The sequence below is a fragment of the Mesorhizobium sp. WSM4306 genome (assembly GCF_007003975.1).
In the GTDB taxonomy this organism is placed as follows: domain Bacteria; phylum Pseudomonadota; class Alphaproteobacteria; order Rhizobiales; family Rhizobiaceae; genus Mesorhizobium.
The window spans coordinates 108,977-333,897 of sequence record NZ_VFTC01000002.1; the positions used below are offsets into that span (position 1 = coordinate 108,977).

The following is a 224,921-nucleotide window of genomic DNA, read 5'->3' on the forward strand; positions in this document are numbered from 1 at the left end:
ATTTCTTCGACAAGGCGATTGAAGGCTTTGTCATGTTCGCGCTGAATCAGGGCGAGGTCTGCACCTGCCCGAGCCGCGCGCTCATCCATGAATCGATCTACGATGCGTTCATGGAACGCGCCCTCAAGCGCGTCGAGGCGATCGTGCAGGGCGACCCGCTCGATCCCGCGACGATGATTGGCGCGCAGGCTTCGTCCGAGCAGTTGGAAAAGATCCTGTCCTACATCGACATCGGCCGCCAGGAAGGCGCGGAGGTGCTGGCAGGCGGCGCGCGCAATCTCCTGCCCGGCGACCTGGCGGGCGGCTACTACGTGCAGCCCACAGTGTTCAAGGGCCACAACAAGATGCGCATCTTCCAGGAGGAGATTTTCGGACCGGTTGTCTCTGTCACGACCTTCAAGGACGACGAAGAGGCACTGTCGATCGCCAACGACACGCTCTATGGTCTCGGCGCCGGCATCTGGACGCGCGACGGCAACCGGGCCTACCGCTTCGGCCGGGCGATCCAGGCGGGCCGCGTCTGGACCAATTGCTACCACGCCTATCCGGCGCACGCAGCGTTCGGTGGCTACAAGCAGTCCGGCATCGGCCGCGAGACGCACAAGATGATGCTCGACCACTACCAGCAGACCAAGAACATGCTGGTCAGCTACAGCCCGAAGAAGCTCGGCTTCTTCTGATAGGAAGAGAGGGCGCGACTTGCCGCGCCCTCTCGCCATACAGCGGGAGAGCGCCAGACTTCTGCTGTTTGTTTCAGCGCAACGAGCATCCCGGAAAGAAGTCGCAAGATGTCCGCATCCAAACGCGGACGGACGTCATGAAACGCAAATTCGGTGACGATGCGACGATGGACGAAATCATGCGGAAGGCGCCGGCGGCGATCCGCATCGTGCTGCGGCACGGCATGCTTTGCGTCGGTTGCCCCATCGCCTCGTTTCACACCATTGCCGATGCCGCGCGCGAGCACGACCTGAATGAAGAAAAACTGCGTTGCGATCTGCTCGCGGCGATGGATGCCGGCGATCCGGACTAGCCCTTTTCCACGCGGCCTTCCGCGACCAGAAGGAGCCGGTGCGGTTCGACCACCGTCACCTTCTGACGCCCGCTTTTGACTAGGCCCTGGTCTTCCCAGGCCGAGAGCAGCCGGCTCACCGTATGCAGCGTCGTTCCGGTCATCTCGGCTATGTCCTGGCGCGAGATCGGGAAGTCGATCAATATCCCCTCCTCGGTCTTCCTGCCTGACTGCTTGACCAGCTTGAGCAACGCATGCGCGACGCGCTGTTCCACCTGTTCGGTGGACATCTCGATGACGCGCGTGTGTGCGTCCTGCAGTCTGGCCCCCACGCTCTTGTAAGTGTTAGCCGTGAAACTGGGAAAGTTGGCCGCAAATGTCGGCCAGAGCTGGCTTGGCCAGGCCAGAACCACGCAGTCGGCGGCGGCGATAGCATTTGCCGGGTAGGTTGTGCGGCCCAGCGCGTGGGCGATGCCCAGCAATTCGCCCGGACTTATGTAGCGGACAGTCACGTCCTGACCATCCGGCGTCGATTTCACCACACGCACATGTCCGTCGAGCAGCAGGAAAAAGGAATGGGCATCCTGCTCCTGCTCAAAGACTGGCTGATCCTTAGCTATCCTCATGGACCTCGCCTGCCCGACTATGCGGTCGAGATCCGCGGCGGCCATGCCCTCGAAAACAGACAGCCCGGCAATCAGCGAACGATCAAGGCTACCCAAACCGCATTACTCCCGAAATTGACCACCGCATGCGCCGGCATCCATCCGGCGAACTGTGTCATGCGCGAGCAGCCGCCGACAAGTGGCGTATGCCACAGCCACCGCTTCTCCATTCTCGATCTTCTTTGCGCTGAGGCAAAGTCTGTTCCCTGGGTCCGGCTAGAAGGGTCCGATGGGCAGCCGCACCAAGACTCACTGTGGCTACCCGCAACTTCTATGAGGTACCTTCATGGCAATCCCGCGTACGCGGCCGAGCTCATGGCCGGCAGTTCTTTCCTACGGTTTCCGGCCCTTCTTCCTGCTTGGCTCCCTCTATGCCGCTGCAGCCGTCCTGATCTGGTTGCCTCTGCTTTACGGTAAGCTTGAAACCCTCAGTGCTTTCTCGCCCGTGGACTGGCATGTCCACGAGATGCTGTTTGGTTATCTGGCGGCAATTGTGACGGGCTTCCTGCTCACGGCGATCCCGAACTGGACTGGACGTCTTCCGGTGCAAGGCCTTCCCCTGCTTGCGCTCGCATTGCTCTGGGTCGCGGGACGGCTTGTCGTTTTCTTTTCGGCGGAGACAGGTTGGCTGCTCAGCGCGGTGATCGACTGCGCCTTTCTTCTTGCGGTTGTCGTCACTGCCGCAATGGAAATCATTGCGGGTCGAAACTGGCGGAACCTGAAAGTGCTGCTGCCCGTAACAGTGCTCCTGGGATCCAACGTGATGTTTCATGCCGAAGCTCACTACCTCGGGCTGTCCGACGTAAGCCGCCGGCTCGGCCTCGGGGCGACAGTCGTGCTCATCATGATCATTGGCGGGCGTATCGTTCCAAGTTTCACCCGCAACTGGCTGGTGCGCGAGAGACCAGGCCGTCTGCCGGCCTCATTTGGAAGATTCGACACTGGAACAATCGCACTATCAGCGATCGGATTGCTATGCTGGGTCTTCTTTCCCGATCGCGCTGGCGCGGGCCCTTTACTGATGGCCGCAGCGGTCTTCAATACCATTCGACTTGCGCGTTGGGCCGGAGACCGGACCTTTTCAGATCCGTTGGTGCTGATCCTGCACGTCGCATATGCCTTCATTCCGATCGGCCTTCTACTTGCGGGCCTTGCCGTATTCCTTCCCGAGAAGGTTCCTCCGATCGCCGCGATTCATGCCTTCGGTGTTGGAGCATTGGCCTCCATGACGCTGGCCGTCATGGCGCGCGCCACGCTGGGCCATACCGGCCGCGAACTGCGGGCCAGTATCGGCACATCGTTGGTCTTCGTTACAATCGTGTTTGCGGCCATTTTGCGCATCGCCGCCTCCTTCGCACCGGCAATGCCGACCCTTCTCCACATGTCCGCGGCGCTCTGGGTTGCGGCCTTTATCGGCTATCTCAGCCTTTTCGGCGGAATGCTGATGAGACCGCGCTTGCAGGCGCGGCGAGCCAAGCGACCAGCTTCTTGACGAACGGCGCACGGCAATTGCCCGGTCGGCCTCCTTCTTCACTGCTAGATTTCACCGGCCAGTTTGCGCCAGCGCAAATCGCCAGATCCTCCGATGACGTAGAAAGGGCGCGACGGTTGATGCCGTGATGAACACAAGAAAGGACTTCCCATGAAACTGCCCCTGATTGCTGCGGCTGTCGCCTTGCTCGCTATCGCCGGCTCGGCCAACGCCGAAGAACACGTGGTGCAAATGCTGAACAAGGGCGAGAAGGGCGCGATGGTCTTCCAGCCCGCTTTCACCCGTGCGGTTCCGGGAGACACCATCAAATTCGTCCCGACCGACAAGTCGCACAATGCTGAAACGATCAAAGGGATGCTGCCGGACGGCGCTGAAGCTTTCAAGGGAAAGCCCAGCGAGGAAGTGACCGTGACCGTGACCCAGGAAGGCGTCTATGGCGTGAAATGCGCGCCGCACTACGGAATGGGGATGGTGGCACTCATCGTCGTCGGCAAGCCCGTCAACCTGGAAGCGGCCGAAGCCGTCAAGCAGGTTGGCAAGGCCAAGACCGTGTTCGCCGAACTGTTCAGCGAAGTGACCAAGGCAGCCTCCAACTGATTGCCTAGTTCCTAGAGATACCCTCCGGTTCTCGATCGCCGGAGGGGCGGCCAGACGGACCAGGGGAGAGGTCCAGTCTGGCCGATTTTCGTTGGCGAACACTTTCGCCGCGGACTCCGCGAACCTTCTTCCGCATCCAACAATGAAATCAGGTTTGCGCTAGCGCAAAGACGTTCCCGGCGAGAGGCCTATCGTTAGCCCATCAATTGGCTCAGGCATAGGAGATGGAAATGCTTACCAGACGTGAAGCCCTGTTGGGTTCTGTACTTACCGCCGCTGCTGTTGCAACGATTACCGCCATGCCTGCTGCGGCAAGCGCAAAAGAGGTTGCCGGACTGCCGCGTGAGAAGGTCACGCTGGTCGCGCCACCATTCGTCCATGCTCACGATCAGGTCGCCAAGGGCGGTCCAAAGGTCGTCGAATTCACCATGACGATCGAGGAGAAGCCGATGGTCATCGATGCCGACGGCACGCAGCTCAATGCGATGACCTACAACGGCTCGATTCCAGGCCCTCTGATGGTCGTGCACCAAGACGACTATATCGAGCTCACCCTGATCAATCCCGAGACCAACACGCTTGCCCACAACATCGATTTCCATGCCGCCACCGGCGCGCTCGGCGGCGGCGGGCTGACGCTCATCAATCCTGGCGAGCAGGTCACGTTGCGCTTCAAAGCCACGCGCACGGGGACGTTCGTCTACCACTGCGCACCCGGCGGCGCGATGATCCCGTGGCACGTCGTGTCGGGGATGAGCGGAGCGGTGATGGTGCTGCCGCGCGAAGGCCTCAAGGACGACAAGGGCAAACCCGTTCGCTATGACCACATCTACTACATTGGCGAGAACGACTTCTACATCCCTCGCGACGAGCAGGGGAACTTCAAGAAGTACGAATCGCCCGGCGACAATTACGACGATACGGTCAAGGTCATGCGCGGGCTGATCCCGACGCATGTCGTGTTCAATGGCAAAGCCGGTTCGCTGACCGGCGACAATGCCATGAAGGCCAAGGTCGGCGAGACCGTTCTGATCGTCCACTCGCAGGCCAACCGGGACACGCGTCCGCATTTGATTGGCGGTCATGGCGATTTTGTCTGGGAACAAGGCAAGTTCGCCAACCCTCCGGCCAAGGACCTGGAAACCTGGTTCATCCGTGGCGGATCGGCGGGTGCCGCGCTCTACACCTTCCTGCAGCCGGGCATCTACGCCTATGTGAACCACAATCTGATCGAGGCCGTCGAACTCGGCGCGACTGCGCACTTCACGGTCGACGGAAAGTGGGACGACGATCTGATGATGCAGCTCGAAGCGCCCAAGGCAATTGCCTCGTAGTCAGGAGATCCGATCCTCAGTGCAACCCAGCGGCGGGAGCCAAAGGGTTGCGCTCGTGGCCGGACTTGGTGCCATGTCTTTCGATCCTGTCTTCACCTTCGGAACGATTGCAGCTGCCGCAATGATCGGCGTGGGCATAACCCATGCGCTCGACAGGAATTCCTTGGAGATTCCCCAACGGGTAGCCGTGGGCCAACTGGTGATGCTCAGGCCCGGCTCGTTTGATCACCCACAGCCCGGAGAATTCCTCAAGGAAAGCCGTCCCGTCGCGGCACCCATCGTCCAGGAAACCATCGATGCGCAACTGGAAATCATGAAATTCCAGGTAAGCGTGTCGGACTATGGACGTTGCGTGGCGGACGGCGTCTGCAAGCTCGCCGACGCGCGCAGCAAGATCGGCAACGTGCCGGTCACCGGCGTGAGCCACATCGATGCCGAAGCCTACGCGACCTGGCTTTCAGCCAGCACAGGCGAGGCATGGCGCTTGCCGACCGACGTGGAGTGGGCTTATGCCGCCGGCGAACGGTTCCGGGCTGACATAGACGGCGGCGAAAGCGACGCCAACAATCCGGCGCGCCGGTGGCTGGCACAGTACCGCACCGAGGCCGCGCTTGCACGCAAACCTGATCCCCAGCCAAGAGCTCAAGGCGCTTTCGGCACCAATTCAAAGGGTCTGGCGGACATTGCCGGGAATGTCTGGGAATGGACCTCGACATGTTATTCCCACGTCACAATAGGCAGCGATGGAAAGCGCGCGGCAAGTTCGATCGACAACTGTGGCGTGCACGCTGTGGAGGGATTCCACCGCACTTATATGTCAAACTTCATTCGGGACGGTAAGAGCGGCGGCTGCGCCGTCGGAACGCCGCCCGACAATCTGGGCTTTCGGCTTGTTCGCGACCGACCCGGTCTAGTGCAGGCCGCCCTTCGGCGCCTGGGCCTATCGTGACAAGCAACACAAATGAAAGTGCATGATGACTGTGAAATCGGTTTTGGTCGACAGGGCGCGCGCCGTCGCGGAACAACCGCTGGACCGCGCCGGCGTTGATCGGACGTCCATAGGAAAACTGGTCCGCGAGTTCTATGCCAAGGTGAGGAACGACGAGCGGCTCGGGCCGATTTTCGTGCGCGAGATCACCGGCGATTGGGAGCCACACCTGGAGAAAATGACGGATTTCTGGTGCTCCGTCATCCTAAAGACCGGCGACTACCACGGCCGCCCGGTGCCGGCGCATCTCAAACTCAAGCATGTCACTGAGGCCGATTTCGAGATCTGGCAGACCCTTTTCAGCCAGACGGCGGCCGAACTCTTCGCGCCGGAAACGGCGGCGGTGTTTGTCGATCGCGCCGAACGGATCGCGACCAGCCTGAAGCTGGCGATGTTTTTTCGCCTCGCGCCTGCTGCAGCAGGCAGAGGCCAATAGGTGGCTTCGGCGAAAGGCGACCGGTTGCTTCGAGGCTCGAAATGCCGGCGCCAGCTTTGATTTTACGCAAGGAAAGCGCCCCTCGAGGTTTCTAGTTTCATCGCATGGCTCTCAACCTAGTCGTCGGCACAGTCGTCATAAGCCTGACTGTCCTCATTCACACTTTTGGCCTCATCGCAGTCACCCATGCGATGAAACATCTGGCGGCGCGCTTTCGCATGCGCGGGCGACGAAGCCGGGTGGTGGCAATGATCAGCGTCGTGATGGGCCTTTTTGCCGTCATGACAGCGGAGGTGTGGTTGTGGGCCGGCGTCTATCTTCGGCTCGGCGTGTTGCCGGACTTCGAGACCGCGCTGTATTTTTCCACCATCACCTTTTCAACGGTCGGTTATGGCGACGTGGTTCCCGCCCATGACTGGCGCGTCCTGGCGGCGCTCGAGGGCGTGAACGGGTTTCTACTGATCGGCTGGTCGACCGCCTACTTGATCGCTGCGGGAACGCGCGTCGGTCCATTCAGGGTTGGCGAACACTTTTGATCGGCTGCGCGGAGCCGTTGGTCAAACCGCAACCGAATGCCTGCTGGTTCCATTGCCGAGATACCTGTCGAATTTTGCCGCCACCGTCCTGACAAGCGCGCGGCTGTCCTCCGGCACGACGAAATTTTCGCCATCGAGCTTGAGAAGCAGGCCGCCGCTGCTAATGGCAAGGCGGCTTGCCGTAGCCAGGAGTTTCTGCCCGACCTCGCCGAAGCGCTCGACAAGCTCGACCGCCGAAAAAGCAAACTGGCACATCAGGCGCTCGATGATCCAGCCCCTGGCCAGATCGTTGACGCTGAGCTCGATGCCACGTGCCGTCGCCAACTGTCCCGAATCTACAATTTTCTCGTACTCGCCGGTCGCAACGGTGTTCTGGGCGTAGCCTTGTCGGAACCGGCTGATCGAGGAGGGACCAAGACCAATGAGCGTTTCGCACTGGTCCTCGGTATAGCCCTGGAAATTGCGGCGGATCTTGCCGGCGCGAGCCGAGATCGCGAGCGTATCGCCCGGTTTGGCAAAATGATCGAGCCCTAGGGCCTCGTATCCGGCGTCCACGATCAGCCGCGCGGCGAGTTGCGATTGCGCCAGGCGCGCCGAGGTATCGGGCAGCCAGGTTTCATCGATCATCGTCTGGTGCTTCTTGAACCATGGCACATGCGCGTAGCCGAACAGGGCCAGCCTGTCGGACGACAGCGTCAGCGCCTGGGCGACGGTCGCCGCAACACTCTCGCAGGTCTGATGCGGCAGCCCATAGAGCAGGTCCAGATTGACAGACGTAACTCCCCGCGCTCGGACCGCATCGACGATGCTTTTGGTGAGAGCAAAACTCTGTTCGCGATTGATCGCCTTCTGCACTTTGGGATCGAAGTCCTGTACGCCGAGGCTCGCTCTCGTCATGCCGATCGCTGCGAAGGCATCCAGCCGCCCCTCGTCCATGTCGTTTGGGTCGATCTCGACGCTGATATCTGCATCATCGAGAAAGTCGAACCGATCCCGCAGCGCTCTTCCGAGCACCAGAATGTCGTCGGGCCTTAGCATCGTCGGGGAGCCGCCCCCGAAATGGACGGCGCGAACTTTGCCCCTGTCGGTCACAAGACCGCTGACAGTTTCGATTTCCCTGTGCAGCGAACCCAAAAAAGTGGCCACGGGCGCATAGTGGCGTGTCTGCTTGGTATGGCAGGCGCAGAACCAGCACAACCTGTCGCAATAGGGGATATGCAGATACAGCGAAATCTCGTCATCGCCTTCGAGCGCGTCCATCCATCCGCGAACTGTCACGGCATCGACGCCGACATGGAAGTGAGGGGCGGTTGGGTAGCTGGTGTATCGAGGAACGGTTTCGCTCGCCGCACTGACCAGATTTCCACGCATGTTCTTGACCGTGGTGATTTGCATGGACGCCAATCTAGGAACGCAGCGGCGCCGAAACCTTGATTTCCGTCAAGTCTGCTGACCACTAGGGACAAACTGACGCAACAATTTGCAAGCCGGTGATGATATCGTGTCGCAGAGTTGATCTGGGTAAGCCATGACCGTCAGACAGGACATTCACAGCGCTGGCATTCCCGCGCTGTGCCAATCTTGTGAAGCGCGGCACCGCGGGGTATGCGGCGCGCTGGATGCCGATCAGTTGGTCGATCTGGCCAAAACCTCTTCACGGCGTTCAATCCCGTCGGGCGCTGAACTGGTTGGCGACGCCGAGGTGGTGGATAGCTATTCGAACGTGCTTTCCGGCGTCGTGAAGCTGACCAAGAGCCTTTCGGACGGGCGCCAGCAGATCGTCGGCCTTCAATTCGCTCCCGATTTTCTCGGAAGACCATTCAAAGTCGAAAGCGCAATCAATGCCGAAGCGGCCACGGAAGTATCGCTGTGCTCGTTTCCAAGGACAATCATCGAGCGGATGATGAAGGAATCGCCTGCGCTGGAGCATCGCCTGCTCAAACAGACCTTGACCGAACTCGACGAGGCGCGTGACTGGATGGTGACGTTGGGCCGAAAGACCGCGTCCGAGAAAGTGGCAAGCTTCCTGCTAATGATTGCCAGGAACATCGACCCGACGGTCGACCCGGCGGCCAGGTCAGCGACTTTCGATCTTCCGCTGACACGCGCCGATATCGCCGATTTCCTTGGTCTGACGATCGAGACGGTGAGCCGCCAATTGACCAGGCTGCGAACCGACCGAGTGATCCGGATCGATAACAACAGGCATGTGACGGTCGACAGCCTCAGTCGACTGGAGCAGCGTTCCGGCGCCTAGACCCAGCAGCCGGGCCCGGTGCGCGTCTAGCCGGAATCTGGGACCCCGATCCTCGGCAACACATGCTCACGCTCAAAGGCGATATGCCGGCGCAGGCTTTCGAAGAAGCCGCGCAGCATGAAGCCGATAGCCTCGGCGTTTTCAACTCTCTCGCCGTGGCCGATCCGCAGCAGAATTTCAGTCCCCTCGCCGGCAAAACACTCGTCTTCGACGTGCTCCGCACGCAATCGCCGCGTTGAGGCAAGATTGGCATCGCCGCCGGTGGAGGCAGCCTCGTAGGCGGGAAAGATCATCGTCTCTTCGTATCGGTGAATATCCCGCAACAGCGGAACGATCGCGTTTGCCACAGTCAAGCATGCCAGGCAATCGACCCTGGGCAAGGTGTCTGCGATCCTTTCCAAGGCATCGCAGAGCCGCAGCTTTTCCAGATGCGCGCGCTTCATCACCGCCACTGGGACCGGCTCCCTGCCATATCGAGCTGCCATTGTCGAACTTTCGCGGCTTGTTGCGAACGGCGACGATCCCAGCTCATGCTCCGGTTTAATGACCGCCTCCTTGATCGACGCTGCCCATTTCGAAAGCTGCTGACTTTGACATGGATCAAGGCGGCCCCTGAACACTTGCTGGATTGGTGTCCGGGCGGATTGACGTCTGCGCATCCGAGGTCGGGGACATGTCATGAAATTCGGCACAACAATCTTCGCTCTGGCTCTTTTTGCGTTTGCGGCTCTGGTGGCTGCTGGCTTCGGCGTGGACGAACCGTTCCGGCAGCACATGTGGGTGCTGTTTCTTGTGCTGCTGGGCTTTGTCGCCATCCTCCTGCGCAACACCAATTTCCAAGTAGCGCCGCCGATCGACCCATCGGCCTACATGGATGGCCCAATCCGCTACGGCGCCATCGCCACCTTGTTCTGGGGTGTCGTTGGCATGCTGGTCGGCGTGGTCATCGCACTGCAGCTCGCCTACCCCGATCTCAACATCCAGCCCTGGTTCAATTTCGGCCGCTTGCGGCCGCTGCACACATCAGGCGTTGTCTTTGCTTTCGGCGGCAACGCGCTGCTGTGCACGTCCTTGTATGTCGTGCAGCGCACCTGCCGCGCGCGGTTGTTCGGCGGCGATCTCGCGTGGTTCGTGTTCTGGGGTTACCAGCTCTTCATCGTCATGGCCGCGACGGGCTATTTGCTCGGCATCACCGAAAGCCGCGAATACGCCGAACCCGAATGGTATGTGGATATCTGGCTGACCATTGTCTGGGTCGCCTATCTCATCCTGTTCCTCGGCACGATCCTCAAGCGCAAGGAACCGCATATCTACGTCGCCAACTGGTTCTACCTGTCCTTCATCGTCACCATCGCGATGCTGCACGTGGTCAACAACCTGTCCATGCCGGCCTCGTTCCTGGGTTCGAAGAGTTATTCGGCCTTTTCTGGCGTTCAGGACGCCCTGACTCAGTGGTGGTACGGCCACAATGCCGTCGGCTTCTTCCTCACCGCCGGCTTCCTCGGCATGATGTACTATTTCGTGCCCAAGCAGGCGAACCGGCCAGTCTACTCCTACCGGCTGTCGATCATCCACTTCTGGGCGATCATCTTCCTCTACATCTGGGCCGGGCCGCATCATCTGCACTACACCGCCCTGCCCGACTGGGCGCAGACGCTCGGCATGGTGTTCTCGATCATGCTCTGGATGCCGTCCTGGGGCGGCATGATCAACGGGCTGATGACGCTCTCCGGGGCGTGGGACAAGATCCGCACCGACCCGATCATCCGCATGATGGTCATGGCCATAGCCTTCTACGGCATGTCGACCTTCGAGGGTCCGATGATGTCGATCAAGGCGGTCAACTCGCTTTCGCACTACACGGACTGGACCATCGGCCATGTCCACTCCGGCGCCCTTGGCTGGGTCGGCATGATCTCGTTCGGGGCGATCTACTACATGGTGCCAAAGCTTTGGAACCGCGAACGGCTCTATTCGCTGCGCCTCGTCACCTGGCACTTCTGGCTCGCGACGCTCGGCATCGTCGTCTACGCCGCGGTCATGTGGGTTTCCGGCGTCATGCAGGGCTTGATGTGGCGCGAATATGACGAGCAGGGTTTCCTGGTCTACTCCTTCGCCGAAACCGTCGCCGCCATGCATCCATACTATGTGATGCGCGCGGCGGGCGGCGCCCTGTATCTCTCCGGCGCACTGCTCATGGCCTGGAACATCACCATGACCATCCTCGGCTATCAGCGCGAGGAGCAACCGTTGCCGGGTTCCGAGCCCGCCCTCCAGCCTGCCGAATAAGGAGCCAGATCATGGGCTTGATGGATAAACACGCGATCATCGAGAAGAACGCCACGCTGCTTCTCGTCGGATCCCTGCTGGTGGTCACCGTCGGCGGCATCGTCGAGATCGCGCCGCTCTTCTATCTCGACAACACGATCGAGAAGGTCGAAGGCATGCGGCCGTATTCGCCGCTCGAGCTCGAGGGGCGCAACATCTATGTCCGCGAGGGCTGTTATCTCTGCCATAGCCAGATGATCAGACCGTTCCGTGACGAGGTCGAGCGCTACGGCCATTACAGCCTGGCCGCCGAGTCGATGTACGATCACCCGTTCCAGTGGGGCTCCAAACGCACCGGCCCCGACCTCGCCCGGGTCGGTGACCGTTACTCGAACGATTGGCACGTCCAGCATCTCACCGACCCGCGTTCGGTGGTGCCGGAATCGATCATGCCGAAATATGCCTTCCTGAAAGACACGCAGATCAAGGTGAAGGACTTCTCGACGCATCTGGTCGCGAACGCGCGCGTCGGTGTTCCCTACTCCGATGACATGATCGCCAACGCCAACGCGGATCTGATGGCACAGGCCGATCCCAGCGCCGACACGTCCAGCCTGGAAAAACGCTATCCAAAGGCGAAGGTCGGTGACTTCGACGGCAATCCACAACAGGTCACCGAGATGGACGCCCTCGTGGCCTATCTTCAGATGCTCGGCACGCTGGTGGATTTCAAGAACTACGACGAAGCCGCCGGCTACCGCTGAGGAGAACCGCCGATGGACTACAATCTGATGCGGGAGTTCGCCGACAGTTGGGGCCTGCTCACCATGGCGCTCTTTTTTGTTGGATGCATTGGCTTCGCGCTTCGACCTAGCGGCCGCAGCCAGGCCGAGGAAGCCGCCCGCATCCCCCTCAAGGACGACTGATTATGAGCTCAGAACATATCGACGACGTGTCGGGTGTCCCGACCACCGGCCATGAGTGGGACGGCATCAAGGAACTCAACAACCCCCTTCCCCGCTGGTGGGTGATAACCTTCTACATCACCATCGTATGGGCCATCGGCTATACCATCGCCTATCCGGCGTGGCCGATGTTGTCTTCCGCGACGAAGGGCGTGCTAGGCTATTCCAGCCGCAACGATGTCAAGAACGAGTTGGCGGCCGCCGAAGTCGCCAAAGGCCAATATATCGCCGCCATCCAGGCGAAGACCGTCTCCGAAATTGCCGCTGATGACGCGCTGCGGGAATTCGCGGTCGCGGCCGGTGGTGCCACGTTCAAGGTCAATTGCGTGCAATGCCACGGCTCGGGCGCCCAAGGCTCCGCCGGCTTTCCCAACCTCAATGACGACGACTGGTTGTGGGGCGGCAAGACTGAACAGCTCGAGCAGACGATCACGCACGGCATCCGCTTCGCCTCGGATCCCGAGACGCGCCAGTCCGAGATGCCTGCTTTTGGCGACATCATCACGGCCGACCAGATCAACCAGGTCAGCGCCTATGTCGCCAGCCTTTCCGGCCCGGTTCAGGACAAAAGCCTGATTGAGCCCGGCGCCAAGGTCTTCGCCGAGAACTGCGTTGCCTGTCATGGCGACAAGGCCAAGGGCAACAGGGAGTTCGGCGCGCCCGACCTGACCGATGCGATCTGGCTCTACGGAGCTGGTGAGGCAGCGATCGCCGCGCAGGTCCGCGCGCCGAAACACGGCGTAATGCCAGCCTGGATTGGTCGTCTCGGCGAAACCAAGGTCAAGGAGCTGGCTGTCTACGTGCATTCGCTTGGCGGCGGAGAATAGGGGCGAGGGCCTGTTCTCATCCCTCAACCGCCCAAGCGACGAGGCCCGGCCTGTGCCGGGCCTCGATCTCTTTCGATATCTGAAGATTGACCTGCATCAACGCAGTTGGGTCCGGCAGGCGGCAAAGTCGTTCTACGCAGGCAGGATCATCGCTTGCACGTGATTGGAGATGACCGTGCTGGATCAGACTCAGGTTGAACGGCTGGAGGCCGAGGCGGTCAATTCCGCCAAGAGCCGTCAACCGCTCTATGCTGCGCGAAAGAAGATTTTCCCGAAACGGGCCTCGGGTAGCTTTCGCCGCTTCAAATGGCTGGTGATGGCGATCACGCTCGGCATCTACTACCTGATGCCGTGGCTGCGGTGGGATCGCGGCGCGTTCGCGCCCGACCAGGCAGTGCTGCTCGATCTCGCCAACCGTCGCTTCTATTTCTTTTTCATCGAAATCTGGCCACAGGAATTCTACTACGTCGCCGGTCTTCTGATGATGGCCGGCATCGGCCTGTTCCTGATCACGTCCACGGTTGGCCGTGCCTGGTGCGGCTACACCTGCCCCCAGACCGTCTGGGTCGACTTGTTCCTGGTGGTGGAGCGCGCGGTCGAAGGCGACCGCAACGCCCGCATCAAGCTCGACGCCGGTCCATGGACGGCACGCAAGCTGGTGCTGCGTGTATCCAAACATGCCATCTGGCTGGTCATAGCGGCAGCCACCGGCGGCGCCTGGATCTTCTATTTCGCCGATGCGCCGACACTGATCGGCAATGTCTTCAATGGCACCGCCGCGACGGTCGCTTATGCGACTATCGCCGTGCTGACGGCGACCACCTACACATTCGGCGGACTGATGCGCGAGCAGGTCTGCACCTACATGTGCCCTTGGCCGCGTATTCAGGCGGCCATGCTGGACGAGAATTCGCTCACCGTTACCTACAATGACTGGCGCGGCGAGCCTCGCTCGCGCCACACCAAGAAGGCGCTTGCCGTCGGACAACCGGTTGGCGATTGCGTGGACTGCAATGCCTGCGTCGCCGTCTGCCCGATGGGCATCGACATTCGCGACGGCCAGCAGCTCGAATGCATCACCTGCGCGCTCTGCATCGACGCCTGCGACGGCGTCATGGACAAGCTTGGCAGGGAGCGCGGACTGATCTCCTATGCGACGTTGTCGGACTACAACGCCAACATAGCTGTTGCCACCGCGGACGGTTCACGCGCGGTGGACCCCACGCTGGTGCGGAACGCTGATGGCGGCTTCTCCGACAGGCTGGCACACTTCCATCTTCGCAAAATCTTCCGGCTGCGAACCTTCATCTACCTTGGTGCATGGTCGGCGGTCGGGCTTGCCCTGCTCGTTTCGCTGCTCACGCGCGAGCGGCTCGAGCTGAACGTCCTGCATGACCGCAATCCGCAATTCGTCACGCTCTCCGACGGCTCTATCCGTAATGGCTATACCGTCAAGCTGCTCAACATGATCCCCGAGCCGAGGGCGATCGTCGTCACCTTGCAAGGTTTGCCAGGCGCCGAGATGACCGCGGTCGGCATCGAGCTTCCTCCCGCACGCTCGTTCGACACGCTGGCCGAGCCCGATCGGTTGAAGGTGCTCAAGGTCTTCGTGCGCCAGCCGGCGGACCAGATCGAGGCAATCGCGCAGAGTTTCAAGTTCCGCATCGAAGACAAGGCTGGCCTCGAATCCGCCGAATACACCGCCACGTTCAATGCACCGGAGACCGCCAGATGAGTGCCCGTTCGCAGAAATCCCGCGAGTTCACCGGCAGGCACATGCTGCTCACGATCCTCGGCTTCTTCGGCGTGGTGATCGGCGTCAACGTCACCATGGCAACACTTGCCAGCACCAGTTGGACCGGTCTCGTCGTCGAAAACACCTATGTGGCCAGCCAGCAATTCAACGAGAAAGCCAAGGAAGGACGGGCGCAAGCAGCACTTGGCTGGACCGGCAAGCTGACGATCGCCTCGGGCACTGTGCGCTACGCCTTGAGCGACGCCGCTGGCAAGTCTGTCCCGCTGCATGGCGTCAAGGTGCTGTTTCGTCATCCTGCCTATGAGACCGAGGACAAGGCCATCACCCTGGCGTCAGGCCCGGAGCAGGCGTTCAGCGCGCGACACACGCCGAGGGACGGTGTCTGGATCGTCGAGATCGATGCCGATGCCGGCCTCGCCGAACCCTATCGCGACGTTCGCCGCATCATGATTTCCAAAGGGGCGATCCAATGAGTTGCTGTGCACCAGGCGCCGAAATGGCTTTGGACCTGGACAACGTGACATCCGTCCTGCCCTCAAGCCAGGAAATCAAATTGGCGAGCCGCTCGCTCGGCGGAGGGCTTCGCCAGACCGATCTGTCGGTGCCGATGGTCCATTGCGGCGCCTGCATACAGTCGATCGAGACGGCGATCGGCAAGCTCGATCATGTCGATGCCGCCCGCGTCAACCTGTCGACGAAACGGGTTTCGATCCGTTGGCGTGGAGAGGAGGTCCCGCCATTCGTGGCCACGCTTGGCCGGCTGGGCTATCAGGCGCATTTGTTCGATCCCGAAGTCGAAGAGAAGGACAAGACGCTCTCCGAACTGATCCGCGCCGTCGCGGTCGCCGGTTTTGCCGCGGGCAACATCATGCTGCTTTCCGTATCGGTCTGGTCCGGCGCCGAAGGTGCCACGCGCGACCTGTTCCATTGGGTTTCGGCGCTGATTGCCATCCCTGCCCTGGCCTTCGCCGGCGGCATCTACTTCCGCTCGGCCTGGAACGCGCTTCGCCACGGCCGCATGAACATGGACGTGCCGATCGCCGTCGGTGTCTCGCTCGCCTATGCCATGAGCCTCTACGAGACGATCAACCATGGCGACCACGCCTATTTCGACGCTTCTGTCTCGCTGTTGTTCTTCCTGCTGATCGGCCGCACGCTGGACCACGTCATGCGCGAGCGGGCGCGGACCGCGGTGAACGGCCTGTCGCGGCTGGCCGCGCGCGGGGCCATGATGCTGCGCGGCGACGGCGCGTGCGACTACCTGCCCGTCGGCGAGATTGAACCGGGAATGCACATGCTGATCGCGGCCGGAGAAAGGATACCCGTCGACGGCACCATCATTCACGGAACGTCGGATCTCGACTGTTCGCTGGTTTCCGGCGAGAGCACGCCGAAAAACGTGGCGCCGGGCGAAGCCGTGCAAGCGGGCGTGCTCAACCTTACCGGTCCGCTGACAATCGAGGCGACCGCTGCAGCCAAGGATTCCTTCCTGGCGGAGATGGTTCGGCTGATGGAAGCCGCCGAGGGTGGCCGCGCGCGCTACCGCCGTATCGCAGATCGTGTCTCCGCGCTGTACGCCCCGGTGGTCCATCTGACGGCGCTTGTGACCTTCATCGGCTGGATCCTGGCCTCCGGCGACTGGCACCGGGCGATCACGATTGCCATCGCGGTCCTCATCATCACTTGCCCATGCGCCCTCGGCCTCGCCGTGCCGATCGTGCAGGTTGTGGCGGCGCGGCGTCTGTTCGAGAATGGCGTGATGGTGAAGGACGGATCGGCGATGGAGCGCCTGGCGACAATCGACACGGCGGTGTTCGACAAGACCGGCACGCTCACGCTCGGCCAGCCGCGGCTGGTCAACGCCTCGTCGATCAACCCGACCATGCTGGCGATGGCCGCGGAGATGGCGGCGCACTCCCGTCACCCGTTCTCGAAGGCAATCGCCGGTTTCGCGGGGTATGCCGGTCAGCCTATCCTGGACGCGGTGAGCGAGCACCCCGGCTTCGGGATCGAAGCCACGGCCGAGGGCGACACGTGGCGCCTCGGCCGGCGCGGCTGGGCGGGGTGGAAGGCAAGGACAGGTGGCGAAGGCAAATTTGGAGGGGTTGGCGGGACCGTCCTTTCGAAGAACGGAACCATCGTCGCGACCTTTGCTTTCGAGGACGCGCTGCGCGCCGATGCGCGCACCGCGATCGCGCAGCTAAGAGACGCAAAGGTCAGGGTGGAGATGCTGTCGGGTGACACCGCCATTGCCTGCGGTAAAGTCGCAGCAACGCTTGATGTCGACCGCTTCGTTCCATGCCTCCTGCCTTCCGGCAAGGTCGAAGAGATCGAAGCGCTGGCCAGGGCGGGCCACAAGGTCCTGATGGTCGGCGATGGCCTCAACGATACGCCGGCGCTCGGCGCAGCCCATGTCTCGTTTGCCCCGGCGACCGCCGCCGACATCGGCCGAAACGCCGCCGATTTCGTCTTCCTGCGCGAGAGCCTTTCAGCGGTGCCTCTCGCCCTTGATGTCTCGCGGCAGGCCGGGCGGCTGATCCGGCAAAACATCGCCATCGCGGTCGTCTACAACACCATTGCGGTGCCAATCGCCATTCTGGGGCACGTCACGCCGTTGATCGCCGCGATCGCCATGTCGGCGTCATCGCTGCTTGTCATCGGAAATGCGCTGCGCCTGCAAGGGTCCATGCCAAGTGTTCCAGCCAGACCTGTCCCCGGCGACAGACGCTCTGCGGGCATCAAGAAATTGGCGCACACATCGTGACGACGCTCGTCTATCTCATACCGGTGGCCCTGTTTCTCGGTGCGCTCGGCCTGTTCGGCTTCCTGTGGGCGTTGAGAAGCGGCCAGTACGAGGATCTCGATGGCGCGGCGGAGCGCATTCTCATCGACCGCGACGACGGCGCACAGAATGTCCCTCGTTCGAAGTGACTCAGATCAAAGCTCCGCGGGTCGCGATGTCCCATCATCGTCTCACAAAATCAGGAGGGTGAGGATGCAAGCCGAAGCCATAATGACCAAGCCAGTCATCACGACGAATGCGGACGCGACGATCGCCGAGGCGGTCGAGCTCATGCTTTCAAACAAAGTCAGCTGCCTCCCGGTAACGGACAGCGACGGAGCCCTGGTTGGCATTGTAAGCAAAAGCGACTTCTTGCGCCGAGAGGAACTTGGGACTCAGCGGGTGCGTCCTCGCTGGCTGGAGTTTGATCTTGGTCCGGGCACAACCGCCCATGACTATGTGCGGTCGAACGGACGGATCATCCATGAGGTGATGACCACAGCCGTCATTTCGGCGCCTCCAGGCGCCTCGATTCCAGATATTGCAAACTTGATGATGCAACACCGCATCAACAATGTGCCGATTATCGATCGGGAAAGGATCGTCGGCATCATCACGCGAACTGATTTGCTGCTTGTCCTGATCCGCGCCATGCCGAAACAGGGCGCCACGCCACCCGATGACGACCTGATCCGCAAGGCTATACTTGCCGAACTGCAACCACAAACTTGGAGCGTTGGTGACTTGATTGATGTGAGGGTCAGCAACGGCGTTGTCGAACTGAGGGGGGCGATTGTCGACGAGCGTCAACGGAAGGCAGCGATCGTTGCGGCGGAGAAAGTCGCCGGCGTCGGGCAGGTCAAGGACGGCCTCTTCCTCCGTACAGATCCTTTCTCGGTGATGATGGTTTCGTAGCTGCGAAAATGCGGGGACGCAAAGCAGAGTCCTATCGGGTTCTGCTCCCCTCCCACATCCCTTGGACACGAGGCCGTCGGCGCCTTCCTTCCCTATTGCGCTCGTCATGCTTGGCAAGCGCGCTATCGGCAACCAAGACGCCGTCCTGACGGAAATGCGATGGCAGCCCCTTCCCGGCATGGCGGTGCCTTGGAGCCAATCGGCCAAGGATGTTTCGCCGCCACGGTGCCCGCCTTATCGGCCGGACGACAGCATCCGCCTGAGCGTCCCATCACGAAGCCAGTATTGATGAAACAGCGCCGCCGAGGCATGGGTGGAAATGAGGATGATAAACACGGGCTTGTTGAGCGAATGTATGTCGCCCCATGGGTCGCCAGCGTAGAAGGCAAGAAGCCCAACAAACGGCGTCGCAAGCAAGAGTAGATAGAAGAGCCCGTGCGAGACCCGTGCGGCGACCTGCATCCAGCCAGGGCCGCGGTCCGCGGGCTTGGGGGCACCCGATACCAGGCGCATTATCAGCCGCGCGACCACGAGGACCAAGATCGAAATCCCGACCCAGTAGTGGGCAGAGCCTAACGTCTGATCGGCGGGCGAAACTGCGGCTCTATCTTCAGCCGCATCAACCACTGTCGTCATGCTCTCGCCAAAGAACAGTTGAAAAAGCACCAGCGCCGCTATGATCCAATGAAGCGCGATTTGATAAGATGAATAGCCGAGTTTTGTTTCTGACATTTTGTTTCCCTGACGATTAAAACAGTCTCGCGGTCGCGATACTGAATAACAAGGAAACCTTGGCTCAATTGGGCTCGAATCTTCCCGCAATTGTGGCCGAAATCTTACAGATATGTAAGGTGCCATTTCCGCCCTTGTTGAGCATTTGCACCACGTTGGAAAATTTCATCGACTTGTCCTTTGTTTCGAGGTCGCGGCGTTCGCCGTTTGACGCCACATAGTCCAATATGCGTTGGGAGAATTTGCGCTGGTGCATACGCGGGACAAGAAAGGACTTACCGCACGAGTGAAGGCGAACAATTGCTCGTGGGAAGCCGCTTCGGCTGCTGGACCGATTGCTGATATTGCGACTGCCGTTCTTCGGGGTTCTGCCCGACGAGCAAAGCGAGATCCTGCAAGCCGTTTTGCATTGCCAGGCCTGAAAATGATTCAGATCAACGCGCTTCGTGCATCTGACTTCTAAGAAGTCGGAGAATTGGAAACTGCGGAGAGCGACATGCAAGCCGAAGCCATTATGAGCAAGCCGGTCATCGCAATAGATCCGTCAGCATCGATCGCAGAGGCGGCCGGATTGATGCTCACCAACAAGATCAGCGGCCTTCCCGTCATTCGCAGCGACGGTGCCCTTGTGGGTATCGTCAGCGAAGGCGATTTCCTTCGCCGTCGGGAACTGGGCACGCAGCGCAAGCGCCCACGTTGGCTGGAATTTCTGGTCAGTTCGGGGAAGGCGGCCGAAGAATATGTCCAGGCCAACGCACGTCGTATCGACGAGGTGATGAGCGACAGCGTCGTCACCGTATCGCCCACAACGTCACTTGCGGCAGTCGTCAATCTGATGACCCGTCACAATTTCAAGCGCATTCCGGTCGTCGCCGAGGGAAAGGTGGTCGGCATCGTCACCCGCTCTGATCTCGTTCGCGCGTTGGTGGGCGTCTTGTCAAATACGTCGTCTACCCCGGCCAGCGACGACGAGATCCGAGACAAGATTGTAGCGGAACTCTCGGCAAAGAAATGGGCTCGAGCCGACATGGTCGGCGTCGCCGTGGAAAATGGTGCGGTGGAATTGAGCGGCGTCATATTCGACGAACGCGAGCGCCAGGCGGCGATCGTGGCCGCGGAAAACGTCCCGGGCGTCAGATCGGTGAAGGACAATCTTTTCTGCACCGGACCGTTGTCCGCCATCCTCGTTTCCTAGGCCCCTGGCTGCGGAAAAAATTGCGTCATCGGCTGAGGTCCTTGACCGCCGGCATTGATCGCTCGCGTGTCGCTTAGTAAAAAGAGGCGACATTGAAGGTTACACGACCTTAACGCGGTCCTACGTCGCACTGGGGAAGGTTGATCAGGCACGCGCAAATTTGACAAAGCGCGGGCCATTGTGGCGGCGCAGAAAATCGCAGGCGTAAAGGGCTATTGAGCATAGCCTGTCCATTGCCGGACCATTCTCCGTATTGCTCGTTTTCTAATCAGAGTAGGCTGGCGAGGCCGTTGCCGCTTTCGCCATTCCTGCTGGGTCGCGCTGAACTGCATCAAGGTCGTACCAGCAGAAGCGCGAACGCAACAAGCGCCGCGCCCAGCCACCCTGTCAGCCAAGCTTCCGTCATCGCTAAGCCTCTTGCCAAGCAGAACCCACACCGATCCGGTAGCAAGCGTGATCAGAAGCAGCACAACCCAGTAGACCCCCAGTGCACGTGACCCGCTGTCCACTGGCACGATCGCCAGGCAGTAGATAAACGCCTTTGGATTGATGGTACTGGTTGTCAGCACGGAAATGCCTCCACCTGCCCTGGGCATACTGATCCTGGCGCGAATGAAGAGGCGCAGCCCGAGGACTGCAAGCCATAGAGCTGCGATCAACTTGAGGGTTTCGATGGCCCCGGGCAGCATCCAAGGACGCAGCGAAAACCAGCAGGCGGCAGCAATCCCATAACCGCATCCCTGCGCAGTCAAAAGCGTCAACGTCCGATGCCCCTTGACGCTACCGGCCAGCAAAAGGGCGTTGGTGGGCCCAGGTGCGACAAAGAGTAGAAAGGCTTCGAAAAGAACGACGGATTCCAAACTTCGTATCCTGTGGGAAGAGCCATGCTGTTATCGGTCATAGCCGCATCCTGACGGCAGGCGCCTGGGTTCCGGCGCTGGAATCGCTAGCGCGCGCCAGAAATGTGTTGCAGTCGCGCAATAAGGTCACGGTTGCGGCAGTAGTCCGGCGGATCATCGGCCTGCTCGTGTCCATCGAGCCAGATCGAGCATTCATCCTGATGCCCGCATGAGCGGCAGCGGTCGACTGCCCGACTGGTGACGGCCGCATGGTCGGCTACGACTTTCAAGGGCCTGTCGACGCCGAGTGTTTTCATCATGCGGCCCATCAACGCCGTTCTGGCGTCGACTGACATCAGATAGTCGAGGAAGGTCATGTCGGTCACTCCTGTCTGCCGGCCATGATTGCCGAAGTGACGGGGCGATAGGTTGATCTCGATCAACAGGCCTGCTGGAATTGCGCTTATTGAAATGGACCTTTGTTCCTGCAAGGTCTTCCACAACGCATTAGGAGACGAAGCAATGCTAGCAGGGAAGGCGCGTCTGCGCCTCCATGCTGGCCCCATCCTTTCCTTTTTGGCCGCGGGGGCCGCAGGCGTGATCATGTACGTGCTGATGGGCGCGTATCTGCTGTTCTGTTGCGCGGCCGTGCTGTCGGCCATCTCGCTTTCCGAGGGCTGGCGCGCCGCCAGGATCACATAGACGGCGACATCCCCTGGCTTGAGCCGCGGGTCGACGGATGCCCCATGTCAGGCCGTCAGTTGGAGAAGAACCGGTTGATGCTGCAGTCAGCGATCAGCGTGCGCGTCACGCCGCCGAAGGCCCACTCCCGCAGCCGGCTGTGGCCATAGGCGCCAGACACGATCACATCTGCATGGATCGAGCGTGCGAATGTCAGCAGAAGGTCGCCGTCAGCCTCGCCGGTGATCAGTTCGGTTCGCGCTCTGATGCCATGGTGCTCAAGAAACACGGCGACATCGTCGAGGCTGTCACGAGTATTTTCATCGCGGTTGGTGTCTATCGTGGCGACGACAACTTCGTTGGCCTTGGCCAAAAATGGCAGCGCATCGGCCACCGCCCGTCTCGCCTCCCTGGTGTCCTTCCAGGCAACCAGTACGGTTTTCGCAAGGATGTGTTCGACATTGCCTCCGGTAACCAGGACTGGCCGCCCCACACCGAGCGCGAGGCTGCCGATATCCACGGCGCGAAAGACGTTGTCTCCATCCACGCCGCCGGTGACAATGAGGTCGGCCCCTCTGGCCGAAGCGCTGAGGAAGCGGGTCGGACTGCAGACTGCTTGCCCCCATTCGCTGGTAATTGAAGCTGGCACCAGTCTCTCGAACTCGGCACGCAATTCCGCAAGCCGCCTTTCGATTTCCGTTCGTTGGGTCTGCATGACCTTACCTTCGTATACCATGCCTTCGTCCGTCGCGACGAGAGGTGGGACATCCGCTGCCGCCAAGCCGATAAGATGTGCTCCAAATCGTTCGGCAAGTTCGATCCCGACCCGCACAATGGGCGCGGGAGTCGCATCGATGGCGAGGTTCACGATAATGGACTTGTAGGACATTGCGGTGCCTTTCGCTGAAACGGTGCAGAGTGTGGATCGCATGCGCCAGCGCCCGATGCCTTGACGCGCGTCAAAGGCCCACCAATTGCGTTCCACAATTGAATCTCTTGCGAAACGTCTTCTCGATCTGTTTTGCCTGCGCGGCGAGAAGTGATAGTTAGCCTCGATAGCACCGTCTCGAACCCAGGAATTTGAGGTGATCATAGACGAAGCGCTCAGTTTGTCGCCCAGCGGGACGACCCTGAAATCACTGTTGTCGCGTATGTTCGATCAAGCTCCGGGCTTCATAGCGCTCTTGCGCGAGCCAGGGCACGTTTTCGAATTGACCAATGCCGCTTACCAGGAATTGATCGGCAACAGGCAAGTGATTGGAAAGTCAGTCGAAGACGCCTTTCCCGAACTCCAAGGACATGAGTTTCTCGCACATCTGGACAATGTCTATGCGACCGGCGAGCCCTATAGGGGCGACGGGTTGAAAGTCGGCCTTCGCAACCAAGTCGACGGGCCGGTCGAAGAACGCATCCTGGATTTCGTCTATCAGCCGATCAAAGCCGACGATGGCCGCATCACCGCGATCTTCATTGAAGGCACGGATGTCAGCGAACTCTCCTTTGCAAACGCGGCACTTCGGCTGCGTGAGGACCATTTGCGATCGATCCTGGCAACAGTGCCGGACGCGATGGTCGTCATCGACGAACAGGGGCGGATTCAGTCGTTTAGTACCGCCGCCGAGACGCTGTTCGGCTATCAGGCAGGCGAGGTCATTGGTAAGAACGTCAATATGCTGATGCCTTTGCCCTACCGCGATGAGCATGATGCCTATCTGCTACGCTATCTGACGACCGGAGAGCGCCGAATCATCGGGCTCGGCCGTACCGTCACCGGCGCGCGCAAGGATGGGACGACTTTCCCCATGGAGCTTTCCGTCGGCGAGATGCACCCGGGAACCGGACGTTTCTTTACCGGCTTCTGCCGCGACCTGACCGAACGTCACCGGGCAGAAGCAAGAATCCAGGAGCAGCAGCAGGAGTTGCTGCACATGGCGCGGTTTACGGCGCTGGGCGAAATGGCTTCGACGCTCGCTCATGAGATCAACCAGCCTCTGACCGCCATCACGAACTACCTCAAAGGCAGTCGTAGGCTGCTCGAGAAGAGCCAAGAAGAGAACGCACCTATGCTGCGGGAAGCGGTGGAAAAGGCGGCTGAGCAGGCCTTGAGAGCTGGCGACGTCATTCGTCACCTTCGGGACTTTGTCGCACGAGGCGAGAGCGAGCGTCAGGTTGAACGCCTGCCGGCATTGATCGAGGAGGCGTCTTCCTTGGCTCTTGTCGGCGCGAGGGAAGCCGATGTGCGGGTCAGCTATCATCTTGACCTGGCGGCCGAACTCGTCCTGACTGACCGCATCCAGATCCAGCAAGTGCTGTTGAACCTGATGCGAAACGCGGTGGAAGCCATGCAGGGCGCACCACGCCGCGAGTTGCGCGTGGCAACCACCGCACGTGATGACGGCATGGCCGAAGTGAGCGTGATCGACACCGGCCCCGGCCTGGCGCCGGAGGTTTCGGCTCAGCTTTTCCAGCCTTTCGTCACCACAAAGAAACAGGGCATGGGTGTCGGCCTGTCCATTTGCCGCACTATCGTCGAATCGCATGGCGGCCATATCTGGGCCGAGGCAATGCCCGGTGGAGGAACCGCTTTCCGGTTCACCTTGCGCATCGTGGAAAGGGAAGAGGTCGCTGATGGCCGGCAATGATGTCGTGCATGTGGTCGACGATGACGTCGACGTCCGCAAGTCGCTCGGCTTCCTCCTTGCGACAGCCGATTTTGCAGTACGGCTGCATGAGTCCGCATCGGCCTTCCTGGCAACGGCGCCGAAGACTATCGACGGCTGTATCGTAACCGACGTGCGCATGCCCGGAATCGACGGCATCGAGTTCCTGCGACAGCTCAGGTCCCGGGACCATGCGATCCCGGTCATTGTCATGACCGGCCACGCCGATGTCGCGCTGGCCGTCCAGGCGATGAAGGAAGGGGCGGCCGATTTCATCGAAAAGCCGTTTGACGATCAAATCCTGATCGATGCGATCCGCTCGGCCCTCGACAACCGCGATCATGCGGTCGCGACGCACCCACAGGCCGCGGATATCCGGCGTAGCCTATCCACGCTTTCGGAGCGCGAGCGCCAAGTCCTCGACGGGCTTGTCTCCGGCCTGCCGAACAAAACGATTGCCTATGATCTCGGGATCAGCCCGCGCACGGTCGAGATCCATCGCGCAAATGTTATGAGCAAGATGGGTGCGGCCAGCCTGTCGCATCTCGTGCGTATGGCCTTGATCGCTGACTCCAAGCATTAGGGCGAGTCTTGAAGTGAGCTGACCTGCGCGGTTCCTGGTTTCCAGTCGCGCCAGTGCGTTGGACGTATATCCACGCGCACGCCGGTAATGGCGTCCCTCCAGCCTTCGCGTCCTTTTTCGCACGGGAATATGAGCGCGTGCAGGCCTTCTTCGTCAATGACGGCCAGTTCCAGACTGCGACCAAACGGAGCGCTTGCGATCAGATTCCACATCCTCCCACGATCGACGAAATGATCGTTCCGCGCTTTGATTTGAATCATTTTTGAGATCCATTGGTCGGCGCTTTTGCACCGATGTGTGCGGCCGTCCAGACCCGAGAACCGGTCCTGTTGCGGTCTCGCCTGAATCTCCGGCTGCCCGCAAAATTTGACGTGGCTCAATGCGGGCTGTTTCCCCTGTCATAGAAGATGTGGAGGGCTTCGATTTGATGCCCGTTCCGACCAATTCTTGGCCAGAGGAATGCTTGACATGAACTATCAGCGGTTCTTCGAGGAAGCGATCGACCAGCTCCATGCCGAGCGACGCTACCGCGTCTTCGCCGATCTCGAGCGCATTGTCGGCAAGTTTCCGCGCGCCATCTGGCGTTCCAACGGCCGCGCCGAGGAAATCACCGTCTGGTGCTCCAACGACTATCTCGGCATGGGCCAGAACCCCGATGTCATCGCCGCGTTGCAGAACGCGGCCGGCAAGATGGGATCGGGCGCCGGCGGCACCCGCAACATTTCCGGCACCAGCAACCCGCTGGTCGAGCTCGAAGTGGAACTGGCCGACCTGCACGACAAGGAAGCGGCCCTGGTCTTCACCTCCGGCTTCGTCTCCAACGAGGCCTCGATCTCGACCATTGCGCGGCTGTTGCCCAACTGCCTGATCATCTCGGACGAGTTGAACCACGCTTCGATGATCGAGGGCGTGCGGCGCTCGGGCGCCGAAAAGAAGATTTTTCGCCACAATGACGTTGCGCATCTCGAAAGCCTGCTGCAGGCGGCGGGTCGCGAACGCGCCAAGCTGATCGTCTTCGAGAGCGTCTATTCGATGGATGGCGACATTGCGCCGATCAAGCAGATCGTCGAGCTGGCCGAGCGCTACAACGCCATGACCTATGTCGACGAGGTCCACGCTGTCGGCATGTATGGACCGCGCGGCGGCGGCATCACCGAGCGCGAGGGCCTGGCCGACCGCATCGACATCATCGAGGGAACGCTCGCCAAGGCGTTCGGCACGCTCGGCGGCTATATCGCCGGCAACAGCGCCATCATCGACGCGGTGCGCTCCTATGCGCCGGGCTTCATCTTCACCACGGCGCTGCCGCCGGCGATCGCCGCCGCCGCCACCACCTCCATCCGCCACCTGAAGCGCTCACAGGCCGAACGCGATGCGCAGCAGCGCCAGGCGTCGCGGACCAAGGAGGTGCTTGCCGCCGCCGGCCTCCCGGTGCTGGAGTCGCCCACCCATATCGTGCCGGTGCTGGTCGGTGACCCCGAACTCTGCAAGATGGCCAGCGACCGCCTGCTCGGCGTGCATGGCATCTATATCCAGCCGATCAACTACCCGACCGTGCCGCGCGGCACCGAGCGGCTGCGCATCACCCCGACGCCGTTCCACACCGATGCGCTGATTGCGGGACTGCAAGACGCGCTGGTCGAGACCTGGGATGCACTAGGCATTCCCTACGGTTCGGCAGGCCGGCCTGCTGTCGCCAAAAGCGACCGGATTGTTCCCCTGCTGGTGCCGAAGTCGGGCGGCTGAAGCCGCCGCCTGCTCAAACGGTCTTCAGCCCCTTTTGGCTATGAGCAATTTGATCCGGCTCAATGCTCGAAGCTTTTCGCCGCCTTAGGAATGGAACTCAAATCTTCGAAGAGCATCGCCATGGGTCATAGTTCACACACGTCCTCTGCTGACTTTACGCACGCTGCTCAACAGGCGCAGCAATGGGTCAGGGAACTCGCCGCAGACCTCTGTTGGAGCGAACCGAGCGCGTGCCGACTTCTGAGGTGCGTTTTGCACACGATCCGAGACTGGCTGCCGGAATCGGAAATGGCCGATCTTTCAGCGCAATTGCCTGTTCTGGTTCGCGGCATGTACTTCGAAGGCTGGAACCCGTCGGGGCCTAGTAGCGACCGCAAGAAACGCGATTTCGTTCTCAGTGTCAGAAGCTGCTTCGGCTATGATGACGACGTCGATTTCGATGTCGCGATCAACGCCGTGTTCAAGCTTCTCGACCGTCACATTTCGCATGGCGAGGTCGCACAGGTCAGAAACTCGATGAAGAAGTCGCTGCGAAAACTGTGGCCGGTGGATTGACCGATGTTCCGCGACCGGAAAGACGCTGGCGTGAAGCTTGGCCTTGAACTAGGCAGACTTCAACTGGATCAGCCTGTCGTGCTGGCGTTGCCGCGTGGCGGCGTGCCCGTCGCAGTGGAGGTGGCCAGAGCTCTCAATGCTCCTCTTGACCTGCTTATCGTCCGCAAGGTCGGCGCTCCGGGCAATCCCGAGTTGGCTGTTGCCGCGATCGTCGATGGCGACCCTGGCGAGGTCGTCTTGAACCGTGAGATTGTCGAGACCTACGCGCTCGACGAAGGCCAGCTACGTGTGCTGATTGCAAATGAGCGACCAGAACTCGAACGCCAGCGCGCCGCCTATCGCGCGAAGACCAAACCGATCTCGATTGCGGGAAAAACGGCGATCATCGTCGATGACGGGGCCGCAACCGGTACGACCATGAAAATCGCGATCCGCGCCCTAAAACGCCGGTCACCGAGGGAAATCGTCGTGGCAATTCCCGTTTCACCGCAAGAGACGGTCGTTGAACTGGCACGGGAAGCGGATCGCGTGGTTTGCCTTAGTCAGCCAGGACATTTCCGTGCCCTGAGCTACCACTATCTGTGGTTTCCTCAGCTTACGGACGGCGAGGTCGTCGCTGCGGTGGGCGAGGCCGTCCTGTCGCGATTGGGCCGACAGGTCCGAGATGCGCAACACGCAGCCGGCGCGGGCCTGAATGCCGCCACGAAATCAAGGCCATGGACCAACCGAGGGAAATAGGAGATCGAGTCATGCTGGTCCGCACGCTTTCAGCATTAGAATGCACGAAAATCCTCACAGCCAATCGCATCGGTCGCCTGGCATGCGCAAAGGACGGGCAACCCTACGTCGTGCCATTCTACTACGCCCATTCGGATGCTCATCTTTATGCGTTCTCAATGCCGGGAAAGAAGATCGAGTGGATGCGGGCCAATCCGCTGGTGTCCGTCCAGGTTGACGAACATGGCCAGGGCCGAGGATGGAGAAGCGTCGTTGTCGACGGGCGATATGAAGAGCTGCCTGATCGGGTCGGCCACAAGCTTCAGCGGGATCATGCCTGGTCGGTGCTGAGCAAGCACCCCGACTGGTGGGAGCCTGGTGCACTCAAGCCCGTCGTCGCTCCCACAGCCGACACTGAACCGCACATTTTCTTCCGGATCCTGATCGAGCAGGTGTCCGGACGGGAAGCGAGCGAGTAGTCGTCCCATCGGATCTCGCGAAAAATGGAAAAGGCCGGCGCAATCTGCACCGGCCCTTTTCTCCACCCGTTGAATTATTATCGCGCCATCAAGACCGGCAGCGATTGCCCCTCAAGAATCGACTTGGTCACGCCACCGAAAATCCGCTCGCGCAGCCGGGAATGACCATAGGCGCCCATGACCAAAAGTTCGGCCGCAACGTCGCCGGCATGCTGACGGAGCACGTCCGCGACCGAATGGTTCGAACTCGGCAGCCGCTCGACTGTAACCTTCACGCCCTGCCGGGCGAGATTACGCATGGTCATGCTCACGGGCGACGACAGAGTGGCAGCCAAGCGCATCTCCACCTTGCTCGACCTCGACGCGATCGTCGCCGATGCGGCCCCTGCTGAAAAAGTCGCGACGGTCGAAGCCGAGAAAGCCCTGGCGCCGACGATGATGATCGGCGACGGCATCAACGATGCCCCTGCCCTGGCGGCGGCAACGGTCGGTGTCGCCATGGGCGCACGTGGTGCGACCGCCTCCTCCGAGGCGGCGGACGTCATCGTGCTGACCGACAGGCTGCAGCCCGTCGCCGATGCAGTCCGGATTGCACGGCGAACGCGATCGATCGCCTTGCAAAGCATCATTGCCGGGCTGGCGCTGTCGGGACTGGCAATGATCGCAGCGGCCATGGGGCAGATCACCCCGGTTGCCGGAGCGCTGCTTCAGGAAGGGATTGACGTGGCGGTTATCCTGAACGCTTTGCGGACCCTTGGCGATGGTCATCTGTGGCGCCCATAGTGGTCGAGCGCAAAATCGGTGAATGGCCATGGCACAGCAGAATTTGGTGGTTTGCAGCAAATGCGGTGGCGTCAACCGCCTGCCGCCGGGTCGCAATGCCACGGAGGCGAAATGTGGAAAGTGCGGGAACAGGCTGTTTTCCGGGCATCCCGAAGATGTCGATGCCGCGATCTTCGATAATCAGATCGCGCGCAGCGGCCTTCCAGTTGTCGTCGACGTCTGGGCACCCTGGTGCGGCCCCTGCACGATGATGGCACCGGCCTATGAAGCGGCAGCAATTGAACTGGAGCCACATGTTCGCCTGATCAAACTCAATTCCGACAATGAGCAGGCTGTCGCAACCAGGCTCGGCATTCGCAGCATCCCGACCATGATCCTCTTTCATGGCGGACGCGAGATTGCGCGCATATCCGGCGCAATGACGGCAGGCCAGATCGTCAGGTGGGTTCGCGACCGCCTGCCGACGGTCGCCGCCTGAAAGTTGCCGGCAATGGATCCGCTCATCGCCCGGCTCGGACTTGCGCTTGCGATAGGTCTCCTTGTCGGCTTGGAACGTGGCTGGCAGGAGCGGGATGCGCTCGATCGCAGTCGCACAGCCGGCATCCGGACATTCGGCTGCTCGCGATCTCCGCCGGTCCGGTCAAGTTTTGATTGCCACTAGCAGCCGCAACCCTGATCGCAGCGACCTTGGGCGCCTGCGCAATGCTGTTGCCTATCCCTCGATCGAAGCGCAGTTCTTTCTTTGATGCGGATCAAGGGAAAGCGGCCGCGACTGTTCTATGGATCTCCCCGAAAGGACGTCGCCATGACCGGTCTGAAGGACCTAACCCCGAAATTCCGCCACGTGCGGCTGTTGCTCGCGCGCGAAAAGGGCCATCCGGAAGGCGACCGCGAAGAAGGCTATGACGTGCTGGCTCCATTGACCGGCGAAGGCCAGATCGATGCGGAAGAGTGGAAATCGCACAGGGCCTCTTGCCGTGTTCGCCGCTTCCGCACCGGCGAGGAAGACCTGATCGGCCGGCTGAGGCGCAAGCCTGGCGGACAGTGGTATTTCGACTACGCCGAAGGCGACCGCGACGACGAAATCGGCTTTCATCTCGGCGACGAACGATTCGTGACCGGTGAATATGTGTCGATCGAGCGCAACGGCGCCATGCACACCTACCAGGTGGCAAGGGTCGAGCGGCCCTGATGCGGCAGCGCCACGCACGCCCGGGGTAGACCATGTCACGACGCATCCTGATTGTGGTTGGCCATCCCGACCCATCCCCGGACCGGCTCTGCCGCGGCCTTGCCAAGGCCTATGGCGAGGGCGCGGAAAGGGCGGGGCACGCCGTCCGCCGGGTCGATCTGGCAGCGCTTGAATTTCCGATGCTGCGGACGATGCAGGAGTTCGAACATGGCGCGCTGCCCGTCGAACTGAAGGACGCCGCCGAAGCGATCGTCTGGGCGGAGCACATCGTCTTTGTCTTCCCGCTGTGGCTCGGAACCATGCCGGCTCTGCTCAAGGCATTTCTGGAACAGGTGATGCGGCCAGGGACGGCCTTCGCCTACCCCGACAAGGGCGGCGGCTTCACCAAGACGCTGCTTCGCGGCCGCTCTGCGCGCGTCGTGGTGACGATGGGCATGCCTTCCGTAGTCTACCGGCTATGGTTCCTCGGACACGGCATCGCCGGCATGAAGCGAAGCATTCTGCATTTTGTCGGCATCACTCCGGCGCGCGAGACCTTGCTCGGCATGGTCGCTGGCGCCAGCGATGCGACCCGCGCGAAGTGGATTAGCCAGATGCGCAATCTCGGCGAGCGAGCGCTTTAGCGCAGCGATTTTGATACCGTCCTGATCGAAGCGCATCAAAGCGGCCGCCGCCCTTGTTCCTCGACTGCCTTCAAACGGACCACAGAAACCGAGCAAAGGGCCTGTGCCACGACCTTGGTCGAGACGCTGCCGAGGTGACGGCGGATTGCCGAGGACGCCCGCGCTCCAACCACGATATGCCCGACGTCATTGTGCTCGGCGTAGGTGAGGATCGCATCGGCGGGGCTGACAGCTTCAAGCACATGATAGCTGATGCGATCCTCCGGCATATGCAGTGGATAGGCCCAATCCTTGAGAGCTACGAGCCGCTTCAAATAGACCGAGCGCCCTGTTTCGTCGGTCGCCGGGGTCTCGCCGATGATTTCGGTCTTCAGGACCGTCACGCAGGCCAGCCACGAATCCTCTCGCGAGGCCAGCACGCGGGCGGTTTCGTTGAGAACCTCGCCCGCCAGCGCATCGCCGCCATTGGCCAGGTCGACTGCGGCAAGAACAATCGACGGTCCGGCCTGTGTCCTTGTCGAACTCGGCCTGCTAACGAGCGACCTGTCGTCCGTCTTGCGAAACAGGCTGGTGATCGCACCCCACACACCCTCGTTCCGGGGCTTGCGCCTGGCAACGACCACCTGGTCAGGGCTCCTCAGATCGGACAGGATGTGTGCCGCCTCGACGTATCGTTGAGATCTGTCCACTTCCATGCATTTCAGAATGATGGCTTCCAGCCACCGCGGAATGGCGTCGTTGATACCCCGCGGCAATCTAGGCGCATGATAGAGCCTGCGCTTCATTCCCGCCAAAGTCGCCGGCCGCCCGAACGGCTCCTCACCCGTGGCCAGCTGATAGAGGATGCAACCCAGCGCGAACAGGTCACTTGCTGGATCGGATCGCTCCCCGAGCACCTGTTCGGGTGAAATATAGGCGGCGGTGCCCATTGGCACTGAGCTTTCCGCGCCGAGAAGATCGGGAAGCTCTGCATGTCGGGCGAGCCCGAAGTCGAGGAGCACCGCACCGCGCTTGGTGAGAATGACATTCTCTGGCTTGAGATCGAGATGAACGACTTTCTGCCGGTGCAAGGCAGCGAGTGCCGTCGCCATCTCGATGCCGATCCTTGCCACCTCGTCCATAGGCAGAGGCGCGCTGCCGACGATATCTGCAAGGCCCTTTCCGACCACGAACTCCATGGCTATGTAGGGAACCTGCGCCAGGCTGCCGGACGCAGCGAAACGCGGCACATGTGGTCCCGACAGGCGTTTCAGGATCAGCTCCTCCACCTCGAATCCGAGGATGACGGAAACATCCGCGCCCGGGTCGAGAAAGGGGATCTTCAGCACAAGCGAAAAATCGTACCGCGGGTTGGTCGCCCGCCAAAGCGATGCCATGCCGCCGGAGGGAAGCTTTTCGACCAGCTCGAAACCATCGATGACCGCGCCTGCCTCAAACCGTCGCATCAGATAGGTCTCCTTGAAACCTAGCGGCCAATCTTCAGCCGCATGCCAAGCCATCCAGGCAGGCCGGCGGCGTGGATCTTGCGGGCTGTTTCTTCGTGATCATAGGGAACACGAACCATCGTGACCTCTTGCCGCTGCGTGTCGACAAGAACAAAGCACGCTGCCGGGTTGCCGTCGCGCGGTTGGCCGATCGCGCCGGCGATCACCAGGTGCCGCCTCATCTCCGACAGGGGTGCAGCCACATTGTCATGCGGCTGAAAATGCACCGGTCGGCGACCGGGCAGCGCGTAGTAGATGGCGGGAATGTGGGTGTGGCCGCAGAAAACGAAGCGGGCGTCGCTTGCCGAGAGACAGCGTTCTGCTGCGTCCAGGTCGCGTATATAGGGCCACTTCCCCGGTCGCTCCGCACTTGCGTGCACGTAAAGGCGGTCTTCGGATTGCAGCGAGAGCGGCAATCGCGCCAGGAAATCAAGATGTGCCGGAGTGATGCGTTCGCGAGTCCACTGGACGGCGAACCGCGCGGTCTCAGTCATATTGCCTAGATTCAGCGCCACTGCCTCGTCGTGGTTGCCCATTATGCAAAGCGCGCCGTCAGCCATCAGATGGGCGGCCTTCTCGATCACATAGATGGGATCGGGACCGTAGCCGACCATATCTCCCAGCAATACCAACTCGTCTGGACTGCCGCGTTCGTGAACAGCTTCCATGACCGCGTCAAACGCTTCGCGATTGGCATGGATGTCAGACAGGATTGCAATGCGCATTCAACCTTGTCCCAGAGTTTGGCCAAGAGTGGCAAGGCGCGTGCCGCGAGTGATTTGATACGGCTGCGTCGCGATCATTGGGGGCGACTAAAGCAACGTGCCGTCTCTTTGGGGTGGCGCAACATGGCTGAGTGACGCTGAGTCTGCTTCAGCGTCTGCCGTCGCGCTTTTGAAAACCAGGCGTATGACAAAGACTACGCATCCAACCTGCAGAACGACCAAGTCGATAGTCGCCCAGCCCAATGCTGTCCAGACCGAGCCCGTTACCGCGTAGGTCCACACCGCGACGATGGTCGAGGTGACAAACATTCCGACCAGGAATTGCGGAAGATACATCGCTGCCCACCCAGCCGTTCCGATGCAAGATCGAAACGACTCCCTATTGCTACCGCCCAAAGCGAAGGAGGACTTAAGCGACCGGCGCGCCTAGCCACTTGATGTGGATCAACAATCCGCGCGACTAGGTAGTTTCCCGTAGGGACAAAACCGAATTTCGCGAACCACGGATTCGCGCGATTGCTGTGTCACGGAACAACCGGGAAGACAGCCATGCACGCCTACACCGCCTCCAGAATATCATTGTCGCCGCATTCTGCTCAGCCAAGCCTGCCGGCGGCCTTTGGCTCGGAAACGCAACAGCCCATCAGCTTCTTTCCCGCCGGTTCGGAGATTTATGCTCAAGGGGAGAGGGCGGGCGCCTTATACCAGGTCGAATTCGGCGCCGTGCGCATCTATCGCCTGCTCGCAGACGGCCGCAGGCAGATCAGCGCCTTCCACCTCGCCGGAGAGACCTTCGGCTTCGAAGCCGACGCGACGCACCATTTCTTCGCCGAAGCGATCAACGCCACCGGGGTCCGCACCTTCCGCCTTGCTGCCGGAGCTGACATGTCCCATCAGTTGCTGCCGTTGGCGCTCAAGGGCCTAACCCGCGCGCAGGAACACCTCCTTGTCCTCGGTCGCCAGAACGCGATCGAACGCGTCGCCGCCTTCCTTGTCGACCTAGGCGAGCGGCAGGGCGGATTGCGGCAGGTTGAGTTGCCAATGTCGCGTATGGATATCGGTGACTATCTCGGCCTCACCATCGAGACCGTGTCGCGGGTCTTCACCCGGCTGAAGGATAAGGGTGTCATCCGCCTGCTCAACCTGCGGAGCATCGAAATCGTCAAGCAGGACGTATTGCAGGCGATGGGCGAATGACGGCGCCCACCGGGAAACCGAGACGACCATGACGTCGCGGAACCGGCCTCAGCTCAAGGAGCACACGACGATGGACAACGCACTTACCACCCAGACCGGCTTTCGCTTCGAAGTGCGCCGCGCGCGCCCTGAAGATGAGCCAATGCTGGCCGAGTTCTTCACTCATGTGACTGCTGACGACCTGCGCTTCCGCTTTCTCGGGGCCGTGGAGGAAGTCTCGCATGAGCGGCTGATGGCGATGACGCGCTCCGACGACGCCCATATCCATAATTTTCTTGCGTTGTCGGACGACGGAACACTGATCGCGGTTGCGACACTGGCAAGCGATCGAGCCGATCGGATCGGCGAGGTCGCGATCTGCATTCGCGCGGATCGCAAACATTTGGGCGTCGGTTGGGAGCTGCTCGCCTATATTGCGAAATATGCCGAAGAACTCGGCCTCGAAGCAATTGAGTCGATCGAGAGCCGCGAAAACCATGCTGCGATCGAGCTCGAGCGCGATATGGGCTTTGCCGTCACTACCGATCCCGACGATGCAACACTTGTGCTTGTTCGGCGGAAGCTGGGAGCGCGATCGGCCGCCTAGAACTACCGCAGTGGCTCCCGGGCAGATCGAAAGACGAGCATCTCCGCGGCCACAGCGCTTTCTTCATCCGCTGGAATGACAAGGACATCGACGCGAGAAGTCGCAGTGCTGACCAACTCCTGGCCTTCTCGGTTTCGCTCCTCGTCGACACCGACTCCAAGCCAGGCAGCGGCAACGCAAATCCTCTCACGGACCAACGGCGCATTTTCGCCAATGCCGGCGGTGAACACCAGTGTGTCCAGTCCCTGCATGGCAGAGGCCAGCGATCCTATCTCACGTCCGATGCGATAGACGAAGAGGTCGACAGCCTCGGCGGCGGCAGGATCGTCTGAGGCGATCAGTGTTCGCATGTCACCCGATATTTGAGACACACCGAGCAGACCCGATTGCTCGTAGAGTAGCGTGACCAGTTCGTCCGCAGACAGCCGCCGCTCCTGCAGCAAGTGGAGGATGACCCCCGGGTCGAGCGCGCCGCAACGCGTGCTCATCACCAGGCCGTCCAGGGTGGAAAACCCCATCGTCGTGGCTATGCTTCGTCCGGCGTCCATCGCGCACAGGCTGGCACCGCTGCCGAGATGGGCCACGATCGTGCGGCCGCCGGCGAGCGCGCCGTAGCGATTACGCAGCTTCGCAGCGATATGGCTGTAGGACAGCCCATGAAAGCCGTAGGAAACGATGCCCGCCTCGGTCATCGCGCGCGGCAGCCCATAGAGCTTGGCAAGCTGCGGCCGGGTCGAATGAAACGCCGTGTCGAAGCACCCGATCTGGACGGCCTGCGGCAGAAATTCAGTGGCCAGCCCGACAATCTCGAGATTGATCCGTTGGTGGATGGGCGCCATCGGCTCCAGCAGGCGCAATGTTTCGAGCGTGCGTTCGTCGAGCAGTGTCGCTTCGGTGTAGTCACGCCCGCCGTGAACGATCCTGTGGCCGACCCTGTCGATGCGACGCAAGAACCCCCTATCGGCGAGCACGGAGGCCGCCGCCGCAAACGCCTTGTTCATATCGATTGGTGCGTCGCCTACGTTCCTGTCGATCTCTGGCCTGCCAGCTGCAGCCTCGACGCGCAGCCGCGGCCGTTGGCCCAGAGAGGAGATACTGCCCCGCAACAGCAGCGGTAGTTGCTCCCGTCCCTCGAAGACGGCGAACTTCAGGCTGGAAGAACCGCCGTTCAGGACAAGGATCGCACCGGTCATGAAGCCATCCGAAATGTTGCCGTCCCCAGGCGTTTGCAGGCGGGCATCCGCTCAACCTGGACGCTTCGGCGCCGCATCATCCTGGCCCCACTTCCAGTCAAGGATCTCCGGCATATCCTGCCCATGGGCGCGAATATAGGCTCGGTGTTCGAGCAGCTTGCCATCCATCGCCTGCTTTAACGCGACCCGCGTGCTCTTCAGTCGCGGAACCCAGTCGAGGACGCTTTGGACGATATGAAAGCGGTCGAGACCGTTTAGCACCGTCATGTCGAATGGCGTCGTGGTCGTGCCCTCCTCGTTGTAGCCGCGCACATGGATGTTGTCATGGTTGGTACGCCGATAGGTCAGGCGATGGATCGTCCAGGGATAGCCGTGATAGGCAAAGATGACCGGCTTGTCGGTGGTGAACAGTGCATCGAACTCGCGATCCGACAGCCCGTGCGGATGGTATTCCTTCGGCTGAAGAGTCATCAGGTCAACGACGTTGACCACCCTGATCCGGAGATCAGGAACCTGTTGCCTGAGGATCTGCACGGCGGCCAGCGTTTCGAGGGTCGGGACGTCGCCGGCGCAAGCCATCACGACGTCGGGCTCAGCCCCATCGTCCGTTGACGCCCAGTCCCAGATGCCGATCCCTGCCCGGCAGTGAACGATTGCCTTGTCCATCGACAGCCACTGCCACGATGGTGGCTTGCCGGCGACGATGATGTTGATGCGGTTCCAAGTCTGCAGCACATGGTCGGTTACGCAAAGCAAGGTGTTGGCATCCGGCGGCAGGTAGACCCGCACGATATCGGCCTTCTTGTTGAGAGCGACATCGATGAATCCTGGATCCTGATGGCTGAAGCCGTTGTGTTCCTGATGCCAGACATGGCTCGACAACAGATAATTCAGCGATGCGATCGGCCGCCGCCACAGAATGTCGCGGCAGGCATCCAGCCATTTCGCATGCTGGTTGAACATGGAATCGACGATGTGGATGAACGCTTCGTAGCAGGAAAACAGGCCGTGGCGCCCGGTGAGCAAATAGCCTTCCAGCCACCCCTGGCAGGTGTGCTCGGAGAGGATTTCAAGAACCCTGCCGTCGGGCCCGAGATGAACGTCTTCGGGCAGGATCTTTTCCATCCAGCCACGCTCCGTCACTTCGAACACATCCTGAAGGCGGTTCGAGGCAGTCTCGTCCGGGCCGACGATGCGGAAGTTCCTCGCGACCTCGTTGAGCCGCATCACATCGCGCAGGAAGCTGCCCATGACCCGCGTCGACTCGGCCTTGATGGCGCCGGGGCGCTCGAGCACAACGGCGTGGTCATGCAACGCGGGGAGTTCGAGAGACCTGCGCAGCAGGCCTCCATTGGCGTGCGGGTTTGCACTCATACGCCGTGTGCCCTGTGGTGCCGTGGCGCGGATCGCGGCGACGGGAGCGCCAGCGGTGTCGAAGAGTTCCTCGGGCCGGTAGCTTCTCAGCCACTCCTCGAGCAGCTTGAGGTGCGCGGGGTTTTCCGCAAGGCCTGACAAGGGAACCTGATGCGAGCGCCAGAAGCCCTCGGTCTTCAAACCGTCAACCTCTTTTGGGCCGGTCCAGCCCTTGGGGCTGCGCAGCACGATCATCGGCCATGTCGGTCGCGACGCGGTCACCGCAGATCCGTTGCGTGCGGCATGCTGGATAGAATGGATCCGATCAAGCGCATCGTCGAGCACGCTCGCCATCCGCTCATGCATCAGGGTTGGCTCGTGGCCTTCAACGAACAACGGCTCATAGCCGTAGCCGGCAAACAGCGCGCGCAATTCGTCTTCGGGAATGCGGGCCAGAATAGTTGGATTGGCGATCTTGTAGCCGTTCAGATGCAGGATCGGCAGCACCGCCCCGTCGCGCGCGGGGTTGAGGAATTTGTTGGAATGCCACGCGGCAGCCAGTGGCCCCGTTTCCGCCTCGCCGTCACCGACGACACAGGCGACCACAAGATCCGGATTGTCGAAGGCGGCGCCATAGGCGTGCGAAAGCGAGTAACCCAACTCGCCACCCTCATGGATCGAGCCGGGCACATCGGGCGCGGCATGGCTCGGGATGCCGCCAGGGAATGAGAACTGCCGGAACAGCTTGCGCATTCCTTGCTCATCCGCCGATATATCCGGATTGAACTCGCTGTAGGTGCCCTCGAGATAGGTATTGGCCACCATTGCCGGGCCGCCATGGCCGGGGCCGCAGACATAGATCACATTTGCATCCCTGAGCCGGATCGCGCGATTGAGATGCGCATAGATGAAGCTCAGCCCCGGCGAGGTCCCCCAATGGCCGAGCAGGCGCGGCTTGACGTGCTCCAGCCGCAACGGTTCACGCAGCAACGGATTATCGAGGAGGTAAATCTGGCCGATGGTCAGGTAGTTGGCGGCGCGCCAGTAGGCATCGATGGCATGCAGCTCGCGATCAGACAGCCGGCCACTGGAAACTGGTATTGTCGTATGCTCTGTCATGTCTGGCTCCCATCGCCTGTTGGCGCCCTGTCGCCGGATTGCGGTATGGGCTTGTGTTCGTCGATCTGCTGCGAATGGACACCAACGCGCTCGTGCGCTTTCAGTTCACCGCTTCGAAGTCTCTATGCGTCCTTGTCCTCGAGCGCCCTTCGCATGCGCCTGATCACCGCTGCGCGACTCCGTTCGTCAGCTGCGGCGGTGACCGCCTCGTTGACGTCCAGGAGAAGCTTTGAAAGGTCATGCGGCATCCTGCTGGCTGTAGATCGGCTCGACGGGCGGACGACCGCGCTGCGCATTGCGACGGTTCAGGTGCTCGACCTCCATTTCCTGGATATGCGCCGAATCCGGCAGCATGACCGAGCAAAGATCGATGGTGGCGCGGGTCGTATGGATGGGACCAGAAAAGCCCTGTTTGACCAGTTTCGGCAAAAGGCCGCTGTGATCGATATGCGCGTGCGTCAGGATGACAGCGTCAATCGCATCCGGTGGAAACGGGAACGCCCCGTAGTTCAATTCCCGTTCGGACTTCGACCCCTGGAACAGGCCGCAGTCGACAAGGATGCGCGAATGCAGCGTCTCGATCTCATAACATGAGCCGGTGACGCCGTGGGCTGCGCCGTGGAAACGCAGGATAGGATCCGTGCCACCTCTCATCTCGCCACGACCTAATGCGACAGGAGGACAGGCAGGCGCAGATCCGCGAGAATGCCTTCGGTGGCGCCGCCAAGCACGAAGTCCCTGACGCGGTAGTGGCCATATCCGCCCATAGTAAGCAGGTTGCCCCCGATCTTCAGAGCATGCTCTTGAAGAGCTGTCCCGATTGAACTGTCCCCTGCCTGGATAGAGACAGCCTCGGCCACCAGACCACGCGTCCTCAAGCCCAGGGCAAGGCGTTCGCCAATTCCCTGTCCCGGAAACGGCTTTTCGTCGGTCACGGTCACAACTGTGATCATCGAGGCTCGTTCGAGAAAGGCCCGTGCGTCGGCAACAGCCCGTGCGGCCACACGGCTGCCGTCCCAGGCGACAACGATATGTCCAAGGGTCCCAACGTGCGTGGAATCGGGAAGCAGCAGGGTCGGTCGACCTGAACCGAACAGTATCGCCTCGGCTAACATCCGCGCCGTCTGGTTGGCCGGCGCCCAGCCAACCAGACAGATGTCGAAATAGCGGGAGTGCTTTGCAGCCGAATCGCCCATCAGGGCCGGCGGCGCGGCCAATTCCTGCGTGGTGAGGTCCACCCCGCCTTGTACGGCTTTTTGGGCAATTGCCTCGAGCAGATCTTTGCCGCACTTGCGACTGGTCGCGTCGACCTCTTGTATCTTGTAGGGAAGGTCGAGCAAATAATTTGAGAGCGCGTTCGAAACGTCGGGAATGTCGACATTTATGGCAATGGCATGCAGCGCTGCGTCGATCTGCTTGACGAGGGCAACCGCATTCGCCGCGATTTTCGAGGTGTTCGCGTCTGGATAGGTCGCCAGATAGAGGGATGCCATAAACTTCATCGGATTTCGCCTCCCTTTTTGAGACAGAGTCGATGCACTGTCATGCCGGCGCTTGCGACCATCTATCGAGGCGATCGACGGCCTGCGCATTGATCCACCGCAAACGCTCGAATTGGCGGCAAGGTATAAAGGTTCCGTACGCTCGATCGCGATGTGCGCCTGGCGCGCGGCGAAATGCTGACGCGTTCCTGACGTTCGGTCTGCGCCGGCTACACCGCAGCGGCGGCAATCCGTGCTGACTACCCGCCAGCCATTGCGACCGAGGCGCGTTTGCCGGTCATTTGCGTTGATGTGCGTCAGTGCTAGGCGGTCTTGGGCTCCTACAATCGGCACGGTCAGCAATGGCTTTGGAGACAACCGATGAACGAAGAGATCAGAAACAAAATCGTGACGTTGTTGGACAAGCACCGGGTCATGACGATTGCAACGCTAAGGCCGGACGGCTGGCCGCAGGCGACGACCGTTGGCTACGTCAACGAGGGCCTTATCCTTTACTTCCTCTGCGGTCTGGAAAGCCAGAAGGCTGCGAATCTGGCGCGAGACGATCGAGTATCCTTGACCATCGATCACGACACGCCACAGGTGATGGAAATCACCGGACTTTCCATGGCTGCGCGTGCGCAGGCAGTGGCAGACCGGGCCGAAGCAGAAAAGGTCCTGCGAATGCTGCTGCTAAAGTATCCGGAGCAAGTCTCGCTGCCGGCCCCGATGCCGACTCCGGAGCAGGTGCGCATATTTCGCGTCATGCCTACTGTCATCTCGGTGCTCGACTACTCCAAGGGTTTTGGCCACACCGACCTCGTCACCTGCTGAGCGCTTGGCCGAGTCCGATGTACCAAGTGCCCTCTGAACCAGCGACAATGCGTTTGGCGCACACGTGGTCGTCCCTTGGCGCCGCACGGGCAAGGAGACCTATGCTGCCATTTACCACCGGACATCTGACGGTCTGCGCGTCCTACCATCTGTCCGTCTGGTCCGCATGAGACGCCTCAACTTCGATGACCAAAACACCGGCATTTCTTGATTGAAGCACCATGTTGGCCGTGCCTCTTCCACCCGGAAACGCGAAGACCAGATCGGGAGTGCCTTCGTCTAGCATTTGCTTGTTTCGGATCGGCCCGGCTGCGCGGCGATGAGTTTCCCAATCGGCTGGGAAAGCCCGTACGGGAATCTGCCGGCTTTCGGCCCAAGCTCCAGCCAGACGGTCGGCGCCAATAGCATCCCCATGAACGACTATTGAGAAATGGTGCTCCCCATTCAACCGATCAAGCACTTGGTACAACAGGCAGCGCTCTCTGGCAGCCTTGTTTATATCGAAGTCACTTTGCAGATCTGTGGTGCCCGTGGGAGGGACTCCGAATCCGCGACCTCCACACACAAGAACGATCATCGGACCTTCCGAAACCTGGAGCAGAGACGCGTCGGTCACTCATTCTCAGTTGACCTTCGGTCGTATCGCGTTGCCCATTATCTCTGCGAAGAACTCTTCAATTGTGTCAGCCGTAGGTTTCTGGTTTTCAATTGCCAGTCTGGCTGGACGCGGCCGGATCGGCACTCCGGTTGATTTTTCACCCGAAATATGCTCGTTCTCCCGCCCATGAAAAAACTATTCCTTGCGGTCCTGGCCTCGGTGACGCTGGCCGGGCCCGCCTACGCTATGGACGCCGCCTTGCGCGCCGGCCTGCTGAAACTCGATCCGCAGACCCGGCTGGAACAGAGATGCGATGCAGAGGTGCTCGACCGCATCAGCCATGACGATCACAAGTACAAGGCCGACCGCGTCGTCGCCTATGCCTTTGCGACGCCGGAAATGAAAGCCGATGCCATCCGCAGCCCGGGTGCGGCCTTCCGCAGCAAGGGGCAATGGTACCGGTTGAAGTTCAAATGTGAGACGGCGCCGGACCATATGGAGGTCCTGCAGTTCCGTTACCGCATCGGTGACGAGATCCCGGAAGCCGACTGGGCGAAGTACAATCTCTACGACTGAATTTTCCAAAACCAGAACTCTCTCCGGCAGAACGAGCTTTCGCTATTCCTGTGGTTTTTTGGCCTTGCCCGTAGGGTTCTCTTGACGCGCGGGAAGCATACACGATAGGGCGTCGGCATATCCGACGACGAACACGCGGCGAATAACAGGGGGCCTCCGGTCGATGGACATTTTCAGCGCCGCAAGCATGACAGCCCTCCTCCAGGTCATCGCCATCGATCTGGTGCTTGCCGGTGACAACGCCATCGTCATTGGCCTTGCCGCAGCCGGCCTGCCGGTCGAGCAGCGCAAGAAGGCCATCCTTATCGGTGTCCTGGCTGCAACTGTGCTGCGCATCCTGTTTGCCGCCGTCACCGTCAAGCTGTTGGCAATCGTCGGCCTGCTGCTGGCCGGTGGCATCCTTTTGTTGTGGGTGTGCTGGAAGATGTGGCGCGAGCTGCGGACGTCCCATGCCGACGAGCAGGAGGCGACCGAGGCGCTGGCCAATGCCGATCTCGACGGCGACAAGACGGTTGCGACCGGCAAGGCGCGCAAGACGCTCGGCCAGGCAGCGCTGCAGATCGTCGTCGCCGATGTCTCGATGTCGCTCGACAATGTGCTGGCGGTCGCGGGTGCGGCGCGCGATCATTTCCCGGTGCTGGTCATTGGCCTGGTGCTGTCGATCGCGCTGATGGGCCTTGCCGCGAGCTTCATCGCCAGATTGCTGCACCGTTACCGCTGGATTGCCTATGTCGGCCTGGCGATCATCCTCTATGTCGCGCTGGATATGGTTTATCGCGGCATCGTCGAAGTCGCTCCGCATGTGACCAACGCGGTGAGTTGACACATTTCCTGCAATATCGAGCCGGTTTCGAGGGCGATCACCGTGCGTTTTGCCGCATGAAGGGCGTGCCCATACCATTGCCGCAATAAGTGTGGTACTGCGCGGCCAATCCTGAAAAACCCGGAAAACGCTTTATGTCCGCCCCACGCGTGAGTTTCGTCAGCCTTGGATGCCCGAAGGCCCTTGTGGATTCCGAGCGCATCATCACGCGCCTGCGCGCCGAGGGCTATGAGATCGCGCGCAAGCATGACGGCGCCGATCTGGTCGTCGTCAACACCTGCGGCTTCCTCGATTCGGCACGCGACGAGTCGCTCAATGCCATCGGTTCGGCGCTTTCGGAAAACGGCAGGGTCATCGTCACCGGCTGCCTTGGCGCCGAGCCGGACGTGATCCGCGAAAAGCACCCCAACGTGCTCGCCATCACCGGTCCACAGGCCTATGAGAGCGTGATGGCGGCAGTGCACGAGGCGGCGCCTCCCAGCCACGATCCCTATATCGACCTGTTGCCGCCGCAAGGCGTGAAGCTGACGCCGCGCCACTACGCCTATCTGAAGATTTCGGAAGGCTGCAACAACCGCTGCACCTTCTGCATCATTCCCGCACTGCGCGGTGACCTCGTCTCGCGGCCGGCGGCCGATGTGCTGCGCGAGGCCGAGAAACTCGCCAAGGCCGGCGTCAAGGAATTGCTGGTCATTTCGCAGGACACCAGCGCCTACGGCATCGACATCAAGTACCAGACCTCGATGTTCGGCGACCGCGAAGTGCGGGCGAAGTTCCTCGACCTGTCGGAGGAACTGGGCAAGCTCGGCATCTGGGTGCGCATGCACTATGTCTATCCCTACCCGCATGTCGCCGACGTCATTCCGCTGATGGCCGAAGGCAAGATCCTTCCCTATCTCGACATCCCTTTCCAGCACGCCTCGCCGCAGGTGCTGAAGAACATGCGCCGGCCCGCCCATGGCGAAAAGACGCTGGAGCGCATTCGCGGCTGGCGTGAAGTGTGCCCGGACCTCGCGATACGCTCGACCTTCATAGTCGGTTTTCCCGGCGAGACGGAAGACGATTTCCAGATGCTGCTCGACTGGCTGGACGAGGCCAAGATCGACCGCGCCGGCTGTTTCAAATACGAGCCGGTCCGGGGCGCCCGCTCCAATGATCTCGGCCTCGAACAGGTGCCGCAGGAGATCAAGGAAGCGCGCTGGCATCGCTTCATGCAGCGCCAGCAGAAGATCTCGGCAACGCAGCTGGCCAAGAAGGTCGGCAAGCGCCTGCCGGTGTTGATCGACGAGGCGCATGGCACCTCGGCCAAGGGCCGCACCAAATACGATGCGCCCGAGATCGACGGTTCGGTGCACATCCAGTCGCGCCGCCCGCTGCGCCAAGGCGACATCGTCACCGTCAAGATCGACCGCGCCGACGCCTACGATCTTTACGGTTCAGCGGTTTAGAAAACCGCCGAAAGGGCGCCTCTCGGCGCCCTCGGATTTTGGCACACCCCTGGTAAGGCGGTGTTGCGTTTTCTTCAGAGCTTGACCGATTCCATTGCGGCCAGCGACCGATCGATCGCCTGATTGAGGGTCTTGTCCAGCCGCGTGCCCGCCGAGCCAGCCGCGACCACGGACAGCCGTGCAGCAAATCCCAGATGATAGTCTACGAACCATTCGGGGTGCGGCTCGGGCTCCGGGATCGGCGGCCACCACGGGGGAAGCTTCGGCAGCTTCGGTCGCGTCGGGCACCAATCGTCGAGGTCGCTCAGCACCCCTTTCATGTCGAGCCCGCCGCGCTCGGCGATCCATGCGTGGCGCACGAATTCGTCGGCAATCGCGGCGCCCAGTTCGTGAGGCGGGAGCGGCTGAGGATTGAGTGCGATCTGCGCGAGCCGCCCCTGCGGTCCGCGCGGGATGATGTCATAAAAGGCTGGAATGCGTTTGCCGATAATGGCTAAGAGTTTTTTGCTCAATTGCATAAGACATTCTCCTGCTAAAATTAGTAACGTCGGCCGATTTCGTCATGCCGCAAGATGAGAATGCAAGTAAAAAGCAACTTCATCTGTGAAGGGCGTCACGGAACCGTATCACAGACAATTGTGTCCGGTCGGATGCTTCCGCCGCCATTTACCAAATTTCGCGATATTTGCCGCTGTTGACCCTGTTTCGTCGAGATCTGCGTTATGGTTTCCGGGCCGTAAACGCCGAGACTTCGCATGGATGCCAGACCTGCCCGACAGGATCATATCGCGACGCTAGACCTGTTGAGGCTGGCCGCCGCGTTGGCTGTGGTGTTCTTCCATTACTTCTTTCGCGGCGCGGCTGCCGAGGGTGCGCTGGCCGAGGGCTATCCGAGCGTGGCGCCGTTCGCCCTCTACGGCTATCTCGGCGGAAACCTGTTCTTCCTGATCAGCGGCTTCGTCATTGCCTGGTCGGCGGAAGGCCGCTTCTGGCAAGAGTTTGCAATCGCACGTTTCGTGCGCCTCTACCCCGGCTACCTCCTGTGCATGACGATCACCTTCGTCATCGTCATGGCTTTCGGTGCACCGCTGTTTTCAACGTCGCTCGGTCAATATGCAGCCAACCTGTCGATGCTTGCGCCGGCCTTGGGCCAGCCCTTCATGGACGGCGTCTACTGGTCGATCCTGCTCGAGCTGGTCTTCTACGGCTGGGTGACGCTCGCTCTGCTCGGTGGCGTTTTCCAGAAATGGAAGCTTGGGCTGATCTTCGTCTGGCTGGCGATCTCGGCGTCGAACGAATTCTTCATCGAAAGCCTTGCGGCAAGGCTGCTGTTCCTCACCGAATTCGGTCCGTTCTTCGCCGCTGGCGTGCTCGTCCACCACATCCATGCGCACGGCCGCTCCTTGACAGCCCTGCTACTGCTTGGTGCGGCCTTTCTTCTGTCCTGCAGCACGCTGTCCGTGACGAAGCAGTGGATGCTGAACGAATATGGCATTGCCGTTTCGCAGCCGCATCTGGTGGTTGCCAACATCGTCATGCATTCCCTGCTGATCGGTGCGATCCTGCTGCGCAGCCGTGTCGTGCCGTCCGCAATGACGCTGGCGCTGGGCGGGCTGACCTACCCGCTTTATCTCCTGCACCAGAAAATCGGCTATATCGCCATCAATACCGCCGCACCTTTGGTCGGCAAATGGGCTGCTGGCCTGGGCTGCGTCGCGCTCATGGTTCTGCTTTCCTGGGCGGTCTGGCAGTATTTCGAACGGCCGGCCCAGCGCCCGGTGAAGGCCTGGATCGGTGGCGCGCTCGATACCGCGCTGGCTCGGTTTCGCGGCAGAAGCGCACAGCCCGCGAAATGAAAAAGGGCGCCAGAGGGCGCCCTTTTTGCTTTGTATTTCCTAGGCTTACTGCGGCAGCTTGTCGTCGACGCCCTTCACATAGAAGTTCATGCCGAGCAGCGTGCCGTCGTCGGCGACTTCGCCGTCCTTGAGCCACGGCGTGCCATCCTGCTTGGCGACCGGACCTGTGAAGGGGTTCCAGCCATCGGCGATCTTCTTGGCGGTTGCCTCGGCCATCGCCTTTACATCGTCGGGCATGTTGGTGAACGGCGCCAGCTTGACGGCGCCGTCCTTGATGCCCAGCCAGACATTGTCCGGCTTCCAGGTGCCGTCCAGCGCCGCTTGCACGCGGCTGATGTAGTACGGGCCCCATTCGTCGGTGAGCGAGGTCAGCTGTGCGTTCGGCGCAAACTTGATCATGTCGGAGGACTGGCCGAATCCGTGCAGCTTGCGCTCTTCCGCCACCTGAAGGGCGGCGGTGGAATCGGTGTGCTGGACAATGATGTCGGCGCCCTGATCAAACAGCGCCTTGGCGGCGTCGGCTTCCTTGCCCGGATCGAACCAGGAGTTCACCCAGACGATCTTGGCCTTGAAGTTCGGGTTGACCGACTGCGCGCCGAGCATGAAGGAGTTGATGCCCATCACCACTTCGGGGATTGGGAAGGAAACAATGTAGCCGGCCACCCCTGCCTTCGATTCCTTGGCGGCAATCTGGCCGAGCACATAGCGGCCTTCATAGAAGCGCGCATTGTAGATGCCGAGATTGTCACCGGTCTTGTAGCCGGTGGCGTGCTCGAACATCACCTTCGGGAATTTCTTGGCGACCTTCACTTCCGGATCCATGAAGCCGAAGGAGGTGCCGAAGATGATCTTGCAGCCTTCGCGGGCCAGACGCTCGAAAGCGCGGTCGGCGTCGGGGCCTTCCGAGACGTTTTCAAGATAGGCGGTCTCGACCTTGTCGCCGAGCGCCTTCTCCACCTCGAGGCGACCCTGGTCGTGCTGGTAGGAATAGCCGAAATCACCGATCGGGCCGGTGTAAACCCAGCACGCTTTCAGCTTGTCGGCCGCCTGCGCCGACACTGCCAGCGACATGACGGCGGTCGTGGTCATAAGAGCAATAAGCAGTTTTTTCATTGTGTTACCTCTCTGAGTTTAGCCTTGGAGCTTTCCCGTTTGTTTTTATTGTCAACGATCCGGAACGAATGGCTGCCCCAAGGAAGCCGGCGTGTTCATCATCGTCAGACGCTTGTTGCGCGAGATTAGAACGAGAACCACGACGGTTGCCAGATAGGGCAGAGAAGAAAGCAGCTGCGAAGGCACCGGAATGCCAAAAGCCTGTGCATGAAGCTGACCGATCCAGACCGCGCCGAAAATGTAGGCGCCGGCCAGCACCCGCCACGGCCGCCAGGAGGCGAAGACGACCAGCGCCAGCGCGATCCAGCCGCGGCCGGCTGTCATGTTCTCCACCCATTGCGGGGTATAGACAAGCGACAGGTGGCCGCCGGCAAGGCCGGCGCAGGCGCCGCCGAAGATGACGGCGAGATAGCGGTAACGGATGACCTTGATGCCAAGCGCGTGCGCCGACGTGTGGCTGTCGCCGATCGAGCGCAGCGTCAGCCCGGTGCGGGTCTTGAAAAGGAACCACATGACGGCGGCGGTGAGCGCGATCGAGATGTAGAAGATCGGATCCTGGCCGAACAGCAACCTGCCCACCACAGGAATGTCGGTCAGCACCGGAATGTAGAGATTTGGCAGCCGCTCGCCGGGTTGGCCGACAAAGCTGGTGCCCATCATGCCGGACAGGCCGAGGCCAAGCAGCGTCAACGACAGGCCGGTCGCCACCTGGTTGGTAGCGAGCGACAGCGTCATGACCGCAAACAGCAGCGAGAATACCGCGCCCATGGCGATTGCCGCGAGCAGGCCGATCCAGGGCGATCCCGTGAGATAGCCGGCGCCGAAGCCGCCGACGGCACCCATGATCATCATGCCTTCGACGCCGAGGTTGAGGACGCCGGAGCGCTCGACCACCAGTTCGCCGATGGCCGCGATCAGCAACGGCGTCGCCGCCGTGGCGATGGTCAAAAGGATGTTGACGGTGATGTCCATCAGCGGGCTTCCTTCAACTTCGGCGCAGCATCGAGTTTTGCAGCGCCCTTCGCCAGCGCCATGCCGACGAGACGAATGCGGTAGTGGATGAGGGTGTCGCAACCGAGCACGAAGAACAAAAGCATGCCCTGGAACACACGCGCCACCTTGTCGGAGATGCCGAGCGCGCTCTGCACCGCCTCGCCGCCGAGATAGGTCAACGCCAGCACCAGCCCGGCGGCGACGATGCCGAGCGGATTAAGCCGGCCGAGGAAGGCGACAATGATGGCGGTGAAGCCATAGCCGGGCGAAATCACCGGTTGCAGTTGGCCGATGGCGCCAGAGACTTCCGAGATGCCGGCAAGCCCCGCCAGCGCCCCCGACAGCAGGAAGGCGAAGAAGACCATGCGGTTGAGGCCGAAGCCGGCGAAGCGCCCTGCCCGCGGGCTGGAGCCGAGCACGCGGACCTCAAAACCCTTGAGCAGGCGGCTCATCAGCACCCAGATCAGCACGGCGGCGACAAGCGCAAAGACAAAACCCCAATTGGCGCGGCCGGCATCCGGCATCAGCTCCGGCAAAACGGCCGAGTCGTTGAACTGGATCGTCTGCGGGAAACCGTGGCCCTGCGGATCGCGCCAGGGACCGCGCACCAACCAGTCGAGGAACAGCTGGGCGACATAGACCAGCATCAGGCTGGTCAGAATCTCGTTGGTGCCGAAGCGCGTCTTCAGCAGAGCCGGGATAGCTGCATAGGCGGCGCCACCGACCATGCCGAACAACAGCATCAGCGGCAGCACCAGTGGCCCTTCGAACCCAGGGAACAGCACCGGAATGGCCGAGCCGAAAATGCCGCCGAGGATGAACTGGCCTTCGGCGCCGATGTTCCAGATGTTGGCCTTGTAGCAGACCGACAGGCCGACCGCGATCAGGATCAAAGGGGCGGCCTTGATCGCCAGCTCATGCAGCTGCCAGACCTGGCTGATCGGCTCGATGAAGTAGATTTCGAATGCATTCAACGGGTTGACGCCGAGCAGCGCGAACAGAATCGCGCCGGCAATCATCGTCAGGCCGAAGGCGATGAAGGGCGACAGCGCCGAAAACAGCATCGAGCGCTGCGGGCGTTTGACGAGTTCGAGGCGCATCATGCCGTCTCCAGCGTGTGTTCGGCGTGGCCGGGCTCGGCGCCGCCCATCAAAAGACCGATCTTTTCGAACGTGGCCTCGGCAATCGGCAGCGGTTTCGACAGCTCGCCATTGTGCATGACGGCGATCGCATCCGAAATCTCGAACAGCTCGTCGAGGTCCTGGCTGATGACCAGAACCGCCGAGCCGCTGCGCGCCAGTTCGATCAGCGCCTGGCGGATATGGGCGGCAGCACCGGCGTCGACGCCCCATGTCGGCTGGTTGACCACCATGACAGCCGGGCTGCGGTCGAGCTCGCGGCCGACGATGAATTTCTGCAGATTGCCGCCGGAAAGGGCTGCGGCTTCCGGATCAGGCGCGCTCTTGCGCACATCCATCGCCACGATGATGCGTTGGGCGGCGGCATAGACCGCACCGCTTTTGACTGCGCCGCCGGTGCCGACAAAAACCTTGCCGTCGGTGGCATGGCGCGACAGGAGCAGGTTTTCCGAAAGCTTCATGCGCGGCGCCGCGCCATGGCCGAGCCGTTCTTCCGGCACGAAGGCGGCACCCATCAGCCGCCGGACGGTGATCGAGAGCGCGCCGGCGTCCTTGCCACGAATGCGCACGGACGCGGCATCCTGCTGCAGCACCTCGCCGGAGACGGATTCAAAGAACTCGCCCTGGCCGTTGCCGGCGACACCGGCAATGCCGATCACCTCGCCGGCACGCACGTTGAGGTTGATGTTCTTCAGCGGGATCGAGAACGGCGTCGCCGGCTTTCGGCTGAGCGCGCGGATCTCGAGCAGCGGCTGCGCGGTCTCGATGCCGTCGGCCGGCGCGCGCACCACGGCTTTCACCTCGTTGCCGACCATCATGCGGGCCAGCGACGAAGCGGTCTCCTCGCGTGGGTTGCAGTGGCCGACGACCTTGCCGTGACGCAGTACGGTGGCGCGGTCGCAGATGCGTTTGACCTCTTCCAGCCGGTGCGAAATGTAGAGGATGGATTTGCCCTCCGAGCGCAGGCGCTCCAGCGTCTCGAACAGCTTGTCGGCTTCCTGCGGCGTCAGCACCGAGGTCGGCTCGTCGAGAATGATGAGCTGCGGCGTCTGCAAGAGGCAGCGGATGATCTCGATGCGCTGGCGTTCGCCCACCGAGAGATCGCCGACCAGCGAGTCCGGATCGAGCGGCAGGCCGTAGCTGAAGGAAAGCGCCCTCGCCTTGGCTGCGATCGAGCTGATCGGCGAGCCGTCATCCAGCGACAGCGCGATGTTCTCGGCTGCGGTTAGCGCCTCGAACAGCGAGAAATGCTGGAACACCATGCCGATGCCGAGTTTCTTCGCCATGCCCGGGCTGGTGATGCGAACCGCCTCGCCGTTCCAGAAGATCTCGCCGGAATTGGCCTCCAGTGAGCCGAACAGCATCTTGACCAGCGTCGACTTGCCGGCGCCGTTTTCGCCTAGCAGCGCGTGAATCTCGCCTTTGGCGATGTTGAGGTCGATATGATCGCACGCAGTCAACGTGCCGAATATCTTGGTCAGGCCACGAACCTCAAGCAGGTTCGCTCCATCATGATCTGCACTCACAGTGCCTCCCATCCGGTTTCCGGATATGTTCTGTGTTCCCGACAGCATGGTATGCGCTGGCTGCTCTCGTGCGAAAGCAGCACCCACCTTGAAAGAGCTTCAAGAATTTCAGCGGAAACTCAAGGGGTAAAAATAAGCCTGCTTCGCACAGCAAACTGACCGACCGGTTTTTCGTGCAAACAGCGCCCGGCACCTCGGCAAAGCGCTGAAAAGCCGGGCAAATTCCCGTTAGGGAACCAGAATGGTGGTTCCCGTCGTCTTGCGCGCCTCGAGATCGGCTTGCGCCCTGCCGGCATCCTTCAGGGCGTAGCGCTGGTTGATCTGGATCTTGACCGCGCCGCTCAGCACCACGTCGAAGAGTGCTGCAGCCGAAACTTCGAGGTCCTCGCGCTTTGCGTTGTAGACGAACAGCGTCGGCCTGGTGGCGAACAGCGATCCCTTCTGCGCCAGGAGCGACATCGAAAATGGCGGGATCGGCCCCGAGGACTGGCCGAACGCGACGAACATGCCGAGCGGCCGCAAACAATCGAGCGAGGCGGGGAATGTGTCGTTGCCGACCGAATCGTAGACGACGTCGCATTTTTTGCCGCCGGTGATTGCGGCGACGCCGGCGACGAAATCCTGTTCCCTGTAGTTGATGACGTGGTCGAAGCCATGCGCCTTGGCGATCTCGATCTTGTCAGTCGAGCTTGCCGTGCCGATGACGGTCGCGCCGAGGTGTTTCGCCCATTGTCCCAGGATCAGGCCGACGCCGCCGGCGGCGGCGTGGAACAGGATGGTGTCGCCCGCTTTCACCTTGAAGGTGCGACGCAGGAGATACTCCGCCGTCATGCCTTTCAGCATCATGCCGGCGGCCTGCTCGTCGCTGATGCCGTCCGGCACCTTGACCACGCGGTCGGCAGCGACAACGCGCTGCTCGGCATAGGCGCCGACATTGACGGCATAGGCGATGCGATCGCCCGGCTTCAGCCAGTCGACGCCAGTGCCAACCGCCAGCACGACGCCAGCCGCTTCGCCGCCCGGGATCAGCGGGAAGCCGCCGGGCGGCGGATAGAGGCCGGTGCGATGATAGACATCGATGAAATTGAGGCCAATCGCCGTGTGCCTGACCAGGATCTGCCCTGCGCCGGGCTGCCCCGGATCGGCATCCTCATAAGTCAGCACTTCCGGACCGCCATGGGCGTGGATACGGATCGCTTTGGACATTTTCGGGCTTTCCTGCGGGTCAGGTTTTCTTGCTGTCAGTCGCTTTTGTTGGCGGCTTGGCGCCGAGCTTTGGGAAGAACTGCATGATACCGCCGATGCAGGCGAGGTAAAGCCCGGTGACGGTAATGCCGACCTTGGTGAAGATACTGACCTGTTCGCCCAGAACACCGATCTGGTCGTAGAAGGCGGCAAGGGCTGCCTGCGCCAGCGCCAGCGCGCCGAACGCGCACCACAGCAGCGTCATGCCGAGATTGATGGGCCGCAGCCGCACCACCCGCACCGGATGGATGAAATTGATCGGCACGAAGGTCAGGATGCCCGCCGCCACGACGACACCGAAGGACACCCATTGCCCCGGTTCGATGACGAACAGGGTGAACACCACCATGTTCCAGACCACCGGAAAGCCCTTGAAGAAGTTCTCCTTCGTCTTCATGCCGGTGTCGGCATAATAGATGGCGCTGGACACGACGATGATGGCCGCCGACAGGAACGACAGTTTTTCGCCCATGAAGCCGCGCTGGTAGAGCGCGAAGGCCGGGATCAGCACGTAAGTGACATAGTCGATGATGTTGTCGAGGAGTTCGCCCGACCAGGTCGGCAGGATCTCCTTGACCTCGAGCTTTCGCGCGATCGGGCCGTCGATACCATCGACGAAAAGCGCCAGACCCAGCCACCAGAACATCGCCGTCCAGCGTTCCTCACTCGCCGCCACCAGCGAAAGGAAGGCCAGGAACGAGCCCGACGCGGTCAGCAGATGCACCGAAAACGCACGCGCCTGCGGCCAGGTGACCTTCTTCTTCGGCCTCGGAATCCGGTCGGTGATCTTTTTGGCGGCGTTCCTGGCGGTTGTGTTCTTGCTCACGGGCCTCGCCAATCCAGCTTGCAGATTTCGGCCGAGCGGCCGGCGAAATTCCAGTTGCGGCCGAAGGCCCGCATCTTGCTCTTGTCGGACCTGGCCACGATGATCTCCGGCGCGATCCAGTATTCCGAATTGCTGATCACGGTGTCCTTCTCGCGATCTTTGCCGGGAATCGGTGTCACCGCCCCGTCGATGATCTTCGGTATCTGGAAAATACGGGTCTTGTCACGCGTCTCGTAGGTGATCGGCACCTGTTCGACGCCAAGGAATTTGCCGACGAGGATGGAGAGCAACGATGTGGTTCCGCCGGCCTTGCCGGTGAAAATCTTCGTCAACGCCTTCACCGCATAGACCGAGGCGCGCTTGTCGATGAACAGGCCCGCGGTCCAGTTGCCGCGACTCATATAGCCGGGGATTTCCATGACCAGTCCGAGATTGAGACCGGACAGGTCGACCTCGCCGAAATGGCCGGCGTCGATACGAAAACCCGCCCATGTCTGGCAATAGCCCTCCGTCGGCGGATGGCTGCCAAGCGACAGCACGCAAGGGCAAAAAACCGTGCAATTGCAGGAGAGTACGAGCTCTCCTTTCATAGCCCAGCCTTGCTCTGCCATTGAATTTTCCCTCGTCATACCGAGACTACTAGCAGGGCGACTGCCCAGACAAGCAGTATCGCACCGGCCACCCGGGTAGGAACCCTGCCGGTGGTCTGTTTTTCGATCAAAGTGAACAGGCCGATCAGCGCCATCCAGAACACGTTCATGGTGCCGACGGCAAACATCACCAGCATCAGCGCCCAGCAACAGCCGAGGCACCACAGGCCCTGCTCCAGCCCGAGCCGGAAAATGCGACTGGGCTCAGCGCTCCAGTTGGAAAACAGGATCGAGAACGGGTTCCGGCATTTTGTCAGGCAGGCCTGCTTGAGGCTGCTGAACTGGTAGAGGCCGGCCACAAGCAAAGCGGCAGCAGCGGCAATGCCGCTCACCGGATCGAGCAATCGTGCGGACGAGGCGAATGTGTGGACGATCAACGTCAGCATCGCAAAGCCGGCCGAGGCGACCAGCCATGTACAGAGGTAGCCGGCAACCAGGGCAAGCGGGTGGGCCACCGGCTCGCCCTTGATGCGGGCGGTGTCGGCGACTTCGCAATAGGTGCGGATCATCGGCGCTGCCGACGGCAGCATCGCCGCCACGGCCATCAGGAACCACATGGCGATCAGTGCCAGAAACTGTGCGCCGCTGCCGGCATCGAGCGGTGCGGGCGTCAGGCACAGGCCGAAGAAGCGGTCGAGAAAATCCGGCAGCGGCAGCTGCGGCAGATAGCGCAACACCACATCACCCGGTGCGCCGGCGCCGGGAAGCCGGCCTTCGGCGCCGCGGATCGCCATGGCGCCGATAATGAACCATGCGAGCAGAATGCCGCCGCCGATGGCGATGTTGACCGTCAGCCGGGGATGGCGGGCAAGGCCTGCCGTGGCGCGGCCGGCGCGGTCGAGATGGCTGAAATCGTCCTGTTGGCCGGTCATGGCAATCGAATGAGCCTAATCGCCGCGTTGATCAAGCGGCATGGTCTGACCTATATCCATGGACAGACAGGATGGACCTGCATCGCAAACTGGAAGTCCAATTTGGATCATCGCGAGACAGCATGGATACTGGTTGCCGGCAGCGGCCCTGCAGGGCTGATCGCGGCGCTCGGTTTTGCCGAGGCGGGATTTCCCGTGACTCTCATCGGACCCGAGGCGGGCGGTCCCGATAGCCGGACAACGGCGCTGATGAACCCTGCCCTCAAGACCCTCGATCGACTGGGCGTGCTTGCCGAATTGACGCCGAAGGCAGCGCCTCTGAGGGTGATGCGCATCGTCGATGCTACAAGCCGGCTGATCCGCAGCCCGGTGGTCACCTTTCGTGCCACGGAAATCGGCGAGGAGCAGTTCGGGCTCAACCTGCCCAACAGCGCGCTCAACCCGGCGCTGGCCAGGGCCGTCATCGCGCATCCCGGTATCGAATGGCTGAAGGTGATGGTTGACAGCTGGCGCCTGGACGCCGGCGGGGCACATGCCGTTCTGGCGAATGGCCGCGAAGTTTCCGCATCGCTGGCGGTCGCTGCCGATGGGCGCCTGTCACCGGCGCGCGAGGCGGCGGGCATAGCGGCCTCGGTGCGGTCCTATCCGCAGGCGGCGCTGGTGCTGAATTTCGGCCATCGCAGCGAACACGGCTTCACCTCGACAGAATTCCACACCGAGACCGGGCCGTTCACCCAGGTGCCATTGCCCGGCAACCGCTCCAGCCTTGTCTGGGTGGTGAAACCGGAAACGGCAAAGGACCTTGCGGCGCTCGATGACGGGACACTTTCCGAGCGTGTCGAACAGCAGATGCAGTCGATGCTGGGCCGAGTGTCGGTCGAGCCCGGCCGGCAGATCTACCCGCTGTCGGCGGCGTCGCCCGGGCGTTTCGCCCAGAACCGTGTGGCGCTGGTCGGCGAGGCCGCGCATGTGTTTCCGCCGATTGGCGCCCAAGGCCTCAACCTCGGTATCAGGGACATCGACGATCTGATTGGAATCGCTGGTGAAAATCGCAGCGATCCTGGCGCCGCAAAGGCCCTCGCAGCCTATGATTCCCGGCGCCGTCCCGACATTCTGGCGCGCAGTGGGGCAGTCAATCTGCTCAACATGTCGCTGCTGTCGGACATGCTGCCGGCGCAGATGGCGCGCAGCGCCGGCCTCAATGTGCTCGGCAGTTTCGCGCCGCTGCGCGCCTTCTTCATGCGCGAGGGCTTGAGGCCGGGGAGCGGTTTTGCCGCGCTCACTGGCCTAGGGAAACAGGTCCGGCGGTAATATTCCGTGCCGGATCATCTGGAGCAGCCGGTCAGACATTTTTGCCCTGGCCCGAAAACCCTGGGCCGGGCTAGCCCGTAGCTTCACAAGGCGTCAGGCGCCTCGGCATTGAATTGGACCACCGTCTGCGCCAGATAGGGTCGGATACCAGCCCTAAAGTCGGGCTCGATTTTTGCTGACGGCGTGTGTAAATTCAAAGCCTTAGAGCGCGTGCCGTGCATTCCAAGCGACGCCGGGCGCTTCAGGGCTTAGTGGTGAGTATGATGAAAACAGCCAAATTCTCGATCGGACAGGTGGTTCGCCACCGGCTGTTTCCATTTCGCGGCATCATTTTCGATGTCGATCCGCAATTCGCCAACACCGACGAATGGTATGAGGCGATCCCGGCCGATGTGCGGCCGCGCAAGGACCAGCCGTTCTATCATCTGCTCGCCGAGAATTCGGAAACCGAATACATCGCCTATGTGTCCGAACAGAACCTGCTCGAGGATCAATCGGGCGAGCCAGTCCGGCATCCGCAGATCGGCGAGATGTTCGACAAGCGGCCGGACGGACGCTACGAGCCGAAGCGCCAGTCCCGACATTGACCGCAAGACGCTGCGACCATGGTGGCGTCCGATTGATTTGCGAGCATAATCCAGATCCATAGTGCCAAGCTTTCGTTGCCGAAGGTTTGCAACGGATCCGACAGAGCAGCCACTTATCGACCTATATTCGCATGATGCCCAATTTGTAGAGGCGATGATAGAGAACCTGCTTCTTCATATAGCCGGCCATCGCTGCATTGATATCTCCCCATCGGGACACGGAGCCGTGACTGCGTAGGAGTAGGCGGTCCTGCTCTTCTCGCCCGACGTCGTGCATGGCAAACGTCTTTTGACTGGGATGAACGCGAAAGCAGCCGAGGAAGCGTGGGAGCCGCTTGAAACGGAATCCTGCCGCCTGCGCCCGCAGGATGAAATCCCAATCCATCGCATACTGAAACGTTGTGTCGAATGCACCGAGTTTTTCCCAAACGCTGCGGCGCCAGAACATGGTCTCCTGGGGGATGTAGTCGACCCATTTGATGACCTCGCTGTCGTGCGGCGGCAGGACCACGCGAGCGGTATCCCTACCCGCTTCGTCGATCACGATTCGATTGCCATAGACGAAATCGATCTTGGGATACTTCTCGAACGCGTGTGCCACATAATGCAGTGTTCCGGGCAACAGGACGTCGTCGCTGTTGAGATAGGCCATGATGTCGCCGGATACGACCGCAAAGCCCTTGTTGATGGCGTCTGTCTGCCCGCCGTCCGCGGCGCTGTTCCAGGCAATCCTTTGTCCGTAGGACTCAAGCATCTCGCGTGTCCCGTCTTGCGAGCCGCCATCCTGAACGATGTATTCGAGATTGGGATAGTTCTGGGAGAGGACGCTATCGATCGTAGCTCGCAGAAAATGCGCATGCCGATAGGACGGCGTGACAATGGCAATCCGAAGCGCGCCGGTGTTGGGCGTCGGAACGCTGTAGTTGGGTGGGGGCTGCAAATTCCGTGGCTGGTACTGATGAAAATCGAAAACCTTCGGCTGAAATTTATATCGCCAGCTGTTGCGCCGACGCAGGTAATAGTCACCCTCCAGCGTCTGGATTCGCCGCGTGAGTGACGAAATCTCTTTCACCAGATTAGCGATTGTGACTTCCTGCCCGCCGTCCATCACTTGGTTCCTCAGCAATTGCGCTGCCACACGTCACACAACATGTGGTCCGTTTCAATAGCGCCCAGTGCTACAATTGGTCTGCTAGAAGTTCCTGCGCCATGGACGACGGCTATGTTGCAAACTCTGAATTTGGCCGTGAAGGTGCGGAGATCCCCGATGCGTTCAGAGTGCGGTGGCGCCCTTTGAACACGTAGACCCTCCAGAAAACGAAGGCATCTCATGCGCCGCTCTTTGTTACGGAAAAGTTCGCAACAGAATCCGCCCGGTTCGAATGTGCTAATTTCCGTTCTGATGCCGCTTGAGTTCCATCGCGACCAGGCAACCATCGCGATCCGTAAATGGCGGCAGGACCAGACCCTGAGGGGTTCGGCGTTCGAACTCATACTCGTTGCCTCCCACGATGCCAATGCTGCGGATATGGATGAGATTCGCCAGCTGCTTGCACCGCAGGACCGCCTTGTTCAGACGTCAGCCAAGCATGACATCGCACAAGTTGCGGAAGCAGCGCGGCATGCCCGGGCGGACTTGCTGTTCTTCACCGAAAGTCATGTCTGGCCGACGCCCACCGTCCTTGAACAATGCCTCGATGTCTTCTCAAGGCGCCCCGAATGGGCGGGATTCTCGTGTCGAACCCATGCCAGCGCACCCAACAAACTGGCACGTTCGGAAGCGCGGATGTACGAGGCTGATATCCAGCACGGCATGACGGAGAGTTCGTGGTGCAAGATCCTCGACCAGTGCTTCGCAACACGCCGCAAGGCCTACGAAGAAGCCGCGGGGTTTGACTTTGTCTTCGGGCATTTTTCGGAATGGCTGTTGGCTGCCCGCTACCACAAGTTGGGGCTGTCCATCGGCTACGTTCCAGAAATCGAACTTGTGCATCACTACATTGGGCAATGGCCGGAACTGCGTCACTTCACGGAGGATTTCGTCGCAGGCGAGGCACTCTGGCTGGCGCGCGGCGGACCGCGTCAGGAACCGGTGATCGAAATTCCATTCGAATGGAGCAGTCGAGGCGAACGCCGCAAAGATCTGGCGCAGCATATTCTGCAAATCGCCTGGCACCAGAAGAGGCGGAAATTGCGTCCGCGGTTGCACGGTGGGGGCATGATGCAGGTACTCCGGCGCCATTGGGTCGCGGCCTTGCTGGGAGACCGTCTGGACACCGGCAGCGCGCGCGCAACGCTTCTCTGGCGGCATGTCGCGCTGATGCTGGCACGGGCATTCGGTTCGGACGCGCAACTCGACAGAGTGTTTCGGCAAACGATCGCCGCACTGGTGCACGAGAAACGGCTGCGTACCTCACCTGAAGTGCAAAAGGTTGCTGGCGATGGCTCGCTGTGGACGCCAGATGAAGTCGATGCCGGGCGCGCCGCCGGGATCTATGCGGCAGAAGTCTACAATGGCGTACCCTTTCGATGGTCGAGCGATGTTGCGTCGGTCGAACTGATATTGCCTGCCGGTGAACATCTGGTGCAGGTCCAGACGCTGGCGCACATATTGACGACGCGCGTTGACCCGCTTTTTTATCTGAACGGGCAAATGTTGCCCATTGAAGCCACCAATGTCACAGACGGGACTTTCGTCCTGAAAGTGGCGCGGGACAGCCACAATCCCGCGATCCTCGGGTGGGTAGGTAAACGTCAGCAAGCACCGGACGATAGCCGCATACTGAGCCTGCCGATCACACGGATTTCCAGGCTAGGGAGCAACGATACCTGATAGGCCGAACAGAGGGCAGATCTATCTATCCGTGTGGCCGACGCGATCGCCATCCCAAGATCAGTTGGCGGCCTTGGCCTTGTCCTGCTCGTCCTTGAGCTTCTTGGCAAAATCCTGGTTGTTCTTGGCAACGAAGTCCTGAAGCTTCTTCTGCCGGTCCTCGATGTCGGACTGCTGGAGCGGCGGGCCGTCATAGGCGCCGCTGAAGCCGGTCAAGGCAACCTTGATCGGGTTCGGCTGGTTCTGGAAGTTGACCGAGGTGAGCGTGATCGCTTGGCCCTTCTTGAAGGAAGCGACGAGCGTGTCGGTCAGCGGCACTTCGGCCACGCAACGATCAGGGAAGCAGATGACATAATCGAGCTTCTGCGCCTTGCCGGTGTCGATCTGCAGGCCGATGCCGGGAGGCACCAGGCGTCCGGTCGGAACCGTTACCTGGAACACCTTGCGGTTCACCTTGCCCTTCAGCTCGATCAGGCTGACGCCGGTCACCAGCTGGCCATTGCCGGCGGTGACGATGTTCTGGACATTGCAGATGTCGACGTCTTCCTGCTTGGTGCAGGCCTTGAACCAGCCCTGCGGAATCTGCTGCTGCTGTTGTGCCGAAGCAGAGAGAAGTCCGGCGCCCAGAAAGCCGACCACGCCTGCGGCCATGACCGAAAGGCGGTATGCGTTGCTGTTCAGGCTCGTCATGTCGTGCACTTCCTCTCAAATGATCCCGGAACCGGCTTCTTCGCGCCGCGTGGTCCAGCTACCTGTTGCCGAATTGAGGCAACAGGATGACTTCGGAGCGCGTGTTACACCGCATGGGCAGCCGAATCCAGCCCGGCGCCTGCGATTCTTGGCTGTGCCATTTGGGTCGTGCGATTTGAGCTGACGTATCTGGCCGGAGCGCGGCGGCGCCATGCTAGGGTGCACTCCGAATCATCAAGCCGCCCAGTAAGGAGACGGTCATGGGCCGCGTTCTTGTTTGGCTGATCGCCGCGATCTCGTTTCTCGCCTTTTCACTTCAGCCCGCAATGTCGGAGCCGAAACATGCCATCGCCATGCAGGGCGAGCCGGCGCTGCCGGCCGACTACACCCATTTCGACTACGCCAATCCCGATGCGCCGAAGGGCGGCAACATCACCTATTGCGTCGTCGGCAGCTTCGACAATCTCAACCCGTTCATTCTGAAGAGCCTGCGCACCACGGCGCGCGGCATGATGGATCTCAACTACGGCAACCTGGTTTTCGAGCCGTTGATGACGCGCAATTATGACGAGGCCTTCAGCCTCTATGGCCTGCTCGCCGAAAGCGCCGACATGGATCGCGAGCGAAAGTCGATCGAATTTCACCTCAACCCAAATGCAAAGTGGTCCGATGGCGAGCCGGTGACGCCGGAAGACGTGCTGTTCACCTACGATGTCTTCACTGACAAGGGCCGCCCGCCCTACAGTGATCGCATGAGCCTGATCGCCAAGCTCGAAAAGACCGGCGATCACAGCGTGCGCTTTACATTCAATGACAAGGCCAACCGCGAGACGCCCTTGATCATCGCGCTGACGCCGATCATCGCGAAGCACGCCTTCAACAAGGACACTTTCGACAAGACGACACTGAAACCCTTGATCGGCAGCGGGCCGTATCTTGTCGACAAGGTGCAGCCGGGACAGCGCATCGTCTTCAAGCGCAACCCGAATTACTGGGGCAAGGACCTCCCCTCCAAGCGCGGCTTCGACAATTACGACCAGATCACCATCGAGTACTTCCTCAACGCCAATGCCAAGACGGAAGCGTTCAAGAAAGGCATCTGCGCCATCTATGATGAGGGCGATCCGATCAAGCGCGAGCGCGACATCGATTTTCCCGCCTTCCACCGAGGCGAAGTCATCGCCGAAACCTTCGACACCGGCATACCGCCAGTGGTGACCGGGTTCCTCTTCAACACCAGGCTGGAGAAATTTTCCAATCCGGTGGTGCGGCGCGCGCTCGGCATGCTCTACGACTTCGAATGGGCCAACAAGAACCTGTTCGGCGGCAAATACACACGCACGATGAGCTATTGGCAGAATTCCGAACTGTCCGCGCTCGGCCATCCCGCGAGCGACAGGGAGAAGGCGCTGCTGGCGCCCTACCCCGGACGCGTGCCGGCCGATGTCATGGACGGCACCTGGCGACCGCCGGTGAATGACGGCACGGGCCAGGACCGGAAGGTGCTGAAGGTGGCTTTCGACCTGCTGAAGAGCCAGGGCTATGCCGTGAAGGATGGGGTGCTGCAGGATCCCAAGGGAAACCCTTTCGGTTTCGAAATCCTGACCGCCTCGCAGGACGAGGAACGCTTTGCCGCCATCTATCAGCGCACGCTGGAGAAGATCGGCATTAAGGTGACCATCCGCAGCCTCGAAGCCGACCAGATCCAGTCACGCAAGCAGCGTTTCGATTTCGAGGTGCTGATCGGGTCGAGCGGTTTCAGCAACTCGCTGTCGCCCGGCATAGAGCAGAGCTTTCGCTGGGGTTCTTCAGAAGCCAAGAGGGAAGGTTCGTTCAACTTGGCCGGCGTCGCCGATCCGGCGGTGGACGCGGCGATCGATGCGATGCTGAGAGCGCGGACCAAGGAGGATTACGTCGCCGCGGTGCGCGTTCTCGACCGATTGCTCATCTCCGGCAACTACCTGGTGCCGATGCAGTACAACGCGCAGCAATGGCTCGCTTACTGGAATTATCTGGACCATCCGAAAAAGACGCCCATATTCGGTTATCAATGGCCGACCTGGTGGCGCAAAGCGAACTGAGCATGATCCCGAAAAGTGGTTACCGGTTTTCTCGGACAAACGGAAAACCGTTTTGTCCAGAGATCATGCTCAAAGATGTGTTCGCGGCAGGAGATCGAGATGAGCGAAGACAATTCCATCACCGTTGATGTTGTTTCCGACGCCGTTTGCCCGTGGTGCTTCATCGGTCAGAAGCGGCTCGACAAGGCGATCGCCGCTGCCGGCGAGGTCGAAGTGCATGTGCGCTGGCGGCCGTTCCAGCTCGACCCGACCATTCCGCCAGACGGCAAGGACCGGCGTGAATACATGCTGGCCAAGTTCGGCAGCGAGGAGCGTATCCGCCAGATGCATGCGCGCATTGAGCCGCTTGGCGAAGCCGAGGGGATCAGCTTCGCCTTCGACGCCATCAAGGTCGCAGCCAACACGCTGGACGCGCATCGCGTCATCCGCTGGGCCGGGGCAGCCGGCGAAGCCGTGCAGAACCGCTTGGTGCGCCGGCTGTTCCAATTGTATTTCGAGGAAGGCGCCAATATCGGCAACCACGCGGTGCTGATCGAAGCCGCCCGCGAGGCCGGCATGGACGCCGCCGTGGTCGAAACGCTGCTGCCGACCGACGCCGACGTCGAGGCGGTGCGCACCGAAATCGCCACGGCATCGCGGATGGGCATCACCGGCGTGCCGTGCTTCCTGCTCGAAGGCAAATACGCCGTCATGGGCGCGCAGGACGCCGACACGCTGGCCGACGCCATCCGCCAGGTCGCCGCCGCCAAGGCCAAGGGCGAGCTGGAAAAGGTGGGCTAAGCCTACTTCACGTTCACCTTGGCCTTGCTGACGAAGAAGCCATGGCCGTTGCTACCTGTGCAGGTCAGTCCCTTGGTTGACGACTGGCAGGTAAACGGCCCTTTGCTCCAGCTGTTGCCATAGGCCAGCTTGGCGACATCGCTGCAGCAACCCTGCTCGCCCGGATTCTTGATCAATGTCGCCGGCCCGTTCGGCCCGAGGATTACGGTGACGTAGCTGGGCTTGACGCGCGAACAGCTCAGTTCCGGACCGCCATCCTGCGGCTCGTAGGTGCTGGTGCCACCCTTCGGTGTGTAGATGCAGCCGATGTTGCCGGAGGGCGTGTTGAACTCGATTTGGCCCTCGGCGCTCGCGGGAATAGTCTGGTTGCCGGCATGCGCCAGAGACAGAAAGGCAAAGAGCGACAGGATTGCTGGGGCGGCTGCGCGTGCAAGCATTGGGAGATTCCTTGTTGGAGAACCGGGTATGCAAAGGTGCCGACAGTGCCGCGCAAGGTTCAACCGGCGGCGTATGAATTGTCAAATCTTGTTGAGCGGCAGCTAAAAGGCGCGCCTGGTCGAGCATGTCCGCTTCACCAGCGGCGAAACGGTGATCGACAGCTATGACGCCGGCAAGACCATGTCCGGCACTTCTCGGCTTCGGGAGAGGATGATTCGGGTAAACCCGAAGTGATCACAGACGGCAAATTTCCGGTGTTCCCGTCAGCCCGTGATAGGAAAACCGGCCAATCGGCAAGGTCGATCGGTTCACGAAACCGTGAATCCCGCTTCCCCAAGGGAAGCTTTTCGCACATCTCAGCGTTCTCACAAAACATTGAAACCAAACGGGATATTTGGCCTGGAGACAGCTGTCTCCACACACCACCTGTTGCCTCAAGGCAACGGCACGTGGGCTGCCTCACATTCGCCGCGATAAAATTAATAGAAAATGATCAATTGGTGTTACTATCCGTAACAAAACTAAAAAAGGTTTGGGCGGGATTGTGATTCAGGTCGACAGACCGCGACGTTCAATATCGGCACTTTGGAACCGCGACGCCGCCGCTGGCCCGTCGCCCCTGACGCCAGTATCGTCGATGCGGACCTTCTGGGGACTGATGCGGGCCTACTGGTTCTCGGACCGGTGGAAGGAAGCTTGGACCCTCACCATCGTCATCGCAGCCCTCACAACACTGCTCAGCAAAGCCGGGGTCTGGTTGGCCCTGATGATCGGGGAATTGACCTACTCGATCAATTACTATCATGACGCCGCCAACACCGCGCCACTCAGGACGCTGCTGACTGATGCGGGGCTCGTCGTGGTCCTGTTTGTGCTCAAGGATGCCGGCCTCGTTGGTGCGAGAAGCCTGGTGTCAAAGACTTTGCACCGCAAATGGCGCGGTTGGCTGAACAGCCAGTTCAATCAAGCGCTGCTCGATGGCAATCATAGCCATTTCCATGCCCAGCATGGTTCGGCCGGCAGCGGAGGCCCCGCGCCGGACAATATCGACCAACGTATCCAGGAATCGATTAAAGGCATGACAGGCGGCGCGATCGGCCTCGCCATGGGCGTGCTTGGCGTTGCCACGTCACTCTATTTTATCGGCGAGAATCTCATCGAGACCTCCGTGGAGGTGGCGGGGCTGGACTTCCTCGGAAGCTATGGCAGCGCTGTCCTCGCGCTGCTCGCCATCGCCACCTACGTGCCGTTCAACACCTGGATCGCGGTAAGGCTTGGAAGAGTACTGGAGCGGCTGAATGTGCGGCTGCAGCAGGCCGAGGGCAGCTATCGCGGCGAATTGACGACCTTTCTTCGCCGCAGTTTCCACGTCGCCGCGTCAGGCGCAGAAGACGTGCAGAAGACGGTGAACAACCGACTCTATGGCGACATCGATCGGACCTGGGCACGGTTGAATATCGTCAACGTCTCTTACGACTCATTCGAGGCCGTCCACAATTTCATGGGCTTTCGCATCGTCGCTTATGCGCCCGGTCTGGTTTCCTTTATTCACAACAAACTTGACCTCAAAGGCTACGTGACCGGCGCCGAGATGATCAATCAGCTGATCGGCCAGTGTTCCTGGCTCATCCGCGTGATGCCCGACATCGCGACCTTGCGCGCCAACAGCCAGCGCGTCACCGAATTGGCGAACGCCATCGAGAACGTCCAGCAGCCGCAGGAGTTCTACAGCCAGACCGGCCGCTCCGACTTCCACTATGCCAGCCAGAACCCGGTCTTCGGCCTGACTATCCAGAAGCTCGAACTGGCGCATCAGGGCGAAGATGCCACGCCGTTCCTGAGCGCTGCCAATCTGCGCTTCCGGCGTGGCGAGTGGACGTTCCTCAAGGGCGAGTCCGGCTGCGGCAAGACTTCGCTGATCAAGGCGATCAACGGACTGTGGCCCTATGGCCGTGGCACCATCGTCTTCCCCGACGGCGTGAAGAGTTTCTATGCCGCCCAGGAGGTCAAGCTGCAGCAGGTGTCACTGAAGCAGCTGGTGTGCCTGCCCGGCTCCGAGAAGGACTATGGCGATGCGCAGGTGGCGTCTGCCTTGCACAAGGCCGGCCTTGGCGATTTCATCGAACACATGGCCGACGAAAGCCGCGAGGGAAAGATCTGGGATCAGATGCTTTCTGGCGGCCAGAAGCAGAAGCTGGTGGTGGCTCGCATCGTGCTGCAGCAGCCTGGGCTTCTGTTTCTCGACGAAGCGACCGGCGCACTCGATCCGGATGGCAAGATCGCCTTCCACCAGGCGATCAAGGACAACTGTCCCGATGTCACGGTGATCAGCATCATGCACGAGGCGATTGCGCCACGATCAGCCACGGGCGAGGAATTCTACCACAGCGTGGTTGCGATCGCCGACGGTGTCGCCACCAAGAAGCCGCTTGCTCCGAACCTGCCGCGCGAACTCACCACCATCCTTACGCAGCCGCGACCGGTCGAAGACAAATGGCTGCGCTTCTCGCGCCGGCTGAAGCAAAAATAGCAACCACACCAAGCTCTTGCCGAGCCGCAACAGTGCGGCAACGACGGCGGTCGACCACAGTCTCGCAACTCGCCCCCGAACTGTCGCCCGGCGATGTCGTCATCCTCGACAATGTCGGCTTCCACAAGAACGAGCGCGCCGCGCAACTGGTTCGCCAAAGGGGCGCTTGGCTGCTGTTCCTGCCGCCCTACTCACCTGATCTCAACCCGATCGAGATGGCCTACTCAAAACTCAAGGCGCGGCTGCGAAAGAAGGCGGCCAGAACCTTCGACGCACTCTGCCAAGCTCTCGGCGATATCTGCCGCCTGTTCGAGCCAGCCGAATGCAGAAACTTCTTCAAGGCCGCCGGCTCCGGGCGGATCACCGTCCGACCACCGCTGCGCAGCGCTTAAAGCAGCTTCAGGACATCGCCGGCCAAAGTCGTGATCAAGCGGCGCGGCGGTTGCGGGCATAGATCACACCTCGATGAATGATGCCGGGCGTCAATCGATCCGCACGCCGTCTTTCACCCGGTAGGTCGGCTTGTACATGGTGACCAGTTCCTCTGCCGCCGTCGGATGGACGGCCATGGTGCGGTCGAAATCGTCCTTGGTGACGCCGGCCTTCAGCGGAATACCCAGGAGTTGCGCCATCTCACCGGCATCCGGTCCCAGAATGTGCGCGCCGAGCACTTTTCGCGTGGTGCCGTCGACCACCAGCTTCGTCAGCATCTTTTCGTCGCGGCCCGACAGCGTGTGCCGCATCGGCCGGAACGTGGCGCGGTAGATCTCGATGTCGGAGTAGCGCTTGACGGCATCGTCCTCGGACAGGCCGACAGTGCCGATCTCCGGCTGTGAAAACACGGCGGTCGGGATCGTGTCGTGGTCGGGCGCCGTCGGGTTTCCCTTGAACGCGGTCTCGATGAAGCACATCGCCTCGTGGATCGCCACCGGCGTCAACTGCACACGGTTGGTGACATCGCCGATCGCCCAGATGTTGTCGATGTTGGTGCGGGAATACTGGTCGACAACGATGGCGCCGGTCTTGCCGAGCTCGATGCCGATGCCTTCCAGGCCCATATTCTCGGTGTTGGGGATGCGGCCGATGGCGAGCATGACCTGGTCGACCGTCAACACCTTGCCGCCGGTGACCAGCGCGTCCAGCCGCCCATCCGGACGCTTGCGCACCCATTCCGACACGGCGTGGCAGAGGATCTTTATCCCCTTCTTTTCCATGGTCTCGTGCAGCATGCGCCGCAGGTCCATGTCGAAGCGCGACAGGATCTCCTTGCCGCGGTAGACCAGCGTGGTGTCGACCCCCAAGCCATGGAAGATGTTGGCGAATTCGACGGCGATGTAGCCGCCGCCCTCGATCATGATCGCTTTCGGCAGCCGCTTGAGGTCGAAGACCTCGTTGGAAAAGATGCAATGCTCATGGCCGGGGAGTGCTGGATGCGGTGCCGGCCGTCCGCCGGTGGCGATCAGGATCTGGTCGGCGGTGACGGTGCGGTCGTCGCCCAAGAGGTGCACGATATGCGGGTCGACCAGCATGGCGCGCGAGTGGAACGTCTCGCCGCCTGCGCCTTTCACGTTTTTCTCGTAAATAGCCTCCAGCCGGGCGATCTCCCGGTCCTTGTTGGCGACCAGCGTCGGCCAGTCGAAACTCGCCTCCCGCACCGTCCAGCCATAGCCGGCGGCATCAGTGAAATGCTCGGGAAACTGCGAGGCGTAGACGTAGAGCTTCTTCGGCACGCAGCCGCGGATAACGCAGGTGCCGCCATAGCGGTATTCCTCGGCGATGCCGACGCGCTTGCCGAGTGCGGCCGCCACACGCGCCGCCCTCACCCCGCCGGAGCCGCCGCCGATGACGAAGAGATCGTAGTCGTAACCGGCCATGCTGACGCTCCATGCCTCAAGAAATGTTTGAGACAGGTAGGCTGCATGAGGCCAAAAGAAAAGCCCGGTTTGCACCGGGCTTTCTTGGTCCAGCGGCGAGGACGCCGATGGCGAAATCGAGGACTTAGTTCTTCGGCGCTTCCGGTTGGTCGCCGTCAGCGGGTGCGGCGCCGTCAGCAGGTGCCGCGCCATCAGCCGGGGCGGCACCATCAGCCGGGGCAGCGCCATCGGCGGGTGCCGCGGGAGCCTTGGCCTTCGCGGCGGCTGCCAGCGTCTCGCCGACCTGCTGGGCGAGATCGCGCGCCAGGCCGTTCTGCCAGATGTCGGCTGCCTTGACCAAATCGCGCGTCACCGCCGGGCCACTGTCGAGCAGCTTCTTGCCAGCCTCGGAATTGTAGAAGGCAGCGATGTCGGTGAGGTCCTTTTCGGAGAACACCTTGGCATAGGCCAGTGCCGCTTCCTTCTCCAGGTCGGCACGGCGTGAGGCCAGCGCCAGCGCCTTCTCGCTGATGGTCTTGCCGATCAGCTCCTGCATGTCGGGGTTCTTCTGGATAAGCTGCTGCTCCAGCGAGGCAGCCGCCTGCGGCAGGATGTTGTCGAACGGGTCGGTCGCATGGATGGCAGCGACCGCAGCGCGCGCCGCTTTCAGATGCGATTCGGTGACATCCTGCGCAAACGCCGGCGCGGAAAACGCCAAGACAGCCGAAGCCGCCACGATGGCGGAGAATTGGCGAACCCGTTTATGCAACATCATGGTCGGTAGAACTCCCTGGTTTTCGGGCGGCATGGACGGTTTGGATGCCGTCGCCACCGGCGATGATGGCCGCTGACGCCAGCCCGATGAAAAGACCATGCTCGACCACACCGGGGATGGCATGGAGAGCATTCGAAAGCGCTCTTGTATCCGGAATGCGGCCAAAAGATGCATCGAGGATAAAATGGCCGCCGTCTGTAACAAAAGGCTGGCCCCCCGTCATCCTCAATGTAACTGGGCCGGAAAGGCCGAGACTTTTGGCCGCTGCCGAAACCGCGATTTCGGTGGCGCGCAGGCCGAATTGATTGACTTCGATCGGCAGCGGAAAGCGGCCGAGCGTCTCGACCATTTTCGACTTGTCGGCAATGACGATCATGCGCCCGGAGGCCGCCGCAACGATCTTCTCCCGCAGCAGGGCGCCGCCGCCGCCCTTGATCAGCGTCAGTGCCGGATCGACCTCGTCGGCGCCGTCCACGGTGAGATCGAGCTCGGGCGTTTCCTCCAGCGTCGACAGCGGCACGCCGAGTTCGCGGCAGAGGGCCGCGGTGCGCTCCGAGGTCGGCACGCCGATGACGGTCATGCCGGTGGCGACCTTCTCGGCCAGAAGCCGCACGAACTCTTCCGCCGTGGTGCCGGTGCCGATGCCGAGCCGCATGCCGTCGCTGACATGGACAAGTGCTGCCCGCGCGGCCTCGACCTTCAACTGCCTCGCATCCATGCTTGCCCCGGAGGTTTTGGCTTGATTGTGATTTTTCTGATTGCGCGCTCCTAGCACTTTTGCCCGCTGGGTCAAAGACTTTGGCTGTCCGCCTGCTTGCCTGAATGAGGCACAGACGCTATCGCCTGCCTGCAATGCATCAGCCACAGGACAGGCCATGACCAGACCGATCATCGTGTTCGACCTCGACGGGACGCTGGTCGATACGGCGCCGGACCTGCTCGACAGCCTCAATCACAGCCTCGCCGCCAGCGAGCTTACAGCTGTCGACGAAGCCGGCTTCCGGCGGTTTGTCGGCCAGGGCGGGCGAGTGATGATCGAGCGCGCGCATATCGCGCAGCAGAAATCGCTTGGCGTCGAGGAGCATGATCGGCTGCTGAAGCTGTTTCTCGACCACTACACGCTCAACATTCCCGGCAAGTCGCGCCCCTACCCCGGCGTGGTCGAAGCGATCGCCCGCTTCGAGAAGGCCGGCTATTTGCTTGCCATCTGTACCAACAAATATGAGACGAATTCGGTGGCGCTGATCGAGGCGCTCGGCCTGACAGAGCATTTCGCCGCGATCGCCGGCCAGGACACGTTCGCCTTCCGCAAGCCCGATCCGCGCCATCTGACCGAGACCATCAGGCTCGCCGGCGGCGATCCGCACCATGCGCTGATGGTCGGCGATTCGCAGACCGACATCGACACCGCCAAGGCCGCCGGCATTCCGGTGGTCGCCGTCGATTTCGGCTACACCGACCGCCATGTGCGCGAATTCGAGCCGTCGGCCGTTATTTCGCATTTCGACGCCCTGACGCTCGACCTGGCGGAACGGCTGATTGCAGCAGCAAGCGGCTGAGCGGAGGGTGAGCGTGGCGGTCCACGCGGGCAGCATTCGAATCCGCGCTGGAATGCCCGCGACATCGCCTTGACTTCACAACCCCGCCTCCCTTATATCGCGGCTCGCTTGGCCTTCGGGCAACGAGCGGGCGATTAGCTCAGCGGGAGAGCACACCCTTCACACGGGTGGGGTCGCAGGTTCAATCCCTGCATCGCCCACCATTTCCCTGCATCAGCACCTTTTGCACTTCGAGATCGCGCATGCGCCGCTCACAAGCGGCGAAAACTGCCTCGCTGCCGTCATCGGCGATGCGGCTGAGCGCCTGCTACAGCGCGATGTAATACAGCCGCACTGGCACGGGGAGATGCGCAGCGCTTCTCCCCGCAGCATCCCCTCACCGTCGTGGAGCGGCGGCCTTCTTCGCGCCCTTGGTGGCAGTGGACGCTTTCTTCGCGGCGACGCTTGCTGCCTTGGGCAATGCCGTGGCTTTGCCGCCGCCGGCCTGGAAGCCGTCCTCGAAACTTCCCTTTGCAGCGACCGCTTCGATCGAACCGGCAGCGAGATAATCAGAGATGCCATCGGCCAGCGCCTTGGCGATCTTGTCGCGATAGGCATTGGTCTTCAATTTGGCCTCTTCGGCCGCGACATCCATAAAGCTGATTTCGACAAGGCAGCAGGCCGTCTTGGGGTGATGCGAACTAGGCTTGAGCACGCCGAGCGGCTGCCGTTTCACCCCACCGGGGTGACCTTTGTTGCGGTCGGTATGACCGGTCGCCGCAACCATCCGCTTCTGCACCGCGCGGCACAGGTCCGCCGACAGCGAACTGTGCAACGTGTCGCACAGGGTTTCCGTTCCCTGCGTGGTCTTGTTGAAGCCGTTGAGATGGATGGAGACAAAGACCGGCGCGGCGATCGCCTTGGCAACCGCCGCACGGTCGGCAAGTCCGACATTGTTGTCGGCCTTGCGCGTGAGCTTGACCGTATGGCCCTTAGCCGTCAGCAGCTTTTCCGCGCGCAGGCCGATATCGAGCGTGACGGTCTTCTCGAGCATTCCGCCCTGACCGACTGCATTGTTCGGGCTTGAGCCGCCAAGCTTGGCGGTTCCACCATGTCCTGGATCAAGTACGATCTTTGCCATTTTCTTCCCCCCTGTGCCTGAACGGCCCCCCGTCGGCGAAATAACTGCGCTACAACAAAATATCCAAAACACCACCAAAGTCGGTTGGCGGCGCCGGTATCGTCCGGCTCAATCAAAAAATACCTATGATGGAAGTATATCGTCGAATCACGTACTTGTCAAAGTTGGGAATTCTCGTATGATATGATGTAGTTAAGCGCAGTTTGATTATGATCTATTTTAGGACTGGAGCTATATAGAATAAAAGTGAGAGCTTAAGAAAAACGCCAGCGACCAGAAGTCGGCGGCAATACAGTTTTAGAATATCTCAAGAATGGCGACGTCTGTATCCGACGGGTAAATTCTGATTTCCGTCTGGTGCTTTCTGTTCTGGTACGGGCCATTCGACGAGCCTAGCTTGGGGCGGGAGTTTCTATGGCCAGATATGATCAGGACGCTGTCGAGAGATTGCGGTCAACGTTCGCGCGCCGACTTGTGAAAGCGCGGCCGGGGGTCGGCTTGGAGTCGATGGAAAGTGCAGGCGCTTCGGCGGAGGGCGGCGGCGATGCCGTGCTGTCCCCCGAAGCCTTGCTTGCGCGTTGGGAAGTGTCGAGGGACTTCCTGCGTGAGTTTATCGCGCGCGAGCTTGGGGACGACGCGAAACTGGTCGAGGGGGCCGAACGGGCTCTGCGCAATGGCCGGGAGGGTCTCGAACTGATAGGGGGCAAAACGTCGACCACCACCGCCAGTCCCAGGCAAGTCGCCGCCGGCCTGGAAGTGGTTGTGCGCACCGACGGTTCGCGGCCCGCATTCATCATTCGCGATGATGACATCGTCAAGGATTCGAGCCCGTCCGGATCGTGGACCGACTTGCTCACCGACGTCACGCGGTTGTCCGACATCAGGAAAGTGTTGGGCAGTGTCGGCCGCATCGACATGGTTCATCCCGGCGCGCCATTCGCGGGAACGGGCTGGCTGATCGGAAAGGACCTGCTGGTCACCAACCGTCATGTTGCGCAGCTGTTCGTCGATTTCGAGTCGGGCGGGGCCATTATGCCGGGCCGCGAGCCTCATGTTGATTTCGGCCATGAACTCAATGGCGCAAAATCACGCAACCGACGACCAATCATCGAACTGGTCTTTTGCGGCGCAACGCCAATCCCCAATACTGGTCTTAATCACACCCTGCTCGATCTTGCGGTCTTCCGGCTGGGCGGCAGCGCAGCAGCAGAGCAGATGCCGCTGAAAGTCGGTCTCGGTGAGCAACTGGCCAATCCGCAAACCGAGATCATCATCATCGGCTATCCGGCCAAGCCGGGCAGCGACGACATCCTCGGAACCGTAACGGAGACCGACCGTGTTCTGAAGCTGCTGTTCAACAAATTGTGGGGCTACAAGCGCCTTGCGCCCGGCGAGGTCATGAACAGTTCGGAGGGCATTAGGACGGTAAGCCACGATGCATCGACGCTGGGTGGAAATTCCGGCTCGGTCGTGATGGGGATCGACACGCTGCCGCTCGTCACCGGCCTGCACTATGGCGGCTTCTGGGGTGGAGAACGGGCAAACTGGGGCCACGTGGTCGAAAATGTGCTGACGGAAAAAGGTCTTGGCGGTCTTCAATATGAAACACTGCACGAACTGAGCAAGGCGGAAGGTGTGGAACTGGTGGCGGCGGAAGATTTGTAAGCTGCGGCATGCCGCAGAAGACACGAGCGCAACGACCGCTCGGCGGGCAACGATGGACAAGGTGCGGATGAGCGGACTTAGCGGCCCAGGGCTTGAGAAACTCACGACGGAAGTTGCCGGCGCCGTGAACGACTTCGAGCTCGAGGTCATCGTCCATGTCGTTACGGGAGACCAACTCTACGAGGAATATGTCGGCAAGGGGTTGCCGCTTAAGAAGACAATCAGGGAATTGCTCATCCAATTGGACAAGGATGGCTCTCTCGCCCGGTTCCTTGCCGACATCCTTCAGCGCAAGCCCGACAGGAAGGATCTTGTTGCGATCTTCGCCGGCCTGGTTCCGGCGGCGGTAAAACTCGATCCCGGCGCCGGGCCGGCACTAAGCTTGCAGCGTGCCGGAGTCGACGATGAAAGCGCGACCGCGATCGCGGCTGCTCCGGGCCTGCAACGCAATGTTCGACCGCATCTCAACATGATCGAAGTGCGCGAATGGCTGGACGGATTGACGAACGCCGAAAGGCGTGTGTGCCGCATCGAGATCGGCAAGAACGGGGCAGGCACGGGTTTCCTTGTCGGGCCATCGACCGTGATGACCAACTGGCATGTCGTCCGCAAGGTTCTCGATCCGAAAAGCTGGCAGAAGATCTCGTGCCGGTTCGACTTCCTCGTGCTGCCGGACGGATCGGTGCAGGAAGGCGTCAGGATTGTGCTCGGCGACAAGGGCGTTATGGCGTTCAGCCCCGCCAGCGATGCCGAGCTTACGCCTTCGCCCGATGAGCCGCCACCGACGGGAGACCAGCTCGACTACGCGCTGTTGCATCTTGCCAAGCCGCTGGGAAGCCAGCGTGGCTGGGTGGAACTGCCGGGAGATGAGATCGAAATGCCAGCGGGTAGCCCGCTGATCATCGCGCAGCATCCGCTTGCCGCGCCGATGAAGCTGGCCCTGGACACCGATTCCGTCATAGGCCGGGTCGGCAGGGGGCTGCGTTTGCGCTACCATACCAACACGGAATCCGGCTCTTCCGGTTCGCCCTGTTTCAACATGGATTGGCAGCTGGTGGCACTGCATCATTTGGGTGATCCGGTCGAAGGGCCGCCGGTTTTCAACCAGGGTGTGCCTGCCGAACTGATCCGCGCGGATATCGTCGAGAAGAAGAAGCTTGGCGCGTGTCTGGGTGCGGATCCGTGAAGGTGTAGTCTTGGCAGCGCTCACACCGACCCAATTGGAGCTTTTGGCCAAAGCGATCGGCGATCGCTTCGATTTCGAAACGCTGGGCTACATCCTGTTCAAATGCGTGGGCGACAACAAGATCGCCGAGGTGGCATCGCGAACTGATCCAACCCGAACCATCGCGATGGCCTGCCTCAAGCAGGCGGATATCGATGGGGTGATGACATCGTTTCTTGCTTTTGCCGTCGACGCGCGCAAGAGCGACCAGCCGTTTCGCGATCTGGTCCAAAAGACGGTGCCTGCCGTCGCCGACGCGCGCCCCACCACCAGGGAGGCCGTGAGCACGATCGTGAAGGCGCTGTTCGAGGCCCATGCCTTGCTGGGAACTCAAGAGATACTCCAGGCAATAACGGCCTCGCGCGAGTCTCTCGGAGCGGTAGACGGCGACGTCATCGTGCTTCAGGTCCACAAGGGACTGCACGACGATCTTCATCAGCTCCAGCTGCGGCGATACGAGAGCCTGCAGGAGGCGGCGGATTTCGTGGCAGCGGGCGACAAAACGAAGGTTGGAATGCTGCGGGATTTTCAGGATCGGTTGCAGGTCACTCAGCCCAGCATGGTGACCTCGATCCAGCAATTATCCGTCGATACAAACAAGCGCGTACAGGAACAGTGGATCGGCAAGCTAGGCAAGGCTGCCGACATGCTGCAGACCGCATTGGACGCGCTGGACGAACCAAAGGTCAAGATATCGCTCGGAATCGTGCAGCGCATCCTCGAGAGCGAGCCGACGCAGATCAACAATGTGATCTTTGCGACCGCCCGCGCACTGCCCCTGCCCTCGCTGGTCGACACGCTCAGCACGGTCAGCGCGGCGGCCGGCCCGACGGCTCCGAATCTGGCCAAGAGTGCCGATCAGGTTCGCGCCGTCCATACCATGTTGACCGCCAGGGTTGCCGAGCATCAGCTCTGGCAGGAAGCGGACGACAATTTGTGGACACTCGGCCGTGTTTTCACCTTGCCACCGATCAATGTGCTGAAGGATTTCGCCAAGCTGTGGCCGCCCGTGCGATCACAGTATGATGTGCTTTCGGGTGCGGAAAGCGAGCAAATCTGGGCCGGGCGTGTGCGCGGCTACGCCGATGGCATAGGCGATCAGCTCAGCGCATTGGACGGCAAACTCACCAAGGCAGGTGTGCTGACGAGCGACGATATTGCTCCGCTACAGGAGATCTTCGACAACTTTCGCGCCCAGGTGCGGCTGCGCTTCTTCCATGCCGACAAGGATCTCAGGTCGGAATGCACAACGCTGGTCGAGATCGGCACGCCGATCAAGGCTATCCTCGCAGGTCTGGTGAAGTGATGAGCGAACCTTTCAAATCGTTCGATGCCCTGAAGTCGGCTTATGACGCGCTCGCAGGGCAACCACGCGCAGGGAGCAGCGACAAAGACAGTCACGAAACGGCGATTCGAGATTTCGTCGAGGCTGCGGCGCAGGCTGGAGCCTTCATCGAAGATCCCAACCAGCGTCGCTCCGCGCAGGACATGCTGGACTATTGGTTTACGCATCTGCTCGCCAGCAGCGACGCCGAGATGGATGTCGTCTCGCCGCGTCTTGCCGACTATCGACCGGTCGCCGAGATGCCCAAGGGGGCAGCCGAACCGTCAGCAAAAACCGAGTCGCAATCCGACCTCGAGCGCAGCCGGCAGATCATCCGACTGGGCGCGCTGGCGCGCCAGTGGCGCTACAATGACGAAGCCAAAGGCTACCTTCTGAAGGGTGCGGCGCTCGAGGATGCAAAGCAGTACAGCCAGGAGGATCGCGACATTGCGGCGCTCGTGGCCGCCAGCGAGCGGGAAGAGCGCAAATCAAAGAACACCTGGATAACCGCCCTTGCCGTGGTCGCGATACTCCTTGCCGTGCTTGCGGGGATCGCAATCCTGCAAGCCAGGACAGCAACGGCGCAAGCCAAGTTAGCAAAGGAGCAAATGATCCGCGCTGAGCAGAACTACACGCTCGCCCAGGAGGAAAAGGCGCGCGCCGACGCCGCCGCCAAACTGGCGCTGGAAGAACAAAAGCGTGCCGATGCTGCTGCCTTGGCATTAACCCAGGAGCAGAAAAACCGCGCGGAGGAACAAAGGGCCGAGGCCGAGGCGCAGCGGCGAGCCGCTGAAGCCGCGGCAAAAGCGAGCGACGAAGCCCGTCTGAATGCAGAAAAGCTGGCGGAGCAGGCGAAGGCAGATACCGAGGCGCTCAGCAAACGCTTCGCCGAATTGCAAAAGCAGCAGGTTGTGCTCGATGCCGCTATCGAAGTTATCCGCAAGCAACTGCAATCCGGCGAACTTCAACGTTCCGAATTGCCGGAGGCAATCGCCGAACTGATCAAACCCGACGCGGTGGTCGACGTGTTCTCCGATCCGTCGATCCTGGAGGGCTACAAAAGCGGGTTTCTTGGCGTGGATGTGGCGCTGCCTGCCCTGTCCGAAACCAACAGACCGTTGGCGTTCGATGGCGGTCGTTCCCTCAACTATCTCAACTACAGCATCGTGCTAAACCAGCAGCGGCGCATGGCCTTCTACAGTGCGGTCAATCTGGATCGCGATCAGCTGCGCGTGTTGCCGGGCCGTCCCTTTCCCAGCTATCCGTCAAAGCCGGATCCGCGCATTCCACGCGAGGTTCAGTTGCTTCCGGCCTGGTTTGTCAACCCGGCCTTCGACGTCGGGCATCTTGCGTGGCGTTCCGAAATTTCTTGGGGGCAGGTGCTTCCGGCAGTTCCAAACACGGCGGCACAGATCCTCAATGACTCGTTGTATGTTTTCACCAACATCACGCCGCAGTTCGATACCTTCAACCAAGGTATCTGGGCCGCGCTGGATCGATGGACCCTGACCAAACACAATCCGGACGCGCGCCAGGTCACGATCTTCACCGGACCGGTTTTCGCCACCGACGATCCCGTCTTCAATGGCGTCAGCATCCCTCGCGCTTTCTGGAAAGTCGTCGTTTCCGCCACTCCGAACTATTCCCAAAGCGCCGGGCCAAGCAGTTATGTCGTCGACGCGTTCCTGATCTCACAGTTCAAGCCGGGTACGATTGAGAAGGTCGATCTGGTTCGCAGCTTCGACCCCGAGACCTATCGCGTTCCCGTCGCCGAGATCGAGAGCCTCACCGGCTTGCGTTTCGCCGAAATCATCGAGTCGACCGACCGAAACAGGCTTCCGGTCATTGGCGAGACCATTGGCGACGTCATGGCGAGCAGAGTTGGATTGCTCGACGCCCCGGACGCGCCGCAGCGCAAGGAAGTTGCGCAAGAACTCGTCTCTGCCCTGCGTGACGGCGCAATGGTGTGGTCCGAGCAACAGAAGGTGATTTCCGCGCTGCTCGCAATGGCGCAAGACACGTCCGTGCAGAAGTTGAGCGCCACCGGTCGGCTTAACCTGCTTTTCGTCCTGTCCCAGGTGCCGGCCAGCACTTGGGACAATGCGCAGGCGGTTGACCTGAAGGCCACCGCGCGTGATGCGGTCGCGGTGCTCGAATCGCGCGCCGCGGCCGGCTCGACTGAGATAGGGGCGCAAACGCGCGAACACCTCGCGCGGCTTGAGACGAATATCGGCTACGGCAAGAAGTGGACGCAGACCGTCTACCTTCAATTCACCGGATTGACCCGCAACGCGGCCATCGAGATCAGCAGCCGGATGCAGCAGCTCGGCTGGAACATACCCGGCGAGGAGCGTGTCAAGGAAGGCGCAAACGAAGTACGCTTCAACCCTGCCGTCGAAGCCGATGAGGAGGCGGCGGAATTGCTGGCTGCCGACCTGCGGGCACTGGGCCGAACGGCGGTCACAGCCAAGGGAAACAAGCGGATCAAGTCAGGCAATCTGGAGATTTATCTCAGCGACTAACCCCGGCGATCAAATCCGACAGCTGGAGCTCGAAGGCGCACTCTGACCCATCTGCATGCAGACGTCGCTTTTTACAAGTTTTGAGGTTTTCAGATCGAACACGAAATAACCGATCGCCGCCCCGCCGGTGTAAGACAGCTTGTCACCGGTAAAAAGGGTTGTGAAAAGATGTTTTCGCGACTTCGAATTGCCTCCGGCCGATATCGACTTTATCGACACGAAAAGCGGCTTGTCTTCATCCTCAATCAAGCGACACATATCCGAGCCCAAAAGGAGCTGAGTCATGCTTCCCTTGCCGGTTTCGGGATCGACTTTGACCGCGGCCTCTATGGCGGCATCTGTCGATACAAACAGCGCAGCCACGCTCGGCGGCGGCTCTGCGGGGTATTTGGCACGAACCCTGTCCCGGAGGCGCCTCAACTCGTCGAGCATGCCCATCACCGAATGGGTTGGCGAGGTGTCGGACATCATCCCTGAAAACAGTTCGGGCAGCACCACACCGACCGATTTCGCCGCCAACTGTCCGGCCAACAGCGGATATAGCGCATTCTCACTAAGTTCGATTTTCTTGCCGGTGTAGGTCGTTTGCGCCTTGAAGTAGCTTAGCAGTGTGGCCACTCCGCTGACGACCGATGTCGCGGCCGAGAGCTGCGCCACAAGAGACTCAGTCGTGCCTTTTTTCGTCGGACTCTCGGGCTGTGCGAGAACGGATTTCAGCTCGTCACCGAGTAGCTTGATGCGTCCTTGGTAAGCGTTGAACGCCCGTGCGGCCGTCAACAAGCCATCGCCGCCAATCACCACAACACTCGGTTCGAGCGAGGCAACCTCCGCCGCGATATCTGTCATGACGGAACGCGCTGCATTCAACGTCAAAAAATCGACTTCGATCTTGACGTCACTGTCGAGAGCTACGGATTCCGTCGGCGGTTCGACAGCTGCAACCGCCGGCGTAGTCGTCCCACCTTCTCCGTCACTCTCTCCACTTTCACTCATTGCACCCTCCTCTGATCTCTTTCGCCCAAATCGGCGCACACCCGAGTTTTTCGCCCGGCTGTTTCAGACGTCGCCCGGCGAGGCGCCTCGAAAAGCTTCAAGCCAGTGCAGCTAGCAGCTGCAACTCGCCCCTGCCCCGCCGAAATTCTTCTGCGCGAAATTCAACGCGCTTGAGTAGCTCGTGTAACTCTGGAACTGGCAGACATTGGAGCCGCGGCGCACCTTCATCTGTTCGAGATCCCAGAACGAGACTTCGATGCGATCGTCGGCGCAATAGACGGTGTATTTTTCAGGTTCCAGCGCACTCGCCTTATGCAAAGGCATGGAGACGGCAGGAATGGAAAGCACGGAAAGTGCAAGCATGACGGTGTGACGCGTGCGCATGGAAAAACCCCAGAGAAAAACCAGCCCCGCATTGTCGCTGCGAAATTGAAGCGATGCATCACGGCTTTTTGACGAACGGGTTTTTCGTCCGGCAGTCCCCGCATTTTGGCGGAAAGCGCCTGGACCTGGCTCGCGACCAGTGCCCTGCCCAGCGCGCTGCCGCGCTCCCCTAGCTCTTCTTCTTTCGCTTGCGTGACCCAGCCCGCATGGCGATCTCCGTGCCGCGCACCGTGTCATATTGGTCGGCGTCGATCAGCGACTGGTCGAAGCTGACGCCGGTCATTTCGGAGATTTCGGTCAGCGGGTACATGGCGCCAATGAACTCTTCCGAGACCGTGAACTCCAGCTCCGTGTCGGCGAGGTCCTGTTCGAGCACAAAGCCGTAGCTGGCGAGGCCGTCGGCGACGCGGGCGACGACCACCTTCCAGAAGCGGCGCGGCACGGGTGCGCGAAGGCTGGTGCCCTTGGGGCCTTTGCCGGCGAATGTCCGGTCGTCTTCGGCCAGGACCGGGCCAGCGAAGACGCAGAGCCGTTCGCTCGCCGCCTCGGACAGGACATGGTTCTCGAGATCGCCCCAGTTCTTCTCGCCGCTGTCGGAACGATTGTAGCCTTCGACCTGAGGCGAACAGTTGGTGACATGGAAGGAGCAGACATTGCCCCTCAGCAGAAGTTCGAAGGTGCTGCCCCAGGCCACGTCATCACGCCTGACGATATGGCCCTTGTCGAAGGCGCCCTGATCCTTGACATAGAAGACGTCGGGGATCTGATACTTGTCGTCGAGCCTCAGATCCGGGAACCAGCGCTCGCTGAACAGGCCGCCGCGCGAATAGTTACGGCCCTTTTCCGGCTCGCGCAGATTGCTCTCCTCGGTGACGTTGGAGGCGGTGAACAGGGCCAGCCGCCGCTTGGCGTGCATCTTGAGCGAGAAGTTCTGGTAGTCGAGCCGCGTGCCGCCGGCCTTGAGCGGCGCCAGCACGGAAGGGTCAGCGGCTTCCGGCATCGGCACCACGACCGGCGCGAGCTTGGTGCCGCCGGAGAGGAATTTTTCGTCGTAGCCCTCGTAGCCGTCATAGTCGGCGGCCGATTTGGGAACGAACGCCCCGCCGGGGGGCGTCGGTTTGGCCGCTTCACGCTCGACCGATTCCGTGACCGCCTCATGGGCAGGCGTTGCGCCGAGCGAGACGGTGATGCGCAACGGAACTTCGAAGGTGACGCTGCCGCCGGGCGAAACGACGACGCCTCCGGATGAAGGCGCCTGGGTGACGACGCCCGGAATCTGCTTTACGCCGCCGACCTCGACCAGGTTTACGCCTTCGGCCGGCGACGCGCTGTCGGCCTTGTTCCACCAGGCGCCCCAATCGTTGGGGCCGCCGCTGGCGGGGCCGGCGAAGTTGAGGCCGAGGTCGACGACGCGCTGGTCTTTGGCCAGCGCGCCGGTGGGCACGGCGTAGTTGCGCTCGAGATAGCGGCCGGCGAAATGCAGCGCCACGACCTCGCCGGTGGCAAGGTTGATCATGGCGGTACCGGAGTTGCCGCCAGTCGTCGAGCAATCATGTGTGGCCGCACTGACGATCTTGCCGAAACTCTCGGTGCCGAAACCGCCTTGCAGCATGCCCGGCTGCAGCCGCTTGACCTGGAAGCGGTTGCGCATGAGGTCGTTCTGGACATCGACCGCGTTGCGGTTGTCGAACGCCGGATAGCCGATGGCGACAACTTCCTGACGCAGCATGTCGCGCGCGTCGGCGACGGCGAGCGACAGCGGCTTGATGTTGTCGGGCAGGCCCTCGACTTCGAGGATCGCCATGTCCCAATAGGGATGGATCATCCGGACATCGCGGATCTTGAAGACGTTTCCTGCGGCCGAATCGCGCTTGAAGTCGATGCCGGCGGCACGGCCGTTGATGAACTGCAGATTGCGGTCACCGAGACCGTCAGCAAAGATCTGCGCCACATGACGGTTGGTCATCAAAAGGTTGCGCCCGACGACAAAGCCGGTGCCGCCATAGGGGATGTTGGTGTTCCACGACAGCTCGATGCGCCCGATCGCCGGCAAAGCGGCTTCGATGCGCTGTTTCAATGCGGCTTCGCTGGTAAGCTTCGTCCACAGCGAGTGACCCGGTGTCGGCGCGCCGTCGAAAGTCAACGTCGTGAAGGTGCCATCCTTGATGTCGTAGACCGGCCGCAACTCCGGGATGATTATGGCTTCCAGATCGGAAAGCTGCTCGGGCGCGACTTCGGCCCCGCGCGCCAGATTCTCCGCACCGGCGCGCGCCGATTCAAAGGCCGCTTCCGTCTTGCCGCCGTCCGTGGGCGCAAGGGATTCCAGGGCGTCACCGGCCATCGTCTCCATGTTGGCGAGGACCGATTCAGTCCCCTCGCCCCCGGTGACGAGATCAAGATATTGACGGATTCTCTGCTCTCTGCTGACCGGCATGGTCGCCCCTCCCCCAAAGGTTCTGTCAAAGAAAAGAACTGTATTGCCCCATTTTAGACTGGCGCAATTCTGGACGGCACGCAAGGAAACAAATCAACGCGCGTCTAATATGACTGAGGCGTGACGTTGGCATGTCTCTTCGCCGGCAGTCGCTCGCGCGATGTGTAACGGTCGCACTATTTTAGCGCCGTCGTATGTGATCTCGATCACAGACGGTGATGTCGTTTGCGCCGACCTATCGCAGCGGGCGGAAATGAGCATTGCGTATCCGCTCGGTTTGCTGGAATTTGATCACCTAACCATTTTTTCAGTTGCCGTCTGCACGCGGCCGGCTCCTCCCGCCGCGCGTGCAGACGGCTTTCCGCCTGGCGCAAGCCAGCACTGGGCGCAACCACGCTCCACGCCTTTAGAAGGCGTAATGGCAAAGGGATGAATACCGGGCTTTGATGCGGTGCACTCTTGCCGTAAACTTTGCTGATTGCGGCAATTGGGAAGTTCAACATGGCTTTTGGCGGCGCGAACGACAGAAACGATCTGCCGCGCCTGGCGCGCATCGATCCAAAGCTGTTCGATATTCTTTTCAGCGGCTGCAAGGTCGAGCGCTGCGCCGCGGGCCAGCATCTGTTCGTCCAGGAAGATGCCGCCGACCGCATCTATGGGGTGATGAGCGGCACGGTGGAAATCTCGATCTATTCGCCCGGCGGCCAGAAGCTGGTGGCCAATATCGAGCTGTCGCGCAGCCTGGTCGGCGAGATCGGCGCGCTTGACGGACGGCCCCGCACCGCTACCGCCATCTGCCTTACCGCGTGCGAACTGGTCTCGCTCAGCAGGACACAACTCTTTGATCGCATTGAAAGAAATCCGCCACTGGCGCGCGCGATGATCGAACTTCTGTGCGCCAGGCTGCGCTGGGTGAGCGGCGAGCTTGGCGACCAGGCCTTTTTCGGCATCGAGGCAAGGCTCGCCAAGCGCATGGTCTTCCTGGCCGAGGTGATGGCCGATAGCGCTGGCTGGATACCGATCTCGCAATCGGAGCTCGGAGAGTTCCTTGGCGCCACGCGCGAGTCCGTCAACAAGACCCTCAATGACTGGCGCGCCCGCTCGTTCATCGCCATCAAACGCGGCGGCCTGCGCATCACCGACACCGGCGCGCTGCGCCACATCGCCGAGTCGCAGGACGACGACTGACGTTTCTTGCCCACGGAAGACCAGCCGAATCAGAGCCGCGAAATCAGGTAGCGCAACGCCGAGCGGCTGGGCATGAAGAAATATCCGCCACCCCTTGTGGTGACGAACTGCGGCATGTCACGGAGCGTCGTGACCTTTTCCCATGACGGAATGGTGAACCTGCCATCGCCGTCGCGCGAACCAATCGTCGGGTCCTTTTCAGCGATGAGGCCCTGGAACGTGGCCGACGAAACCCAGGTCTGCTGGATGAATTCATACTGGCGCTCGATGTCGGCGTTAAGGCACATGAAGAGCAGTCCCTTTTCGACCTTGCCATTCTTGCCGTCCTGCTTCTCATAGGTGCGGCCGACCCGCAGGATACGATGGCGCTTGCCGATATTGATCTGCGTATCGCGGTCCTCGCCCAGCGAATCGCGCGGGTTGGAACGGCGTATGTGGGCACCAAGCGGGCAGCGATGGCCTTGGGGATCCTCGGCGCCAGTGGCGAAGTTGTTGTCAATGAAGCGCCCCGGATGATCGGGGTTGCGCACCAGCGAGCTACCGTTCTGCCAGCGGCCGAGCATCTTGGCGGCAATCCAATCTTGCGTGATGGCTTGGTTGCCGAGTTGGCTCGCGACCAAGGCTGCAGCCTTTTTGCAGTAGTCGTTGAAGACGTCGACATGCTGCTCGAACTGGCGAATAACGAGGAATGAGCCGTTGCGGCCGAAATCGCGCGGCGGTGGCGGCAAGCCCGGAATGAGCCGGCTGCGGCGCACCTGCGAAAGGATTCCGGTCCGATCGCGTGATGCGCTAACCGAGGGCGAGGCTGGATAGAACCCATGCTCGTCACGATAACCGAACAGGAACTCGCCGGGCGCGACCAGATGCATGGGCGCGGCGCCCCTGCTGGCGCGGGTCGTACCCCGGACAATCGGCTGCGAAATCCCGTCCGCGAAACCGAAATGCTCGTAGGCTGGCCCACGTTCCGACCTATCGTCACGCTTTGCCCCGTCGGACGATTTCGTATTCGTGTCGGTCGAGCCCCGCTTTACGGCGAGCGGCAGTTCGGCGACGACCTTCATGCCTGCACCGGTCGTCATTCGTTTCACGGTGGCAATCTCGGTCTTCAACCTTCCCGGTTCTTCAGCATAGCAGACGATGACCAGGTCCACAGGGTTCTCCAACGATCCCCACTCCCATTCGTCTGGGCCGTCGCGACCTCGGTCGTCCAGTATGCGCCCACGCTCGGGATTGCCCATGCCATGGCGAAAGGCGATCGGAAATGTTTCCAGTGGATCGTCCCCCAAACTCTCGTCGAGCCCAAGCTGCCGCAGGCCACCGGGACCAAAGGCTACTATCATGGCTCGCCCGGCGGGCCTGCCTTCGCCGAAACTCGTCTGGTCGACAACGAAATCGAGCCAGGCTCTGCGCTTGGGCGCCGGCAACTTGTCCGGCACGCGGATCGCAAGCATATGCGAATAACCGAGCGGGCCGAGCGGGCCGAAGAAGATGGACTGGATCTCGCCGGTTTCCAGCTGCTGTTCGAGAGGTGCCGGAAAGGCAGAGCTGATATTGGCCAGCAGCGAGGTGGTCTTTTGAACGGTGGTTGTTTCGCTCGCCGGGCGCCGTAGCGAACCGAACAAGCTCAGCCAGTCGCGCGCCTCGTTGCCGACGGCGGAAGCAATGCCGCGCCTGACCCGGGAATTGATGCGGATGCGCGTTGTGTTGATTTGGGGATAGGCGGAATACCAGAACAGTGTCGGCACCTGCTGGCGCCGCGCCCAGCGCTTGAAGCGATCGCCGTCGCGCGCGCCGTCAAGGAACAGCCATCGTGTGCGTGGATAGCCCACGGTGTTGCTCCACACGCCGGTCAGGCCAGCGGATGCCTTGGCGATAAAGTCCTCAAGATAGCTTTCCCAGCTGCCACCGTAGTTGGAGAAGAACATCAGCCGGTTGGAGCCGGGCAGCAGTATCCAGCGGGCAAAATGGATGGTGTTGATGGTGTTGAGGAAGCCTGGCTTGAACACCTTCTGGGCAGCTATCGAGATCAGGTAGAAGGAAAACCTGAGCGCCAGCCGCCGCAAGATGCCAGCCTTCATCGTCGAAATCGCGGTCAGATGGTTCTGCGCCGCGTGGTTCTCCTTGACGAGTATCGCGTTCAATTCAGATATGCCGATCGATGTGCTTTCCGGCTGATCTCTGTCCTCGCGGCGTCGGAGCGCCAGCAAGCACGCAAACACCAGCAGCGCCGCTGCCACCAACACTCCAAGTCCCGACAACAGAAGTGAAGTTATTGCTACGGCTATGGCGGTGAAGGAGATTTCCTGGGAACTGATGTCAATGGATCGGCCGAACACCACACTGTAGGTCATGTACCAGCAAGCCGCCCAGATGATCGCCACCGTGACGAAGACCGGCGGTACCAGCAAGGTCGTCATCAGGGCACGGCCCCAATGGCCCGGCGGCTTTTCCAGCAGGCTCTCGGCCGGCTCGAACGCCCAGGCAAACGTCCCCAATGACTGAAGATGCTGGCGAGCTTCAGCGAGTATGGCGGGAGCGTTGCCGGTGCCTTTGCGTGGCCGCTCCACGATGCCGCGCACAGCTTCGAATAGTTCTGCCTCGGCCATGATGCGCTGGACCGAGTGACCGGGCGTGCCCGAAAACACCAGTCCGGCGTTGCTGCCGAAGGACGGCGAGATGTCGACATTGTGCTTGCGCAGGAAATCGTTCAAGGCACCGCCATCGCGCAGGTCGCAGACGTCCTTGAAGATCGGCCGCAGCCGGTGCCCGATGGCGTGCGTCACGGCATTGATGACATCGTCGATGCTGCCGTCGCCGGAAATCTCGAGAACCAGAGCTGCCTTTTCCTGACCGGAATCAGCGTCGATCTCGCCCGTGCCGACAACCGCCAGGCTGGTGAAATGGATGGTGCCGACAATGTCGAGCGCGGTGCGGATCTCTTCGCCGGCCGGATTGCCGAGGCTGGCAACCTTGTCGCGGAAAGCGTCCAGCGATCCGGACCGGGTGACCGGGCAGACCACCGTCACCATCGACTGGGTGACGGTGCGGCAGAGTGCTGCCGGTTCGAAATCGACCTTGAGGGTTTCGGGATAAGCGCCGATGCGCGTCATCCGCCCAGCCTTGCCCGACATGCGGCGCAGGTTCTGCTTCTGGAACAGAGCGCGCAGGCTTTCGCCGATCTGGATCCTGGCGATCTCGGCGCCGATGCACTGATGGATGCCGTGGCCGAAGACCATGTAGTCGCGATGCGGGCGCGATGTATCGAACTGGTCCGGGTTCTGCACGGCGTCCGCATCGAACATCGCCGACAGCGTGGCCGGCATCACCACGGTGCCCGCCTTGACGAGGCGCTCGCGTCGCGTGCCCTTGCCGATGATCGCGTCGCGTGCGGTGTAGCGCCACGGGCCGATCCAGATCGGCTTGAAGCGCATGGCTTCAAGGACGGCCTTGTCCAGCTTGCCGGTGTCGTTTTCAGCAAGTGCCGCGTCGATCGCCTGCCGTGCATCTGGCCGCGACAGGATCACGTCGAGGCAATTGCCGCTGGCCAGAACATTGGTCGGGACGAAGCCGGCGATCATGCCAAGCATGATCGAGTTGAGGTCGTCCCGCGACAAGCGGCCCTGGTCCATCTGGGCAACCAGCCTCGCCAGCGGCTGCTCGGTCTTCAAGCCCCGGTCCCTGACCGACTGGATCGAGCGGTCGATGACTTTGAGAAGGCGATCGCCCGCCACCACTGCGAGCTCGCGCATGACGGGGCTCGCCCCCGGGTCCGAAAAGAACAGTGCGCTGAGCGCAATCGACCAATCGGCGAATTCCGATTCGTCGTCGATCTCGATCCCGAAATAATCGCGGCAGATGTGCACTGGAACGAGCTTCAGCAATCCGGAGATCGCATCGAAACCGGGGCTGGCGTGCATCATGATCTCTTGCGAATGACGCGCTGCGATCGGCCTGACGGCGGCTTCGACTTCGGCTGGCGGAAAGGCGCTCAGCACCGACGATTTCATCCGGCGGTAGTCGGCGCCGTCCTGCATGCCGAGGATGAAATTGGAGCCTCGCGCGAACTCGGTCATTTCCGGGCCGTACGGGGTCTGGAATTCGTCGCCGCGCTCCAATATGTCGCGGACATCGGCGTTCTTGGTGACGAGCAGAACCCCGAATAGTTTGCCGGTCGGGCGGAAGCGCCGCAAGAACGCCAACCACACGCGCGGATGATCTTCGACGACAAATTCGGCGATGCGCGCCAAAAGGCCCGTTTTGCGGATCCGGCCGAGATCGAAAGGCGGCATTTCCGACAGCGGTCGCTGGTTTTTCTGGGCCTCACGAATGCCGTCGAAATACTTCAGTTTGGTCATGCGCGTTCAAGCCCCCCGGCTGTCCACGTTATTGCGATGCCGGCCCTTCAACGCCTAGGTTTGCATCGATTGTACGTATGTGAATTTTTTCACAGTTAGTCGGTGTTCGGCCAGCATTGAACGCCATGCTCATTTGGCCAGTTGGAAATTGGCGACGAGGAACTCGTTCGCGGTCTTGTCGGTAAATGGTATCCAGCGCACACGCTCTTCGGAAAAATCGGGATGCCGAGTGGCGAAAATGGCCATCTCGCGCCGCGCCTGTTCCGGCCGGCCGCTGCGCATCAGCGCGCCGATTTTCAGGAACCTGGCATAGAAATAGCCCGGAGACAGGTTGAGCGAGCGGTCGGCGGCGGCGATCGCCGCCGGCCAGTTCTCGACGAAACTGTAGGCTGCCGTCAATTCCCCCAGATTGTGGAAGCGGTAGAGGTCGAACGGGCTCAGTCGCTCGGTGTCGAGAAAGAACGGAATCGCTGACGCGGCATTGCCGAGCAGCAGCTGGGCGCTGCCCATGGCCGAGCGCGCGAAGGCAAAGCTCGGATTGATGTGGATCGCTTCCTCGAGATGGTCGACCGCCGATCGCGGTTCGCCTCGCATGATGTCGACGGCGCCGAGGTGGGCGTGCGGACGCGCATCCAGGCTGTCCATCAGCAAGGCCTTGCGGGCAAACTGCTCGACCTTGTTCAAATCGTCGCTGTCGCCGAAACGCAGCCATGCCCGCCAGAAATACCACCACGCCAATTCGTTGAGCACGGCGCTCGAATTGGGGTCCTCGCGGTAGGCCTTCTGGAAGAACTCCAGCGCCGTTTCGGTGTCGCCGCGGGTGCGCCGGTTCATGTGCCAGCGTCCGCGCCGCACCAACTGCCAGGTCTCCAAGCTCTCCCAGGGCACCTGGAAGGTGCGCGCCTGTTCTGCCCGGTCGACCTCCTTGTCGAGGATCGAAACGATCTCGGCGCCGATCTGATCACGCAGGTTGAAGATGTCGACCAGGTCGCGATCGAAGCGCTGTGACCAGACCAGCCGCCCGTTGGACGCGTCCGCCAGCGAGGTGTTGAGGCGGATCTGGCTGCCATTGCGCATCAGCGTGCCGCTGACGATGTAGCGCGCGCCGAGCGCGTTGCCGATCACCCGCGTGCCCAGCGTATCGTCGCGAAACTGGAAGCTGGAACCCTTGGCGATGACCGAGAGCCACTTGGTGTTGGAAAGACCGTAGATGATGTCCTCGGCGATGCCATCGGCCATATAGCCGATGTCGTGCTCGCCGCCGTCCCCATGGAAGGGCAGCACGGCGATAGCCGGCGGCCCCTTGGACGAAAGCTTCTGCTGGGCATTCACCTGAGGAATGGCAGCGAACGATGCCACCGGCGAGGATCCGTTGCCGCTGCGCCCGGCGATCAGGACGCGTACCGGCAGCGCAATGTTCTTCAGCATGAATTCGCCGAGATCGGTGAATTCGGCCGCCGTCTTGTCCTTCACATGGTGCCAGGTCGTCTCCGAGACGGCGAGACCGTCGCCCGGCGCGAACTCTTGGATGCGGGCGGCGATGTTGACGTCGTCGCCGTACAGTTGGCCGCCACGCACGATGACGTCGCCGGTGTTGATGCCGGCGCGAAACGGCATACGCATATCGTCGGCAGCGGATGCGTTGAGGGCGACGATGCGACCCTGAAAATCGAAGGCCGCGCGCAGGGCCTCGATCGGGTTGCCGAATTCGGCCATGATGCTGTCGCCGGCGTCGCCGAACGTGCGGCCGCCAAACGTGCCACAGCTGTCGGCGATGATGTCTCGCCGCTCCTCAAATGCCGCGACAGCAGACTCATCGTCGATGCCCATCAGCCGTGAAAACCCGACGGCATCGATAGAAATGATTGTCGCCAGCTGACGGGTGTAGTTCCGTACAGCCATGTTCGAGCCCCGGTCCCTTCTGGTTCTGGTCCAGCACAGGCGACGACCCGTTCCTGAAACATTCCGCCGCGCACTGAGAGAAGAAATCCCGGCGGGTTTGGCGCGCCATGCCACCCCGCCAGGACCAGAACTCTAGCAGGGTCTTGGGCAAAGCTCTACCACCATCGGGTTGTCCGGCGCAGGTCACGGCAGTGGCCATGGTTAGCCGCCGGTTACCGCACATGCGTGGGGTATTCGCCCTTCTGGGTAGCGTTTCCGGAGCTTTGCGGAAGCCACGCCTCGTTCGGCGGAACAAACTGGCCTGCGAGCGAGTTTCCGGTGCGATCCATGCCAACATGAAATGAGGGCAATCATGCGAAATCTTGTTTTGGCGACCGGCGTTGCACTTCTTCTCGCCGGCTCAACGGCTTTTGCCGCGGACGATGACAGGCCATTGCCGCCGCAGAATGCCCAGAAACTGTCGGCAATCATCGCCAAGGTCGAACAGCGCGACGGCTTCCACTATGTCAAGGAAGTCGACTGGGACAAGGACGGCTACACCGTCACCTATTACACGGCCGACAAGGCGAAAGTCGAAATCACCTTCGATCCGGTGACCGCCGAACCGAAATAGCGCTGCTGCCCCTTCGGCAATTCCTTACAGCGGACTTTTTGCCTAGAGTGATGGGCAAACTGGTGCGTGAGTGGGGCGGTCATGTTTTCTTCCAGCCGGGATTCCAAATGGCTCGTGCCCGCCATTGCCTTGGCCTGCGCGATAATCTGCGGGACCGCGGCACGTGCCGAGAGCCCGTCCTTCGACTGCCGCAAAGCCAGCGTGCCGGCGGAGAAGGCAATCTGTGCCGATCCACAGCTTTCCGACATCGATGCGCTGGTCGCGAAGGCCTTTACGGGTTTCGAACCGGCCTTTGGCGGCGACAAGCGCAAGATCGCACGTGCGCTGATCGCCGACAGGAATGCTTGCGGGCAGGACGCCGCGTGCATCGTCAGCGCCCAGAACAACGCCCTGCAGACCTACGGCAATGCGCCGTCCTGGGTGCAGGACTACAACATCGCCCTGATCGGCAAGAAGGCGCTCGACATCGCCAAACGCCACCCCAAAAGCCTCGACCAGCCCCTGCCCTCGTCGATCGGGCAATGCGCCTTCACCCACATCACGGCGCTGACGACGCGGCTCGGCGACGACCCGCTGGAAACCGCCAGTCCTGAAGCGGGCAGTCTGGCGCGATTCAGCAATGGCGGCGCCGGGGTTTCCTATGACCGGGAGCCCGGCCTGGCCAGTTCGAAAGTCGGCGACCCCGTCGTGATGTGCCTGATCTCGGCCCCGCGGGACTGCCCGGAGGGCGACGAGCGCGGCCGTGTCTATTACGGCGTCGACCTCACGATAAAGGGCACGTGGGTGCTGCCCGATTCGCAGCATATGTGCGGCGGCGCCTGAGGATTTGCCGCAAAGCACTGCTGGATGCACTCTTGCGCCGATACGCCTTTGATGGCTCAGTGCGCGCAACGATTGCAGGGCACGGGGGTGCATTGGCGATGGTAAAGCATGTTCTGAGGCGCATCCTGATGATGCTTGCCGGCTTTTTCGTTTCGGTGCTGATCGGGTTGATCGCGGTGGTGCTGATCTACTGCGCGCTCAGCGCATTGCCCAACGCGCCGGATTATTTCGGCACCATGAAGTTCACGCCGCTGGTCGTGCTTTTGTGGCCGCCGCTCGGCATGTTCATCTATTTCCTGACGATCATCCTGACCGGTCTGCAGACGCTGGTCTTCGCGCTGATCGCCGAGTTCTTCGCGCTGCGCAATTTCCTGGTCCACATGCTGTTTGGCGCTGCCGCCGCCGCGGCCGGCTTCTTCCTGATCTGGCCCGGTGCCGAGGAGGACGTCGAGCGTTGGGCCGATATCGGCATCATCGCCGGCGCAGGCCTGATCGCGGGTCTCGTCTATTGGCTGATCGCCGGCCGCGACGCCGGCTTCCGGCGTCCGCTCATCCAGCGCTGATCGCACGAAACGCGCGATTGCCTATCGTCTAAAATCTAAAGAAACCAAAGAGATAGGAATGGTTCCTCGTTTTCGATGAACGAGGAACCATAGTGGGATCAGCTCGTCGGCGAACGCACTGCCTCGGTCGCATCCAGCGCCTGCATCAGCCGCGTATCGCGGTCGTAGACGTCGTTGAAATATTCGACGTTGCCGGACAGGTCCGGCCAGGCGGTGAAGTACGCGACATAGACGGGAATCTTGCGCGTCACGTCTTCGGTCGCATGGCCGTGCTTCAGCTTCTCGGCGACGTCGTCAACCGACACGCCGAGCACCGCCGCTGCCATGCCGCGCGGGTCCTGCAGGCGAATACAGCCGTGGCTCAGCGCGCGCATGTCGCGCTCGAAGAAGGATTTTTGCGGAGTGTCGTGCATGTAGATGGCGTGCTTGTTGGGGAACAGAATCTTCAACTCGCCGAGCGCATTGGCTTCGCTCGGCTGCTGGCGCACGCTGTAGGGAATGTTGGCGCCATAGGCGCCCCAATTGACCGCCGACGAGGGAACCCGCTTGCCGCGCGAGTCAGTCACCTCGTAGCCGGCACGGTCAAGATAACCCGGATCGCCGCGCAGCCTGGGCAGCATCTCATTGACGATGATCGACTGCGGCACGCCCCAATAGGGATGGAAATCGACCTGCTTGATCTCCTTGAAGAAGAAGGCTGTCTGGTTGGTGGTCCGGCCGATGACGACGCGGGTCTTCAGTTTCTCCTCGCCATTGTCGATATAGCTGGCGGTAAAGGCGGGCTGGTTGATGAAGACGCGCGGGCTGCCGAGATCGGACGGCATCCAGCGCAGCTCTTCAAGCGCCACCTGCACCTTCTGCAGCCTGTCGGCCTTCGACGCGCCTGCGAGCGAAGCGACGGTGCGCGGGCCGATGACGCCATCGCCCTTCATGCCGGCCTTCACCTGCACGGCCTTGATGACCGGCACCAGTTCGGGAACATAGACGTCGCTGGTGCCGAGCCGGGCCAGTATCTCGCCATAGGCGCCGCCCATCTCGTCGTCGAGATTGCGCGCGAGCAGCGTCAACAGCTTCGGCAGTTCGGCGCTGGTCTCGCCGGGCTTCAGCAACAGCTTGGGATCGACGACGATTTCGTTTTCGGCGCTGGCCTGCAGCGATTCGAGTTCGACGCGCAGCGCCTGATATTCGGCGTTCTGCGGATGCCGCGATTCGAGATAGGTGCGCACTTGCTGGGTGCGGCCGAGCGTCTTCAGCACGCCTTCCATGTCGACCGGCTTCGGCGGAAATTCATAGTAGCCGGTGATGCGGTTGGGATCGACGCGGCCGCTCTGGGCATCATGGGCATAGCGCAGCACGCGCGCCGACAGCGCCATCTCGAAGCGCACGAGCTCCTTCAGATGCGCGTCGGCATCGACCGCCGATGCATTGGCAGCCGGCACTTCGACCGTGTAGTCAGCCGGCGTGAGACCGTAGCTTGCCGCTTCGCCCAGCACCCGCACCGCATCCTGGGCGCGGGCATTGGCGCGGCCATCGTTCACCCAGATGAAGTCAGGATTGGCAGAATAATAGGCGATCAACGCCTTGGCGATATCGGGCTCGGCATAGAGCTCGTAGTCGCTGAGGCCGGCAACGGCTTCGCGGAAGGCCGTGCTTGTCACAGACGGCACAAAGGCGGCATCCTCAGCTGTTGCCACCTGAGGCGGTGCTGCCACCAATGTCGTGAAGTCGACGCGAACCAGACGGTCGGCCTTGTAGGTGTAGTAGCTCGGGCTGCTGATCTTGGTGCCACCGCCGCCTGGTACGGCCGGCTTGCGCTTTGGCGGCGGTGGGAATTCGCCTTGCGGATTGTGCTTGACGCCACCGCCGAACAGCATGTCGAACAGCCCTTGCGCGCTTGCCTGCGGCATGCCGAAGGCCAGCGTTGCCGCAACCGCAAGCGGCATCACAGTGGCTTTATTTCCTGGGAATTTCATGGTTCACCCGCTCCGGCTGCAAGCCGGCTCCCGTTCCGCGCCGCTAGAGATCTTGCCAACCGCATGGCGGATGTAAGGCGCTACTATACTGATTCATACCGATTTCGTTAAGCTTCCATAAATTTCGGCGGGCCTGTTGCAGAACAGTTTCACAACATCGTAACGCCAGGAGCGGCGTTGCCGCCGCCCCGGGTCGTCAAAGCGGACGGTTGCTTCAGGCGTTGGCGCCGCCGTCGATGGTCAGCGCCGCGCCGGTGACGAATCGCCCTTCCGGACCGGCCAGCCAGGCAACCATGCCGGCGATCTCGTCAGCCTTGCCAAAGCGGGGCGTCGCCATCTTCTGTCGCTGGTGTTCGGCATGCGGGCCTTCGGCCGGGTTCATGTCGGTGTCGGTCGAACCGGGGTGAACGACATTGGCGGTGATGCCGCGCAAACCGAGGTCTCGCGCCAGCGCCTTGGTCAGGCCGACCAGCGCCGCCTTGCTGGTCGAATAGGCGCTGAGACTGGTGTCGGTGACGCGCTCCGCCAGATTGCTGCCGATCGAGATGATGCGGCCGCCCTCGCCCATATGGGCCGCAGCCGCTTTCGAGGCGACGAACGGGGCTCTCAGATTGACCTCCATGGTTTCATCGAAGTCGGCCAACGACATTTGCTCGATGGGCGCAGCGCGCCAGATACCGGCGCTGTTGACCAGGATGTCGAGGCGGCCGAAGGCGTTCACGGCTTGAGTGACAGAACTTTCGATAGCGGCGGCGTCGCGATTGTCGGCCTGGATGGCGATGGCACGGCCGCCCGCTGCGACGATCTCGTCGACGATCGCCTGTGCAGGTGCGGCGCTGTTGACATAGGTGATAGCGACATCGGCGCCATCGGCCGCAAGCCGCTTGGCAATCGCAGCCCCTATGCCGCGACTGCCGCCGGTGACGAGCGCTGCCTTGCCGTTCAATCCGTTCGCTGACATGTCATTCTCTCCTTTATGTAACGATCGATACATAAATATCTGGCAGTCTTGCCCGGCCAGGTCAACTGAATTATGTATCGATCAACACAGAAAAGAGCGCCATGCCGGAAAGAGGCCGTCCCCGCACCTTCGATCGAACCGCCGCCTTGCGGCAGGCGATGGAGTTGTTTTGGGCCAAAGGCTATGAAGGCACCTCGATGGCCGAGTTGACCGCGGCGATGGGGATCAGCTCGCCCAGCCTCTATGCCGCCTTCGGCAGCAAGGAGGCGCTGTTTCTCGAAGCGACCGACTATTACACCCGCACCGAAGGCACCGAGATCTGGGCCGCGCTGGACGAAGCACCGACGGCATGCCAGGCGATCGAGAATTTTCTGCGCCAGACGGCCAGAGCCTATTCGCAAAGTGACCGCCCGCAGGGCTGCCTGATCGCGCTCGGCGCACTGCACCAGGACTCAAGCAGCGGCGCGATCTGCGATGATCTGCGCCGCCGGCGCGCCGAAAACCATACCCTCTTGCTGCGGCGGCTGGAACGCGGTGTGGCGGAAGGCGAATTGCCGCCAGGCTTCGACAGCGATGCGGCGGCGACCTTCTATGCGACGGTCCAGCACGGCATGTCGATCCAGGCCCGCGACGGCGCTTCGTGTGACGCGCTGATGGCTACCGTGGCGGGAGCAATGGCGGCGTGGCAGGGGCTCGCCGGAACGGCGTGACAAAAAGCTGGCGTTGTGCTGGAAATCCGGTGAGCGGCGAAGACGCGCCGGGAGGGATCGTCCATGAAAAAAGGCTACCGCGAGCTGCTCGACGAAGCCAATGCTGAGATCGAGGTGGTGTCGCCTGAGGAAGCGGCCGGGCTGCTCGACGACGAGGACACCATCTTCGTCGACCTGCGCGACCCGCGCGAAGTGGAACGGGACGGTCAAATCCCCGGCGCCAAGCATGTCACCCGCGGCATGCTGGAATTCTGGATCGATCCCGAAAGTCCCTACCACAAGCCGTTCTTTGCATCGGGCAAGAGCTTTGTCTTCTTCTGCGCCGGCGGCTGGCGCTCGGCGCTGGCCACCAAGACGGCGCAGGACATGGGGCTGTCGCCGGTCAAGCACATACTCGGCGGCTACACCGCCTGGAAGTCCGCCGGGCTGCCGGTCGAGCCGGGCGGCAAGAAGAAGGGCTAGCTCACTTCGCCTGCGTTGCCGGCTCCGACCAATACACCATCGGAATCAATGCAGTATCGGCTCGCGCTCACTTGTGACGAAGGTCACGGCGCGCTCGACGACGCCCTTGTCGGCGAGAATGCGGCGGTGGCCGAGCCCATCGGCCCAGTGCAGCCGCACATGGCTGCCGGCGCCGGCGTAGCGCCTGGCATGGTCGGCAGGAACCTCGCGGTCATCGGGCGCGTGGATGACCAGCGTCGGCACCGGCGCTTCGGCCAGCTGGCGGTCGCCGGTGAATTCGTCGAGCGGCCGGCCCGACAGCCGTTTCACCTGATCGGCCATGGAAACCTGCGAACGCGGACCGACATTGAGCATGCGGCTGAAGTCGGCGAAGATCGCCGGCAGGGAACTGGGCGCTGCGACCAGCACCAATCGCTCGGCCGCCACCGGCTGGATACCCCTGATGGAACCGGCAATGGCGTTGGCGGCGACGGCGCCGCCGAAGGAATGGCCGATGATCGCCTTGAACGGCCCGAACCAGTCAGCCGCCACCCTGGCTGCCTCGACCGCATTGACCATGTTGAGATGACGGCCCAGCGACTGGCCGTGGCCCGGCAGGTCGAGCGACGCGACCCTGAAGCCGGCATTGCGAAACCCTTCGATCAGCGCACGCATATATTCGGTGCGCGAGCGCCAGCCATGGATGACCAGCACTGTGCCGGCGGACGCCTTGCCCGGCTCCGGCCGGAATTCGTGCACCATAACGCAGCCATTTTTGGTCTTCAGCCGATGATGACGCGCCTCGGCCATGAAGCCGGCGGCACGGTCGACCGCGCGCCGCTCGCCGTCGCTCAGCGCCTTGACGCTTGGCGTGCGGCAGAACAGTTCGAAGGCGGCGCGTCCGCTCAGGCGCGGCACCACATGCTCGGCGGCGCCGAACACGCCCCGGATGACCTTAAGTCCAAATGATGCCATAGTGGCGATCCATCCATTCCGTTCAAGCATGAACATAATAGTTCAAACATGAACATTAAACAAGAGCTGCCCTGGGACAACCCGCGCTTTCGCAACTGGGTCGCGGTGGCGCGCGCCTGCCATGTGCTGGAGCGCGCGCTGGCGGTGAAGCTGGCGCCGCTGGACCTCAAGCCGGCGCAGCTCGACGTGCTGATGAACCTCTATCGCCATCCCGGCATGTCGCAGCATGATCTCGCCCGCAAACTGCTGGTCGGCCGCTCCAACATCACCATGCTGTTGCCGCAGCTCGAGGCGCGCGGCCTGCTGCGCCGTGAAGGCGACGAGAAGGACAAGCGCGTGCTGCGGCTGACACTTACCGAGGCCGGCACCGACCTTTTGATGAAGGCGCTGAAAGTGCATATGGCATTGATCGAGAAGGCAATGAGCCAGTCGACGCCGGAACAGTGCGACATGATCGGCGAACAGATGCGCAAGATCTATGATGTGCTGAAGGACACCTGAGCAACCAGGGCATGGTTCCGGGAAAGATCATGCTCCGGCGTTTCGTCTGAGGGGCCCGCTCACCACATCGTCTTCTTCGCCCGCTCCGGCCATTCCTTGTCGTAGGTTTCCGCGTCGATATTTTTGCGGCTGGTGACTTCCAGTATTTTTCCCGGTGTCGGCAGCGATTTCGGATCGACATGCTTTGCCGGGTTCCACAGCTCCGAGCGAACGATGGCGCGGGCGCACTGGAAATAGACAGAATCGACATCGACCACGGTGACCGAGCGCGCCGGCTTGCCTTCGACGCTGAAGGAGGCGCACAGCGCGGCGTCGGTGGTGATGCGGGCGCGGCCGTTGACACGCAGCGTCGTGCCCGAGCCCGGCACCAGGAACAGCAGCCCGACGCGCGGATCCCTGATGATGTTTTTCAGCGAATCGGCGCGGTTGTTGCCCCGCCGGTCCGGCATCATCAGCGTCTTCGGATCATGGATGCGCACGAAACCGGCGAGATCGCCGCGCGGCGAGCAGTCGAGCCCTTCCGGCCCGCTGGTTGCCAGGGCCACAAAGGGCGAGGCTTCAATGAAGGCGGCATATTCGGGGATGACATGGTCGAGTTCCTTGACCGTCGAAGCTTCGCCGGGCAGGCCATAGAGCGCTTCTAGTTGTTCAACCGATGTGATCTCAGACATTTTCCCGTCTCCGAACCTTTGCCGGCGCTACTCCCAATCAATGACGGTTTGACGACACCGGCGCTTTAGCGGTCGCGGCTCAGCCCCTTCTCCTGGAGTTCCGCAAGATAGGCATTCCAGCGCTCGTCCTTTTCGTGGCCGAGCGTGTGCAGATAGTTCCAGGTGAAGATGCCGGTGTCGTGAAAATCGTCGAAGGTGATGCGCACGGCGTAATTGCCGACCGGCTCGATCTTCAGGATGGTGACATTGCGCTTGCCGGGAACCGTCACCCGTTGCTCCGGCGAATGGCCCTGCACCTCGGCCGAGGGCGAAGCAACGCGCAAGAGTTCGGCCGGCAGTTCGAACGGGTGATGACCGGGAAAGGTGACGGACAGCAGTTTTCTGTCTTTCGAGACCCTGAGTTCCTTCGGCGCCGTCATAGTCGTCCATCCTGCATCAATCCGCCCTTCCCTACGCTGCTTCGCTCAGCCGGAAAAGGTCATTTAGAACTTGCCGACATCGGATGTCGGCCGGGGAATGTTACCAAAGATCAAGAGCGGCTATCTTGAATGGCGGGTTGGTTCGTATCACATAGCTGTATATAACGGCGCCACTAGCAGCCATTGGAAACGCTTGACGCATGGACATGATCGATCCTTTCGGTCGCACGATCAGCTACTTGCGCGTGTCGGTCACCGACCGCTGCGATTTCCGCTGTACCTATTGCATGGCCGAGGACATGGCGTTCCTTCCCAAGAAGGATCTGCTGTCGCTCGAGGAACTTGACCGGCTCTGCACCGTCTTCATCGAAAAGGGTGTGCGCAAACTGCGCCTCACCGGCGGCGAACCGCTGGTGCGCAAGAACATCATGCATCTGGTGCGCCAGCTGTCGCGGCATTTGAAGAGCGGCGCGCTGGAAGAACTGACGCTGACCACCAATGGGTCGCAGCTGTCGCGCTTTGCCGCCGAGCTCGCCGATTGCGGCGTCGAGCGCATCAATGTCTCGCTGGACACGCTCGACGCCGACAAGTTCCACGCCATCACCCGCTGGGGCCATCTGGGCAAGGTCATGCAAGGCATAGACGCCGCCCAGGCTGCGGGGCTGAAGATCAAGCTCAACGCGGTGGCGCTGAAGGATTTCAACGACGCCGAGATACCTGAGATGCTGCGCTGGGCGCATGGCCGCGGCATGGACCTCACCGTCATCGAAACCATGCCGATGGGTGAGATCGACGCCGACCGCACCGACCAGTATCTGCCGCTGTCGCTGTTGCGCGCTTCGCTGGAGCGCCAGTTCACGCTGAGCGACATCCCCTACAAGACCGGCGGCCCGGCGCGCTATGTCCATGTCGCCGAGACCGGTGGCCGGCTCGGCTTCATCACGCCGATGACGCATAATTTCTGCGAAAGCTGCAATCGGGTGCGACTGACCTGCACCGGCACGCTCTATATGTGCCTGGGCCAGGAGGATGCCGCCGATCTGCGCGCCCCGTTGCGTGCGTCCGAAGGCAACGAACTGGTCGCCGCCGCAATCGACGAAGCGATCGGCCGCAAGCCGAAAGGCCATGATTTCATTATCGACCGCCGCACCAGCCGCCCCTCGGTGTCCAGGCATATGAGCGTCACTGGCGGCTGATTTCTTCCGCGATTCAGTGCAAGGAGTGTCTCCATTGTTTGCTGGAGACATCGAATGAATCGTCTTTTCCCGGGTTTGGTATCGGCAGCTTTGATCGCGGCAAACAGTGCCGCTGCCGCGCCGTTCACCTACACCAATGCGCGCTTCGGCACCGTCTGCACCTTTCCCGACGAAATCTTCACAGACCGCCAGCCCGAGCCGGACAATGGTGACGGACAGCAATGGCTCAGCGCCGACGGCGCCAGCCTGATCTGTTCCGGCATCTTCAACATCAGTGAGGATACTCCCAAAACCTTCGTTGCCGAGGAGAAGGCCAGCAAGGAGGCGGGCTACGAGATCAGCTACAGCAAGACAGGCAAGAACTGGGCGGTGCTGTCGGGGCTGAAGGATGGCAAGATCTTTTACGAGCGGCGGCTGTTCGGCATGGACGGCGTCATCCGCACCGTCTGGATCGACTATCCGCCGGTGGTGAAAGCGAAATATGATCCGCTGGTCGGCGCCATTGCCGGCAGCCTCAAAGCCCGTTGAGCATTTTCGGACACATCCCAGAAAAGTCTTCTGCGCCAAACGGCCGGCGGATTTACCGTAAGCGCGATCAGGCCTAGCTTCCCGCCTGTAGCGGTTCTTTGTTCACTGGGGGAATACGACATGCGCAAACTCTTACTTTCACTTGCAGTGGTTGGGCTTGCGGCCGCGCCGGCAGCCGCACAATCGATCGGTGGGAAGTACACCGTCGCCGGCACCAATTTCGACGGCTCGAAATATGGCGGCGAAGCAACCATCACGCTGACCAGCGAGACCACCTGCACCATCCACTGGGAAACCGGCGGCTCGTCCTCTGACGGCATCTGCATGCGCAACGACAATGCCTTCTCCGCGGGCTATGTCATGGGCGAAGAGATCGGCCTCGTCGTCTACAAGGTGGAGGATGACGGCTCGCTGCACGGCCTGTGGACGATCGCCGGGAAGAACGGCAGCGGCACCGAGGTGCTGACGCCGAAATGAGGCTCCCAATCATCTGATCGGCCCTCGCTGGGATTTTACAGGCCACGGGTGAAAATCCGTGGCCTATTTCTTTGACGTTGCTGTCTTGCCGCCGACTGCTACAGGCTAGTGCAAAACCGGTAACGCCCTTGCCCCTTTCCCCAAATCTTCGCGGTGCGCTGTTCATGATGGTGGCCATGATCGGCTTCACCCTCAACGACGCCATCACCAAGTTCTCGTCGGAATCGATGAACATGGCGCAGGTCATGCTGGTCCGCGGCGCCTTTGCGTCGGTGCTCGTCGGCCTGCTCGCCTGGCAGCAAGGCGCGCTGGCTCGCCCAGGCTCGATGCTGCAGCCGCTGGTGGCTCTGCGCGTCGTCGGCGAGGCCGGCGCCACCGTCGCCTTCCTCGTTGCGTTGGCACATCTGCCGATCGCCAATGTGTCGGCGGTGCTGCAGGCACTGCCGCTGGCGGTGACGATGGGTGCGGCCCTTGTATTTGGCGAAGGCGTCGGCTGGCGGCGCTGGCTGGCGATCGCTGTCGGTTTCGGCGGCGTGCTGATCATCGTGCGGCCAGGCTTTGAAGGGTTCAGCGTCTATTCGCTCTACGCACTCGTCAGCGTCGCCTGCTGTGCGGTGCGCGATCTCGCCACCAAGCGCATCCCGCAGGCCATCCCCACGTTGCTGGTGTCGACAGCAACCGCGATCGCCATGACCATTGTCGGCGCCGTGCTGCTGTCGCCGATGGGCGGCTGGACGCCGATGTCGGGCAAAGGCACGGCATTGTTGGCATTGGCGGCGGTGCTGGTGCTGATCGGCTACCAGTTCATCATCATGGCGATGCGTTCGGGCGACATCTCCTTCATTGCGCCGTTCCGCTACACCGCGCTGTTATGGTCGATGCTGCTTGGCCTCAGCATTTTCGGCGACATCCCAGACCTGCCGATGATCGTCGGCTCCGCCATCATCATCGGGTCCGGTCTTTACGCGCTCTATCGCGAGCGGGTCGTCGGCCGGCAGAAGCCCGCGGCCGAAAGCGCTGGACCCGACATGGCGCCGGACGGCATATAGGGCCATGAGCCGAGACATTGCAGGGATCATCCTGGCCGGAGGCCTGTCGCGGCGCATGGGCGGCGGCGACAAGACCTTGCTCGCCCTTGGCGGGCGTCCGCTTCTCGGCCATGTCGTTGCCCGTTTGGCGCCACAGGTCGGATCGTTGGCGCTGAGCGCCAATGGCGATCCGGCACGTTTTGCGGCGTCCGGGCTTTCGGTTCTCGCCGATACGGTCGAGGGCCATGCCGGACCGCTGGCCGGGATCCTCACCGGCCTCGAATGGGCGGCGGCAAACACCGCGTACGAGGCATTGGTGACCGCCGCCGGCGACACGCCGTTCCTGCCGGCCGATCTGGTCGCAATGCTGGCCTCCGCCGCAGCCGATCGGCCAGGCTCGATCGCGGTTGCCAGCTCCAGCGGCAGGCGGCATCCGACCTTCGCACTGTGGCCGCTCGGTCTGCGTCAGGCCTTGCGCCATTTCCTCGTCGACGAGGACAACAGGCGCGTCTCCGCCTTCATCGAACGCCATGATGTTGTCGAGGTGGAGTTTTCGTTGCTGGCCACTGAGGGCGGTCAAGTCGACCCGTTCTTCAACATCAATACCCCGGACGATCTTGCGGTGGCCGAGCGTCTGTTGCAGAGCATCGGGCCATGAACATCTTCGGCATCACCGGCTGGAAGAATTCCGGCAAGACCACACTGACCGAGAAGCTGGTCACCGAGCTCGTCCGGCGCGGCTGGACGGTGTCGACGGTCAAACATGCCCATCATGAGTTCGACATCGACAAGCCGGGCGCGGATTCCTTCCGCCATCGCCAGGCGGGGGCAACCGAAGTCGCGGTGGTGTCGGGCACACGCTGGGCGCTGATGCACGAATTGCGCGGCGAGGACGAGCCGATGCTGGAGACGATCCTGTCGCGGCTGGCACCGTGCGACATCGTGCTGGTTGAAGGCTACAAGCGCGAGGCGCACAAAAAGATTGAGACCCGGCGGCTCGAGGCCAAAGACCGCTCGCCGCTCTCGGCGAACGACGCGCATATCGTGGCGATCGCCGCCGACTTCGCGGTCACTGGCGAAAGCCTGCCGGTGTTCGATCTCAACGACACGGGATCGATAGCCGACTTCATCGAGCGCTCCACCGGCCTCAAACCCTGAGGCCCCTGCCTGAGCCCGGTTCAGCCGCTCTCCCCAGCGGTTTCATTGTCTGACCCGGCGTCAGCATTGGCTGGACCTGCAAATCCCGCAAGCAACGGTTTTACAGTTGCTTTTCTCCCGAAAACAGTGGGAGTATCGCGCCAGCGGGCGGTCAAAAGCACCGCCCCACAGAGCCGTTTCGGAACGACGGCCGGGAGCAATAAAGAGAGGACTATCATGCGTATTGCACTGCGTATCGCGCTCGCCGCATCGGCTGCGCTGCTGACGCTTGGCGTCGCCCAGGCTCAGGAAACCCTGAGGATCGGCACCGAAGGCGCCTACCCACCCTTCAACAATTTGACCTCCGATGGCCAGCTCGTCGGCTTCGACATCGACATCGCCAAGGCGCTCTGCGACGAGATCAAGGTCAAGTGCACCTTCGTCGCCCAGGATTGGGACGGCATCATTCCGGCGCTGCAGGCCGGCAAGTTCGACGCTATCGTCGCCTCGATGTCGATCACGCCCGAGCGTCTGGAAAAGGTCGATTTCACGCACAAATACTACAACACGCCATCGGCGATCGCCGTGCCGAAGGACTCGACCCTCAAGGGCGTGACCAAGGAAGATTTGGCCGGCAAGACCATCGGCGTCGCAACGACGACGACGCATTTCAACTATGCCTCGAAGACTTATACGGACAGCACCATCAAGGGCTATCCGAGCAGCCCCGAGGAACAAGCCGATCTCGCCAATGGGCGTCTCGACGCGATCGAGGACGACATCGTCGTGCTGCAGCAGTTCCTGGATTCGGCTGATGGCGCCTGTTGCAAGATTCTCGGCCAGCCCTCGCCGCAGCCGGTCGAGATCTTTGGACCGGGCGCCGGCATCGCCGTGCGCAAGGGCGAGACGGATCTGGTCAACAAGTTGAACAGCGCCATCGACGCCATCCGCGCCAACGGAAAGTACAAGGAAATCAACGACAAGTACTTCAAGTTCGACGTCTTCGGCGCCGAGTCCTGATTATCTGAAACAAGGCGGCAGGGGAAATTCTCCTGCCACTTTGGCCTGACAGAAGTGGAGACAAGACCCGTCAATGCCAAGCCAGAACATATGGATACTTCTCACTTGGGGACCCGATGGCTGGATTGACGATATTGCCTATGGCGCGCTGGTCACCATCGCGCTTGCGTTGGCGACACTGCCCATCGGCCTGACGATCGGCTTTTTCGTCGCCTGGGCCAAACAATCCGAAGAACCGTCGCTGCGGCTGGCAGCCAACATCTACACCACCGTCTTCCGCGGCTTGCCGGAACTGGTGACGCTGTTCCTGTTTTTCTTCGGCGTACCAATCCTGTTGCAGCACCTCGTGCGATATTTCCAGCCAGACGCGACCATCGACGTCAACAGCTTCGTCGCCGGCATGATCGTGCTGTCGCTGATCTTTTCATCCTATGCCAGCGAGGTGTTTCTTTCAGCCTTTCGAGCCATACCGAAAGGTCAGTACGAGGGCGGCTACGCCATCGGCCTTTCGAACTGGCTGACCATGCGCAAGGTGATCTTGCCGCAACTCCTTCGCATCGCGTTTCCCGGACTTGAGAACTGCTGGCTTAGCCTGCTCAAGGATACGTCGCTGGTGTCGGTCGTCGGCCTCGCCGAGACGCTGCGCAATGCCTACACAGCCGCCCGCGTTACCAAGCACGCTTTCCTTTTTTATGGCGTTGCGGCCATGGTCTTCCTTGGTCTGGCTGTCGTTTCATCCTTTGCCACCAGCGCGATCCTGCGCTCGCTCGGCCGGCGAGAGGCGCAACGATGAGCATCACCGCCGCCATGGTCGAACGACCGCCACCCCGGGCGCGCGGCTGGCCGCGCAGCCGTGTCATCGGCTATGCGATGGTCGGTTTCTGGATCCTGTTCGGCCTCGGCATCGTCAGCTATCTGATCTTTGCCTGGAACGCCGACTTCTTCGCCAAATATGCCCCGGCCTATCTGAAGGGCCTGCAAACCACGCTGCTGCTGGTCTGCATATCGATGGTGCTCGGAGCGATCCTGTCGGTGCCGGTCGCTTATGGGCGCATGTCTGCCAACCGGTTCCTGTCCGGCCTAGCCTATTGCTATGTCTATTTCTTCCGCGGCACGCCGCTGCTGGTCCAGACCTATCTGGTCTACTACGGACTGGGATCGTTCAGGGCGGAACTTGGTGCCTTGGGGACTTACTTGCCGGTCGTCAGTGATTGGTTCCAAATTGCGCCCCACGTGAGTGTTCCGGCCGGAGTCACCATCGAGTGGTTCACCCTTTGGGATTTTTTCAAAGACGCCTTCAACTGCGGTGTGTTTGCCTTCGCACTCAACACCGCCGCCTATCAGGCCGAGATCCTGCGCGGCGCCATCGAAAGCGTGCCGAGAGGCCAGTGGGAGGGTGCTGCTTCGCTCGGCCTGCACAAATTGCAGACGCTGCGCAAGATCATCCTGCCGCAAGCGCTGATCGTCGCCTTGCGTCCCTATGGCAACGAGTTGATCCTGATGGTCAAGGCTTCGGCCATCGTCGCCATCATCACCGTTTACGATTTGATGGGTCAGGCCAAGCTTGCCTTTGCCAATTCGTTCGACATCCAGGCCTATATCTGGGTCGCTCTTGTCTATCTGGTGATGGTTGAAATCTTGCGCCATGGCGTTGAATGGATCGAACGCCGGATTACCATACATCTGAAGCGCTGACTGGTCGGCTGTACCAGTCGATCGGCTCATGCGCGTCTTGACGAATTGCGCGCAGAGCCTAGAGCTTGCGCGGACAATTTCGCTTCCATCTGAAGGGCAAACCTATGGCATCTGTGGCATTTCTCGGTCTTGGCGTGATGGGCTATCCCATGGCCGGGCACCTCAAGAACAAAGGCGGCCACGACATCACGGTATACAACCGCACCGCGGCGAAGGCCGAGCAATGGGTGGCCCAGCATGGCGGCAAGCTTGCTTTGACGCCGGCCGAGGCCGCCGAGGGCAAGGATTTCGTGTTCTCCTGCGTCGGCAATGACGACGATCTGCGCTCGGTGACGACCGGGGCCAAAGGCGCCTTTTCCGCGATGAAGAAAGGTTCGGTGTTCATCGACAACACCACCGCCTCGGCCGAGGTGGCGCGAGAACTGGCCGACGCCGCGCAAAACGCCGGCTTTTCCTTCCTTGATGCGCCGGTCTCCGGCGGCCAGGCGGGCGCGGAAAACGGCGTGCTGACCGTCATGGTCGGCGGTGAGCAGGACGCCTACGACAAGGCCAGACCGGTCATCGACGCCTTTGCCCGCATGGTCGGGCTGATGGGACCGTCGGGTGCGGGTCAGCTTACCAAGATGATCAACCAGATCACCATTGCCGGGCTGGTGCAGGGACTGGCCGAAGGCATCCATTTCGGCAAGAAGGCCGGGCTCGACATCGAGAAGGTCATCGAGGTGATCTCCAAGGGTGCTGCCGGTTCCTGGCAGATGGAAAACCGCCACAAGACGATGAATGCCGGCAAATATGATTTCGGTTTTGCCGTCGACTGGATGCGCAAGGATCTCGGCATCTGCCTTGATGAAGCCGACCGCAATGGCGCCAAACTGCCGGTGACCGCCCTCGTCGACCAGTTCTACAAGGATGTACAGGCGATGGGCGGCAAGCGCTGGGATACCTCGTCCTTGCTGGCGCGCCTGGAAAAATAGGCGGGATGGTCGAGCTATCGCCCCAATCCAGCGCCGACGACATCGTCGCGCATTTGCGGTCGATCGGCTCGGAGGACAATCGCCGCGGCATGCTGCGCTACGGCATCAAGATCGAACGCGCGCTCGGCATCTCGCACGGCATGCAGCGGCAGATCGCCAGGAAGATCAAGCGCAACCACGAGCGCGCCTTCGAGCTCTGGCAGACCGGCATCATGGAGGCGCAGTTCATCGCTTCCGTCACGGCCGACCCGAAGCGCTTTTCCGCAGACGATGCAAGGCGATGGGCGGCGTCTTTCGATTCCTGGGATATCGTTGACGGCGTCTCCGATCTCTTCGTCGACACGGACGCCTGGAAGGAACTGATCGAAGAGTTCGCAGCGGACGAGCGGGAGTTCGTTCGACGCACGGCCTTTGCCATGATGGCCTGGTCCGTCGTGCACCGGAAGCAAGAGCCGGTAGCGACCTTCCTCGGCTTCCTGCCGATCATCGAAGCGCATGCCACCGACAGCCGCAATTTCGTGAAGAAGGCGGTAAACTGGGCGCTTCGTTCGATCGGCAAGCGATCGGTGGAGATGCACGGCGCTGCCCTTGCCGTGGCCGAACGCCTGGCGCAGTCGACCGACAAGACGGCGCGCTGGAACGGCAAGGATGCAGTCCGGGAGCTGACCAATGCCAAAACGCTCGAGCGGATCGCCGCCAGAAAGGCCTGATCTCGCGAAACTCCGGTTCACTGAGGTGACGCGGAAAACCCACGCCGATTTCGAAAACCTGTTCGAAGCGCCGGGCGGACCGAAATATTGCTGGTGCATGGCCTGGCGCCATTCCAGCCGCGAGCATGTCGAGAACGATGAGAAGAAGCGCATGATGATGGCGTCTATCGAGGCCGGTACGCCGGTCGGCATCCTGGCCGAACTCGATGGCAAGACCATTGGCTGGTGTTCGGTCGCGCCGCGCCAGACCTACCGCAAACTGTCGCCCGGACAAGACGATGGCGAGACCGGCATCTGGTCGATCGTCTGCTTTTATGTGCCGAGGGCGCTGCGCGGCGGCGGTCTGGCGGCAGCGTTGCTTGACGCGGCCGTCGACCATGCCTTCGCCAAGGGCGCCAAGACGATCGAGGCCTACCCCATCGACCAGGCCTCGCCGAGCTACCGCTTCATGGGATTTCGCGACATGTTCACCGCTCGCGGCTTCCACGAGATCGGCATGGCCGGCTCTCGCAGACATGTGATGCGGCTCGAGCGTTGACGCAATCGGCCACGGCGTCTTTACTCCCAGCACGAAGGAAGCGGCCAATGAGCAATCCTCTCAAATCGACCCTGGCGCTCGCAACCATGTTGCTGGCATCCACTGCGTTCGATGCCTCGGCGCAAACCGCGCATATCTTCTGGAAGGATCTGCGGCCGGCGACGCAGGCGGTGGCCGAAGATGCCAACCTGCCGATGATCGCGGCAAAACTGCCCGATCATGGCGAAACACTGTCGCTCAACCTGCAGGACAAAACGATACAATTAGCCGGCTATGCATTGCCGGTCGACCGCGACGGCGACTTCGTCTACCAGTTCCTGCTCGTGCCGTGGACAGGCGCCTGCAGCCACATGCCGACGCCGCCGCCGAACCAGATCGTGCTGGTCACGCCGGCCCGTCCCTTCAAGATGCTAGAAGCCTATCAGGCGGTCGCCGTCACCGGCGCCTTGCAGCCCGGCATGGAGAAGAGCCAGCTCTTCATTCTCGACGGCGTCAGCACCATCCAGTCGGGCTATACCGTGCGCAAAGCCGAGGTGGTGGCTGTCGACAACGTGCCGGATACGATCACGCTGCCGGTCAACTCGCCCTGGACTTTTCTCAACAAAAAGAAGAACTAGCGGGCTGAGTCTTAAGCGGCGTTGGCCCCGGATTCCTTGTCCAGCACCATGTAGTCGAGCGGCATTTCGGTCGTGTATTTGATCTGCTCCATGGCGAAGGACGACGACACGTCGCGGATCTCGATCTTGGCGATCAGCCGCTTGTAGAAGGCGTCGTAGGCGGCGATGTCGGGCACAACCACGCGCAGGAGATAATCGACGTCGCCACTCATGCGGTAGAACTCGACCACCTCAGGAAATTCCTGGATGACTTCGGAGAACCGCCGCAGCCATTCATGGCTGTGCGAATTGGTGCGGATCGACACGAAGACGGTGACGCGCACATTGACCTTTTCGTGGTCGAGAATGGCGACGCGCCGCTTGATGACACCCTCTTCCTCGAGCTTCTGGATGCGCCGCCAGCACGGCGTCGTCGACAGGCCGACCTTCTTGGCGACATCGGCAACCGCGAGCGTCGCGTCCTCCTGCAGGAGGCGGAGAATTTTTCTGTCGAGGCGATCCATTGAGATGCTCCCTGGTGCATGCCGCGTTCCCTCGGGCGCGACGCGCTTTGGGAATAGATTGGCTATACTCCTTCTTATTGTGGCCTTTCACAAGAAAGAAATTCTGCCGAATGGCATAAAAGCGAGTGATATCTTGCTTAAAGCTTAAGCAATGCGATAGCGGATTTCCGATCTCAGGAAGGGCAGCAAATCCATTTCAAACCATGGATTCTGCTTCAGCCAGCCGGAGTTGCGCCAGGAAGGATGCGGCAGCGGCAGCACTTTCGGGCTGGCCGGCGTATTCCAGCTGGCGCGCCAGTCCCTCACGGTTTCGGTCAGCGAAGGTCGCCTTGCTTCACCCATATGCCAGGACTGCGCGTAGGAGCCGATGGTCAGAACCAGATCGATCTGCGGCATCAACGCCATCAGCGGCCCGCGCCAGGCCGGCGCGCATTCGCGGCGCGGCGGCAGGTCGCCGCCCTTGGCGTCCTGGCCGGGAAAGCAGAACCCCATCGGCACGATGGCGAATTTCTCCGTGTCGTAGAATTCCTCCGCGCTGACACCCAACCAGCTTCGCAAGCGGTCGCCGGACGCGTCGGTGAACGGCATGCCGGACAAATGCACCTTGGTGCCCGGCGCCTGGCCGGCGAGCAGGATGCGGGCGCTGGATGACGGCAGCAGCACCGGGCGCGGCTCATGCGGCAGCGGCCGGCCGAGCGGATTGTCGACGCAGATGCGGCAGGCGCGGACCTTTGCCGTCAGGCGTTCGAGGTCTGCATCCATCTCAGGCGGAGGCGCTCGGCCGGCTCGAGACGGCGCTGTACCAGCGCAGCACGTTGGCGCACTCGTCCGGTACCTTGATGCGCGCCGGTTTCATGAAATCGATGGCGATCATCCCGGTGATATCGGCGATCGAATAGGTGTCGCCGGCGGTGAATTCCCGGTTTGCCAGTTCGGTGTCGAGCAGGTTCAGGAATTCGACCGCTTTCGCCTTGTTGGCCTCGCCCCATTCGGGGATCTGCGGAATTTCCCACTCCTTCATTGCCGGATGGATGTGGCGAAAGGCCTGAGCGACGCAACTGAGCAGATTGAACTCCATGCGCCTTTGCCACATCTCGACCTTGGCCTTGCCGAGCGCGCCTTGCCCGAACAGCGCCGGCTCTGGCTGCAATTCCTCGAAATAGCGACAGATGGCAACGGATTCGGTGAGGATGCTGCCGTCGTCGAGCTCAAGCACCGGCAGCCGCTGCAGCGGGTTGCGCGAGCTGACCGGCTCCTGCTTGTGACCCATTGCGCCCATGTCGACCGGCACTAGCGGCACCTCGATGCCTTTCTCGGCGAGGAAGACCCGGACACGCCGCGGATTGGGAGCGCGGCCACCGTCGAACAGTTTCATCTCAATCCTCCCGATCTTGCTGGCAGACTATAGGACACGGCGCGCTTCTCATCGGAAGCGAAAGATTTCGCGCAAGGCGTCATCGAGCGAAGCCAGCGTGCCGTGCCGTCTTTCGACCGGGCCTTGATGGTGGCTTTCGCGCCAGTCCTGCGGCGCGTCAAAGGTGCCGGCCCAGATCCCGGCCTTATCGGCGCGGGCAACGGCCTGCTCGGTTTCGTAGTCGCCGTAGGCAATGGCCCAGCCGGCCTCGACCTGGGCCCGGTTGAGGTCCTTGCCGCCGGCCTTGCAGTCGCCGAGCAGGCGGCCGTAGCGGTCGCGCTGCCAGCCGCTGCAGGTCACCGGATTGCTGGATATCAGCCGCACCAGCGCCTGGCGCGCCAGCCTCCCGCAGGCATAGTCGGCGCCGTCCTTGCGGCATATCTGCTGGTATTCCGGAGCATCGATGCCGCGCATGCGGATGCGTTCAGTGCCAAGGCTCAGCGAATCGCCGTCATTGACGATCGCGGCGCCCTCCGCCTTGCGCGTCTCGAAGCGGTCGAGGCGCGCGGCGACCAGGATCAGCAGGCCCAGCACGAGAACGGTCAGCGCGTAATCCAGCAATCTGCGCCACAGGCTTCGCGGCGGTGGCGGATAGTATCGCCGGCGCGGCCTTGGCGACCACGAACGCCTCATATGGCAAACAGTCTCTTAATCATTCGAACGTAGCTTAACGAATTGAGATCGCTGCGCGCATAAATTGAAGTTTCCATGCCTCTGCTACGCTCGAACACAGCGGATAAATTCATTGTGGACCGCAGGAAACCGCACCGCAACAGTGATGTGGCGCGCGCGGTGCGCAGAACGCGCGACCGTCTTTCGCAACAGGTCGGCAATCTCGACTTCGACCGCGAGCTCCTGAAGCTGCATGCCCGCGCCATGGTGGGGGGTGCGACCGTCATTCCGCTTTTGGTGCTGGCGATCGCGGCAACCGGGCTGCTGGCGGGCATGGACAAGCAGATCAGCATCTGGGCGCTGTTCACGCTCATCTGCTATTCGATCGTTGCCTTCATGGCGCGGCGCGTCGAACGCACCGAAGCGGCCGAACTCGACCCTATTTTAACACGCCGGGATTTTCTGATCGGCCATTCGCTGTGCGGCCTCGGCTGGGGCTGGTTCGCCTGGCTCGGCTGCGCCTCCTGCCAGATCGATTATTTCCCGGTGATCAAGGCGATGGTGCTGCTGCTGGCGATGGCAGCGACCGCAATTACGGCGTCGTCCTTGCGCAGCGCGCTGCTCGCCACCTTTGTCATTCCGGTGGCGGTCTATGCCTATGCCGAATCAAAACTGTGGATGTCGGTCGAGACGATGATGGTCGCACTGCTGATCGCGGCTCTGCCGTTCTTCGCCTACTTCGCGCGTCATCTCAACCACTCGTCGCTGATGCTTCTGTCGTTCCGCTCCGAAAAGGATGCGTTGCTCGCCGAGGTAGAGACGGCAAAATCGATGTCGGACGAGGCCCGTCGGCGGGCCGAAGACGCCAACCTGGCGAAGTCGCGCTTTCTCGCCTCGATGAGCCATGAGCTGAGGACACCGCTCAACGCCATTCTCGGTTTTTCCGAGGTGATGGCCAATGAGGTGCTGGGGCCGATGAGCAATCCCACCTACCGCGACTACGCCCGCGACGTGCACGATTCCGGCCAGCATCTGCTCGACCTGATCAACGAAATCCTCGACCTGTCGCGCATCGAGGCCGGCCGCTACCAGCTCAACGAGGAGCCGGTGATGCTGCTCCACATCGCCGAAGACTGCTGCCACATGATGGAGTTGAAGGCGCGCAACAAGGACATCCGCATCGTCCAGGATTTTGAAATCGCCTTGCCGCGCCTGTTCGCCGACGAGCGCGCGGTGCGACAGATCATCCTCAACCTTTTGTCAAATGCCATCAAGTTCACCGCCACCGGCGGCGAAGTTCGTGTGCGTGTCGGCTGGACGGCGGGCGGCGGCCAATACATTTCGGTCAAGGACAACGGACCGGGCATTCCGGAGGACGAAATCCCGGTCGTGCTGTCCGCCTTCGGCCAGGGCTCGATCGCCATCAAGAGCGCCGAACAGGGCACGGGGCTCGGGCTGCCGATCGTGCAGGGCCTGCTCGCCATGCATGGCGGCGAATTCGAACTTCTTTCCAAATTGCGCGAAGGCACCGAGGCGATCGCCATCTTCCCGCTCAGCCGGGTGATGGAGGAATTGCCGGCGCTGCCGACCAAGGCGGTAGCGGCGCGGCGGCGCTAGCGGCCTGTTCTATGCTTTGACCGCAGCCGCCATGCCCGAACTGGTAAGCGCGGCGGCCTTGACCAGGCCAGCGGCAAGGGCCGCCCCTACTCCCTCGCCGTGGCTGACGCCGAGATCGAGCAGCGGAATGAGGCCGAGCCGCTCGGCGGCAAGCCTTTGGCCGGGCTCTTGCGACAGGCTGGCCAGCAGACAATGGTCGAGCACCGCGGGATTGGCGGCGTGCAGCACGGCGGCCGCGGCGGTTGCGGCAAAGCCGTCGAGCAGCACCGGGATCTTCTGCATCCGGGCAGCGATGATGGCGCCGGCGATGGCCGCGAATTCGCGTCCGCCGACCCGGCGCAACGCTTCCAGCGGGTCCTTGAGAGCCGCACCATGGAAGGCAAGGGCGGCGTCGACCACGTCAGCCTTGCGCGCCTGCATCGCCGCGTCTGCACCCGATCCCGGACCGACCCAGTCGGCGCCGCTGCCGCCGAACAGGGCCGCGCACAAGGCTGCCGCGACGGTGGAGTTGCCGACGCCGAGATCGCCAAGGCAGATCAGATCGGCGCCGCCGGCAATCGCTTCCATGCCGAAGGCCATGGTGGCGGCGCAGCCGCGCTCGTCGAGGGCCGCGTCCTCGGTGATATCGGCGGTCGCAATGTGCAGCGCCAGGTCGAACACCTTGAGGCCAAGATCGTTGGCGATGCAAACCTGATTGATCGCGGCACCGCCGGCAGCGCAAAGCTCGACGGCGTTGGCGGTCGCAGCCACAGTGCGCGGCGAAATGCCGTGCCGGGTGACGCCATGGTTGCCGGCGAAAATCGCCACCAGGGGCCGGTTCACCGCCGGCGGCGCGCGGCCGCTCCAGGTGGCCAGCCAGGCCGCGATGTCCTCGATGCGGCCGAGCGAACCCATCGGCTTGTCGGCCTTGGCAAACAGCGTGCGCACGCGCGCCGCGGCCGTCTCGTCGGCCGACGGCAGGTTTGCCAGCAGATCGCGGAAATCGTCGAAAGGCAGTGCGCTGGTCATGACGTCGGTGCTCATCTCCAAGATTGCCAAGCGGCATAGCCGCCTTGCCCGGCCGGCACAACCGTCAAGCCGCAACACCGGGCCGTGCCGCAAAAGCGGCTGCCGGCGGCGAAATCCGGAGGGCTTGCATTGGCTTTGCCGTTGCACCATGTGGAAGCGAGACAAGGGATACCTAGAAGGGATTCTCAAGAGAACATCATGACGGCCATCGAATCTCCGTGCATCCTGGTCTGTTCGATCGACATGAAAACCGGCTTCTGTTTCGGGTGTGGCCGCACGCGCGATGAAATCGGCGCCTGGATGGGCATGACGTCGGAAAACCGCCGCAGCGTCATGGCCGAATTGCCGGCCCGGCTGGAAACGGTCGAGCGCCGGCCGCGCCGGGAAACACGCCGCAGCCGCATGGCGCGCGAGCGCGACGTCCTCTCGTGAAACGGCAGACCCAATGAACCGACTGTTCTGGATCGTGATGGCGGCAATCGGCGTCGCGCTGGTGCTGCTGATGCTCAACAACGACGCCGGCAGCACGTTCGGCATCGAGAACTACGATTTCAGCCGGCTGGTCTGGTTGGGCGCGATCGGCTTGCTGGTCAGCGCCGGCCTTGTCCGATCCGGCAGGCCGCTCGGCGCCATGGCCCGCAATCTCGGCACCTGGGCCGTGATCGTGCTGGCGCTCGTCGCCGGGTACCAGTACCGCTACGAGTTGCAAGACTTCGCCAGCCGCGTGACGGCCGGCCTCGTTCCCGGCAGCCCGCTGGCGCTCGGCGTCGAGGATGGCCATGCGACTGTGACCCTGGACAAGGCCGACAGCGGCCATTTCGAAGCCCGTATCACGATCAATGGCGCGCCGATCCGAACCGTTGTCGACACTGGCGCGACCAGCACGGTGCTCACTGCCGAAGACGCGCAAGCGGCCGGCTTCAATCCGGCAGCGCTGAGCTTCACCGTTCCGGTCTCGACCGCCAACGGCATGGCGCGCGCCGCTTCGGTGAGGACCGACGAACTGGCGATCGGCGGCATCGTACGCAAGAACATGCAGGTCACGGTCGCCGCACCGGGCACGCTCAGCCAGAGCCTGCTCGGCATGAATTTTATTGGCTCGCTGTCGGGTTTCGACGTGCGCGGCGACAGGATGATTTTGCGCGACTGAACCGCTTAAGCGGCCTTTTCAACACGGTCGAAATCGACGGCAGCGAACGCTGCCTTCAGCACATCCGGTCCCGCACCGGATTTCGTTGCGTCGGTCGACAGAATCTGCCGGAAGCGGCGCGCGCCAGGCAGGCCGTGGAACAGCCCGACCATGTGGCGGGTGACATGGCCGAGCCGGCCACCCTGCTCGATATGGCGCGCAGCGTAATCCGCCATCGTGTCGATCAGCGCGGCAAAATCGAACGCCTCGGCCTTGTCGCCGTAAAACCTCGCATCGACGCCCGCAAGAATGCCCGGCGTGTGGTAGGCGGCGCGGCCAAGCATGGCGCCATCGGCATGGTCGAGGTGACGGGCAGCCTCATCGAGCGATTGAATGCCGCCATTGATGCCAATGAATTTATTCGGTTTTCCGGCTTTGAGACGATAGACCCTGTCATAGTCGAGCGGCGGAATATCGCGATTTTCCTTCGGGCTCAGCCCCTCCAGCCAGGCCTTGCGGGCATGCACCCACAGCGCGTCGGCGCCGGCCGCGAACACGCCGTCGGCCAGCGCGTTGAGCGCAGGCTCGGGGTCCTGCTCGTCGACACCGATGCGGCATTTTACAGTAACCGGGATTTTTACCGCGCCCTTCATTGCAGCGACGCAATCGGCGACAAGGTCGGGCACTTTCATCAGGCATGCGCCGAATGTGCCCGACTGGACGCGGTCCGACGGGCAGCCGACATTGAGATTGATCTCGTCATAGCCGAAGGCCTCGCCGATGCGCGCCGCCTCGGCCAGCTTTTGCGGATCGGAGCCGCCGAGCTGCAGCGCCACCGGATGTTCGGCGTCATCAAAGCCAAGCAGCCGTTCGCGCGCACCATGGATGATAGCGTCGGCCACCACCATTTCGGTGTAGAGCAGCGCACGCCGCGTCAACTGGCGATGGAAGAACCGGCAATGCCGGTCCGTCCAGTCCATCATGGGGGCGACCGAGAGCCGGACGCTTTTGTAGTTGTTATCTTGCATTCCTGGTGGCTTTGCCGCTGCTACTTGCCGCTCACATAGGCGATTTCGTAGTGTTTTCCTACCCTCAACGCCGCGTCCGCCTCAGGCAGGTTAAGGCCCAGATTAGCGCGAGCTTTGTCGAGGTAGCTGTAGACGCCGACGGCGACCGCGCACCACGCAACGGTTAGATAGGCGACCGCGGTAGGTCCGCAGGGGTCAAGCTTGTGTAGAAACGCCGTGCCTCGCTCCAATCAGACCCGTGGATGGTGTACTGTGACGAGACGTCGGGACCGAGGATCAGCAGATATGGACAAGGAGGGCTTGGCCGAGATCTCAGCTCGATATGTTCACTTCGCCGATACAGAAGCTCGCGGCCGCTCGCCGCTCTACGAAGCGTTGGCTCGTGCGGTCGCTGAGGACTGGGAGACGCTCGACTTCCTGTCGACCCTCCCGGACCTAAAGCGGCAACCGAACCTTCTGCTTGCCGCGGTGCGTCACCTGTTCGGCACTCCGACAGGGTGGGCCGAATTTCGCCAGGCGCTCCTGGCGCATCTGCACGCTGTCCGCTCTCTCATGCTGGAGCGCTCGACCCAGACCAATGAGCCGGGAAGGTGCGCCACGCTGCTCCCCGTCCTATCGCGTTTGCCGCAGCCGCTGGCTCTCATCGAGGTCGGGACCTCCGCAGGGCTCTGCCTCATGCCCGACCTCTATGGCTATGACTACGGACGCAAGGCGATCCGCGCACCCACGATGGCCTCGGAGCCACCTGTTTTCCGATGCTTGGCCAGCGAGACGACGCCATTGCCGGCGGCCTTGCCGCAAGTCGTTTGGCGAGCGGGATTGGACCTGAACCCGATCGATGCTTCGGACGATACGCAAGTCGCATGGCTTGAGACACTCGTCTGGCCGGAACAGACAGCACGGCTCGCCAATCTGCGGGCGGCGCTAAAGATTGCCGCCACAGTCAAACCTCGAGTGGTGAAGGGCGACCTGCGCGGGAGCGACCTCGTGCAACTCTGCAGCGAAGCGCCAAAGGACGCTACGCTCGTCATCTTTCACACAGCCGTCCTCGACTATGTCTCCGACCCTGGCGACAGAGAAGCTTTCGCCGAGCAGGCGATGCGTCTCGCTCCTTATTGGGTATCGAACGAGTTCCCACGCGTATTCCCGTCCATCGCCACACGCGCCGGTACAAGCCGGCCACCAGGCCGCTTTCTCCTATCTGCGAACGGCTCCCCTGTAGCTTGGACCGATCCGCATGGCGCCTCGCTCGAGTGGATCACGGACGAGGCGTAGGCGGCTGATCGGGACCGGCTGCTACAAGCGGCCGGCAGCTGATGGTCACGTTCTTGCCGACAACGCCTTCGACAGCATAGCAATCAAAAGACCGAATGTTTCGTGCTCATCTGTGCGTCGTTGAATCGAGAACTGGCACAGACCAGAAGCGTGCTCGCAAACCTCAGATCATCGTATGATGGTTACTATTGTAGCAACTTGCATGGGATTGGCTCTCCGGCAGGCATGGCGGCTCCTGGATTCCAAGGAGCGGATACAGGTATGTCGGTGGACGAGAGGAGTGATAGCGATCGTAGTGCATCGCTGAAGTCCTACGACGATCTTCAGAGAGCAGGCGCGAACATAGATCCCACCTTTCAGCAGGTAATCAACTTTCGATTCGTAAAACGGGTGGATTCATACAACGCGGTCGGGGACGGGCCGCATCTCGATGCGGCCGTGCAAAGGTTAACTAGCAAGCGAGGCCAATATCCAAAGAATGCTGGCATATGCTCTGGCGATATTGTTGACGAGGTGATTCAGGAGAGGAATGCTAAGTTCGACGAGGTCGAGCTCTTGCGGGTAAAGGCCATATCCTATTATTCCTTCCTAGTGGCGTCATCCGCCGCATATGGTGCGGCGAACAGATTTTTGAGCGATCTTGGTAGTCCGGATGTGGCCGCCCTCATCAAATAGGGCCTTTCGTTTCCTGCTTTTGACGGCGAGCGCGCTTCTGCAAATTGGTTCGGTCCAACAGATCTGGCTGGGTAAGGGTGGCAAGCTAACCATCGGAATGCAGGAGAGCTGGATGATCCACGGCACGGACCACTGATTTATCGCCCCAACGGCATGGTCTGTCATACCCGCCGCTCGGCAGCGTGCGGTTTGCGAGCGGATCGCGGAACCGCTTTCGCTAGCGGATCGCTCGCCATTGTCCATCCTCAACGATCCGCGGCGGCAAATCATTGCGTTGGCGGAAGCACAGCTTGCTGAGGGACGATCGAACCAACGGATCGCCAGCCAACGAGCAGGCTCTTCTGGAGCAGAGGGCAAAGCTCGTCTGGATGGAGATCACAATCCCTAGATGACCGACAGGATGTTGGCCCGGTGCGAAAAACGACTCTGTGAGGGCATTTGTGGCAGCCCGACAGACGGGAACGGCTCAATTCGAGCGTCTGTCGACGTAGGTGTAGACGCCGGCGCCTATGGCGACCGCACCGACCGTGATCACGATCGATGGTGCGCCCATCAAACTGGCGAGGACCGCCCAGACAAGGGCGATGACGATAGCGCCGAGTGTTCCCAGGATCAGTCTCGGCAATGTCTCCCCTCCACGTGCGGACCGTCCGTGGATTGGACATCAACCACCGGTCACGCGCAGCATGAAAGCACAGTATAGCCCGTGAGGTGAAGGGCCGGGCGGGAATAGGCTGGCGCGAGAAACGGCGGCCCGGGCCACTACGGCGCAGGCGTTCAATCACAAAATGACCGGACCGGACCCTAACGTCTCAGCGCGTGGACCTGCGCCATGCCTTCGCCGCCCATTGGCAGCGCCATGTCGTCGTCGAGCAGGCGGGTGATACGGGCAAAACCGGTGAAGGCCTTCCTTGCCTCCTCAGCCGACATCCGGCCCGCCAGGGCCGCGGAGCAGCAATTCAGGGCACATTGATACACAGGCCCACGCCGACCCGACGGCCATTTCTGCAGAAAGACCATCGCTTCGGCAACGCTATCGACTTCCTCGACGGGGTGTCCCTGCCCGCGCGCAATGCGCACCGGCGTAAAGAAATGCAAGCGGTCCATTTTTTGTTCTCTCCCTGGTCGGCCGCAGTGCGAACCAACCCTATAAAATTCGCGAACAGCGAGTTGGTTCCCGCTTCTTGCAAAAAAATTTGCGCGGGTTGGCTTGGATTGTTGGCGGCCGGATTTTATCCGGAACGTTACGCCCGCTGACGCATTTCGCTCCCGTGTTCGCCTTTGAGGGACAGTCCAAATCATGCGCATAGCCCACGTCGCCCCCCTGCACGAATCCGTGCCGCCCAGGCTCTATGGCGGCACCGAGCGGATCGTTTCCTATCTCACCGAAGGTCTGGTCGAACTCGGCCATGAGGTGACCTTGTTCGCCAGCGGCGACAGCCACACATCAGCCAGACTGGTTCCGGGTCGCGAACGCGCGCTGCGTCTCGATCCGCGCCCGCTCAAGTCGGACACCGCAGCGCATCTCGCGATGCTGGCGGATGTGAGGAATCGAGCTCAGGACTTTGATATCATTCATTTTCACCTCAGCCATTTCCTGCATTTTTCGTTTTTCGAGAACATGCCGGGCAAGACGGTGACGACGCCGCATGGCCGGCTAGACTATGTCGATCTCGCGCCGGCCTACGAGCGCTTTCCACGCTTTCCCCTGATTTCGATCTCGCGCAGCCAGAGAAGCGGGCTTGCCAAAGCCAATTGGCTGGCCACCATCCATCACGGGCTGCCGACCGATCTCTATCAGCCGACCTTCGAGCCGGCGACGGACGAACCATACCTCGCCTTTCTCGGCCGGTTTTCGCGTGACAAGCGGCCGGACCGCGCCATCGACATCGCCTTGCGCTCGGGCATGAAGCTCAAGCTGGCGGCCAAGATCGGCGATGACGACCGGGCCTATTTCCACGAGACGATCGAGCCGCTGATCGACGGCAACCGTATCGACTATATCGGTGAGATTGCCGAGGACAAGAAGGCTGAATTCCTCGGCAATGCCGCCGGGCTCCTGTTTCCGATCGATTGGCCGGAGCCGTTCGGCCTTGCCGCGATCGAGGCGATGGCGTGCGGTACGCCAACCATCGGCTGGAACTGTGGTGCGTTGCCGGAAGTCATCGACCAGGGCGTCACCGGCTTTATCGTCGATTCGCGAGACGCCGCCGTCGCTGCGGTGCCGGCCTTGCTGCGGCTCGACCGGCGAAAAGTGCGCGCGGTCTTCGAAAAGCGGTTTTCCGCCAACAGGATGGCCCGAGACTATTTCACTGCCTACGCGCGCCTGATCGGCATTCCAGCGGAAGCGAAAGCGTCGTGAGCAACGCCAGACCGTCAATGCCGAAAACAGAGATTTGTGATCGATGACCCAACTTGACGAGCGTAAGCTCGACCCTGCGGTGGCCCTTGCCTCCCTCGACGAAACAGCGCCGCGCGAGCCGCACAGGCTGTTCGCCCTGAAACAAGGCGACTGTTTTGTGGTGGCCGATGCCTATGGCGACATCCGGGGAGCCGGCGACGGCTTCTTTCGCGACGACACGCGTGTGCTGTCGGAGTTCCGGCTGACAGTCGGCGGCCGGCAGACATCGCTCCTCGGCGCCTCGCTCAGCCAGGACAACGTGCTGTTCTCCAGCAATTTGACCAACCTGCCGATGCAAAGCGTCGGCGGCCGCGACATCCCGCAAGGCGCGATCCACATCGAACGCGTCAGATTGCTTTGGCAGGACCGGCTGTTCGAGCGCATCACCCTGTCCAACTACAGCCAGGAGCATTCGGCAATTCGCATCTCGCTGCACTTCGCCGCCGATTTCCGCGACATGTTCGAGGTGCGCGGTTCAACCAGGCCAAAGCGCGGCATGGCGCATGCGGCCGAAATCGACGCGACGTCCGTGCTCTTGCGTTACGACGGACTGGATGGTCTGGCGCGGCAGTCAGCGATCTCGTTTTCGCAGGCGCCGGACCAGCTCAGCGCCGAGCGTGCGGATTTCCTGATCGCGGTGACCAAGCGCAGCAGCAAGGTGTTCTATGTCGAGGTCGGCCCGGAACTGGCCGAGCCGCCCGACCGCGACCGGTTTCGCGCGGCTGCGGCACGCGCCCGCTTCGGCATGCGGGCCAAGCGCCGCCATGGCGCGACGGTGCACAGTTCGGGCCGCGTCTTCAACGACTGGGTCGAACGCGCCCGCGCCGATGTGGCCTTGCTGACCACCGAGCTTTCGACCGGCCCCTACCCTTATGCAGGCATTCCCTGGTTCTCGACCGCATTCGGCCGCGACGGCGTCATCTCTGCGCTGCAAATGCTGTGGCTCAATCCCGGCCTGGCGCGCGGCGTGCTCACCTTCCTCGCCCAGCATCAAGCGACCGAGACATCGCCGTTCAGCGATTCCCAGCCCGGCAAGATCATGCACGAGACCCGCAAGGGCGAAATGGTGGCGCTGCAGGAGCTGCCCTTCGGCCGCTACTATGGCGGTGTCGACACGACGCCGCTCTACATCCATCTCGCCTGCGCTTATGCAGAGCGCACCGGCGACATGGACTTCATCGCCAGCCTGTGGCCGTCGCTTACCGCCGCCGCCGGATGGGTTGAGGAAGCGAGCCGTGCGACCGGCTTCGTCACCTATCAGCGCGCCGCTGAATCCGGCCTCGCCAACCAGGGCTGGAAGGACAGTTTCGACTCTGTGTTCCACGCCGACGGCCGCATTCCCAAAGGTCCGATCGCGCTCGTCGAGGTGCAGGGCTATGTCTTTGCCGCCTTCAGGGGGCTGGCGGCCCTCGCACGTCGACGCGGCGAGTTCGCGCAAGCCGAGCACTGGGAAAACCGCGCCGAAGAGATGCGGATTGCCGTCGAGCGCGATTTCTGGCTCGACGATCTGGGTTTCTATGCGCTCGCCATCGACGGCGCCGGCGAACCCTGCAAGGTGCGCACGTCGAATGCCGGTCACCTGCTCTATGTCGGGCTGCCGGAGCCGGCGCGGGCGCTGATGGTCGCCGACCAGCTGCTATCGGCGTCCTTCCAGTCGGGCTGGGGGGTGAGGACGCTTGCCGACGATGCGGTGCTGTTCAATCCGATGTCATACCACAACGGTTCGATCTGGCCGCACGACACGGCGATCTGCGGCGCCGGTCTGGCGCGGTTTGGCGAGCGCGACAATGTGGTGCGGCTGATGAGCGGCACGTTCGAATCCGCCGTGCATTTCAACATGCGGCTGCCGGAACTGTTCTGCGGCTTTACCCGCTCGGTCGGCGAAGCGCCGATCGCTTATCCCGTCGCCTGCCTGCCACAGGCATGGTCGGCGGGTTCGGCCTTCATGCTGATGCAGGCCTGCCTCGGCCTGGAAATCGATGGCTGGAATGGCGAAATCCACGTCACGCGGCCGCGGCTGCCGATCGGCATCGACACGCTGACGCTCAGGCATCTGGGTGTCGGCGAAAAGAAAGTCGATCTCACCTTCCAGCGCGTCGGCGACCGTGTCGTCGCCTTTCTTGCCGACCGCCATGAAGGGCAGGTTCCGCTGATCGTGCGAAGCTGAGCTGAGTCATTTTCGCGGGAACCGATCGCAGTTTTGTGCGTTGCAAAATGACAGCTGCCGGCGGCCAGCCGCTGGCGAGCGTGTTCAAATTCAACGAAGAAGAATGACCGCCGAAGGCGGAGATTGGCACTTCAATGACAAATTATGGCGTCGAGATGCTCTGGATCGTGATCCTGGCAAGCCTCGGCCTTTCCGCCCTCGCCGTTCTGTTTTCGATATCCCGACGCCGCGACAGCCGCGCACCGGCCGTTGCCCGCGCGGCTGGTGAGGATGTGGCGGCGGAAGCGGCGCGCAAAGTCATGCGCGAGTTCGAAAAGAACGGCCAGTCCGCCGATGCCGCACTGGTGACATGGTCACCAGAAACCTTGCGCAAGATCCTCGCCGACGACCTCCCGGACGCCCAGGTCATCGTCGTCTCCAACCGCGAACCTTACATCCACAACGTCAAGGACGATGGCGTCGAGCTTGTCGTGCCTGCCAGCGGGCTGGTGTCGGCGCTGGAGCCGATCACCCGCGCCTGCGGCGGCACCTGGATCGCCTATGGCGGCGGTAGCGCGGACCGCCTCACCGTCGATGAGAACGACCGGTTGCCGGTGCCGCCGGATCATCCGGCCTATACGCTGCGCCGTGTCTGGCTGAGCGAGGAGGAGTATCAAGGCTACTATCTCGGCTTTGCCAATGAAGGCCTTTGGCCGCTCTGCCACATCGCCTTCACCCGTCCTATCTTCCGTGCCTCGGACTGGGAGGCCTATGAGGCCGTCAACCGCAAATTCGCCGATACGGTAGTGGCCGAAGCGCGCAACGAGCGGCCGATCGTGCTGGTCCAGGATTACCATTTCGCGCTTCTGCCACGCATGATCCGCGAGCGCCTGCCGGAGGCGATCGTCATCACCTTCTGGCATATCCCCTGGCCAAATTCCGAAGTCTTCAGCATCTGCCCTTGGCGGGAGCGCATCCTGGAGGGGTTGCTCGGCAGTTCGATCATCGGCTTCCACACCCAGTTCCACGCCAACAATTTTACCGAAAGCGTCGATCGCTTCCTGGAAAGCCGTATCGAGCGCGCCGATGCGGCGATCTCTTACGGTGGCCAGACGACGCTGGTGCATGCCTACCCCATCTCCATCGAATGGCCGGCCGAGTTGCTGGCAAAGCTGCCCACAGTCGAGGAATGCCGCACCCGCCTGCGCGACAGGTTCGGCCTCAAGGCCGACGTCAAGCTCTGCATCGGCGTCGAACGACTAGACTACACCAAGGGCATTCTCGACCGCTTTCAGGCTCTGGACGAGTTGTTCACGCGCCATCCCGAATTGATCGGCAGACTGGTCTTCCTGCAGATCGCGGCGCCCAGCCGGGGCACGCTGCCGGCCTATCAGCAATTGCATGACGAATGCATGCGCTATGCCGGCGACCTCAATGAGCGCTACGGCAGCAGCGACGGCTACAAGCCGGTGATCATGGTGGCCGAACATCACTCGCAGGAACAGGTCTACGAGATCTATCGCGCTGCCGACATCTGCATGGTCACCAGCCTGCATGACGGCATGAACCTCGTCGCCAAGGAATTCGTCGCCGCGCGCGACGACGAACAGGGTGTGCTGTTGCTCAGCACATTTGCCGGTGCGTCGCGCGAACTGCTCGAGGCGCTGATCGTCAATCCCTACGATGCGGCGATGATGAGCGATGCGCTGCTGCAGGCGCTGACCATGTCGCCGGACGAACAGCGCGAGCGCATGCGCCCGATGCGCGAAATGGTGCGCGACAACAATGTCTATCGCTGGGCCGGCAGCATGCTGCTGGACGCGGCGCGGCTGCGCAAACGCAGCGACCTCGACCGGGCGACAGGTGTCACCGAGCGGCCTGCAAACACCGACAGCAACATCGTCTCGATTTTCGATCGCATGCGGAGGGTGGCGTCATGAATAGTCTACCGAAGACATTGGCCCTGCCAGCCGCACCCGACTTGCCGGAAGGACAGTGGGCACTTTTCCTCGACATTGACGGCACCTTGCTCGAACACGCCGCACACCCTGACGCGGTGTCCGTCAGCGACGAGTTGCGCAGTCTGCTCGGCGCCATCGAACAGCGGCTGGACGGCGCAGTCGCCTTTATCACCGGCCGCTCGGTGGAAGTCGCCGACCGCCTGTTTCATCCGCTGAAGCTGCGCGTTGCTGGCCTGTATGGGCTGGAACACCGGCTGACGCCTGACGGTCCCATCGTTGTGGCGGATGCTCCCGCCGATATGGCCGCCCTCGCCGACGCCATTGAAGCCGATTTGGATGACGGCTTGGTTCACATCGAGCGCAAGGGTCCGATCCTCGCCATTCACACCCGCGCGGCGCCGCATCTGCTGGCCAGGGCCACCCAGCTTGTCGAGCAGGCATTGGCCGAGCTCCCCAAGGACTACCGCGTCATTCCGGGAAATGCCGGCGTTGAACTGATGCCGCTCGAGGCGGCCAAGGGCGCGGCCGTGCGGCGCTTCATGGCGATCCCGCCCTTTGCCGGAAGACGGCCGGTTTTCCTCGGCGACGATACCGCTGACGAAAACGGTTTCGAAGCGATCAACGAAGCGGGCGGCATCTCGATCCGGGTCAGGCCGCGAGGCCCCACCGCAGCTCAATACCGGCTCGATGATGTCACCCGCGCTATAGCCTGGCTTGCCGCCAATTTCGAAGCGTCAGCGGCGTATGACCGCAAAGCATCCTGATAGCGGTCGCCAGCGAATCGAATCCAGGCCGCACCGGTTGCGACCCGTCTCCGACAAACGCCGATCGATAAGCGCGATTCTCGTTGAATATCTTTAAGGCCAAAGCCGGCAAATGGATTGCTTGCCGGTTCCCTTGCGTCAGGCTTAACCTGCGTGGCACCGCGTGGAGGCGCGTTCGGCTAGCAAGGGGAGGACATCGCAGTGACAATACAAGGCGCATCGCCTGGCCTTTACAATGAGGACCTCGCTCCGGCAAAGGTGCGGAACTGGGGGCCATTCTCGATCTTCAACGTCTGGACGTCGGACGTTCACAGCCTGTGGGGCTACTATCTCGCTGCCAGCCTGTTCCTGTTTTGCGGCGGCTTCGTCAATTTCATCATCGCCATCGGCATCGGCTCACTGATCATCTACGTGCTGATGAACATGGTCGGCTATGCCGGCGTGAAGACCGGCGTGCCCTACCCCGTACTGGCCCGCGCCTCGTTCGGCATCTGGGGCGCCAACATTCCGGCCCTGGTGCGCGCCATCGTCGCCTGCTTCTGGTACGGCGCGCAGACTGCCGCGGCCTCAGGTGCCATCGTGGCGCTTTTGATCCGCTCGCAATGGTTCGCCGATTTCAACGCCAACACGCATTTCCTCGGCCATACCGGCCTGGAAGTTATCTGCTTCGTGGTCATCTGGGCGCTGCAGCTCTTGATCATCCAGAAGGGTATGGAGACGGTGCGCCGCTTCCAGGACTGGGCCGGACCCGCCGTGTGGGTGATGATGCTGATCCTGGCAATCTATCTCTGCGTCAAGGCCGGGACCTTCGCCTTCACCAGCGACATCCCGATGGACGTTCTGCTCGAAAAGACCAAGGACGCCGGCGTGCCGGGCACGCCCGGTTCGTGGACGGCGCTGTTTGCGGTGGCGGCGATCTGGGTCACCTATTTCTCGGCGCTCTATCTCAACTTCTGCGATTTCGCCCGCTACGCACCGGACCAGGCGTCCCTGCGCAAGGGCAACATCTGGGGCCTGCCGGTCAATTTGATCCTGTTCTCGCTGGTTGCCGGCGTCACCACCATTGCCGCCTATGACGTCTATCACGAAGTGTTGCTGCACCCCGACCAGATCTCGGCCAAGTTCGACAGCTGGTTCCTGGCCGCGCTTGCCGCACTGACCTTCGCGGTGGCGACGCTCGGCATCAATGTGGTGGCGAACTTCGTCTCGCCGGCCTTCGACTTCTCCAACGTCTTTCCCCGGCAGATCGACTTCAAGAAGGGCGGCTACATCGCAGCCTTGATTGCGCTGGTCCTCTACCCCTTCGCGCCGTGGGAAGGCAGCGCCGCATCCTTCGTCAACATCATCGGTGCGACGATGGGCCCGATCTTCGGGGTGATGATGGTCGACTACTATCTGATCCGCAAAGGCGAGGTCGACGTCGAGGCGCTCTACCGCGAAGACGGCGAGTTCCGCTTCCAGGGCGGCTGGCACGTCAACGCCTTTATCGCTGCCGGCATCGGCGCCATCTTCTCGTCGATCCTGCCCAACTTCACCAGCTGGCTGCCGGCCTGGTGGGGCGTCTATGGCTGGTTCTTCGGCGTGGCGATTGCCGGCGTCGTCTACTACGTGCTGCGCACCATGGCGCTGGGTGCTGGAGCGAAGACGGCGAAGGCGTGAAATGAGGCAGCAGGGAGTAGTCAGTAGGGAATAGTATCTTCTACTCCCTACTCCCTACTCCCTACCATCTCAGCCAACCTCCGCACCGTGTTCCAGTTGCGCGCGGTGCCGATGCCCATGCGTTTGTGGTTCATCGCTGCAAGCAGCCGCGAGCTTGGCCGCTCGCGCGAAAAGACGACCCAGATGTCACCGTCGACCGAAGCCACCTTCTCATCGTCGGCGGCATAGGCCTGGAGCGCTGCCACGCCATCGGCGGGCGCAGGGATGCGCATCACCCGCACCGCCACCCGATCGCCAGTTTCGGCCGACTCGGCCGGGAATGGATTGCCGGCGGCGAGCTTCAGCCAGTCCTCGGCAGTGCGCATGATGATGACGACATGACGGCCAAAGGTTTTTTCGAAGGCCGTTTCGAGCCGCTGTTCCAGCCTGGCGATATCCGTCGCCCGCGCTTCAAAGACCAGATTACCGGTCGCCACCAGTGTGCGAGGATTCTTCAGCCCGAGGCCTTCGGCCATCGCCTTGAGGTCGGACATGACAACCCGGCGACCTTCGCCGAGGATGATGCTGTAGAGCAGCGCGACATAGGTTTGCATCAGCTGCTAAACCCGCAGGCAGTTAGACCAGCCGCGACTGGTCCACGGCGGCCGAGATGAAGCTGGCGAACAGCGGATGCGGCTCGAGCGGCCGGCTCTTCAGTTCCGGGTGATACTGGACGCCGATGAACCAGGGATGGTCGGGGTATTCGACCGTTTCCGGCAGCACGCCGTCGGGCGACATGCCGGCAAACACCAGGCCACAATCTTCCAGCCGCTCCTTGTAGTCGACATTGACCTCGTAGCGGTGGCGGTGGCGCTCGGAAATCTGGGTATCACCGTAAATCTCGGCGATCTTCGAGCCCTTGGTGAGCTCGGCCTGATAGGCGCCGAGCCGCATGGTGCCGCCGAGATCGCCGGTCTCGCGGCGCTTTTCCAGCATGTTGCCTTTCAGCCATTCGGTCATCAGGCCGACGACCGGCTCGTCGGTCGGGCCGAATTCGGTCGACGAGGCGTGCTCGACGCCGGCCAGCGACCGCGCCGCCTCGATGCAGGCCATCTGCATGCCGAAGCAGATGCCGAAATACGGTACCTTGCGCTCACGGGCGAATTTGGCCGCCAGGATCTTGCCTTCCGAGCCGCGCTCGCCGAAGCCGCCGGGAACCAGGATGCCATGCACCTTTTCCAGCCACGGCGTCGGATCTTCCTTCTCGAAAATCTCGCTTTCGATCCAGTCGAGCTTGACCTTGACGCGGTTGGCCATGCCGCCATGCGATAGCGCCTCGATCAGCGATTTGTAGGCGTCCTTGAGGCCGGTATATTTGCCGACGACGGCAATGGTGACCTCGCCTTCCGGATTGTGGATGCGGTTGGACACCGCCTGCCAGGGCTCCATGCGCGGCTTGGGCGCCGGGTCGATGCCGAAGGCGGCCAGCACTTCCGAATCAAGCCCTTCCTTGTGATAGGCCATCGGCACGTCGTAGATGTGCGGCACGTCGAGCGCCTGGATGACGGCGCTTTCCCTGACATTGCAGAACAGCGACAACTTTCTGCGCTCTTCTTTGGGAATGGCACGGTCGGCGCGGACCAGCAGGATGTCGGGCGCAATGCCGATGCCGCGCAGTTCCTTGACCGAATGCTGGGTCGGCTTGGTTTTCAGTTCGCCGGCCGTCGGGATGTAGGGCATCAAGGTCAGGTGGACATAGACGGCGTTGTTGCGCGGCAGGTCGTTGCCGAGCTGGCGGATCGCTTCCAGGAACGGCATCGCCTCGATGTCGCCGACGGTGCCGCCGATCTCGCACAGCACGAAATCATAGTCGTCATTGCCATCGAGGACGAAATGCTTGATCTCGTCGGTGACGTGCGGAATGACCTGCACAGTCGCGCCGAGATAGTCGCCGCGCCGCTCGCGCTCGATGATGTTCTTGTAGATGCGGCCGGTGGTGATGTTGTCCTGCTGGTTGGCCGAGCGGCCGGTGAAGCGCTCATAGTGGCCAAGATCGAGATCGGTCTCGGCGCCGTCATCGGTGACGAAGACCTCGCCATGCTGGTAAGGCGACATCGTGCCGGGATCTACATTGAGATAGGGATCGAGCTTTTTGATGCGTGCGCGATAGCCTCGCGCCTGCAAGAGAGCCCCAAGGGCCGCTGCGGCAATGCCTTTTCCAAGTGAGGAAACCACGCCGCCTGTGATGAATACATATCGCGCCATGGGAGTCATCGCTTAACGCGGCCGAATTGATTCCGCCAGAGAAAAAACCGCCGCTGAGGCTTTTTCCAGAGAAGGCGCGATAGTCCCGAGGTTCGAGACTGTAGTTCTTGGTCAAAACAAAAGGGCCGGCAGAAGCCGGCCCTTTCGGCAGAATTGGAAGAACGTCAGATGATGACGACCTTGGTGCCGACCCGGACGCGGCTGTAGAGGTCCATGACGTGCTCGTTGATCATCCGGAAGCAGCCATTGGAGGCGCTGGTTCCGATCGACTGCGGCGCGATGGTACCGTGGATACGCAGATGCGTGTCCTTCTTGCCGTCATAGAGATAGATGGCGCGGGCGCCGAGCGGGTTCTGACCGCCGCCCGGCATGCCGTCCTTGTACTGGCCATAGTGCTTGGGCTCGCGCTTCTGCATGTCGAGCGTCGGGATCCAGCGCGGCCATTCCTGCTTGTCGCCAACCGCAACCGTACCCTTGAACTGCAGGCCTTCGCGGCCGACCGCAATGGCATAGCGGCGGGCGGTGAAAGCCGATTCGACGAGGTAGAGGCGGCGGGCGCTGGTATCGATGACAATGGTGCCCGGCTCATAACCGGTGAATTCGACGTCCTGCGGCACGAATTCCGGCTTCACCTTGAACTGCTTCTTGGCTTCGCGCTTGGCGAGAGCCTGGTCGAGGGCGCGCGTCTCGGGAAGGTAGGCGATCGAGGAAGCAGACAATGTGCCGCCGAACAGGCCGGCGAAAAGCCCGCCGCTCCTCGGCTTCTGGCCAGGGGCCTCGCTGCGCAATTCGCCATTGTTGCCGGACAGCGCGACGCTCATCGCCTCTGCCGGGAGCGGCTCGGCCGACTGGATCGGCTCGATCGGCGCAAGCGGGTCAACCGGCGCAATGATCTTGGTGGTCTGCTTGGCCGGCTTCGCGTCGGCGACAACGACCGGCTTACCCTTGCTGGCCATGAACGCCTGGCGCTGAGCGTCGGCCCTGGCTTTCGCCGCCTCGCGCATCGCCAGCTTGCGGGCCTCGAGCGCCTTGGCTCCGGCTGCCGCCTTGTCGGCTGCGATCTTGTCTTCGAGCTTACTGATCTGAGCCAGATCATCCGAGCTCTGGTTTTTCTTCTTCTTGAGAAGCTTCAACTGCGCCGCATCGCTTTTGGCGGCGACGTTGATGACAGCGGTTTTGCCAACCGCCTGCGGTGAGGTCATTGCCGGAGCGCCGGCGAAGGCCGCGGAGCTCATGCCGAATACGGCACAAAACCCCATGAAAATGAAGCTGCGAAGCTGCATGGCGAAGATCCGATCGTTCAATGCTTGTTGCCCACGGCGTCGCCCGGCGCCCCCCAAGGGCGCAGAAAGTGCCGCGCGCAATCTATAATCGAAGTGCCGGAGCGGCCTCAAGCGGAACGCATGGTCGAATCTTCGTGATCAAGTGCCATTTGCCGCGACTGTGTTGAAACAACAACAGATCGCGGCACTTGACCTACCGACTACTGGTTTGGAACCTGCGGCGTGACCGGCAAGGTGACGCCGTTGGCAGCCGGCGGCGTGGCCGAATCGGTCGCAGGCGATGTCGCCGGAGCTGGGGCGGGAGCTGTGGCAGGAGCGGTCGCCGGCGGCGTCGTGGCGGCGCCATTGCCCGAAGGCGCAGCCGGTGCGGTGGTGCCGGCAGGCGGGGTCGTGGCGCCGGCGGGCGGCGCTGGTGGCGTCGTGCCGGGCAGCTGGTTGAGCACGCCGTTGCCGCTGTCGGCCGGCACCCGGTCGAGAATGTCGATCGGCTTTTCGCCGTAGCGGGCAACGATCGAGAGGGTCAGCGACGTGACGAAGAAAGCCGCGGCCAGGATCGCCGTCGCCCGCGTCAGCGCATTGGCCGCACCGCGCGCGGTCATGAAACCGGAACCGCCGCCAATGCCGAGACCACCGCCTTCGGAGCGCTGCAGCAGCACCACGCCGACAAGGGCGAGCACGACCATGAGGTGGATGACGATCAGTACGGTTTCCATATTTTATCCTGGCAAGCCCTGCCGCTCCCTGGCGATCAGGGCCGGTGATTTGGAGGCGGCTCCATACAATGCTTTAACGGCATTTCCAAGCCCGTGGCCGGAATATGGGAAGCAATGCGCCCTTTGCAACGATTTCGGCCGCAGCGCGGCTTTTGATCAAGTCGGCGACGGAACGCCAGCTAGGCGATATTCTGGTAGGCTTCGGCAATGGCGAGAAAATCCGCCGCCTTAAGGCTGGCGCCGCCGACGAGCGCGCCGTCGACGTTTTTGACGCCGAGCAGTTCGACCGCGTTGGACGGCTTGACCGAGCCGCCATAGAGGATGCGGATCTTGCCGGCCACTGATGCGCCGAGCCCCTCCGACAGTTTTTCGCGGATATGCGCATGCGCTTCGGCCACGTCATCGGCGGTCGGCGTCAGGCCGGTGCCGATCGCCCATACCGGTTCGTAGGCGATGACGGTGTTGGCTGGCGTCGCGCTAGGCGGCACCGAGCCGGCGACCTGGCGCGACAAGACGTCGAGCGCGGCGCCCGCTTCGCGCTCGGCCTTGGTCTCGCCGATGCAGATGATGGCGACGAGACCGGCTCGCCATGCGGCTGACGCCTTCGCCTGGACAGTCGCATCGTCCTCGCCGCGCTGTTCCCGGCACTCGGAGTGGCCGACGATGACGTGGCTGGCGCCGGCATCCTTTAGCATCTCGGCCGAGACACAGCCGGTGAAGGCGCCGCTTTCCTTGATGTGGCAATCCTCGCCACCGGCCCGCACCGGCGTGCGCGACAGGATTTCGGCCGCGCGCGACAGCAAGGTCGCCGGCACGCAGACCAATGCTTCGGTCTCGGCATCGAGCCCGCTCATGAAGCCGTTGCCGATCATCCTGAGCTCGTTCAGCGAGGCGCTGGTGCCGTTCATTTTCCAGTTGCCGGCAACGAGCGGTCGAATTCCTGGCGTCATGGGATCTGGTTCTCCGGGCGACATTGGGGTCTCGCCCTCCCTATCAAAATCAGGCCACAAAGCAATCGACAGTGAGCCGGAAGGGCGCTATTGCGCTTGTTTCAGACTCGGGCGCACACGAAAGTGCGGAAAAATCGGAAGTAGCAATGCTTGGTATATTGAGAAGCGCGGCGGGGACCTGGGTCGCGAAGACCCTGCTGTTACTGCTGGTGGCAAGCTTTGCCGCCTGGGGCGTCACCACCCGCTTGGCGGGCGGCTTCATGGCCGGCCATCACGCTGTCATCACCGCCGGCAGCACCACGGTGTCGATCACCGAATACCGCCTCGCCTACGATCGCCAGATCAACATGCTGCAGCAGCAGATCGGCCAGCGCATCAGCCGCGAGCAGGCCAAGGCCTATGGCATCGACAACCAGGTGCTTGCGCAGCTGGTGTCGGGCGCCGTCCTCGACGAACAGGCGCGCAAGATCGGACTTGGCTTCTCCAAAGACAGGCTGGCCGAACTGACGCGCCAGGAACCTGCCTTCCAGGGCCCGAATGGCCAGTTCGACCGCCGGCTGTTCGAATCCCGGCTGCGCGAACTCGGCATGCGGCCGGAGGACTATCTGAAGAACCGGGCTCAGGTGGCGGTGCGCCAGCAGATCGTCGAGGCGGTTTCGGACGGCCTCAAGGCGCCGGACACCTTCTTCAAGGCGGTCGCGCTCTATCGCGGCGAAGATCGAACCATCGACTATTTGACCTTGCCGAAGGCGCTGGTCGAGCCGATCCAGGCACCATCCGACAGCGTGCTTCAGGCCTATTTCGAGACCAACAAGAAAACCTACGCGGCGCCGGAATACCGCAAATTCTCCTATGTCCGGCTCGAGCCTGAAGACATCATGGATATCAGCGCCGTGACCGACCAGCAGGTCAGCGACGACTACAACAAGAACAAGGGGCGCTACACCACGCCGGAAATGCGCACCATCGAACAGCTGGTGTTTCCGACGCTGGACGCCGCCAAGGCCGCGTCCGATTCGCTGAAGACGGGCGCCACCTTCGACAAGATCGTCACCGCGCAAGGAAAGACCCAGGCCGATACGCTGCTTGGCACGCTCTCCAAGGACAAGATCAGCGACAAGGCGGTCGCCGATGCCGCATTCGCGCTTGCCGTCAACGAAGTCAGCCCGGTCGTCCAGGGCACGTTCGGCCCGGTGCTTTTGCGCGTCACCGAGATCAAGCCGGAAGTGGTGAAGCCGCTGGCCGAAGTGTCTGACCAGATCCGCAAGGATCTGGCGCTGGGCGAAGCAAGCCGCATCCTGCTCGACGTGCACGACAATTACGAAGACACCCGCGCCGCCGGCAGCACGCTCGCCGAAGCCGCCGCCAAACTGAAGCTCAAGGACGTCACCGTCGACGCCATCGACCGTACCGGCCTCAAGCCGGACGGGACCATCATCAAGGACCTGCCGGCATCGCCTGACCTGATCAAGGCGGTGTTCGAGGCCGAGCCCAACACCGAGAATGAAGCCCTGACCACGACCAACAATGGCTTCGTGTTCTACGAGCTGACATCGATCACGCCGGCTCGCGACCGCACGCTCGACGAGGTTCGCCAGAGGGTGGTGGCCGACTGGACGACCGAGGAAACAACCAAGCGGCTGACCGCGAAGGCAGACGAGCTCGACAAACGCCTCAAGGCCGGCACCACACTCGACGTCATTGCCGGCGAACTGAAGCTCGAAAAGCAGACCAAGCGCGGCGTGAAGCGCGAGGCCGACGACGTCGATTTCGGCAAGGACGGCGCCGCAGCGATGTTCGGCGTCGGCGAAGGCGGCACCGGCCTGATCCCCTCGCCCACCGGCGAAGGCCAGATTCTGTTCAAGGTGGCCGAAGTGTTCGAGCCGGCCGGAGCCGACGCCAGTTCGGTGCCCGACGACGCCCAGAAATCCTTCACGCAAGGCATGTCCGACGATCTGCTCGACCAGTTGGTGGCGCAATTGCAGACGCAATACGCCGTCAGCATCGACCAGGCCGCCGTTGCCCAAGCCGTAGCCCGATGAACGTTTTGGCCCCATGAGCGCCCTGAAGATCCATATCGCCAAGGTCGCCAGCGGGACCGCGCTTACCTTCGAGGAAGCGCGCGAAGCCTTCGACATCATCATGTCGGGCGACGCGACGCCGGGCCAGATCGGCGGCTTCCTGATGGCGCTGCGCGTACGCGGCGAGACGGTAAGCGAGATCTCCGGCGCCGTTGCCACCATGCGCGCCAAGATGCTGCGCGTCGAAGCCCCTGAAGGCGCCATCGACATCGTCGGCACCGGCGGCGACAACTCCCATTCGGTCAACATCTCGACGGCCTCGGCCTTCGTCATAGCCGGCTGCGGCGTGCCGGTAGCCAAGCATGGCAATCGTGGCCTGTCCTCGCTGACGGGCGCCGCCGATGTGCTGGTCGCCCTCGGCGTCAAGATCGATATCCCGCCGGAGACGATTGGCCGCTGCATCCATGAGGCGGGCGTCGGCTTCATGTTCGCGCCGGCGCATCATCCGGCAATGAAGCATGTCGGCCCAACGCGCGTCGAGCTCGGCACCCGCACCATCTTCAACCTGCTCGGCCCGCTCTCCAATCCAGCCGGCGTAAGCCGCCAGTTGGTCGGCGTGTTCCTGCCGGAATGGATCGTGCCGGTGGTCGAGACATTGAAGGCGCTGGGTACAGAGCATGCCTGGGTCGTCCATGGCGACGGCTATGACGAAATCACCACCACAGGTGAGACTGCCGTGGCGGAACTGGCCGGCGGCGAGATCCGCCACTTTACGCTCACCCCCGAAGCAGTCGGCTTGCAGCGCCACACCAAGGACGAGTTGCGCGGCGGAGACGCCGCCTACAACGCCCAGGCATTGCGCGACATGCTGGGCGGCGCTGCCGGCGCCTATCGCGACACGGTGCTGATGAATGCTGGCGCCGGCATGGTGGTGGCAGGCAAGGCAACAACGCTTGCCGACGGCATGGCGGCGGCGGCACAAGCCATCGACAGCGGCCGGGCACTAGGCGTGCTCGACAGGCTGGTCGAGATTTCGAACGGATAGGCCCGTGGCTGACATTCTGCGCAAGATCGAGGCCTACAAGCGCGACGAGATCGCGGCGGCAAAGGCGCTGATACCGCTGGCCGAGATCAAGGCACGGGCGAAGGACGCCGCCGCGCCGCGCGGCTTTCTCGCGGCGCTCGAGGCGAAGCGCCGATCGGGCAACTTTGCCCTGATAGCCGAGATCAAGAAGGCGAGCCCTTCCAAAGGGTTGATCCGTGCCGATTTCGATCCACCGACGCTGGCGCAGGCCTATGAAAAAGGCGGCGCCGCCTGTCTTTCGGTGCTTACCGATGCGCCGTCCTTCCAGGGCGCGCCGGAATTTCTAACCAACGCCCGCAAGGCGGTGTCGCTGCCCGCGCTGCGCAAGGATTTCCTGTTTGACCCCTACCAGGTCTACGAGGCCCGCGCCTGGGGCGCCGACGCCATCCTGATCATCATGGCCAGCGTCGACGATGCGCTGGCGAGCGAATTGGAAGCCGCTGCTTTCGAGCTCGGCATGGATGCGCTGATCGAGGTGCATGACGAAGCCGAGACCGAGCGCGCGCTAAAGCTGTCGTCGCGGCTGATCGGCATCAACAACCGCAACCTCAGGACATTCGAGACCAGTCTCGAAACCTCGGAGCGGCTGGCGTCTATGGTGCCGGGCGACCGCTGGCTGGTCAGCGAGAGCGGTATTTTCACCCACGACGACTGCCTCAGGATGCAAAAGGCCGGCATCGAAACCTTCCTTGTCGGCGAAAGCCTGATGCGGCAAGAGGATGTCGCGGCGGCAACGCGCCTGCTTCTGACGGGCAAGACGCCGGCAGAGGCCGTCTGAGGATGCCAGCCGCCCTCACCCATCTCGGCGCCAAGGGCGAGGCCAATATGGTCGATGTCGGCGACAAGGAAGAGACGACGCGCACGGCTGTCGCCGAGGGCTTTGTCTCGATGCGGCCGGAAACGCTGAAAATGATCCTCGACGGCGACGCCAAGAAGGGCGACGTGCTGGGCACAGCGCGCATCGCCGGCATCATGGCGGCCAAGAAGACGCATGAGCTGATCCCGCTGTGCCATACGCTGCTGCTGACCAAGGTGTCGGTCGACATCGAGCCGGACGCGGCGCTGCCCGGCCTCAGGGTCACCGCGCTCGCCCGCGTCACCGGCAAGACCGGGGTTGAAATGGAAGCGCTGACCGCGGCCTCGGTGGCATGCCTGACCATTTACGACATGGCCAAGGCGGCCGATCGCGCCATGGTGATTTCCGGCATAAGGCTGGTGGAAAAGACCGGCGGCAAGAGCGGCGACTACAAGTCCGGCGACTACAAGGCGGGCGCCTGATGGCGCTGGTTCCGGTGACCGAGGCGCTGGAGCGCCTGCTGGAAGGCGCTGCGGCGCTGCCGGGTGAAAGCATCGCCCTGGCGGATGCGGCCGGCCGGGTGCTGGCGGAACCTGTCGTGGCGCTGCGCACCCAGCCGCCCTTCAACGCGTCCGCCATGGACGGCTATGCCGCGCGGGCGCAGGATGTGGCATCCGCCCCGGCGCGGCTTTCGGTGATCGGCATGGCGCCGGCCGGACGCGGCTTTGACGGCTCGGTCGGCAGGGCGGAGACTGTCCGCATTTTCACCGGCGCGCCGCTGCCCGAAGGTGCCGACACGATCGTCATCCAGGAGAATGTCCGCGACCTTGGAAATGGCCATATCGAGGTCACCGAGCCGACCGCGAAAGACCGTAACATCCGCCGCCGTGGACTGGATTTCTCGCAAGGCGACCTGCTCCTGCAAAAAGGTCGCGTGCTTGATCCGGCCGCATTGTCGCTTGCGGCGTCGGCCAATCATCCGATGCTCAACGTCGTGCGCCGGCCTGTGGTCGCGATCATCGCCACCGGCGACGAATTGCTGCCGCCGGGGCGTGACCCCGGTCCGGATCAGATCATCTCTTCCAACGCTTACGGCGTTGCGGCTGCCGCGCAGTCTGTCGGCGCCAAAGCGCTTGATCTCGGCATCGCGGCAGATCGCAAGGCCGACATAGCGGCGCTGGTGCGCAAGGCTGTCGCGGCAAAAGCCGACGTCATCGTCACGCTCGGTGGCGCTTCGGTCGGCGACCACGACCTCGTGCATGACGTTCTGACCGGCGAAGGCATGAAGCTCGATTTCTGGAAACTCGCCATGCGCCCCGGGAAGCCGCTGATGTTCGGGCGTCTCGGCGACATCCGGTGCATCGGCCTGCCCGGCAATCCGGTGGCGAGCCTGGTCTGCTCGCAGCTGTTTTTGAAGCCGCTTTTGGCGCAGCTCGGCGGCCGCGTCCATCGGCAGGATATCCGTCCGGCGCAACTTGGCGCTGCGATGCCGGCCAATGATCTGAGGCAGGACTATGTGCGCGCCGTGGTCACAGAGGAAGCCGGCGCACTGGTGGCGACGCCGTTCGGCATCCAGGATTCCTCAATGCTGAGAATGCTGGCCGACGCCAACGGCTTGATCGTGCGCGAGCCCTTCGCTCCGGCCGCCGCCGCGGGTGCCGCCTGCAGCGTCCTGATGTTACGCTGAACAAAACGTCAACACATTCATTAAACTTTAAAAGGTTGCGGAACACAACTGGAACAGATAGTGTTTGTTCTGGGTTTGTTTTTTCTGATTCTGGTTTCGGAACCCGTGGGGGCCGCGATGCTGACGCGCAAACAACATGAACTTCTGATGTTCATCCATGAACGCCTGAAGGAGAGCGGAATCCCGCCGTCTTTCGACGAGATGAAGGAGGCGCTCGACCTTGCTTCGAAGTCCGGTATCCACCGACTGATCACGGCGCTGGAGGAGCGCGGTTTCATTCGCCGGCTGCCGAACCGAGCGCGCGCACTGGAAGTGCTGCGGCTGCCCGACTCGATCGCACCCGGCCTCAATGCGGCAAAGAAGTTCTCGCCGAGCGTCATCCAGGGCAGTCTCGGTCAAGGTGGTCAGGGGCAAGGCGGTCTCGGCCGCCAGATCAAGCCGGCCTCCTCGTCTCGTTCGATGTCGGCCGGCAATGACGACGCCGTTTCCGCCGTGTCGATCCCGGTGATGGGACGCATCGCCGCCGGCGTGCCGATCGACGCCATCCAGCACCAGACGCATTCGATCTCGGTGCCCCCGGACATGATCATGGGCGGCGAACACTACGCGCTCGAGGTCAAGGGTGACTCGATGATCGAGGCTGGCATCTTCGACGGCGACACGGTCATCATCCGCAATGCCGACACGGCGAGCCCCGGTGAGATCGTGGTGGCGCTGGTTGACGAGGAGGAAGCGACGCTGAAACGCTTCCGCCGCAAGGGTGCGTCGATCGCGCTTGAAGCCGCCAACCCGGCCTACGAGACCCGCATTTTTGGGCCGGACCGGGTCAAGGTACAGGGCAAGCTTGTCGGATTGATCCGGCGTTACTGAGGCGACGTCTCTTTATTTGCCGGCTTGTGAGGTCTCTCCGGCTTCTTGTAAGGCGGCAGGCCGCGCGCCTCGCGTGAGAAGCGGCGCTGCTCGTGCCAGGGACGATAGGGCTTGTTGACGGCGAAGCGGATGGTTGGCGCTGTCGCCGCAGATTGCTCGTCGAAGAAGACAGCCGCACTGCCGTCACGGGCGAGCTGTTTTTTCGTTACGACCAGCACCAGCGGGTCGTGGCAGGGATTATAGGCAGTGGCGTCGTCGATGACGATCAGGCTGGCGAAAGCGCAAGCCTGCCGGGCGGCCTTGCGGTCCGGCGCCAGTGCGATGATCGCCCCGGATGGGTGCCTGGCAAGGCAGAGATCAGCCGTGCAATAGAAGGGTGAGCCGGGCGGCAAGTCGATCGGGTCGAGATCGAACCGCGTATCTGTCGCCTCGAAAATCTCCGGCGGCACAATGATTTCCGCCCGCAGCGCCCGTTTCCAATTGTCCGTGGTGAATTCGTTTGCGCGCTCGCGGTTGAGCGCGAGTTCGCCGCCGCCGATCGGCATTGCCACCAGATGCGCGTCCTCGGAAATGAGCACGTCGGGTGTGCGCACCTGCGGCACCGTCAACAAGCCGGCCAGCGCGAAAGGCACGGCGGCAAGCCTCAGCCAGGTGGTGGCCATGGTGGCGATGACGAGAGCGACCGTCACCAGCAGCACCGACTGGATGGAAATCAGCCCGACGGCATCGACCGGCGAGCGCTCTGAAATCCAGGCCGATATGGCGATCATTGCCGTCAGGCCCTTGCCCATGACATAGAGGAACGGACCATCGGCGCCGAACGGCATGGCCAAGGCAGCGAGTACGGCACAGGGCATGACCACCAGCGATACGATCGGCATCACCGTGAGATTGGCAAGCAGGCTGAGCGGCGATACGCGCTGGAAATGCCAGATGGCGAACAGCAAAGTGGCGCTGCCGGCGATGATCGAGGTCATCGCCAGCCCGCCCATACCCAGCAGGAATTTTCGTGACAGGAAGCCGAAGAAGGAGCGCTTTGCCGGCGGCGTTCTCACCCTGTCGGCGCGGTAGTCGGCCCAGCCGGCATAAGCACCGACAAGAGCGGCGGTTGCCGCAAACGACATCTGAAAACTTGGACCGACGATTTCATGCGGCGACACCAGAATGACGGCAATCGCCGAGATTGACAGATTGCGCATGGTGAGTGCGGCGCGGTCGAACAGGACCGCGACAAGCATGACCGCCAGCATGATGAAGCTGCGCTCGGCGGCAACCACGATGCCTGAAATGACGAGATAGGCGGCGATGGAGATGAGCGCGGCGGCCGCCGCATATTTCTTCACCGACCGGCGCGAGGAGAAATCGGGAAACAGCGCGAAGGCGCCGCGCAGCAACGCCATGATGGTGCCGGCGACCAGAGCCATGTGCAGGCCGGAGATGGAGATGATGTGATAGATGCCGGTGCGCCGCATCGCCTCGTTGATCTCGTCGGGAATGCCGGCACGCACGCCGACCATTAGCGCTGCCGCGATCTCGCCCTCAGGACCGCCGATCTGGCTGCGTATATGGTCGGCAATGTCTTCGCGCGCATTCTCGATGGCGGAGGAGAGCCGCGCGCTCAGCGGCGGCAGGCCTTGCGAGGCAATGGTCTTCGGATCGCCAAGAAAGAAGCCGCTGCCGCCGATACCGGTGAAATAGCTGTCGAAGGAGAAATCGTAGCTCTCCGGCCGCACCGGACCGGTCGGCGGCAACAGCCTGGCATAGCCGGTGATCAGCGAACCGGCGGTCATATCGGCAGGAATCCTGCGTGCCGAGAGCCTGATCCGCTCCGGCGCGTAACTCAGCTTGGGGTAAGCGGTCGAAATTACGTCGAGCGTCAGCCTGACGCGGCCGTTTTCCATTTCCTCGAGGCTTACGACGCGGCCGGTCAGCCTTGTCTGAATTTCGGAGCCGAGCATCTGCGTTCCGGCGCGCCAAGTCTCGACCTTGGCGGCGACCACGCCAAGGGCGCACAACATCGCAGCCATGCAGAGCAGATGCGTCCGCGGCCAGGAGCGTGCGGCGAGAGCACAAGAAGCGGCCAGCACGACAATGGCGATTGGCTGCGCAAAACCCGGCTCGCTGGCGAGCGAGAAATAGATGATGACGCCGGCCGCCAGGAAAACCGGCACCAGCAGAAAGGCAATGCCACGATCGAGTTCGGTGCCTGCGGCCACCGCAACGCCGCGGCGGATTGCCGGCAATGACGCACGGCGCAACAGTTTGCGCAGACGAACGGCAGATCCAGGCACGGCGACCGGAGCGGCGCTATCCGCAGGCGAAGGCGGGACGCCCGGGTGGGTCTCGGGCAGCGCGACCGGCATCGGATCGGCATAGGGAACATCGGCAAACAACGACCGTTCGCTGACGCTTGCCCCAGCGCCCTCGCCTTCCCTCGCGCCCCGGCCACGTCCAGCCATCGGGTCTGCCCCTTGCGCCCCAGACCCCCTATGCTACATGAACGCGCAACGCGCGAAAGTCCGCGCTGCCACGCCCCGCTTTCCAAGGTTTCTCGAGAGTTTCATGTCCGACAAGGTCGTCACCCGTTTTGCCCCCTCGCCCACCGGCTATCTGCACATCGGTGGTGCGCGCACGGCGCTGTTCAACTGGCTGTATGCCAGGCACACCGGCGGCACGATGCTGCTGCGCATCGAGGACACCGACCGCGAGCGTTCCACGGAAGCGGCAACCCAGGCCATTCTTGATGGGCTGGCCTGGCTCGGCCTGTCCTGGGACGGCGACGCCGTCTCGCAGTTCGAGCGTGCGCCGCGCCACCGCGAGGTGGCCGAGGAGTTGGTGCGCCTGGGCAAGGCCTATTACGCCTACGAAACACCGGCCGAGCTCGAGGCGATGCGCGAGGCAGCGCGCGCCAAGAGCCTGCCGCCGCGCTATAATGGTGCGTGGCGTGACCGCGACCCCTCCGAGGCGCCCGCCGGCGTCAAGGGCGCCATCCGCATCAAGGCGCCGACCGAGGGCGAGACCGTGGTGGATGACCGCGTGCAGGGCGAGGTGCGCTTCCCCAACAAGGATCTCGACGATTTCATCATCCTGCGTTCGGATGGTGTCCCGACCTACATGCATGCCGTCGTCGTCGACGACCACGACATGGGCGTCACCCACATCATTCGTGGCGACGACCATCTGACCAATGCCGCACGCCAGACCGTGATCTACAACGCCATGGGCTGGGAGGTGCCGTCCATGTCGCACATCCCGCTGATCCACGGCGCCGACGGCGCCAAGCTGTCGAAGCGGCATGGCGCGCTCGGCGTCGAGGCCTACCGCGCCATGGGTTATCTGCCCGAGGCGCTGCTCAACTATCTCGCCCGCCTCGGCTGGAGCCATGGCGACGACGAGGTGATGTCGATCAAGGACATGATCTCATGGTTCGACATTGGCGACGTCAACAAGGGTGCGGCGCGCTTCGACTTCGCCAAGCTCGACGCGCTGAACGGCGTGCATATGCGCAAAATGGAAGATCAGGCACTTCTCGACATCTTCGTCGCCACTCTTCCCTATCTCGAAGGCGGCCCGGCGCTGGCCGCCCGCCTCGACGACACCAGGAAGGCGCAGCTGCTGGCCGCCCTGCCCGGCCTGAAGGAGCGCGCCAAGACACTGGTCGAGCTGGCCGACGGCGCCGGCTTCCTGTTCGTCGAGCGGCCGCTGCCGATCGACGAGAAAGCAGCCGCACTGCTCAATGCCGACGCGCGGGCGATCCTGCGTGGCGCACACGCGGCGCTGCAGGCGGTTTCGGGCGAATGGACGGCCGCTGCTGCGGAAGCCGCGGTGCGCGAGTTCGCGACGGGTGGCGGCCACAAGCTCGGCGCCGTGGCCCAACCGCTGAGGGCGGCCCTTACCGGCCGCAGCACCTCGCCCGGCGTGTTCGACGTGCTTGCCGTGCTCGGACGCGAGGAAAGCCTGGCGCGGATTGGCGATCAAATCGATTAGGAGCGAACTGGCCCAAGAAGATTGGCATTGAAAGGCGCGTTTCGCAGTGCAACATTAGGCCTTGGCCCAATCTGGCACGCACCTCCCAAAATGCGGTGGCGAGTTCGCGCATTCCGGTGATTTCGACGTGTCGTTAGCAGGAATTGCCTTGCCGGCATGAGGAACATGAAGGAGTTTGAGAATGAGCGAAGCTGCGACAAAACTGGAAACCGGCAGCAAGACGACGCACCCGTCGACTGCCACGCTCGAACTGGCCGGCAAGACGCACGAATTCAAGGTGCGAAGCGGCTCGGTCGGGCCTGACGTCATCGACATCGGTGCGCTCTACAACACCACCGGGGCCTTTACCTACGACCCCGGCTTCACCTCGACGGCGAGCTGCGAGTCGGCGATCACCTTCATCGACGGCGATGCCGGCATCCTGCTGCACCGCGGCTATCCGATCGACCAGCTGGCTGAGCATGGCGACTTCCTCGAAGTATGCTACCTGCTGCTCTACGGTGAACTGCCGACCAAGGCGCAGAAGGACGATTTCGACTACCGGGTGACGCGCCACACCATGGTGCATGAGCAGATGTCGCGCTTCTTCACCGGCTTCCGCCGCGATGCGCATCCGATGGCTGTGATGTGCGGCGTGGTCGGCGCGTTGTCGGCCTTCTATCACGACTCCACCGACATTTCGGACCCGTATCAGCGCATGGTCGCCTCGATGCGGCTGATCGCCAAGATGCCGACGATCGCGGCCATGGCCTATAAATACCATATCGGCCAGCCCTTCATTTACCCGAAGAACGAGCTGAACTTCGCCGCCAACTTCCTGCATATGTGCTTTGCCGTGCCGTGCGAGGAATACAAGATCAATCCGGTGCTGGCGCGCGCCATGGAGCGTATCTTCATCCTGCATGCCGACCACGAGCAGAACGCCTCGACCTCGACGGTGCGGCTCGCCGGCTCGTCGGGCGCCAACCCCTTCGCCTGCATTGCTGCAGGCATAGCCTGCCTGTGGGGCCCGGCGCATGGCGGCGCCAACGAGGCGGCGCTCAACATGCTGGGTGAGATCGGCCATGTCGACCACATCCCGGAATTCATCGCCCGCGCCAAGGACAAGAACGATCCGTTCCGGCTGATGGGCTTTGGCCATCGCGTCTACAAGAACTACGATCCTCGTGCGAAAATCATGCAGAAGACCGCGCATGAGGTGCTGGGCGAACTTGGCATCAAGGATGATCCGCTGCTCGACATCGCCATGGAGCTGGAAAAGATCGCGCTGACCGATTCCTACTTCATCGAGAAGAAGCTCTATCCGAACGTCGACTTCTATTCCGGCATCACGCTGAAGGCGCTGGGCTTCCCCACCACCATGTTCACCGTGCTGTTCGCGGTCGCCCGCACCGTCGGCTGGATCGCGCAGTGGAAGGAAATGATCGAGGATCCGCACCAGAAGATCGGCCGCCCGCGCCAGCTGTATACCGGTGCGCCGGAACGCGACTACGTGCCGATCGCGAAGCGGTAATCGAAGCCGCACGCGGCTTCGCCATGACACTGCAAAAAGCGCCCGCAAGGGCGCTTTTTAGTTGGAGTGACGAAGCTTGATGTGGCGAAGAACGACATCCGCCGCGATATCGCCGGAGGGCTTGTCCGTAGCCATGCGCCTGGCAACCTCGGCAAAGCCGTCCTTTTGCCAGGTGCGATAGGCTGTGTCTGAAAACAGTCCCTCAAGCTGCCGCGCCAGATAGCGCGGACGCACGTACTGGTTGTAGTGCTCCGGCACGATCGCCTGGTCGGCGATCAGATTGGGCAAGGCGGCGCTCCACACCGTGACCAGCCCCTGAACCATGCGCATCACCGGATCGAGCCGGTAGCATGAGATCATCGGCACACCAGACAGCGCCAGTTCGAGCGATACCGTTCCCGAAGCAATCAGCGCCGCATCGGCCTTGCTGAAGGCCTGCCATTTGCGCTCGGCATCGAGGGTGATCTCAGGCTTTTCATCCCAGCGTGCGACCGATGTTTTGACCAGGTCGGCGACATGCGGCACCGTGGGCAACAGCAGGCGCAGGCGGTGTCCGCGCGCGCGCAGCGCCGAGACCGTCTGGCCGAACGGATCGATAAGCCGGCTTACCTCGCCGCGCCGCGACCCGGGCAGCACAAGGAGTGTCTTGACGCGGTCCCCTGAGAGATCGCGTGGCTGGCCTTGCGCCCTTGCCGCGCTGAGCATACCCGGATCATGCGTGAGGCGGTGTCCGACATAGGTGCCGGGCGGACCGCCGAGGCGGCTCAACTCCTTCACCTCGAAAGGCAGGATGCACAAGATGTGGTCGACATAGGGCTTCATCGCCACCGCCCTGCCCGGCCGCCACGCCCAGACACTCGGGCAGACATAGTGGACGATCGGGATGGAAGGATCGGCGGCGCGGACCTTTTTGGCCACGCGCAAAGAAAAGTCAGGGCTGTCGATGGTGATCAGACAGTCGGGTTTCTCAGCAGCGACCGCATTAGCCGTCTGGCCGATGCGCCGCATCAGGCGCGGCAGGTCGCGCAGGATGGCGCTGAGCCCCATCAGCGCGATCTCGGCCCCATCGAACAGCGGCACCAGCCCGAGCGCCTGCAGATGCCGCCCGCCAATGCCGACCAACCTGATATCGCGCCCGGTCATGCGCTTCAGCGACTGCACGATGTCGGCGCCCAATAAGTCACCGGACTCTTCGCCGGCGACGATGGCGATCTTCAGCGGCTTCTCAGCTGCCATGGCCAGGCTCCACGGCCGGCAGGCCATACACGAACAGGCCAAGTGCATTGGCGCGCGCGAGAACGACGGGACCTTCGAGGATCAGCGAACGGCCGGCCTCGACGGCAATGCCGGCAAGCCCGGCGGCGTGTGCTGCCTCGACCGTCTGCGGGCCAATGGACGGCAGATCGGCGCGCAGTTCCTGGCCGGGTTTGGCGCATTTGACCAGAACGCCGCGCGTCTTGCCGGCGAGCCTGCCATGGCTGCGCAGCTGCTGCGTCCGCTCGAGCAGTCCGTGAGTACCCTCGACGCCTTCCAGGGCAATGGCGCGGCCACCGATGGCGATGGCCGCCTGACCAATGTCGAGCGCGCCGATGGCCTTTGCCGCCGCATGCGCCGCTTCGACATCGCGCCAGTCAGACTTTCGCGGCACTGCCTTGGTCAGCGGCCCTTCGGCCGCGACAAGCCGGGGCACGACCTCATGCGCGCCGACAACTTTGACGCCGCGCGCCTCCAGGCCGCGGGTCAATATCTTCAACAGGCCGTCATCGCCGCGCGCAAGCGCCATGGCGACCGAGGGTATCAGCGCCAGCAGCCCAAGGCTCGGGCGCATGTCGACGAGCCGCGGCCTGCGCCTGATCTCACCGGCAAGCACAAGGTGGGTGATCCGTCGTCGCCTCAGCAACGCAACCAGCGAGCCAATGTCTTCCAGGGCGAGGCTTTCATGCTCATAGATGGTGAGCTCGGACTGACGGTCGGCCTGGCCTTCGACCAGGATGATGACCGGCGGATGTCCGGCCTCTGCCAGGCCGGCGGCAACTTCGACCGGCAGGCTGCCGCCGCCGGCAATGATGCCGACCCTGGCGTCCGGCGCGAGATCGAGGCCCGTTGACCTGGCCTCAGTCTTCGTCATCGGCATCGTCGCCACCTTTAAGCGACGGGACGGCATAGTGCCGCTTGCCGCGACTGGTGATGAAATCGATGATTTTCATTGCGGTCGGCGACGAGGCGAACTCGGCCTTGGCGAATTCGATGTTTTCACCGACGGTGCGGGAGCGGTCGAACATCGTCTTGTAAGTCTTGCGCAGCACCTGGATTTCGGCGCGCGAGAGGCCTGAGCGCTTCAGGCCGATGATGTTGAGGCCGCGCAGGCTGGCGCGGTTGCCGACGGCAATGGCGTAGGGGATGACATCGCCGACAATCGCCGAGCAGCCGCCGAGAAAGGCGTTGTCGCCGATACGGACAAACTGATGAACGGCCGTGAGGCCGCCGATATAGACATTGTTGCCGACCTCGCAATGGCCGCCCAGCGTGGCCCCATTGGCGAAGGTAGCGTTGTTGCCGACGACGCAGTCATGAGCAATGTGGGCATAGGCAAGGAAATTGCCGTTGTCGCCGACGGTCGTCTCGCCACGGCTGGAATCGGTGCCGAGATGCATGGTCACGCCTTCGCGGATCGTGCAGTTCTGGCCGATAACCAATGTGGTGCGGCCACCCTTGTGCTTGGTGTTTTGTGGCGGCCCGCCCAGTGTCGCCATCGGATAAACCTTGGTGCCTGCGCCGATGGTGGTCGCACCCAGCACAGAGACATGGCTGACCAGTTCGACCCGGTCACCGATCACGGCGTCAGCGCCGACAAAGCAGAAAGGTCCGATAGAGGCGCCTTCGCCGATTTGGGCACCGGCCTCGATAACGGCCGAGGGATGGATTGAAGTCTGTATTTTCATAAGCATGTCGAACCGTCAGCCGGTAACCATCATTGCCGAGATCTCGGCTTCGGCGGCCTTTGCGCCTTCCACCATGGCCTCGCAGGCGAATTTGAGCAGGTTGCCGCGCATTTTGATTTTCTTGACGTGGATCTTCAGCTGGTCGCCCGGAACGACCGGTTTGCGGAATTTCGCGTTGTCGATGGTCAGGAAATAGACCAGTGACGGCTTTTCCGTGTTGAGGCTGCGAATGCAGATCGCGCCGGCCGTCTGTGCCATGGCCTCGACGATCAGCACGCCCGGCATTACCGGCTGGTCCGGGAAATGGCCCTGGAAATGCGGCTCATTGATGGTCACGTTCTTGATGCCGATAGCCGAATCATTGCCATCGATCTCGACGATTCGATCGATCATCAGGAAGGGATAGCGATGCGGCAAAAGCTTCATCAACCCCAATATATCGACCGCTTCGAGCGTCGCCGGCACCATCTCAGCTACTTCCCCCCTCGCCCTGCTTGCGCGTCCTGGCGAGCTTGCGCAGCATGGCGATCTCGCGCATGGCTTCCGCCATCGGCTGCGCCGGATAGCCTCCCCAGATCTCGCCCGCCGGCACGTTGCTCATGAACCCGCTTCTCGCCGCAAGCTTGGCCCCCGATCCTATGGTCAAATGATCGGCAAGACCAACGCCGCCGCCCATGGTGACACCATCGCCGACGACGACGGAGCCGGAGATACCCGAAAGCCCGGCTATAATGCAATTGCGACCGATGCGAACGTTATGGGCGATCTGCACCAGATTGTCGATCTTGGTGCCCTGGCCGATGATTGTATCCGACATTGCGCCGCGATCGACTGTCGTGTTCGAGCCGATTTCAACATCGTCCTGGATGATGACGCGGCCGATCTGCGGCACACGCTCAGGCCCTTTGGCACCGCCGACGAAGCCAAACCCGTCCTGGCCGATGCGGGCGCCACCGTGGATGATGACGCGGTTGCCGATCAGGGCATACTGGACGCTCACGCCTGGACCAATATAGCCATCGCGGCCGATCTGGCAGGAGGGGCCAATAACGGCGTGGGGCGCAACGACCGTTCCGCTGCCGATGGAAGCGCGTGGGCCGATGACCGCTCCGGCTTCGATGATCGCGCCGGCCTCGATATGCGCCGAGGCATCGACATGAGCCTGCGGCGAGACCCCGGTTTCGCTGGTCATCGGTCCCGGAGTTGCCGCCGTCGGGAACAGCAGCCGGCCGATCATGGCGAAAGCCTGTTGCGGTCGAGGATGGACCAGAACCGCAATGCCGGCCGGCGCCTTGGCGGCGAATTCGGTGGGACAAAGGACTGCCGCCGCCTTCAGCGACTGCATCAGCGCGAAATTGCGCTTGCCGTCGACGAAAACGAGCGCACCCTCGGCACCTTCACTGGCTGGCGCCAAGGCGTCGATCGATATGTGGGCAAGGTCGGAATCGACAAGCGCCGCGCCGGTCAGATTCGCGACTTCGCCGGCCGTATACCGGCGTGATGGCGCGAAGAACACCGGATCGGTCATTCCAGAAGCAATATCCAGCTAGGTCGGATCAATTCTCTTCCGGACCCCAACGGCCCGGAAGCATCGTTACCCGCGCATTAGAAGCGGCTCGACATGCCGAAGTTGAATTCCTGCACGTCGTCGGTCGACTCTTTCTTGACGGGCATCGCGTAGTCAATACGGATCGGGCCGAAAGGCGATGACCACAACAAGCCGACACCAACCGAGGCGCGCAGCTTCATGTCAGTTGAGACTTGGCTGACACCAGGGGTGTCAATCGCGCTGCCATATAGTGTAGCGGCATCTGCAAACACAGCGCCGCGCAGACCAAAGCTTTCCGGAATGACCGGTACCGGGAACTGCATCTCGGCCGAGGCATTGAAATAAGTAGTGCCGCCGAGGTGGTCATCTGTATTAATGTCCGCAGGGCCAATACCACCATACTCGAAGCCGCGGATCATGCGGTCGCTGCTCTGGAACTGATCGAAGATACGCAGGCCGTTATCGCCATAGCCCGCAATATGGCCAGCGCCGCCTGAGATCAGGCCGACCAGATCCAACTGTTCGGACAAGGTCTGGTAGACAGTGCCACGACCGGTAACCTTGACGAATTTAGCATCACCACCAAGGCCAGCCACTTCCACCGTCGTGGTGGCGTAGAGACCTTCATGCGGGCTCTTCATGTCGTCGATGGTGTTGTAGACCAGCCCAAGGCTAACCGATGATTTGATCCACGGGCTTTCGTCAATTCCCTCGACGATCGCAGGAGATATATCGCAGTCGGCGTCGGGAACGCCATCGTGAGGCGTGTCATCGCAACCGTCGTCGAGCTTGTACTTCTCCTGGGTGATATTGTACGCCAGCTGGGTCGAGATGTTGTCGGTGATCGGCAAACCGAACCGAACTGTCGCGCCCAGCGTCTCGCTGTCGTATTTGCTGTAATTCCTGGTCTGCTGGAAGATGTCGAAGCCAGCGGCGATACGGCGTCCGAGGAAATAGGGCTCGGTGAAGGAGAGGCTGTAGTCGCGTGAATTCTTGCCGCCGCCGGCCGAGACCTTGATATACTGGCCGCGACCGAGGAAGTTGCGCTCCGCGATCGATCCTTCGACGGACGGACCTGCAGTCTCGCCACCGGTCGAATAACCGGCGCCGACGGAGAACTCGCCGGTCGACTTCTCGACCACGTCGACCACGAGTACGACCTGGTCAGGCTCGGAGCCCGGAACAGTCGAAATGTCGACTTTTTCAAAATAATCCAGCGCTTCCAGCCGCTTCTTCGCGCGCTGGATCAAAACCTGGTTGAAGGCGTCGCCTTCGCTGACGTCGAACTCGCGGCGAATGACATAGTCGCGCGTGCGATCGTTGCCGCGGATTTCGATGCGCTCGATATAGGCCTTGGTGCCCTGGTCGATCGTATAGACGACCGAAATGGTGTGGTTCTCGAAGTTGCGGTCGCCGCGCGGCGTCACCTGGGCGAAAGCATAACCCGAACCCGCGACCTTCTCGGTCAGCGCGATGATCGTGTCCTCGACATCCTTGGCGTTGTAGACATCGCCCTTGTGGGTCTGGACCACCGATTCCAGCGACTTCGAATCGACTTCCGGAATGGTGCTCTCGACGCTGACATCGCCGAACGTGTAGCGATCGCCTTCCTGCACGGTGATGGTGACGGTGTACTGGTTGGTGGTGTCGTCGAGTTCACCGACTGCGGAGACCACCTGGAAGTCGGCATAGCCGTGATTATAGTAGAAGCGACGCAGCGTCTCCTGGTCGGCGCGCAGCTTGTCCTCGTCGTAGACGTCATCACGCAGCACGAAGGACAGGAAGCTCGAGCGCTTGGTGGCGATAACGTCGGACAGGCGGCGGCTCGAATAAGCGCTGTTGCCGACAAAATTGACTGCGGCGATTTTGGTGCGGCCGCCTTCGTTGATGTTGAAGACCACGTTCACGCGATTGTCGCCGAGATCCATGATCTGCGTGGTCACGGCGGCATCGTCACGGCCGATGCGCCTGTAGGCGGCCTTCACCGCCTCGACATCGGAATCCAGCGTTGCCTGCGAGAAGGTGCCGCGCGGCTTCAACTGCACCGCGATTGCCAGCGCATTGTCCTTGAGCTTCTTGTTGCCCTGGAACAGGACCTGGTTCACGACTTGATATTCGGAAACCTTGACCACCAGCGTCGAGCCGACCTGGTTGATCTGGACGTCCGAGAACAGCCCGGTGCCGAACAGCGCCTTGACCGCGTCGTCGATATCGGCGCTGGAAAACGCCTTGCCGGGCTTGATCGTGATGTAATTGCGGATGGTGTCGGCGTCGACACGCTGGTTGCCGCTGACCTCGACTCTCGAAACAACGGCCGCTTGCGCCGCAGATGTGGCAACGAACTGCACTGCGAGCGCGCCTGGCACAACCAGAGCGGCGGACATAGCCACCGCGGACGCGGCGCTCAAAAACTTGGATGCTGCCTTCATCGGGCTTTTGTACCTTTTCTCGAAGTCCCCACGGCGAGAAAACCGGACGTGCGGTAATTTCCCCTACCGTATTAACCGGATTTTCCCTACACGCAAGGCTTCTGGTTAATTTGTAATTACTTAACCCTGATGCGTGGCTTTCGCGTCACGCATACCCCCGTGCATGGTAAACGGCGTCTCAACATTGCCGGTGCCGAAGCCGAATTTCTTCATGATTTCAGCAGCCAAACAGATCGTTCCAGAAAACGAAGCCCATAAATCCCAGCACCAGAAAGAGGCCGGCCCGGTACCCCATTTCCATCATCCGCTCCGATACCGGACGTCGGAAAACGGCTTCGATGGCGTAGAACAGGAGATGGCCGCCGTCGAGGGGGGGAATCGGCAAAAGGTTCAGAATTCCGATCCCGACTGACAGTAATGCAACAAGTTGCACCAGCCATTCGAAGCCGAGTTTGGCCGCCTGGCCCGACATCTTGGCGATCTTGATTGGACCGCCCAGCTGGCATTTGTCCTCGCGGCCGACAACGAAACGTTGCAGGAAGTGGCCAGTGCCCTGAATGGCCTGCCCCGTCTGCTCAACCGCCGCTCCGAGCGCGCCAATCGGACTGTAGGTGATCACCCTCGGCTGGCCGAGCTCCTTGTTGTTGACGACGCCGATGACGGCCACCCTGGTTTTGTTGCCCAGCGCGTCCTGCTGTTCCATCAACTCCGGCGTCGCGGTGACGGTGATCTCCTTGCCATCGCGCAGCATGGTGAAGGTAAGAGAATCGCCGGCGCGGCCCTGCACAAGGCGCTGGACGTCGGCGAAGGTCTCAACCTTGCTGCCGTTGACGGCGACGAATCGATCGCCGGGCAAAATGCCGGCCTTTTCCGCCGGACTACCGGCGGTGACTTGAGCCACCATCGGCTCCAGCACCGGGCGGCCATAAAGAGAAAACATCACGGTGAAGACGGCGATGGTCAAAAGGAAGTTGAACAGCGGGCCGGCAACCACCGTGGCCGCGCGCTTCCAGATCGGCCGTGTGTGGAAGGCAACTTCGCGTTCGGCATCGGTCAGCTTCTCCAGCTCTTCCGTGCCGGGCTGGCTCGACGTGGCGCTCATGTCGCCGACGAATTTAACATAGCCGCCGAGCGGTATTGCGCAAAGCTTCCAACGCGTGCCGTGGCTGTCGTTGAAGCCGAAAAGCTCGGGGCCGAAGCCGATCGAGAAGGCTTTTACGCCGATGCCGCACCAGCGGCCGACGAGGTAGTGGCCCATTTCGTGAACGAAGACGACGACGGTCAGCACGAACAGAAACGGCACCAGCGTGCCAAGGACAAAGCCCTGGGTGCTGAAAAACGCGTGAAATATCTCGTTCAAGTCGTGCCCTCAAATTCACCCACGGCGAAAAGGTGACGCCGCGACTGTGACATCAATCCAGGCGAATCCGTGGCACGCGCCATTTCTTCGCCGTCAAATGCCGCTCAAGCCGGAAAAAGCCCCTGCGCCGGATGATCGGCGCCCGCCGAAATCCAACCGATGACGTATAGGGCAAAAGCCGCCGCGACAAGCCCGTCCACCCTGTCCATGACGCCGCCGTGCCCGGGTATCAACGCGCTGGAATCCTTGCGGCCGTGCTGGCGCTTGACCCAGGATTCGAACAGGTCGCCAGCCTGGGCGACAATAGACAACACCAACGCGACCAAAGCGAGAACGCCAAGATTGCCGGCCCCGGCGGCGGCGGCCAGAAGCACGCCGGCTACCACGCCGCCGACAGCACCGCCAAGCGCGCCGCTCTGCGTCTTGCCGGGTGAAATCGATGGCGCAAGCTTAGGCCCGCCGACGGCGCGGCCGACGAAATACGCAAAGATGTCGGTCGCCCAGACCACGGCGAACAAAAACAGGATCGCGACCAGGCCGGAACGGTCGCCGTCGCGCAATAGCGCCAGCGACAGGCCGGACAGCGCTGCGTAGGCAAGGCCGGCGGCATCCCATTGCGCGGTTCCGCGCGTGCGTGCGCCGACCGCCGCAACGACAACCATGGCCAGGACAAGAGACAGCAGCCACGACGCCGGCACGCCGGCGATCAGGGCGCCGACGAAAACCAGAAGCAACGCCTCTGGAACGAATCCGAGGGCCGCACCGGCCGCGGGGCGCGACATGCGCGCCCATTCATAGAAGATGACCGCGGCAATGCCGGCGCAAAGCAGGCGGAACCACAGCCCGCCCAACCAGGTCAGGCCAAGTGCTATTGCAGCCAGCACCAGCGCCGAGACGATGCGAAGCTGAAGATTGTTCATCCCGCCGCCGGTCACGAAGCGGCGACATCTTGGGCGGCGAGCCCGCCGAAGCGGCGCTCGCGGCCGGCGAAGTCGCGCAATGCGTCGGCCAGGTGTTCGCGGCTGAAATCGGGCCAGTAGCAGGGCAGGAAGACCAGTTCGCTATAGGCTGCCTGCCACAAAAGGAAGTTCGACAGCCGAAGCTCGCCGCTGGTGCGGATGACCAGCTCCGGGTCGGGAATGCCCGCGGTATCGAGGGCGCCGGCAAAAGATTCCGCCGTGATCGCCGCTGCGTCGATCTCACCACGCGCCACGGCGGCTGCGAGCTTGCGCGCCGTGCGCACGATCTCGTCGCGCCCGCCATAGTTGAAGGCGATGACAAGCGTCAACGCTTCATTGCGGGCGGTCAGCGATTCGGCCTCTTCGAGCAGGCCTCTGATGTCCGGCTTCAGCCCTGCCCTGTCACCGATGATCCTGACGCGCACGCCGCTCTGGTGCAGTTCGGCCAGATCGCGGCGGATGAACAGCTTCAACAGCCCCATCAGGTCGCTGACTTCGGATTTGGGCCGCGACCAGTTTTCCGACGAAAAGGCATAGACGGTCAGGAAAGAAATGCCGAGACCGGGCGCAGCGCGCACCGTCTTGCGCAACGCCTCGACGCCGGCGCGATGGCCAGCAAGCCGCGGCAAGCCGCGCGCCTTGGCCCAGCGTCCGTTTCCATCCATGATGATCGCGACATGCGCGGGCGTTGCCATGGTCTCGCTTTCGGGCCGGTGTGGGCCGACCCTAAACCTGCATGATTTCAGCTTCCTTATCGGAAAGCAGGTGATCGATCGTGCTGATCGTTTCGTCGGTCAGCTTCTGGACCTGATCGGAGCGCTTGCGCTGATCGTCCTCGCTGATGTCGCCGTCCTTTTCCGCCTTCTTCAAGAAGTCCATGCCGTCGCGGCGGACATGGCGCGCCGCAACGCGGGCGTTCTCGGCGTAGCCGTGCGAAATCTTGACCAGTTCCTTGCGGCGCTGCTCGTTGAGCTCGGGCAGCGGAATCCTGAGATTGGTGCCATCGACGATCGGATTGAAGCCGAGATTGGATTCTCTGATAGCGCGGTCGACGGCGCCGACCATCGACTTATCCCAGACTGAGACCGAAATCATGCGCGGCTCCGGCACCGACACGTTCGCCACCTGGTTGATCGGCATGGTGGTGCCATAGGCCTGGACCTGGATGGCGTCGAGCAGATTGCTGGAGGCGCGGCCGGTGCGCAGCGAAGCCAGGTCGTGCTTGAAGGCTGCGATCGCGCCATCCATGCGCCGCTTGAGGTCGTCGAACTCACCACTCATCTTCGTCTCCTCGACCCGTTTGACCCGGGTTCACTGCTTAGGGCCCGAATAGCCCGCTTTCGAAAAACTGATCCCCTTTCCGGAGAGTATACTCCGGATCACTCGTCGGCGACGATCGTGCAACGGCCGCCGCCCCTCAGAATATCGCCGAAACCACCTTTTTCGTGGATCGAATAGACGATTATCGGGATGTTGTTTTCGCGCGCAAGTGCAATTGCGGCGGTATCCATGATCGAAAGGCCCTTGTTGATGACTTCGGCGTGGCTGATGCGCTCGAAGCGGGTCGCATTCGGATCCTTCTTGGGATCGGCGGAATAAACACCGTCGACCTGGGTGCCCTTGAACAGAGCGTCGGCGCCGATCTCGGCCGCGCGCAAGGCTGCGGCCGAATCGGTGGTGAAAAACGGATTGCCGGTACCGCCGGCGAAAATAACGACCTTGCCCTGGTTCATATAGGCGGTGGCCTGGCGCTGAGAAAAACTCTCGCACAGTTCGGGCATGGCGATCGCCGACAGCACAACGGCATCGACGCCGATCTTGTTCAGCGAGGTACGCAGCGCCAGCGAGTTGATGACCGTGGCAAGCATGCCCATATGGTCGCCGGTAACGCGGTCGCCACCCTTGGACGCCACCGCCACGCCGCGAAAGATATTGCCGCCACCGATGACGACGCCGACCTCGATGCCGAGCGCGCGCGCTTCGGCGATATCGGCGGCGATGCGGTCGACGACCGAGACATCGATGCCGAAATGTTGCTCGCCCATCAACGCTTCGCCCGACGCTTTCAGCAAGACACGTCGATAGAGGGGCTTTGCCGTCATCTGGACCTCGTCATTATTGCGTGTGGCGCCTGGGCAGGCCGCCCTCGCACGGGCGCCGCCGCTGGCGCGATGCCGAGTTCCGATACACGAAGGGCGCCGCGATGTCACGCGGCGCCCCTCGCCCAATTGGCGTCCCCGTCGCGGCCTATCAGTTGCTGGTGATGCTGACGGCGTCGCCTTCGACAAGCAGCGGTGGCGCGTAACCGGACGGCTTGTCGCCGGTCACGGCGCCACCGGTAACCCGAACCTGGATCTCGGAACCGAAATAGGAGTACGGGAATGGCGGCGGTGTCTTGCTGACCGTATCCAGCCGCGTGCGAAACTCGGCGGGGATCGTCAAATCCAGCGCCGCCAGATTGTCCTGCAGCTGCGCCAGCTTGGTGGCGCCAAGGATCACGGTCGCGATGCCCGGCTGCGTCGCCACCCAGTTGAGCGCGACCTGGGGCATGCTGCGCCCGAACTCGGCGGCGATCCTTTCGAGTTCCGCCACGATCGCCCAGTTGCGATCGGTGAATTTCCGGAACCCTGGATGGGTGGTGTTGCGGAAGCCGTCGAGCCGGCCGGCATTGCCATCCTGCGTCGGCCGGTATTTGCCGCTGAGCAGGCCGCTGGCCAGCGGGCTCCACACCATGATGCCGGCGCCATGGCGGGCGCCGAAGGGCACGAATTCATGCTCGATCGAACGCTCGGCCAGCGAATATTCTAGCTGCAGGGCCGACACCGGCTCGTAACCGCGCCATTCGGCGATCGTTTGCGCGCGGGCAGCATACCAGGCCGGCACGTCGGACAGGCCGACATGGCGAATTTTGCCTGCACGCACGAGATCGTCCATCGTTCGCATGACCTCTTCGGCCGGCGTCAGGCCGTCCCAGACGTGCATGAGATAAAGGTCGATATAGTCGGTGCCTAGCCGCTTCAGCGAAGCATCAACGGCGCGCAAAATGTTCTTGCGCCCATTGCCGCCTGCGTTCGGGTTGCCGGGTTCCGCGTTGAAGGTGAATTTTGTGGCGATCACCGCCCTGTCGCGCAAGCCTCGTTCGGCGATGAATTCGCCGAGCCAGGTTTCGGCGGTGCCCCCGGTATAAAGGTCGGCGGTGTCGAAGAAATTGCCGCCGGCCTCGACATAGGCGTCGACCATGGCGCGCGCCGTTTCCCTGTCCGCCCCCCAGCCCCATTCGGTGCCGAAGGTCATGGTGCCCAGCGCCAGCCGGCTGACGCGCAGGCCGCTGTTGCCGAGCGTGTAATAGGTCATGGTCATGATGTTTCTTCCGATCCTGATCTGAATGATACCGACTTACTGGCCGGGTGTTGCCTTGACCCAGGGATTGCCACGCTCATGCGTGGCGCGGAAAATGAAGCCGTCGACTTTCCAGCCGGCGCCGGAGCGGACCAGATGATGCTCGTAGGTGCCCCAGACTTCCCACAGCGGGTCGCCATTGCCTTCCATCCGGTTCCAGGCATAGCCGTTGGAAGAGACGGTGGCCGCATCCGCCTCGAGAACCACCTGGTGGTTGGTGCGCAGATGCAGGCTGGTCTTGCTGCCGCGGAGGTTGCCGGCCCAGGTGCCGATCAGATCGTCGGAGGCGATGTTGGCCGCGGGCTGTCCCGACAGGCTGCTGAAGTCGACGGTGACACGGTCGGCGAAATAGGAACGGGCAAGCTTCCAGTCCTGCGCATCGACGGCACGGTCAATGGCATCGGCAATGCGGATGACGGCGCGTTCGTCGGCGAGCGCGCGCCAGCCGGACGGCTCGGCGCCGCCGGCATCGGCCGGCGCCAAAGCAAGGCCCGCGGCGAAGGTCATGTGTTTCAGGGCATTCATGTCTCTTCTCCTTTGTGCATCGGTCGTCAGCGAACGTCAGCCTTTCGACAGCGCGTCGACAACGACCTGAAACCGGCGTGGGTCGAAATAGTCGTGATAGGCACTGATCAGCCCATTCTCGAAACGGAAGACGGCAATGTTGCTGTTGGTGTATTCGGTGCCGCCGACGAGCACGGCGCGGTTTTTGTATTCGACGACCACGGCGTCCGAATCCGTCGCCGGATAGATCGCCGTGATTTCGGACTCGAAGGATTCAAAATTGCCGAACAGCCCCTTGAAGGCCGCCATGATCGCGGCCTTGCCGTCGATGCTGTCTCCAAATCCTGCCGGCGGATAGAAGACGAGGATGCGGCCGTCCTCGGCCCAGAGGTCACTCCAGCTGTCGATGTCCTTGCTGTGCATCAGCTCAAAGAAGCTGTGCACGGTCTTGAGGTGGCGGGCTTGATTGGAATGAAGATCGGTCATCAAGGGGATCCTCTTGCTGGCTGGTATCCACCGTTTGGTGCCCCTTAAATGCCCCTTCTACCCCGCCTCGACAAGGTTGCATGATCGGCATAGACTATGCGATATTGTGCATGAATGGATCGGGATCTGCTCAGCCATCTGCCTGTTGTCCTTGCCGTTGCCCGGCGCGGCGGCTTCGCGCTTGCCGCGGCTGAACTCGGCATGAGTCCATCCGCGGTCAGCCATGCGGTGCGTCTCGTCGAAGAGCGCATCGGACAGCCTCTGTTTGCACGCACGACGCGCAGCGTTTCATTGACGGAAGCCGGCAAGGCGCTGGTGGAGACGGCGGCCCCTGCCCTTCAGGACATTGCCGAACGGATGGACCGCATCCGCGCCATCAAGGGCCGACCCTCGGGTCTGCTCAGGCTCAACGTCCCCAACATCGCAATTCCGCTTGCCGTCACGCCTGTGGTCGCTGCGATGGCGGACCGCTATCCGGATGTGACTGTTGAATTGCTCACCGACCAGGGACTCATCGACATTGTCGGCGAGGGTTTCGATGCCGGCATCCGGCTGGGCGAGATGATCGCGCAAGACATGGTGACGGTCCGGCTGACGCCACCATTCAAGGCCGTCATCGTCGCCTCTCCCGCCTATGTCGGCCGGCATGGCCGCCCGCACAGCGTGGCCGATCTCGCCAACCACAATTGCGTCGGCTACCGGCTCGTTCGCTCCGGCGCGCTCTACCGCTGGGACCTGACCGAAGACGGCAAGGATGTCGTGGTCGAGACGAAGGGCACTGTCATCGTTACGGATTCGCTTGCCGCGATCGACCTTGCGCTTGCCGGCGTCGGGCTGGCCTATGTCTTCGAACCGCTGGTGCGCGCGGAATTGGCCGCCGGCCGTCTCGTCCAGATCCTGCCGCAAACGGCGATCGAAGAGCCCGGCCTCTTCCTCTACTTCCCGCGCCGGGCGTCGATGGCGCCGAAGCTCAGGGCTTTCATCGATACTGCACAAGAAATCGGCCGGGCATCCTTGCGGACACCCGACCGAGTTGCCTGAGCTGAGAAGCCCCCTTTCAAGGGGCTATTTCCAAGGATTATTTCTTGACCGCAGCCGCGACTTCCGCCGCGAAATCGGTCTCTTCCTTTTCGATGCCTTCGCCCAGCGCAAAGCGCAGATAGGCGGAGATTTTGGCCGGAGCGCCGATTTCCTTCTCGGCATCCTTCAGAGCCTTCTCGACAGTGATGTCGGGATTGAGCACGAAGGCCTGCTTCAGCAGCACGACTTCCTCGTAGAACTTGCGCAGGCGGCCCTCGACCATCTTTTCGATGATCGCTTCCGGCTTGCCGGACTGGCGTGCCTGGTCCGAGAAGATCGCCTTTTCGCGTTCCACCGCAGCCGGATCGATCTGCTCGGCCGTCAGCGCCATCGGGTTGGTGGCGGCGACATGCATGGCGACCTGGCGGCCAAAGGCGTTGGCGGCATGCTCATTGCCCGTGGTTTCGATCGCAACCAGCACGCCGAGTTTGCCAAGGCCGTCGGCGACCGCGTTGTGGACATAGGTCGCGACAGCGCCGTGCGGAACGCTCAGCTTGGCCGAGCGGCGGAAGCCCATGTTCTCGCCGATCGTACCGACAGCGTCCTTGATGGTGTCAGCAACCGACTTGTCCGAATCCGGGTACTTTGCGGCAGCCACGGCTTCGGTCGTGCCATAGGCGAGTGCAACCTTGGCGACATTGGCGACGATTTCCTGGAAAGCAGCGTTGCGGGCGACGAAGTCGGTTTCGGAATTGACTTCAACGACAGCAGCCTCGCGCACGCCATTGTCGACACCGATCAGGCCCTCTGCCGCGGTGCGGCCGGCCTTCTTGTCGGCCTTGGAGATGCCCTTCTTGCGCAGCCAGTCGACGGCCTCTTCCATGTTGCCGTTGGTCTCGGTCAACGCCGCCTTGCAGTCCATCATGCCCGCGCCCGTCAAGTCGCGGAGTTCTTTGACCTGTGCAGCCGAAATGCTCATTGTCGCCTCTTTGTTTTAAATGCACCGACGCACCACCGGTACTCGGTGATGCGTCCGTTTAGCGTGCCAAAATATTAGAAAGATGAAGGCCGTGACCGGCCTTCGACTATCAGGCTTCCGGGGTCTCGGCCGCCGGGGTCGGATCCAGCGCCGGTTCGACCGGAGCTTCGACCGAGGCGCCGATGTCGACGCCGAGCGCGCCCTGCTGGCGAGCGATGCCGTCGATGGCAGCCTTGGCGATCAGGTCGCAATAGAGCTGGATGGCGCGCGCCGCGTCGTCATTGCCGGGGATCGGGAAGTCGATCTTGTCCGGATCGCAGTTCGAATCGATGATGGCAACGACCGGGATGCCGAGGCGCTTGGCCTCGAGGATGGCGATCGCTTCCTTGTTGGTGTCGATGACGAACATCAGGTCGGGCGTCGAGCCCATGTCCTTGATGCCGCCGAGCGCCTTGTCGAGCTTCTCGCGCTCGCGATCGAGGTTCAGGCGCTCCTTCTTGGTCAGGCCCTGGGCTTCGCCGGCCAGCATCTCGTCGAGCTTGCGCAGGCGCTGGATCGAATTCGAGATCGTCTTCCAGTTGGTCAGCATGCCGCCGAGCCAACGCGAGTTGACGTAGTACTGAGCCGAACGCTGCGCCGCGTCAGCGACGATGTCCGATGCCTGGCGCTTGGTGCCGACGAACAGCACCCGGCCGCCCTTGGCGACGGTGTCCGAAACCTGCTTCAGCGCCTGGTGCAGCAAAGGCACCGTCTGCGAGAGGTCGATGATGTGGATGTTGTTGCGAGCGCCGTAGATGTAGGGCGCCATCTTCGGGTTCCAGCGGTGGGTCTGGTGGCCGAAGTGAATGCCAGCTTCCAAAAGCTGGCGCATGCTGAAATCAGGCAGTGCCATTCTTAGTTCCTTTCCGGTTAGCCTCCACGGACACAGGCATTCTTGGACTTTGTCCTCGAACGCCACCGGAGGTTTCAGCCGGATTTCTCCCGGGCAGACACCAAAGTCCGTGTGTGGAATGAGCGCGCATATAGAGGGGAAGTGCTACAAACGCAAGCGGTGAGGCGCTTTACCGATCAGCGTGCGGCAATCAGTGCTCCGGTGCCGATCATGGCGCTGCCGGCGAACCGGTTCATCAGCCGCATGCGTTTGGGCGTCCTGAACCAGCCGGACGCCCTGCCCGCCAGCGCCGCATAGACGCCCATGGTGGTGATGTTGACGCCGATCACGACCATAACCACGAGCAGGCCATCGGCAAATGTCATGGTGTCGAGGTTGAGGATCAGCGGCATGATCGAGGCATGGAACAGAATCGCCTTCGGATTGCCGAGCGCCACGGACGCGCCAAGCAGGAACGACCGCGACAATCTGGTTTGAGGCAGGCCCTGCACGGTCGATTGAGCGGCTGCAGCGCGCCACATCTTGACGCCGAGAAAGATCAGGTAGGCCGCACCGGCATATTTCAAGGCGAGAAACACCCATTCGAAAGTCTGGGCCAGCGCCACCAGTCCGAGCAGGGCCAGGGTGACCAGGACGGCATCGCCGGCAGCGATGCCAACTCCGGCGACGAAAGCTCGCAGGAAGCCGCGCGACACGCCATTGGTGATAACTGTGAACATCGCCGGACCCGGCGTCGCAGCGGCAAGCGTGATGGCAAGGCAGTAGGCCAGGAATGCCATTAAAGTCACGATCGGCCCTTTCCGTTGGGTACCCGCACGCGCCGGAAGATCGCGACGATCTCCTCGCGGCTGCATTCGATGGCGCCGAGCCGCACCGCGCGGTCGCGCTCGAAGCCGGTTATGTCATAGTGCGGCGCCGATGTCTTGGGCGGACCCTGGTAGGACGAACGCTTGACGCCAAGGACGGCGGCGAAACGATGCAACTCGTCGGTATCGTCGGCCATCAGGTGGCACCAGCGATGGCCGGCCCACTTCCAGATCGCCGCATCGACATACACCGCCATCAAGCCTGCCGTGGCCAGCTCCGCACCGTTGTTATTTCGAGACCGGGCAAGGCTTTGTCTGGGAGAACAGCGACAGGTTGACCAGCTTGCCGGTCATCGAGAACTCGCCATAGTCCATGGTGAGGTCGCGGGTGATGCCGTTCTCATGCAGCTTGAAGCTGATGCGGTATTCCGGCACCTCTTCGCCCGATTTGTCGGTCTCGTCGAAATAGGCGATGTCGACTGGCCAGTATTTGTCGCCGGCGAGCTTGGCCAGTGCCGGCGCTTCGGGATCGGCCTTGTCGCCCTCGGTCTTCTTGCCGACGATGACGGTGGTGGTCATCACCTTGTTGGCGTCTTCCGAACCGTCGAACAGGCTGGTTTCGTAGAAATTCTCGCCCTTCTCGGCCTTGCCGATCAGTTCGACCAGATGCTGGGTCGGGAACTGGGTGGCGGCGAGTTCGAGGCTGTTCTTCTCGGGCTTGTCGATGTCGACCTTTAGGCCCTTGGTCTCTTTCGTGGCGGTGCCCTTGACCTCCTTGTCGAGATTCTGGTCGACGAAGGATTTGGTCACGAACGAGAAGGTCTTGCCTTCCGCATCCTCGAACGTGGTCGTCTGCTGGTCGGTCAGCCTGGTGTTGTCGCCGGTGACGATCTGGGTGACGAAACGGAATTTTACCGTATAGCCCTCGCAGGGCGAGCCATTGAACTCATAGACCATGCGGCCAGAGATGCCGGTGATCCCCGAACGGTCCGACGCCTTGCTGAGGGTAAGATCGTAGACGGCTCGATGCGCCTGCAATGCCGGCACGGCAAAGGCGGGAGCCATCGAGAACAGCGCCGGGACAAGAACAGCGTAGAAGGCAAGGCGCGTTGCGCGCATAGGGGGCTCCGATCGTCGCGGCTGGTGGCAGGCCGCAGGGATAGATGGTCCAGCTTAAAAAAAGTCGTGGCGGAAGCGAGGCAAAAATAGCAATTTCGGCCCCGGCCAGCGCGGCGTCTCCAAGCAATAGGGAAATACGATGAGTGAAACAATCGAAAAGCGGCTAAGCGATCTCGGCGTGACGTTACCGGCCGCCGCAGCGCCCGCCGCGAACTATGTGCCCTATTGCAGATCCGGCAATCTTCTGTTCACCGCCGGGCAGTTGCCGCTCAAGGACGGCAAGCTGCAGGCAAGCGGCCTGCTCGGCCGCGACGTCGACACGGCAGCCGGCAAGGAAGGTGCAAAATACTGCGCAATCAACATCTTGGCGCAGGCCAAGGCGGCGCTTGGCGATCTCGAAAAGATCCAGCGTCTGGTCAAGATCACCGTCTTCGTCGCATCAGCGCCGGATTTCGTCGAGCAGCATCTGGTCGCCAACGGCGCCTCCGATTTCCTGGTCGCCGTCCTTGGCGAACGCGGCAAGCATGCCCGCTCTGCCGTCGGCACCGCCTCGCTGCCGCTTAATGCCGCAGTGGAAATCGAAGCCGTCTTCGAAGTCGCATGAGCAGGGACTGAGCTATGACCGACCTTTCCTGGCTGACCGCCCGCCCCGTCGCGCATCGCGGCCTCCACGACATGAACAAGACGCGCTGGGAGAACACGCTGTCGGCCTTCGCTGCGGCCGCCGAGCGCGGTTATGCCATCGAATGCGACGTGCACCTGTCGTCCGACCGTGTTCCGGTCATCATGCATGACGGCGACCTGAAGCGGCTGACCGGTCAGGACGGCTTCGTCTGGCAACGCACGGCGGCGGAACTGGCCGCACTCAGGATCGGCGGCACCAAGGATCATGTTCCGACGCTGCAGGAAGTGCTCGACCTGGTCGACGCCCGCGTGCCGATGGTTGTCGAACTGAAGGGCGTGCCCGGCCATGACGAGGGGCTGGTGGCCAGCGTCGGCAAGATGCTCCAGCGCTACAAGGGCAAAGCCGCGATCATGTCGTTCGATCATTGGCTGGTCCGCGATTTCCCCAAAGACGCACCTGGCATTCCGGGCGGGCTCACGGCTTATGGCCGGGACAACCAGCTGATCGAGTCGCATTTCGCCATGCTGGCGCACGACCTAGCCTTCACCTCCTATGCTGCGGGCGATTTGCCGAACCCGTTCGTCAGCTTCGTGCGCGAAAAGCTGAAAATGCCTGTGATCACCTGGACGGTGCATGACCAGCCGGCAGTCGATCTCACCTTCAAATACGCCGACCAGATGACGTTCGAAGGGTTCGAACCCGATCTGGTTAAAGTCGCCTGACACGAGTGCCTCAAACGTGACTTGTAGCGGCCCGCACAGAGCTTAAATAAGTCTCATGGATCAGGGTGACGAAGGCGATGGACAAACGGCGAATGCGGAGTTTTCCATCCGCATCGCCGCTGGAATTAATGCCTTCACCTGCGATGAGTGGAACGGATTTGCCGGCACCACGCGCGGCGGCACAGAAAACGGCTATAACCCTCTGGTTTCATACGCGTTTCTGAGCGCGCTTGAGGATTCCGGCTGCGCCGTGCGGCGCACCGGCTGGCAGGGCCATCATCTCAGGCTGGAAAATGCGCAAGGCAGATTGCTGGGCGCGGTGCCATGCTATCTCAAATCGCACAGCCAGGGCGAATATGTCTTCGACCATGGCTGGTCGGATGCATTCGAGCGCGCCGGGGGCCGCTACTATCCAAAATTGCAGTGCGCCGTGCCGTTCTCCCCTGTCACCGGCCCTCGCTTGCTGGTCAGCAGGGGCGAGGATAGTGCGACTGTGAAGGCCGGTCTCGCGGCGGGGCTGAAGGCGGTGACGGAAAAGCTCGGTGTATCCTCAGCACATGTCACCTTCGCACAGGAAAGCGACGTTGCAACGCTCGAAGCATCCGGCTTCCTGCACCGCACCGACCAGCAGTTCCATTTCTTCAACGAAGGTTTTTCGACCTATGACGATTTCCTCGCCACGCTGGCATCACGCAAGCGCAAGGCGATGAAGAAGGAGCGACGCGAGGCGCTCGCAAACGACATCTCGATCGACCAGCTGACCGGCAAGGACCTGACCGAAAAGGCCTGGGACGATTTTTTTGCCTTCTACATGGACACCGGCAGCCGCAAATGGGGCCGGCCCTATCTCAACCGCAAGTTCTTCTCGCTGATCGGCGAGCGGATGGCCGACGACATCCTGCTGGTGATGGCCAAACGCAACGGCCGCTATATCGCCGGCGCCATCAACTTCATCGGCTCCGATGCGCTCTACGGGCGCAATTGGGGCTGCATCGAGGACCACCCCTTCCTGCATTTCGAGGTCTGCTACCACCAGGCGATCGACTTCGCCATCGAGCGCAAGCTGAAGGTGGTCGAGGCGGGTGCGCAGGGTGAGCACAAGCTGGCCCGCGGCTACCGTCCCGTGACCATGCATTCGGCGCATTACATTGCGCATCCCGGCCTGCGCAATGCGGTGGCAGATTATCTTCGGCGTGAGCGGCGCGAGGTCGAGCGAATGGGCGAAATTCTGGAAGAGCACACGCCTTTCCGCAAGGACCTCGAGGAATAACGGTCTCGATCCGGTCTCGCCACCCGTGCCGCCTTGCGCAACGACGATCCAGCCGCCTGTTTCGACATCGCGTCGACAAAGGACGGCGTTTCCGTCGCGCGTTGGTCGAAGCCGGCATGGCCGATCTCACCTGACTGACTTGCCGGTTTGGGGAGGCTTCGCTACACGGGGAGGCACAATTCCGGAGCACCGCCATGGCTGAAGCCAGCTACGACCCCAGCAATATCTTCGCAAAGATCCTGCGCGGCGAAATCCCCTCGCACCGCGTCTACGAGGATGACGCGATGGTTGCCTTCATGGATGTGATGCCGCAGGGGCCCGGGCACACGCTGGTTGTGCCGAAGGCGCCGTCGCGCAATCTGCTCGATGCCGATCCGTCGACGCTCGGCCCGCTGTTCACGGTCGTCAAGCAGGTGGCGCAGGCGGTCAAAAAAGCATTCGGCGCCGACGGCGTCACCGTCCTGCAGTTCAACGAACCGGCCTCTGGCCAGACCGTCTATCACCTGCATGTCCATGTCATCCCGCGGTTCGAAGGCATCGCGCTCAAGCCGCATACGGGACAGATGGAGAAGCCCGAAGTGCTGGCTGAGAACGCGAGCAAGATCCGGGCAGTGCTGAACGGTTGAAGCCGGGGTGCATCAAGGCGATGCGCTTGGGCAAATTCCACCGCGTCGGTTAGGAAAGTATCAAACCACGCCATGGTAACTTGCCGTACCGTGGTGCGTTTGGGTTTTCAAAAATCGTGGGAAATTCGGTTGCGACATCAGAACCGTTGGCAAAAGCAGGTGCCGGGCGGGTCTTTCTAAGCATCTTGGCGGACGCATACCGGCGACACCGGCTGCTGCATGTGATGGCCATCGCTGCCTTGCTCTTGGCAGCCGCGGTCGGCCTGCGTACCGGAAACATGCCGGATTTCAGCGTGCTGGAAGACTACGCCCTATACCTTCTCTTCGCTTTCTGGATAGGCGGCTGCGCCCTCGCGCTCGGCAGTTTTTTTCACCTTGCGCTCATCAGGCGGGATACTGAACCGCTCGGCACTTTTCTGAGATCGATGGGTGGCTTCTTCGGCGACGCCGAGCGCAACGCCAACAGCCTCAATGGTCTGGCTGCGAGCATTGCGCTCATATCCGCTTTCGGTGTGTTGAAAGGCGCGGTCGCGATCCTTTCGCCATTCGCATGGGACCACGCATTGGCTCAGGCCGACCGGGCGCTGCATTTCGGTCGAGCTCCCCATGAATGGCTATGGTTTATCGTCCAGTCGCCGCTCGCCGTAAGACTGTTCAACCTGGCTTACAATTCCTGGTTCGTCGTCCTTATCGCCTCGGTCTTCATCGCTTGCATCACGCGCAAGGACACGAAGCTGCGCCACCAGTTCCTGATGAGCTTCATGCTCGTATGGATGCTGGGGGGGTTCTTCCTGGCAATGGGCCTGTCTTCGGCAGGGCCGTGCTTTTACGAGCGACTGGGGCTGGGCAGCGACTACCATCCCCTGATGCAAGCGCTCGCTGCTGCCGATCGCATCTATCCGATCTGGGCGCTGAGCACGCAGGACATTTTGTGGAGCGGCTACATCGGGGCAACCCCAGGCAGTCTCGGCATATCCGCCTTCCCGTCCATGCATGTGGCGATGGCGGTGCTTTTCGCTCTTTATGCAGCACGCCGCTCACGGTTGGTTGGCCTGTTGATGTGGGCATTCGCCGCAATCATCATGGTCGGCTCGGTTGTCCTTGGCTGGCACTATGCTGTCGACGGCTATGCGAGCGTGCTGATCTCGATCGCCATCTGGAAGGCATGCGGTCATTTCCTGGCCCGCTTCGCACCCGACGGCGTCGCCGCCTGACCTGACAGCGCATCTGACCCTGAAAGCACGGGTGCTGTTTCGGCAAACCGGCCAGCCATGAAAAAAGGCCCCGTCACCGGGGCCTTTTCATTGGCGAACTTTTTAGCCCTTGCGTGGCAGTTGCGGCACCAGGCTGCGCTTGCCGCCGTCCTTGCCCTTAGGCTCAGGCTCGTCCTTGCCCTTGGGCTTTTGCGCCACCGCCTTCTTGGCGACGGGCTTCTTGGCCACCGCCTTGCGGGCTTTCGGCGCCTCTTCCAGCTCCTGCTTCGGCTGCACCGGCGCTTCGTCGGCCAGCGATTCGAGCTTCAGGCCGGTTTCGCCGGTTTCCTTCTTCTCGACGGTGACGCGCACCGTGCCGCCCTTCTTGAGCTTGCCGAACAGCACCTCGTCGGCCAACGGCTTCTTGATGTGCTCCTGGATGACCCGGCCGAGCGGCCGCGCACCCATGCGCTCATCGTAGCCCTTGTCGGCGAGCCAGGCGATCGCGTCCGGCGACAGGTCGAAGGTGACGCCACGCTCGGAAAGCTGGGCTTCGAGCTGCATGACGAACTTCTGCACCACCTGATGGATGACCGGCACCGGCAGCGAGCCGAACGGGATGATCGCATCGAGACGGTTGCGGAATTCCGGCGTGAACAGCCGGTTGATCGCCTCGACATCGTCGCCTTCACGCTTGGTCGAACCGAAACCGATCGCCGCGCGCTGCGCATCGGATGCGCCGGCATTGGTGGTCATGATCAGGATGACATTGCGGAAGTCGATCTGCTTGCCGTTGTGGTCTGTCAGCTTGCCGTGGTCCATGACCTGCAACAGGATGTTGAACAGGTCGGGATGCGCCTTCTCCACCTCGTCGAGCAGCAGCACGCAGTGCGGATGCTGGTCCACGCCGTCGGTCAACAGGCCGCCCTGGTCGAAGCCGACATAGCCGGGAGGCGCGCCGATCAGCCGCGAAACGGTGTGGCGTTCCATATATTCCGACATGTCGAAGCGGATCAATTCGACGCCGAGCGAGGCGGCCAACTGCTTGGCCACTTCGGTCTTGCCGACGCCGGTCGGGCCTGAGAACAGGTAAGAGCCGATCGGCTTTTCCGGTTCGCGCAGGCCGGCGCGCGCCAGCTTGATCGCCGAGGTCAGTGCGGTGATGGCCGTGTCCTGGCCGTAGACGACGCGCTTCAACTCGATATCGAGCCCCTGCAGCACCTTCTCATCATCTGCCGAGACCGTCTTCGGCGGGATGCGCGCCATGGTGGCGATCGTGGCTTCGATCTCCTTGATGCCGATCGTCTTCTTGCGCTTGGCCTCCGGCACCAGCATCTGCGAGGCGCCCGTCTCGTCGATCACGTCGATCGCCTTGTCCGGCAACTTGCGGTCGTTGATGTAGCGCGCCGACAATTCCACCGAAGCCTTGATCGCCTCGTTGGTGAACTTCACCTTGTGGAACTCCTCATAATAGGGCTTGAGGCCCTTCATGATTTCGATGGCGTCCTCGATGGTCGGCTCGTTGACGTCGATCTTCTGGAAGCGCCGCACCAGAGCGCGGTCCTTCTCGAAGAACTGGCGGAACTCCTTGTAGGTGGTCGAGCCGATGCAACGGATCGCACCCGAAGACAGCGCCGGCTTCAACAGGTTCGACGCATCCATGGCGCCGCCCGAGGTGGCGCCGGCACCGATCACGGTGTGGATTTCGTCGATGAACAGCACGGCGCCCGGATAATCCTCGAGCTCCTTGACGACCTGCTTCAGCCGCTCTTCGAAATCGCCGCGATAGCGGGTACCGGCCAAAAGCGTGCCCATGTCGAGCGCGAAGATGGTTGCGTCCTGCAGCACTTCGGGAACGTCGCCTTCGACGATGCGCTTGGCCAGACCTTCGGCGATCGCCGTCTTGCCGACGCCGGGGTCGCCGACATAGAGCGGGTTGTTCTTGGAGCGGCGGCACAGCACCTGGATGGTGCGGTTGATCTCGCTCTCGCGGCCGATCAGCGGATCGATCTTGCCGGCCTTGGCCTTGTTGTTGAGGTTGACGCAATAAGCGGTCAGCGCATCCTGCTGCTGCTTCTTCTTGCCGCCTTCCTCCTGCGGCTCGGCGCCGTTCTGGCCGCCCTGCTCGTCATCGGCGCCGCGCGGCGAGCGCGTCTCCGATGCGCCGGGGCGCTTGGCGATGCCGTGCGAGATGTAGTTGACCGCGTCGTAGCGGGTCATCTGCTGTTCCTGCAGGAAATAGGCGGCGTGGCTCTCGCGCTCGGCAAAGATGGCGACCAACACGTTGGCGCCGGACACTTCCTCGCGGCCGGATGACTGCACATGGATCACGGCGCGCTGGATGACGCGCTGGAAGCCGGCGGTCGGCTTGGAATCCTCATCATAACCGGTGACGAGATTGTCGAGCTCGGTGTCGATATAGGTGAGGACAGTGTGCTTCAGCTCGTCGAGATCGACGTTGCAGGCGCGCATGACGGCGGCCGCCTCGGTGTCGTCGATGAGCGCGAGCAGCAGATGTTCAAGGGTTGCATATTCATGGTGCCGCTCATTGGCGAGCGTCAGCGCCTGGTGAAGCGCCTTTTCCAGGCCTTGGGAGAAAGCCGGCATGTTACCTCACTTCTTCTCCATCACGCATTGCAGCGGATGCTGATTCTGTCGGGCGAAATCCATGACCTGGGACACTTTGGTCTCGGCCACCTCGAATGTATAGACCCCGCACTCGCCCACTCCATGATTGTGAACATGAAGCATGATGCGTGTGGCGGCTTCGCGGTCCTTTTGAAAAAAACGCTCCAGGACGTGAACCACGAACTCCATGGGCGTGTAGTCGTCGTTGAGGATAAGGACCCGATAAAGGCTGGGCTTCTTGGTCTTGGTTTTCGTGCGCGTAATGACGGCCGTGCCGCGACCGGCCTCATTGCCGTCGCCGTCACTTTGCATCCGCACCACGCTTGCCGTGGCAGTCAAACCGATCGTCACGTAATCCTGCCTCTTTCGAATCCCCATGCGAGTTCGACATGTAGGTGTTCGATGGACGATTTTAAGCCCTTCTTGTTAGCTGACAATATGGCTAGGTGGGCAAACCCAGGCGATTTTCAAAATCGTGAACCGCCAAAGCCCCGGAATTGAAACCGGCATGAAAAAACCCGGCCGCGCATCCGCGACCGGGTCTGTTTTGCAAGCCCGAAAGGCCGTGCCTGGTATTTTGGAGCGAATTACTTCGCTTTGGCGACAATTGATTCGAAGGGCTTGTAGGCCTCCTTGGCGAGCTCGGCATAGAGATCGCCGAACTTGGTCGCCTCGGCAACGAAGCTCTCATAGCTCTGCTTGGCGAAGTCGGACTGGATCTCGATCGCCTTTTCCAGCGACTTGGCGGAGATCAGCTTTTCGATAGCGGCGCTGCCGGCTTCGAAGCTCTTCTTGGTGTATTCGCCAGCTTCGGTGGCGATCGCCTGAGCGCCCTTGGAGAGCGAAGCGAAGCTCTTCAATCCGGTGTCGGCAAACTCTTTGCCGTATTTCGAGAAGTCCTCATAGGTCTGGGTCATTTCACGTTTCCCTTGGCGTTTTAAAGCGCCCTTGCCTGAGCGCGGTTGTGCAATGCAGGAGAGTATATTGTGCGCTGCACAAAAGTCAAGATTTCGTGGCGTCGGGGCCGCGCTGCGTCGGCAACGGCTAAAATTCGAATAAAGAAAGCCTCAAGCCCGAGGAAAATGGTGAACGCGCCGGTTACCATAAACGGATTGGTAACGCTGGCCGCGATAGTTTGACGGCAAGTGAGGTCGGATCCCTTTGCCGCCTCCAGGGCAATGAGTTTCAAAGGAACTATCAGTGCGTCAGGCGTTGTCGGTCTTCGGTTCAAAATCCGCATCTCCCCTCAAAACGATCATGATCTTCGCCTTGGCGATGTCATTTGTCGTTGCGGATGCCGCATCGTCGATGGCCGCCAGGTCGTCGGCGATCGTCGTCGACGCCAAGACCGGCAAGGTGCTCTATTCGTCCGATGCCAATGGCCGGCGCTACCCGGCGTCGCTAACCAAGATGATGACGCTCTATCTGACCTTCGAAGCCATGGCGAAGGGTCGAATCAGCAAGAACACGCCGGTGCCGTTTTCGGCAAAAGCGGCGGCCGAGCCCCCGACCAAGCTCGGCGTCAAGGCCGGCGGAGCGGTTTCTGTCGAGACCGCCATTTTGTCGATGGTGACCAAGTCGGCCAATGATTCGGCGACCGCGCTCGGTGAATTGCTCGGCGGCAGCGAGAGCAATTTCGCCCGCATGATGACGGCCAAGGCGCGGCAGCTCGGCATGGACGGCACCGTGTTTCGCAATGCCAACGGCCTGCCCGATCCCGGCCAGTTCACCACCGCCCACGACATGGCGATGCTCGGCATCGCGCTCCGGGAACATTACCCGCAGTATTACGGCTATTTCTCGCAGCGCTCTTTTCTCTACGGACGCCAGCGCATCAACGGTCACAACCGCCTCCTCGGCCGCATCAAGGGCGTCGACGGCATCAAGACCGGCTATACCCGCGCCTCCGGCTTCAACCTCGTCTCGTCGGTTTCGGACGGCAACCGCCGCCTCGTTGCCGTCGTCATGGGCGGGACCTCGGGCCGCAGCCGCGACAACCAGATGGCCGGGCTGATCAACGCCTACATGCCGCGCGCCTCCACCCGCGGCGGCGGCTCCCTGGTCGCCAAGGCCGGCGGCGACAATCCGATCAAAGCGTTGGCCAAGGTGCTGTTGCCCAAGCACGACGCGCCGACGCCCGACGACAAGCCGGTGGTGGAAGACGATGCCGTGGCGTCCAATGACGATCCGACATCTGCTGACGAGCAGTCTGCCGACGGACAGTCTGCCGACGAACAGACGGTAGCCGCGGTCGAAGAACCCGCACCCGTCGTCAAGACCAGGAAGGTCAAGACCGTCATCGTGACGGCGCCTAAGGTCGAAACGGCACAAATGGTCGCGGCCTACGCCGAGCCCACGCCAGCATCGCCTCCGGCGGTCGATCCGGTCAACACCGCCTCGGTGCCGTCCGGTTGGGCGGTGCAGGTGGCGTCTTCGCCCAAGCAGTCCGAAGCCCAGGCTTTCCTCGACAAGACCGCCAAGCAGGCGCCGAAGATCCTTGCATCTGCCTCCGGTTTTACGGTCGCTTTCGACAAGGATGGCGAGACCTATTACCGCGCCCGCTTCGGCGGTTTCGGCTCGAAGGATGCGGCCTGGAATGCCTGCAACGCTTTGAAGAAGAAGAAAATTACCTGCTACGCCGTCCAACAGTAGGGCAGCGTCGAGGACCATCTCCCGGAAATTTACTGCGTCGAAGGAGACTAGTTGTGATTGGAGAGCAAGACGTCCTTGGCTTCGTTGATCCGCGCCGCCAGGAAAGACGTGCCGCCGATGTCGGGGTGCAGGCGCTGCATCAGGCGGCGGTGCGCCTTGCGGACATCCGCCGCGGCGGCCCCCGCTTCAAGACCAAGGACCTTGTAGGCCTCCTCCTTAGTCATGGCGCCCGCACCTGGCGCAACACCCAGCCCTTCGCCACCGTTCGCCTCAGCGTCTTTGCGCCAGACGGGAAAACGGCCGTCAAGATACGTCTCTAGCAACTGACGGCTCTCCGGGTCACCGGGGAGCTCGCGGTAAAGCTGCTGCAGTTCGGGCAGGCCCATCGCGCCCAACATCTTGCCTTCATGGCGGCCCGCCAGAACCAGGCCTTCAAGCCCGCCCGTATCGTGATCAAGTTCCATCTCCAGCGCTGCTGTGCGCACCGTCGAGCGCTTGCCGGGCGCCGGCCTGACCGTGGGCCGCTTCATCCGCACCGAACCATACCAGGCAAGGGCCGCGGCCAGGATGAGGCCGGCAATGCCTTCGCGGCCGACCACCAGCACGGCGAGGCCAACGAGCGCCAGAAGCACCGGTCCGAGCGTGCGCATGCCGCTTGCCAGTTTTTGCGCATCGGCGCGGACGAAGATTGTCGCCGCGCCAAGCAGCACCAGAAACAGTGCAACAAGTGCAATGATTGCGCCCATCAATTCCCGCCGCCCCGCAGATGCTCGATTAACAGCCGGTCTCCCGGCCGGTCCCTTGCCTCGAGCGCCTTCAATCCACCGGTCGCATAGACGGCGACGGCTGAAAGCAGTCCAGCCAGGGTCGCGGCAGCCCGCCGGTCGAACCGGAACCAGGCCCCTTTGGAAAGCCGCGCGATCTCCTTGAACGCCTTTTCTGCGCCGGAATCATGACCTTCCTGGAAGACGAAGACGGGAACGCCGTGCAGGCCTAGGCTGCCGGCCGTCTGCGCCAGGTCGTCGATATTCTCTTCCATGGCGTCGCCGATGTAGACCAGCGCATTGACCTTCGCCTTCGCCGTCTCTTTCAGCGCATGGGTGAGGACCTTGCCGATTTGGGTGGTGCCGCTGCGGCACACGATGCGCGTCATCAGCATCTTCAAGGCATCGGTGTCGGCAACGAAGGCCGATGACCGGCATTCGCCCAGCCCGCGAAAATAGGCAAGTTGGACGCTAAGGGTTCCGGCCTTGCCGGCGGCATCGAACATTTCGCCTTGCAGCTTGGTGGCGAGATCCCAGGTCGGCTGGCGGCTCATCGTCGCGTCGAGCGCCAGGATCAGCCGCCCGGAGCCGGTCGCGGACGCGGCAAGCGACCGCGCCTGACGGATAAAGGCGTCGATCTCGCCGGCATTGGATCGAGGCTTGACCGGCGCAGAACTGGCCTTTGCGGGCACTGGCTGCTTCTTGTCGCTCATAAGAAGCAAGATGTGGCGTTGCCGGGCTGCTTGCAAGTCCAGTCTCGGACAAGATAAAGGGCCAGCGATCGCACAGCGGGCAGGACGCCCGGCCCAGGCGCTAGAGCAGACCGAGATCTGCGAGCTCGCGCTTCAATTTCGGCGGCATTTCGACCATTCCGGCCTTGCCCTTGCCGATATCGGTGGGAGCATCCGACGGTTTCAGGTAGCGCCAGCCCTGGAAGGCGCGGCGCGGCTGCCAGTCGGTGCGCACGACTTCGAGGCCGAGCATCAGACGGCAGCGACCAATGCCTTCGTCATCGGTGAAGGGCCTGATATCAGTGATCAGCTGGCGGCACTGGACGCTGCCCTTGATCACCCAATAGAGCGAGCCGCCATCGGTGACCTCGGCGCCGCGCGTCGGCACCATGCGGGTCGTGTGCCAATGTTCGGCCGGCTCGCCGGCCCGGCGCCGCTCGTCGAGGCGGAAGGCGATCCACTCTTCGAGATCCTCGACGCTGTCGCAACCGACGCAGAGTTTTAGGAGATTGAGTGCCATCGCTTAAGGTTTAGTCCGGCGTGCGGTTGCGTCAACGGCTCTGCCCGACTTCTCCACAGCGCCAGCGGCGTTGAGTGTTCAACATTCCACGACATTGACGGCAAGGCCGCCCAGGCTGGTTTCCTTGTACTTCTCGTTCATGTCGAGGCCAGTCTGGCGCATGGTTTCGATCGCGGCGTCGAGCGGCACGAAATGGACGCCGTCGCCCTTGATGGCGAGCGAGGCGGCGGTCACTGCCTTGACGGCGCCGAGCGCATTGCGCTCGATGCAAGGCACCTGCACCAGGCCGCCGACCGGATCGCAGGTCATGCCGAGATGGTGTTCGAGCGCGATCTCGGCGGCGTTCTCGACCTGCTCGGGCGTGCCGCCCATGACGGCACAGAGGCCTGCAGCGGCCATTGCCGAGGCCGAACCGACCTCGCCCTGGCAGCCGACTTCGGCGCCGGAGATCGAAGCGTTGGTCTTGATGATGCCGCCGACGGCTGCGGCGGTCAGCAGGAAGTCGCGGATGCTCGGCTGGTCGGCCTCGGGATGGAAATGCAGCCAGTAGCGCAGCACGGCCGGCAGCGTACCCGCCGCGCCATTGGTCGGCGCGGTGACGACGCGGCCGCCAGCGGCATTCTCCTCGTTCACCGCCATGGCGTAGATCGACAGCCAGTCATTGGCGAGCAAGGGGTTGGGCTTGTTCTGCTGCCATTGCTCCTGCAACTTGTCGTGCAGCATGCGGGCGCGGCGGCGCACCTTTAAGCCGCCCGGCATGATGCCGTCCTGCGACAGCCCACGGTCGATGCAGCCCTTCATGGCGCCCCAGATGGCATCGAGGCCGCTGTCGAGCTCCTGGCGCGACATATGCGCCTCTTCGTTGACGCGCTTCATATCGGCAATCGACAGGCCGCTCTTGCCGGCCATCTTCAGCATCTCGACGGCATTCTTGAAGGGATAAGGCACCTTTTTGCCCTCGGTCGTCACCGAGCCCTTCACCTTCATCCGCTGCAGCTCTTCTTCCGAGACCACGAACCCGCCGCCGATCGAATAATAGATGCGCTTGAGCAGCAGCCTGTCGCCGGTATCGTAGGCGTAGAACGCCATGCCGTTGGCGTGGCCCGTGAGCGGCGTTTTCCTGTCCAGCACCAGATCTGTCGCCGGATCGAAGCGATAGGAGGGATGGCCGGGCGGCGAAATCCGCTTCTCGGCGGCGATGCGCGTAGCGATGGTATCGGCCTGATCGGGGTCGACTGTCTGCGGTGTCAGGCCGGCAAGGCCGAGGACAACGGCGCGGTCCGAGCCGTGGCCGATGCCGGTATAGGCGAGCGAACCATGCAGGCTGGCGCCGATCCGATCGACCTTCACGCCGGCCGGGCGTGGCCAGTCATCGCCGGCGATCTCGTCGAGAAACCGCCGCGCCGCCGTCATCGGTCCCATCGTGTGCGAACTCGACGGCCCGATGCCGATCTTGAACAGGTCGAAAACCGAAAGGAACACGCTGCGCCGTCTCCGGGAATGGGATCAAGACCTACATATAGGACTTTCCATGATGTTTGTGCTGTTTTGACAAACGCAGCGCTGCACCCGCCGACTTTGTTTGCTCCGGCAGCGACATTGATTGCTCGACCATGACGGCGCGGCTATTCTGAACATCGCGCCCGGGGTGCGCCCGCAGCGTTGTTTGCCGAGGGAGAGAGCCGTGCTTACGTTGAATGCCAAACCGCAGCCGGTGCGCATCGCGCCTGCCGAGACAGCCGTCGTCGTGGTGGACATGCAGAACGCCTTTGTCTCGAAAGGCGGGATGTTCGACCTCGCTGGCTTCGACATATCTGGCGCAGCACCCGCAATCGACGCCAACAGGCGCCTGCTCAAGGCGGCACGCGAAGCCGGCGTCACCGTCATTTACCTGCAGATGTCGTACAAGCCCGATCTCAGCGATGCGGGAGGTCCCTCGTCCCCGAACCATCACAAGGAGCTGGGGATGGTGATGATGCGCGAGCGTCCCGAGCTTGCCGGCAGACTGTTGATCGACAACAGCTGGGATTGGCAGATCGTCGACGCGTTGAAGCCCGAACCGGGCGACCAAATCATCCGCAAATCGCGCTATAGCGGTTTTGGCAACACCGGCCTGGAAGCGCATCTGCGCGCCCGCAAGATCCGAAATCTACTGTTCACCGGGGTCGCCACCAACGTCTGCGTCGATGCGACCGCGCGCGACGCCTACATGCTGGAATTCTGGCCGATCCTGGTCGAGGACGCGATGAACCATTCGGGTCCCGACTTCAACCGCCAGTCGACGCTGTGGAACTTCGAACACGCCTTCGGATGGATCACCAAGACTGACAGCGTCATCGAGGTGTTGCACATGGCTACGCCTTTGCCGGCCTGAGCCAGCCGTCGAAACGGGCACCTTGCCTGTGCTAAAAGGGAGCATGGGCGATTCCTTCCATCTTTCGACGGCCGATCTCGCGGCGTTGGCCTTCTTCCTCCTTGCATGGGTGCTGCATACGCTGGCGTCCGACGGGAAGCTCGTCAGCCGGGTGTCGCTGACGATGGCGATGAATGTGCAGCGCGAGGCCTGGATGCGTACCATGGCCGAGCGCGAGATCCGCATCGTCGACACCGCCATCATGAGCGGCCTGCAGCAAGGCACCGCCTTTTTCGCCTCGAGTTCGCTGATTGCGCTCGGCGGCTGCTTTGCGCTGCTCGGCGCCTCGGACCAGGTGCTCGCCGTGCTGAACGACCTGCCGCTGAACGCGACCTCATCGCGCTCGGCCTTCCAGATCAAGGTCTTCGGCCTGGTGCTGATCCTGGCCTTCGCCTTCTTCAAGTTCGGCTGGGCCTATCGTCTCTTCAATTACTGCACGATCCTGATCGGCGCGGTGCCGATCCCGCATGGCGAGGCCTCGCGCAATCCGGTCAGCGAAACGGCGGTGTGGCGCGCGGCGCGCATGAACATGTTGGCCGGCAAGCATTTCAATTCAGGCCTGCGCGCCGTGTTCTTCTCGATCGGCTATCTCGGGTGGTTTGTCGACCCGGTCGTGTTCGTGCTGTCAACGCTGCTGCTTCTGGCGGTGCTGGTGCGCCGCCAGTTCTTTTCCGCCGCCAGGCAAGCAGTGATCGGTCAACCGCCCGGGCCCGGGAAAAGCTGGTCGATCCGCCCCGACAGCCAATAGGCGGCTAGACCGATCCATTCGCGGATCGCCATGGTGGTGGTCTGCAGCGAATCCGGCGCGTTATCGCGGAACAGGCCAAAGCCTTCCTTTCCCGAGGTGCGATAGTCGACAGGCCACGGAACCGTCGGAAAGCCGGCCTGGTCGAACAGCGCCTTGGAGCGCGGCATGTGGAAGGCGGAGGTCACCAGCAGCCAGGTCTCGCCCGGCTTCGGCGTCACCAATGCCTTGCTGAAGACTGCATTCTCATACGTGTTGCGGGATTTGTTCTCCAGCATCAAACGATCGGCGCTCACGCCGAGCGCGCCGAGCAGGCGTGGTGCGGTGGCCGCATCGCCCTCACCCTCGATGAACAGTTCGCCGGTACCGCCCGAGATAACCACCTTCGCGTCCGGAAAGCGCCGGGCAAGGATTGCGGTCTCAACCATGCGGTCGCCGCCGGAATTCAGTTCATAGCCGCCGCGCACCAGATTGATGGCGCCTTCGAAACCGCCGCCGAGGACGACGATGCCATCGACCTTCTGCGGCAGCGGTGACCTCGGGAAGCGCTCCTCCAGCGGATTGAGCATCATGGCGCCGAGCGACGTCCATGCCGACAGCGCGAGAATCACGAAGGCGAGCACACTGCCGGCGGCTGCGAGCCGCCGACGGCCGATCAGCGCCGCGAGCAAACCAGCCAGCAGCAGGAAGATCGCCAGATTGAGCGGCTGGACGAAGAACCAGAAGATCTTGGAGAGATAGAAGAACATTGCCTGCCTATCGCCAGCTCAAATTTAGACGGCCGATGAAGTGCTCGATCGCACTCGCCACAGCCTCCGCTTCAGGACGGCTCAACTCCCTGCCGAAAACAAGGACGCCGTTCGCGTTGGTCAATCTGATGACTTCCGACAGTCCCGCCTCATCCGTCGGATAGGTATGGTCGAGGATTTCGACCTTTAGGTGCCCTTTCAAAGGCAATGGCGAACGATTTAGCAAAGAACCCCTGATGTCGCGCACGGCTGCGGCGTGGGTCAGCCGCAGGGTTTCCTTGCCGAAGACCAGCCAGATGAAATCCTTGCCGAGGAAATAGGTGAACAGGGCAATGATCGCCACGAACGCCAGCAGGCCGAGAGTGCCGCTGGTAACCGTCGCGGACGACGTGTCTCTCAATCCCATGTAGCCGGTGTAGGCTACAATCGCGGCCCCGATCAGGACAAAGCCTGTCCTGAAATCCGAGGTGCGTGGTGGGTTTGTGATCAACAGTTCGTCTCCCGTCTCGACGATGGAAATGCGAGACGGGGGCGGCATGCTACCACCACTTCTCCGGCTGGAAGGTTCCCGCCGCCTGCTCGATGACGGCAGCCGTCTGGAACAGGGTTTCCTCATCAAAGGGACGGCCGATCAGCTGCAAGCCGAGCGGCAGGCCCTTGGCGTCGAGGCCGGCTGGTACCGCGATGCCCGGCAGGCCGGCCATGTTCACGGTCACCGTGAAAATGTCGTTGAGATACATCTTCACCGGATCGGCGGCCATGTCCTCGTCGGCGATGCCAAAGGCGGCGGACGGCGTCGCCGGCGTCAGGATGACATCGACGCCGGCGGCAAAGACGGTCTCGAAGTCGCGCTTGATCAGATTGCGCACCTTCTGCGCCTGCAAATAGTATGCGTCGTAATAGCCGGCCGACAGCACATAGGTGCCGATCATGATGCGGCGTTTGACCTCGCGGCCGAAACCGGCGGCGCGGGTGTTTTCGTACATGTCGACGATGTCCTTGCCCGGCACGCGCAGTCCATAACGGACACCGTCGTAGCGGGCGAGGTTGGACGACGCTTCGGCCGGCGCGACGATATAATAAGCCGGCAAAGCATATTTGGTGTGCGGCAGTGAAATGTCGACGATCTCGGCGCCGGCATCCTTCAGCCAGGCAATGCCCTTCTGCCACAGCGCCTCGATCTCTTCCGGCATGCCGTCGACGCGGTATTCCCTGGGAATGCCGACCTTCATTCCCTTGATCGGCTTGCCAATCGCCGCCTCGTAATCCGGCACCGGACGGTCGACCGAAGTGGTATCCTTGGCATCGACCGAGGCCATCGACTTCAACAGGATCGCGGCGTCGCGCACGTCGCGGGCGATCGGGCCGGCCTGGTCGAGCGACGAGGCGAAAGCGACGACGCCCCAGCGCGAGCAGCGGCCATAGGTCGGCTTGATGCCGACGGTGCCGGTGAAGGCGGCGGGCTGGCGGATCGAGCCGCCGGTGTCGGTGGCGGTGGCGCCGGCGCACAGGAAGGCCGAGACGGCCGAAGCCGAGCCGCCCGACGAGCCGCCGGGCACCAGCTGGGCATTGTCCAGCGTGCGCGCGGTCTTGGTGCCGCCGGCCGAAACAAAACCGCCATCGCCTTGATGCGTGGTCGGCATCACCACCGTGTCGAGGCGCGAACGCCGCCACGGATTGACGACCGGGCCGTAATAGGAGGTCTCGTTGGACGAACCCATGGCGAACTCGTCCATGTTGAGCTTGCCCAGCATGACGGCGCCGTCGGCCCAAAGGTTGGCGGTGACGGTAGATTCATAGCGCGGCTTGAAACCGTCCAGCACATGGCTGCAGGCCTGGGTGTGAACCCCCTCGGTTCCGAACAGGTCCTTGATGCCGAGCGGGATGCCTTCCAGCGCACCGCCCTCGCCCTTGGCCAGCCTGGCGTCGGAGGCCTTGGCCATATCGCGCGCCTTGTCGCCAGTGACGACGATGTAGGCGTTGAGCACCGGATTGGCGCGCTCGATGGCTGAGAGATAGGCCTCGGTGATCTCGGCGGCGGAAATCTCCTTGCCGCGCAACTTGGCGCGGGCCTGCGAAATCGTCAGATGGGTCAGTTCGCTCATCAAAGGCTCTTTTCGTAAAACACCGACCACTCGGAATCGGGATAATCCAGCACCGGCCCGCAGCGCGAGAAGCCGGCGCGTTCGTAGACGGTCCATGCCGCAGGATGGCGGTCGCCGGTTTCCAGCACCAGGCGCTTCAATCCTTCTTGACGCGCCAGCGTCTCGACCCGCTCGACGATTTTGGCGCCGATCTTCCTGCCGCGATGCGAGGGCCGCGTATACATGCGCTTCACCTCGCCGACGGTCGCATCATGGCGCTTCAGCGCTCCGCAGCCGATAGCCTTCCCGTCGTCGCGGGCGATGAAGACGGTGGTGTCTTCGCCGGCCATCTGCTCGACCGTCAGGTGATAACAGTGCTCCGGTGGCGTCAGTTCGAGCAGCGTCGCGTTGAGCTCCTCGACCAAAGCGCGGACATCGTCCTGCAACGGCGTCTCGATGGCGATCTCGATTGCCATCGGCCGCCTACTCCACGACCTTCGGCACGAGGAAGAAATTCTCTTCGGTGGCCGGCGCGTTGGCGAAGATGTCGGCGGCCTTGTTGCCGTCGGTGACAATATCCTCGCGCTTCTTCATCTCCATCGGCGTCACCGAGGTCATCGGCTCGACGCCGGAGACATCGACCTCGTTCAGCTGCTCGACGAAGCCCAGAATGGCGTTCAGCTCGCCGGTCATGCGCTCGGCATCCTCCTCACTCACCGCAATGCGGGCGAGACGCGCGACGCGCTTCACTGTCTGCAGATCAACCGACATGTCTTTAGCCTTTGGGAAAACCAGATGGCGCTATAGCGGCGCGGCGCGTGCCGCGCAACATCGATCGTGCTCAGGGCTGCGCTGCGGTGCCGGCCCGGGCTTTCCTCTGGCGCATTGGAAGCGGCAATTCGAACAGCCGCTCCTTGGCCGGACACATACCGCAGGCGGCCTCATCTTCGAGGGCGGCGAAGGCGTCAAGTTCGGCACGCGAGCAATCCGGTTCGAGCGGGCGATAGGCGAGATAGCCATCCCATTTGTCGGAAAGCCGGTATTTTGCCTTCTGCATCGGCAGATAGGCCAAGGGAGCGCATTTCCAGATGCGCCCATCGAGAAGCTGCTTGCAGTGACGAGCCGGACAGGCCTCCCAGCTGGCGCGCGGGTCGTCATCCTCGAACGGCAGCATCGTGTCGCCAAAACCTTCGTAGCGCCGGGTCCAGTTCTTGTGCGCTGGACGCACCCTGGCGACGAAACCGTGTTCCTGCCGCCATTGCTCCAGCAAGGCGAAGACCGGTTTCAACCGGTCGCGATATTCCTCGGAATCGTGATGCACAGAGATGACGAGACGGGCATCCGGATCCGCCGCAAGGATGGTGGGCAAGGACGGGTGGCGGTGCAGGAAGAAGCCGTTTGAGACGATCTCGATCTGGGTGTGCGGCCAGTGCCGCCGAACCAGACCGACAAATTGCGGCAATTGCGGATGGATGGTGGGTTCGCCGCCAAGTAGGGAGAACCGGGTGACCGACACACGGCGGCTCCAAAGGCCCATCCAGCGGTCGGCATCCTCAAGTGAAACCGTGCCGGAATGGGCATGGTTGGAATAGTGCGAGCAGCTTTCGCAGGCCAGGTTGCAGCCATGCGCGACATGCAGTTCGAGCTTCCGGAACACCGGCCGCTCTCCCTGCAGTAGCAATCCCATCCGTTTCAGCATCCCCATAGGTTCACGCTAGCATGCGGATGTGTGCGGTGCATCTGCCGCCAGCGGCAAATTTCAGCTCTTTGTTTTACGCAATTCCCAAGGGAAACCGCTCCACACTTTTCCCGGAATTGCCCTAAGGCAGGGACACGCCGTCGCACAGGTAATAGCTGCCGCCATTGCCGGCCTGCTCGCCTTCGTCGGCGGTCGGGCGCACCGAGACGATGTCGATTTGCGTCGCGTTCATCTGCGTGATCGAAAGCACGTCGGGAAAAAGAAACCCCGGCTCCTGGCAGATGGCGGTGACCGCCCAGCTCGGCGAGCGCGTCGCCTTGGTGACCTGGACGAACTCGCAATTGTACTCGACGCTTTGTAGGCCGTCCGCCGACAAGATGACATTGCCGGCGTCGATCAGCGTCTGCAGCGTGTCCTTTTTGGCTTGCGCACAAAGCTCCTGGGTTTGGAGATAGACGCCCTTGATGAAGCCCTCGGCGGCCGATGCGGGTGACGCCGCAACCAGCATCGACACGCAAAGAGTCCTTCTCAAACCCATGGTTTCATTCCCTTTTGCGACAAGGGATCGTCCAAAACGATCGCTCTACAGTGTGATCGTTTGGCCGATTGCTGGCAAGGCCACGTCAACACCCGATCCTTCGAGGCCCGCAACGAACTTTTCCGCCGTTGGGTCGATGATCGGGAACGTGCCGAAGTGACAGGGCAAGACCGTGTCGAAGCTGAAGAAGCGCCGGCAGGCAAGGGCCGCCACCGCACCGCCCATGGTAAAGCGGTCGCCGACCGGCACGATGCCGATCTTCGGCTCGTGCAATTCGTTGATCAGCGCCATGTCGGAGAAGATGTCGGTGTCGCCCATGTGGTAAAGCGTCTTGTCTTCCGGAAAATGCAGGACCAGCCCGCCCGGATTGCCGAGATAGACGTTCTGGCCACCATCGAGGCCGAACGACGAGGAATGCAGCGCCTGGACGAAGGTCGTGGTGAAGGCGCCGCAATCGACGGTGCCGCCGAGATTGCCGGGATTGATCTTGTTGCCGTCGACGCCCTTGCCGACCAGGTACATGCAGATCTCGTAATTGGCGACCAGCTGGGCACCGCTCTTCTTCAGCACCTCCACCGCGCCGCTGACATGGTCACTGTGGCCGTGGGTCAGCAATACATGGGTCACGCCTTCCGCCGGCCCTTCCCAACCGCCAGTCCATGACGGATTGCCGATGAGATAGGGGTCGATCAGGATGGTCGCGCCTGATGTCTCGATGCGAAAGGCCGAATGTCCGTACCAGGTCAATTTCATCAATCGTTTTCCTCGATTTTGGTTGAGCCGGAAGATAGAACGCCGGCTGCGAAATTAAAGTGGCATAGTATGTTCCTGGTTCAAAAGAACGTGTCACGCTTTTGTCGAAGGTAGGCCGTTGGGCATCATAGCAATCGAGGATCTGCCGGCACGCCTGGAAGGCGGCAGGACGCTAGCCGGGCTCGATCTCGGCGACAAGACGATCGGCGTCGCCGTTTCCGACCGCGGACTTTCCTTCGCCCATCCGCGCCCGGTGATCCTGCGCAAGAAGTTTTCGCTGGATGCGGCAGCGCTGCTTGCCCAGTTGCAGAAGGACAATGTCGGCGCACTCGTGCTCGGCCTTCCCATCAACATGGACGGGTCGGAAGGTCCGCGGGCGCAAAAATCGCGCGCCTTCGTACGCAACATGGCAGGCATAACCGACCTGCCCTTCGTGCTGTGGGACGAGCGGCTGTCGACAGTCGCCGCCGAGCGGACGTTGATCGAAATGGATTTCTCGCGCGCCAAGCGCGCCGGCAAGATCGATTCGGCGGCCGCCGCCTTTATTCTGCAGGGAGCTTTAGATCGACTCCAGTCGCTTGGCTCATCCGATCGGACGGAACCGGACTTCCCGCCTGGCGCCTGATCCAGGCGGCGATGTTGCGGCGGCGCCGGAACGCCCACAGCGCCATCAACAGGAATCCGTCAAAGACGCAGGCTCTTGCCACCATGCCCGGAATGATTGCCGGGTCGATGCCCAGCATCTGGCCGTAGAGCTGGAACACGACGTCGTGCAGCTGCCGGCTGAGCATGACGTAGCCGAAATTGATGTCGTTGAGCGACAGGAAGAACCAGCCCCAGAACAGAGCGAGTGGGGCTGCCCACAATGCGAACAGCGTGCGCATCAGTGACCGTCCCTGGGGCCGGAGCCGCTTCTATGGCCACCATCTCTGGAACCGCCATCTCTGTGACCGCCATCCCTGGGACCAATGTCCGGCCGGCCGGAAATGCGCGACAGCAAGGACCCGTGCGCAGCGCCTTGTGCCATGGCATGCGCAGTGGCGCGGCCCTCTGCATCCGGTGAAACCGCGCCGGCGAAGACCGACCTCCGCTCGGCAAGCATCGCAACGTAGGAGGCCAGAAGTGCCGCCAGTTGCACGGCCACAACCATGAACAGGCCGTTGATGCCTTGCGCGGCGCCGCCGATCAGGATCAGCGACAGGACGACGGATGCGGAAATAAAGGCGGTCCGCGCCACGCTGTCGGCTCCGTCGGGGCTCGCTGCGGCGTTAACCAAACTCTCGACGAAGACCCAGCAAAACAACACCGCGACGACCAGCAGCGCAATGGCCAGCGGCGCCACGACGGCAGCGTTGTCGAGATCGACCAGACGGGTGTTTTCCACGACGACGCCGAGCACCCCCAGAGCGCCCGCAACGCCTCGGTTTCCATCCATACAGATGAACGCCAGCAGGGCGAAAACCACTGCCCAGTGCAAGGCCAGAAAAGAGGTCAAAATGGCACGCATGGCATCCCTGCTTTGGTGACAAAGACAGTGGGCTTTGCGGCCCGCCGCTGCAATGGAAACCATTTGTTAAGGTTAACGTCCATCCACAGGCCGCGGTAAATTCGCGTTGATAGGCTGTGCAGCCGGCCTCAGTTGACCGGCGGATAGAGCGTGTCGATGATCATGCGCGCGTCATGGCGTGAATCGAGCATGCCATAGGTGTTGCGCCATTGGCCGGCGAGCCGCGTCTCGACAAAGGCATCCGCAATCCGCCCTGCCCCCAGCCGGCGCAATTCCGCCGCTGCCGCCGACAGCGCCAGCTGCTCGGTGAGCAGGCGGGCCGACCCCTCATCGGTGCCTGCGACCTGCATGGCGGCCTTGAGCACGCCGATGGTGCCGCGTCCGCCGGCGCCGAGATCGCGATCGATGCCGGCCAGCACCTCTTCGAACAGGCCGGGCGCGCGGCCAAGCACGCGCAGCACGTCGAGTGCCATGACATTGCCGGAGCCCTCCCAGATCGCGTTGACCGGGGCTTCACGATAGTAGCGGGCGAGCGGCGCTTCCTCGACATAGCCATTGCCGCCGAGGCACTCCATCGCCTCGTAGAGCAGCGGCGGCGCGATCTTGCAGACCCAGTATTTGACCACCGGCGTCATGGCGCGGGCAAAAGCCGCCTCGCCGCGGTCGCTGGCCGCCTCGTCGAAGGAACGCGCAAGCCGGAACGAGAGCGCTGTGGCGGCGGCGACATCGAGCGCCATGTCGGCCAGCACACGCTGCATCAGCGGCTGTTCGATCAGCGTCGAGCCAAACACCTGGCGGTGACGGGTGTGATGGACGGCTTCGGCCAAGCCGGCGCGCATGATCGCCGACGAGGCGACGGCGCAGTCGAGCCGGGTCAAGGTGACCATGTCCATGATCGTCTTCACGCCGGCGCCGGGCTCGCCGACCATCTCGCCGATGGCATTGACGAACTCCACTTCCGAGGAGGCGTTGGAGCGGTTGCCGAGCTTGTCCTTCAGGCGCTGGAAACGGAAGCCGTTGCCGGAGCCGTCGCCGAGGATGCGCGGGACGAGAAAGCAGGAAAGCCCTTCCGGCGCCTGTCCAAGCACGAGGAAAGCATCCGACATCGGCGCCGACATGAACCATTTGTGGCCGGTGAGGCGATAAAAGCCGCTGCCGGCCCGCTCGGCTCGTGTCGTGTTGGCGCGCACGTCGGTGCCGCCCTGCTTTTCGGTCATGCCCATGCCGAGCGTCAGCCCGGTCTTTTCGACCGGCGGCTTCTGGCTCTGGTCGTATTTGCGCGTCGTCACCCGCGGCGCCCATTCGCGAAACAGCTTTGGGCTGGCCATCAACGCGGCCAGCGAAGCGCTGGTCATGGTGATGGGGCACAGATGCCCGGTCTCGAGCTCGGCGGTCAGATAGAAACGCGCGGCGCGCACCTGATGGCGGCGGCCGATCTCGCTGTCGCCGTTCTCCCAGATCGAGGAATGCAGGCCGCCGGCGACCGAGCGGCGCATCAGCGCATGATAGGCCGGGTGGAATTCGACCTGGTCGATGCGCCGGCCCTGGCGGTCATGCGTGCGGAGCTTCGGCGTCTCGACATTGGCAAGACGCGCCAGCTCTTGCGCTTCGTGCGTCAGGACGAAGCGGCCAAGCCCGTCGAGATCCTTTCGCACCGGATCGGAAAAGCGTTCGGCGAGCTGGATCAGCAACGGATCGCCCCGCCAGGCGTTGCCGCCCGTCAGCGGCGGCGGCTGGTTGGTCACGTCGTCGGTCACGCACTGTCCTTATGTTACGAAGGCTTCGAATCCGAAGCCATCGGCTAGATATAGCCCAAGCTTGCCGGAGCGCGCGACGAAAATACCGGGGAGAAAGGCCGCAATCCCAAGCTGGCGCTTGCGGCAAGGAATTCTCCCCCCTATAGCAGCGCCTTGAGATGACCGACGCTTCGTCCCTGCCGCTTTATCCTCATCGCCATCTTCTGGGCATCCGCGATCTTTCCCCTGGAGATATCGAGCTTTTGCTCGACCGGGCCGATCGCGCCGTCGCCATTTCGCGGCAATCCGAGAAAAAGACCTCGACGCTGCGCGGCCGTACCCAGATCAACCTCTTTTACGAAGCCTCGACCCGCACGCAATCGTCGTTCGAACTGGCCGGTAAACGGCTTGGCGCCGACGTCATGAACATGTCGGTGGCGAGTTCTTCGGTGAAGAAGGGCGAAACGCTGATCGACACGGCGATGACGCTGAACGCCATGCGCCCTGACATCCTCATCATCCGCCACCAGTCGGCGGGCGCCGCCGCGCTTCTGGCACAGAAAGTCGGCTGCTCGGTGGTCAATGCGGGCGACGGCGCACATGAGCACCCGACACAGGCGCTGCTCGATGCGCTGACGATCCGCCGCGCCAAGGGGCCGCTGTCGAAGCTGATCGTGGCGATCTGCGGCGACATCCTGCATTCGCGCGTGGCGCGCTCCAACATCATGCTGTTGAACGCGCTCGGGGCGCAGGTGCGGGTCGTCGCGCCGTCCACGCTGTTGCCGTCCGGCATCGAGAAAATGGGCGTCATTGTCTCACGCTCGATGGCCGAAGGGCTGAAAGGCGCCGACGTGGTGATGATGCTGCGCCTGCAGCGCGAGCGTATGGAAGGCGCCTTCGTGCCTTCGGTGCGCGAATATTTCCGCTATTTCGGCCTCGATGCGGAAAAGCTGAAGGCGGCCAAGGATGGCGCACTGGTCATGCATCCCGGACCGATGAACCGCGGCGTCGAGATCGCGTCCGAAATCGCGGACGGCCCGCAAAGTGTTATCCAGGAACAGGTTGAGATGGGCGTCGCCGTGCGCATGGCGGTGATGGAAGCGCTGCTTGATCCCCGCCGCAACGCAGAGGGCCGTGGCGCATGAGCACGACGGTCTTTGAGCGCGCCCGTATCGTCGACCCGTCGCGGGGCATCGATGAAGTCGGCACCGTCATCGTCGAGGGCCGCAAGATCGTTGCTGCCGGCAAGGCCGCCCTGAACCAGGGGGTGCCGGCGGGAGCCACAGTCGTCGACTGCGCCGGCAAGACGATTATCCCCGGCCTGATCGATGCGCGCGTCTTTATCGGCGAGCCCGGTGGCGAACACCGCGAGACGATTGCATCGGCAAGCGTTGCGGCGGCGGCCGGCGGCGTCACCTCCGTCATCATGATGCCCGACACCGACCCGGTGATCGACAATGTTGCGCTGGTCGAATTCGTGCTGCGCACCGCCAAGGACACCGCAATCGTCAATATCTTCCCGGCTGCGGCGATCACCAAGGACCTTGCCGGTCGCGAGATGACCGAGTTCGGCCTGCTGCGCGAGGCCGGCGCGGTTGCCTTCACCGATGGCCGCCACACCATCCCCAGCGCGCTGGTGATGCGCCGGGCGCTGACCTATGCCCGCGACTTCGGCGGCGTCATCGCGCATGAGACGCAGGATGGCGATCTCGCCTCGGCAGGCGTGATGAATGAAGGCCTCTATGCCAGCTGGCTCGGCCTAGCCGGCATTCCACGCGAGGCCGAGTCCATCCCGCTGGAGCGCGACCTGGCCCTGGCGCGGCTGACGCACGGCGGCTATCACGCGGCCAAGATTTCGACGGAAATGGCAGCGCAAGCCGTGAGGCGGGCGAAAGCCGACCAGGCCAATGTTACGGCGGGTGTGGCGATCCACAATCTGTCACTCAACGAGAACGATGTCGGGGAATACCGCACCTTCTTCCGGCTGACGCCGCCGCTGCGCGCCGAGGGGGACCGGCTGGCGATGATCGAAGCGGTCAAGGACGGCACGATCGACATCATCGTCTCCTCGCACGACCCGCAGGATGTCGACACCAAGCGCCTGCCCTTCGCCGATGCCGCTGCCGGCGCCATCGGGCTGGAGACGCTGCTAGGCGCGGCACTGCGGCTCTACCACAATGGAGATGTGCCGCTGCTCAGGCTGGTCGAGACGCTGTCGACGGCACCGGCCAAACTGTTTGGCCTGCCGGGCGGCACGCTGAAGCCGGGCGCTCCGGCTGATCTTGCAGTCGTCGATCTGGAAGAACCCTGGATCGTCAGCGAAAGCGGTATCCGTTCGCGCTCGAAAAACACCTGTTTCGAAGGTGCGCGGCTGCAAGGCATGGTCTTGCAAACGCTGGTGGCGGGCCGCACAGTGTTTTCAGCCTAGAGTGACCGCGGCCCATTGCACGTCGATTTGCTGTCAGGGAAATGCGGGGGGAAACAATGAGTTATAACGTCATCCTGGCATTGCTGTTCGGCTATCTCCTCGGCTCGATTCCCTTTGGCCTGCTGATTACCCGCGCCGCCGGCCTCGGCGATGTCCGCAAGATCGGTTCCGGCAACATCGGCGCCACCAATGTGCTGCGCACCGGCAACAAGGGCCTGGCCGCCGCGACGCTGGTGCTCGACGCGCTGAAGGGCACGGCGGCGGTGATGATCGCGCGCCATTACGGGCACGACTTCGGACCGTGGGCCGGCCTTGGACTCTGGGCAGGCTTTGGTGCCTTCCTTGGCCATCTGTTTCCGGTCTGGCTTGGTTTCAAGGGCGGCAAGGGCGTGGCGACCTATCTCGGTGTGCTGATCGCGCTCGGCTGGCATGTGGCGTTGATCTTCATCGTCGTCTGGCTGGTGATGGCTGTCGTCTTCCGCTACTCGTCGCTGGCGGCGCTGACGGCAGCGGTGATCGTGCCGATTGCGCTGTATTTCCTGAGCACGCCTGAGGTCGCCGGGCTGTTCGTGGTGATGAGCCTGATCGTCATTGTAAAACACCGCGCCAACATTTCGCGCCTGCTTGCCGGCACCGAAGGCAAGATCGGAGCCAAGGGGTGAGGAAGCCTGCCGCCGGGCCGCGCCTCAGCGACCGGCAGCGGCTGAGCTGGCTTCGCCTGATCCGTACGCAAAATGTCGGCCCAGCCTCGTTTCGCGAATTGATCAACCGCTTCGGCTCGGCCGAGGCCGCATTGGAGATGCTGCCCGAACTGATGATTTCGGGCGGCGCCAGAAAAATTGTCCGCATTCCTTCCATCGCCGAGGCCGAAGCGGAACTGGAAGCGGCCGGCGAGAACGGCGCCCGCTTCGTCGGCATCGGCGAAGCCGACTACCCGCCGATGCTGAAAAACATGGACAATCCGCCGCCGCTGATCGCCATGAAAGGCGAAGCCGCCGTGTTCCGGCTGCCTGCGGTCGCCATCGTGGGCGCCCGCAATGCATCGCTGGCCGGCATCAAGATGGCGCGCATGCTGGCGGCGGATCTGGGCCGCGACGGCTACGCCATCGTCTCCGGCCTGGCGCGCGGCATCGATACGGCGGCACACCAGGGCAGTCTCTCGACTGGCACGATTGGGGTGCTGGCCGGCGGGCTCGATGTCCCCTACCCGCCCGAAAATATCGGCCTATGCAACGACATTGCCGAACGCGGCGGCGCCGTCATTTCGGAGATGCCGTTCGGCTGGCAGCCGCGGGCGCAGGATTTTCCACGCCGCAACCGGCTCGTCGCGGGTGCCGCCCTCGGACTGGTGGTGATCGAGGCGGCCCAACGCTCCGGCTCGCTGATCAGCGCGCGCCTGGCCGGCGAAATGGGCCGGCTGGTCTTTGCCGTGCCGGGTTCACCGCTCGATCCGCGTTGCGCCGGCTCGAACGGCCTGCTCAAGGACGGCGCCACCCTGGTCACCGAGGCATCCGATGTTTCCGGCGCGATCGCGCCTTTGGCCGGTACGCGAACGCCACGGGCCGCGCCGCCGGAAAAGGCGCCCGACTTTTCGGCAACGCCGCCGCCCGGCGAGGACGAACGCACCGGCGTGCTCGAAGTGTTGGGGCCGACCCCGGTGGCGGTGGACGAGATCATCCGCCACACCGGCCTCAACGCCGCCCAGGTGTCGATGGTGCTGCTTGAACTCGACCTTGCCGGCCGCATCGAGCGCCACGCCGGCGGCAATGTCTCGCTGGTGTTTGGCGGCTCCTGAATTCCTTCGGCTAGCGGAACAGGTACTTCGACACCTCCGGATTGCCACGGCGCCACATCACATTGTCCAGAAAATAATGATGCACGTTGATGAAGATCAGCACGATGAAGAAGAACAGCGATGATCCCAGGACTTGCCTGTCATAGGGGATCAAAGCCGTCAGCGCGGACGGGATCAGCCAGAAGCCGAGATAGCCAAGGGCGGTGCCGCCGACGATAAAGCCGAGGAGCCGAAACCTGTAGAGGGGGCCGAGAAAAGACAGGACCTTCGGCTGCGGATCGCTTTCGGCATCGGAGCTGTCACGTTCGACATTGGTCTGGTAGCGCCAAACCACGGCGAGATACTGCAGCGAGTGGAGCGCAGGCACGATCAGCAGCCAGAGCGGGTTTATTCTGGCAATCAGGATCCAGAGATAGAGCGACGCGACATAGGCCACCAGGCCGTTATAGGGCAGACCGCCGCCCTTCTTTCGCCAGCGATTGACCAACATCAAAAGCGTGGCTGCGGTCGACGCAACGGCCGCCAGCAGAGCAATATCGGCAATCCAGGAAGGGGCGGCGAATGTGTAATAGTCCAGGCCGTAATATTTGCCCTGGGTGACCGCGGCATTCGTCTGAATCCACGCCAGGATCCACACGGCGTAGGAATTGAACAGCAACACCTTCTTGTCGCGATCGTCGAAGAATTTGCGCTTGAGCACCGCATCCACCATCAGCATGCCGTAGCCCTGCTTGACGTAGTGCCAGCCGACGAAAAAGAACATGGCGTTGGTTGCATAGCCGAGCAGCCGCGTGTTCGCCGCCGCCGCGCCGTAGGCAAAGAACCCGGCCATGACCAGGGGTACGACAATGCCCGCGAAGATGTAGCGAAGCTGCAGGCTGCGGTCATAGCCGTTGCCGGTCACCTTGCGCCCGAAATTGCGGTAGAAAAGCTGGTAAGAGTGGGCGAAGTGGGGGTAGTTCACGAGATAGGCCACAACAACCATCGTCGCGGCCACAGGCCCCTCATATTCGAGCGGCACCAGAAACAGCACCGGCAGGATGAGAAAAGCGCTGCCGCCCAGCATGAGGAAATCGGCGACAGGGCCGAAGAGATATTTCTGAGGTGTCGCCGCCTTAGTAGCTACAGCATCCGCCGAAAGCTGAAGTGCCATGTTCGAACCCTCCCCTGGGAAGGTCGAGTTTAGCCAGCGGCGCGTGTGGCGACAAGGTTGGAAGCTGCATTCTGGGCCGATGCAGGCACCAAGTTCGTCTTGGTCATTTTGCGAAAGTCCTCAACACCAAAACGAGTGCAAACACTACGACTTCGACGCCGCGAGCGGCAAGGCGATCACTCGTCTGTCATGGGCCAATGCCGATGACGATATCCGGGAGCCAAAGGCAGAGCTCAGGCGGCTCGCAGCAGACGGGAAGGACGCTGCCGAGACATTCAGGCGGGTTGAAGGTATCCGACCGAGTGCTCGCGCATCCTCAACACCAGCAGGCGCGCGGCTGCGAATGGCGCCATAGCGATAAAAGTCATCGTGACACCGACGAAAACCGACAGGAGACAAATCCCGCCGGGGACGGAGCAAACTGTTTCCATGAACTACCCCTTTCCACCGTTAACCTGGCGGCCTCCTTAGCGCATCCGCAAGCATGCTCCCGCTTCAAGAGAAATACAAGCATGTGCTAATAGATACGGATCGGAAGGGGCGCCATTGCCCGAGGTCTGCCGCTGGCCGTGAGGCGCAGCGGCAGGCTGAGATGCAAAAGCGCTGTCTGCAGGCCACAGCAAGTTGCCAGGAGTCGCACGGGCCTCACGCGATGCGAACCGCGGCCAACGGTTGCGGGCTTTGGCGGGCCACAGGAAACCAAATCAAAACTCAATCGTTGAACCAGGGTATGGCGCCAATCGGGGAGTGCGCATGAACCCTCGTGACAATGTTTCTCCGTTTGAGGAGGAACAGGACCAAGCCCGACTCGCGAAGAACGCACGGCTGCGAGAGCTTCGATCTCATGCGTCTTGGCTGGCTTTCGACCCTCATGCCCAGTTTCATGATGAGATAGACCTCTCAGTCATTTTCGAGGAAAGCGCGTTGCACAACCGCTTGTAGAGCGGGCCAGGTCCCAGGGACTTCAGTCGTAATTGAGTCATCACTAATATGCCTATAGCTTAGGCAGTGCGGGGGACCCCCGAAAACCAAGCCCGCAATGGCCGGTGCGCCTCGCTTGCCCAAGCACCCCCGCACCGGCCATTTCTACTTTCTGGGGACCCTATGGCTGAGGAGGTATCGGATCGATGCATCTGAGTAGTGCCAAAAATGATTTAACGTCACATGTCGATTGGCTAAAATGCGGAACGTCCAATCGGCGATTCCGGAATCAAAAGGGTAACGCCAGCTCCAACAGCAGAAGCCCGCTACCGAGTGCTCAGCAACGGGCTATGTTTCCGCAAGGAAACCTACCGCTGTATCCATCAATTGAATTTTCGGCCGATCACCAGATCTGCCGATTATCGAGGGAGGATGTCATGCCAACGTTCATAGTCACAGGGTCCTATTCAGCCACGGCAGCGAGTGGAATGATTGACAATCCGTCAAACCGAGAAAAGGCGGCCCGTGCCATCTTTGAAGCAGCGGGCGGGAAACTGCATTCTTTCTACGTCACGACGGGCGAAACTGACTGGATGGCAATCACGGAATTCGGCGACGGTGCTGACCTGATCCCCGCACTTCTCGTCGTCGGCGCATCGGGAGCAGTATCGAATGTCAAAACCGTGCGAGCATACACGGGTGCGGAGTTCAAGGCGGCCCAAGAGAAGGCGGGCAAAATCGCTTCTTCCTACAAATCCCCGGCAAAATAAGCAGACCACTGGTGCACCATTACGGCCGGCAAGGCCTGTAATTTATCACCTTGCCAAGTCTGGCCCGCTGCTTCGGTGGCGGGCTTTTTAGGGCTCGAAGGGTAGCTGATACCCACACCGTGGCACTTAAACGCGCCACAGCTCGCTTGATCGACCATGGGCTCTTGCTCTGCTCGCGATATCCAACAGCGCGGGCATTGTGGCGTCTCGTCAAGGATCGGCTGATATCTGTGTACGCGGGCACCAGCAGAGGCACTGCTGTCCAGATCTGATTTCACTTTGCCCGAGTCTCATCATGAAGGGCGAGCTTGCGCGGTAGTTTTCCGGCCTTCCGTTCCTCTGCGAAAGCCACTGTGCGGAGGCAGATATGCGGATACAACAACCGACCCGCTGACCCTCGTGTATCTACATGGTGGCTGTGTTTTTGGTGAGCGCGATGGGATTCGAACCCATGACCTACTGATTAAAAGTCAGTTGCTCTACCGGCTGAGCTACGCGCTCCCGCGGGCTCTAAAGGCTGCCCTCGAAATTGCGCGGAACATAGGGAGAGTGCCGCGACCGGTCAACCGGAAAAAGATGGGTCTTTCACCGAGGTTTCCGCCATCGGCTTAGGCCCCGCAAATTGCCTTGGCAGGACGCCCGGTGAGCCGCTTCCGCAATGAGGTCGCCGCTTCAAAATCTGCAGGCGCGCGATATGGTCTGTTCTTCTCCGGTTGACTGGAGAAACATTGCAAATCAGCAACTTAATGTTTTGGCCGGAACTATCGCACCAGCGAACCGTTCTCTCCCCACAAGGGACGTCAACCAGGGAGAAGATCATGAACAAGATCGTATCGGGTATGCTGGCGGCCACATTGTCAGCCTCTTTCGCAGCTTCCGCGGCCGTGCCGGCCGGCGCCACGCAAATGATTGCGCCGCAGGCCCCGTCGGCTTCGTCCGATGTGCAGGCGGTGGATTACAAGCCGTGGATGAAGCGCAACTTCAACGGCAACCGCAATTTCTCGCGCTACAACAATGACGGGCCCTACTGGAACGGCCATCGCGGCTCCCGCCATTATCGCCATGGCTATCGCCGTCACGGCGACTACTGGTTCCCGCTGGCTGCCTTCGCCACCGGCGCCCTGATCACCGGCGCGATCATCAACAGCGAGAACAACCGCGTCTACGAAGGCGATGCTCATGTGCAGTGGTGCTATGACCACTATCGCAGTTACCGCGCCTCGGACAACACCTTCCAGCCGAACTACGGCGGCAGAAAGCAGTGCCGTTCGCCCTACTGACCCCGGCGGGTGACTAACAGATGGTAAGTTAAGTGAGCACTAATGCATGTCGCCCAGAAGTGTGCTGCGGTTCTGGGACAACGACATGCATCAAAACAAAGACTTAAAGCGCGTCGCCTGAATCCGTTTCAGCGCGACGCGCTTTAAGTGCGTAGCGAGGCTCGCGCCGCTGACGGAGCGGGCCTTCTTTTTTCGAGACTGTCAGGATACGCTCAGCGTCCTGCGCACCGCATCGCGCCAACCCGCCAGTTTTGCCGAACGAACAGCGGCATCCATGTCCGGCTTGAAGCGCCGCTCGAGCGCCCAGCTCCTGGCAAAGTCCTTCGCCTTCGGCCACACGCCCGCCTTCGAGCCGGCAAGCCATGCGGCGCCTAGCGCCGTCGTCTCCAGAATGGTCGGACGGTCGACCGGCGCATCGAGGATGTCGGCCAGCCGCTGCATGGTCCAGTCGGACGCCACCATGCCGCCATCGACGCGAAGCACTGTTTTCGCCGAAGCCCCTTTCCAGTCCTTACGCATGGCGTTGAGCAGGTCGCGCGTCTGGTAGGCGACTGATTCCAGCGCTGCGCGGGCAAACTCCGCCGGGCCCGAATTGCGGGTCAGGCCGAAGATGGCGCCACGCGCCTCTGCGTCCCAATGCGGCGCGCCCAAGCCGACGAAAGCCGGCACCAGATAGACATTCTGTGTAGGATCTGCCTCGGCAGCCAGCACACCGCTGTGCTCGGCCTTGCCGATCACCTTGATGCCGTCGCGCAGCCATTGCACGGCCGCACCGGCGATGAAGATCGAGCCTTCCAGCGCATAGGTGGTCTTGCCGTTCAGGCGGTAGGCGATGGTGGTCAAAAGCCGGTTCTTCGAACGCACCAGATCGGCGCCGGTGTTGAGCAGAGCGAAACAGCCGGTGCCGTACGTGGATTTCATCATGCCCGGTTCGAAACAGGCCTGGCCGATGGTCGCCGCATGCTGGTCGCCGGCAACGCCGAGGATTCTTATCTCGGCGCCAAACAGGCCCTTCTCCGTCACGCCGTAATCATCGGCGCAATCCTTGACCTGCGGCAGCATCGCTGCCGGAATGCGCAGCATGGAAAGCAGCTCGTCGTCCCAGACATTTTTCTCGATGTTGTAGACAAGCGTGCGCGAGGCGTTGGTGGCATCGGTTGCGTGAACTTTCCCGGCGGTCAGCCGCCAGATCAAAAAACTGTCGATGGTGCCGGCGAGCAATTCGCCCTTTTCGGCGCGTTTTCTGGCGCCCCTCACCTTGTCCAGCATCCAGGCGATCTTGGTGCCGGAGAAATAGGGATCGAGCAGCAGGCCGGTCTTTTTGGTGAATTTCTTCTCCAGGTCCTGCTTCTTCAATTTCTGGCAGAGCGGCGCGGTGCGCCTGTCCTGCCAGACAATCGCATTGTGGATCGGCTTGCCGGTCGCCTTGTCCCAGATGACGACGGTTTCGCGCTGGTTGGTGATGCCGATCGCCGCCACATCGGACGCCTCGCGGCCGGCGGCCTTCAGCGCGCCTTTGACCGTGGCGACGACGCTTGCCCAGATGTCCTCCGGGTCGTGCTCGACCCAGCCGGAGGCCGGGTAATGCTGGGTGAATTCCTGCTGCTTGCTGCCGGCAACTTTCATCTCACCGTCGAACAGGATCGCCCTGGTCGATGTCGTGCCCTGGTCGATCGCAAGGATATATCCGGTCATTAGTCCTCCCGGTAGCTCGCTTATACAAACAGGGGAGACGGCACGATGCCGCCTCCCCGTTCACTATGATCCTGGCGCGTACGCCAAGACTACTTCTGCCAGCTCTTCACCAGTTCGTCGTAGTTGATGGTGATCGGCTTTTCCTTCTCGTTCTCGATCTTCAGCTGAGGCGCGAGATTGCCCTTCTTGACCGCGTCGGCATTCCAGTAGGCGAGGTCATGCTCTTCGGCCATCTTCGGGCCGATATCGCCCTGGATGCCTGCCTTTTCCAGGCGTTCCATGACCTTTTCCTGCTCGGAGCAGAGCGAGTCCATCGCCTCCTGCGCCGTCTTCGCGCCGGAAGAGGCATCGCCGATCGCCTGCCACCAGAGCTGTGCCAGCTTCGGATAATCCGGCACGTTGGTACCCGTCGGCGACCACTGGACGCGGGCCGGCGAGCGGTAGAACTCGATCAAGCCGCCGAGCTTCGGAGCGCGTTCCGTGAAGCTCTTATCCTGGATCGTCGACTCGCGGATGAGCGTCAAGCCGACATGGCTCTTCTTCACGTCGACCGTCTTCGACACGACGAACTGCGCATAGAGCCAGGCGGCCTTGGCGCGATCGTCGGGCGTGGACTTCAGCAGGGTCCAGGAACCGACGTCCTGGTAGCCAAGCTTCATGCCATCCTTCCAGTACACGCCATGCGGCGACGGAGCGAAGCGCCATTTCGGGGTGCCGTCCGCGTTCACGACCGGCAGCCCGTCCTTGACGAAGGAGGCGGTGAAGGCGGTGTAGGTGAACATCTGCTGCGCGACCGTGCCCTGCGACGGGACGGGGCCTGATTCGCCGAACGTCATGCCCTGGGCTTCCGGCGGAGCATAGGCCTTCAGCCAATCCAGGTACTTCTGGATCGAATACACGGAAGCCGGGCCGTTGGTGTCGCCGCCGCGCGCGACGCACGAACCGACCGGCTGCGACTTCTCGTTGACTTTGATCCCCCATTCGTCGACCGGAAGACCGTTCGGCAGACCCTTGTCGCCATTGCCGGCCATGGAGAGCCAGGCATCAGTGAACCGCCAGCCGAGCGACGGGTCCTTCTTGCCGTAGTCCATGTGGCCATAGACCTTCTTGCCGTCGATCTCGCGGCCGGTGAAGAATTCGGCGATGTCCTCATAGGCCGACCAGTTGACGGGAACGCCAAGGTCGTAGCCGTACTTGGCCTTGAAATCGGCCTTGTTCTTCTCGTCGTTGAACCAGTCGTAGCGGAACCAGTAGAGGTTCGCGAACTGCTGGTCGGGCAGCTGGTAGAGGTCGCCGTCGGGAGCGGTCGTGAACTTGGTGCCGATGAAGTCGGCGAGGTCGAGGTTGGGGTTGGTGACATCCTTGCCCTCATTCGCCATCCACTTGGTCAGGCTGCGCGCCTGCTGGTAGCGCCAGTGCGTGCCGATCAGGTCGGAGTCGTTGACGTAGGCGTCATAGATATTCTCGCCCGACTGCATCTGCGTCTGCAGCTTTTCGACGACATCGCCTTCGCCGATCAGGTCGTGGGTGATCTTGATGCCGGTGATCGCGGTGAAGGCGGGCGCCAAGACCTTGGACTCATAGCTATGCGTATCGATGGTCTCGGAGACCACCTTGATGTCCATGCCGGCGAAAGGCTTCGCGGCATCGATGAACCATTGCATTTCGGCTTCCTGCGCGCCGCGATCGAGCGTCGACAGATCCTTGATTTCGGTATCGAGGAAGGTTTTGGCTTCGTCCATTCCGGCATAGGCCTGGCCTGCTCCCCAGAGCAGGACAACCGCAGTTGTTGATGTTAAAAATTGCCTTCGCATTTCGTTTCCTCCACTTTCAGGTTTCAAGTGCGATCTGGAGCGGTCGCCGGCACGCGGCCGTTCCAACAGTTTCCCCCTCTATACGTAGCGGAACACGCCAATGGCGTAGACTACGGAGAGAGCGAGAGCCCACCACAGGTTGGGTCCGACAAGACCCAGCCAAGCGAGATGGATAAAGGCGCTGCCGAGCAGCGAAACAAAGAGGCGGTCGCCGCGCGTCGTCTCGAAGCGCAGCACGCCGACACGCGGATTGCCGCCGGGCGAGACAAATTCCCAGAACGCCATGCCGCACAGCAGAATAAGGATCGTGATGAAAAACAGCGCCGTCGGCAGCGTCCATGCCATCCAGGTGAGGTTCATGGTCATACCCTCCCCAGGGCAAAGCCCTTGGCGATGTAGTTGCGAACGAACCAGATCACGAGCGCCCCTGGCAGGATGGTGAGGACACCGGCGGCGGCAAGCACACCCCAGTCAAGCCCGGATGCCGAGACCGTGCGCGTCATGATCGCCGCGATCGGCTTGGCGGCGGTCGTGGTCAAGGTGCGGGCGATCAGCAGCTCGACCCATGAGAACATGAAGCAGAAGAAGCAGGCCACGCCGACGCCGCTGGCGATCAGGGGCATGAATATCTTCAGGAAGAAGCGCGGGAAGGAATAGCCGTCAATATAGGCGGTTTCGTCGATCTCCTTCGGCACGCCGGACATGAAGCCTTCGAGGATCCAGACCGCCAGCGGCACGTTGAACAGGCAGTGCGCCAGCGCTACCGCGATGTGCGTGTCGATCAGCCCGAAGGCCGAATAGAGCTGGAAGAACGGCAGCGCGAACACCGCCGGCGGCGCCATGCGGTTGGTCAGCAGCCAGAAGAACAGATGCTTGTCGCCGAGGAAGCGGTAGCGCGAGAATGCGTAGGCCGCAGGCAGCGCCACCGAAACCGAGATCACCATGTTCATGACCACATAGATGATCGAATTGATGTAGCCCTTGTACCAGGACGGGTCGGTGAAGATCACCATGTAGTTGGCGATGGTCGGGTGCTTCGGCCACAGCGAAAAGGCGCCCAGAATTTCCTGATTGGTCTTGAAGCTCATGTTGACCAGCCAGTAAATCGGCAGCATCAGAAAGATGATGTAGATCGTCGGCACCAGCCACCAGAACTTGGATTCTTCGCCGCGCCGGCGCATCAGCCGCGCAATCTGGTCCTGCGATAGGGTGCTGGTGAGCCCGTCCGAAATCGCGGCCTCGTTCACCCGGTCCTGCCTTGTCGTTCTTTCGTTGGCGCCGCTCATCTCAGCGCTCCGCATCGACATTGGTCATGACGGTGTAGAACACCCACGACAGCAACAGGATGATGAGGAAGTAGATGATCGACATGGCCGCCGCTGGCCCGAGGTCGAACTGGCCGATGGCGATCTTGACCAGATCTATCGACAGGAATGTCGTCGAATTGCCGGGGCCGCCACCGGTGACGACGAAGGGCTCGGTGTAGATCATGAACGAGTCCATGAAGCGCAGCAGCACGGCGATCAAAAGCACGCGGTTCATCTTCGGCAACTGGATGTAGCGGAAGATCGCCCAGCGCGAGGCGCCATCGATCTTGGCGGCTTGATAATAAGCATCCGGTATGGAGACAAGGCCGGCGTAGCAGAGCAGAACGACGAGACTCGTCCAGTGCCATACGTCCATCAGGATGACCGTCACCCAGGCGTCGGTCGGGTCGTTGACGTAATTGTAGTCGAAGCCGAGCGCCGACAGCGTGTAGCCGAGCAGGCCTATGTCGATGCGACCGAACACCTGCCAAATGGTGCCGACGACGTTCCACGGGATCAGCAGCGGCAGCGCCATCAGCACCAGACACACCGGCACGCCCCAGCCCTTCTTGGGCATGTTGAGGGCGATGAAGATACCGAGTGGCACTTCAATGGCGAGGATGATGAAGGAGAAGATCAGGTTGCGGACCATCGAGAGCCAGAAACGTTCCGACTCCAGGATTTCGGTGAACCAGTCCGAGCCGTTCCAGAAGAAGACGTTGTTTCCGAACGTGTCCTGTACCGAATAGTTGACCACCGTCATCAGCGGAATCACCGCCGAGAACGCCACCAGCAGGAGCACCGGCAGCACCATGAACCAGGCCTTGTTGTTCCAGGTCTTTTCCATCTATGCCCCCATCTCGACGCGCCAGGAATCGGCATAGATGTTGATGCCGGCCGGATCGAAGCGCACCTTCGGATCGGCGGGAACGCTCTCGTCCTCGCCGATGACGGCTGCGATCTCGCGGCCTTCGAGACTGGCGCGCACCACCTTGTGGCGGCCGAGATCCTCGACCTTGCTGATTTTCACCGCCATGCCGTCACGGCCGAGCCTGACATATTCGGGACGGATGCCGAGTTCGATAGGCCCAGCCCCTGTTTTGGGCACGCCAGGCAGCTCGATGCGCTGGCTGCCGATGGTCGCGGTCTTGCCATCGATCGCCACCGGCATGACGTTCATGCCGGGCGAACCGATGAAATAGCCGACGAATGTGTGGCGCGGGCGCTCGAACAGTTCGGCCGGCGTGCCAATCTGGACAATGCCGCCATCATACATGACGACGACCTGGTCGGCGAAGGTCAGCGCCTCGGTCTGGTCATGGGTGACATAGACCATGGTGTAGCCGAAGCGGCGATGCAGCTGCTTCAATTGCGAGCGCAGCACCCACTTCATGTGCGGGTCGATGACGGTCAGCGGCTCGTCGAACAGGATGGCGTTGACATCCGAGCGCACCAGGCCGCGGCCGAGCGAAATCTTCTGCTTCTGGTCGGCAGTCAGGCCCCTCGCCTTCTTCTTGGCCCACGACGCAAGGTCGATCATCTCCAGCGTCTCGCGCACCGTGCGGTCGACATCGGCCTCCGGCACGCCGCGGTTGCGCAGCGGGAAGGCCAGATTGTCGTAGACGGTCATGGTGTCGTAGATGACCGGGAACTGGAACACCTGCGCAATGTTGCGCTCCTGCGTCGACAGGTTGGTGACGTCCTTGCCGTTGAACAGCAGCTCTCCGTGCGAAGGATGCAGCAGGCCCGAAATGATGTTGAGCAGCGTGGTCTTGCCGCAACCGGACGGCCCGAGCAGCGCATAGGCGCCGCCATCCTCGAAAGTGTGGTGCACTTCCCTGAGCGCGAAATCGGCATCCTTCTGCGGGTTGGGCAAATAGGAGTGCCTGACATGGTTGACGTCGATGCGCGCCATCTCCTCCCCCTCAAGCCGCCAGCTTCGATGCGGCGACGGCGCTGCCGTTGCCGTCGAAGACCATGATGTGGCGCGGATCGATGAACACCTCGATCTCTGCGTCGGGCTCGAAATCGCGGATGCCATGGGTCAGCATGACCCAGCGCGCGTCGGCGAAATCGAGATGGATGAAGCTTTCCGAACCGGTGATCTCGGTGATCGTCACCTTGGCGCGGACCGGCACGGCGGCGGCGTTGGGCCGCTCGAGCGAGAGATGATGCGGCTGGAAACCGATCGTATAGTTGGCGTCGGCAATGCCGGAAAGCTCGGCCGGCACCGGCAGCTTGACGCCGCCCTCGAGCAGAAAGTCCTGCCCCTTCTTGGCCAGCACGATGGTGTTGAGCGGCGGATCGGCAAAGGTCTTTGCCGTCACCAGGTCGATCGGCTTGCGGAAGACGTCGATGGTCGGCCCGAACTGGGTGATGCGTCCCTCGGACAGCGTCGCCGTGTTACCGCCGAGCAGCAAGGCTTCGTGCGGCTCGGTCGTAGCGTAGACGAAGATGGTGCCGGCGGCGGCGAAGATCTTCGGCAGCTCGGCGCGCAGTTCCTCGCGCAGCTTGTAATCGAGATTGGCGAGCGGCTCGTCGAGCAGCACCAGGCTGGCATTCTTGACGATGGCGCGGGCAAGTGCGGTGCGCTGCTGCTGGCCGCCGGACAGGCTGAGCGGCGTGCGGTCGAGATAGGGCGTCAGCTTCAGAAGCGCTGCCGCGTTGCGGACTTCCTTGTCGATCTTGGCCTGATCGGTGCCGGCGACGCGCAGAGGCGAGGCGATGTTTTCATAGACCGTCATCGCGGGGTAGTTGATGAACTGCTGGTAGACCATGGCGATCTTGCGCTGCTGCACCGGCATGCCGGTGACATTCTGGCCGTCGAACCAGACCGAGCCGGAGGTCGGCACGTCGAGCCCGGCCATCAGCCGCATCAGGCTGGTCTTGCCCGACAGCGTTGGCCCGAGCAGGACATTGAGCGAGCCGTGCTGAAGCGTCAGCGAGACGTCGCGGATGTGCTCCGCCGCACCGACCGTCTTCGTCACGTTTCTCAGTTCCAGCATGATGCCTCCTCCCAGGCTTTGTGCATCAATCGCCTTCCCTATTCCGCTGCAACGACATGGCGCTGACTGATGCCGCGCATGAATTCGTCGAGGGCCGAGACCTGCTCGCGGCTGAAATGCAGGCCGCGCTTGGTGCGACGCCACAATACATCTTCGGCGGTCAGCGCCCATTCGTTTTCGCAGAGGTAGCGCACTTCTGCCTCATACAGATCGGCACCGAAATTGCGGCCGAGATCGGCGTTCGACTTGGCGAGGCCGAGCAGCACTTGCGCGCGCGTGCCGTAGAGCCTGGTCAGCCGGCGCGCCAGGCGCTGGTCGAGGAAGGGATAGGCGCTCTTCAGCTTCGCCACCTGGGCGTCGAAACCGGTGGCCGGGAAATTGCCGCCGGGCAAGGATGCGTTCGCCGTCCATGGCTTGCCGCGTTTGCCGAGAAACCCTTCGATCTTTTCCAGCATCGATTCCGACAGCCGGCGATAGGTGGTGATCTTGCCGCCGAAGGCATTGACGATCGGCGCCTTGCCCTCGCCGCCATCGGCCTTCAGCACATAGTCGCGGGTCGCCTCCTGCGCCTTTGAGGCGCCGTCGTCGTAGAGCGGGCGCACGGCCGAATAGGTCCAGACGATGTCGGAACGCTTCACGGGCTGGGCAAAATATTCGCTCGCCGCCGCGCAGAGATAGTCGATCTCGGTGTCGCTGATCTTCACGTCATGCGGATCGCCGGGATAGTCGCGATCGGTCGTGCCGATCAGCGTGAACTCTTCCTCATAGGGAATGGCGAAGATGATGCGCCCGTCCTTGTTCTGGAAGAAGTATGCGCGCGGGTCGTCGAACTTCTTCTTGATGACGATATGGCTGCCCTGCACCAGGCGGACATTGTGCACGTCGTTCTGGCCCACAGTGGTCGACAGGACGTGGTCGACCCACGGGCCGGCGGCATTGACCAGCAGCCGGGCCTTAACCTCCTCGGTCGTTCCGGTCGCCAGATCCTCCAGCCGGATTGCCCAGATATCGCCTTCGCGCCTTGCTGCGACGACTTTCGTGCGGGTGCGGATCGTAGCGCCACGGTCGGCGGCGTCACGCGCGTTCAACGCCACCAGGCGGGCATCGTTGACCCAGCCGTCGGAATACTCGAACGCCTTGTGAAACAACGGCTTCAGCGGCTTGCCGGCCGGATCCTTCGCCATGTCGAGCGTGCGGGTCGCCGGCAGCAATTTGCGGCCGCCAATGTGGTCGTAGAGGAAAAGGCCGAGCCGGATCAGCCAGGCCGGACGAAGGCCCTTGGCATAGGGCAGCACGAAGCGCATCGGCCAGATGATGTGCGGTGCGTTCTTCCACAGAACCTCGCGCTCCATCAGCGCCTCGCGCACCAAGCGGAACTCATAGAATTCGAGGTAGCGCAAGCCGCCATGGATCAGCTTGGTCGAGCCGGAGGAGGTTCCGCTGGCGAGATCATTCATCTCAGCCAGAAATACCGAAAAGCCTCGCCCAACGGCGTCGCGGGCGATGCCGCAGCCATTGATGCCGCCACCGATGACGAAGATGTCATGGATTGCGTCCAAAAAGCCCTCCCGCGATTTCGCATTGCAGCATTTTTAGGTTTTTACGAAACCGTATCGGGATTATTTCGAAATCAGAACGAATGTCAAACGAAATGTCACGGTGCCGTGATAGAAGCCTTTAGCCCAGCGATGTTTCGATCAGCTGCACCTCGGCCTCTTCGCAGATCCGGCGCACCGAAGGGATGTCGCAACGGTCGGTGATGAAGGTGTTGACCTGCGACAGATGGCCGATGCGAACCGGTGCGGTGCGTTCGAACTTGGTCTGGTCGGACACCAGGATGACATGTCTGGCATTGGCGATGATGGCCTGCGCCACTTTCACTTCGCGAAAGTCGAAATCGAGCAACGCGCCGTCATGGTCGATGGCCGAGGCGCCGATGACGGCATAGTCGACCTTGAACTGGCGGATGAAATCGACCGCCGCCTCGCCGACCACGCCCCCATCGGAGCCGCGCACGACGCCGCCGGCGATCACCACCTCGATCGAAGGATAAATGCGCATCCTGTTGGCAACATTGATGTTATTGGTGATGACCATGAGCCCGGCGTGATCGAGCAGCGCCTTGCTGACCGACTCGGTCGTGGTGCCAATATTGATGAAGAGCGAGGCGTTGTCAGGGATCAGCCTGGCCGCCGCGCGGCCGATCGCCTCTTTCTCGTCGGCAGCAATCTTGCGCCGGGCTTCGTACTCCATGTTCTCGATTCCGGACGGGAACAAGGCGCCGCCATGGATGCGCGACAGCAGCCGCTGGTCACAGAGATCGTTGAGGTCCTTGCGGATGGTCTGCGGCGTCACGTTGAAATGCGTGGCCAGATCGTCAACCAGCACGCGGCCATGGTCTTTCGCCATCTGGATGATTTCGGCATGGCGCGGCGACAGATACACTGAGAACCTCCCGTTTTCGTTTTTCTTGTTTGTAGCTCAAAACGAAAGCAATGAAAAGGGAGAAGCCGGCTAATGAAATATCGATGATTGCAAAGGCGAACCAGGCAGATACAGCTCAGACCCGCTCCGCCACCTTGCGGGCGACGGTGGCGACTTTGCCCGGCGAGCGGATCATCAGGAATTTGCCGGACCAGCTTCCCAGGATGCGCCAGGTGCCCGCGATCTCGGTGGCATCGCCGTTCAGAATGCCGCTGTAGTCGATCGGATCCACGTTCGATCCGGCATTGTCATATGTTTTGATGAAGGAGACGGCGTTGCCGTCGCGCTGCCCCTGCAGGGTTGCGTATCTCACTGTGCCGGTCGCCGGGCTCGCCGGTTCGTGGGTCATCCCCGTCAAGCTGGTTGCCGTCTCGATCAGCGTCGCGACGAAGGAGACCGGCGCCAGTTCGCGCGGATAGAAGTAGCGCCCGCTCCAGACGCCCGTCAGATTTTGGCTCGTCTCTTCGCGCTGCCCGACCATGCCCTTGCTCGCAATTCCTTGCTGGCTACCTCAGCCCTTGAGCGATCTTGCACAGTCGCAAATGACAGTGAAGGCGGTATTGACGTCTTCCGCCGTGGTCTCGAACTGTCCGACCTGGAAGCGGATGGCGACCCGTCCGTCGACCCGCGTCTGCGTCAGATAGAGGCGGCCATCGTCGTTGATGGCATTGACCAGGCGCAGATTGTGGTCGTCGGCATCGCCCGCTGCCTTATGACGGAAGGAAAACAGCGACAGCATCGGTTCGGTGACGATCTCGAAATCCGGCTCGTTCGCCAGCCGCGCCGCAAGGCCCTCGCTCCAGGCAACATGGTTGCGGATCATGGTGCGCAGCGCTTCCAGTCCGTGCGCGCGCAGCAGGAACCACAGTTTCAAAGCGCGGAAGCGGCGGCCAAGCGGCACCGACCATTCGGAATAGTTGATGATACCGTCGCGGCCATGCGTCTTGAGGAATTCCGGCTTGATTGCCAAAGTGCGCACCAGGTCTTCGGGCTGGCGAATGAACTGCATCGAGCAGTCGAATTGCGCGCCGAGCCATTTATGCGGGTTGAAGACGATGGAATCGGCGAGCTCTGCGCCGGCCCAGAAATGGCGGAATTCCGGGCAGATCATTGCCGATCCGGCCCAGGCGGCATCGACATGCAGATAGAGCCCGTGGCGCTTGGCCGCCGCGGCGACGGCGGCGACATTGTCAGTACCACCGGTGCTGGTACCGCCGACACTGGCGATGATGCCGGCGGGCAACATGCCGGCCTCACGGTCCGCGACGATTGCCGCCTCGAGCGCTGCCGTATCCATGGCGCGAAAGCGCCCGGTGACCGGAATGCGGACCAGGTTGTCCTCGCCGATGCCCGACACCCAGATCGCGCGGTCGATCGAGGTGTGGACCTGATCGGAGGAATAGATGCGCGGCCGCTTCTGCCCGGCCAGGCCCTGTTTGTTGCCCTGCCAGTCGAGCGCCCGCTCGCGCATCGTCAGCACGGCGGCCAGCGTCGCCGACGAGGCCGAATCCTGGATGACGCCGGAAAAGCCTTCGGGCAGGCCGAGCGCCTGGCGCATCCAGTCGACTATGCGGGTTTCGAGTTCGGTCGCCGCCGGAGAGGTCTGCCACAGCATGCATTGCGCGGCCATCGCCGAGACCAGATATTCGGCCACCACTGAGACAGGTGCTGCATTGGCCGGGAAATAGGCGAAGAAACGCGGATGCTGCCAATGCGTCATGCCCGGCACGATCTTCTCTTCGAAATCGGCGAAAATCCGTTCCATCGGCTCAGCCGCTTCCGGTGGCGACGCCTCGATGCTGCGAAAGATGTCGCCGGGTTCGACCAGCGGCCGCACCGGTCTTTCCCGCAGCGATGAACGGTAATCGACTCCCCAATCGGCGGCGTGCCTCGACCATTGCCGGAAATCATCGTTGTTCATTCTGGTCTCCAGACTTGGGCCAAGCAGCGTCGATCGCCGCGGCAAGCGCCACGCAACAGCGCCAGCAAGGGCACTCTAACCCGGGAAATCGGGCAGGCTGGCAAAGGCCGTTTTCAGCGCCTTCGACCAGCCGTCCGAGATGGTGCGATAATACTGGTCGTCCTGGCCTATCCGCTTCTTCAGCCCGACCTTGAAAGCATCCTTCTCAAGGAACAGCAGGTCGAGCGGCAGGCCGACGGACAGGTTCGACTTCAGCGTCGAATCGAAGGAGACCAGAAGCAGCTTCACGGTTTCGGCCAGGCTCATCGTCCTTTCATAGGCGCGGATGATGATGGGCTTGCCGTATTTGGTCTCGCCGATCTGGAAGAACGGCGTGTCGTCGGTCGATTCGATGAAATTGCCCTCGGGGTAGATCATGAACAGGCGCGGCGCGCTGCCCTTGATCTGGCCGCCGAGGATGAAGGAGGCGTTGAAATAGGAATCCGCCTTTTCGCCGGCCGGTGACGACTGGGCGATGACTTCCTTGACGGTGTCGCCGACCAGCCGCACCGTCTGGTACATGGACGGGGTTTCGAGCAGCGTCGCATGGCGTTCGCCGATCGCCTTGTTGCGCTCGTCGAGCAAGCTGATGACAGCCTGCGTCGTCGCCAGATTGCCGGCCGACATCAGCACGATGACGCGCTCGCCCGGCTCTTCCCAGACATGCATCTTCTTGAAGGTCGAGATCGAATCCATGCCGGCGTTGGTGCGCGTGTCCGACATGAACACGAGCCCATGATCGATCTTGAGGCCGACGCAATAAGTCATGGAATCTCTTCAGGCAGCAATCTTGCCGAGAACTACTGCTCTACCGTGACGGTGACCGCAAGCTGTTCCTCCGCCTGTCCCAGTCGAATTCCCGACACCGGCGAGGCGTCGCGATAATCGCGGCCGGTGGCCACCCTGACATAGCGTTCATCAGGGGAAATGCCGTTGGCGGCGTCGAAGGCGACCCAGCCGAGACCCTGAACATGGGCTTCGGCCCAGGCATGGCTTGCCGCCTGTTCGATGGCCGCGTCCATCATCAGATAGCCGCTGACATAACGGGCCGGAAAGCCCATGGCGCGGGTGGCGGCGACAAAGATATGGCTGTGATCCTGGCAGACGCCGGTCTTCAGCGCCAACGCCTCTTCCGCCGGCGTCGTCACGCTGGTGGTGCCCGGCGTGTAAGCGACGCGCTCGACGATTAGCGCCATCAGCCGATGCAGCCTTTCGATGTCGGTGCCTTTGCCGACCGCCGCGGCAAGCTCGCGAATGCCGTTGCCGGGGATGGTCAAAGCGGTCTCCTGGCTGAACAGCCAGAGCGGCGCAAAGCCGTGATGCGGACCCGAGACGCCTGCTGTGTCGCGCGTGACAACCTCGCCTGAGGCCTCAACCGTGATGAAGTCACGCTCGCCCTCCACGCTCAACAGCCTGTTGTCGTTGCCGAAATGGTCGCTGAAGCGCACTTCCTCGCGCGCGCCCTCGATCTTCAATGCCCAGGACAATACCGTCTGCGTCGGTCCGCTGACCGGCAACAGCCGCAGCCGCTGCAGCAGATAATGCACCGGCGCATCGTAGCGGTATTCGGTCCGGTGGGAGATCTTCAATCTCATAACTTGTCTTCCGTTTTGAGCATGACCTTATCCGAAAACCGGGTCCCACTTTTCGGGGTCATGCTCAATTGAACCGGTAATCTTGGGCGATCTCGTCGCCCAGCTTGGTGTTGTCCTGGATGAACCTGGCCAGGAATTCGTGCAGGCCGGCGTCGAATATGTCCTTGATCGACCCTGCCCTCAGCATGGCCTGCGTCCTGTCGACCGTCGCGTGGCAGGCATGGCGCTCGCCATAATCATCGCCAAGGAATTTCAGGTGCTCGGCCAGGAAACGATAGCAGAAGGTCAGCGAGCGCGGCATGCGGACATTGAGGATCAGATAGTCGGCGATGTTGGTCGGCTTGTAGTCGGCCTCATAGACCCAGCGATAGGAGCGGTGCGCCGACACCGAGCGCAGGATCGATTCCCACTGATAATTGTCGAGGCTCGAACCGACCCAGGAGATCGACGGCAACAGTACATAGTATTTCACGTCGAGGATGCGTGCCGTGTTGTCGGCGCGCTCGACATAGGTGCCGAGCTGCGAGAAATCGAAAATCTCGTTGCGCAGCATGGTGCCGTAAAACGAACCGCGGATCAGCGCAGTCTCGCGTTTGATGGCGTCAAGCACATTCGGCAGGTCGCGCTCGTCGATCGGCTTTGCCAGCATCCGCTTCAGCGCCATCCAGGCCTCGTTGATGCTTTCCCAGGTTTCGCGTGTCAGCGCGGTGCGCACCATGCGGGCATTGTTGCGTGCGGTCTCGATCGCCGACATCGTGCTCGACGGGTTCGAGGTGTCGCGCAGAAGGAAGTCGGCGACATTGGCGGCGGTATAATCCTGGTATTTCTGCGTGAAGGCGACGTCGGAACCGGCGCTGAGCAGCACCGAATTCCACTCTTCCGAAGCACTCTGGGTGCGGGTCAGCGCCATGCGCAGGCCGGCATCGACCAGACGCGCCATGTTTTCCGCCCGCTCGATATAGCGGTTCATCCAGTAAAGCCCGTTGGCGGTGCGGCCCAAAAGCATATCAGCTTGCTCCGATGTCGAGCGAATAGCGAGTAGCGAATAGCGAATAGGGGAAGGAACTTATCATGATTTCTGTTGCAGGCTCCTGATCATCGAACGCAGCATTTTTCCAATGTCTTCGGTTTGGCCGAGCAAGTTCGCGACCTCCGCTTCGACCATCAATCCTACCTCTCCGCACAGGATCAGATGTGTCTCCAATTCTTTTAGGGAGCCCTGTGCCACTCGAAGAAACTGAATGAAGGCTCCTGTACTTTCTCGTCCGTGACCTTCTGCGACATTTGCTGCGATAGAAGCGGCCGAGCGTCGTATCTGAGAGGTCATTCCGTATGCTTCGCTGCTCGGAAAGCCTTTCGTGGCCGAGTAGCAATTTACTGCCAACCCTAGGGCCGCCTTCCAAACAATCAGATCCCTGTAGGAATTGATCGCCGTCGTATCCCCCTCTTTCCCTATTCGCTATTCGCTACTCGCTATTCGCTATTCGCTCTTTCAATCATCCAACACCCACGTATCCTTCGTCCCGCCGCCCTGCGAGGAATTCACCACCAGCGAACCCTCCTTCAGCGCTACCCGCGTCAACCCGCCCGGCACGATCTGGATACGGTCTGACACCAGCACGTATGGCCGCAAGTCGACATGACGGGGCGACAGGCCTTTTTCTGTCAGGATCGGACAGGTCGACAGCGCCAGCGTCGGCTGGGCGATGTAGTTGGAAGGTTTGGCCTGCAGCTTCTTGGCGAAGTCCTGGCATTCCTTCTTGGTCGCCGCCGGGCCGACCAGCATGCCGTAGCCGCCGGAGCCGTGCACTTCCTTGATGACCAGCTCATGGATGTGTTCGAGCACATATTTCAGGCTGTCGGCCTCCGAGCAGCGCCACGTCGGGATGTTGCCGAGGATGGCTTTGCGACCGGTGTAGAACTCGACGATCTCGGGCATGTAGGAATAGATCGCCTTGTCGTCGGCGATGCCGGTTCCCGGCGCGTTGGCGATGGTGATGTTGCCGGCGCGGTAGACATCCATGATGCCGGGCACGCCAAGGGCCGAGTCCGGCCTAAAGGTCAGCGGGTCGAGGAACGAATCGTCGACGCGCCGGTAAAGCACGTCGATCTGCTTGTAGCCCTCGGTGGTGCGCATGGCGACATGGCCGTCGACGACGCGCAGGTCCTGGCCTTCGACCAGCTGCACGCCCATCTGGTCGGCCAGGAAGGCGTGCTCGAAATAGGCGGAGTTGAAGCTGCCCGGCGTCAGCACGGCGATGGTCGGCGCGCCCTTGGTGCTTTGCGGCCGGACCGCCGCCAGCGACTGGCGCAGGAGCTGCGGATAGTTCTCGACCGGCCGCACCTTGATCTGCTGGAACAGCTCGGGGAAGAGCTGCATCATCGTCTCGCGGTTCTCCAGCATGTAGGAGACGCCCGACGGCGTGCGCGCATTGTCCTCCAGCACGTAGAACTCGTTCTCAGAGATGCGCACGATATCGACGCCGATAATGTGGGTGTAGACGCCGGCCGGCGGCCGCACGCCAATCATTTCCGGCAGGAAGGCCTCATTCCTGGCGATGAGCTCCCTGGGCACACGGCCGGCGCGCAGGATTTCCTGGCGATGGTAGATGTCGTCGAGGAAGGCGTTCAGCGCCTGCACGCGCTGCTCTATGCCTTGCGTCAGCCTTCGCCATTCATTGCCGGAGATGATGCGCGGAACGATATCAAAGGGGATCAGCCGCTCGGAAGCTTCCTGCTCGCCATAGACGGCGAAGGTGATGCCGGTTTTGCGGAAGACGCGCTCGGCGTCCTGCATCTTTTCGGTAAGTCTGGCCGGATCCTGCTCCTTCAGCCAGCGGTCGTAAGCCGTATACGGTTTTCTCAGTCCGGAAACTTCCGGAAGCATTTCATCGAACGCTGCCAATCGCATACTCCCCTGTGACGCCATTTCACTGGCGTCGCGGGAGAAAATCAAGCGCAATCGATGATTTGGAGGATATGGGTGATCAGTATGTTACGACTGCCCAAAATTAGGGCAGTCGTAACAGGCACGTAGTCAGGCTTTGCCTCGTCGCCGGGCAAGTGCCTGATGCGGCTTTAGAAAGCGCGGAAAGTGACGACCGTGAAAGTGTCCTTGATTCCGGGAAGATGCTGCACCTTCTCGTTCACGAAGTGGCCGACATCTTCCTCGTCGTCGACGTAGAATTTGGCGAGCAGATCGTAATTGCCGGCGGTCGAGTAGATTTCCGATGCGATCTCAGCGTCGGCGAGAGCGCTGGCGACATCATAAGACTTGCCCAGGTCGCACTTTATCTGCACGAAAAACGTCTTCATTGCCGGTCCTGCCACGTTGAAACGCGCATCTTGCGCCCATGGCGGCCCTTCTCGCAGACTGCCGCCCGGCTTTCAAGCATCAGGCCGAACGCGCACTGGCGACGGCTTGTCTTAGTTCGGATACCGGCATGCCGCGCCGGTAGAGGCTGCCACCGATGACCAAAGCGGGAGTGCCACGCAGTTTAAAGGCGGTTGCCTGCGTATCGGTGCGCAAAAGGGCAGCGTCGATGTCGGGTTCACGGATGGCGAGATCGGCACGCACCATCGCCACATCGACCCCCACCGAAGCCAGGATATCGTTGGTGCAGCGTTCCGAGAGGCCACGCTGGTTGGTCATCAGCGCATCGACCGCTGCGGCATAGTGTTCGCCGGTCAAAAGCGCCACGCGCGCCGCGTCGCGCGAGACATCGCCGAAGATCGGCCAGTCCTTCATCACCAGCCGGATGCCGCTATCCTCTTCCATGAGTTTCTTCAGTTCGACGAAGACGAGTTTGCAGATCGGGCACTGATAATCGACGAATTCGGCGATAGTGACGTCGCCGTCGGGATTGCCGAGTGCTGGAATGGCCGGATCGAAGGCGATTTCGGTGACGGTCGGCCCGGTGGCTGCCCAAGCGGGCAAGGGAGCCAGAACTGCAAAGCTAGCCGCGCCCTTCAGCAAAAGGCGCCGGTCAATCGGCTGCTTAGACATGGTTCGTCCCTGGTTGCGCGAACGGATCCCCACTCGTCCCCTACGATGCGCGCCCTGCCTTAAAGGATGCTTAAGCATGATCTTGTGGCACTTGCGTGGCGAATTACTGCGGTTGCTGAAACCGTGAGGCAGCGCAAAGCGTATGGTATAATGCGTCTTCGGACAGCTTTTGTTGGGGGACAATGGAGACAGGCCATGCGCCACATCGCATCCGCAGTCGTTTCATTGCTGTTCGCGTCAGCCCTGTTCATCTCGGCAGCCCTTGCCGGCGATGCCGAAATCAAGGCCGGCCAGGCCGTCATCGATGGTCAGTTGAAGGCGCTCATCGCAAACGACGGCGCCAAGGCCTACAGCTACGCTGCTCCAAACGTGAAGCAGATTTTCCCAACCGTCGACGCCTTCATGAACATGGTGACCAACGGCTACGCGCCGGTGCGTCAGCCACAAAGCTATTCCTTCGGCAAGGTCGAGCAGACCGGCCCAGGCTCGATCATCCAGCAGGTGCTGATCGTCGGCCCCGACGGCAAGGACTACGAGGCGGTCTATACGCTGCAGCAGCAGCCCGACGGCAGTTTCCAGATCACCGGCTGCAGCCTGCGGGCGTCGAATTCGCTGAGCACCTGACGCACAAAGCCTCAGTAGCGTGCCCTGCCGCCCGACATGTCGAACACGGCTCCGGTGTTGAATGCGCTGGCGTCGGAACAAAGCCAAAGCACAAGTGCCGCCACTTCATCCACCGAGCCAAGGCGCTTGAGCGGGCTGGCATTTATCATGTCGTCTACGACATCGTTTCCAAGGCGCCTGATCAACTCGGTATCGATCGGCCCCGGTGCCACGCAATTCACCCGAATGTCGGTATCGCAGGTCTCCCGCGACAAGGCTTTCGTAAAGGCAATGACGCCTGCACTTGCCGCTGAATAGGCGGCCAGATTCGGCAACCCTTCCTTGCCTGCCAGGGACCCCATATTGATGATCCGGCCCCTACCAGCCTTGCGCATGATCGGCAGAACCTGATGCGTAACCTCGAAAACGCCGATCAGGTTGACACCGATGATGCGTTGCCACTCGATCGGATCGAATGCCTCGAACCCACAATAGTCGCCTAAATAGCCTGCATTGTTGATTAGAATGTCAATCCGGCTATTGTCTGCGACGACCTCAGCCAAGGCGTCTTTGATCTGGCGAGCCTTTGTCACATCGACCGTCTGGCAATGCGCGCCGTCCACAGCTGTCGGATCAGCATCCCATATCCAGACTTCGGCCCCGGAGTTCAACAACTGCGCCGCAATGGCCTTGCCGATGCCTCGTGCGCCGCCAGTCACGATCGCGGTCTTGCCGCCAAGTTCATATGTGACAGTCATGGCCTGACCCCAACCGGAATCTGCGCCCGGACAATGGATCCGTCAATCATCGTCAGGTGTCGTTGATTTGTTCAAAGGGTAGGGATATCGCCCCTCGCCCAGCCCTCGGAAATCTCCGCCGCGCGTGCCTCGAAGGCGCCGGCCTCGATCGCGCCGCGAATGTCCTGCATCAGCTTCTGATAGTAGGACAGGTTGTTCCAGGTCAGCAGCATCGCCCCCAATGCCTCTTGCGAGCGCACGAGATGATGCAGATAGGCGCGCGAATAGTCCCGTGCGGCTGGGCAGTCGCTCTCCTCGTCGAGCGGACGCGGATCGTCGGCGTGGCGGGCATTCCTAAGATTGACCTTGCCGCGCCTGGTGTAGGCCAGGCCGTGGCGGCCGGCGCGGGTCGGCATCACGCAATCGAACATGTCGATGCCGCGCGCCACCGATTTGACGATGTCGTCGGGCGTGCCGACGCCCATGAGATATCTGGGCTTATTATCAGGCAGTTCCGGACAGGTGATGTCGAGCATCTCCAGCATCACTGCTTGCGGCTCGCCGACGGCGAGACCGCCGACGGCGTAGCCCTTCAGCTCCATGGCGCTCAGCGCCTGCGCCGAGCGCACCCTGAGCGCTGCGTTGTCGCCGCCTTGCACAATGCCGAACATCGCCTTGCCCGGCTGGTCGCCGAACGCCGTCTTGCAGCGCTCCGCCCAGCGCAGCGACAGCTCCATGGCGCGCTCGATCGCCTTGAGATCGGCCGGCAGTGCCGTGCACTCATCGAGCTGCATCTGGATATCGGAATCGAGCAGCCCCTGGATCTCGATCGAGCGCTCCGGCGACATCTCGTAAGGCGCGCCGTCAATGTGCGAGCGGAAGGTGACGCCCTTTTCGGTGAGCTTCCTGAGCTTCGACAGCGACATCACCTGAAAGCCGCCGCTGTCGGTCAGGATCGGCTGCGGCCAGCGCGCGAACTCATGCAGGCCGCCGAGCCGCGCGACGCGCTCGGCGCCAGGCCGCAGCATCAGGTGATATGTGTTGCCCAGGATGATGTCGGCGCCGACGCCGCGTACCTGATCCATATACATAGCCTTGACCGTGCCGCCGGTGCCGACCGGCATGAAGGCCGGCGTGCGGATTTCGCCGCGCGGCATGTCGATGACACCACGCCGTGCCTTGCCGTCGGTGGCCAGGACCTTGAAGGTAAACGTCTTAGCCATTGAATTCCTTGTCATGGACAGGCGCATCCGGCGCCTGCCTGTCGAGCGACTGGCGGTACTGGATGCAGCCGCGCATGAATTTGGGCCAAGGCGGCACGGCTATCGCCGGCTCGGTCTTTTCCGGCAGCAGATCCCAAAGATCGGGATGATGCCAGCACAGATCATGGCCCGTCGTGTCGCGGTGCGCGCGGATGCCGGCACGCAATTTCTTCACTTCGGCAATCAGGCTTTCTCGGTCAAAGGCTTGCAGGTCATCGTCCATCGCTCATCTCCGCTCGATAAAGCAGGCTTGCGTCTCCGTAGGAGTAGAATCTGTAGCTGGTGTCGATGGCATGCGCATAGGCGGCCCGCATTGTGTCGAGGCCACTGAAGGCCGAAACCAGCATGAACAGCGTCGAGCGCGGCAGATGGAAGTTCGTCATCAGCAGGTCGGCAGTCTTGAACCGATAGCCGGGTGTGATGAAAATGTCGGTCGGGCCGGACCATGCGGCGAGCGTACCGTCGGGCTTTGCCGCGCTCTCCAGCAGGCGCAGCGAGGTCGTGCCGACGGCGATGATGCGCCCGCCCCTCGCCTTCGCAGCATTGAGCGCCGCGGCGGTCGCCTCGCTGACCGAGCCGGTCTCTGCATGCATCTTGTGATCGGCGGTGTCATCGGCCTTGACCGGCAGGAAGGTGCCGGCGCCGACATGAAGCGTGACGAAGCGGCGTTCGATGCCTTTGGCGTCTAGCGCGGCAAACAGCTCCGATGTGAAATGCAGGCCGGCGGTTGGCGCGGCAACCGCGCCCTCCTCCCTGGCATAGATGGTCTGATAGTCCGTCAGGTCGCGCGCGTCATCGTCACGCTTGGAGGCGATGTAGGGCGGCAGCGGGATGTGGCCGACGGCGCGCAGCGCCTCGTCGAGAAACGGGCCGGACAGGTCGAAGCCGAGCAGCGCCTCGCCAGCCTCGCCCTTCTCGATCACCGTGGCGTCGAGCTGGCCGAGGAAGCAGGAATTGCCGTCATGGCCGAAATGGATACGGTCGCCGGCGGCGATGCGCTTGCCCGGCCGCATGAAGGCCAGCCAGCGGTCCGGCGCCATGCGCATGTGCAGCGTCGCCTCGACCTGCGCCTGCGCTTCGCCGCGCCGCCTGATGCCCTTCAGCTGCGCCGGGATGACCTTGGTGTCGTTGAAGACCAGCACGTCGCCCGCCCCGAGCAGGGACGGCAGGTCGCGCACCATGCGGTCCGAAAGGCCCTCGCCCGGCCTGACCACCAGCATCTTGGCACTGTCGCGCGGCTCGGCCGGGCGAAGCGCGATGCGCTCCTCCGGCAGGTCGAAGTCGAAGAGGTCGACGCGCATCAGTAAAGCCGGACGAGCAGCGCTCCGGCCAAGAGCAGCACCGCGCCGGCGACGCGGCCGAGCGAGATCTCGCGCACCGCCACGCCGAGGAAGCCGACGCGGTCGATCAGCATGCCGGCCAAGAGCTGGCCGGCAACCAGGAACGCCATCAGGGCGGCCGCACCGATGCGCGGCGTCAAAATGATCGACAGCGTGACGTAGAAACCGCCGAGCATGCCGCCGGCGATGAACAGCCACGGCGCCGGCGCCTTCCAGTCCAGCGAGATGTCGTTCAACTTCACCACGGCGACGGAGATGATGCCGAGCACGATCGCGCCCGACAGGAACGAAAACGCCGCCGCCGCGACCGGGAGCCCCAGGCCGCGCGCCAGCTGCGAATTGATCGGCGCCTGAATGGCGATGAAGGCGCCGGACAGGATGCCGAGCAGCGACCAGACGACGCCCATCATCGATATCAGTCCTTACTTGACGTCGGCCGCGACCTTCAGCGACACGATCTTGTCGGGATCGACCACCGGCTCGCCGCGCTTGATCTTGTCGACATTGTCCATGCCTTCGATGACCTGGCCCCAGACCGTGTACTGGCGGTTGAGGAAGGCGGCATCATCGAAGCAGATGAAGAACTGCGAATTGGCCGAGTTCGGGTTCTGCGAACGCGCCATCGAGCAGGTGCCGCGGCCGTGGTTGGCGTTGGAAAACTCAGCCTTCAGGTCGGGCTTTTCCGAGCCGCCCATGCCTGCCCGCGACGGCGCGAACGAGGGCTTGCTCGAATTGCCGAATTTTACGTCGCCGGTCTGGGCCATGAAACCTTCGATGACGCGGTGGAAGACGACGCCGTCATAGGCGCCCTCGCGCGCCAGTTCCTTGATGCGGGCGACATGGCCGGGGGCCAGTTCGGGGAAAAGCTCGATGACGACCTTGCCCTTGGTCGTTTCCATGATGAGCGCGTTTTCGCGGTCCTTGATCTCAGCCATATCGGATATCCTTTATCTCAGAAAAACAGATTGATTTGATAGACTACTTGTCTGCGGCGATGCGCACTTTGATCATGCGGTCGGGGTTGCTGACGGTTCCATTGTCGGCCTCGTCGCCCTTCTTGATGTGATCGACCAATTCCATGCCGCTGACGACATTGCCGACGATGGTGTACTGGCCGTCGAGGTTCGGCGCCGGCGCGAACATGATGAAGAACTGCGAATTGGCGGAGTTCGGATCCTCCGAGCGGGCCATGCCGAGGGTGCCGCGCTTGTAACGTTCGCTCTGCGAGAATTCGGCCGGCAGGTCGGGCAGGTCGGAGCCGCCGGTGCCGACGGCTTCGGGGCTGAAGCCTTTCTTCATGTTGCCGAACTTGACGTCGCCGGTCTGCGCCATGAAACCGTCGATGACGCGGTGGAAGGCGACATTGTCATAGGCGCCTTCGCGCACCAGCTTCTTGATCTGCGCGACGTGCTTGGGCGCGAGGTCGGGCCGCAGGGCGATGGTGACGTCGCCGTCCTTCAAGCTGATGATCATGGTGTTTTCCGCATCGGCGGCGAAGGCCGAGACGGATGCTGTGACGAGACCGGCAAGCACGACGAGGAATGAGGCGAGCTTCTTCAGCTGCATAGGGATCTCCGAGGGATTATTTCGCGAATTTGGCGGTGAGCGCGCCGGCAACCGCGGCCGGCACGAAGGGACGGATGTCGCCGCCCATCGAAGCTATCTGGCGCACAAGTGTGGCGGTAATGGTTCTGACTGATGGGCTGGCAGGCAGAAAAACCGTCTGCAGCTCCGGCGCCATGGTCTCGTTCATGCCAGCCATCTGCATTTCGTAGTCGAGGTCGGTGCCATCACGCAGACCGCGGATCATGATCGACGCGCCTTGCTTCCTGGCGGCGTCGATGACCAGCCCGTCAAAGGCGACGACCTTGATGCGGGCCCCGTCGCGGCCGAATTCGGCCTTGGTCGCAGTCTCGATCAGCTTCACCCGTTCCTCGAAGGAAAACAGCGGCGTCTTGCCGGGATGGGTGCCGATCGCCGCATAGACGGTATCGGCAACGGCTAGCGATGCCTTCAGGACATCGAGATGGCCGTTGGTCAGCGGGTCGAAGGAGCCGGCATAAAGAGCGGTGCGTTCGGTCATGGCAGATGTGGGGCTTTGAGCATGATCTTTTCCGAAAACCGGATTCCACTTTTCGGGATCATGCTCTAGCGGGCGAGCGGACGGAAGGCAAATGCGATTGGGAACATCTGCGTGAACCTTTTCGCAGACATGAACGACAGATGAACCTTGCTCACGAAGACTTCACGCACCGTTCACTAGTTTGCACTTCAGAAGATGAAACCAAAACCCCATCTAACCGTTGTAAGGCGCAGGAGAACACGCAAATGCTGATCTACATGCTCGCCACCGCAATGACCGTCGCCATGCTGATTGCCACCGCATTCGGACTGCACCGGGAGGCAGAGCGCGTCCGTGTCAGGACAAAGCGCTTCGAAGGCTTCGGCGCTCGCTGGCCCCACCGTCACTAACGATTTTGCCGGTTAGTCTCGATTGCGCCGGCCCATAGGGCCGGCGTTGCTGTGTCTGAGCCTGTTCGGCTCTTTATTCGGCATTCCCCGGATCGGCATCTCCGGCGTCTGGACCGACCTCGGCCGCGCCCTCGCCGTTCTCTTCGACATCTTCGTCCGATTGCGGCTCCGAGATCCGCTCGACCGAAACCACCTTTTCGCCTTCGGCGGTATTGAAGATGGTCACGCCCTTGGTGGCGCGGCTGGCGAAACGGATGCCGTTGACCGGCACCCGGATGACCGTGCCGCCGTCCGAAACCAGCATGATCTGGTCGTCATTGCCGACCGGGAAGGTCGCCACCAGTTGGCCGATCTCTGCCGTTTTCGACACGTCGGTGGCGCGAATGCCCTTGCCGCCGCGTCCGGTCAGCCGGAAATCATAGGACGACGAACGCTTGCCGTAGCCATACTCGGTCACCGTCAGCACATACTGCTCATGCGCCTTGAGGAACTCGTAGCGGTCGTCGGAAAGCTCTGCCTCCTCGCCGATCTCCTCATTGGTCAGCGCGATCTCTTCTTCTTCGCCGGCCATCTCGAGCCGCCGCTCCGCCGCCGCCCGCTTGAGGTAAGCGGCGCGCTCCGCCGGTGAAGCATCGACATGCTCGATCACCGACATCGAGATGATGCGGTCGGTCTCGGCCATGCTTATGCCGCGCACACCGACCGAATTGCGGCTCTGGAAGACGCGTACATCGCCGACCGAGAAGCGGATGCACTGGCCGGAATTGGCCGTCAAAAGCACGTCGTCATTGTCGGTGCAGGTCTCGACGCCGAGGATCTCGTCGCCTTCCTCCTCCAGCTTCATGGCGATCTTGCCGTTGCGGTTGACCTGGACGAAGTCGGACAGCTTGTTGCGGCGCACCGTACCGCGCGTGGTGGCGAACATCACGTCGAGCTCGCCCCAGCTGTTCTCGTCCTCGGGCAGCGGCATGATGGTGGTGATGCGCTCGCCCTGCTCAAGCGGCAGCATGTTGATCAGCGCCTTGCCGCGCGATTGCGGATTGCCGATCGGCAGCCGCCAGACCTTTTCCTTGTAGACGATGCCGCGCGAGGAGAAGAACAGCACCGGCGTGTGGGTGTTGGCGACGAACAGCCGGGTGACGAAATCCTCTTCCTTCGTCGACATGCCGGAGCGGCCCTTGCCGCCGCGGCGCTGCGCCCGGTAGAGCGACAGCGGCACGCGCTTGATGTAGCCGGAATGACTGACGGTGACGACCATGTCCTCGCGCTGGATCAGGTCCTCGTCTTCCATGTCGGCGCCGCCGTCGGTGAGTTCGGTGCGGCGCGGCGTACCGAACTCGTCGCGCACGGCGGCGAGTTCGTCCTTGACGATCTGCTGGATGCGCGCGCGGGACGACAAAATGTCGAGATAATCAACGATTTCGGCGCCGATCGTGTTCAACTCGTCGGCGATCTCGTCGCGACCGAGCGCGGTCAGGCGCTGCAGGCGCAGTTCGAGAATGGCGCGCGCCTGTTCCTCGGACAGATTGTAGGTGCCGTCCTCGTTGATGCGATGGCGCGGATCGTCGATCAGAAGGATCAGCGATTCCACGTCGCCGGAGGGCCAGCGCCGCTCCATCAACTGCTCGCGCGCCGTCTGCGGATCGGGCGCGGTGCGGATCAGCTTGATCACTTCGTCGATGTTGGCGACAGCAATGGCGAGACCGACCAGGACGTGGGCGCGGTCGCGCGCCTTGCGCAGCAGGAACTTCGTGCGCCGGCTGATCACCTCTTCGCGGAAGCCGACAAACGCCTTCAGCATGTCGGTCAGCGTCATTACTTCCGGCTTGCCGCCGTTCAGCGCCACCATATTGGCACCGAAGGAGGTTTGCAGCGGTGTGAAGCGGTAGAGCTGGTTCAAGATGACGTCTGCGACAGCATCGCGCTTCAGTTCGATGACGACGCGGTAGCCCTGGCGATCGCTTTCGTCGCGGATGTCTGAAATGCCTTCGATGCGCTTGTCGCGCACCAGTTCGGCCATTTTTTCGATCATCGAGGCCTTGTTCACCTGGTAGGGAACCTCGGTGATGATGATCGATTCACGGTCGTTGCCGCGCTGTTCGACATTGACCTTGCCGCGCATGACGATGGAGCCGCGGCCGGTCGCATAGGCGCTGTAGATGCCGGAACGGCCAAGCACGATGCCGCCGGTCGGGAAATCGGGACCCGGAATGATCTCCATCAGCGCCGGCAGGTCGATCGCCGGATTGTCGATGATGGCGATGGCGCCGTTGCAGACTTCGGCCAGGTTGTGCGGTGGAATGTTGGTGGCCATGCCGACGGCAATGCCGCCGGAACCGTTGACCAGAAGGTTGGGGAAGCGAGCCGGCAGCACCTTGGGTTCGGTGTCGGACGCGTCGTAGGTTTCCTGGAAATCGACGGTTTCCTTGTCGATATCCTCGAGCAACTCATGCGCGACCTTGGTCAGCCTGGACTCGGTGTAGCGCATCGCCGCCGGCGGATCGCCGTCGATGGAGCCGAAATTGCCCTGTCCGTCGATCAGCGGCACGCGCAGCGACCAGTCCTGCGCCATGCGCACCAAGGCGTCATAGATCGAGGCGTCGCCATGCGGATGGTATTTACCCATCACGTCGGCGACCGGACGGGCCGACTTCACATATTTGCGGTTCCAGTGGTAGCCGCTCTCATGCGCGGCATAGAGAATGCGGCGATGCACCGGCTTCAGGCCGTCGCGCACATCGGGCAGCGCACGGCTGACGATCACGCTCATGGCGTAAGAGAGATAGGAGCTCTGCATCTCCTCGATGATGGAGATCGGCTCGATGCCGGTGGGGCCGCCGTCGGCGCCGCGCGGTGTTTTTTGGTCGGTCAAATCGGATCACAATCTAATCGGGAATCACTGACCGCTTATATAGGAAGCCAGCCTGAAACTCCAATATTCGCGGCACTTTTCCAACGACAATTTCAGTGGTAATTTCAAATGGATACCGCTGATTGCGACGATTTGGCCATAGCGCATTTCGCCGCCATCAGGGCAAAAGCCTGCGATGGGTCGTTTTCCTAGCCAAGAGCCATAAGCACGATGAACTGGTGGCTGCCTTTGCGAGCGCTGAGCGGTTGGCGGCCCGGGGATCTCAGTGGCGATCTGGTCGCCGGCCTCACGTTGGCGGCAATAGCCATCCCCGAACAGATGGCGACGGCGCGGCTTGGTGGCTTTGCGCCCGGGATCGGCTTCTTCGCCTTTGTCGCGGGATCGCTGGCCTTCGCCCTGTTCGGCGCCAATCGTCATCTGTCGTCAGGCGCGGATTCGACCATCACGCCGCTGTTTGCCGGCGGCCTCGCGCTCATCGCCGTTGCCGGCTCGGCGCATTACCTGGCGCTTGCGGCGATGCTGGCGCTGATGGTCGGGCTGCTGGTGGGTTTGAGCGGCATCTTCCGGCTCGGCTGGATCGCCGACCTTCTGTCGGTGCCGGTCACCACCGGCTTTCTGGCCGGCATCGCGGTGCATATCATCGTTTCGCAACTGCCCGGATTGCTCGGCCTGCCGCCCGAAAGCGGAGAAACCCTACGCCGCGTCGGTGAGACCGCCGCCAACCTGCTTCTGACCAACCCGTGGAGCCTGACGCTCGGCCTTGGCGTGTTTGCCATTGTGTTCGCCGCCGAACGCATCAGCGCCCGCATCCCCGGCGCCTTGATCGGCATGGTGCTGGCGACGCTGGCGGTTGTGGCCTTCGGCTTGAAGGCGCGCGGCGTCGAGGTGCTCGGCGCCTTGCCCAACGGCCTGCCGCAGGCCGGCCTGCCGAGGGTCAGCCTCAACGATGCTCAGGCGCTGCTGCCGCTGGCCCTGCTGATCGCCATCGTCGTCATGGTGCAGACGGCGGCCACCAGCCGCTCCTTTGTCGGCGAGGCGCCCGACATCGACCGCGATTTCGTCGGCGTCGGCGCCGGCAGCATCCTGTCCGGCCTGTTCGGCGCCTTTGCCGTCAGTGCCAGCCCGCCGCGCACGGCCATCGCCGCCCAGTCGGGCGGGCGTTCGCAGTTTTCAGGCCTGATTGCCGCGGCAATCGTGCTGGCGCTGGGCGCTTTTGGCGGCGGCCTGCTTGCCGATGTTCCGCAGGCCGCTTTGGCTGGGGTGCTGATGTTCGTTGCCCAGCACATTTTGCGCTGGAACGTTTTCGCCAGTGTCTACCGGCAGGCGCCAGTCGAATTCCTGCTGATCCTGGTCACCATGACGGCGATCGTCGTGCTGCCGATCGAAACCGGCGTCGCAGTCGGCATCGGCCTGTCGCTGCTGCACGGACTGTGGAGCGCGACACGCACGCAGGCGATCGAGCTGGAACAGGTGCCCGGCACCTCAGTGTGGTGGCCGCCGAGCAAACCGTCGGCGGGCGAGCAGCTTCCCGGCGTGCTGGTTGTGGCTTTCCAGGCGCCACTGTCCTTCGTCAATGCCGACAGCTTCAAGCGCGGCGTCTGCGAGCTGATCGATGCGAGGGCCGAAAACATTAAACTGGTCGTGCTGGAGGCCAGCAACATTGCCGAGATCGACTATACCGCCGCGCAGGCGCTGATCGAAACCGTCGACCACTGCCGCAAGGCCGGTGCTGTCTTTGCCATCGCACGGCTGGAATCGCTGCGTGCCCAGGCGGCACTGGCGCGTTTCGGTATTGCCGACCTCGTCGGCCCGCACAGAATCTTCCACAGCGTCGACGCCGCCATCAAGGCGCTATCGCCGGACATGAAGCTTGTAGGACAACAGGACCAGGCGCCATGACCACCGAGCGGGAACCATTGCTGAAGGGCTGGTGCGGGCCGACCTCGGACTGAGGTCAGAAGGCTGCGAACGCTGACGGTGACGGCGAGGCGCTGCCTGACCGGCGCGCGCGATAGTCTCCCGGCGTCTCGCCCATGACGCGCCGGAAACGGCGATTGAAGGTCGACAGGTCGTTAAAGCCGGCCTCGAAGGCAATTACCGAGATGGGCTCATCCGACATGCGCAGCCGCACCGCCGCACGATGCAGCCGGGTTCTGAGCAGGAACTGATAGGGCGTCATGCCGGCGACCTGCCGGAAGGTGCGCAGGAAGTGATAGGGGCTGGTCGCCGTCGAGCCGGCAAGCTCGGAAAGCGAGACCGGCCGGTCGGCATTGAGTTCGATCTGCCGCACTGCCTCGGCAACTCGTTTCTGGTCGCGCCGGCTCGGTGGGCGAGCGGCAGGCGCGGTCTCGCTGGCGACAGCAAGTGCTGCGCCGGCTATGCGCAGGCCGAGCTCCTCGAAGGCATCGGTGTCGGCCGTCTCGCGTGCCGCTTCGGCCTCGGCCAGAAGCGAGGCAAGGGCGGGCAAGGGCGGCAGATGCGGCACTCCAAACGCCAGTTTGCTTGCGCCCGGCACGTCGTTGGCAATCCGGTCGAGATAGGCGGGAGCGAAATGGAAGGACAGGCAGCGGTCGCCGGCGCCATGCTCATGCCCGCATTCATAGCAGGCACCGACATTGCCGAGCAGGACGGCACCTGGCGCCAGCATGGCGGTGCCCTGGCTGGTGCGGTAGCGGAAGCTGCCGCTGGTGACTGCGGCAATGCAGACACTGCGGTGCTCTTCCTCGAACGGGCGATCGCCGGCGCCGGCCGTGCACAGCACGTCGGACACATACCAGTCCGGCCCCGAAGCCAGTTTCTGATCGCTCGTCGTCATGGCTTGAAAGATAGCAATTTTTCCCAAGCGCAACACCCCGCCCCGGCCTATCGCTTGCAGCCTCCTGACACCACGAAGGCAGCAGCATGACCGGTCCATTCACAGAAGCCCTCCACAGCAACGGCCCCAACCCTGACCTGGCTGAAAAGCTGGATCTCTATGGCCGCTTTGTCGGCGCCTGGACATTCGATGCCACGCGCCACCTCGACGACGGCACCAAGCTCACCGGGCGCGGCGAGGTGCATTTCGGCTGGGTCCTGGAAGGCAAGGCGATCCAGGATGTATGGATCCTGCCCGCGCGCGATGCCGGCCCCTCGCCCTCGCTCGGCAAATGGACCTTTTATGGCACAACGCTGCGGGCCTATGATCCCGGCACGGATGCCTGGCACATCTTCTGGAGCGATCCGCGTAACCAATATTACAGCCGTCAGCTTGGTCGCGCCGAAGGCGACACGATTGTGCAGGTCGGCGCCGACGGCACTGGTTCCTCGGTCCGCT

Annotated in this window: 224 protein-coding genes, 2 tRNA genes and 4 pseudogenes (2 of these 230 running past the window's edge); 108 read left to right on the forward strand and 122 right to left on the reverse strand. The window is 62.0% G+C overall.

Annotated elements, in window-relative coordinates:
* Both adh and FJV77_RS04195 read left to right on the forward strand, forming a co-directional pair.
* Positions 1-680: the final stretch of an aldehyde dehydrogenase gene (gene adh / locus FJV77_RS04190; RefSeq protein WP_142865608.1), read on the forward strand. The gene continues 838 nt to the left of window position 1, outside the view; only the last 680 of its 1,518 coding nucleotides appear in the window; the start codon falls outside the window, past its left edge; it ends in the stop codon at positions 678-680.
* A gap of 68 nt (positions 681-748) precedes the next feature.
* Complete coding sequence (locus tag FJV77_RS04195) at positions 749-1,033, forward strand: DUF1858 domain-containing protein (RefSeq protein WP_348643808.1); 285 nt, start codon at positions 749-751, stop codon at positions 1,031-1,033.
* On the opposite strand, the gene FJV77_RS04200 is transcribed toward FJV77_RS04195, so the two are convergent.
* Positions 1,030-1,734, reverse strand: coding sequence for a Crp/Fnr family transcriptional regulator (locus FJV77_RS04200; protein ID WP_142865609.1), 705 nt, complete (start codon positions 1,732-1,734; stop codon positions 1,030-1,032). The genes FJV77_RS04195 and FJV77_RS04200 overlap by 4 nt on opposite strands.
* Positions 1,735-1,963: 229 nt before the next feature.
* On the opposite strand from FJV77_RS04200, the gene FJV77_RS04205 reads away from it, so the two are divergent.
* The 6 genes from FJV77_RS04205 (at position 1,964) to FJV77_RS04230 (ending at position 7,060) form a co-directional block, all read left to right on the forward strand.
* The gene (locus tag FJV77_RS04205; RefSeq protein WP_142865610.1) at positions 1,964-3,169 is read left to right on the forward strand and encodes an NnrS family protein; all 1,206 of its coding nucleotides are present in this window, start codon (positions 1,964-1,966) and stop codon (positions 3,167-3,169) included.
* Between the two features lie 150 nt (positions 3,170-3,319).
* Positions 3,320-3,766: a pseudoazurin gene (locus tag FJV77_RS04210; RefSeq protein ID WP_142865611.1), complete on the forward strand. Its 447-nt coding sequence runs from the start codon at positions 3,320-3,322 to the stop codon at positions 3,764-3,766.
* 230 nt (positions 3,767-3,996) lie between these two features.
* Positions 3,997-5,100, forward strand: a complete 1,104-nt coding sequence (gene nirK / locus FJV77_RS04215; RefSeq protein ID WP_142865612.1) for a copper-containing nitrite reductase — start codon at positions 3,997-3,999, stop codon at positions 5,098-5,100.
* Positions 5,101-5,173: 73 nt separating this feature from the next.
* The gene (locus FJV77_RS04220; protein WP_142865613.1) at positions 5,174-6,049 is read left to right on the forward strand and encodes an SUMF1/EgtB/PvdO family nonheme iron enzyme; all 876 of its coding nucleotides are present in this window, start codon (positions 5,174-5,176) and stop codon (positions 6,047-6,049) included.
* A 25-nt stretch (positions 6,050-6,074) separates the two neighbouring features.
* Entirely contained in the window at positions 6,075-6,524 is a 450-nt protein-coding gene (locus FJV77_RS04225; protein WP_142865857.1) for a group III truncated hemoglobin, read from the forward strand.
* Positions 6,525-6,628: 104 nt separating this feature from the next.
* Positions 6,629-7,060 (forward strand): potassium channel family protein, encoded by a 432-nt coding sequence (locus FJV77_RS04230; protein WP_142865614.1) that lies wholly within the window; start codon positions 6,629-6,631, stop codon positions 7,058-7,060.
* Positions 7,061-7,081: 21 nt separating this feature from the next.
* On the opposite strand, the gene hemN is transcribed toward FJV77_RS04230, so the two are convergent.
* Positions 7,082-8,455, reverse strand: coding sequence for an oxygen-independent coproporphyrinogen III oxidase (gene hemN / locus FJV77_RS04235; RefSeq protein ID WP_185970187.1), 1,374 nt, complete (start codon positions 8,453-8,455; stop codon positions 7,082-7,084).
* A 133-nt stretch (positions 8,456-8,588) separates the two neighbouring features.
* On the opposite strand from hemN, the gene FJV77_RS04240 reads away from it, so the two are divergent.
* Positions 8,589-9,317 (forward strand): Crp/Fnr family transcriptional regulator, encoded by a 729-nt coding sequence (locus FJV77_RS04240; protein WP_142865615.1) that lies wholly within the window; start codon positions 8,589-8,591, stop codon positions 9,315-9,317.
* Between the two features lie 26 nt (positions 9,318-9,343).
* On the opposite strand, the gene FJV77_RS04245 is transcribed toward FJV77_RS04240, so the two are convergent.
* Positions 9,344-9,760, reverse strand: coding sequence for a hemerythrin domain-containing protein (locus tag FJV77_RS04245; RefSeq protein ID WP_142865859.1), 417 nt, complete (start codon positions 9,758-9,760; stop codon positions 9,344-9,346).
* A gap of 235 nt (positions 9,761-9,995) precedes the next feature.
* On the opposite strand from FJV77_RS04245, the gene ccoN reads away from it, so the two are divergent.
* The 9 genes from ccoN (at position 9,996) to FJV77_RS04290 (ending at position 18,830) form a co-directional block, all read left to right on the forward strand.
* Positions 9,996-11,606, forward strand: coding sequence for a cytochrome-c oxidase, cbb3-type subunit I (gene ccoN / locus FJV77_RS04250; RefSeq protein WP_142865616.1), 1,611 nt, complete (start codon positions 9,996-9,998; stop codon positions 11,604-11,606).
* A gap of 11 nt (positions 11,607-11,617) precedes the next feature.
* Positions 11,618-12,349: a cytochrome-c oxidase, cbb3-type subunit II gene (ccoO, locus tag FJV77_RS04255; protein WP_142865617.1), complete on the forward strand. Its 732-nt coding sequence runs from the start codon at positions 11,618-11,620 to the stop codon at positions 12,347-12,349.
* Positions 12,350-12,361: 12 nt separating this feature from the next.
* On the forward strand, positions 12,362-12,511 hold the full coding sequence (locus tag FJV77_RS04260; RefSeq protein WP_142865618.1) for a cbb3-type cytochrome c oxidase subunit 3: 150 nt from the start codon (positions 12,362-12,364) through the stop codon (positions 12,509-12,511).
* A 2-nt stretch (positions 12,512-12,513) separates the two neighbouring features.
* Entirely contained in the window at positions 12,514-13,377 is an 864-nt protein-coding gene (ccoP, locus tag FJV77_RS04265) for a cytochrome-c oxidase, cbb3-type subunit III (protein WP_142865619.1), read from the forward strand.
* Positions 13,378-13,552: 175 nt separating this feature from the next.
* A complete protein-coding gene (ccoG, locus tag FJV77_RS04270) occupies positions 13,553-15,112 on the forward strand; it encodes a cytochrome c oxidase accessory protein CcoG (RefSeq protein WP_185970188.1) in 1,560 nt (519 codons plus the stop codon).
* Complete coding sequence (locus FJV77_RS04275; protein WP_142865621.1) at positions 15,109-15,606, forward strand: FixH family protein; 498 nt, start codon at positions 15,109-15,111, stop codon at positions 15,604-15,606. Before ccoG ends, FJV77_RS04275 begins: the two co-directional genes overlap by 4 nt.
* Positions 15,603-17,897, forward strand: a complete 2,295-nt coding sequence (locus FJV77_RS04280) for a cation-translocating P-type ATPase (protein WP_142865622.1) — start codon at positions 15,603-15,605, stop codon at positions 17,895-17,897. The genes FJV77_RS04275 and FJV77_RS04280 overlap by 4 nt, the downstream gene beginning before the upstream one ends.
* Positions 17,894-18,064, forward strand: coding sequence for a cbb3-type cytochrome oxidase assembly protein CcoS (gene ccoS, locus FJV77_RS04285; protein WP_142865623.1), 171 nt, complete (start codon positions 17,894-17,896; stop codon positions 18,062-18,064). Before FJV77_RS04280 ends, ccoS begins: the two co-directional genes overlap by 4 nt.
* 64 nt (positions 18,065-18,128) lie before the next feature.
* A complete protein-coding gene (locus FJV77_RS04290; protein WP_142865624.1) occupies positions 18,129-18,830 on the forward strand; it encodes a CBS domain-containing protein in 702 nt (233 codons plus the stop codon).
* A gap of 234 nt (positions 18,831-19,064) precedes the next feature.
* Here the strand turns inward: FJV77_RS04290 and FJV77_RS04295 are convergent, their stop codons facing one another.
* A complete protein-coding gene (locus FJV77_RS04295) occupies positions 19,065-19,562 on the reverse strand; it encodes a cytochrome b (RefSeq protein ID WP_142865625.1) in 498 nt (165 codons plus the stop codon).
* A 496-nt stretch (positions 19,563-20,058) separates the two neighbouring features.
* Here FJV77_RS04295 and FJV77_RS04300 point away from each other — a divergent pair, with 496 nt between their 5' ends.
* The gene (locus FJV77_RS04300; RefSeq protein ID WP_142865626.1) at positions 20,059-20,757 is read left to right on the forward strand and encodes a CBS domain-containing protein; all 699 of its coding nucleotides are present in this window, start codon (positions 20,059-20,061) and stop codon (positions 20,755-20,757) included.
* A 212-nt stretch (positions 20,758-20,969) separates the two neighbouring features.
* Here the strand turns inward: FJV77_RS04300 and FJV77_RS04305 are convergent, their stop codons facing one another.
* Both FJV77_RS04305 and FJV77_RS04310 read right to left on the reverse strand, forming a co-directional pair.
* On the reverse strand, positions 20,970-21,617 hold the full coding sequence (locus tag FJV77_RS04305; RefSeq protein ID WP_246691133.1) for a hypothetical protein: 648 nt from the start codon (positions 21,615-21,617) through the stop codon (positions 20,970-20,972).
* An 86-nt stretch (positions 21,618-21,703) separates the two neighbouring features.
* On the reverse strand, positions 21,704-21,973 hold the full coding sequence (locus FJV77_RS04310; RefSeq protein ID WP_142865627.1) for a DUF6455 family protein: 270 nt from the start codon (positions 21,971-21,973) through the stop codon (positions 21,704-21,706).
* Between the two features lie 52 nt (positions 21,974-22,025).
* On the opposite strand from FJV77_RS04310, the gene FJV77_RS04315 reads away from it, so the two are divergent.
* On the forward strand, positions 22,026-22,298 hold the full coding sequence (locus tag FJV77_RS04315; RefSeq protein ID WP_142865628.1) for a hypothetical protein: 273 nt from the start codon (positions 22,026-22,028) through the stop codon (positions 22,296-22,298).
* Between the two features lie 55 nt (positions 22,299-22,353).
* On the opposite strand, the gene FJV77_RS04320 is transcribed toward FJV77_RS04315, so the two are convergent.
* Positions 22,354-23,166, reverse strand: coding sequence for a universal stress protein (locus FJV77_RS04320; protein WP_185970197.1), 813 nt, complete (start codon positions 23,164-23,166; stop codon positions 22,354-22,356).
* 196 nt (positions 23,167-23,362) lie between these two features.
* On the opposite strand from FJV77_RS04320, the gene FJV77_RS04325 reads away from it, so the two are divergent.
* Both FJV77_RS04325 and fixJ read left to right on the forward strand, forming a co-directional pair.
* On the forward strand, positions 23,363-24,919 hold the full coding sequence (locus FJV77_RS04325) for a PAS domain S-box protein (RefSeq protein WP_142865629.1): 1,557 nt from the start codon (positions 23,363-23,365) through the stop codon (positions 24,917-24,919).
* The gene (gene fixJ / locus FJV77_RS04330; protein ID WP_142865630.1) at positions 24,906-25,520 is read left to right on the forward strand and encodes a response regulator FixJ; all 615 of its coding nucleotides are present in this window, start codon (positions 24,906-24,908) and stop codon (positions 25,518-25,520) included. Before FJV77_RS04325 ends, fixJ begins: the two co-directional genes overlap by 14 nt.
* On the opposite strand, the gene FJV77_RS33355 is transcribed toward fixJ, so the two are convergent.
* Positions 25,517-25,900, reverse strand: coding sequence for a hypothetical protein (locus tag FJV77_RS33355; RefSeq protein WP_348643809.1), 384 nt, complete (start codon positions 25,898-25,900; stop codon positions 25,517-25,519). The genes fixJ and FJV77_RS33355 overlap by 4 nt on opposite strands.
* Before the next feature lie 88 nt (positions 25,901-25,988).
* Here FJV77_RS33355 and hemA point away from each other — a divergent pair, with 88 nt between their 5' ends.
* The 4 genes from hemA to FJV77_RS04355 all read left to right on the forward strand — a co-directional run bounded on the left by hemA (position 25,989) and on the right by FJV77_RS04355 (position 29,017).
* Positions 25,989-27,266, forward strand: coding sequence for a 5-aminolevulinate synthase (gene hemA, locus FJV77_RS04340; protein WP_142865631.1), 1,278 nt, complete (start codon positions 25,989-25,991; stop codon positions 27,264-27,266).
* Positions 27,267-27,386: 120 nt separating this feature from the next.
* Positions 27,387-27,821, forward strand: coding sequence for a DUF2267 domain-containing protein (locus FJV77_RS04345; RefSeq protein ID WP_142865632.1), 435 nt, complete (start codon positions 27,387-27,389; stop codon positions 27,819-27,821).
* A 3-nt stretch (positions 27,822-27,824) separates the two neighbouring features.
* A complete protein-coding gene (locus FJV77_RS04350) occupies positions 27,825-28,559 on the forward strand; it encodes a phosphoribosyltransferase (protein WP_142865633.1) in 735 nt (244 codons plus the stop codon).
* Positions 28,560-28,570: 11 nt separating this feature from the next.
* Positions 28,571-29,017, forward strand: a complete 447-nt coding sequence (locus FJV77_RS04355; RefSeq protein ID WP_142865634.1) for a pyridoxamine 5'-phosphate oxidase family protein — start codon at positions 28,571-28,573, stop codon at positions 29,015-29,017.
* Between the two features lie 77 nt (positions 29,018-29,094).
* Here FJV77_RS04355 and FJV77_RS04360 read toward each other — a convergent pair.
* Positions 29,095-29,307, reverse strand: a pseudogene (locus FJV77_RS04360) (universal stress protein); the annotation flags it as partial.
* Positions 29,308-29,311: 4 nt separating this feature from the next.
* Between FJV77_RS04360 and FJV77_RS04365 the strand changes: the two are divergent.
* From FJV77_RS04365 to FJV77_RS04385, 4 genes and pseudogenes are all read left to right on the forward strand, one after another.
* Positions 29,312-29,800, forward strand: a pseudogene (locus tag FJV77_RS04365) (HAD-IC family P-type ATPase); the annotation flags it as partial.
* Positions 29,801-29,828: 28 nt separating this feature from the next.
* The gene (trxC, locus tag FJV77_RS04370; protein ID WP_142865635.1) at positions 29,829-30,278 is read left to right on the forward strand and encodes a thioredoxin TrxC; all 450 of its coding nucleotides are present in this window, start codon (positions 29,829-29,831) and stop codon (positions 30,276-30,278) included.
* Positions 30,279-30,605: 327 nt separating this feature from the next.
* Positions 30,606-30,992 (forward strand): hypothetical protein, encoded by a 387-nt coding sequence (locus tag FJV77_RS04380; protein ID WP_142865637.1) that lies wholly within the window; start codon positions 30,606-30,608, stop codon positions 30,990-30,992.
* Positions 30,993-31,024: 32 nt separating this feature from the next.
* A complete protein-coding gene (locus tag FJV77_RS04385; RefSeq protein ID WP_142865638.1) occupies positions 31,025-31,615 on the forward strand; it encodes an NAD(P)H-dependent oxidoreductase in 591 nt (196 codons plus the stop codon).
* Positions 31,616-31,650: 35 nt separating this feature from the next.
* Here the strand turns inward: FJV77_RS04385 and FJV77_RS04390 are convergent, their stop codons facing one another.
* Positions 31,651-33,060 (reverse strand): bifunctional serine/threonine-protein kinase/universal stress protein, encoded by a 1,410-nt coding sequence (locus FJV77_RS04390; protein WP_246691134.1) that lies wholly within the window; start codon positions 33,058-33,060, stop codon positions 31,651-31,653.
* Between the two features lie 20 nt (positions 33,061-33,080).
* Positions 33,081-33,824 (reverse strand): metallophosphoesterase family protein, encoded by a 744-nt coding sequence (locus FJV77_RS04395; RefSeq protein WP_142865640.1) that lies wholly within the window; start codon positions 33,822-33,824, stop codon positions 33,081-33,083.
* A 549-nt stretch (positions 33,825-34,373) separates the two neighbouring features.
* On the opposite strand from FJV77_RS04395, the gene FJV77_RS04405 reads away from it, so the two are divergent.
* Together FJV77_RS04405 and FJV77_RS04410 are read left to right on the forward strand one after the other, a co-directional pair.
* Positions 34,374-35,021, forward strand: coding sequence for a helix-turn-helix domain-containing protein (locus tag FJV77_RS04405; RefSeq protein ID WP_142865642.1), 648 nt, complete (start codon positions 34,374-34,376; stop codon positions 35,019-35,021).
* Positions 35,022-35,091: 70 nt separating this feature from the next.
* Complete coding sequence (locus FJV77_RS04410; protein WP_142865643.1) at positions 35,092-35,607, forward strand: GNAT family N-acetyltransferase; 516 nt, start codon at positions 35,092-35,094, stop codon at positions 35,605-35,607.
* Between the two features lie 2 nt (positions 35,608-35,609).
* On the opposite strand, the gene FJV77_RS04415 is transcribed toward FJV77_RS04410, so the two are convergent.
* The 4 genes and pseudogenes from FJV77_RS04415 to FJV77_RS04430 form a co-directional block, all read right to left on the reverse strand.
* On the reverse strand, positions 35,610-36,800 hold the full coding sequence (locus FJV77_RS04415; RefSeq protein ID WP_142865644.1) for an acetate/propionate family kinase: 1,191 nt from the start codon (positions 36,798-36,800) through the stop codon (positions 35,610-35,612).
* Positions 36,801-36,851: 51 nt separating this feature from the next.
* Complete coding sequence (locus FJV77_RS04420; protein WP_142865645.1) at positions 36,852-39,272, reverse strand: phosphoketolase family protein; 2,421 nt, start codon at positions 39,270-39,272, stop codon at positions 36,852-36,854.
* 240 nt (positions 39,273-39,512) lie between these two features.
* Positions 39,513-39,926 (reverse strand): annotated as a pseudogene (locus tag FJV77_RS04425) (MBL fold metallo-hydrolase); the annotation flags it as partial.
* A gap of 11 nt (positions 39,927-39,937) precedes the next feature.
* Entirely contained in the window at positions 39,938-40,774 is an 837-nt protein-coding gene (locus FJV77_RS04430; protein ID WP_142865646.1) for a universal stress protein, read from the reverse strand.
* 360 nt (positions 40,775-41,134) lie between these two features.
* Here FJV77_RS04430 and FJV77_RS04435 point away from each other — a divergent pair, with 360 nt between their 5' ends.
* The 4 genes from FJV77_RS04435 to rimO all read left to right on the forward strand — a co-directional run bounded on the left by FJV77_RS04435 (position 41,135) and on the right by rimO (position 45,032).
* The gene (locus FJV77_RS04435; RefSeq protein WP_142865647.1) at positions 41,135-41,587 is read left to right on the forward strand and encodes a pyridoxamine 5'-phosphate oxidase family protein; all 453 of its coding nucleotides are present in this window, start codon (positions 41,135-41,137) and stop codon (positions 41,585-41,587) included.
* Between the two features lie 766 nt (positions 41,588-42,353).
* Positions 42,354-42,761 carry a DUF930 domain-containing protein gene (locus tag FJV77_RS04445; protein WP_142865649.1) on the forward strand — a complete coding sequence of 136 codons (408 nt, stop codon included), beginning with the start codon at positions 42,354-42,356 and terminating at the stop codon, positions 42,759-42,761.
* A gap of 163 nt (positions 42,762-42,924) precedes the next feature.
* Positions 42,925-43,584 (forward strand): TerC family protein, encoded by a 660-nt coding sequence (locus tag FJV77_RS04450; RefSeq protein ID WP_142865650.1) that lies wholly within the window; start codon positions 42,925-42,927, stop codon positions 43,582-43,584.
* Between the two features lie 134 nt (positions 43,585-43,718).
* Positions 43,719-45,032, forward strand: a complete 1,314-nt coding sequence (gene rimO, locus FJV77_RS04455) for a 30S ribosomal protein S12 methylthiotransferase RimO (RefSeq protein ID WP_142865651.1) — start codon at positions 43,719-43,721, stop codon at positions 45,030-45,032.
* Positions 45,033-45,106: 74 nt separating this feature from the next.
* Here rimO and FJV77_RS04460 read toward each other — a convergent pair whose 3' ends face one another.
* Complete coding sequence (locus tag FJV77_RS04460) at positions 45,107-45,550, reverse strand: hypothetical protein (RefSeq protein ID WP_142865652.1); 444 nt, start codon at positions 45,548-45,550, stop codon at positions 45,107-45,109.
* A gap of 237 nt (positions 45,551-45,787) precedes the next feature.
* Here FJV77_RS04460 and FJV77_RS04465 point away from each other — a divergent pair, with 237 nt between their 5' ends.
* On the forward strand, positions 45,788-46,888 hold the full coding sequence (locus FJV77_RS04465; protein ID WP_142865653.1) for an acyltransferase: 1,101 nt from the start codon (positions 45,788-45,790) through the stop codon (positions 46,886-46,888).
* Positions 46,889-46,933: 45 nt separating this feature from the next.
* Here FJV77_RS04465 and FJV77_RS04470 read toward each other — a convergent pair whose 3' ends face one another.
* From FJV77_RS04470 to FJV77_RS04505, 8 genes are all read right to left on the reverse strand, one after another.
* Complete coding sequence (locus FJV77_RS04470) at positions 46,934-48,001, reverse strand: BMP family ABC transporter substrate-binding protein (protein WP_142865654.1); 1,068 nt, start codon at positions 47,999-48,001, stop codon at positions 46,934-46,936.
* A gap of 51 nt (positions 48,002-48,052) precedes the next feature.
* Positions 48,053-48,973 carry an ABC transporter permease gene (locus tag FJV77_RS04475; RefSeq protein WP_142865655.1) on the reverse strand — a complete coding sequence of 307 codons (921 nt, stop codon included), beginning with the start codon at positions 48,971-48,973 and terminating at the stop codon, positions 48,053-48,055.
* Positions 48,973-50,097, reverse strand: a complete 1,125-nt coding sequence (locus FJV77_RS04480) for an ABC transporter permease (RefSeq protein WP_142865656.1) — start codon at positions 50,095-50,097, stop codon at positions 48,973-48,975. The genes FJV77_RS04475 and FJV77_RS04480 overlap by 1 nt, the downstream gene beginning before the upstream one ends.
* Complete coding sequence (locus tag FJV77_RS04485) at positions 50,094-51,671, reverse strand: ABC transporter ATP-binding protein (RefSeq protein ID WP_185970189.1); 1,578 nt, start codon at positions 51,669-51,671, stop codon at positions 50,094-50,096. Before FJV77_RS04485 ends, FJV77_RS04480 begins: the two co-directional genes overlap by 4 nt.
* A gap of 216 nt (positions 51,672-51,887) precedes the next feature.
* The gene (locus FJV77_RS04490) at positions 51,888-52,865 is read right to left on the reverse strand and encodes a quinone oxidoreductase (protein WP_142865658.1); all 978 of its coding nucleotides are present in this window, start codon (positions 52,863-52,865) and stop codon (positions 51,888-51,890) included.
* A 19-nt stretch (positions 52,866-52,884) separates the two neighbouring features.
* Positions 52,885-53,730: a phosphatidylcholine synthase gene (gene pcsA, locus FJV77_RS04495; RefSeq protein WP_142865659.1), complete on the reverse strand. Its 846-nt coding sequence runs from the start codon at positions 53,728-53,730 to the stop codon at positions 52,885-52,887.
* The gene (locus FJV77_RS04500; protein WP_142865660.1) at positions 53,727-54,341 is read right to left on the reverse strand and encodes a DUF1326 domain-containing protein; all 615 of its coding nucleotides are present in this window, start codon (positions 54,339-54,341) and stop codon (positions 53,727-53,729) included. Before FJV77_RS04500 ends, pcsA begins: the two co-directional genes overlap by 4 nt.
* 14 nt (positions 54,342-54,355) lie before the next feature.
* Entirely contained in the window at positions 54,356-55,252 is an 897-nt protein-coding gene (locus tag FJV77_RS04505; RefSeq protein ID WP_142865661.1) for a DUF2182 domain-containing protein, read from the reverse strand.
* Positions 55,253-55,354: 102 nt separating this feature from the next.
* Between FJV77_RS04505 and FJV77_RS04510 the strand changes: the two genes are divergently transcribed.
* Both FJV77_RS04510 and hspQ read left to right on the forward strand, forming a co-directional pair.
* Positions 55,355-56,563: a UbiH/UbiF family hydroxylase gene (locus FJV77_RS04510; protein ID WP_142865862.1), complete on the forward strand. Its 1,209-nt coding sequence runs from the start codon at positions 55,355-55,357 to the stop codon at positions 56,561-56,563.
* 263 nt (positions 56,564-56,826) lie between these two features.
* A complete protein-coding gene (hspQ, locus tag FJV77_RS04515) occupies positions 56,827-57,150 on the forward strand; it encodes a heat shock protein HspQ (RefSeq protein WP_023668971.1) in 324 nt (107 codons plus the stop codon).
* 121 nt (positions 57,151-57,271) lie between these two features.
* Here the strand turns inward: hspQ and FJV77_RS04520 are convergent, their stop codons facing one another.
* Entirely contained in the window at positions 57,272-58,258 is a 987-nt protein-coding gene (locus FJV77_RS04520; protein WP_142865662.1) for a glycosyltransferase family 2 protein, read from the reverse strand.
* A 222-nt stretch (positions 58,259-58,480) separates the two neighbouring features.
* On the opposite strand from FJV77_RS04520, the gene FJV77_RS04525 reads away from it, so the two are divergent.
* Positions 58,481-59,983, forward strand: coding sequence for a glycosyltransferase (locus FJV77_RS04525; protein ID WP_142865663.1), 1,503 nt, complete (start codon positions 58,481-58,483; stop codon positions 59,981-59,983).
* 60 nt (positions 59,984-60,043) lie between these two features.
* Here the strand turns inward: FJV77_RS04525 and FJV77_RS04530 are convergent, their stop codons facing one another.
* Positions 60,044-60,673: an invasion associated locus B family protein gene (locus FJV77_RS04530; RefSeq protein ID WP_142865664.1), complete on the reverse strand. Its 630-nt coding sequence runs from the start codon at positions 60,671-60,673 to the stop codon at positions 60,044-60,046.
* Between the two features lie 260 nt (positions 60,674-60,933).
* On the opposite strand from FJV77_RS04530, the gene FJV77_RS04535 reads away from it, so the two are divergent.
* Positions 60,934-62,754 (forward strand): extracellular solute-binding protein, encoded by a 1,821-nt coding sequence (locus tag FJV77_RS04535; protein WP_142865665.1) that lies wholly within the window; start codon positions 60,934-60,936, stop codon positions 62,752-62,754.
* 99 nt (positions 62,755-62,853) lie between these two features.
* Positions 62,854-63,534, forward strand: coding sequence for a DsbA family protein (locus FJV77_RS04540; RefSeq protein WP_142865666.1), 681 nt, complete (start codon positions 62,854-62,856; stop codon positions 63,532-63,534).
* Positions 63,535-63,536: 2 nt separating this feature from the next.
* Here FJV77_RS04540 and FJV77_RS04545 read toward each other — a convergent pair whose 3' ends face one another.
* Positions 63,537-63,971 (reverse strand): hypothetical protein, encoded by a 435-nt coding sequence (locus tag FJV77_RS04545; RefSeq protein ID WP_142865667.1) that lies wholly within the window; start codon positions 63,969-63,971, stop codon positions 63,537-63,539.
* Positions 63,972-64,609: 638 nt separating this feature from the next.
* Between FJV77_RS04545 and FJV77_RS04550 the strand changes: the two genes are divergently transcribed.
* Both FJV77_RS04550 and FJV77_RS04555 read left to right on the forward strand, forming a co-directional pair.
* Positions 64,610-66,502 (forward strand): ABC transporter ATP-binding protein/permease, encoded by a 1,893-nt coding sequence (locus FJV77_RS04550; protein WP_185970190.1) that lies wholly within the window; start codon positions 64,610-64,612, stop codon positions 66,500-66,502.
* Complete coding sequence (locus tag FJV77_RS04555; protein WP_348643810.1) at positions 66,466-66,894, forward strand: transposase; 429 nt, start codon at positions 66,466-66,468, stop codon at positions 66,892-66,894. The genes FJV77_RS04550 and FJV77_RS04555 overlap by 37 nt, the downstream gene beginning before the upstream one ends.
* Positions 66,895-66,984: 90 nt before the next feature.
* On the opposite strand, the gene gor is transcribed toward FJV77_RS04555, so the two are convergent.
* The 3 genes from gor to rpiA all read right to left on the reverse strand — a co-directional run bounded on the left by gor (position 66,985) and on the right by rpiA (position 69,848).
* Positions 66,985-68,376, reverse strand: a complete 1,392-nt coding sequence (gene gor, locus FJV77_RS04560) for a glutathione-disulfide reductase (RefSeq protein ID WP_142865669.1) — start codon at positions 68,374-68,376, stop codon at positions 66,985-66,987.
* A 124-nt stretch (positions 68,377-68,500) separates the two neighbouring features.
* The gene (locus FJV77_RS04565; protein WP_142865670.1) at positions 68,501-69,130 is read right to left on the reverse strand and encodes a DUF2059 domain-containing protein; all 630 of its coding nucleotides are present in this window, start codon (positions 69,128-69,130) and stop codon (positions 68,501-68,503) included.
* A complete protein-coding gene (rpiA, locus tag FJV77_RS04570) occupies positions 69,117-69,848 on the reverse strand; it encodes a ribose-5-phosphate isomerase RpiA (protein WP_142865671.1) in 732 nt (243 codons plus the stop codon). Before rpiA ends, FJV77_RS04565 begins: the two co-directional genes overlap by 14 nt.
* A gap of 157 nt (positions 69,849-70,005) precedes the next feature.
* Between rpiA and FJV77_RS04575 the strand changes: the two genes are divergently transcribed.
* Positions 70,006-70,689, forward strand: a complete 684-nt coding sequence (locus FJV77_RS04575) for a phosphoglycolate phosphatase (protein ID WP_142865672.1) — start codon at positions 70,006-70,008, stop codon at positions 70,687-70,689.
* Positions 70,690-70,817: 128 nt separating this feature from the next.
* Positions 70,818-70,892: transfer RNA gene (locus FJV77_RS04580), tRNA-Val, on the forward strand.
* A 173-nt stretch (positions 70,893-71,065) separates the two neighbouring features.
* Here the strand turns inward: FJV77_RS04580 and FJV77_RS04585 are convergent.
* The gene (locus FJV77_RS04585) at positions 71,066-71,809 is read right to left on the reverse strand and encodes an N-acetylmuramoyl-L-alanine amidase (RefSeq protein ID WP_142865673.1); all 744 of its coding nucleotides are present in this window, start codon (positions 71,807-71,809) and stop codon (positions 71,066-71,068) included.
* Positions 71,810-72,223: 414 nt separating this feature from the next.
* Between FJV77_RS04585 and FJV77_RS04590 the strand changes: the two genes are divergently transcribed.
* From FJV77_RS04590 to FJV77_RS04605, 4 genes are all read left to right on the forward strand, one after another.
* Positions 72,224-73,474, forward strand: coding sequence for a trypsin-like peptidase domain-containing protein (locus tag FJV77_RS04590; protein WP_142865674.1), 1,251 nt, complete (start codon positions 72,224-72,226; stop codon positions 73,472-73,474).
* 67 nt (positions 73,475-73,541) lie between these two features.
* Entirely contained in the window at positions 73,542-74,660 is a 1,119-nt protein-coding gene (locus tag FJV77_RS04595; protein ID WP_185970192.1) for a serine protease, read from the forward strand.
* The gene (locus tag FJV77_RS04600; RefSeq protein ID WP_142865676.1) at positions 74,632-76,005 is read left to right on the forward strand and encodes a hypothetical protein; all 1,374 of its coding nucleotides are present in this window, start codon (positions 74,632-74,634) and stop codon (positions 76,003-76,005) included. Before FJV77_RS04595 ends, FJV77_RS04600 begins: the two co-directional genes overlap by 29 nt.
* Positions 76,005-78,545: a DNA/RNA non-specific endonuclease gene (locus tag FJV77_RS04605; protein WP_185970193.1), complete on the forward strand. Its 2,541-nt coding sequence runs from the start codon at positions 76,005-76,007 to the stop codon at positions 78,543-78,545. The genes FJV77_RS04600 and FJV77_RS04605 overlap by 1 nt, the downstream gene beginning before the upstream one ends.
* A 9-nt stretch (positions 78,546-78,554) precedes the next feature.
* Here the strand turns inward: FJV77_RS04605 and FJV77_RS04610 are convergent, their stop codons facing one another.
* From FJV77_RS04610 to FJV77_RS04620, 3 genes are all read right to left on the reverse strand, one after another.
* Positions 78,555-79,538: a hypothetical protein gene (locus FJV77_RS04610; RefSeq protein WP_142865678.1), complete on the reverse strand. Its 984-nt coding sequence runs from the start codon at positions 79,536-79,538 to the stop codon at positions 78,555-78,557.
* Between the two features lie 111 nt (positions 79,539-79,649).
* A complete protein-coding gene (locus FJV77_RS04615; RefSeq protein ID WP_142865679.1) occupies positions 79,650-79,922 on the reverse strand; it encodes a hypothetical protein in 273 nt (90 codons plus the stop codon).
* Positions 79,923-80,091: 169 nt separating this feature from the next.
* Positions 80,092-82,356 (reverse strand): DNA/RNA non-specific endonuclease, encoded by a 2,265-nt coding sequence (locus FJV77_RS04620; RefSeq protein WP_142865680.1) that lies wholly within the window; start codon positions 82,354-82,356, stop codon positions 80,092-80,094.
* Positions 82,357-82,857: 501 nt separating this feature from the next.
* On the opposite strand from FJV77_RS04620, the gene FJV77_RS04625 reads away from it, so the two are divergent.
* Positions 82,858-83,544: a Crp/Fnr family transcriptional regulator gene (locus FJV77_RS04625; RefSeq protein WP_142865681.1), complete on the forward strand. Its 687-nt coding sequence runs from the start codon at positions 82,858-82,860 to the stop codon at positions 83,542-83,544.
* 29 nt (positions 83,545-83,573) lie between these two features.
* On the opposite strand, the gene FJV77_RS04630 is transcribed toward FJV77_RS04625, so the two are convergent.
* The gene (locus tag FJV77_RS04630; protein ID WP_142865682.1) at positions 83,574-87,899 is read right to left on the reverse strand and encodes a cytochrome P450; all 4,326 of its coding nucleotides are present in this window, start codon (positions 87,897-87,899) and stop codon (positions 83,574-83,576) included.
* A gap of 129 nt (positions 87,900-88,028) precedes the next feature.
* A complete protein-coding gene (locus tag FJV77_RS04635; protein WP_142865683.1) occupies positions 88,029-89,801 on the reverse strand; it encodes an adenylate/guanylate cyclase domain-containing protein in 1,773 nt (590 codons plus the stop codon).
* Between the two features lie 352 nt (positions 89,802-90,153).
* Here FJV77_RS04635 and FJV77_RS04640 point away from each other — a divergent pair, with 352 nt between their 5' ends.
* The 3 genes from FJV77_RS04640 (at position 90,154) to FJV77_RS04650 (ending at position 91,799) form a co-directional block, all read left to right on the forward strand.
* Entirely contained in the window at positions 90,154-90,414 is a 261-nt protein-coding gene (locus FJV77_RS04640; RefSeq protein ID WP_142865684.1) for a PepSY domain-containing protein, read from the forward strand.
* Positions 90,415-90,495: 81 nt separating this feature from the next.
* On the forward strand, positions 90,496-91,236 hold the full coding sequence (locus tag FJV77_RS04645; protein WP_142865685.1) for a lysozyme inhibitor LprI family protein: 741 nt from the start codon (positions 90,496-90,498) through the stop codon (positions 91,234-91,236).
* Between the two features lie 98 nt (positions 91,237-91,334).
* The gene (locus FJV77_RS04650; protein ID WP_142865686.1) at positions 91,335-91,799 is read left to right on the forward strand and encodes a hypothetical protein; all 465 of its coding nucleotides are present in this window, start codon (positions 91,335-91,337) and stop codon (positions 91,797-91,799) included.
* A 98-nt stretch (positions 91,800-91,897) separates the two neighbouring features.
* On the opposite strand, the gene FJV77_RS04655 is transcribed toward FJV77_RS04650, so the two are convergent.
* Together FJV77_RS04655 and FJV77_RS04660 are read right to left on the reverse strand one after the other, a co-directional pair.
* Entirely contained in the window at positions 91,898-93,772 is a 1,875-nt protein-coding gene (locus tag FJV77_RS04655; protein WP_142865687.1) for a murein L,D-transpeptidase, read from the reverse strand.
* A 214-nt stretch (positions 93,773-93,986) separates the two neighbouring features.
* Positions 93,987-94,733 carry a 3-oxoacyl-ACP reductase family protein gene (locus FJV77_RS04660; RefSeq protein WP_142865688.1) on the reverse strand — a complete coding sequence of 249 codons (747 nt, stop codon included), beginning with the start codon at positions 94,731-94,733 and terminating at the stop codon, positions 93,987-93,989.
* Between the two features lie 101 nt (positions 94,734-94,834).
* On the opposite strand from FJV77_RS04660, the gene FJV77_RS04665 reads away from it, so the two are divergent.
* Both FJV77_RS04665 and FJV77_RS04670 read left to right on the forward strand, forming a co-directional pair.
* Positions 94,835-95,443, forward strand: coding sequence for a TetR/AcrR family transcriptional regulator (locus tag FJV77_RS04665; RefSeq protein ID WP_142865689.1), 609 nt, complete (start codon positions 94,835-94,837; stop codon positions 95,441-95,443).
* A gap of 63 nt (positions 95,444-95,506) precedes the next feature.
* Positions 95,507-95,905, forward strand: coding sequence for a rhodanese-like domain-containing protein (locus FJV77_RS04670; protein ID WP_142865690.1), 399 nt, complete (start codon positions 95,507-95,509; stop codon positions 95,903-95,905).
* Between the two features lie 45 nt (positions 95,906-95,950).
* On the opposite strand, the gene FJV77_RS04675 is transcribed toward FJV77_RS04670, so the two are convergent.
* On the reverse strand, positions 95,951-96,859 hold the full coding sequence (locus tag FJV77_RS04675) for an alpha/beta fold hydrolase (RefSeq protein ID WP_142865691.1): 909 nt from the start codon (positions 96,857-96,859) through the stop codon (positions 95,951-95,953).
* Between the two features lie 48 nt (positions 96,860-96,907).
* Here FJV77_RS04675 and FJV77_RS04680 point away from each other — a divergent pair, with 48 nt between their 5' ends.
* A complete protein-coding gene (locus FJV77_RS04680) occupies positions 96,908-97,360 on the forward strand; it encodes a MarR family transcriptional regulator (protein ID WP_142865692.1) in 453 nt (150 codons plus the stop codon).
* A gap of 59 nt (positions 97,361-97,419) precedes the next feature.
* On the opposite strand, the gene FJV77_RS04685 is transcribed toward FJV77_RS04680, so the two are convergent.
* On the reverse strand, positions 97,420-98,031 hold the full coding sequence (locus tag FJV77_RS04685) for a pyridoxamine 5'-phosphate oxidase family protein (protein WP_142865693.1): 612 nt from the start codon (positions 98,029-98,031) through the stop codon (positions 97,420-97,422).
* Positions 98,032-98,096: 65 nt separating this feature from the next.
* Positions 98,097-98,450 carry a DUF971 domain-containing protein gene (locus FJV77_RS04690; RefSeq protein WP_140628071.1) on the reverse strand — a complete coding sequence of 118 codons (354 nt, stop codon included), beginning with the start codon at positions 98,448-98,450 and terminating at the stop codon, positions 98,097-98,099.
* A 200-nt stretch (positions 98,451-98,650) separates the two neighbouring features.
* On the opposite strand from FJV77_RS04690, the gene moaA reads away from it, so the two are divergent.
* From moaA to FJV77_RS04755, 13 genes are all read left to right on the forward strand, one after another.
* Positions 98,651-99,646: a GTP 3',8-cyclase MoaA gene (gene moaA / locus FJV77_RS04695; RefSeq protein ID WP_142865694.1), complete on the forward strand. Its 996-nt coding sequence runs from the start codon at positions 98,651-98,653 to the stop codon at positions 99,644-99,646.
* A 54-nt stretch (positions 99,647-99,700) separates the two neighbouring features.
* Positions 99,701-100,174: a hypothetical protein gene (locus tag FJV77_RS04700; RefSeq protein WP_142865695.1), complete on the forward strand. Its 474-nt coding sequence runs from the start codon at positions 99,701-99,703 to the stop codon at positions 100,172-100,174.
* 120 nt (positions 100,175-100,294) lie between these two features.
* Positions 100,295-100,651 (forward strand): hypothetical protein, encoded by a 357-nt coding sequence (locus tag FJV77_RS04705; protein ID WP_112561697.1) that lies wholly within the window; start codon positions 100,295-100,297, stop codon positions 100,649-100,651.
* 128 nt (positions 100,652-100,779) lie between these two features.
* A complete protein-coding gene (locus tag FJV77_RS04710) occupies positions 100,780-101,700 on the forward strand; it encodes a DMT family transporter (RefSeq protein ID WP_142865696.1) in 921 nt (306 codons plus the stop codon).
* A 4-nt stretch (positions 101,701-101,704) separates the two neighbouring features.
* Positions 101,705-102,337, forward strand: coding sequence for a molybdenum cofactor guanylyltransferase MobA (mobA, locus tag FJV77_RS04715; protein WP_142865697.1), 633 nt, complete (start codon positions 101,705-101,707; stop codon positions 102,335-102,337).
* On the forward strand, positions 102,334-102,837 hold the full coding sequence (gene mobB, locus FJV77_RS04720; RefSeq protein ID WP_142865698.1) for a molybdopterin-guanine dinucleotide biosynthesis protein B: 504 nt from the start codon (positions 102,334-102,336) through the stop codon (positions 102,835-102,837). Before mobA ends, mobB begins: the two co-directional genes overlap by 4 nt.
* A 216-nt stretch (positions 102,838-103,053) precedes the next feature.
* The gene (locus FJV77_RS04725) at positions 103,054-103,836 is read left to right on the forward strand and encodes an ABC transporter substrate-binding protein (RefSeq protein ID WP_142865699.1); all 783 of its coding nucleotides are present in this window, start codon (positions 103,054-103,056) and stop codon (positions 103,834-103,836) included.
* Positions 103,837-103,909: 73 nt separating this feature from the next.
* The gene (locus FJV77_RS04730; protein ID WP_142865700.1) at positions 103,910-104,629 is read left to right on the forward strand and encodes an ABC transporter permease; all 720 of its coding nucleotides are present in this window, start codon (positions 103,910-103,912) and stop codon (positions 104,627-104,629) included.
* On the forward strand, positions 104,626-105,531 hold the full coding sequence (locus FJV77_RS04735; protein WP_142865701.1) for an ABC transporter permease: 906 nt from the start codon (positions 104,626-104,628) through the stop codon (positions 105,529-105,531). The genes FJV77_RS04730 and FJV77_RS04735 overlap by 4 nt, the downstream gene beginning before the upstream one ends.
* Before the next feature lie 104 nt (positions 105,532-105,635).
* Positions 105,636-106,505, forward strand: coding sequence for an NAD(P)-dependent oxidoreductase (locus FJV77_RS04740; RefSeq protein WP_142865702.1), 870 nt, complete (start codon positions 105,636-105,638; stop codon positions 106,503-106,505).
* Positions 106,506-106,510: 5 nt separating this feature from the next.
* On the forward strand, positions 106,511-107,215 hold the full coding sequence (locus FJV77_RS04745) for a DNA alkylation repair protein (RefSeq protein ID WP_142865703.1): 705 nt from the start codon (positions 106,511-106,513) through the stop codon (positions 107,213-107,215).
* A 25-nt stretch (positions 107,216-107,240) separates the two neighbouring features.
* Entirely contained in the window at positions 107,241-107,753 is a 513-nt protein-coding gene (locus tag FJV77_RS04750) for a GNAT family N-acetyltransferase (protein WP_246691135.1), read from the forward strand.
* Positions 107,754-107,800: 47 nt separating this feature from the next.
* Entirely contained in the window at positions 107,801-108,370 is a 570-nt protein-coding gene (locus FJV77_RS04755) for a DUF3299 domain-containing protein (RefSeq protein ID WP_142865705.1), read from the forward strand.
* A gap of 11 nt (positions 108,371-108,381) precedes the next feature.
* Here the strand turns inward: FJV77_RS04755 and FJV77_RS04760 are convergent, their stop codons facing one another.
* The 4 genes and pseudogenes from FJV77_RS04760 to FJV77_RS04775 all read right to left on the reverse strand — a co-directional run bounded on the left by FJV77_RS04760 (position 108,382) and on the right by FJV77_RS04775 (position 110,920).
* Positions 108,382-108,873, reverse strand: a complete 492-nt coding sequence (locus tag FJV77_RS04760; protein WP_006333679.1) for an Lrp/AsnC family transcriptional regulator — start codon at positions 108,871-108,873, stop codon at positions 108,382-108,384.
* A 144-nt stretch (positions 108,874-109,017) separates the two neighbouring features.
* Positions 109,018-109,635 (reverse strand): annotated as a pseudogene (locus FJV77_RS04765) (uracil-DNA glycosylase family protein); the annotation flags it as partial.
* Position 109,636: 1 nt separating this feature from the next.
* Positions 109,637-110,248, reverse strand: coding sequence for a glutathione S-transferase (locus FJV77_RS04770; RefSeq protein WP_142865707.1), 612 nt, complete (start codon positions 110,246-110,248; stop codon positions 109,637-109,639).
* 48 nt (positions 110,249-110,296) lie between these two features.
* Entirely contained in the window at positions 110,297-110,920 is a 624-nt protein-coding gene (locus FJV77_RS04775; RefSeq protein WP_142865708.1) for a thermonuclease family protein, read from the reverse strand.
* Positions 110,921-110,995: 75 nt separating this feature from the next.
* On the opposite strand from FJV77_RS04775, the gene FJV77_RS04780 reads away from it, so the two are divergent.
* Positions 110,996-112,516 carry a HAMP domain-containing sensor histidine kinase gene (locus tag FJV77_RS04780; RefSeq protein WP_142865709.1) on the forward strand — a complete coding sequence of 507 codons (1,521 nt, stop codon included), beginning with the start codon at positions 110,996-110,998 and terminating at the stop codon, positions 112,514-112,516.
* A gap of 9 nt (positions 112,517-112,525) precedes the next feature.
* Here the strand turns inward: FJV77_RS04780 and FJV77_RS04785 are convergent, their stop codons facing one another.
* Positions 112,526-113,524 carry a nicotinate-nucleotide--dimethylbenzimidazole phosphoribosyltransferase gene (locus FJV77_RS04785; protein ID WP_142865863.1) on the reverse strand — a complete coding sequence of 333 codons (999 nt, stop codon included), beginning with the start codon at positions 113,522-113,524 and terminating at the stop codon, positions 112,526-112,528.
* 198 nt (positions 113,525-113,722) lie between these two features.
* Between FJV77_RS04785 and FJV77_RS04790 the strand changes: the two genes are divergently transcribed.
* Positions 113,723-113,956 (forward strand): DUF1289 domain-containing protein, encoded by a 234-nt coding sequence (locus FJV77_RS04790; protein WP_142865710.1) that lies wholly within the window; start codon positions 113,723-113,725, stop codon positions 113,954-113,956.
* 13 nt (positions 113,957-113,969) lie between these two features.
* Positions 113,970-114,674, forward strand: a complete 705-nt coding sequence (locus FJV77_RS04795; RefSeq protein ID WP_142865711.1) for a TIGR02281 family clan AA aspartic protease — start codon at positions 113,970-113,972, stop codon at positions 114,672-114,674.
* Between the two features lie 5 nt (positions 114,675-114,679).
* Here FJV77_RS04795 and dusA read toward each other — a convergent pair whose 3' ends face one another.
* Positions 114,680-115,681 (reverse strand): tRNA dihydrouridine(20/20a) synthase DusA, encoded by a 1,002-nt coding sequence (gene dusA / locus FJV77_RS04800; protein WP_142865712.1) that lies wholly within the window; start codon positions 115,679-115,681, stop codon positions 114,680-114,682.
* A 285-nt stretch (positions 115,682-115,966) separates the two neighbouring features.
* Here dusA and FJV77_RS04805 point away from each other — a divergent pair, with 285 nt between their 5' ends.
* Both FJV77_RS04805 and FJV77_RS04810 read left to right on the forward strand, forming a co-directional pair.
* The gene (locus tag FJV77_RS04805) at positions 115,967-116,956 is read left to right on the forward strand and encodes a DUF2332 domain-containing protein (RefSeq protein WP_142865713.1); all 990 of its coding nucleotides are present in this window, start codon (positions 115,967-115,969) and stop codon (positions 116,954-116,956) included.
* A gap of 261 nt (positions 116,957-117,217) precedes the next feature.
* On the forward strand, positions 117,218-117,631 hold the full coding sequence (locus FJV77_RS04810) for a hypothetical protein (RefSeq protein ID WP_142865714.1): 414 nt from the start codon (positions 117,218-117,220) through the stop codon (positions 117,629-117,631).
* Between the two features lie 466 nt (positions 117,632-118,097).
* Here the strand turns inward: FJV77_RS04810 and FJV77_RS32205 are convergent, their stop codons facing one another.
* A complete protein-coding gene (locus FJV77_RS32205; RefSeq protein WP_162712116.1) occupies positions 118,098-118,256 on the reverse strand; it encodes a hypothetical protein in 159 nt (52 codons plus the stop codon).
* A 179-nt stretch (positions 118,257-118,435) separates the two neighbouring features.
* Positions 118,436-118,738 (reverse strand): DUF982 domain-containing protein, encoded by a 303-nt coding sequence (locus tag FJV77_RS04815; RefSeq protein WP_142865715.1) that lies wholly within the window; start codon positions 118,736-118,738, stop codon positions 118,436-118,438.
* Positions 118,739-118,931: 193 nt separating this feature from the next.
* Between FJV77_RS04815 and FJV77_RS04820 the strand changes: the two genes are divergently transcribed.
* The 5 genes from FJV77_RS04820 to FJV77_RS04840 all read left to right on the forward strand — a co-directional run bounded on the left by FJV77_RS04820 (position 118,932) and on the right by FJV77_RS04840 (position 126,562).
* Positions 118,932-119,993, forward strand: a complete 1,062-nt coding sequence (locus tag FJV77_RS04820; protein ID WP_142865716.1) for a glycosyltransferase family 4 protein — start codon at positions 118,932-118,934, stop codon at positions 119,991-119,993.
* A gap of 43 nt (positions 119,994-120,036) precedes the next feature.
* Entirely contained in the window at positions 120,037-122,199 is a 2,163-nt protein-coding gene (locus tag FJV77_RS04825) for an amylo-alpha-1,6-glucosidase (protein ID WP_142865717.1), read from the forward strand.
* Positions 122,200-122,333: 134 nt separating this feature from the next.
* Positions 122,334-124,118, forward strand: coding sequence for a trehalose-6-phosphate synthase (locus tag FJV77_RS04830; RefSeq protein ID WP_142865718.1), 1,785 nt, complete (start codon positions 122,334-122,336; stop codon positions 124,116-124,118).
* Entirely contained in the window at positions 124,115-124,903 is a 789-nt protein-coding gene (gene otsB, locus FJV77_RS04835) for a trehalose-phosphatase (protein ID WP_142865719.1), read from the forward strand. Before FJV77_RS04830 ends, otsB begins: the two co-directional genes overlap by 4 nt.
* Before the next feature lie 201 nt (positions 124,904-125,104).
* Positions 125,105-126,562, forward strand: coding sequence for an NCS1 family nucleobase:cation symporter-1 (locus FJV77_RS04840; RefSeq protein WP_142865720.1), 1,458 nt, complete (start codon positions 125,105-125,107; stop codon positions 126,560-126,562).
* Positions 126,563-126,609: 47 nt separating this feature from the next.
* Here the strand turns inward: FJV77_RS04840 and FJV77_RS04845 are convergent, their stop codons facing one another.
* From FJV77_RS04845 to tpiA, 5 genes are all read right to left on the reverse strand, one after another.
* Complete coding sequence (locus FJV77_RS04845; RefSeq protein WP_142865721.1) at positions 126,610-127,155, reverse strand: DUF1697 domain-containing protein; 546 nt, start codon at positions 127,153-127,155, stop codon at positions 126,610-126,612.
* A 22-nt stretch (positions 127,156-127,177) separates the two neighbouring features.
* Positions 127,178-128,815 carry a CTP synthase gene (locus FJV77_RS04850; RefSeq protein WP_112561656.1) on the reverse strand — a complete coding sequence of 546 codons (1,638 nt, stop codon included), beginning with the start codon at positions 128,813-128,815 and terminating at the stop codon, positions 127,178-127,180.
* A 155-nt stretch (positions 128,816-128,970) separates the two neighbouring features.
* The gene (locus tag FJV77_RS04855; protein ID WP_142865722.1) at positions 128,971-130,089 is read right to left on the reverse strand and encodes a L,D-transpeptidase; all 1,119 of its coding nucleotides are present in this window, start codon (positions 130,087-130,089) and stop codon (positions 128,971-128,973) included.
* 200 nt (positions 130,090-130,289) lie between these two features.
* Positions 130,290-130,802, reverse strand: a complete 513-nt coding sequence (gene secG, locus FJV77_RS04860) for a preprotein translocase subunit SecG (protein WP_142865723.1) — start codon at positions 130,800-130,802, stop codon at positions 130,290-130,292.
* A 179-nt stretch (positions 130,803-130,981) separates the two neighbouring features.
* Entirely contained in the window at positions 130,982-131,752 is a 771-nt protein-coding gene (tpiA, locus tag FJV77_RS04865) for a triose-phosphate isomerase (protein WP_142865724.1), read from the reverse strand.
* A gap of 146 nt (positions 131,753-131,898) precedes the next feature.
* On the opposite strand from tpiA, the gene FJV77_RS04870 reads away from it, so the two are divergent.
* The 6 genes from FJV77_RS04870 to lexA all read left to right on the forward strand — a co-directional run bounded on the left by FJV77_RS04870 (position 131,899) and on the right by lexA (position 138,210).
* Positions 131,899-133,794, forward strand: a complete 1,896-nt coding sequence (locus FJV77_RS04870; protein WP_142865725.1) for a peptidyl-prolyl cis-trans isomerase — start codon at positions 131,899-131,901, stop codon at positions 133,792-133,794.
* A 13-nt stretch (positions 133,795-133,807) separates the two neighbouring features.
* Complete coding sequence (gene trpD, locus FJV77_RS04875; protein WP_142865726.1) at positions 133,808-134,818, forward strand: anthranilate phosphoribosyltransferase; 1,011 nt, start codon at positions 133,808-133,810, stop codon at positions 134,816-134,818.
* Positions 134,819-134,822: 4 nt separating this feature from the next.
* Positions 134,823-135,635: an indole-3-glycerol phosphate synthase TrpC gene (gene trpC, locus FJV77_RS04880; RefSeq protein ID WP_142865727.1), complete on the forward strand. Its 813-nt coding sequence runs from the start codon at positions 134,823-134,825 to the stop codon at positions 135,633-135,635.
* A gap of 2 nt (positions 135,636-135,637) precedes the next feature.
* On the forward strand, positions 135,638-136,135 hold the full coding sequence (gene moaC, locus FJV77_RS04885) for a cyclic pyranopterin monophosphate synthase MoaC (RefSeq protein ID WP_142865728.1): 498 nt from the start codon (positions 135,638-135,640) through the stop codon (positions 136,133-136,135).
* Positions 136,135-137,340 (forward strand): gephyrin-like molybdotransferase Glp, encoded by a 1,206-nt coding sequence (gene glp / locus FJV77_RS04890; RefSeq protein WP_142865729.1) that lies wholly within the window; start codon positions 136,135-136,137, stop codon positions 137,338-137,340. The genes moaC and glp overlap by 1 nt, the downstream gene beginning before the upstream one ends.
* Positions 137,341-137,457: 117 nt before the next feature.
* A complete protein-coding gene (lexA, locus tag FJV77_RS04895) occupies positions 137,458-138,210 on the forward strand; it encodes a transcriptional repressor LexA (protein ID WP_142865730.1) in 753 nt (250 codons plus the stop codon).
* On the opposite strand, the gene FJV77_RS04900 is transcribed toward lexA, so the two are convergent.
* Positions 138,204-140,669, reverse strand: coding sequence for a ComEC/Rec2 family competence protein (locus tag FJV77_RS04900; protein ID WP_142865731.1), 2,466 nt, complete (start codon positions 140,667-140,669; stop codon positions 138,204-138,206). The two genes, lexA and FJV77_RS04900, sit on opposite strands and share 7 nt — an antisense overlap.
* A 103-nt stretch (positions 140,670-140,772) precedes the next feature.
* Here FJV77_RS04900 and gltX point away from each other — a divergent pair, with 103 nt between their 5' ends.
* Positions 140,773-142,197 (forward strand): glutamate--tRNA ligase, encoded by a 1,425-nt coding sequence (gltX, locus tag FJV77_RS04905; RefSeq protein WP_142865732.1) that lies wholly within the window; start codon positions 140,773-140,775, stop codon positions 142,195-142,197.
* A gap of 181 nt (positions 142,198-142,378) precedes the next feature.
* Positions 142,379-143,710 (forward strand): citrate synthase, encoded by a 1,332-nt coding sequence (gene gltA / locus FJV77_RS04910; protein ID WP_142865733.1) that lies wholly within the window; start codon positions 142,379-142,381, stop codon positions 143,708-143,710.
* A gap of 57 nt (positions 143,711-143,767) precedes the next feature.
* Here gltA and lpxB read toward each other — a convergent pair whose 3' ends face one another.
* The 14 genes from lpxB to FJV77_RS04980 all read right to left on the reverse strand — a co-directional run bounded on the left by lpxB (position 143,768) and on the right by FJV77_RS04980 (position 157,338).
* Entirely contained in the window at positions 143,768-144,946 is a 1,179-nt protein-coding gene (lpxB, locus tag FJV77_RS04915) for a lipid-A-disaccharide synthase (protein ID WP_142865734.1), read from the reverse strand.
* Positions 144,936-145,838, reverse strand: coding sequence for a UDP-2,3-diacylglucosamine diphosphatase LpxI (gene lpxI, locus FJV77_RS04920; protein ID WP_185970194.1), 903 nt, complete (start codon positions 145,836-145,838; stop codon positions 144,936-144,938). The genes lpxB and lpxI overlap by 11 nt, the downstream gene beginning before the upstream one ends.
* A complete protein-coding gene (gene lpxA, locus FJV77_RS04925) occupies positions 145,825-146,652 on the reverse strand; it encodes an acyl-ACP--UDP-N-acetylglucosamine O-acyltransferase (protein ID WP_142865735.1) in 828 nt (275 codons plus the stop codon). Before lpxA ends, lpxI begins: the two co-directional genes overlap by 14 nt.
* 15 nt (positions 146,653-146,667) lie before the next feature.
* A complete protein-coding gene (gene fabZ / locus FJV77_RS04930; protein ID WP_142865736.1) occupies positions 146,668-147,120 on the reverse strand; it encodes a 3-hydroxyacyl-ACP dehydratase FabZ in 453 nt (150 codons plus the stop codon).
* A 1-nt stretch (position 147,121) separates the two neighbouring features.
* Entirely contained in the window at positions 147,122-148,180 is a 1,059-nt protein-coding gene (gene lpxD / locus FJV77_RS04935; protein WP_142865737.1) for a UDP-3-O-(3-hydroxymyristoyl)glucosamine N-acyltransferase, read from the reverse strand.
* Positions 148,181-148,257: 77 nt separating this feature from the next.
* On the reverse strand, positions 148,258-150,630 hold the full coding sequence (gene bamA / locus FJV77_RS04940) for an outer membrane protein assembly factor BamA (protein WP_142865738.1): 2,373 nt from the start codon (positions 150,628-150,630) through the stop codon (positions 148,258-148,260).
* Between the two features lie 217 nt (positions 150,631-150,847).
* A complete protein-coding gene (gene rseP, locus FJV77_RS04945) occupies positions 150,848-151,990 on the reverse strand; it encodes an RIP metalloprotease RseP (protein ID WP_142865739.1) in 1,143 nt (380 codons plus the stop codon).
* 104 nt (positions 151,991-152,094) lie between these two features.
* Complete coding sequence (locus FJV77_RS04950; RefSeq protein WP_142865740.1) at positions 152,095-152,910, reverse strand: phosphatidate cytidylyltransferase; 816 nt, start codon at positions 152,908-152,910, stop codon at positions 152,095-152,097.
* 11 nt (positions 152,911-152,921) lie between these two features.
* A complete protein-coding gene (locus FJV77_RS04955; protein WP_281408563.1) occupies positions 152,922-153,695 on the reverse strand; it encodes an isoprenyl transferase in 774 nt (257 codons plus the stop codon).
* Positions 153,676-154,230: a ribosome recycling factor gene (gene frr / locus FJV77_RS04960; RefSeq protein WP_112561637.1), complete on the reverse strand. Its 555-nt coding sequence runs from the start codon at positions 154,228-154,230 to the stop codon at positions 153,676-153,678. The genes FJV77_RS04955 and frr overlap by 20 nt, the downstream gene beginning before the upstream one ends.
* Positions 154,231-154,328: 98 nt before the next feature.
* Positions 154,329-155,051: a UMP kinase gene (pyrH, locus tag FJV77_RS04965; protein WP_023671026.1), complete on the reverse strand. Its 723-nt coding sequence runs from the start codon at positions 155,049-155,051 to the stop codon at positions 154,329-154,331.
* 148 nt (positions 155,052-155,199) lie between these two features.
* On the reverse strand, positions 155,200-156,309 hold the full coding sequence (locus tag FJV77_RS04970; RefSeq protein WP_142865742.1) for an aldo/keto reductase: 1,110 nt from the start codon (positions 156,307-156,309) through the stop codon (positions 155,200-155,202).
* A gap of 36 nt (positions 156,310-156,345) precedes the next feature.
* A complete protein-coding gene (locus FJV77_RS04975) occupies positions 156,346-156,873 on the reverse strand; it encodes a nuclear transport factor 2 family protein (protein ID WP_142865743.1) in 528 nt (175 codons plus the stop codon).
* 36 nt (positions 156,874-156,909) lie between these two features.
* Positions 156,910-157,338, reverse strand: coding sequence for a nuclear transport factor 2 family protein (locus FJV77_RS04980; RefSeq protein WP_142865744.1), 429 nt, complete (start codon positions 157,336-157,338; stop codon positions 156,910-156,912).
* A 114-nt stretch (positions 157,339-157,452) separates the two neighbouring features.
* Between FJV77_RS04980 and FJV77_RS04985 the strand changes: the two genes are divergently transcribed.
* On the forward strand, positions 157,453-158,379 hold the full coding sequence (locus FJV77_RS04985; protein WP_142865745.1) for a LysR family transcriptional regulator: 927 nt from the start codon (positions 157,453-157,455) through the stop codon (positions 158,377-158,379).
* Positions 158,380-158,416: 37 nt separating this feature from the next.
* On the opposite strand, the gene tsf is transcribed toward FJV77_RS04985, so the two are convergent.
* The 5 genes from tsf to FJV77_RS05010 form a co-directional block, all read right to left on the reverse strand.
* On the reverse strand, positions 158,417-159,337 hold the full coding sequence (gene tsf, locus FJV77_RS04990) for a translation elongation factor Ts (RefSeq protein WP_142865746.1): 921 nt from the start codon (positions 159,335-159,337) through the stop codon (positions 158,417-158,419).
* A gap of 109 nt (positions 159,338-159,446) precedes the next feature.
* Positions 159,447-160,229 carry a 30S ribosomal protein S2 gene (gene rpsB, locus FJV77_RS04995; protein ID WP_142865747.1) on the reverse strand — a complete coding sequence of 261 codons (783 nt, stop codon included), beginning with the start codon at positions 160,227-160,229 and terminating at the stop codon, positions 159,447-159,449.
* Positions 160,230-160,405: 176 nt separating this feature from the next.
* Positions 160,406-161,008, reverse strand: a complete 603-nt coding sequence (locus tag FJV77_RS05000) for a LysE family translocator (RefSeq protein WP_246691144.1) — start codon at positions 161,006-161,008, stop codon at positions 160,406-160,408.
* Between the two features lie 5 nt (positions 161,009-161,013).
* The gene (locus tag FJV77_RS05005) at positions 161,014-161,292 is read right to left on the reverse strand and encodes a DUF4031 domain-containing protein (RefSeq protein WP_112561631.1); all 279 of its coding nucleotides are present in this window, start codon (positions 161,290-161,292) and stop codon (positions 161,014-161,016) included.
* 31 nt (positions 161,293-161,323) lie between these two features.
* Entirely contained in the window at positions 161,324-162,154 is an 831-nt protein-coding gene (locus FJV77_RS05010; RefSeq protein WP_142865749.1) for a cell envelope integrity EipB family protein, read from the reverse strand.
* A gap of 139 nt (positions 162,155-162,293) precedes the next feature.
* On the opposite strand from FJV77_RS05010, the gene FJV77_RS05015 reads away from it, so the two are divergent.
* The 5 genes from FJV77_RS05015 to FJV77_RS05035 all read left to right on the forward strand — a co-directional run bounded on the left by FJV77_RS05015 (position 162,294) and on the right by FJV77_RS05035 (position 166,611).
* Complete coding sequence (locus FJV77_RS05015; RefSeq protein ID WP_142865750.1) at positions 162,294-162,758, forward strand: RidA family protein; 465 nt, start codon at positions 162,294-162,296, stop codon at positions 162,756-162,758.
* 14 nt (positions 162,759-162,772) lie between these two features.
* The gene (locus FJV77_RS05020) at positions 162,773-163,501 is read left to right on the forward strand and encodes a glycerophosphodiester phosphodiesterase (RefSeq protein WP_142865751.1); all 729 of its coding nucleotides are present in this window, start codon (positions 162,773-162,775) and stop codon (positions 163,499-163,501) included.
* A 55-nt stretch (positions 163,502-163,556) separates the two neighbouring features.
* Positions 163,557-164,771, forward strand: coding sequence for a GNAT family N-acetyltransferase (locus FJV77_RS05025; RefSeq protein WP_142865752.1), 1,215 nt, complete (start codon positions 163,557-163,559; stop codon positions 164,769-164,771).
* A 194-nt stretch (positions 164,772-164,965) separates the two neighbouring features.
* Positions 164,966-165,397, forward strand: coding sequence for an HIT family protein (locus FJV77_RS05030; RefSeq protein ID WP_142865753.1), 432 nt, complete (start codon positions 164,966-164,968; stop codon positions 165,395-165,397).
* A gap of 224 nt (positions 165,398-165,621) precedes the next feature.
* A complete protein-coding gene (locus FJV77_RS05035; RefSeq protein ID WP_246691137.1) occupies positions 165,622-166,611 on the forward strand; it encodes a phosphatase PAP2 family protein in 990 nt (329 codons plus the stop codon).
* A 102-nt stretch (positions 166,612-166,713) separates the two neighbouring features.
* On the opposite strand, the gene clpA is transcribed toward FJV77_RS05035, so the two are convergent.
* The 3 genes from clpA to FJV77_RS05050 all read right to left on the reverse strand — a co-directional run bounded on the left by clpA (position 166,714) and on the right by FJV77_RS05050 (position 170,135).
* Positions 166,714-169,197, reverse strand: a complete 2,484-nt coding sequence (clpA, locus tag FJV77_RS05040; RefSeq protein WP_142865754.1) for an ATP-dependent Clp protease ATP-binding subunit ClpA — start codon at positions 169,195-169,197, stop codon at positions 166,714-166,716.
* 6 nt (positions 169,198-169,203) lie between these two features.
* Positions 169,204-169,530: an ATP-dependent Clp protease adapter ClpS gene (gene clpS / locus FJV77_RS05045; protein WP_023671012.1), complete on the reverse strand. Its 327-nt coding sequence runs from the start codon at positions 169,528-169,530 to the stop codon at positions 169,204-169,206.
* Positions 169,531-169,805: 275 nt separating this feature from the next.
* The gene (locus FJV77_RS05050; RefSeq protein ID WP_142865756.1) at positions 169,806-170,135 is read right to left on the reverse strand and encodes a phasin family protein; all 330 of its coding nucleotides are present in this window, start codon (positions 170,133-170,135) and stop codon (positions 169,806-169,808) included.
* 283 nt (positions 170,136-170,418) lie between these two features.
* On the opposite strand from FJV77_RS05050, the gene FJV77_RS05055 reads away from it, so the two are divergent.
* Entirely contained in the window at positions 170,419-171,870 is a 1,452-nt protein-coding gene (locus FJV77_RS05055; RefSeq protein ID WP_142865757.1) for a D-alanyl-D-alanine carboxypeptidase, read from the forward strand.
* A gap of 47 nt (positions 171,871-171,917) precedes the next feature.
* On the opposite strand, the gene FJV77_RS05060 is transcribed toward FJV77_RS05055, so the two are convergent.
* The 4 genes from FJV77_RS05060 to FJV77_RS05075 all read right to left on the reverse strand — a co-directional run bounded on the left by FJV77_RS05060 (position 171,918) and on the right by FJV77_RS05075 (position 175,367).
* On the reverse strand, positions 171,918-172,616 hold the full coding sequence (locus FJV77_RS05060; protein ID WP_142865758.1) for a DnaJ domain-containing protein: 699 nt from the start codon (positions 172,614-172,616) through the stop codon (positions 171,918-171,920).
* A complete protein-coding gene (locus FJV77_RS05065; RefSeq protein WP_142865759.1) occupies positions 172,616-173,347 on the reverse strand; it encodes a VWA domain-containing protein in 732 nt (243 codons plus the stop codon). The genes FJV77_RS05060 and FJV77_RS05065 overlap by 1 nt, the downstream gene beginning before the upstream one ends.
* A gap of 100 nt (positions 173,348-173,447) precedes the next feature.
* Complete coding sequence (locus FJV77_RS05070; RefSeq protein WP_142865760.1) at positions 173,448-173,885, reverse strand: DUF1489 family protein; 438 nt, start codon at positions 173,883-173,885, stop codon at positions 173,448-173,450.
* A gap of 78 nt (positions 173,886-173,963) precedes the next feature.
* Positions 173,964-175,367, reverse strand: a complete 1,404-nt coding sequence (locus FJV77_RS05075) for an L-serine ammonia-lyase (RefSeq protein ID WP_142865761.1) — start codon at positions 175,365-175,367, stop codon at positions 173,964-173,966.
* 202 nt (positions 175,368-175,569) lie between these two features.
* On the opposite strand from FJV77_RS05075, the gene FJV77_RS05080 reads away from it, so the two are divergent.
* Positions 175,570-176,259 (forward strand): cysteine hydrolase, encoded by a 690-nt coding sequence (locus FJV77_RS05080; protein WP_142865762.1) that lies wholly within the window; start codon positions 175,570-175,572, stop codon positions 176,257-176,259.
* A 43-nt stretch (positions 176,260-176,302) separates the two neighbouring features.
* On the forward strand, positions 176,303-177,046 hold the full coding sequence (locus FJV77_RS05085; protein WP_142865763.1) for a DUF599 domain-containing protein: 744 nt from the start codon (positions 176,303-176,305) through the stop codon (positions 177,044-177,046).
* Here the strand turns inward: FJV77_RS05085 and FJV77_RS05090 are convergent.
* From FJV77_RS05090 to FJV77_RS05125, 8 genes are all read right to left on the reverse strand, one after another.
* Complete coding sequence (locus tag FJV77_RS05090; protein WP_142865764.1) at positions 176,995-177,792, reverse strand: YdcF family protein; 798 nt, start codon at positions 177,790-177,792, stop codon at positions 176,995-176,997. The genes FJV77_RS05085 and FJV77_RS05090 overlap by 52 nt on opposite strands.
* A gap of 7 nt (positions 177,793-177,799) precedes the next feature.
* Positions 177,800-178,282 (reverse strand): hypothetical protein, encoded by a 483-nt coding sequence (locus FJV77_RS05095; protein ID WP_246691138.1) that lies wholly within the window; start codon positions 178,280-178,282, stop codon positions 177,800-177,802.
* A gap of 49 nt (positions 178,283-178,331) precedes the next feature.
* The gene (locus FJV77_RS05100; RefSeq protein ID WP_142865766.1) at positions 178,332-179,897 is read right to left on the reverse strand and encodes an amidase family protein; all 1,566 of its coding nucleotides are present in this window, start codon (positions 179,895-179,897) and stop codon (positions 178,332-178,334) included.
* Positions 179,897-180,352 (reverse strand): GNAT family N-acetyltransferase, encoded by a 456-nt coding sequence (locus tag FJV77_RS05105; protein WP_142865767.1) that lies wholly within the window; start codon positions 180,350-180,352, stop codon positions 179,897-179,899. Before FJV77_RS05105 ends, FJV77_RS05100 begins: the two co-directional genes overlap by 1 nt.
* A 7-nt stretch (positions 180,353-180,359) precedes the next feature.
* Positions 180,360-180,647, reverse strand: a complete 288-nt coding sequence (gene gatC, locus FJV77_RS05110) for an Asp-tRNA(Asn)/Glu-tRNA(Gln) amidotransferase subunit GatC (protein ID WP_142865768.1) — start codon at positions 180,645-180,647, stop codon at positions 180,360-180,362.
* 70 nt (positions 180,648-180,717) lie between these two features.
* Positions 180,718-181,563 carry a radical SAM protein gene (locus FJV77_RS05115; protein ID WP_246691139.1) on the reverse strand — a complete coding sequence of 282 codons (846 nt, stop codon included), beginning with the start codon at positions 181,561-181,563 and terminating at the stop codon, positions 180,718-180,720.
* Positions 181,564-181,696: 133 nt separating this feature from the next.
* Positions 181,697-182,083 (reverse strand): hypothetical protein, encoded by a 387-nt coding sequence (locus FJV77_RS05120; RefSeq protein ID WP_246691145.1) that lies wholly within the window; start codon positions 182,081-182,083, stop codon positions 181,697-181,699.
* Between the two features lie 75 nt (positions 182,084-182,158).
* The gene (locus FJV77_RS05125) at positions 182,159-182,866 is read right to left on the reverse strand and encodes a metal-dependent hydrolase (protein WP_142865771.1); all 708 of its coding nucleotides are present in this window, start codon (positions 182,864-182,866) and stop codon (positions 182,159-182,161) included.
* Positions 182,867-182,984: 118 nt separating this feature from the next.
* Here FJV77_RS05125 and ruvX point away from each other — a divergent pair, with 118 nt between their 5' ends.
* Positions 182,985-183,491 (forward strand): Holliday junction resolvase RuvX, encoded by a 507-nt coding sequence (gene ruvX / locus FJV77_RS05130; RefSeq protein WP_142865772.1) that lies wholly within the window; start codon positions 182,985-182,987, stop codon positions 183,489-183,491.
* Here ruvX and FJV77_RS05135 read toward each other — a convergent pair.
* The 3 genes from FJV77_RS05135 to FJV77_RS05145 form a co-directional block, all read right to left on the reverse strand.
* Positions 183,409-183,750 carry a DUF6105 family protein gene (locus tag FJV77_RS05135; protein ID WP_142865773.1) on the reverse strand — a complete coding sequence of 114 codons (342 nt, stop codon included), beginning with the start codon at positions 183,748-183,750 and terminating at the stop codon, positions 183,409-183,411. The two genes, ruvX and FJV77_RS05135, sit on opposite strands and share 83 nt — an antisense overlap.
* Positions 183,750-184,373 (reverse strand): hypothetical protein, encoded by a 624-nt coding sequence (locus FJV77_RS05140; RefSeq protein WP_142865866.1) that lies wholly within the window; start codon positions 184,371-184,373, stop codon positions 183,750-183,752. Before FJV77_RS05140 ends, FJV77_RS05135 begins: the two co-directional genes overlap by 1 nt.
* A 128-nt stretch (positions 184,374-184,501) precedes the next feature.
* Positions 184,502-186,130 carry a DNA alkylation response protein gene (locus tag FJV77_RS05145; RefSeq protein ID WP_142865774.1) on the reverse strand — a complete coding sequence of 543 codons (1,629 nt, stop codon included), beginning with the start codon at positions 186,128-186,130 and terminating at the stop codon, positions 184,502-184,504.
* A 158-nt stretch (positions 186,131-186,288) separates the two neighbouring features.
* Between FJV77_RS05145 and FJV77_RS05150 the strand changes: the two genes are divergently transcribed.
* From FJV77_RS05150 to dprA, 4 genes are read left to right on the forward strand one after another with little or no spacing between them, the layout of a single operon-like run.
* Positions 186,289-187,254: an aspartate carbamoyltransferase catalytic subunit gene (locus FJV77_RS05150; RefSeq protein ID WP_023806087.1), complete on the forward strand. Its 966-nt coding sequence runs from the start codon at positions 186,289-186,291 to the stop codon at positions 187,252-187,254.
* On the forward strand, positions 187,251-188,537 hold the full coding sequence (locus FJV77_RS05155; RefSeq protein WP_142865775.1) for a dihydroorotase: 1,287 nt from the start codon (positions 187,251-187,253) through the stop codon (positions 188,535-188,537). Before FJV77_RS05150 ends, FJV77_RS05155 begins: the two co-directional genes overlap by 4 nt.
* Before the next feature lie 56 nt (positions 188,538-188,593).
* Positions 188,594-189,199: a glycerol-3-phosphate 1-O-acyltransferase PlsY gene (gene plsY / locus FJV77_RS05160; protein ID WP_142865776.1), complete on the forward strand. Its 606-nt coding sequence runs from the start codon at positions 188,594-188,596 to the stop codon at positions 189,197-189,199.
* On the forward strand, positions 189,196-190,332 hold the full coding sequence (dprA, locus tag FJV77_RS05165) for a DNA-processing protein DprA (protein ID WP_142865777.1): 1,137 nt from the start codon (positions 189,196-189,198) through the stop codon (positions 190,330-190,332). Before plsY ends, dprA begins: the two co-directional genes overlap by 4 nt.
* A 10-nt stretch (positions 190,333-190,342) precedes the next feature.
* Here the strand turns inward: dprA and FJV77_RS05170 are convergent, their stop codons facing one another.
* The gene (locus FJV77_RS05170; protein WP_142865778.1) at positions 190,343-191,485 is read right to left on the reverse strand and encodes a hypothetical protein; all 1,143 of its coding nucleotides are present in this window, start codon (positions 191,483-191,485) and stop codon (positions 190,343-190,345) included.
* A gap of 1,358 nt (positions 191,486-192,843) precedes the next feature.
* Between FJV77_RS05170 and FJV77_RS05180 the strand changes: the two genes are divergently transcribed.
* A complete protein-coding gene (locus FJV77_RS05180; RefSeq protein ID WP_142865780.1) occupies positions 192,844-193,176 on the forward strand; it encodes a GYD domain-containing protein in 333 nt (110 codons plus the stop codon).
* A 425-nt stretch (positions 193,177-193,601) separates the two neighbouring features.
* On the opposite strand, the gene FJV77_RS05185 is transcribed toward FJV77_RS05180, so the two are convergent.
* Positions 193,602-193,677, reverse strand: a tRNA-Lys gene (locus FJV77_RS05185).
* A 317-nt stretch (positions 193,678-193,994) separates the two neighbouring features.
* On the opposite strand from FJV77_RS05185, the gene FJV77_RS05190 reads away from it, so the two are divergent.
* Entirely contained in the window at positions 193,995-194,456 is a 462-nt protein-coding gene (locus FJV77_RS05190; RefSeq protein WP_142865781.1) for a BA14K family protein, read from the forward strand.
* A 201-nt stretch (positions 194,457-194,657) separates the two neighbouring features.
* Here FJV77_RS05190 and glpK read toward each other — a convergent pair whose 3' ends face one another.
* The 18 genes from glpK to FJV77_RS05280 form a co-directional block, all read right to left on the reverse strand.
* Entirely contained in the window at positions 194,658-196,151 is a 1,494-nt protein-coding gene (gene glpK, locus FJV77_RS05195) for a glycerol kinase GlpK (protein ID WP_142865782.1), read from the reverse strand.
* A gap of 89 nt (positions 196,152-196,240) precedes the next feature.
* Positions 196,241-197,965 (reverse strand): ABC transporter substrate-binding protein, encoded by a 1,725-nt coding sequence (locus tag FJV77_RS05200; protein WP_142865783.1) that lies wholly within the window; start codon positions 197,963-197,965, stop codon positions 196,241-196,243.
* 78 nt (positions 197,966-198,043) lie between these two features.
* Positions 198,044-198,325, reverse strand: a complete 282-nt coding sequence (locus FJV77_RS05205) for a DUF2160 domain-containing protein (RefSeq protein WP_112561564.1) — start codon at positions 198,323-198,325, stop codon at positions 198,044-198,046.
* 2 nt (positions 198,326-198,327) lie between these two features.
* A complete protein-coding gene (locus FJV77_RS05210; RefSeq protein WP_142865784.1) occupies positions 198,328-199,251 on the reverse strand; it encodes a carbohydrate ABC transporter permease in 924 nt (307 codons plus the stop codon).
* 1 nt (position 199,252) lies between these two features.
* On the reverse strand, positions 199,253-200,119 hold the full coding sequence (locus FJV77_RS05215; protein WP_112561562.1) for a sugar ABC transporter permease: 867 nt from the start codon (positions 200,117-200,119) through the stop codon (positions 199,253-199,255).
* Complete coding sequence (locus FJV77_RS05220) at positions 200,120-201,187, reverse strand: ABC transporter ATP-binding protein (protein ID WP_142865785.1); 1,068 nt, start codon at positions 201,185-201,187, stop codon at positions 200,120-200,122.
* 10 nt (positions 201,188-201,197) lie between these two features.
* Positions 201,198-202,277, reverse strand: coding sequence for an ABC transporter ATP-binding protein (locus FJV77_RS05225; RefSeq protein ID WP_142865786.1), 1,080 nt, complete (start codon positions 202,275-202,277; stop codon positions 201,198-201,200).
* Between the two features lie 38 nt (positions 202,278-202,315).
* Positions 202,316-203,836: a glycerol-3-phosphate dehydrogenase gene (glpD, locus tag FJV77_RS05230; RefSeq protein WP_142865787.1), complete on the reverse strand. Its 1,521-nt coding sequence runs from the start codon at positions 203,834-203,836 to the stop codon at positions 202,316-202,318.
* 118 nt (positions 203,837-203,954) lie between these two features.
* Positions 203,955-204,722 (reverse strand): DeoR/GlpR family DNA-binding transcription regulator, encoded by a 768-nt coding sequence (locus tag FJV77_RS05235; RefSeq protein ID WP_142865788.1) that lies wholly within the window; start codon positions 204,720-204,722, stop codon positions 203,955-203,957.
* 115 nt (positions 204,723-204,837) lie between these two features.
* Positions 204,838-205,242 (reverse strand): hypothetical protein, encoded by a 405-nt coding sequence (locus FJV77_RS05240; RefSeq protein ID WP_142865789.1) that lies wholly within the window; start codon positions 205,240-205,242, stop codon positions 204,838-204,840.
* Between the two features lie 30 nt (positions 205,243-205,272).
* A complete protein-coding gene (locus tag FJV77_RS05245) occupies positions 205,273-206,682 on the reverse strand; it encodes an aspartate aminotransferase family protein (protein ID WP_142865790.1) in 1,410 nt (469 codons plus the stop codon).
* A 75-nt stretch (positions 206,683-206,757) separates the two neighbouring features.
* Positions 206,758-207,489: a peptidase gene (locus tag FJV77_RS05250; RefSeq protein WP_142865791.1), complete on the reverse strand. Its 732-nt coding sequence runs from the start codon at positions 207,487-207,489 to the stop codon at positions 206,758-206,760.
* Positions 207,490-207,521: 32 nt separating this feature from the next.
* Positions 207,522-208,316 (reverse strand): transglutaminase family protein, encoded by a 795-nt coding sequence (locus FJV77_RS05255; RefSeq protein ID WP_142865792.1) that lies wholly within the window; start codon positions 208,314-208,316, stop codon positions 207,522-207,524.
* Between the two features lie 64 nt (positions 208,317-208,380).
* A complete protein-coding gene (locus FJV77_RS05260; RefSeq protein ID WP_142865793.1) occupies positions 208,381-209,322 on the reverse strand; it encodes an alpha-E domain-containing protein in 942 nt (313 codons plus the stop codon).
* A 63-nt stretch (positions 209,323-209,385) separates the two neighbouring features.
* Positions 209,386-209,772: a four helix bundle protein gene (locus FJV77_RS05265; protein ID WP_185970198.1), complete on the reverse strand. Its 387-nt coding sequence runs from the start codon at positions 209,770-209,772 to the stop codon at positions 209,386-209,388.
* A 36-nt stretch (positions 209,773-209,808) separates the two neighbouring features.
* On the reverse strand, positions 209,809-211,221 hold the full coding sequence (locus FJV77_RS05270) for a circularly permuted type 2 ATP-grasp protein (protein WP_181057110.1): 1,413 nt from the start codon (positions 211,219-211,221) through the stop codon (positions 209,809-209,811).
* 173 nt (positions 211,222-211,394) lie between these two features.
* A complete protein-coding gene (locus FJV77_RS05275) occupies positions 211,395-211,631 on the reverse strand; it encodes an Lrp/AsnC ligand binding domain-containing protein (protein WP_142865796.1) in 237 nt (78 codons plus the stop codon).
* A 79-nt stretch (positions 211,632-211,710) separates the two neighbouring features.
* Positions 211,711-212,322, reverse strand: coding sequence for a DsbA family protein (locus FJV77_RS05280; protein WP_185970195.1), 612 nt, complete (start codon positions 212,320-212,322; stop codon positions 211,711-211,713).
* A 195-nt stretch (positions 212,323-212,517) separates the two neighbouring features.
* On the opposite strand from FJV77_RS05280, the gene FJV77_RS05285 reads away from it, so the two are divergent.
* Positions 212,518-212,946: a DUF4864 domain-containing protein gene (locus FJV77_RS05285; protein WP_142865798.1), complete on the forward strand. Its 429-nt coding sequence runs from the start codon at positions 212,518-212,520 to the stop codon at positions 212,944-212,946.
* An 11-nt stretch (positions 212,947-212,957) separates the two neighbouring features.
* Here FJV77_RS05285 and FJV77_RS05290 read toward each other — a convergent pair whose 3' ends face one another.
* The 8 genes from FJV77_RS05290 to coaD all read right to left on the reverse strand — a co-directional run bounded on the left by FJV77_RS05290 (position 212,958) and on the right by coaD (position 218,347).
* Entirely contained in the window at positions 212,958-213,683 is a 726-nt protein-coding gene (locus FJV77_RS05290; RefSeq protein ID WP_142865799.1) for an SDR family NAD(P)-dependent oxidoreductase, read from the reverse strand.
* Between the two features lie 71 nt (positions 213,684-213,754).
* Positions 213,755-214,885 (reverse strand): tRNA guanosine(34) transglycosylase Tgt, encoded by a 1,131-nt coding sequence (tgt, locus tag FJV77_RS05295; RefSeq protein ID WP_142865800.1) that lies wholly within the window; start codon positions 214,883-214,885, stop codon positions 213,755-213,757.
* Positions 214,878-215,147 (reverse strand): hypothetical protein, encoded by a 270-nt coding sequence (locus tag FJV77_RS05300; RefSeq protein ID WP_142865801.1) that lies wholly within the window; start codon positions 215,145-215,147, stop codon positions 214,878-214,880. Before FJV77_RS05300 ends, tgt begins: the two co-directional genes overlap by 8 nt.
* Positions 215,137-216,225 carry a tRNA preQ1(34) S-adenosylmethionine ribosyltransferase-isomerase QueA gene (gene queA / locus FJV77_RS05305; protein ID WP_142865803.1) on the reverse strand — a complete coding sequence of 363 codons (1,089 nt, stop codon included), beginning with the start codon at positions 216,223-216,225 and terminating at the stop codon, positions 215,137-215,139. The genes FJV77_RS05300 and queA overlap by 11 nt, the downstream gene beginning before the upstream one ends.
* A complete protein-coding gene (locus tag FJV77_RS05310) occupies positions 216,225-216,674 on the reverse strand; it encodes a DMT family transporter (protein WP_142865804.1) in 450 nt (149 codons plus the stop codon). The genes queA and FJV77_RS05310 overlap by 1 nt, the downstream gene beginning before the upstream one ends.
* 12 nt (positions 216,675-216,686) lie before the next feature.
* Positions 216,687-217,199 carry a peptidylprolyl isomerase gene (locus tag FJV77_RS05315; RefSeq protein ID WP_142865805.1) on the reverse strand — a complete coding sequence of 171 codons (513 nt, stop codon included), beginning with the start codon at positions 217,197-217,199 and terminating at the stop codon, positions 216,687-216,689.
* A 43-nt stretch (positions 217,200-217,242) separates the two neighbouring features.
* Positions 217,243-217,737 (reverse strand): peptidylprolyl isomerase, encoded by a 495-nt coding sequence (locus FJV77_RS05320; RefSeq protein ID WP_246691146.1) that lies wholly within the window; start codon positions 217,735-217,737, stop codon positions 217,243-217,245.
* A 109-nt stretch (positions 217,738-217,846) separates the two neighbouring features.
* A complete protein-coding gene (gene coaD / locus FJV77_RS05325) occupies positions 217,847-218,347 on the reverse strand; it encodes a pantetheine-phosphate adenylyltransferase (protein ID WP_142865807.1) in 501 nt (166 codons plus the stop codon).
* A gap of 245 nt (positions 218,348-218,592) precedes the next feature.
* Between coaD and FJV77_RS05330 the strand changes: the two genes are divergently transcribed.
* On the forward strand, positions 218,593-218,736 hold the full coding sequence (locus FJV77_RS05330; protein WP_142865808.1) for a hypothetical protein: 144 nt from the start codon (positions 218,593-218,595) through the stop codon (positions 218,734-218,736).
* Positions 218,737-218,809: 73 nt separating this feature from the next.
* On the opposite strand, the gene gyrA is transcribed toward FJV77_RS05330, so the two are convergent.
* Complete coding sequence (gene gyrA, locus FJV77_RS05335; protein WP_142865809.1) at positions 218,810-221,608, reverse strand: DNA gyrase subunit A; 2,799 nt, start codon at positions 221,606-221,608, stop codon at positions 218,810-218,812.
* A 210-nt stretch (positions 221,609-221,818) separates the two neighbouring features.
* Here gyrA and FJV77_RS05340 point away from each other — a divergent pair, with 210 nt between their 5' ends.
* Complete coding sequence (locus tag FJV77_RS05340) at positions 221,819-223,507, forward strand: SulP family inorganic anion transporter (protein ID WP_142865810.1); 1,689 nt, start codon at positions 221,819-221,821, stop codon at positions 223,505-223,507.
* A gap of 55 nt (positions 223,508-223,562) precedes the next feature.
* On the opposite strand, the gene FJV77_RS05345 is transcribed toward FJV77_RS05340, so the two are convergent.
* On the reverse strand, positions 223,563-224,423 hold the full coding sequence (locus FJV77_RS05345; protein ID WP_142865811.1) for an AraC family transcriptional regulator: 861 nt from the start codon (positions 224,421-224,423) through the stop codon (positions 223,563-223,565).
* A gap of 86 nt (positions 224,424-224,509) precedes the next feature.
* Between FJV77_RS05345 and FJV77_RS05350 the strand changes: the two genes are divergently transcribed.
* Positions 224,510-224,921: the 5' portion of a hypothetical protein gene (locus tag FJV77_RS05350; protein ID WP_142865812.1), read on the forward strand. It continues 119 nt past the right edge of the window; 412 of the gene's 531 nt are visible here — the first part of the coding sequence; its start codon is at positions 224,510-224,512; its stop codon lies off the right edge, out of view.

Excerpts from the sequence above, each read along its gene's own strand:
- FJV77_RS04530 (WP_142865664.1), bottom strand. The coding sequence starts at position 60,673 with ATGACGAGCCTGAACAGCAACGCATACCGCCTTTCGGTCATGGCCGCA.
- FJV77_RS04585 (WP_142865673.1), bottom strand. The coding sequence starts at position 71,809 with ATGGCAAAGATCGTACTTGATCCAGGACATGGTGGAACCGCCAAGCTT.
- FJV77_RS04380 (WP_142865637.1), top strand. The coding sequence starts at position 30,606 with ATGACCGGTCTGAAGGACCTAACCCCGAAATTCCGCCACGTGCGGCTG.
- FJV77_RS04675 (WP_142865691.1), bottom strand. The coding sequence starts at position 96,859 with ATGGCATCATTTGGACTTAAGGTCATCCGGGGCGTGTTCGGCGCCGCC.
- FJV77_RS04435 (WP_142865647.1), top strand. The coding sequence starts at position 41,135 with ATGAACGAAGAGATCAGAAACAAAATCGTGACGTTGTTGGACAAGCAC.
- FJV77_RS04635 (WP_142865683.1), bottom strand. The coding sequence starts at position 89,801 with ATGGCTGTACGGAACTACACCCGTCAGCTGGCGACAATCATTTCTATC.
- FJV77_RS04290 (WP_142865624.1), top strand. The coding sequence starts at position 18,129 with ATGCAAGCCGAAGCCATAATGACCAAGCCAGTCATCACGACGAATGCG.
- clpA (WP_142865754.1), bottom strand. The coding sequence starts at position 169,197 with ATGCCGGCTTTCTCCCAAGGCCTGGAAAAGGCGCTTCACCAGGCGCTG.
- FJV77_RS05255 (WP_142865792.1), bottom strand. The coding sequence starts at position 208,316 with ATGAGATTGAAGATCTCCCACCGGACCGAATACCGCTACGATGCGCCG.
- FJV77_RS04245 (WP_142865859.1), bottom strand. The coding sequence starts at position 9,760 with ATGAAGCGCGCGCATCTGGAAAAGCTGCGGCTCTGCGATGCCTTGGAA.
- FJV77_RS04430 (WP_142865646.1), bottom strand. The coding sequence starts at position 40,774 with ATGAAGTTTATGGCATCCCTCTATCTGGCGACCTATCCAGACGCGAAC.
- FJV77_RS05240 (WP_142865789.1), bottom strand. The coding sequence starts at position 205,242 with ATGGTCGGGCAGCGCGAAGAGACGAGCCAAAATCTGACGGGCGTCTGG.
- gatC (WP_142865768.1), bottom strand. The coding sequence starts at position 180,647 with ATGTCGGTTGATCTGCAGACAGTGAAGCGCGTCGCGCGTCTCGCCCGC.
- FJV77_RS04525 (WP_142865663.1), top strand. The coding sequence starts at position 58,481 with ATGCGCCGCTCTTTGTTACGGAAAAGTTCGCAACAGAATCCGCCCGGT.
- FJV77_RS05005 (WP_112561631.1), bottom strand. The coding sequence starts at position 161,292 with ATGGCGGTGTATGTCGATGCGGCGATCTGGAAGTGGGCCGGCCATCGC.
- rpsB (WP_142865747.1), bottom strand. The coding sequence starts at position 160,229 with ATGGCACTGCCTGATTTCAGCATGCGCCAGCTTTTGGAAGCTGGCATT.
- FJV77_RS05100 (WP_142865766.1), bottom strand. The coding sequence starts at position 179,897 with ATGAGCGAACTGACCCATCTGACGATTTCGCAGGCCCGCGCCAAGTTG.
- FJV77_RS04595 (WP_185970192.1), top strand. The coding sequence starts at position 73,542 with ATGAGCGGACTTAGCGGCCCAGGGCTTGAGAAACTCACGACGGAAGTT.
- FJV77_RS04645 (WP_142865685.1), top strand. The coding sequence starts at position 90,496 with ATGTTTTCTTCCAGCCGGGATTCCAAATGGCTCGTGCCCGCCATTGCC.
- FJV77_RS04490 (WP_142865658.1), bottom strand. The coding sequence starts at position 52,865 with ATGTCCAAAGCGATCCGTATCCACGCCCATGGCGGTCCGGAAGTGCTG.
- FJV77_RS05015 (WP_142865750.1), top strand. The coding sequence starts at position 162,294 with ATGAGTGAAACAATCGAAAAGCGGCTAAGCGATCTCGGCGTGACGTTA.
- FJV77_RS04240 (WP_142865615.1), top strand. The coding sequence starts at position 8,589 with ATGACCGTCAGACAGGACATTCACAGCGCTGGCATTCCCGCGCTGTGC.
- nirK (WP_142865612.1), top strand. The coding sequence starts at position 3,997 with ATGCTTACCAGACGTGAAGCCCTGTTGGGTTCTGTACTTACCGCCGCT.
- FJV77_RS04420 (WP_142865645.1), bottom strand. The coding sequence starts at position 39,272 with ATGACAGAGCATACGACAATACCAGTTTCCAGTGGCCGGCTGTCTGAT.
- FJV77_RS04230 (WP_142865614.1), top strand. The coding sequence starts at position 6,629 with ATGGCTCTCAACCTAGTCGTCGGCACAGTCGTCATAAGCCTGACTGTC.
- tsf (WP_142865746.1), bottom strand. The coding sequence starts at position 159,337 with ATGAGCATTTCGGCTGCACAGGTCAAAGAACTCCGCGACTTGACGGGC.
- FJV77_RS04655 (WP_142865687.1), bottom strand. The coding sequence starts at position 93,772 with ATGAAATTCCCAGGAAATAAAGCCACTGTGATGCCGCTTGCGGTTGCG.
- FJV77_RS05065 (WP_142865759.1), bottom strand. The coding sequence starts at position 173,347 with ATGAGCGACAAGAAGCAGCCAGTGCCCGCAAAGGCCAGTTCTGCGCCG.
- mobB (WP_142865698.1), top strand. The coding sequence starts at position 102,334 with ATGAACATCTTCGGCATCACCGGCTGGAAGAATTCCGGCAAGACCACA.
- FJV77_RS04475 (WP_142865655.1), bottom strand. The coding sequence starts at position 48,973 with ATGGACATCACCGTCAACATCCTTTTGACCATCGCCACGGCGGCGACG.
- gor (WP_142865669.1), bottom strand. The coding sequence starts at position 68,376 with ATGGCCGGTTACGACTACGATCTCTTCGTCATCGGCGGCGGCTCCGGC.
- FJV77_RS04790 (WP_142865710.1), top strand. The coding sequence starts at position 113,723 with ATGACGGCCATCGAATCTCCGTGCATCCTGGTCTGTTCGATCGACATG.
- tpiA (WP_142865724.1), bottom strand. The coding sequence starts at position 131,752 with ATGACGCCAGGAATTCGACCGCTCGTTGCCGGCAACTGGAAAATGAAC.
- FJV77_RS05000 (WP_246691144.1), bottom strand. The coding sequence starts at position 161,008 with ATGGCATTCCTGGCCTACTGCCTTGCCATCACGCTTGCCGCTGCGACG.
- FJV77_RS04505 (WP_142865661.1), bottom strand. The coding sequence starts at position 55,252 with ATGACCGGCCAACAGGACGATTTCAGCCATCTCGACCGCGCCGGCCGC.
- FJV77_RS05190 (WP_142865781.1), top strand. The coding sequence starts at position 193,995 with ATGAACAAGATCGTATCGGGTATGCTGGCGGCCACATTGTCAGCCTCT.
- FJV77_RS05090 (WP_142865764.1), bottom strand. The coding sequence starts at position 177,792 with ATGTTCTTCTATCTCTCCAAGATCTTCTGGTTCTTCGTCCAGCCGCTC.
- lpxI (WP_185970194.1), bottom strand. The coding sequence starts at position 145,838 with ATGACGAAGACTGAGGCCAGGTCAACGGGCCTCGATCTCGCGCCGGAC.
- glpK (WP_142865782.1), bottom strand. The coding sequence starts at position 196,151 with ATGACCGGATATATCCTTGCGATCGACCAGGGCACGACATCGACCAGG.
- FJV77_RS05140 (WP_142865866.1), bottom strand. The coding sequence starts at position 184,373 with ATGCGTGCCATTTTGACCTCTTTTCTGGCCTTGCACTGGGCAGTGGTT.
- FJV77_RS04975 (WP_142865743.1), bottom strand. The coding sequence starts at position 156,873 with ATGAATGCCCTGAAACACATGACCTTCGCCGCGGGCCTTGCTTTGGCG.
- bamA (WP_142865738.1), bottom strand. The coding sequence starts at position 150,630 with ATGAAGGCAGCATCCAAGTTTTTGAGCGCCGCGTCCGCGGTGGCTATG.
- FJV77_RS05010 (WP_142865749.1), bottom strand. The coding sequence starts at position 162,154 with ATGCGCGCAACGCGCCTTGCCTTCTACGCTGTTCTTGTCCCGGCGCTG.
- FJV77_RS04680 (WP_142865692.1), top strand. The coding sequence starts at position 96,908 with ATGAACATTAAACAAGAGCTGCCCTGGGACAACCCGCGCTTTCGCAAC.
- FJV77_RS05280 (WP_185970195.1), bottom strand. The coding sequence starts at position 212,322 with ATGTCTAAGCAGCCGATTGACCGGCGCCTTTTGCTGAAGGGCGCGGCT.
- FJV77_RS04555 (WP_348643810.1), top strand. The coding sequence starts at position 66,466 with ATGGCTGCGCTTCTCGCGCCGGCTGAAGCAAAAATAGCAACCACACCA.
- FJV77_RS04310 (WP_142865627.1), bottom strand. The coding sequence starts at position 21,973 with ATGACCTTCCTCGACTATCTGATGTCAGTCGACGCCAGAACGGCGTTG.
- FJV77_RS04280 (WP_142865622.1), top strand. The coding sequence starts at position 15,603 with ATGAGTTGCTGTGCACCAGGCGCCGAAATGGCTTTGGACCTGGACAAC.
- FJV77_RS04985 (WP_142865745.1), top strand. The coding sequence starts at position 157,453 with ATGGATCGGGATCTGCTCAGCCATCTGCCTGTTGTCCTTGCCGTTGCC.
- queA (WP_142865803.1), bottom strand. The coding sequence starts at position 216,225 with ATGCGCGTCGACCTCTTCGACTTCGACCTGCCGGAGGAGCGCATCGCG.
- FJV77_RS04900 (WP_142865731.1), bottom strand. The coding sequence starts at position 140,669 with ATGGCTGGACGTGGCCGGGGCGCGAGGGAAGGCGAGGGCGCTGGGGCA.
- FJV77_RS04740 (WP_142865702.1), top strand. The coding sequence starts at position 105,636 with ATGGCATCTGTGGCATTTCTCGGTCTTGGCGTGATGGGCTATCCCATG.
- FJV77_RS04845 (WP_142865721.1), bottom strand. The coding sequence starts at position 127,155 with ATGCAAACCTATGTCGCGCTGCTCTACAGCATCATCCTCGGCGAAGGT.
- FJV77_RS05315 (WP_142865805.1), bottom strand. The coding sequence starts at position 217,199 with ATGGCTGAGATCAAGGACCGCGAAAACGCGCTCATCATGGAAACGACC.
- FJV77_RS04575 (WP_142865672.1), top strand. The coding sequence starts at position 70,006 with ATGACCAGACCGATCATCGTGTTCGACCTCGACGGGACGCTGGTCGAT.
- ccoN (WP_142865616.1), top strand. The coding sequence starts at position 9,996 with ATGAAATTCGGCACAACAATCTTCGCTCTGGCTCTTTTTGCGTTTGCG.
- FJV77_RS04685 (WP_142865693.1), bottom strand. The coding sequence starts at position 98,031 with ATGTCTGAGATCACATCGGTTGAACAACTAGAAGCGCTCTATGGCCTG.
- FJV77_RS04615 (WP_142865679.1), bottom strand. The coding sequence starts at position 79,922 with ATGCGCACGCGTCACACCGTCATGCTTGCACTTTCCGTGCTTTCCATT.
- lexA (WP_142865730.1), top strand. The coding sequence starts at position 137,458 with ATGCTGACGCGCAAACAACATGAACTTCTGATGTTCATCCATGAACGC.
- FJV77_RS04700 (WP_142865695.1), top strand. The coding sequence starts at position 99,701 with ATGAATCGTCTTTTCCCGGGTTTGGTATCGGCAGCTTTGATCGCGGCA.
- FJV77_RS04950 (WP_142865740.1), bottom strand. The coding sequence starts at position 152,910 with ATGAACAATCTTCAGCTTCGCATCGTCTCGGCGCTGGTGCTGGCTGCA.
- FJV77_RS05030 (WP_142865753.1), top strand. The coding sequence starts at position 164,966 with ATGGCTGAAGCCAGCTACGACCCCAGCAATATCTTCGCAAAGATCCTG.
- gltX (WP_142865732.1), top strand. The coding sequence starts at position 140,773 with ATGTCCGACAAGGTCGTCACCCGTTTTGCCCCCTCGCCCACCGGCTAT.
- rpiA (WP_142865671.1), bottom strand. The coding sequence starts at position 69,848 with ATGGATGCGAGGCAGTTGAAGGTCGAGGCCGCGCGGGCAGCACTTGTC.
- FJV77_RS05120 (WP_246691145.1), bottom strand. The coding sequence starts at position 182,083 with ATGCTGGTTGCGGCGTCACCCGCATCGGCCGCCGAGGGCTTCATCAAG.
- FJV77_RS04395 (WP_142865640.1), bottom strand. The coding sequence starts at position 33,824 with ATGCGCATTGCAATCCTGTCTGACATCCATGCCAATCGCGAAGCGTTT.
- FJV77_RS04725 (WP_142865699.1), top strand. The coding sequence starts at position 103,054 with ATGCGTATTGCACTGCGTATCGCGCTCGCCGCATCGGCTGCGCTGCTG.
- FJV77_RS04625 (WP_142865681.1), top strand. The coding sequence starts at position 82,858 with ATGGCTTTTGGCGGCGCGAACGACAGAAACGATCTGCCGCGCCTGGCG.
- FJV77_RS04630 (WP_142865682.1), bottom strand. The coding sequence starts at position 87,899 with ATGACCAAACTGAAGTATTTCGACGGCATTCGTGAGGCCCAGAAAAAC.
- FJV77_RS04830 (WP_142865718.1), top strand. The coding sequence starts at position 122,334 with ATGACAAATTATGGCGTCGAGATGCTCTGGATCGTGATCCTGGCAAGC.
- FJV77_RS04980 (WP_142865744.1), bottom strand. The coding sequence starts at position 157,338 with ATGACCGATCTTCATTCCAATCAAGCCCGCCACCTCAAGACCGTGCAC.
- lpxA (WP_142865735.1), bottom strand. The coding sequence starts at position 146,652 with ATGAAAATACAGACTTCAATCCATCCCTCGGCCGTTATCGAGGCCGGT.
- FJV77_RS04345 (WP_142865632.1), top strand. The coding sequence starts at position 27,387 with ATGGGTCATAGTTCACACACGTCCTCTGCTGACTTTACGCACGCTGCT.
- FJV77_RS04760 (WP_006333679.1), bottom strand. The coding sequence starts at position 108,873 with ATGGATCGCCTCGACAGAAAAATTCTCCGCCTCCTGCAGGAGGACGCG.
- FJV77_RS04300 (WP_142865626.1), top strand. The coding sequence starts at position 20,059 with ATGCAAGCCGAAGCCATTATGAGCAAGCCGGTCATCGCAATAGATCCG.
- FJV77_RS04745 (WP_142865703.1), top strand. The coding sequence starts at position 106,511 with ATGGTCGAGCTATCGCCCCAATCCAGCGCCGACGACATCGTCGCGCAT.
- mobA (WP_142865697.1), top strand. The coding sequence starts at position 101,705 with ATGAGCCGAGACATTGCAGGGATCATCCTGGCCGGAGGCCTGTCGCGG.
- FJV77_RS04545 (WP_142865667.1), bottom strand. The coding sequence starts at position 63,971 with ATGCTTGCACGCGCAGCCGCCCCAGCAATCCTGTCGCTCTTTGCCTTT.
- FJV77_RS05205 (WP_112561564.1), bottom strand. The coding sequence starts at position 198,325 with ATGAACCTCACCTGGATGGCATGGACGCTGCCGACGGCGCTGTTTTTC.
- otsB (WP_142865719.1), top strand. The coding sequence starts at position 124,115 with ATGAATAGTCTACCGAAGACATTGGCCCTGCCAGCCGCACCCGACTTG.
- FJV77_RS04470 (WP_142865654.1), bottom strand. The coding sequence starts at position 48,001 with ATGAAAAAACTGCTTATTGCTCTTATGACCACGACCGCCGTCATGTCG.
- FJV77_RS05225 (WP_142865786.1), bottom strand. The coding sequence starts at position 202,277 with ATGCTGGAACTGAGAAACGTGACGAAGACGGTCGGTGCGGCGGAGCAC.
- FJV77_RS04805 (WP_142865713.1), top strand. The coding sequence starts at position 115,967 with ATGGACAAGGAGGGCTTGGCCGAGATCTCAGCTCGATATGTTCACTTC.
- moaC (WP_142865728.1), top strand. The coding sequence starts at position 135,638 with ATGCCAGCCGCCCTCACCCATCTCGGCGCCAAGGGCGAGGCCAATATG.
- FJV77_RS05105 (WP_142865767.1), bottom strand. The coding sequence starts at position 180,352 with ATGGCAATCGAGATCGCCATCGAGACGCCGTTGCAGGACGATGTCCGC.
- fabZ (WP_142865736.1), bottom strand. The coding sequence starts at position 147,120 with ATGGTGCCGGCGACGCTCGAAGCGGTCGATATATTGGGGTTGATGAAG.
- FJV77_RS04670 (WP_142865690.1), top strand. The coding sequence starts at position 95,507 with ATGAAAAAAGGCTACCGCGAGCTGCTCGACGAAGCCAATGCTGAGATC.
- trpD (WP_142865726.1), top strand. The coding sequence starts at position 133,808 with ATGAGCGCCCTGAAGATCCATATCGCCAAGGTCGCCAGCGGGACCGCG.
- FJV77_RS05035 (WP_246691137.1), top strand. The coding sequence starts at position 165,622 with ATGGCCATCGCTGCCTTGCTCTTGGCAGCCGCGGTCGGCCTGCGTACC.
- FJV77_RS05025 (WP_142865752.1), top strand. The coding sequence starts at position 163,557 with ATGGATCAGGGTGACGAAGGCGATGGACAAACGGCGAATGCGGAGTTT.
- hemN (WP_185970187.1), bottom strand. The coding sequence starts at position 8,455 with ATGCAAATCACCACGGTCAAGAACATGCGTGGAAATCTGGTCAGTGCG.
- FJV77_RS04350 (WP_142865633.1), top strand. The coding sequence starts at position 27,825 with ATGTTCCGCGACCGGAAAGACGCTGGCGTGAAGCTTGGCCTTGAACTA.
- FJV77_RS05020 (WP_142865751.1), top strand. The coding sequence starts at position 162,773 with ATGACCGACCTTTCCTGGCTGACCGCCCGCCCCGTCGCGCATCGCGGC.
- FJV77_RS04705 (WP_112561697.1), top strand. The coding sequence starts at position 100,295 with ATGCGCAAACTCTTACTTTCACTTGCAGTGGTTGGGCTTGCGGCCGCG.
- FJV77_RS05300 (WP_142865801.1), bottom strand. The coding sequence starts at position 215,147 with ATGGACGATGACCTGCAAGCCTTTGACCGAGAAAGCCTGATTGCCGAA.
- FJV77_RS05340 (WP_142865810.1), top strand. The coding sequence starts at position 221,819 with ATGAACTGGTGGCTGCCTTTGCGAGCGCTGAGCGGTTGGCGGCCCGGG.
- FJV77_RS05180 (WP_142865780.1), top strand. The coding sequence starts at position 192,844 with ATGCCAACGTTCATAGTCACAGGGTCCTATTCAGCCACGGCAGCGAGT.
- FJV77_RS04660 (WP_142865688.1), bottom strand. The coding sequence starts at position 94,733 with ATGTCAGCGAACGGATTGAACGGCAAGGCAGCGCTCGTCACCGGCGGC.
- FJV77_RS05330 (WP_142865808.1), top strand. The coding sequence starts at position 218,593 with ATGCTGATCTACATGCTCGCCACCGCAATGACCGTCGCCATGCTGATT.
- lpxB (WP_142865734.1), bottom strand. The coding sequence starts at position 144,946 with ATGGCAGCTGAGAAGCCGCTGAAGATCGCCATCGTCGCCGGCGAAGAG.
- FJV77_RS05200 (WP_142865783.1), bottom strand. The coding sequence starts at position 197,965 with ATGCGAAGGCAATTTTTAACATCAACAACTGCGGTTGTCCTGCTCTGG.
- FJV77_RS04415 (WP_142865644.1), bottom strand. The coding sequence starts at position 36,800 with ATGACCGGTGCGATCCTTGTCCTGAACGGCGGTTCTTCCAGCCTGAAG.
- trxC (WP_142865635.1), top strand. The coding sequence starts at position 29,829 with ATGGCACAGCAGAATTTGGTGGTTTGCAGCAAATGCGGTGGCGTCAAC.
- hspQ (WP_023668971.1), top strand. The coding sequence starts at position 56,827 with ATGAAAACAGCCAAATTCTCGATCGGACAGGTGGTTCGCCACCGGCTG.
- gltA (WP_142865733.1), top strand. The coding sequence starts at position 142,379 with ATGAGCGAAGCTGCGACAAAACTGGAAACCGGCAGCAAGACGACGCAC.
- FJV77_RS04855 (WP_142865722.1), bottom strand. The coding sequence starts at position 130,089 with ATGCAGCTTCGCAGCTTCATTTTCATGGGGTTTTGTGCCGTATTCGGC.
- FJV77_RS04520 (WP_142865662.1), bottom strand. The coding sequence starts at position 58,258 with ATGGACGGCGGGCAGGAAGTCACAATCGCTAATCTGGTGAAAGAGATT.
- FJV77_RS04665 (WP_142865689.1), top strand. The coding sequence starts at position 94,835 with ATGCCGGAAAGAGGCCGTCCCCGCACCTTCGATCGAACCGCCGCCTTG.
- FJV77_RS04205 (WP_142865610.1), top strand. The coding sequence starts at position 1,964 with ATGGCAATCCCGCGTACGCGGCCGAGCTCATGGCCGGCAGTTCTTTCC.
- FJV77_RS04210 (WP_142865611.1), top strand. The coding sequence starts at position 3,320 with ATGAAACTGCCCCTGATTGCTGCGGCTGTCGCCTTGCTCGCTATCGCC.
- FJV77_RS04450 (WP_142865650.1), top strand. The coding sequence starts at position 42,925 with ATGGACATTTTCAGCGCCGCAAGCATGACAGCCCTCCTCCAGGTCATC.
- FJV77_RS04320 (WP_185970197.1), bottom strand. The coding sequence starts at position 23,166 with ATGTCCTACAAGTCCATTATCGTGAACCTCGCCATCGATGCGACTCCC.
- FJV77_RS04260 (WP_142865618.1), top strand. The coding sequence starts at position 12,362 with ATGGACTACAATCTGATGCGGGAGTTCGCCGACAGTTGGGGCCTGCTC.
- FJV77_RS04275 (WP_142865621.1), top strand. The coding sequence starts at position 15,109 with ATGAGTGCCCGTTCGCAGAAATCCCGCGAGTTCACCGGCAGGCACATG.
- FJV77_RS04970 (WP_142865742.1), bottom strand. The coding sequence starts at position 156,309 with ATGACCATGACCTATTACACGCTCGGCAACAGCGGCCTGCGCGTCAGC.
- FJV77_RS04465 (WP_142865653.1), top strand. The coding sequence starts at position 45,788 with ATGGATGCCAGACCTGCCCGACAGGATCATATCGCGACGCTAGACCTG.
- FJV77_RS04785 (WP_142865863.1), bottom strand. The coding sequence starts at position 113,524 with ATGACCAGCGCACTGCCTTTCGACGATTTCCGCGATCTGCTGGCAAAC.
- FJV77_RS04590 (WP_142865674.1), top strand. The coding sequence starts at position 72,224 with ATGGCCAGATATGATCAGGACGCTGTCGAGAGATTGCGGTCAACGTTC.
- FJV77_RS05250 (WP_142865791.1), bottom strand. The coding sequence starts at position 207,489 with ATGACTTATTGCGTCGGCCTCAAGATCGATCATGGGCTCGTGTTCATG.
- FJV77_RS04850 (WP_112561656.1), bottom strand. The coding sequence starts at position 128,815 with ATGACTCCCATGGCGCGATATGTATTCATCACAGGCGGCGTGGTTTCC.
- FJV77_RS04550 (WP_185970190.1), top strand. The coding sequence starts at position 64,610 with ATGCGGACCTTCTGGGGACTGATGCGGGCCTACTGGTTCTCGGACCGG.
- tgt (WP_142865800.1), bottom strand. The coding sequence starts at position 214,885 with ATGGCTAAGACGTTTACCTTCAAGGTCCTGGCCACCGACGGCAAGGCA.
- ccoP (WP_142865619.1), top strand. The coding sequence starts at position 12,514 with ATGAGCTCAGAACATATCGACGACGTGTCGGGTGTCCCGACCACCGGC.
- FJV77_RS04735 (WP_142865701.1), top strand. The coding sequence starts at position 104,626 with ATGAGCATCACCGCCGCCATGGTCGAACGACCGCCACCCCGGGCGCGC.
- clpS (WP_023671012.1), bottom strand. The coding sequence starts at position 169,530 with ATGCAAAGTGACGGCGACGGCAATGAGGCCGGTCGCGGCACGGCCGTC.
- FJV77_RS04610 (WP_142865678.1), bottom strand. The coding sequence starts at position 79,538 with ATGAGTGAAAGTGGAGAGAGTGACGGAGAAGGTGGGACGACTACGCCG.
- FJV77_RS04870 (WP_142865725.1), top strand. The coding sequence starts at position 131,899 with ATGCTTGGTATATTGAGAAGCGCGGCGGGGACCTGGGTCGCGAAGACC.
- FJV77_RS04535 (WP_142865665.1), top strand. The coding sequence starts at position 60,934 with ATGGGCCGCGTTCTTGTTTGGCTGATCGCCGCGATCTCGTTTCTCGCC.
- moaA (WP_142865694.1), top strand. The coding sequence starts at position 98,651 with ATGGACATGATCGATCCTTTCGGTCGCACGATCAGCTACTTGCGCGTG.
- FJV77_RS04755 (WP_142865705.1), top strand. The coding sequence starts at position 107,801 with ATGAGCAATCCTCTCAAATCGACCCTGGCGCTCGCAACCATGTTGCTG.
- fixJ (WP_142865630.1), top strand. The coding sequence starts at position 24,906 with ATGGCCGGCAATGATGTCGTGCATGTGGTCGACGATGACGTCGACGTC.
- FJV77_RS04730 (WP_142865700.1), top strand. The coding sequence starts at position 103,910 with ATGCCAAGCCAGAACATATGGATACTTCTCACTTGGGGACCCGATGGC.
- FJV77_RS05170 (WP_142865778.1), bottom strand. The coding sequence starts at position 191,485 with ATGGCACTTCAGCTTTCGGCGGATGCTGTAGCTACTAAGGCGGCGACA.
- FJV77_RS05150 (WP_023806087.1), top strand. The coding sequence starts at position 186,289 with ATGACCGACGCTTCGTCCCTGCCGCTTTATCCTCATCGCCATCTTCTG.
- FJV77_RS05320 (WP_246691146.1), bottom strand. The coding sequence starts at position 217,737 with ATGATCATCAGCTTGAAGGACGGCGACGTCACCATCGCCCTGCGGCCC.
- FJV77_RS05135 (WP_142865773.1), bottom strand. The coding sequence starts at position 183,750 with ATGCGCACGCTGTTCGCATTGTGGGCAGCCCCACTCGCTCTGTTCTGG.
- rimO (WP_142865651.1), top strand. The coding sequence starts at position 43,719 with ATGTCCGCCCCACGCGTGAGTTTCGTCAGCCTTGGATGCCCGAAGGCC.
- FJV77_RS05210 (WP_142865784.1), bottom strand. The coding sequence starts at position 199,251 with ATGAGCGGCGCCAACGAAAGAACGACAAGGCAGGACCGGGTGAACGAG.
- FJV77_RS04225 (WP_142865857.1), top strand. The coding sequence starts at position 6,075 with ATGACTGTGAAATCGGTTTTGGTCGACAGGGCGCGCGCCGTCGCGGAA.
- FJV77_RS05070 (WP_142865760.1), bottom strand. The coding sequence starts at position 173,885 with ATGGCACTCAATCTCCTAAAACTCTGCGTCGGTTGCGACAGCGTCGAG.
- FJV77_RS04770 (WP_142865707.1), bottom strand. The coding sequence starts at position 110,248 with ATGAAACTGTTCGACGGTGGCCGCGCTCCCAATCCGCGGCGTGTCCGG.
- FJV77_RS04485 (WP_185970189.1), bottom strand. The coding sequence starts at position 51,671 with ATGGGAGGCACTGTGAGTGCAGATCATGATGGAGCGAACCTGCTTGAG.
- FJV77_RS05290 (WP_142865799.1), bottom strand. The coding sequence starts at position 213,683 with ATGACTGTCACATATGAACTTGGCGGCAAGACCGCGATCGTGACTGGC.
- FJV77_RS04815 (WP_142865715.1), bottom strand. The coding sequence starts at position 118,738 with ATGGACCGCTTGCATTTCTTTACGCCGGTGCGCATTGCGCGCGGGCAG.
- FJV77_RS04650 (WP_142865686.1), top strand. The coding sequence starts at position 91,335 with ATGGTAAAGCATGTTCTGAGGCGCATCCTGATGATGCTTGCCGGCTTT.
- lpxD (WP_142865737.1), bottom strand. The coding sequence starts at position 148,180 with ATGACCGATCCGGTGTTCTTCGCGCCATCACGCCGGTATACGGCCGGC.
- ccoO (WP_142865617.1), top strand. The coding sequence starts at position 11,618 with ATGGGCTTGATGGATAAACACGCGATCATCGAGAAGAACGCCACGCTG.
- FJV77_RS04355 (WP_142865634.1), top strand. The coding sequence starts at position 28,571 with ATGCTGGTCCGCACGCTTTCAGCATTAGAATGCACGAAAATCCTCACA.
- FJV77_RS04780 (WP_142865709.1), top strand. The coding sequence starts at position 110,996 with ATGCCTCTGCTACGCTCGAACACAGCGGATAAATTCATTGTGGACCGC.
- FJV77_RS04810 (WP_142865714.1), top strand. The coding sequence starts at position 117,218 with ATGTCGGTGGACGAGAGGAGTGATAGCGATCGTAGTGCATCGCTGAAG.
- FJV77_RS04825 (WP_142865717.1), top strand. The coding sequence starts at position 120,037 with ATGACCCAACTTGACGAGCGTAAGCTCGACCCTGCGGTGGCCCTTGCC.
- FJV77_RS04390 (WP_246691134.1), bottom strand. The coding sequence starts at position 33,060 with ATGCGACGGTTTGAGGCAGGCGCGGTCATCGATGGTTTCGAGCTGGTC.
- coaD (WP_142865807.1), bottom strand. The coding sequence starts at position 218,347 with ATGACCGAACGCACCGCTCTTTATGCCGGCTCCTTCGACCCGCTGACC.
- FJV77_RS04445 (WP_142865649.1), top strand. The coding sequence starts at position 42,354 with ATGCTCGTTCTCCCGCCCATGAAAAAACTATTCCTTGCGGTCCTGGCC.
- FJV77_RS04410 (WP_142865643.1), top strand. The coding sequence starts at position 35,092 with ATGGACAACGCACTTACCACCCAGACCGGCTTTCGCTTCGAAGTGCGC.
- FJV77_RS05245 (WP_142865790.1), bottom strand. The coding sequence starts at position 206,682 with ATGAACAACGATGATTTCCGGCAATGGTCGAGGCACGCCGCCGATTGG.
- FJV77_RS05115 (WP_246691139.1), bottom strand. The coding sequence starts at position 181,563 with ATGGGATTGCTACTGCAGGGAGAGCGGCCGGTGTTCCGGAAGCTCGAA.
- FJV77_RS05275 (WP_142865796.1), bottom strand. The coding sequence starts at position 211,631 with ATGAAGACGTTTTTCGTGCAGATAAAGTGCGACCTGGGCAAGTCTTAT.
- FJV77_RS04220 (WP_142865613.1), top strand. The coding sequence starts at position 5,174 with ATGTCTTTCGATCCTGTCTTCACCTTCGGAACGATTGCAGCTGCCGCA.
- FJV77_RS04565 (WP_142865670.1), bottom strand. The coding sequence starts at position 69,130 with ATGATGTTGCATAAACGGGTTCGCCAATTCTCCGCCATCGTGGCGGCT.
- FJV77_RS04385 (WP_142865638.1), top strand. The coding sequence starts at position 31,025 with ATGTCACGACGCATCCTGATTGTGGTTGGCCATCCCGACCCATCCCCG.
- FJV77_RS05215 (WP_112561562.1), bottom strand. The coding sequence starts at position 200,119 with ATGGAAAAGACCTGGAACAACAAGGCCTGGTTCATGGTGCTGCCGGTG.
- FJV77_RS05125 (WP_142865771.1), bottom strand. The coding sequence starts at position 182,866 with ATGAAATTGACCTGGTACGGACATTCGGCCTTTCGCATCGAGACATCA.
- FJV77_RS04640 (WP_142865684.1), top strand. The coding sequence starts at position 90,154 with ATGCGAAATCTTGTTTTGGCGACCGGCGTTGCACTTCTTCTCGCCGGC.
- FJV77_RS05085 (WP_142865763.1), top strand. The coding sequence starts at position 176,303 with ATGGGCGATTCCTTCCATCTTTCGACGGCCGATCTCGCGGCGTTGGCC.
- secG (WP_142865723.1), bottom strand. The coding sequence starts at position 130,802 with ATGGAAACCGTACTGATCGTCATCCACCTCATGGTCGTGCTCGCCCTT.
- FJV77_RS05050 (WP_142865756.1), bottom strand. The coding sequence starts at position 170,135 with ATGACCCAGACCTATGAGGACTTCTCGAAATACGGCAAAGAGTTTGCC.
- FJV77_RS05310 (WP_142865804.1), bottom strand. The coding sequence starts at position 216,674 with ATGATGGGCGTCGTCTGGTCGCTGCTCGGCATCCTGTCCGGCGCCTTC.
- FJV77_RS04480 (WP_142865656.1), bottom strand. The coding sequence starts at position 50,097 with ATGATGCGCCTCGAACTCGTCAAACGCCCGCAGCGCTCGATGCTGTTT.
- FJV77_RS04795 (WP_142865711.1), top strand. The coding sequence starts at position 113,970 with ATGAACCGACTGTTCTGGATCGTGATGGCGGCAATCGGCGTCGCGCTG.
- FJV77_RS05285 (WP_142865798.1), top strand. The coding sequence starts at position 212,518 with ATGCGCCACATCGCATCCGCAGTCGTTTCATTGCTGTTCGCGTCAGCC.
- FJV77_RS05155 (WP_142865775.1), top strand. The coding sequence starts at position 187,251 with ATGAGCACGACGGTCTTTGAGCGCGCCCGTATCGTCGACCCGTCGCGG.
- FJV77_RS04775 (WP_142865708.1), bottom strand. The coding sequence starts at position 110,920 with ATGAGGCGTTCGTGGTCGCCAAGGCCGCGCCGGCGATACTATCCGCCA.
- FJV77_RS05060 (WP_142865758.1), bottom strand. The coding sequence starts at position 172,616 with ATGGGCGCAATCATTGCACTTGTTGCACTGTTTCTGGTGCTGCTTGGC.
- FJV77_RS04460 (WP_142865652.1), bottom strand. The coding sequence starts at position 45,550 with ATGCAATTGAGCAAAAAACTCTTAGCCATTATCGGCAAACGCATTCCA.
- FJV77_RS04620 (WP_142865680.1), bottom strand. The coding sequence starts at position 82,356 with ATGCCGGTCAGCAGAGAGCAGAGAATCCGTCAATATCTTGATCTCGTC.
- hemA (WP_142865631.1), top strand. The coding sequence starts at position 25,989 with ATGAACTATCAGCGGTTCTTCGAGGAAGCGATCGACCAGCTCCATGCC.
- frr (WP_112561637.1), bottom strand. The coding sequence starts at position 154,230 with ATGAGTGGTGAGTTCGACGACCTCAAGCGGCGCATGGATGGCGCGATC.
- glp (WP_142865729.1), top strand. The coding sequence starts at position 136,135 with ATGGCGCTGGTTCCGGTGACCGAGGCGCTGGAGCGCCTGCTGGAAGGC.
- FJV77_RS04500 (WP_142865660.1), bottom strand. The coding sequence starts at position 54,341 with ATGGCAGAGCAAGGCTGGGCTATGAAAGGAGAGCTCGTACTCTCCTGC.
- pyrH (WP_023671026.1), bottom strand. The coding sequence starts at position 155,051 with ATGACGGCAAAGCCCCTCTATCGACGTGTCTTGCTGAAAGCGTCGGGC.
- FJV77_RS04540 (WP_142865666.1), top strand. The coding sequence starts at position 62,854 with ATGAGCGAAGACAATTCCATCACCGTTGATGTTGTTTCCGACGCCGTT.
- FJV77_RS05260 (WP_142865793.1), bottom strand. The coding sequence starts at position 209,322 with ATGCTTTTGGGCCGCACCGCCAACGGGCTTTACTGGATGAACCGCTAT.
- FJV77_RS04605 (WP_185970193.1), top strand. The coding sequence starts at position 76,005 with ATGAGCGAACCTTTCAAATCGTTCGATGCCCTGAAGTCGGCTTATGAC.
- plsY (WP_142865776.1), top strand. The coding sequence starts at position 188,594 with ATGAGTTATAACGTCATCCTGGCATTGCTGTTCGGCTATCTCCTCGGC.
- FJV77_RS05345 (WP_142865811.1), bottom strand. The coding sequence starts at position 224,423 with ATGACGACGAGCGATCAGAAACTGGCTTCGGGGCCGGACTGGTATGTG.
- FJV77_RS04690 (WP_140628071.1), bottom strand. The coding sequence starts at position 98,450 with ATGACGGCGCCGAAGGAACTCAGGGTCTCGAAAGACAGAAAACTGCTG.
- FJV77_RS04405 (WP_142865642.1), top strand. The coding sequence starts at position 34,374 with ATGCACGCCTACACCGCCTCCAGAATATCATTGTCGCCGCATTCTGCT.
- FJV77_RS05220 (WP_142865785.1), bottom strand. The coding sequence starts at position 201,187 with ATGGCGCGCATCGACGTCAACCATGTCAGGCACTCCTATTTGCCCAAC.
- FJV77_RS04820 (WP_142865716.1), top strand. The coding sequence starts at position 118,932 with ATGCGCATAGCCCACGTCGCCCCCCTGCACGAATCCGTGCCGCCCAGG.
- FJV77_RS04295 (WP_142865625.1), bottom strand. The coding sequence starts at position 19,562 with ATGTCAGAAACAAAACTCGGCTATTCATCTTATCAAATCGCGCTTCAT.
- dusA (WP_142865712.1), bottom strand. The coding sequence starts at position 115,681 with ATGCAAGATAACAACTACAAAAGCGTCCGGCTCTCGGTCGCCCCCATG.